This window comes from Olleya sp. AS48, from assembly GCF_038900355.1.
Lineage (GTDB): Bacteria > Bacteroidota > Bacteroidia > Flavobacteriales > Flavobacteriaceae > Olleya.
This window is the reverse complement of record NZ_JBBMRD010000002.1, coordinates 1-230,686: the sequence shown is the minus strand read 5'-3', so window position 1 is coordinate 230,686 and position 230,686 is coordinate 1. Positions and strand designations below refer to the sequence as shown.

At 32.4% G+C, this 230,686-nt stretch carries 197 protein-coding genes, 2 tRNA genes and 1 riboswitch (1 of these 200 cut by a window edge); of the genes, 121 read left to right on the top strand and 78 right to left on the bottom strand.

The features are described from left to right. Positions 1–928, bottom strand: partial view of a porin gene (locus WNY60_RS04085; protein ID WP_342861591.1) — the 5' portion only. It extends 275 nt beyond the left edge of the window; only the first 928 of its 1,203 coding nucleotides appear in the window; the start codon lies at positions 926–928; its stop codon lies off the left edge, out of view. A gap of 390 nt (positions 929–1,318) precedes the next feature. Here WNY60_RS04085 and WNY60_RS04080 point away from each other — a divergent pair, with 390 nt between their 5' ends. After that, positions 1,319–1,678, top strand: a complete 360-nt coding sequence (locus WNY60_RS04080) for a nicotinic acid mononucleotide adenyltransferase (RefSeq protein ID WP_145005878.1) — start codon at positions 1,319–1,321, stop codon at positions 1,676–1,678. Between the two features lie 62 nt (positions 1,679–1,740). Here WNY60_RS04080 and WNY60_RS04075 read toward each other — a convergent pair whose 3' ends face one another. After that, positions 1,741–2,910, bottom strand: coding sequence for a multidrug transporter (locus tag WNY60_RS04075; protein WP_145005881.1), 1,170 nt, complete (start codon positions 2,908–2,910; stop codon positions 1,741–1,743). Between the two features lie 44 nt (positions 2,911–2,954). Beyond that, positions 2,955–5,759, bottom strand: a complete 2,805-nt coding sequence (locus tag WNY60_RS04070) for a TonB-dependent receptor (RefSeq protein ID WP_339808020.1) — start codon at positions 5,757–5,759, stop codon at positions 2,955–2,957. A 202-nt stretch (positions 5,760–5,961) separates the two neighbouring features. On the opposite strand from WNY60_RS04070, the gene WNY60_RS04065 reads away from it, so the two are divergent. From WNY60_RS04065 to WNY60_RS04055, 3 genes are all read left to right on the top strand, one after another. Beyond that, complete coding sequence (locus WNY60_RS04065) at positions 5,962–7,305, top strand: deoxyguanosinetriphosphate triphosphohydrolase (RefSeq protein ID WP_342861590.1); 1,344 nt, start codon at positions 5,962–5,964, stop codon at positions 7,303–7,305. Positions 7,306–7,396: 91 nt separating this feature from the next. Next, positions 7,397–11,425, top strand: a complete 4,029-nt coding sequence (locus WNY60_RS04060; protein ID WP_342861589.1) for a thrombospondin type 3 repeat-containing protein — start codon at positions 7,397–7,399, stop codon at positions 11,423–11,425. A gap of 6 nt (positions 11,426–11,431) precedes the next feature. Then, complete coding sequence (locus WNY60_RS04055) at positions 11,432–12,142, top strand: hypothetical protein (RefSeq protein ID WP_145005895.1); 711 nt, start codon at positions 11,432–11,434, stop codon at positions 12,140–12,142. Positions 12,143–12,183: 41 nt separating this feature from the next. On the opposite strand, the gene WNY60_RS04050 is transcribed toward WNY60_RS04055, so the two are convergent. Then, positions 12,184–13,953 (bottom strand): 1-deoxy-D-xylulose-5-phosphate synthase, encoded by a 1,770-nt coding sequence (locus WNY60_RS04050; protein ID WP_342861588.1) that lies wholly within the window; start codon positions 13,951–13,953, stop codon positions 12,184–12,186. Positions 13,954–14,013: 60 nt separating this feature from the next. Between WNY60_RS04050 and WNY60_RS04045 the strand changes: the two genes are divergently transcribed. Next, entirely contained in the window at positions 14,014–14,463 is a 450-nt protein-coding gene (locus WNY60_RS04045) for a nucleoside deaminase (protein ID WP_342861587.1), read from the top strand. Positions 14,464–14,599: 136 nt separating this feature from the next. Here the strand turns inward: WNY60_RS04045 and WNY60_RS04040 are convergent, their stop codons facing one another. The 7 genes from WNY60_RS04040 to WNY60_RS04010 all read right to left on the bottom strand — a co-directional run bounded on the left by WNY60_RS04040 (position 14,600) and on the right by WNY60_RS04010 (position 25,195). Next, on the bottom strand, positions 14,600–14,839 hold the full coding sequence (locus WNY60_RS04040; protein ID WP_145005906.1) for a hypothetical protein: 240 nt from the start codon (positions 14,837–14,839) through the stop codon (positions 14,600–14,602). A gap of 43 nt (positions 14,840–14,882) precedes the next feature. Continuing rightward, positions 14,883–16,664, bottom strand: a complete 1,782-nt coding sequence (locus WNY60_RS04035) for a chloride channel protein (protein WP_342861586.1) — start codon at positions 16,662–16,664, stop codon at positions 14,883–14,885. A gap of 46 nt (positions 16,665–16,710) precedes the next feature. Continuing rightward, a complete protein-coding gene (aspS, locus tag WNY60_RS04030) occupies positions 16,711–18,465 on the bottom strand; it encodes an aspartate--tRNA ligase (RefSeq protein WP_342861585.1) in 1,755 nt (584 codons plus the stop codon). 94 nt (positions 18,466–18,559) lie between these two features. Further along, the gene (locus tag WNY60_RS04025; RefSeq protein WP_342861584.1) at positions 18,560–22,072 is read right to left on the bottom strand and encodes an efflux RND transporter permease subunit; all 3,513 of its coding nucleotides are present in this window, start codon (positions 22,070–22,072) and stop codon (positions 18,560–18,562) included. Positions 22,073–22,084: 12 nt separating this feature from the next. Continuing rightward, positions 22,085–23,254 carry an efflux RND transporter periplasmic adaptor subunit gene (locus WNY60_RS04020; protein WP_342861583.1) on the bottom strand — a complete coding sequence of 390 codons (1,170 nt, stop codon included), beginning with the start codon at positions 23,252–23,254 and terminating at the stop codon, positions 22,085–22,087. A 25-nt stretch (positions 23,255–23,279) separates the two neighbouring features. Next, on the bottom strand, positions 23,280–24,587 hold the full coding sequence (locus WNY60_RS04015; protein ID WP_342861582.1) for a TolC family protein: 1,308 nt from the start codon (positions 24,585–24,587) through the stop codon (positions 23,280–23,282). Then, positions 24,587–25,195: a TetR/AcrR family transcriptional regulator gene (locus WNY60_RS04010; RefSeq protein ID WP_342861581.1), complete on the bottom strand. Its 609-nt coding sequence runs from the start codon at positions 25,193–25,195 to the stop codon at positions 24,587–24,589. Before WNY60_RS04010 ends, WNY60_RS04015 begins: the two co-directional genes overlap by 1 nt. 127 nt (positions 25,196–25,322) lie before the next feature. On the opposite strand from WNY60_RS04010, the gene WNY60_RS04005 reads away from it, so the two are divergent. Both WNY60_RS04005 and WNY60_RS04000 read left to right on the top strand, forming a co-directional pair. After that, on the top strand, positions 25,323–26,297 hold the full coding sequence (locus tag WNY60_RS04005; protein WP_145005927.1) for a polyprenyl synthetase family protein: 975 nt from the start codon (positions 25,323–25,325) through the stop codon (positions 26,295–26,297). Between the two features lie 9 nt (positions 26,298–26,306). Continuing rightward, entirely contained in the window at positions 26,307–26,657 is a 351-nt protein-coding gene (locus tag WNY60_RS04000) for a hypothetical protein (RefSeq protein ID WP_342861580.1), read from the top strand. A 25-nt stretch (positions 26,658–26,682) separates the two neighbouring features. Here the strand turns inward: WNY60_RS04000 and WNY60_RS03995 are convergent, their stop codons facing one another. Together WNY60_RS03995 and WNY60_RS03990 are read right to left on the bottom strand one after the other, a co-directional pair. Beyond that, on the bottom strand, positions 26,683–27,174 hold the full coding sequence (locus WNY60_RS03995; protein WP_292943540.1) for a cytochrome c: 492 nt from the start codon (positions 27,172–27,174) through the stop codon (positions 26,683–26,685). A gap of 97 nt (positions 27,175–27,271) precedes the next feature. Then, a complete protein-coding gene (locus WNY60_RS03990) occupies positions 27,272–27,817 on the bottom strand; it encodes an alpha-ketoglutarate decarboxylase (RefSeq protein WP_292943543.1) in 546 nt (181 codons plus the stop codon). Between the two features lie 116 nt (positions 27,818–27,933). Here WNY60_RS03990 and WNY60_RS03985 point away from each other — a divergent pair, with 116 nt between their 5' ends. The 3 genes from WNY60_RS03985 to odhB are packed head-to-tail and all read left to right on the top strand — an operon-like array spanning position 27,934 to position 32,358. Next, complete coding sequence (locus tag WNY60_RS03985) at positions 27,934–30,690, top strand: 2-oxoglutarate dehydrogenase E1 component (RefSeq protein WP_342861579.1); 2,757 nt, start codon at positions 27,934–27,936, stop codon at positions 30,688–30,690. A gap of 17 nt (positions 30,691–30,707) precedes the next feature. Further along, positions 30,708–31,076 carry a DUF3887 domain-containing protein gene (locus WNY60_RS03980; protein ID WP_145005942.1) on the top strand — a complete coding sequence of 123 codons (369 nt, stop codon included), beginning with the start codon at positions 30,708–30,710 and terminating at the stop codon, positions 31,074–31,076. A 31-nt stretch (positions 31,077–31,107) separates the two neighbouring features. After that, positions 31,108–32,358 (top strand): 2-oxoglutarate dehydrogenase complex dihydrolipoyllysine-residue succinyltransferase, encoded by a 1,251-nt coding sequence (gene odhB, locus WNY60_RS03975; protein WP_145005945.1) that lies wholly within the window; start codon positions 31,108–31,110, stop codon positions 32,356–32,358. Between the two features lie 864 nt (positions 32,359–33,222). Here odhB and WNY60_RS03970 read toward each other — a convergent pair. The 6 genes from WNY60_RS03970 to WNY60_RS03945 all read right to left on the bottom strand — a co-directional run bounded on the left by WNY60_RS03970 (position 33,223) and on the right by WNY60_RS03945 (position 40,631). Continuing rightward, on the bottom strand, positions 33,223–33,864 hold the full coding sequence (locus WNY60_RS03970; RefSeq protein WP_339807994.1) for a response regulator transcription factor: 642 nt from the start codon (positions 33,862–33,864) through the stop codon (positions 33,223–33,225). A gap of 60 nt (positions 33,865–33,924) precedes the next feature. Then, a complete protein-coding gene (locus WNY60_RS03965; protein ID WP_145005951.1) occupies positions 33,925–34,377 on the bottom strand; it encodes a retropepsin-like aspartic protease in 453 nt (150 codons plus the stop codon). After that, on the bottom strand, positions 34,361–36,934 hold the full coding sequence (locus tag WNY60_RS03960; protein ID WP_342861578.1) for a CHAT domain-containing protein: 2,574 nt from the start codon (positions 36,932–36,934) through the stop codon (positions 34,361–34,363). Before WNY60_RS03960 ends, WNY60_RS03965 begins: the two co-directional genes overlap by 17 nt. Positions 36,935–36,964: 30 nt before the next feature. Beyond that, positions 36,965–38,917 carry a PKD domain-containing protein gene (locus tag WNY60_RS03955; protein WP_342861577.1) on the bottom strand — a complete coding sequence of 651 codons (1,953 nt, stop codon included), beginning with the start codon at positions 38,915–38,917 and terminating at the stop codon, positions 36,965–36,967. Between the two features lie 168 nt (positions 38,918–39,085). After that, positions 39,086–40,069, bottom strand: a complete 984-nt coding sequence (locus WNY60_RS03950) for a hypothetical protein (RefSeq protein WP_342861576.1) — start codon at positions 40,067–40,069, stop codon at positions 39,086–39,088. 61 nt (positions 40,070–40,130) lie between these two features. Next, entirely contained in the window at positions 40,131–40,631 is a 501-nt protein-coding gene (locus tag WNY60_RS03945) for a hypothetical protein (protein ID WP_342861575.1), read from the bottom strand. 142 nt (positions 40,632–40,773) lie between these two features. Between WNY60_RS03945 and WNY60_RS03940 the strand changes: the two genes are divergently transcribed. From WNY60_RS03940 to WNY60_RS03895, 10 genes are all read left to right on the top strand, one after another. Next, positions 40,774–41,355, top strand: coding sequence for a sigma-70 family RNA polymerase sigma factor (locus WNY60_RS03940; RefSeq protein ID WP_342861574.1), 582 nt, complete (start codon positions 40,774–40,776; stop codon positions 41,353–41,355). A gap of 4 nt (positions 41,356–41,359) precedes the next feature. Then, on the top strand, positions 41,360–42,115 hold the full coding sequence (locus tag WNY60_RS03935; RefSeq protein WP_145005969.1) for a tetratricopeptide repeat protein: 756 nt from the start codon (positions 41,360–41,362) through the stop codon (positions 42,113–42,115). Between the two features lie 78 nt (positions 42,116–42,193). Further along, positions 42,194–42,961 carry a TatD family hydrolase gene (locus WNY60_RS03930; RefSeq protein ID WP_342861573.1) on the top strand — a complete coding sequence of 256 codons (768 nt, stop codon included), beginning with the start codon at positions 42,194–42,196 and terminating at the stop codon, positions 42,959–42,961. Between the two features lie 6 nt (positions 42,962–42,967). After that, entirely contained in the window at positions 42,968–43,999 is a 1,032-nt protein-coding gene (locus WNY60_RS03925; protein WP_145005974.1) for an asparaginase, read from the top strand. A gap of 70 nt (positions 44,000–44,069) precedes the next feature. Continuing rightward, a tRNA-Ser gene (locus WNY60_RS03920) sits at positions 44,070–44,157 on the top strand. A 144-nt stretch (positions 44,158–44,301) separates the two neighbouring features. Then, entirely contained in the window at positions 44,302–45,081 is a 780-nt protein-coding gene (locus WNY60_RS03915) for a MotA/TolQ/ExbB proton channel family protein (protein ID WP_028284231.1), read from the top strand. A gap of 34 nt (positions 45,082–45,115) precedes the next feature. Then, positions 45,116–45,559: a hypothetical protein gene (locus WNY60_RS03910; protein ID WP_292946751.1), complete on the top strand. Its 444-nt coding sequence runs from the start codon at positions 45,116–45,118 to the stop codon at positions 45,557–45,559. Between the two features lie 2 nt (positions 45,560–45,561). After that, on the top strand, positions 45,562–46,170 hold the full coding sequence (locus WNY60_RS03905) for a biopolymer transporter ExbD (RefSeq protein WP_028284233.1): 609 nt from the start codon (positions 45,562–45,564) through the stop codon (positions 46,168–46,170). Positions 46,171–46,180: 10 nt separating this feature from the next. Beyond that, entirely contained in the window at positions 46,181–46,651 is a 471-nt protein-coding gene (locus WNY60_RS03900) for a biopolymer transporter ExbD (RefSeq protein WP_028284234.1), read from the top strand. Between the two features lie 132 nt (positions 46,652–46,783). Continuing rightward, positions 46,784–47,476, top strand: coding sequence for a porin family protein (locus tag WNY60_RS03895; protein ID WP_261375468.1), 693 nt, complete (start codon positions 46,784–46,786; stop codon positions 47,474–47,476). Here WNY60_RS03895 and WNY60_RS03890 read toward each other — a convergent pair. The 17 genes from WNY60_RS03890 to WNY60_RS03810 all read right to left on the bottom strand — a co-directional run bounded on the left by WNY60_RS03890 (position 47,471) and on the right by WNY60_RS03810 (position 70,169). Continuing rightward, a complete protein-coding gene (locus WNY60_RS03890; protein WP_342861571.1) occupies positions 47,471–48,076 on the bottom strand; it encodes a hypothetical protein in 606 nt (201 codons plus the stop codon). The genes WNY60_RS03895 and WNY60_RS03890 overlap by 6 nt on opposite strands. Positions 48,077–48,160: 84 nt before the next feature. Next, positions 48,161–49,621 (bottom strand): RNA polymerase factor sigma-54, encoded by a 1,461-nt coding sequence (rpoN, locus tag WNY60_RS03885; protein WP_145005993.1) that lies wholly within the window; start codon positions 49,619–49,621, stop codon positions 48,161–48,163. 124 nt (positions 49,622–49,745) lie between these two features. Continuing rightward, on the bottom strand, positions 49,746–51,176 hold the full coding sequence (gene asnS / locus WNY60_RS03880) for an asparagine--tRNA ligase (RefSeq protein ID WP_028284241.1): 1,431 nt from the start codon (positions 51,174–51,176) through the stop codon (positions 49,746–49,748). Positions 51,177–51,212: 36 nt separating this feature from the next. Then, the gene (locus tag WNY60_RS03875) at positions 51,213–53,627 is read right to left on the bottom strand and encodes an efflux RND transporter permease subunit (RefSeq protein ID WP_145005997.1); all 2,415 of its coding nucleotides are present in this window, start codon (positions 53,625–53,627) and stop codon (positions 51,213–51,215) included. A 62-nt stretch (positions 53,628–53,689) separates the two neighbouring features. Beyond that, positions 53,690–54,976 carry a DUF5686 family protein gene (locus WNY60_RS03870; protein WP_342861569.1) on the bottom strand — a complete coding sequence of 429 codons (1,287 nt, stop codon included), beginning with the start codon at positions 54,974–54,976 and terminating at the stop codon, positions 53,690–53,692. Further along, the gene (locus WNY60_RS03865; protein ID WP_342861568.1) at positions 54,963–55,697 is read right to left on the bottom strand and encodes a TlpA disulfide reductase family protein; all 735 of its coding nucleotides are present in this window, start codon (positions 55,695–55,697) and stop codon (positions 54,963–54,965) included. The genes WNY60_RS03870 and WNY60_RS03865 overlap by 14 nt, the downstream gene beginning before the upstream one ends. Before the next feature lie 81 nt (positions 55,698–55,778). Beyond that, complete coding sequence (gene frr / locus WNY60_RS03860; RefSeq protein ID WP_145006003.1) at positions 55,779–56,336, bottom strand: ribosome recycling factor; 558 nt, start codon at positions 56,334–56,336, stop codon at positions 55,779–55,781. A gap of 71 nt (positions 56,337–56,407) precedes the next feature. Beyond that, complete coding sequence (pyrH, locus tag WNY60_RS03855; protein WP_145006006.1) at positions 56,408–57,115, bottom strand: UMP kinase; 708 nt, start codon at positions 57,113–57,115, stop codon at positions 56,408–56,410. 247 nt (positions 57,116–57,362) lie between these two features. Then, a complete protein-coding gene (locus tag WNY60_RS03850; protein ID WP_342861567.1) occupies positions 57,363–57,956 on the bottom strand; it encodes a DUF6705 family protein in 594 nt (197 codons plus the stop codon). A 119-nt stretch (positions 57,957–58,075) separates the two neighbouring features. Further along, a complete protein-coding gene (gene tsf, locus WNY60_RS03845) occupies positions 58,076–59,035 on the bottom strand; it encodes a translation elongation factor Ts (protein ID WP_099568045.1) in 960 nt (319 codons plus the stop codon). An 87-nt stretch (positions 59,036–59,122) separates the two neighbouring features. Beyond that, entirely contained in the window at positions 59,123–59,893 is a 771-nt protein-coding gene (gene rpsB, locus WNY60_RS03840) for a 30S ribosomal protein S2 (protein WP_028284247.1), read from the bottom strand. 180 nt (positions 59,894–60,073) lie between these two features. Continuing rightward, complete coding sequence (rpsI, locus tag WNY60_RS03835; protein WP_028289143.1) at positions 60,074–60,460, bottom strand: 30S ribosomal protein S9; 387 nt, start codon at positions 60,458–60,460, stop codon at positions 60,074–60,076. Continuing rightward, on the bottom strand, positions 60,460–60,915 hold the full coding sequence (gene rplM, locus WNY60_RS03830; RefSeq protein ID WP_145006015.1) for a 50S ribosomal protein L13: 456 nt from the start codon (positions 60,913–60,915) through the stop codon (positions 60,460–60,462). The genes rpsI and rplM overlap by 1 nt, the downstream gene beginning before the upstream one ends. 192 nt (positions 60,916–61,107) lie before the next feature. After that, entirely contained in the window at positions 61,108–64,026 is a 2,919-nt protein-coding gene (locus WNY60_RS03825) for an alpha-amylase family glycosyl hydrolase (protein WP_342861565.1), read from the bottom strand. A gap of 75 nt (positions 64,027–64,101) precedes the next feature. After that, positions 64,102–65,478, bottom strand: a complete 1,377-nt coding sequence (locus WNY60_RS03820; RefSeq protein ID WP_339807979.1) for a SusE domain-containing protein — start codon at positions 65,476–65,478, stop codon at positions 64,102–64,104. Positions 65,479–65,493: 15 nt separating this feature from the next. After that, on the bottom strand, positions 65,494–67,035 hold the full coding sequence (locus WNY60_RS03815; protein ID WP_342861564.1) for a RagB/SusD family nutrient uptake outer membrane protein: 1,542 nt from the start codon (positions 67,033–67,035) through the stop codon (positions 65,494–65,496). Positions 67,036–67,046: 11 nt separating this feature from the next. Next, entirely contained in the window at positions 67,047–70,169 is a 3,123-nt protein-coding gene (locus WNY60_RS03810) for a SusC/RagA family TonB-linked outer membrane protein (protein ID WP_342861563.1), read from the bottom strand. Between the two features lie 268 nt (positions 70,170–70,437). Between WNY60_RS03810 and WNY60_RS03805 the strand changes: the two genes are divergently transcribed. The 9 genes from WNY60_RS03805 to WNY60_RS03765 all read left to right on the top strand — a co-directional run bounded on the left by WNY60_RS03805 (position 70,438) and on the right by WNY60_RS03765 (position 87,127). Further along, a complete protein-coding gene (locus WNY60_RS03805; RefSeq protein ID WP_145006030.1) occupies positions 70,438–71,478 on the top strand; it encodes a LacI family DNA-binding transcriptional regulator in 1,041 nt (346 codons plus the stop codon). Between the two features lie 131 nt (positions 71,479–71,609). Beyond that, positions 71,610–72,983, top strand: a complete 1,374-nt coding sequence (locus WNY60_RS03800) for an MFS transporter (RefSeq protein ID WP_292946822.1) — start codon at positions 71,610–71,612, stop codon at positions 72,981–72,983. Positions 72,984–72,986: 3 nt separating this feature from the next. After that, the gene (gene pgmB, locus WNY60_RS03795) at positions 72,987–73,643 is read left to right on the top strand and encodes a beta-phosphoglucomutase (RefSeq protein WP_342861562.1); all 657 of its coding nucleotides are present in this window, start codon (positions 72,987–72,989) and stop codon (positions 73,641–73,643) included. 87 nt (positions 73,644–73,730) lie between these two features. Next, a complete protein-coding gene (locus WNY60_RS03790) occupies positions 73,731–76,037 on the top strand; it encodes a glycoside hydrolase family 65 protein (protein ID WP_342861561.1) in 2,307 nt (768 codons plus the stop codon). Between the two features lie 20 nt (positions 76,038–76,057). After that, on the top strand, positions 76,058–77,977 hold the full coding sequence (locus WNY60_RS03785) for a glycoside hydrolase family 13 protein (RefSeq protein ID WP_342861560.1): 1,920 nt from the start codon (positions 76,058–76,060) through the stop codon (positions 77,975–77,977). 42 nt (positions 77,978–78,019) lie between these two features. Beyond that, the gene (locus tag WNY60_RS03780) at positions 78,020–81,496 is read left to right on the top strand and encodes a TIM-barrel domain-containing protein (RefSeq protein WP_342861559.1); all 3,477 of its coding nucleotides are present in this window, start codon (positions 78,020–78,022) and stop codon (positions 81,494–81,496) included. Between the two features lie 7 nt (positions 81,497–81,503). Then, positions 81,504–83,177, top strand: a complete 1,674-nt coding sequence (locus WNY60_RS03775) for an alpha-amylase family glycosyl hydrolase (RefSeq protein ID WP_342861558.1) — start codon at positions 81,504–81,506, stop codon at positions 83,175–83,177. Between the two features lie 8 nt (positions 83,178–83,185). Beyond that, positions 83,186–84,607: an alpha-amylase family glycosyl hydrolase gene (locus WNY60_RS03770; RefSeq protein WP_342861557.1), complete on the top strand. Its 1,422-nt coding sequence runs from the start codon at positions 83,186–83,188 to the stop codon at positions 84,605–84,607. A 138-nt stretch (positions 84,608–84,745) separates the two neighbouring features. Continuing rightward, a complete protein-coding gene (locus WNY60_RS03765; protein ID WP_342861556.1) occupies positions 84,746–87,127 on the top strand; it encodes a GAF domain-containing protein in 2,382 nt (793 codons plus the stop codon). Here WNY60_RS03765 and WNY60_RS03760 read toward each other — a convergent pair. Next, a complete protein-coding gene (locus tag WNY60_RS03760; RefSeq protein WP_145006058.1) occupies positions 87,124–88,389 on the bottom strand; it encodes a Pycsar system effector family protein in 1,266 nt (421 codons plus the stop codon). The genes WNY60_RS03765 and WNY60_RS03760 overlap by 4 nt on opposite strands. Before the next feature lie 55 nt (positions 88,390–88,444). Between WNY60_RS03760 and WNY60_RS03755 the strand changes: the two genes are divergently transcribed. Both WNY60_RS03755 and WNY60_RS03750 read left to right on the top strand, forming a co-directional pair. Continuing rightward, a complete protein-coding gene (locus WNY60_RS03755) occupies positions 88,445–92,155 on the top strand; it encodes a metallophosphoesterase (RefSeq protein ID WP_342861555.1) in 3,711 nt (1,236 codons plus the stop codon). A 10-nt stretch (positions 92,156–92,165) separates the two neighbouring features. Further along, positions 92,166–93,452, top strand: coding sequence for a DUF2254 domain-containing protein (locus tag WNY60_RS03750; RefSeq protein WP_145006063.1), 1,287 nt, complete (start codon positions 92,166–92,168; stop codon positions 93,450–93,452). Here the strand turns inward: WNY60_RS03750 and WNY60_RS03745 are convergent. Next, a complete protein-coding gene (locus tag WNY60_RS03745; protein ID WP_339807965.1) occupies positions 93,447–94,253 on the bottom strand; it encodes a hypothetical protein in 807 nt (268 codons plus the stop codon). The genes WNY60_RS03750 and WNY60_RS03745 overlap by 6 nt on opposite strands. A gap of 85 nt (positions 94,254–94,338) precedes the next feature. On the opposite strand from WNY60_RS03745, the gene WNY60_RS03740 reads away from it, so the two are divergent. The 3 genes from WNY60_RS03740 to WNY60_RS03730 are packed head-to-tail and all read left to right on the top strand — an operon-like array spanning position 94,339 to position 96,768. Beyond that, positions 94,339–95,025 carry a glycerophosphodiester phosphodiesterase family protein gene (locus tag WNY60_RS03740; RefSeq protein ID WP_342861554.1) on the top strand — a complete coding sequence of 229 codons (687 nt, stop codon included), beginning with the start codon at positions 94,339–94,341 and terminating at the stop codon, positions 95,023–95,025. After that, positions 95,022–96,233 (top strand): NAD(P)/FAD-dependent oxidoreductase, encoded by a 1,212-nt coding sequence (locus WNY60_RS03735; RefSeq protein WP_342861553.1) that lies wholly within the window; start codon positions 95,022–95,024, stop codon positions 96,231–96,233. The genes WNY60_RS03740 and WNY60_RS03735 overlap by 4 nt, the downstream gene beginning before the upstream one ends. A gap of 1 nt (position 96,234) precedes the next feature. Beyond that, complete coding sequence (locus tag WNY60_RS03730; protein ID WP_186439230.1) at positions 96,235–96,768, top strand: DUF1697 domain-containing protein; 534 nt, start codon at positions 96,235–96,237, stop codon at positions 96,766–96,768. On the opposite strand, the gene WNY60_RS03725 is transcribed toward WNY60_RS03730, so the two are convergent. Then, a complete protein-coding gene (locus tag WNY60_RS03725; protein ID WP_145006078.1) occupies positions 96,765–97,325 on the bottom strand; it encodes a TetR/AcrR family transcriptional regulator in 561 nt (186 codons plus the stop codon). The two genes, WNY60_RS03730 and WNY60_RS03725, sit on opposite strands and share 4 nt — an antisense overlap. 208 nt (positions 97,326–97,533) lie before the next feature. On the opposite strand from WNY60_RS03725, the gene WNY60_RS03720 reads away from it, so the two are divergent. The 4 genes from WNY60_RS03720 to WNY60_RS03705 all read left to right on the top strand — a co-directional run bounded on the left by WNY60_RS03720 (position 97,534) and on the right by WNY60_RS03705 (position 101,549). After that, positions 97,534–98,616, top strand: a complete 1,083-nt coding sequence (locus tag WNY60_RS03720) for a diphosphomevalonate decarboxylase (protein WP_342861552.1) — start codon at positions 97,534–97,536, stop codon at positions 98,614–98,616. 27 nt (positions 98,617–98,643) lie between these two features. Beyond that, a complete protein-coding gene (locus WNY60_RS03715) occupies positions 98,644–99,573 on the top strand; it encodes a mevalonate kinase (RefSeq protein WP_342861551.1) in 930 nt (309 codons plus the stop codon). Between the two features lie 145 nt (positions 99,574–99,718). After that, complete coding sequence (locus tag WNY60_RS03710) at positions 99,719–100,624, top strand: geranylgeranylglycerol-phosphate geranylgeranyltransferase (protein WP_145006087.1); 906 nt, start codon at positions 99,719–99,721, stop codon at positions 100,622–100,624. A gap of 76 nt (positions 100,625–100,700) precedes the next feature. Further along, a complete protein-coding gene (locus tag WNY60_RS03705) occupies positions 100,701–101,549 on the top strand; it encodes a pseudouridine synthase (RefSeq protein ID WP_145006089.1) in 849 nt (282 codons plus the stop codon). A 90-nt stretch (positions 101,550–101,639) separates the two neighbouring features. Here the strand turns inward: WNY60_RS03705 and yihA are convergent, their stop codons facing one another. Next, entirely contained in the window at positions 101,640–102,245 is a 606-nt protein-coding gene (gene yihA, locus WNY60_RS03700; protein WP_292946873.1) for a ribosome biogenesis GTP-binding protein YihA/YsxC, read from the bottom strand. Positions 102,246–102,317: 72 nt separating this feature from the next. Then, entirely contained in the window at positions 102,318–103,082 is a 765-nt protein-coding gene (locus tag WNY60_RS03695; RefSeq protein WP_145006095.1) for an alpha/beta hydrolase, read from the bottom strand. Positions 103,083–103,361: 279 nt separating this feature from the next. Here WNY60_RS03695 and mraZ point away from each other — a divergent pair, with 279 nt between their 5' ends. The 17 genes from mraZ (at position 103,362) to WNY60_RS03610 (ending at position 121,276) form a co-directional block, all read left to right on the top strand. Then, entirely contained in the window at positions 103,362–103,832 is a 471-nt protein-coding gene (gene mraZ / locus WNY60_RS03690; protein ID WP_292946877.1) for a division/cell wall cluster transcriptional repressor MraZ, read from the top strand. Beyond that, a complete protein-coding gene (rsmH, locus tag WNY60_RS03685) occupies positions 103,816–104,715 on the top strand; it encodes a 16S rRNA (cytosine(1402)-N(4))-methyltransferase RsmH (protein WP_342861550.1) in 900 nt (299 codons plus the stop codon). The genes mraZ and rsmH overlap by 17 nt, the downstream gene beginning before the upstream one ends. Before the next feature lie 2 nt (positions 104,716–104,717). Then, positions 104,718–105,035, top strand: coding sequence for an FtsL-like putative cell division protein (locus WNY60_RS03680; protein WP_145006103.1), 318 nt, complete (start codon positions 104,718–104,720; stop codon positions 105,033–105,035). 62 nt (positions 105,036–105,097) lie between these two features. Beyond that, complete coding sequence (locus tag WNY60_RS03675; protein WP_339808125.1) at positions 105,098–107,050, top strand: penicillin-binding protein; 1,953 nt, start codon at positions 105,098–105,100, stop codon at positions 107,048–107,050. Then, positions 107,047–108,510 carry a UDP-N-acetylmuramoyl-L-alanyl-D-glutamate--2,6-diaminopimelate ligase gene (locus WNY60_RS03670; protein WP_339807956.1) on the top strand — a complete coding sequence of 488 codons (1,464 nt, stop codon included), beginning with the start codon at positions 107,047–107,049 and terminating at the stop codon, positions 108,508–108,510. Before WNY60_RS03675 ends, WNY60_RS03670 begins: the two co-directional genes overlap by 4 nt. A gap of 65 nt (positions 108,511–108,575) precedes the next feature. Then, positions 108,576–109,808 (top strand): phospho-N-acetylmuramoyl-pentapeptide-transferase, encoded by a 1,233-nt coding sequence (gene mraY / locus WNY60_RS03665; protein ID WP_145006108.1) that lies wholly within the window; start codon positions 108,576–108,578, stop codon positions 109,806–109,808. A gap of 43 nt (positions 109,809–109,851) precedes the next feature. Beyond that, complete coding sequence (gene murD, locus WNY60_RS03660) at positions 109,852–111,189, top strand: UDP-N-acetylmuramoyl-L-alanine--D-glutamate ligase (protein ID WP_342861549.1); 1,338 nt, start codon at positions 109,852–109,854, stop codon at positions 111,187–111,189. A gap of 44 nt (positions 111,190–111,233) precedes the next feature. Further along, complete coding sequence (locus tag WNY60_RS03655) at positions 111,234–112,442, top strand: FtsW/RodA/SpoVE family cell cycle protein (protein WP_145006112.1); 1,209 nt, start codon at positions 111,234–111,236, stop codon at positions 112,440–112,442. Between the two features lie 53 nt (positions 112,443–112,495). Further along, positions 112,496–113,602: an undecaprenyldiphospho-muramoylpentapeptide beta-N-acetylglucosaminyltransferase gene (gene murG, locus WNY60_RS03650; RefSeq protein ID WP_145006114.1), complete on the top strand. Its 1,107-nt coding sequence runs from the start codon at positions 112,496–112,498 to the stop codon at positions 113,600–113,602. After that, positions 113,602–114,954: a UDP-N-acetylmuramate--L-alanine ligase gene (gene murC, locus WNY60_RS03645; RefSeq protein ID WP_342861548.1), complete on the top strand. Its 1,353-nt coding sequence runs from the start codon at positions 113,602–113,604 to the stop codon at positions 114,952–114,954. The genes murG and murC overlap by 1 nt, the downstream gene beginning before the upstream one ends. Next, complete coding sequence (locus tag WNY60_RS03640) at positions 114,944–115,663, top strand: cell division protein FtsQ/DivIB (RefSeq protein WP_145006118.1); 720 nt, start codon at positions 114,944–114,946, stop codon at positions 115,661–115,663. Before murC ends, WNY60_RS03640 begins: the two co-directional genes overlap by 11 nt. 3 nt (positions 115,664–115,666) lie before the next feature. Continuing rightward, the gene (gene ftsA / locus WNY60_RS03635; RefSeq protein ID WP_145006120.1) at positions 115,667–116,992 is read left to right on the top strand and encodes a cell division protein FtsA; all 1,326 of its coding nucleotides are present in this window, start codon (positions 115,667–115,669) and stop codon (positions 116,990–116,992) included. A gap of 71 nt (positions 116,993–117,063) precedes the next feature. Beyond that, on the top strand, positions 117,064–119,037 hold the full coding sequence (gene ftsZ / locus WNY60_RS03630) for a cell division protein FtsZ (protein WP_145006122.1): 1,974 nt from the start codon (positions 117,064–117,066) through the stop codon (positions 119,035–119,037). A gap of 153 nt (positions 119,038–119,190) precedes the next feature. Next, positions 119,191–119,640 carry a GatB/YqeY domain-containing protein gene (locus tag WNY60_RS03625; RefSeq protein WP_339807952.1) on the top strand — a complete coding sequence of 150 codons (450 nt, stop codon included), beginning with the start codon at positions 119,191–119,193 and terminating at the stop codon, positions 119,638–119,640. A 10-nt stretch (positions 119,641–119,650) separates the two neighbouring features. Continuing rightward, a tRNA-Arg gene (locus WNY60_RS03620) sits at positions 119,651–119,724 on the top strand. A 170-nt stretch (positions 119,725–119,894) separates the two neighbouring features. Continuing rightward, entirely contained in the window at positions 119,895–120,776 is an 882-nt protein-coding gene (locus WNY60_RS03615) for a zinc-dependent peptidase (protein ID WP_342861547.1), read from the top strand. Positions 120,777–120,856: 80 nt separating this feature from the next. After that, complete coding sequence (locus WNY60_RS03610; RefSeq protein WP_342861546.1) at positions 120,857–121,276, top strand: CBS domain-containing protein; 420 nt, start codon at positions 120,857–120,859, stop codon at positions 121,274–121,276. A gap of 64 nt (positions 121,277–121,340) precedes the next feature. Here WNY60_RS03610 and rpe read toward each other — a convergent pair whose 3' ends face one another. From rpe to WNY60_RS03590, 4 genes are all read right to left on the bottom strand, one after another. After that, entirely contained in the window at positions 121,341–122,003 is a 663-nt protein-coding gene (rpe, locus tag WNY60_RS03605; protein ID WP_145006131.1) for a ribulose-phosphate 3-epimerase, read from the bottom strand. Between the two features lie 43 nt (positions 122,004–122,046). Then, positions 122,047–122,454: a BLUF domain-containing protein gene (locus WNY60_RS03600; protein WP_145006133.1), complete on the bottom strand. Its 408-nt coding sequence runs from the start codon at positions 122,452–122,454 to the stop codon at positions 122,047–122,049. Between the two features lie 139 nt (positions 122,455–122,593). Continuing rightward, positions 122,594–123,457 (bottom strand): sigma-70 family RNA polymerase sigma factor, encoded by an 864-nt coding sequence (locus WNY60_RS03595; RefSeq protein ID WP_038527047.1) that lies wholly within the window; start codon positions 123,455–123,457, stop codon positions 122,594–122,596. Positions 123,458–123,672: 215 nt separating this feature from the next. Next, positions 123,673–124,641, bottom strand: a complete 969-nt coding sequence (locus WNY60_RS03590) for a hypothetical protein (RefSeq protein WP_145006135.1) — start codon at positions 124,639–124,641, stop codon at positions 123,673–123,675. A gap of 117 nt (positions 124,642–124,758) precedes the next feature. Between WNY60_RS03590 and WNY60_RS03585 the strand changes: the two genes are divergently transcribed. Further along, on the top strand, positions 124,759–125,421 hold the full coding sequence (locus tag WNY60_RS03585; RefSeq protein WP_342861543.1) for a hypothetical protein: 663 nt from the start codon (positions 124,759–124,761) through the stop codon (positions 125,419–125,421). Positions 125,422–125,479: 58 nt separating this feature from the next. Here WNY60_RS03585 and WNY60_RS03580 read toward each other — a convergent pair whose 3' ends face one another. The 6 genes from WNY60_RS03580 to rpsO all read right to left on the bottom strand — a co-directional run bounded on the left by WNY60_RS03580 (position 125,480) and on the right by rpsO (position 132,879). After that, the gene (locus WNY60_RS03580) at positions 125,480–126,679 is read right to left on the bottom strand and encodes a glutamate-5-semialdehyde dehydrogenase (RefSeq protein WP_145006140.1); all 1,200 of its coding nucleotides are present in this window, start codon (positions 126,677–126,679) and stop codon (positions 125,480–125,482) included. Positions 126,680–126,695: 16 nt separating this feature from the next. After that, positions 126,696–127,475 (bottom strand): glutamate 5-kinase, encoded by a 780-nt coding sequence (gene proB / locus WNY60_RS03575; protein ID WP_342861542.1) that lies wholly within the window; start codon positions 127,473–127,475, stop codon positions 126,696–126,698. Between the two features lie 2 nt (positions 127,476–127,477). After that, positions 127,478–128,284 (bottom strand): pyrroline-5-carboxylate reductase, encoded by an 807-nt coding sequence (gene proC, locus WNY60_RS03570; protein ID WP_191101030.1) that lies wholly within the window; start codon positions 128,282–128,284, stop codon positions 127,478–127,480. 283 nt (positions 128,285–128,567) lie between these two features. Further along, positions 128,568–129,992, bottom strand: coding sequence for a glycosyltransferase family 2 protein (locus WNY60_RS03565; protein WP_342861541.1), 1,425 nt, complete (start codon positions 129,990–129,992; stop codon positions 128,568–128,570). Positions 129,993–130,186: 194 nt separating this feature from the next. Next, a complete protein-coding gene (locus WNY60_RS03560; RefSeq protein ID WP_145006152.1) occupies positions 130,187–132,439 on the bottom strand; it encodes a polyribonucleotide nucleotidyltransferase in 2,253 nt (750 codons plus the stop codon). Positions 132,440–132,609: 170 nt separating this feature from the next. Beyond that, entirely contained in the window at positions 132,610–132,879 is a 270-nt protein-coding gene (gene rpsO / locus WNY60_RS03555; RefSeq protein ID WP_145006839.1) for a 30S ribosomal protein S15, read from the bottom strand. Positions 132,880–133,038: 159 nt separating this feature from the next. Here rpsO and WNY60_RS03550 point away from each other — a divergent pair, with 159 nt between their 5' ends. Together WNY60_RS03550 and def are read left to right on the top strand one after the other, a co-directional pair. Continuing rightward, the gene (locus WNY60_RS03550; RefSeq protein WP_342861540.1) at positions 133,039–134,139 is read left to right on the top strand and encodes a PAS domain S-box protein; all 1,101 of its coding nucleotides are present in this window, start codon (positions 133,039–133,041) and stop codon (positions 134,137–134,139) included. A 33-nt stretch (positions 134,140–134,172) separates the two neighbouring features. Then, the gene (gene def, locus WNY60_RS03545) at positions 134,173–134,796 is read left to right on the top strand and encodes a peptide deformylase (protein ID WP_342861539.1); all 624 of its coding nucleotides are present in this window, start codon (positions 134,173–134,175) and stop codon (positions 134,794–134,796) included. A 47-nt stretch (positions 134,797–134,843) separates the two neighbouring features. Here the strand turns inward: def and accD are convergent, their stop codons facing one another. The 3 genes from accD to WNY60_RS03530 form a co-directional block, all read right to left on the bottom strand. Beyond that, positions 134,844–135,701: an acetyl-CoA carboxylase, carboxyltransferase subunit beta gene (accD, locus tag WNY60_RS03540; protein ID WP_145006161.1), complete on the bottom strand. Its 858-nt coding sequence runs from the start codon at positions 135,699–135,701 to the stop codon at positions 134,844–134,846. Between the two features lie 320 nt (positions 135,702–136,021). After that, complete coding sequence (gene fbaA, locus WNY60_RS03535; RefSeq protein WP_145006164.1) at positions 136,022–137,089, bottom strand: class II fructose-bisphosphate aldolase; 1,068 nt, start codon at positions 137,087–137,089, stop codon at positions 136,022–136,024. Positions 137,090–137,203: 114 nt separating this feature from the next. Then, a complete protein-coding gene (locus tag WNY60_RS03530; RefSeq protein ID WP_342861538.1) occupies positions 137,204–139,741 on the bottom strand; it encodes a BamA/TamA family outer membrane protein in 2,538 nt (845 codons plus the stop codon). Positions 139,742–139,904: 163 nt separating this feature from the next. Between WNY60_RS03530 and WNY60_RS03525 the strand changes: the two genes are divergently transcribed. Further along, a complete protein-coding gene (locus WNY60_RS03525; RefSeq protein ID WP_342861537.1) occupies positions 139,905–140,615 on the top strand; it encodes an RNA methyltransferase in 711 nt (236 codons plus the stop codon). Between the two features lie 27 nt (positions 140,616–140,642). Here WNY60_RS03525 and WNY60_RS03520 read toward each other — a convergent pair whose 3' ends face one another. Continuing rightward, positions 140,643–141,368, bottom strand: a complete 726-nt coding sequence (locus tag WNY60_RS03520) for a porin family protein (protein ID WP_145006170.1) — start codon at positions 141,366–141,368, stop codon at positions 140,643–140,645. Continuing rightward, a complete protein-coding gene (gene ubiE, locus WNY60_RS03515; protein ID WP_261375482.1) occupies positions 141,368–142,099 on the bottom strand; it encodes a bifunctional demethylmenaquinone methyltransferase/2-methoxy-6-polyprenyl-1,4-benzoquinol methylase UbiE in 732 nt (243 codons plus the stop codon). The genes WNY60_RS03520 and ubiE overlap by 1 nt, the downstream gene beginning before the upstream one ends. A 116-nt stretch (positions 142,100–142,215) precedes the next feature. On the opposite strand from ubiE, the gene trkA reads away from it, so the two are divergent. The 5 genes from trkA to WNY60_RS03490 all read left to right on the top strand — a co-directional run bounded on the left by trkA (position 142,216) and on the right by WNY60_RS03490 (position 146,142). Then, positions 142,216–143,565, top strand: coding sequence for a Trk system potassium transporter TrkA (gene trkA, locus WNY60_RS03510; RefSeq protein WP_145006175.1), 1,350 nt, complete (start codon positions 142,216–142,218; stop codon positions 143,563–143,565). Then, positions 143,565–145,070 (top strand): potassium transporter TrkG, encoded by a 1,506-nt coding sequence (locus tag WNY60_RS03505; protein WP_342861536.1) that lies wholly within the window; start codon positions 143,565–143,567, stop codon positions 145,068–145,070. Before trkA ends, WNY60_RS03505 begins: the two co-directional genes overlap by 1 nt. A 92-nt stretch (positions 145,071–145,162) precedes the next feature. Beyond that, the gene (locus WNY60_RS03500) at positions 145,163–145,411 is read left to right on the top strand and encodes a hypothetical protein (protein ID WP_145006180.1); all 249 of its coding nucleotides are present in this window, start codon (positions 145,163–145,165) and stop codon (positions 145,409–145,411) included. 181 nt (positions 145,412–145,592) lie between these two features. Beyond that, on the top strand, positions 145,593–145,859 hold the full coding sequence (locus tag WNY60_RS03495; protein WP_342861535.1) for a hypothetical protein: 267 nt from the start codon (positions 145,593–145,595) through the stop codon (positions 145,857–145,859). 88 nt (positions 145,860–145,947) lie between these two features. Further along, the gene (locus WNY60_RS03490; protein ID WP_339809123.1) at positions 145,948–146,142 is read left to right on the top strand and encodes a hypothetical protein; all 195 of its coding nucleotides are present in this window, start codon (positions 145,948–145,950) and stop codon (positions 146,140–146,142) included. Positions 146,143–146,202: 60 nt separating this feature from the next. Here WNY60_RS03490 and WNY60_RS03485 read toward each other — a convergent pair whose 3' ends face one another. Continuing rightward, on the bottom strand, positions 146,203–147,393 hold the full coding sequence (locus tag WNY60_RS03485; RefSeq protein ID WP_339809124.1) for a pyridoxal phosphate-dependent aminotransferase: 1,191 nt from the start codon (positions 147,391–147,393) through the stop codon (positions 146,203–146,205). Between the two features lie 30 nt (positions 147,394–147,423). Next, positions 147,424–148,518: an acyl-CoA desaturase gene (locus tag WNY60_RS03480; RefSeq protein WP_342861534.1), complete on the bottom strand. Its 1,095-nt coding sequence runs from the start codon at positions 148,516–148,518 to the stop codon at positions 147,424–147,426. Positions 148,519–148,651: 133 nt separating this feature from the next. On the opposite strand from WNY60_RS03480, the gene rsmG reads away from it, so the two are divergent. After that, the gene (gene rsmG, locus WNY60_RS03475; RefSeq protein WP_145006193.1) at positions 148,652–149,284 is read left to right on the top strand and encodes a 16S rRNA (guanine(527)-N(7))-methyltransferase RsmG; all 633 of its coding nucleotides are present in this window, start codon (positions 148,652–148,654) and stop codon (positions 149,282–149,284) included. 60 nt (positions 149,285–149,344) lie between these two features. On the opposite strand, the gene metK is transcribed toward rsmG, so the two are convergent. Continuing rightward, entirely contained in the window at positions 149,345–150,601 is a 1,257-nt protein-coding gene (gene metK, locus WNY60_RS03470; protein ID WP_342861533.1) for a methionine adenosyltransferase, read from the bottom strand. A gap of 347 nt (positions 150,602–150,948) precedes the next feature. Here metK and WNY60_RS03465 point away from each other — a divergent pair, with 347 nt between their 5' ends. From WNY60_RS03465 to WNY60_RS03390, 16 genes are all read left to right on the top strand, one after another. Continuing rightward, positions 150,949–153,528 (top strand): phosphoenolpyruvate carboxylase, encoded by a 2,580-nt coding sequence (locus WNY60_RS03465; protein WP_342861531.1) that lies wholly within the window; start codon positions 150,949–150,951, stop codon positions 153,526–153,528. 228 nt (positions 153,529–153,756) lie between these two features. After that, positions 153,757–153,880: riboswitch (SAM riboswitch) on the top strand. A gap of 121 nt (positions 153,881–154,001) precedes the next feature. Beyond that, positions 154,002–155,294 (top strand): O-acetylhomoserine aminocarboxypropyltransferase/cysteine synthase, encoded by a 1,293-nt coding sequence (locus tag WNY60_RS03460; RefSeq protein WP_145006202.1) that lies wholly within the window; start codon positions 154,002–154,004, stop codon positions 155,292–155,294. Positions 155,295–155,387: 93 nt separating this feature from the next. Next, positions 155,388–155,840 carry an OsmC family protein gene (locus WNY60_RS03455; RefSeq protein WP_145006205.1) on the top strand — a complete coding sequence of 151 codons (453 nt, stop codon included), beginning with the start codon at positions 155,388–155,390 and terminating at the stop codon, positions 155,838–155,840. A 1-nt stretch (position 155,841) separates the two neighbouring features. Beyond that, on the top strand, positions 155,842–156,858 hold the full coding sequence (locus tag WNY60_RS03450) for an alpha/beta fold hydrolase (protein ID WP_342861528.1): 1,017 nt from the start codon (positions 155,842–155,844) through the stop codon (positions 156,856–156,858). Continuing rightward, on the top strand, positions 156,855–157,856 hold the full coding sequence (locus WNY60_RS03445; RefSeq protein ID WP_342861526.1) for a homocysteine S-methyltransferase family protein: 1,002 nt from the start codon (positions 156,855–156,857) through the stop codon (positions 157,854–157,856). The genes WNY60_RS03450 and WNY60_RS03445 overlap by 4 nt, the downstream gene beginning before the upstream one ends. Further along, entirely contained in the window at positions 157,856–160,561 is a 2,706-nt protein-coding gene (gene metH, locus WNY60_RS03440; RefSeq protein WP_342861525.1) for a methionine synthase, read from the top strand. The genes WNY60_RS03445 and metH overlap by 1 nt, the downstream gene beginning before the upstream one ends. A gap of 153 nt (positions 160,562–160,714) precedes the next feature. After that, on the top strand, positions 160,715–161,671 hold the full coding sequence (metF, locus tag WNY60_RS03435; RefSeq protein WP_342861524.1) for a methylenetetrahydrofolate reductase [NAD(P)H]: 957 nt from the start codon (positions 160,715–160,717) through the stop codon (positions 161,669–161,671). 26 nt (positions 161,672–161,697) lie between these two features. Then, entirely contained in the window at positions 161,698–162,105 is a 408-nt protein-coding gene (locus WNY60_RS03430; RefSeq protein ID WP_145006221.1) for an Rrf2 family transcriptional regulator, read from the top strand. A 73-nt stretch (positions 162,106–162,178) separates the two neighbouring features. Continuing rightward, positions 162,179–162,445, top strand: coding sequence for a DUF2061 domain-containing protein (locus WNY60_RS03425; protein WP_341587394.1), 267 nt, complete (start codon positions 162,179–162,181; stop codon positions 162,443–162,445). Next, positions 162,442–163,059 carry a phosphoadenosine phosphosulfate reductase family protein gene (locus WNY60_RS03420; RefSeq protein WP_145006226.1) on the top strand — a complete coding sequence of 206 codons (618 nt, stop codon included), beginning with the start codon at positions 162,442–162,444 and terminating at the stop codon, positions 163,057–163,059. The genes WNY60_RS03425 and WNY60_RS03420 overlap by 4 nt, the downstream gene beginning before the upstream one ends. Positions 163,060–163,074: 15 nt before the next feature. Then, the gene (cysD, locus tag WNY60_RS03415; RefSeq protein ID WP_292947047.1) at positions 163,075–163,977 is read left to right on the top strand and encodes a sulfate adenylyltransferase subunit CysD; all 903 of its coding nucleotides are present in this window, start codon (positions 163,075–163,077) and stop codon (positions 163,975–163,977) included. A gap of 76 nt (positions 163,978–164,053) precedes the next feature. After that, a complete protein-coding gene (locus tag WNY60_RS03410) occupies positions 164,054–165,301 on the top strand; it encodes a GTP-binding protein (protein WP_342861522.1) in 1,248 nt (415 codons plus the stop codon). Positions 165,302–165,431: 130 nt separating this feature from the next. Beyond that, positions 165,432–166,178, top strand: coding sequence for a serine O-acetyltransferase EpsC (epsC, locus tag WNY60_RS03405; RefSeq protein ID WP_292947053.1), 747 nt, complete (start codon positions 165,432–165,434; stop codon positions 166,176–166,178). Beyond that, complete coding sequence (cysM, locus tag WNY60_RS03400; protein ID WP_342861521.1) at positions 166,175–167,053, top strand: cysteine synthase CysM; 879 nt, start codon at positions 166,175–166,177, stop codon at positions 167,051–167,053. Before epsC ends, cysM begins: the two co-directional genes overlap by 4 nt. 58 nt (positions 167,054–167,111) lie before the next feature. Continuing rightward, positions 167,112–168,203: an acyloxyacyl hydrolase gene (locus tag WNY60_RS03395; RefSeq protein WP_145006241.1), complete on the top strand. Its 1,092-nt coding sequence runs from the start codon at positions 167,112–167,114 to the stop codon at positions 168,201–168,203. 1 nt (position 168,204) lies between these two features. Continuing rightward, positions 168,205–168,948, top strand: a complete 744-nt coding sequence (locus WNY60_RS03390; protein WP_342861520.1) for a head GIN domain-containing protein — start codon at positions 168,205–168,207, stop codon at positions 168,946–168,948. Here WNY60_RS03390 and gldA read toward each other — a convergent pair whose 3' ends face one another. After that, positions 168,949–169,842 (bottom strand): gliding motility-associated ABC transporter ATP-binding subunit GldA, encoded by an 894-nt coding sequence (gene gldA, locus WNY60_RS03385; protein WP_292947065.1) that lies wholly within the window; start codon positions 169,840–169,842, stop codon positions 168,949–168,951. A 344-nt stretch (positions 169,843–170,186) separates the two neighbouring features. On the opposite strand from gldA, the gene WNY60_RS03380 reads away from it, so the two are divergent. The 4 genes from WNY60_RS03380 to WNY60_RS03365 are packed head-to-tail and all read left to right on the top strand — an operon-like array spanning position 170,187 to position 174,140. Then, a complete protein-coding gene (locus WNY60_RS03380) occupies positions 170,187–171,014 on the top strand; it encodes a prephenate dehydratase (protein WP_145006251.1) in 828 nt (275 codons plus the stop codon). Further along, entirely contained in the window at positions 171,011–172,153 is a 1,143-nt protein-coding gene (locus WNY60_RS03375) for an aminotransferase class I/II-fold pyridoxal phosphate-dependent enzyme (protein ID WP_342861693.1), read from the top strand. The genes WNY60_RS03380 and WNY60_RS03375 overlap by 4 nt, the downstream gene beginning before the upstream one ends. Then, positions 172,153–173,004: a prephenate dehydrogenase gene (locus tag WNY60_RS03370; protein WP_342861691.1), complete on the top strand. Its 852-nt coding sequence runs from the start codon at positions 172,153–172,155 to the stop codon at positions 173,002–173,004. The genes WNY60_RS03375 and WNY60_RS03370 overlap by 1 nt, the downstream gene beginning before the upstream one ends. A 53-nt stretch (positions 173,005–173,057) precedes the next feature. Further along, entirely contained in the window at positions 173,058–174,140 is a 1,083-nt protein-coding gene (locus WNY60_RS03365; RefSeq protein WP_145006257.1) for a bifunctional 3-deoxy-7-phosphoheptulonate synthase/chorismate mutase type II, read from the top strand. Between the two features lie 55 nt (positions 174,141–174,195). Here the strand turns inward: WNY60_RS03365 and WNY60_RS03360 are convergent, their stop codons facing one another. Next, positions 174,196–174,675 (bottom strand): hypothetical protein, encoded by a 480-nt coding sequence (locus WNY60_RS03360; RefSeq protein ID WP_342861519.1) that lies wholly within the window; start codon positions 174,673–174,675, stop codon positions 174,196–174,198. A gap of 113 nt (positions 174,676–174,788) precedes the next feature. Between WNY60_RS03360 and rsgA the strand changes: the two genes are divergently transcribed. From rsgA to rlmN, 8 genes are all read left to right on the top strand, one after another. After that, positions 174,789–175,739 carry a ribosome small subunit-dependent GTPase A gene (gene rsgA, locus WNY60_RS03355; RefSeq protein WP_145006263.1) on the top strand — a complete coding sequence of 317 codons (951 nt, stop codon included), beginning with the start codon at positions 174,789–174,791 and terminating at the stop codon, positions 175,737–175,739. Next, a complete protein-coding gene (dtd, locus tag WNY60_RS03350; protein WP_342861518.1) occupies positions 175,740–176,192 on the top strand; it encodes a D-aminoacyl-tRNA deacylase in 453 nt (150 codons plus the stop codon). Between the two features lies 1 nt (position 176,193). Then, positions 176,194–176,385: a hypothetical protein gene (locus tag WNY60_RS03345; RefSeq protein WP_145006269.1), complete on the top strand. Its 192-nt coding sequence runs from the start codon at positions 176,194–176,196 to the stop codon at positions 176,383–176,385. Between the two features lie 86 nt (positions 176,386–176,471). Next, positions 176,472–178,373 carry a DUF3857 domain-containing protein gene (locus tag WNY60_RS03340; protein WP_145006273.1) on the top strand — a complete coding sequence of 634 codons (1,902 nt, stop codon included), beginning with the start codon at positions 176,472–176,474 and terminating at the stop codon, positions 178,371–178,373. A gap of 124 nt (positions 178,374–178,497) precedes the next feature. After that, entirely contained in the window at positions 178,498–178,824 is a 327-nt protein-coding gene (locus WNY60_RS03335; protein ID WP_145006277.1) for a nucleotide pyrophosphohydrolase, read from the top strand. 36 nt (positions 178,825–178,860) lie between these two features. Then, entirely contained in the window at positions 178,861–180,093 is a 1,233-nt protein-coding gene (locus WNY60_RS03330) for a 3-phosphoshikimate 1-carboxyvinyltransferase (RefSeq protein ID WP_342861517.1), read from the top strand. 85 nt (positions 180,094–180,178) lie between these two features. Next, entirely contained in the window at positions 180,179–181,228 is a 1,050-nt protein-coding gene (gene queA / locus WNY60_RS03325; protein WP_145006283.1) for a tRNA preQ1(34) S-adenosylmethionine ribosyltransferase-isomerase QueA, read from the top strand. Between the two features lie 245 nt (positions 181,229–181,473). Further along, a complete protein-coding gene (rlmN, locus tag WNY60_RS03320; protein WP_292947100.1) occupies positions 181,474–182,514 on the top strand; it encodes a 23S rRNA (adenine(2503)-C(2))-methyltransferase RlmN in 1,041 nt (346 codons plus the stop codon). A 79-nt stretch (positions 182,515–182,593) separates the two neighbouring features. Here the strand turns inward: rlmN and WNY60_RS03315 are convergent, their stop codons facing one another. Continuing rightward, the gene (locus WNY60_RS03315) at positions 182,594–183,754 is read right to left on the bottom strand and encodes a T9SS type A sorting domain-containing protein (RefSeq protein ID WP_145006289.1); all 1,161 of its coding nucleotides are present in this window, start codon (positions 183,752–183,754) and stop codon (positions 182,594–182,596) included. A gap of 146 nt (positions 183,755–183,900) precedes the next feature. Between WNY60_RS03315 and WNY60_RS03310 the strand changes: the two genes are divergently transcribed. The 10 genes from WNY60_RS03310 to dnaG all read left to right on the top strand — a co-directional run bounded on the left by WNY60_RS03310 (position 183,901) and on the right by dnaG (position 194,070). Continuing rightward, positions 183,901–184,878, top strand: coding sequence for a polyprenyl synthetase family protein (locus tag WNY60_RS03310; protein WP_145006292.1), 978 nt, complete (start codon positions 183,901–183,903; stop codon positions 184,876–184,878). An 80-nt stretch (positions 184,879–184,958) separates the two neighbouring features. Beyond that, a complete protein-coding gene (locus WNY60_RS03305) occupies positions 184,959–185,519 on the top strand; it encodes an RNA polymerase sigma factor (RefSeq protein ID WP_342861516.1) in 561 nt (186 codons plus the stop codon). Next, complete coding sequence (locus tag WNY60_RS03300; RefSeq protein ID WP_342861515.1) at positions 185,506–186,228, top strand: hypothetical protein; 723 nt, start codon at positions 185,506–185,508, stop codon at positions 186,226–186,228. Before WNY60_RS03305 ends, WNY60_RS03300 begins: the two co-directional genes overlap by 14 nt. 30 nt (positions 186,229–186,258) lie before the next feature. Beyond that, positions 186,259–187,308, top strand: coding sequence for a hypothetical protein (locus tag WNY60_RS03295; RefSeq protein ID WP_342861514.1), 1,050 nt, complete (start codon positions 186,259–186,261; stop codon positions 187,306–187,308). 420 nt (positions 187,309–187,728) lie between these two features. Beyond that, positions 187,729–189,126 carry an arginine decarboxylase gene (locus tag WNY60_RS03290; protein ID WP_145006304.1) on the top strand — a complete coding sequence of 466 codons (1,398 nt, stop codon included), beginning with the start codon at positions 187,729–187,731 and terminating at the stop codon, positions 189,124–189,126. Beyond that, positions 189,116–190,054, top strand: a complete 939-nt coding sequence (speB, locus tag WNY60_RS03285; RefSeq protein ID WP_099567962.1) for an agmatinase — start codon at positions 189,116–189,118, stop codon at positions 190,052–190,054. Before WNY60_RS03290 ends, speB begins: the two co-directional genes overlap by 11 nt. Continuing rightward, the gene (locus WNY60_RS03280; protein WP_099567961.1) at positions 190,044–191,018 is read left to right on the top strand and encodes a deoxyhypusine synthase family protein; all 975 of its coding nucleotides are present in this window, start codon (positions 190,044–190,046) and stop codon (positions 191,016–191,018) included. The genes speB and WNY60_RS03280 overlap by 11 nt, the downstream gene beginning before the upstream one ends. Positions 191,019–191,031: 13 nt before the next feature. Further along, positions 191,032–191,355: a hypothetical protein gene (locus tag WNY60_RS03275; protein ID WP_145006307.1), complete on the top strand. Its 324-nt coding sequence runs from the start codon at positions 191,032–191,034 to the stop codon at positions 191,353–191,355. A gap of 183 nt (positions 191,356–191,538) precedes the next feature. Then, positions 191,539–191,874, top strand: a complete 336-nt coding sequence (locus WNY60_RS03270; protein WP_145006310.1) for a hypothetical protein — start codon at positions 191,539–191,541, stop codon at positions 191,872–191,874. A 240-nt stretch (positions 191,875–192,114) separates the two neighbouring features. Beyond that, positions 192,115–194,070 (top strand): DNA primase, encoded by a 1,956-nt coding sequence (gene dnaG / locus WNY60_RS03265; protein WP_339809145.1) that lies wholly within the window; start codon positions 192,115–192,117, stop codon positions 194,068–194,070. Here dnaG and WNY60_RS03260 read toward each other — a convergent pair. Together WNY60_RS03260 and nadE are read right to left on the bottom strand one after the other, a co-directional pair. Beyond that, positions 194,065–194,688, bottom strand: coding sequence for a response regulator transcription factor (locus tag WNY60_RS03260; RefSeq protein WP_145006316.1), 624 nt, complete (start codon positions 194,686–194,688; stop codon positions 194,065–194,067). The genes dnaG and WNY60_RS03260 overlap by 6 nt on opposite strands. A 102-nt stretch (positions 194,689–194,790) precedes the next feature. Further along, positions 194,791–195,579 (bottom strand): NAD(+) synthase, encoded by a 789-nt coding sequence (gene nadE / locus WNY60_RS03255; protein ID WP_339809146.1) that lies wholly within the window; start codon positions 195,577–195,579, stop codon positions 194,791–194,793. Between the two features lie 91 nt (positions 195,580–195,670). Between nadE and gldB the strand changes: the two genes are divergently transcribed. Continuing rightward, entirely contained in the window at positions 195,671–196,633 is a 963-nt protein-coding gene (gene gldB / locus WNY60_RS03250) for a gliding motility lipoprotein GldB (protein WP_342861512.1), read from the top strand. Next, positions 196,633–196,965 carry a gliding motility protein GldC gene (gene gldC / locus WNY60_RS03245; protein WP_090841916.1) on the top strand — a complete coding sequence of 111 codons (333 nt, stop codon included), beginning with the start codon at positions 196,633–196,635 and terminating at the stop codon, positions 196,963–196,965. Before gldB ends, gldC begins: the two co-directional genes overlap by 1 nt. A gap of 85 nt (positions 196,966–197,050) precedes the next feature. On the opposite strand, the gene pruA is transcribed toward gldC, so the two are convergent. The 3 genes from pruA to WNY60_RS03230 form a co-directional block, all read right to left on the bottom strand. Further along, the gene (pruA, locus tag WNY60_RS03240) at positions 197,051–198,679 is read right to left on the bottom strand and encodes an L-glutamate gamma-semialdehyde dehydrogenase (RefSeq protein ID WP_292947142.1); all 1,629 of its coding nucleotides are present in this window, start codon (positions 198,677–198,679) and stop codon (positions 197,051–197,053) included. Positions 198,680–198,822: 143 nt separating this feature from the next. Then, positions 198,823–199,209 (bottom strand): Co2+/Mg2+ efflux protein ApaG, encoded by a 387-nt coding sequence (gene apaG / locus WNY60_RS03235; protein ID WP_145006328.1) that lies wholly within the window; start codon positions 199,207–199,209, stop codon positions 198,823–198,825. Positions 199,210–199,297: 88 nt separating this feature from the next. Continuing rightward, positions 199,298–200,548, bottom strand: coding sequence for a type IX secretion system plug protein domain-containing protein (locus tag WNY60_RS03230; protein WP_342861511.1), 1,251 nt, complete (start codon positions 200,546–200,548; stop codon positions 199,298–199,300). A 157-nt stretch (positions 200,549–200,705) separates the two neighbouring features. On the opposite strand from WNY60_RS03230, the gene WNY60_RS03225 reads away from it, so the two are divergent. From WNY60_RS03225 to WNY60_RS03155, 15 genes are all read left to right on the top strand, one after another. Further along, the gene (locus WNY60_RS03225) at positions 200,706–202,061 is read left to right on the top strand and encodes a Na(+)-translocating NADH-quinone reductase subunit A (RefSeq protein WP_339809150.1); all 1,356 of its coding nucleotides are present in this window, start codon (positions 200,706–200,708) and stop codon (positions 202,059–202,061) included. Further along, positions 202,061–203,275, top strand: coding sequence for an NADH:ubiquinone reductase (Na(+)-transporting) subunit B (locus tag WNY60_RS03220; RefSeq protein WP_292947154.1), 1,215 nt, complete (start codon positions 202,061–202,063; stop codon positions 203,273–203,275). The genes WNY60_RS03225 and WNY60_RS03220 overlap by 1 nt, the downstream gene beginning before the upstream one ends. Before the next feature lie 2 nt (positions 203,276–203,277). Continuing rightward, the gene (locus WNY60_RS03215) at positions 203,278–204,039 is read left to right on the top strand and encodes a Na(+)-translocating NADH-quinone reductase subunit C (RefSeq protein WP_339809151.1); all 762 of its coding nucleotides are present in this window, start codon (positions 203,278–203,280) and stop codon (positions 204,037–204,039) included. Between the two features lie 2 nt (positions 204,040–204,041). Next, complete coding sequence (locus tag WNY60_RS03210; RefSeq protein ID WP_339809152.1) at positions 204,042–204,686, top strand: NADH:ubiquinone reductase (Na(+)-transporting) subunit D; 645 nt, start codon at positions 204,042–204,044, stop codon at positions 204,684–204,686. A gap of 4 nt (positions 204,687–204,690) precedes the next feature. Then, positions 204,691–205,407 (top strand): NADH:ubiquinone reductase (Na(+)-transporting) subunit E, encoded by a 717-nt coding sequence (nqrE, locus tag WNY60_RS03205; RefSeq protein WP_342861689.1) that lies wholly within the window; start codon positions 204,691–204,693, stop codon positions 205,405–205,407. Position 205,408: 1 nt separating this feature from the next. Further along, positions 205,409–206,722 (top strand): NADH:ubiquinone reductase (Na(+)-transporting) subunit F, encoded by a 1,314-nt coding sequence (nqrF, locus tag WNY60_RS03200; RefSeq protein WP_342861509.1) that lies wholly within the window; start codon positions 205,409–205,411, stop codon positions 206,720–206,722. A 158-nt stretch (positions 206,723–206,880) separates the two neighbouring features. After that, positions 206,881–209,751 carry a T9SS type A sorting domain-containing protein gene (locus tag WNY60_RS03195; protein WP_342861508.1) on the top strand — a complete coding sequence of 957 codons (2,871 nt, stop codon included), beginning with the start codon at positions 206,881–206,883 and terminating at the stop codon, positions 209,749–209,751. A gap of 64 nt (positions 209,752–209,815) precedes the next feature. Continuing rightward, a complete protein-coding gene (locus tag WNY60_RS03190) occupies positions 209,816–210,688 on the top strand; it encodes a DUF4846 domain-containing protein (RefSeq protein ID WP_342861507.1) in 873 nt (290 codons plus the stop codon). 53 nt (positions 210,689–210,741) lie between these two features. After that, on the top strand, positions 210,742–211,116 hold the full coding sequence (locus WNY60_RS03185) for a Na(+)-translocating NADH-quinone reductase subunit F (RefSeq protein ID WP_186439233.1): 375 nt from the start codon (positions 210,742–210,744) through the stop codon (positions 211,114–211,116). A 48-nt stretch (positions 211,117–211,164) separates the two neighbouring features. Continuing rightward, a complete protein-coding gene (locus tag WNY60_RS03180; RefSeq protein ID WP_342861506.1) occupies positions 211,165–212,148 on the top strand; it encodes an FAD:protein FMN transferase in 984 nt (327 codons plus the stop codon). Between the two features lie 163 nt (positions 212,149–212,311). Further along, positions 212,312–215,155: a histidine kinase gene (locus WNY60_RS03175; RefSeq protein WP_342861505.1), complete on the top strand. Its 2,844-nt coding sequence runs from the start codon at positions 212,312–212,314 to the stop codon at positions 215,153–215,155. A gap of 10 nt (positions 215,156–215,165) precedes the next feature. Beyond that, positions 215,166–215,918 carry a LytTR family DNA-binding domain-containing protein gene (locus WNY60_RS03170; RefSeq protein ID WP_145006367.1) on the top strand — a complete coding sequence of 251 codons (753 nt, stop codon included), beginning with the start codon at positions 215,166–215,168 and terminating at the stop codon, positions 215,916–215,918. Positions 215,919–216,020: 102 nt separating this feature from the next. Then, on the top strand, positions 216,021–218,099 hold the full coding sequence (locus tag WNY60_RS03165) for a T9SS type A sorting domain-containing protein (protein WP_342861504.1): 2,079 nt from the start codon (positions 216,021–216,023) through the stop codon (positions 218,097–218,099). Positions 218,100–218,251: 152 nt separating this feature from the next. Beyond that, entirely contained in the window at positions 218,252–219,112 is an 861-nt protein-coding gene (locus WNY60_RS03160; protein WP_342861502.1) for a hypothetical protein, read from the top strand. A 37-nt stretch (positions 219,113–219,149) separates the two neighbouring features. Then, complete coding sequence (locus WNY60_RS03155) at positions 219,150–219,506, top strand: hypothetical protein (protein WP_292947193.1); 357 nt, start codon at positions 219,150–219,152, stop codon at positions 219,504–219,506. A 50-nt stretch (positions 219,507–219,556) separates the two neighbouring features. Here WNY60_RS03155 and WNY60_RS03150 read toward each other — a convergent pair whose 3' ends face one another. From WNY60_RS03150 to map, 4 genes are read right to left on the bottom strand one after another with little or no spacing between them, the layout of a single operon-like run. Further along, positions 219,557–219,925: a DUF423 domain-containing protein gene (locus WNY60_RS03150; protein ID WP_145006379.1), complete on the bottom strand. Its 369-nt coding sequence runs from the start codon at positions 219,923–219,925 to the stop codon at positions 219,557–219,559. A gap of 16 nt (positions 219,926–219,941) precedes the next feature. Beyond that, the gene (locus tag WNY60_RS03145; protein WP_145006382.1) at positions 219,942–220,712 is read right to left on the bottom strand and encodes a class I SAM-dependent methyltransferase; all 771 of its coding nucleotides are present in this window, start codon (positions 220,710–220,712) and stop codon (positions 219,942–219,944) included. 5 nt (positions 220,713–220,717) lie between these two features. Continuing rightward, entirely contained in the window at positions 220,718–221,500 is a 783-nt protein-coding gene (locus WNY60_RS03140; RefSeq protein ID WP_342861501.1) for a DUF3050 domain-containing protein, read from the bottom strand. 6 nt (positions 221,501–221,506) lie between these two features. Next, entirely contained in the window at positions 221,507–222,325 is an 819-nt protein-coding gene (map, locus tag WNY60_RS03135) for a type I methionyl aminopeptidase (RefSeq protein WP_342861500.1), read from the bottom strand. A gap of 122 nt (positions 222,326–222,447) precedes the next feature. Here map and WNY60_RS03130 point away from each other — a divergent pair, with 122 nt between their 5' ends. Further along, positions 222,448–223,719, top strand: a complete 1,272-nt coding sequence (locus WNY60_RS03130; protein WP_342861499.1) for an acetyl-CoA hydrolase/transferase C-terminal domain-containing protein — start codon at positions 222,448–222,450, stop codon at positions 223,717–223,719. On the opposite strand, the gene WNY60_RS03125 is transcribed toward WNY60_RS03130, so the two are convergent. From WNY60_RS03125 to WNY60_RS03095, 7 genes are all read right to left on the bottom strand, one after another. Continuing rightward, complete coding sequence (locus tag WNY60_RS03125) at positions 223,716–224,117, bottom strand: hydrolase (RefSeq protein ID WP_342861498.1); 402 nt, start codon at positions 224,115–224,117, stop codon at positions 223,716–223,718. The genes WNY60_RS03130 and WNY60_RS03125 overlap by 4 nt on opposite strands. A 376-nt stretch (positions 224,118–224,493) precedes the next feature. Next, positions 224,494–226,011 (bottom strand): 2,3-bisphosphoglycerate-independent phosphoglycerate mutase, encoded by a 1,518-nt coding sequence (gene gpmI, locus WNY60_RS03120; protein ID WP_342861497.1) that lies wholly within the window; start codon positions 226,009–226,011, stop codon positions 224,494–224,496. 80 nt (positions 226,012–226,091) lie between these two features. After that, entirely contained in the window at positions 226,092–226,859 is a 768-nt protein-coding gene (locus WNY60_RS03115; RefSeq protein ID WP_342861688.1) for a M48 family metalloprotease, read from the bottom strand. A 22-nt stretch (positions 226,860–226,881) separates the two neighbouring features. Continuing rightward, complete coding sequence (locus tag WNY60_RS03110) at positions 226,882–227,610, bottom strand: M15 family metallopeptidase (protein ID WP_145006403.1); 729 nt, start codon at positions 227,608–227,610, stop codon at positions 226,882–226,884. After that, entirely contained in the window at positions 227,607–228,080 is a 474-nt protein-coding gene (locus WNY60_RS03105) for a GNAT family N-acetyltransferase (RefSeq protein WP_342861495.1), read from the bottom strand. Before WNY60_RS03105 ends, WNY60_RS03110 begins: the two co-directional genes overlap by 4 nt. 179 nt (positions 228,081–228,259) lie before the next feature. Further along, positions 228,260–229,408, bottom strand: coding sequence for a gliding motility-associated C-terminal domain-containing protein (locus WNY60_RS03100; protein WP_145006409.1), 1,149 nt, complete (start codon positions 229,406–229,408; stop codon positions 228,260–228,262). After that, the coding region (locus WNY60_RS03095; RefSeq protein ID WP_342861493.1) for a hypothetical protein at positions 229,401–230,686 on the bottom strand (1,286 nt) is incomplete at its 5' end. The genes WNY60_RS03095 and WNY60_RS03100, both read right to left, overlap by 8 nt.

Sequence of the window (230,686 nt, the reverse complement as noted above, 5' to 3'; positions counted from 1 at the left end):
CATCTGTGTCAATTGCTATAGGTTGATCGGCCTCTCTATTAGCATATTCTCCCATAAATGAAAATCCTTTGTATTTAAACATAGCATCTGCAAAAATAGTAGATATGTTGGTTTCATACAATGTACCATCACTTTTAAACATGTAGTCGCCTAAACCGCTTCGTTCGCGTACAGCGTTTTCGTTAAAATTATAAGTAAAACCTAACATTAATTTAGGTTTAGATTCTCTTTTTAAATCTGCTTGAATATAGGCTCCTTTAGATTGAAACTTACCAAAAGGTAAAAACTCTAAACGACCTGTATATTGTAGACCACCTTCGTTACCTTCCGAGACATTACGACCTTCGCCTTGAGAAATAGCTAATTTTTGACGCATTAAAAAATTACCTCCTAAGTTTGATGTGTGACGTAATTGCAATCCTAAGTCACGATCAATATTAAAACGACTGTTTAATAAAGAACGATCAATTAATTGCAAATTTGCGGATGACACAACACGCTCTACATTACCAGGTAATTTTGTTTGTCCAGCCCAAAGCTCCCAATTATCAGCAAATTGCCACATAATTACAGCATCTAAAATATATCTAGGTGTATTACGATTAAATTGGTTTGCACCAGAAAGATCTCTGTTAGATAAACCTAATTCTATTTTGTATTTTAATTTTGGACTGTAGGCAAAACCATCAAACTTTAAACGTGCACGTCGCACAATAAAGTTGTGTTCTGGACTAGTATATTGCGACCCATCATGATCCCAAGAGGATATAGATCTAACCTGAAAGCGAGGTGCAAATTTTATACTAAAAGAACTGTCCTTTGCTATAAAATTAATTAGTCCTTTACCAAAGGACGTATCACTAATTTCTTGAGCACGCACAGTTAAGGTTATGCACAATAATAGTGCAACAGATAAAATAAGTTTCATTAAAAGGTATTAGTTTTTGTCGCTGCAAAGAAATAACTCTAATGTTAACTTAATGTTTCCTAAGTATTAACCTTATAAAATTAATAAAAAAAGACTGCTTTGGCCAAAAGCAGTCTCATTAGAAATCATAATAATGTAGTCGACAAAAACTAATAGATTATATGAAATACTAATTGTGTTGTCTTAAGACACCAACAAATATCACCACACAAAGTGATTTTAATGTAACCCTAATATTATGTAATTATTAAGGATTATTATGTTAATTTAATTTGTTTAACGATTGTTTTTCAGTGCTTTATAATTCCAATGTTAATTTAATGTTACGTAAATGTTGCATAAATGTTATGAATTGTGTATCTTTGAAGTATAATGTTAAAACCCATAATTATGAAGAAATCAATTTTAGTTTCAATTGCTTTTTTATTTACTGTGGTTTCTTTTGCTCAAGACAAAAGGGATTTAAAACTTAATAAAAACACTAACTTAATAGAAGTTGTTTATTATCACGACAATGGAGTTGTAAGCCAAACAGGAGCTTATACGACAGATGGTAAGTTACAAGGTGAGTGGTTAAGTTTTGATACAGCAGGCAAGAAACAAGTTTCAGCAAGTTATGATAATGGTAAAAAAGTCGGCAAGTGGTTTTATTGGAATGATACCACTCTTAAAGAAGTAGATTATACTAATAACAAAATTGCTAATGTTAGCGAGTGGGAAGTAAAAAATCCAGTAGCTACTAGTAATTAAGTTATTATATCAAAAAAAAAGCCTTGCATTTGCAAGGCTTTTTTTTTGATATATATTTTGGTTTAATTGATTGTCCAACCAGCTCCCCAAGTTGTGTAATCTGTTCCAGTTGCAGAACCTTCTGCAGTATAAAAGTCAGCATCTGTGAAAGTTACAGTAGTATCATTTTTAACTTTAGTTAAAACGTCAACAAAAGTTACTCCTGTTACCTGAAGATCGTCACTTACAACTCCGTTTCCTGTGTCAGCATCATCTAAATCAAAACCTTCAGCATATCCTGTAATCATTATGTTGCTAAATATACCTTGTGTACCAGCTCTTAATCTAACCGCTTCTGATGAGTTAGCTGAACCTTCTCCAATAATAGATACATTATTTAAAGTTGGCTTAGAAAATATTCCTGTAGCATTACTAAAGTCTGTATTGTAACCATCAGCTTCTATTGCTTTATCGTCTGATGCTCTATTAGAGATGTATACATTATTTAATGTTCCAGAAAAACCTTCAGTCCAGTCTACAGAGTCATCTTCTGCATTGATTACAGAGATGTAGCTTGCATTAACTGTTCCTCCAAAAAATTCGATTCCATCATCTTTTCCTGCAAAAGCCTGGATGTAGTTTACAGACGTTCCGTTACCTACACCATAAAAAGAGAATCCGTTATTTTCAGATTGTCCATCTGCTGCACCACCAGAATACTCAACACGTACATAGCTTAAAGATCCAGAATTGTCATTAGCAGTATTTCCTCCGTAAGGTAAACTTGCAATCTCTGAAGTTGCAGTGTTTGTTCCTGTAACAGAGTTGATAGGTGCTTTTCCTAATAATATTAATCCTCCCCAATCTCCAGCAGCAGGACTTGCAGCATCAGATGTAAAAACAATAGGACAATCAGCAGTACCATTAGCTATGATTTGTGCACCCTGAGATATTGCAATATATACATCTGCTCCAGATGATAATGCCTTAATAGTCATACATGGTGGAATAGTTAAAGTGGTTCCGCTTGCCATGATTAAAGATCCATTTAACTTGTATGTGTTGTTAGCGTCTAATGTTAAATCTTCAGTATAAGTACCAGATAAGAAAATAGTTGAAGGGTCCGTTGAACCTCCTCCAGACGTATTATTGGTTACACTATTGTCGTTAATTACAATATCAGATGTGTCATCAGTTGAGCAAGAGAATACTGTTGCTGCTAATGCTAAGCCTAAAATTATTTGTTTTTTCATTGTTTTTAGTTTTTTAGTTGTACTATGTTTTTGTGTTATGTTTATTAAAATTTATATTTAAGTTGAAGTCCTATATTCATACCTCTTTTATAATCTGTAACACCTTTTCCGTTTGCAGATACCACTAATACATCGCCTTGGTTTTGGTCTTCTCTAACGTATTGAATAGTTGGGTCTAAAAGGTTTTTAGCGCTTAAGTTGATTTCAAAATTATCATTGATTGTGTTTTTCCAGATAAAGTCTAATGTTGGTACGCTTTTTTCTACAATGTTTCCTAAATCACCAGAACCCAATGCGTCGATACGGTCAGAGAAGTATGAAAAGACTAAGTTGGCAACAGGCTTGTAGTTTTTAAATGTTGGAGAATAGCTGATGTCTGCATTTAGAATAAATGGTGAAGCACCTTGTAATTCATCTTCGGTTTTATTGAAAGCTAAATCAAAAGTACCATCTATGTTGTCATATAAATCTTGTTTAGTTTTCATGTAAGTGGCATTAACTCCAAATGATAAATTGGTGTTTTGATCTGCGTCCACTAATAGGTCTTTTCTTAATTCAACTTCAACACCATAAACAGTTGCTTGATCTCCTGTTCTTACATAACGTTGTGTTCCTGTAGCGTCACCTACTACCACTAGGTTGATTGGGTTGTCAATTTGTTTTGTAAATGCACCTATAGAAAAGATTTCGCTTTTACTAAAAAACCACTCATATTTTAAATCAATATTTAAAACTTCAGAGTAACCAAGTACATCTGGATTACCACCTATACGAGTTGATACGTCTTCGTAAACAAAAGGAGCTATTTCTTTAAACTCTGGTGTAGATACTGTTTTACTTGCAGATAATCTTAGGTTTTGATCATCCGTTAGGCTGTATTTAATGTTTAAACTTGGTAAAATAAATGTTTCTTCAGATACTTTAGAGTCTACACCATTGTTTCCTAAGTTGATCACGTTGTAATCAATACTTTGCTCAAAGTTTTCTAATCTTACGCCTGGTACAAACAACCATTTTTCTCCTGCTTTAATTTGGGCATCTACATATCCAGCATAAATATTAAGCTTTCCATTGTAAGTGTTTTCAAAAAGTCCAGGTCTGTTAGTATTAGAAAGTGTTGGGTAAGGTTTTAGTACTTTAATTTCGTATAAACCGTTTGACGATTCAGTAAGATTTAAGTTGTCAAGATTAAAAACTGAATCAAAGTTGTTTACATCTGTTATTTGATAATTACTATCAACTATATCGTAACCGTATCTAACATTATTAAATTGTCTTGTTTTGTTACGACCATTGTATCCAAAGTTAAACTTAAGATTGTCATTAACTTCGTAAGCTAAATTGATGCGACCGTTATATTCGTCATCTTCAATTTTTTGAAAGTAACGTTGGTTATCAAATACTACATTGCTGTAAAAGGTTGGGTTTGTTGTAGGATCATTATCTAAAGCATAATCATAGTTTTCTACACTAAAACGCTTACGGTCTGGTTGATCAGAAAATACTTTGTTGTATCCAAATCCCCAATCTAATTCAAAATTACCCGATTTATGATTTCCTATTAATTGATTGACAAACATTTTTGTTTGATCAAATTGTATGTTTTGTTGGTAAAACCCTTTGTCTGTGTTTAGGATGGCATCTCTGCTTCTTCCATTACCATCTGTTCCATAATATCCAACTTCGTCAGAAGAGCTATTAATAAATACAGAATTAAAACTTAGGTTATTATCAGAGTTTATTTTGTAATTAATATTAGCCATAGCTGTTGAGGTTGTAGAATACTCATATTCTTCAGCAGCTTCAAATGCTTTTTTCTCCACTGTAGAAAAATCTACCGACCTACCTTGTCTGTATTCGTAGTTGTTTTCAAATCCACCAGTTACAAAAAAGCTTAATCTAGAACCGTTTTCAAAATTAAAAGAGCTACCACCTGATGCACCATAAGCCACATTTATTGGTGTGTCTACAGCTACAGGATCTACACCATGAGATAATATAATTGCAAATGGATTATGCTCATTTCTACCATAAAAACCAAAGTAACCTGTACCTTCACTACGTACAAAGTTTTTGTCAATAGCATTAGTGTTAAAGCCACTACCTGTAAAAGCAGTTGCAAAGCTACCACCTTTATGTTCTTTAGAAGTGATATCTACATTTCCAGCAGCAAAGTCTCCGTAAAATTGAGAAGCATAAGCTTTACTTATCGACACGTTTTGAATAACGTCTGATGAAAATAGATTTAAATCAATGTTTTTCTTGTTAACATCATTAGATGGTAACGATAATCCATTCATGGTTGTGTTAAGGTATCTGTCTCCAAGACCTCTTACATATACGTTGCTTGATCCTTCTTGCTTAGATACACCAGATATTTTGGCAACAGCACCAGCAGCATCACTGACTCCTTTTCTTGATAATTCTTCTGCACCAATACTTTGTTTGATTTCGACCGCTTTTTTCTGGTCTAACAGCAATGCAGTTTCACTTTCACGCTTGGTAGTAACCGTTTCTAAAATTACTTCGTCTAAAGACGCAGCACTTGCTCCCATTGCAACATCAATTGTTGTTGTTTTTCCCGCTTCCACTGTAGCAGCAATAGTTTGTGTTTGGTAACCAACAAAACTAAACTCTATATTATACGCACCTGGCTTAAGGTCGGTAATTTGATATTGACCATTATCATCAGATGTTGTACCTATAGTAGTGCCTTTAATTAAGATGTTGGCAAATGCTAGCGGTTCGTCGTTAAATTCTTTATCAGTTAAAGTTCCTGATATCGAACCATTTTGAGAATAAGTTGCGATGCTAAATAAAGCAAAAAGTAAGTATGTTAAATTTTTCATTTTGACTATTAAAATTCTTGGTGCAAAGAAACCTTGATGTTGTAAAGTCAAGGTTAACTGCAGATTAATAGTTAGTCACCAAAAAGTTAGCTAAAGGTTAACAGGGTCGTTTTGGTATCACTTTTTGTAAACATTAAGTTAACATTAGAAAGTACTTTGCTTTATTTTTCAAATAGTTATCTTGCAATACTAAATTTTGAATATGAATTGGGAGCAATTACTATCGTTAAAGCGCTTTGGCGACACTAATAAAAGATTAAGAAAAGAACAAGATGAGACCAGATTAGGTTTTGAAGTAGATTATGACCGTGTCATTTTTTCGTCAGAGTTTAGAAGCCTTCAGGATAAAACGCAAGTAATACCATTGTCTAAAACAGACTTTGTGCATACACGATTAACCCATAGTTTAGAGGTTAGTGTTGTGGGACGCTCTTTAGGTAGAAAAGTTGGACAAAAAATTTTAGAAAAGCATCCACATCTTCAAAATATACATGGCTATTTGCCCAACGATTTTGGTGCAATTGTAGCTTCAGCAGCATTAGCACATGATATAGGTAATCCGCCTTTTGGGCATTCAGGTGAAAAAGCAATTGGCGAATTTTTTATTTCTGGTGAAGGACAGCATTACAAGCATGATTTAACCGATAGTCAATATCAAGATTTATGTGATTTTGAAGGTAATGCAAACGGTTTTAAAATTGTTACGCAAAGTCGTGCAGGAAGAGAAGGTGGTTTAAGATTAAGCTATGCTACGCTAGGCGCTTTTACTAAATACCCCAAAGCTTCATTACCTAAAAAACCAACTCAACATATTGCAGATAAAAAGTATGGTTTTTTTCAAACCGAAAAAGAATCATTTAAAGACGTTGCAGAAGAGTTAGGTTTAATTCCAAGAGGTGATGCTGCCAACTTAAGCTACTCTCGTCATCCTTTAGCTTTTTTAGTTGAAGCTGCAGACGATATATGTTATACAATAATAGACTTTGAAGACGGAATTAATCTAGGATTAATTGAAGAGGAGTATGCGTTAGAATATCTTATTAATTTAGTTCGAAACTCCATTAACACTAATAAATACCATAAGCTAACTAATACTAAGGATAGGGTAAGTTATTTACGTGCATTAGCTATTAATACATTAATTAACGAAGCAGTAACCATATTTATGGATAACGAAGAAGCTATACTTAACGGTCAGTTTAGTATTAGCTTATTGGATAAAAGTAAGTATGAAGCACAAATCAATGATATTATAAAATTAAGCATTGATAAAGTGTATCAATCTAAAGATGTAGTAGATAAAGAAATTGCTGGTTACCAAATATTAAATTCATTATTAAATACTTACAGTAAAGCTGTCAATAATACTTTTTTAGGAAAAGCTACTAATTATGATAAGCTAATAATGAAAGGTTTACCGTCAACATTAGACTTTAATACAGATAGTTTGTATGTAAGATTGCTAAATGTATGTCATTATGTATCTTTAATGTCTGATAGTCAAGCAATTATTGAATACAGAAAAATAAAAGGGTTTAGTTTATAATATGTGTTTCTTGTGATAAAATGAATTTTTAACAATAAAACTCTTAAAAAAATATTAAAAACCGGTATTTTTATGCTCTTAAAAAAATAAAATGAAGAAGAAAATTATTATCCTAACGTCATGCGTTTTAGTATGTCTTGCTTTTTTTACCCTAACTAAAGTAAAAAACTCTGAAATTTCTGAGATGGCTAACGCTAAAGAAATTCACAAAAAACATTTAGAAAATAGTCCTTTTAAAGACGTTTTAAAATTAACTAAACCAGAAAGAAAAGCTGCTGGATTAACTCCTAACAAATACTACGAACAAGAATGGGAGTTAACAATGGATCCTATTTTAGGAAGACCAACAACAGAAAATCTTAAACAAATTAGAGAGGCTCAACAAGCTAAAAGACAAGCCTTTTTAGCTTCAGGTAGAGTGCCTGGAGATGCTATTGATAACAGTTGGACAGAAAGAGGTCCTAATAATGTTGGAGGTAGAACAAGAGCTATTATGTTTGATCCTAATGATACAACTAACCAAACCCTTTTTGCAGGTGGAGTTAGTGGAGGTTTATGGAAAAACACTAATATCTCTGACGCTAATTCTAGCTGGACTAGAATTGATATTCCAGAAAATTTAGCAGTTAGCTGTATCACTTATGATCCAAATAATACTAACATTTTTTATGTTGGAACAGGAGAGTCTTACGTTGGAGGAGATGTAAATGGAGATGGCGTTTGGAAGTCTGAAGATGCAGGTACAACTTGGGCTAAAGTTTTAGGAGGTATCTCTGGACCAACAACAGCACAAACTATTATAAATAATATTACGGTTAATGCGCCAAGCAGTATTGCTGGAGATTATATCTCTAATCCTACAAGCATTTTTGGAGGAAGTATTGATACTGTAATTACAGCCGAGTTTATTTTAGCGGATGGATCTGTACCATTTACAGGTACTAACGGTCAAACATCCAATAATCCTAATGAAGGTTGTGGACCATCAACTATAGATATGACTGGAAAAATCGCTTTGATAAGAAGAGGGGTTTGTACATTTATTGAAAAAGTTAAATCAGCACAAGATGCTGGAGCAATTGGAGCTATAATAATGAACAATGTGGATGACGCATTAATTAATATGTCAGGAGATGATGACTCAATTGTAATTCCTGCAGTTATGATATCTCAAGCAGATGGAGATCTTATTGAAGCAGCTATTAATGCAGGTACTGTAACAGGGTCTTTAAATCCGCAAATTGGTATTTTAAATGGTAATTTAGTTCCAGGAATACAATTTATAAACGATATTAAAGTAAGAGATAATAATGGTGTATCAGAAGTGTATGTAGCAGCAGGAGATAGTTTTTATGGAGCAGCAAGTACAGCAACATTTTTGACAGGTCCAGAGTTTGGATTATATAAATCAATTGATAACGGTACAAATTGGAACGAAGTAAATTTACCAACAACAACTTTAGGTAATAAGTTTTGTCCAAACGATATCGAAATTGGTGCAGATAACAAAATTTGGTTATCAACCACGAATAGTACAGTTTTTGGTGATGGTGGAGGAAACATCCTTAACTCTACTGATGGTGTAACGTTTACAGTTAAACGTACGGTTCCAGATGCTACTAGAACGCAAATAGCGGTTTCGTCATCTAATGCAGATGTGGTTTACGTATTAGCACAAGGTAGTAATGCTGCAGCTCCAGTTTTAATGGAAAAAACAGTTGACGCTTTTACAAATAACTTAACAATGAGTTTGCCTAACGATGCAGATACTGGTATTCCAGCAAATGACTTTACAAGAGGTCAGGCGTTTTACGATTTAATGTTAGAAGTAGACCCTAATAATGACCAAACTATATTTGCAGGAGGTATTGATTTATTTAAGTCAAATAATGCAGGTGCTAACTGGAGTCAAATCTCTAAATGGTCAAATAATAATAATCTTGCAAGTTTAAATATTTCTTTAGTTCATGCAGATCAGCATGCAATGACCTTTGCAAATGGATCATCAACAGTAGTTGCTTTTGGTAACGATGGAGGTGTTTATTATTCTGCAAATGCAGGATCAAATACAACGTCAAGAAATAAAGATTTTAACACCTCGCAATTCTATACGGTAGGTGTAGCTCCAACAACAGCTTTTACAGGAGATTATTTTGCAGGAGGATTACAAGATAATGGAACACAATTATTTGAAAATGCTAATCCAAATCAAACAGATGCTACGATTGAAGCTTATGGTGGAGATGGTGCTTTTACATTTTTTGACCAAGACGGAACAGATCAATATTTTGTAAGAAACTACGTGTATAATTCAGGGATTAACGTTTATAATTTTGCAACAAGTTCTAATGTTACCATTAACAATGAAACTGCTTCAAATGGAGCGTTTATAAACCCTCAAGCATTAGATTCTAATTTAGATATTTTATATTCTAATTACTCGTCAGGAGGAAATAGTATTATTAGAAGATATTCTGGGATTAAATCTCAGTCTACACTTCAAGCAGCAAGTTTAACAGATCCGTTATTGACAAGCACACCAACTGCGTTTACTGTTTCTCCTTACACTACAACGTCGTCAAAAGTATTATTTGGTACAATTCTAGGAGATGTGTTTTTAATAGAAAATGCAAATTTAGCCACACCAACATTTACTAAATTAGATCCTTCAAATGTAATTTTTGGAAGTGTTTCTGATGTAGAATTTGGAGCTACTGAAAACGAAATTTTCTTAACTATTCATAATTATGGTGTAGAGAGTATTTGGTATTCTAACGATGGTGGTTTGGTATGGCAAGCTAAAGAAGGAGATTTACCCGATATGCCAGTTAAAGCAATTTTACAAAATCCTTTAAGTCCTAACGAAGTTATTATTGGAACAGAATTAGGCGTTTGGTTTACAAATAATTTCTCTGATGCTAATCCAAACTGGAGTCAAGCTTTTAACGGAATGTCAAATGTTAAAGTAACAGACCTAGATTTAAGAGATGATAATATGGTGTTTGCTTCAACTTATGGTAGAGGAATCTTTTCTGGAGAGTTTAAAATTGATGCAAATGGTGACGAAGATGGTGATGGTGTTCTAAACGGAGTCGATAATTGTGTTAATACAGCTAATGCAGATCAAGCAGATGCAGACGGAAACGGTATTGGAGATGCATGTCAAGATACAGATGGTGACGGAATATTAGATATAAATGATAACTGTCCATTAATAGCGAATCCTGGTCAAGAGGATGCAGACGGAAATGGCGTTGGAGATGCGTGTCAAGATACAGATGGTGACACTATTTTTGATGATGTAGATAACTGTATAGCAGTGTCAAATACAGATCAGCAAGATACTAACGGAAACGGAATTGGTGATGTTTGTGATACTAGTTATACTAATGCAGACAATATTGCTTTACAAATTATTTCAGAAACTTGCGATGGTCAAGATAATGGAAAAGTAGTAGTTACGGTTAATGAAACTTATGTGGATTACGTTGCAACTTTAGTAGGTAATGGATTAAACTTATCTCAATCGTTTACTAATGACACCTATACTTTTGAAGATTTACCTGTTGGCTCTTACACAGTTTGTGTTTCTGTAGATGATATTGCAATAGATTACGAGCAATGTTTTGAAATTAATATAGATGAAGCTGGTGTAATAGAATTGCAGATTGCTAATAACAATACTCTTAATACAGATACTACCAATGTAGAAGTTAGTAGAGGTACAGCTCCATTTACAGTATTATATAACCAAGAAGTTATCATGATAACTTCTGAAACTAATTTTGATTTAGATCTTGTTGGTAATGGAGAGTTAGAGATAAAAACAGCAAAAGCATGTGAAGGTACTTTTAGAAAAACAATTCAAAATGCGATAAGTTTAAAAGCTAGTCCTAATCCAGTAATTGATAATCTTAAAATAACAATTCCAAGTTCAGATTCTAAATCTACAATCGGAATTCAAATTTATGACGTTACAGGTAAGTTAATACTTAATAATAATTACCAAAAAACTAGTGCAAATTATATTCAAGTTCCTTTTGCTAATCTAAATTCAGGAATCTATTTTATTAAAGTAGATTTAGATACTCCAGAGGTTTTAAAAATTATAAAAAAATAAAGAAAGATGAATAAGATATTTAAATTAATACCTGTATTAGCAATAACAGCATTTTTTAGTGCGTCTTGCAGTAGCAGTAGTGATGATGGAGGAGGTGCAGCTCCAGCGGTACCAAATACTGCTCCAACAGCAGTCTCAAATTTAGTGTACCCAAGTTCAGATTTGTTATGTATAGATAGTAACATTACATTTGAATGGGCTGCAGCAACAGATGTAGATAATGATGTTTTAGAATATACAATCAGAATTGCAACAGATAGAGACCAAACTAACATCGTAGCACAACAAACAACCACTAATACTTCAATAACAATCCAATTAGGAGCAGGAACAGCGTATTATTGGAACGTTATGGCTTCAGATGGCGAGGATAATGCAGCAGCATCACCTACCTTAGCGTTTTATACCGAAGGTAACGGAGTGGCTAATTATGCTCCATTTACAGCAGCATTAAATGCACCAGCTTTAGATGCTTTTGTAGCTGCAGGAACAACAACTTTAGATTGGACAGGTTCAGATGTAGATGCAGGAGATACATTAACTTATGATTTATATTTTGGGACTTCTACAAATCCTGCTGTTAGTCAATTAGATTTAGCAACATCAACTTTTGATGTAACTACTGTTGCGGCTACAACATATTATTGGAGAGTGGATACTAAAGATAATAACGGAGTAAAAAGTATTGGTCAAGAGTGGTCGTTTACAACAAATTAATACACTATTTACCTTATAATTTTAAATGGCAGACTAATTTTTTAGTCTGCCATTTTTTTTAGTAATTCACTTAGACTTTTAGAGTCAAGCTGAATAGATTGTTGCAATTCTAAAACGGTTCCGTGTTCAATAAACTGATCCGGAATCCCTTTTAGGATTAGCATATTTTTATAATTATGTTTTGCTGAAAATTCAGCTATTGCACTACCAAATCCACCTATAACTGAAGCATCTTCAATAGTAACAATAGTCGTATGTGTTTTAAATATTTTATGAAGCATATCTACATCTAATGGTTTTACAAAGCGCATGTCGTAATGAGAAAATGCTGAGGTGTCTTCCATGAAATCGAATGCTTCAGTAACATTTTTAGCCATATTACCAATAGAAAGAATTGCGGTTGTTGTCCCTTGTTTTATGCATTCACCTGTACCGATTTCAATTTTAGAAAACGGTTGCTGCCAATCTAAATTTTGACCACGTCCTCTTGGGTATCTAATAGCAATGGGCTGTTTTAAACCCAACTGCGCAGTGTACATAATGTTACGTAACTCGACTTCATTTCTTGACGCAAAAATTATCAAGTTAGGGATGCAACGTAAATAAGATAAATCGTAAACACCATGATGTGTTGCTCCATCTTCACCAACCAATCCTGCACGATCCAAACAGAAAATGACAGGTAAGTTTTGTAAAGCAACGTCATGTATCACTTGGTCATAGGCACGTTGTAAAAAGGTTGAGTAGATATTACAAAACGGAACCATACCTTGTGTAGCCAATCCAGCAGCAAATGTAACTGCGTGTTGTTCGGCAATTCCAACATCAAAGGCACGCTCCGGAATTTGCTCCATCATGTATTTTAAAGAGCTTCCTGTTGGCATTGCTGGTGTAATCCCAATTATTTTTTTGTTTTGTTGCGCTAGTTCAACAATAGTATGTCCAAAAACATCTTGGTATTTTGGAGCTTGTTTTATGTTTGATTTTGGGTTTAGCTCGCCAGTATCTTTATTAAACTTTCCTGGAGCATGATAAGTGACTTGGTTTTCTTCGGCTTGACGTAACCCTTTTCCTTTGGTGGTTATAACGTGCAAAAACTTTGGGCCTTTTACGTTTTTTAAACGCTTTAATTCTGCAATTAATAGTGGTAAATCGTGCCCATCTATTGGTCCAGAATAGTCAAAATTTAAAGCTTCAAAAATATTGTCTTGTTTTTCGGTACCTTTTTTGACGTTGGTTAAGTATTGTTTCAAAGCACCAACACTTGGGTCAATACCAATAGCATTGTCGTTTAAAATAACTAATAGATTGGCATCTGTAACACCTGCGTGATTTAAGCCTTCAAAAGCCATTCCGCTTGCTATAGAAGCATCGCCAATTACTGCAATATGTTGTGTGTTTAAATCGCCTTTTAATTTAGAGGCAATTGCCATACCCAAAGCTGCAGATATAGAGGTAGAGGAGTGTCCAACACCAAACGTATCAAAGTTGCTTTCTGACCTGTTTGGAAAACCGCTTAAACCACCAAGTTGTCTGTTGGTTTCAAAAGTATCGCGTCTACCAGTTAAAATTTTATGTCCATAGGCTTGGTGTCCAACATCCCAGACCAACTGGTCTTTTGGTGTATTAAATACATAATGAATTGCAATAGTTAACTCTATCACACCAAGACTTGCGCCAAGATGTCCTTCTTTTGTGGCTACAATATTGATAATAAAATCACGAAGTTCTTTAGCAATAATAGGTAAGTCGTCTTGTTTTAAAAGACGAAGCTGTGTTGGGTTTTGTATTTTATTAAGGAATTTAGTCATTGCTTTACAAATGTAGTACTTGAAATTGTATTTTTGATTTTTAATAGTCAACTTTCTGATATGATAAATCCATACGACGATACTTATTTTATGAAAAAGGCGCTTCAGGAAGCGGAAGAAGCTTTTGATAAAGGCGAAATTCCGGTTGGAGCTGTAATTGTTATAAAAGACCGCATTATTGCAAGAGCCCATAATTTAACTGAGCTTTTAAATGATGTTACTGCGCATGCCGAAATGCAAGCCATTACAGCTGCTGCCAATTTTTTAGGTGGTAAATATTTAAAAGATTGTACGTTGTATGTCACTTTAGAGCCTTGTCAAATGTGCGCAGGTGCTTTGTATTGGAGTCAGATTTCTAAAATTGTTTATGGTGCAAGAGATGAGGATCGTGGTTGTATTGCATTAAATACAAAGCTACATCCTAAAACTAAAATGGAAGGTGGTGTGTTAGCTGAGGAAGCATCAGCTTTATTAAAATGCTTTTTTGTTGAAAAACGAAACTTAAATTAATAAACTATGTTTGCGGTTTAGTGCATTAGCGATAGTAACGACATCCTTTTTGTTTTACTAAAAAAACAAAAAGATACAGTGGATAGCGCGACGCTTTGTAGCTTTTTGCGGAAAAGGGTAATGCCCAAATAAAACACTAAAATCGTCTTTTATCGCCTTCTTTTTTACGCATGTCTTCTATTTTTTCTTTGGTTAACATGTATTCTTTGGCGTCTCTGTCTTTCCATCTGTGGTAGGTAAATAAAGGGATGACCACAAAAAACAAGCCTAAAACACCAAAACCAATTAGCTTTTGTCCATAGTCAACTTCTAGCCAATAGCCACAAATAATACTAGCAACTGAGGCGATAAAAGATAATGCGATGATGTATTTCATGTTTTAAAAGACGTTATTTTTTGTAAAGATATAAAATGCTTTACTAAGTGGTGGTGTAGTTGATTAATTGGCGTCTGTAAGCGGTTAATAATTTAGATTTTGATACAAAACCAATGTATATGCCATCTTTGATTACAGGTAAATTCCAAGCATTAGAATCTTGGAATTTTGCCATAACCGTTTTCATAGAATCATTTTTATAATCAATAATATCTGGTGGATTATGCATTAAATCTTCGACTAAAGTGGTGTCGTACAGTGCTTGATTAAACATAATCTCTCTGACATCATCCAGTAGGATTATACCAACTAAAGCTTTGTTTTTATTGACCACAGGAAATAGATTTCTGGTAGATTTTGCAACGCCTTTATGTAGCATGTCTCCAAGTGTCATGTTTGGGTTTAGTTTTACAAAATTAGTTTCTATTACACTATCTAAAGACATTAGGGTTAGTACACTTTGGTCCTTGTTGTGGGTTAATAACTCGCCTTTTAAAGCTAACTCTTTGGTGTAAATGGTAAAATCTATCGCGTTTTTTTTAATTATAAAAGACATGGATACTGCAATCATTAATGGGATAAACAACTCGTATCCACCAGTAATTTCGGCAATTAAGAAAATGGCAGTTAATGGTGCGTGCAGCACTCCTGCAATTAATCCAGCCATACCAATTAAGGTAAAGTTGGTCTCGGACACATTAAAACCTAAGCCTAAATTGTTGATTATTTTAGCAACTACGTTACCCAATGCACTACCCATTACCATGGTTGGAATAAATATTCCTCCAGCTCCACCAGCTGCAAAAGTAGTAGTCATGGCTATTGCTTTAAATACTGTTATACCAATTAGTAATCCAATAATTACCCAAATATTATCCTTTAAATGGTCAAAAGGTGTTGTGCCTAAAGCTGCCAAATGGTTTCCTGCTAATAGGTTGTTTATAAATCCAAAGCCTTCTCCATACAATGGTGGGATAAAATATAACATGACACCAATTGCCAATCCACCAATTATTAATTTAATGAGTCTAGATTTAAAACGCTCGAAGAATTTTAAAATATAGAAATACATTTTAGTGAAATAAATTGAAGCAAATCCAGTTCCGATACCTAAAGCTACGTAAAAGAGAGTGTCTTTAATTTCGAATTTATCAGAAAAATTAAAGTTGAATAGTAAGTCGTCACCCAAAAAGAAGTACGACGTTAACACTGAGGAGACTGATGCGATTAGTAATGGTAATAATGAAGCAAAGGTTAAATCCAAACTAAATACTTCAACCGCAAAAATTATAGCTGCAATTGGCGATTTAAATATAGATGAAATGGCGCCTGCTGCTGCACAACCAATTAATAATGTACGCGTTTGTTGGTTAACATGAAACAGCTTACCTAAGTTAGAGCTGATTGCAGATCCGGAAGCAATAGCTGGTCCAAGTAATCCAACAGATCCTCCAAAACCAACAGTTAGAGGTGCAGTTATTAACGGAATGTAAATTTTAGAGCGTTCTATTAATCCGCTACGTTTTGATAATTTAAATAAAATAGAAGGTATGGCGTGTTCTACCTTTTTTTTAGAGACATATTTTGTAAATAAATACACTAAAAACAAACCAAAAACAGGTAGTATAAAATAGACTTGGTTTTTAGAAAACACTACTAAATTATCTAAAGCACTTTCTATTGTAAACGTTATGTTTCTTAATGTTACCGCAGCTAATCCTGCCAATAGTCCAACCAATCCACTTAAAATATAAGTGAAGTTTTTTTCGGAGATATTTTTAATTCTCCAGATAAAAAAACGTTTATGTAATGGTTGCTTTGGCATTAATTAAATGTAATAAAAAATCCTGCAATTTGCAGGATTTTTATTTTTATGATTGTAAATCTAATTTAAGATTTAATTCCTTTAATTGTGTATCATCAATTGGAGCAGGAGCGTCAATCATGACGTCTCGACCGGAATTGTTTTTAGGGAATGCGATAAAGTCTCTAATGGTTTCTTGACCTCCTAAAATAGATACTAATCTATCAAGACCAAAAGCTAATCCACCATGTGGAGGTGCGCCATATTCAAAAGCATCCATTAAGAATCCAAATTGAGCTTTAGCTTCTGCTTCGCTAAATCCTAAATGTTTAAGCATGATTGCTTGTGTTGCTTTGTCGTGTATACGTATAGATCCACCACCAATTTCGTTTCCGTTAAGGACTAAATCGTATGCGTTTGCTTTTACGTCTCCTGGGTTAGTGTCTAATAATTCTATTTGACCTGGTTTTGGAGATGTAAATGGATGGTGCATAGCGTGGTAATGACCGGTTTCTTCATCAAGCTCCAATAATGGGAAATCAATTACCCATAATGGTGCAAATACTTTAGGGTCACGTAAGCCTAAGCGTGTTGCTAATTCCATACGTAACGCACTTAATTGTGCACGTACTTTATTGGTGTCTCCAGAAAGCACACAAACTAAATCGCCTGCTTTTGCACCTGTTTTTTCTGCCCATTTAGCTAAATCGTCTTGGTCAAAAAACTTGTCTACAGAAGATTTAAATGTTCCGTCGTCATTACAACGTGAGTAAACCATACCCAAAGCACCAACTTGTGGACGTTTTACCCAATCAATTAATTTATCAATTTCTTTTCGTGTGTATTCGTTTCCGCCAGGAACAGCAATACCAACAACTAATTCGGCATCATTAAAAACACTAAAGTCTTTATGTTGTGCAACGTCATTAAGCTCTCCAAACTCCATTCCAAATCTAATGTCTGGTTTGTCGTTTCCGTATAAACGCATCGCGTCATCATAAAGCATACGTGGGAATTTGTCCACCTCGACACCATTTACTTCTTTAAGTAAGTGACGTGTTAAGTTTTCAAATACATTTAAAATATCTTCTTGCTCTACAAACGCCATTTCGCAGTCAATTTGCGTAAATTCTGGTTGTCTGTCTGCACGTAAATCTTCGTCTCTAAAACATTTTACAATCTGGAAATATTTGTCCATTCCTCCAACCATAAGCAATTGCTTGAAGGTTTGTGGTGATTGTGGTAATGCGTAAAATTCACCTTCATTCATTCTAGAAGGTACTACAAAATCTCTAGCGCCTTCTGGCGTAGACTTGATTAAGTATGGTGTTTCAACTTCAATAAAGTCATTGTTTGATAAAAAGTTTCTAACTTCTTGAGTCACTTTTGCTCTGAAAATTAAATTATTTTTAACCGGATTACGTCTAATATCAAGGTAACGGTATTTCATTCTGATATCTTCACCACCATCCGTTTTATCTTCGATAGTAAAAGGAGGAAGTAAAGATTCGTTTAGAATGTTTAATTCCGAAACTAAAATCTCGATATCTCCAGTTGGGATATTAGGGTTTTTAGAAGCACGCTCAATGACAGTTCCTTTAACTTGTATAACAAATTCGCGACCAAGCTTTTGTGCTTGTTCCATCATTGCTTTTGGTGTGCGTTCCTCATCAAAAATAAGTTGCGTTATTCCGTAGCGATCACGTAGATCTACCCACATCATGAACCCTTTATCTCTTGATTTTTGTACCCAACCTGAAAGGGTAACTTCTGTATTTATATGTGATGCAGTTAACTCACCACAGTTATGACTTCTGTACATAATAGTTTATTAGAAATGCAAAAGTAAAAAATCCGAAGTAAAGACTTCGGATTTTTTGTTTAAATCATTTAAATGTATGTACTAAACTGAAAATTTACTCTTCAATTGTAGTTTCTAATGTAATATTGTCTTCGTTTTTGTTTGAAGAAAATTTATCTCTTATCCACATTTTTAATTTAATTGATAAGAAAAATAATATTGGAACAACTATTAATGTTAGGAAGGTTGCGATTAATAAACCGTAAATAACCGTCCATGCTAGTGGTCCCCAAAATACTACGTTATCTCCTCCCATGTAAATGTTAGGATTAAGATCTGCGAATAGTGTAAAGAAGTTAATGTTTAGTCCAATTGCTAACGGTATTAATCCAAAAATGGTAGTGATTGCTGTTAGTAATACTGGTCTTAAACGTGCTTTTCCTGCATTTACAATACTTTCAAATAGGTCTTCATTTGTAAGGTACTCATCTTCATCTAAATCTAATTTTGCTTTCTTTCTATCAATTAGAAGTTGGGCATAATCTAACAATACCACACCATTATTTACAACAATTCCGGCAAGCGATATAATACCAACCATAGTCATCATAATAACGAAAGAACTTCCTGAAATTACAATACCTCCAAATACACCAATAAAACTAAGGAAAATAGCAATCATGATTATTGTTGGTTTTGAAACCGAATTAAATTGGAATATTAAGATAAAAAAGATTAATCCAAGTCCAGTAAAAAAGGCGCCAACTAAAAATAGCATTTGCTTGTTTTGTTCTTCAATTTGACCTGTGTAATCTATTTTGATGCCTTTAGGTAAGTTTTCAAAACTTTTCATTTCGTTTTGAATTTGACTTACAATAGCAGCAGCATCTGTAAAACCTGGTGATAATGCAGAATAAACAGTTACAACACGTCTGGTGTCTTTGTGTTTAATAGCACTAAAACCTGAGTTGTTCTCGTATTTAATTACAGCAGAAACTGGTACGCTTTTTATTTGGCCAGTGTTGTCTCTAAACGTTATGTTTTGATTAAATAAAGCACTTTTGTTGTATCTGTTTTCTTTATTAAAACGAACATAAATATCGTAATCGTCACCATCTTCTTTATAAACACCTGCTTTAGATCCAAAAACTGAGCTACGTAATTGCTGTCCAACTTGCGCTGCACTGATGCCTAGTTCTCCTGCTTTTTCTCTGTCTATAGTTACACGCATTGTAGGTTTGGCTTTGTTTACATCAATCTTAAGCTCGTCAATACCTTGAATGTTTTTGGTGTTAATAAACTCACGCATTGTTTCTGCTGTAGCAATAAGTTCATCATAATCTTCACCTTCAATTTCAATATTTATAGGCGCTCCTGCAGGAGGACCATTAGCATCTTTTTCTACCGAAATCAATACTCCTGGAAAAATACCTACTAATGCTGTTTGTACTTTTTGTCGTAAAACCTCACTGTCTTCGCCACGTCTAAATTTGTACTCACGCATAGAAGCGGTAATTTTAGCTTTGTGTGGCATTTCTGCAGCAGATCCACCATCGGTTTGAGGGTTTCCTGCACCTTCACCAACTTGAGATACTGTGCTTTCTACTAAATAATTGTAGCCATCATCCATGTAATGGTCATCATTTAATACAGTAAATACACGTTGTTCTATCTCTTTGGTAATCGCATTTGTTTTTTCGATAGCAGTACCTTCAGGATATTCTATATAAACAATAATCTGATTTGGTTTGTTATCTGGAAAAAATTCTACTTTAGTTCGTTTAGCACCTAAAGACATACCAAATGCCACAAATGAGGCAATAAGTAGTAAAAAGGTACCAATACTTAGTAGATATGGTTTTCTTCCTGATAATGCAGCACGTAATTTACGCTCGTACCAGTTTTCTAAATTAACTAAAGCTTTGTTTTGGAAACTGTTTGCCCATTTTCTGATAAAGAATCGGTAAGCCCAAAGCATAACAGCTGTAAAAATCATTACAGTACCTAAACCTCTGTATGCTCCTCCAAAAATTAATATTAATATCCCGATGATAGCTATTATAGAGGATGTTTTAATGATTTGTTTTAATGGCATATCTTTATCTTCAATAGTCATGTATTTTGATACTAAAACCGAATTGAAAAAGATGGCAACAAATAAAGAGGATCCTAAAACTACAGATAATGTTATAGGTAAAATTTTCATGAATTCTCCCATAATTCCAGGCCATAATCCTAAAGGAATAAAGGCTGCAACAGTTGTAGCTGTTGATATGATAATAGGAAAAGCAATTTCGCCAATACCTTTTTTAGCAGCTTCAATTCTGCTCATCCCTTCGTCCTCCATTAAACGGTATACGTTTTCAACAACAACAATTCCGTTATCCACTAGCATACCAAGTCCCATAATAAGACCAAAAAGTACCATGGTATTTAAACTTTGACCTAATAATTGTAATATCATTAGCGACATAAACATGGACATAGGTATTGCAAAACCAACAAATAATGCGTTTTTAAACCCTAAAAAGAACATTAAAACCGTAACAACTAGTATTACTCCAAAGATGATATTATTTACTAAATCGTCTACTTGACCAATGGTTTTTGAAGATTGATCGTTTACTACAGTAACAGTTAAATCAGGAGGAAATACATTGTCTATTGCATCTGCAACAATAACCTGAATTTGCTCTGCAGCAGCAACCATGTTTTTACCAGCACGTTTTTTAACGTCTAGCATGACTACAGGATGACCATACTCTCTAGCAAATGTTGTTTTATCTTCTTCTTTAAAAGATACGGTTGCTAAATCTTTAAGGTATATTGAGTTTCCATTTTCTGCTTTTACAACAAAGTTTTCAAGCTCAGCAGGTGTTTCAATTTCACCTAGAACTCTAATAGTACGACGCTGTCCACTTGCTTTTAAGTTACCAGCAGACATCGTTAAGTTCCCATTATTAATAGCGCCAATAATATCGTTAAAAGTAACTTGTGCAGCCATCATCTTATAAATGTCTACAGCGACTTCAACTTCTTTTTCTTGAGCACCACGAATGTCCGCTTTTTTAATTTCTTGCAGATTTTCTATTTCATCTTGAAGATACTCAGCATATTCTTTTAGTTTTTGAATAGGGTAATCTCCAGAGATATTAATGTTTAAGATTGGCATTTCTTCAGATAAGCTTAACTCAAACACATCTGGTTCTACTTTTGCTCCATTAAAGGTAGGCCAATCTTCGCCAGATGTTTCTGTGTCAATTTCATCTTTTACTTTTTGTTTGGCCTGATCTACGGTTAAACCATCATCAAACTCGACTATTAATATCGAGTAGTCTTCTTGCGATGTTGAGGTGATTTCTACAACATTACTAACCGTTTTTAATTTGTCTTCTAAAGGATCTGAAATTAATTTTTCAATATCCTCTGCAGTGTTTCCTGGGTAAATAGAACTTACATATATTTTAGTTTCGTTTACTTCCGGAAAGTTTTCTCTTGGCATGTCAAAAAACGCAGATATCCCTAAGTAAAAAATTACTGCAATTAGGACATACATCGTGGTTTTGTTATTTATTGCCCACGATGATAAACCAAATTCTTTATCGACTTGTTTTTTCTTTTTAGTCATTATTTAGTTGGTTTAGTATTTAATTACTTTAACAGTTTGTCCATCCTTTACACTACGTGCACCTTCTTGGATTAACTCGGCTCCATTTGTAATACCTTCTAAAACCTCGATCACATCACCTTGTGTTTTTCCGGTTTTTATAATTACCTTACTTACGGTTCCTTGATTATTATCCTTTTTGTCTTTAACGATGTAAACATATTGTTCTCCTTCTGCATTTTCAGATATAATACTTTGTGGTACTAAAATAGCTTTAGGGTTAGTGTAATCATTTATTTTAAGCTTTGCAGTTAAGTTAGGTTTGATAGTTTTGTCTTTGTTTGGTACAGTAACTTCAATTTTAAATGTACGGTTAGCTACGTTAATAACATCACCTGCTTGACGGACTTTAGTGTCAATGGAGGTTCCTAAAACTGGAAATTGAACAGTAACATTTTTTCCTTGTACTACAGTAGGAATATAGCTTTCTGGAACATCTGTCTCTATATACATATCGTCTAGGTTTACAATTTGCATTAAAGGTGTTTGACCTGCTCCAACAACACTTCCTTTTTCTGTAATTACGTCATCAATAGTTCCTGAAAACGGAGCTCTAACAATGGTTTTACTAAGTTGTTTTTGTAATTGGTTTATAGCTTCTTCTTGTGCTTCGTAGGATGATTTAGCTTGTAGATATTGGATTTCGCTACCAATTTTTTGATTCCATAATTTTTGTTGACGCTCAAAAGTTGTTTTAGCTAATGCAGATTGTATTTTAAGTTGCGCTAATTGTTGGCTTAATCCACCATCATCAATTTTTGCTAAAGTTTGTCCTTTTGACACACGTTGACCTTCTGTAACATAAACGTTAGTCAAAATCCCACTATACTCTGGTGTTATAATTAGTAAGTTTTTAGTTGTTACGTTACCTTGAAGTTCCAATACGTGATCAAAAACTTCTTCTTTTGCAAGGATAGTAGTGATTAAAGGAATGTTTTGAGTGGTATCTAGAGTTTTTATTCTTTCGTCTAATAATTTTATTTTAGAATTAATATCTTCTTGTTCAGATACTAATTCTGCACGTTTAGTACGTATGTCTTCTAAATTATTTTTTTCTAGAATTTTTTCTACTGAGTTTTTTTTGTCTCCTCCACATGAGGCTAGTAAAACAGCTATAAAAGAAAGCGTTAATATATGTTTCATAATTAATATTTTGTAGGATTGATGATTAGTTAGTTGTGTTTAGTAAAGTTTCTAGTTCTGCTTTTTTAGTAATTACATCTAACATAGTTTGAAGTAACTCTTGTTGTGCAGTATATAATTGCGTTTGCGCTTGTCTAAGTTCAAAACTAGAACCAATTCCTTCAAAAAATTTGGTTTGATTTTTAGTTTCGATACGCTCTGCAAGTATTAAATTTTCTTTTTTGTTTTGATAATCTTCGATAGCAAATTGGTAATCGCTTTTTGCAGATTGAATTTGAAGATTAAGCATTTGCTCAGTTTCGGTAAGATTTATTTCAGCTTTTTCTAAATTTATTTTGGCACGTTGTGTCGCTGCATTACGCATACCAGAGCTAAATATTGGTACATTTAAACTTACTCCAAATATGGAAGATCCAAACCATTTTTCGTTAGTGTCTGTAAAGTTAAAAGACTCTCTGTTACCTGTGTAACCTCCATTTATAAATGCACTTAAACTTGGTAATGCTTTACTTTTTTCTAATTTAACTAATAATTCTTTTGTTGTTTTATCATTTTCTGCAATTTTATAATCAATGTTATTTTCTACATTGTTTTCAGAATCTAAAAGTTGAATGGTTATGTTTTGGAGCGCAAGTGTGTCCAAATTTTCAGTTAAAACTATGTTGTCATTAATAGGCTTTCCTATGGTTAAATTTAACATCTGATAGGCTAAGTCTTTTAATCTTGTAGTGTTATTTAAGGTGCTTTTTACACTTGATAATGTTATTTTTAGTTGCTCGACACTTTCTTCTTCTTCTAAACCGTTTTCAAAAATTTTAGTGATATCGTTTAGATTTTTTTCTAAAACACTTATGTTTTTTTCTAATATAGCAATGCTTTCTTCTGCTAATAGCACATTTCCGTAGGCGTTGATAACAGCTTTTCTTACCTCTAAATCAGTTTTTGTTTTTGCGTTTTTAGAAATTTCTAAATACACTTTAGCAGACTGTAATCCTACTAAATAAGAGCCATCAAATAATAATTGACTTAGGGTAGCAGTACCAGTTAGTGTATGCTGTGATCCAACTTGTATAATTTGATCACCAAAAACAAATACATTACGTTTTAATGCGTTTTGGTAATCAACGGTTGCATTAAGTTGAGGTAAACCTGTAGCAGTAGTTTCCCATTTTTGTTTGATTGCAGCCTCAATGTCTAACGCTGCATTTTTTGATGACCTGTTATTTTCTAAAGCATAATTAATAGCTTCTTGTAAAGAAAACTCGGTTGGAGTTTCTTGAGAATAAACGATAGATGTTAGTGCTAAACTAAATGCTAATATTAGTTTTCTCATTAGTTAAGGGTGGTTTTGTTAATAAATTTATTAAGTGTAAGTAGTCCGTTATCTGTACAAATGGCTCTAAGGTGATATTCCAAATAGCTTTCCATTAAATATTCCATAGTAAATAGTTTGGTAGGAAAAATGTTCTCGTCTTTAATTCCAGACATACCGTTAAAATACATTCTTGAAATAAAATCGACATCAATGTTTTTTCTAAACAAACCTGTTTGTACACCTTTTTCCATACTTTGTTTTACCGACACGTACATTTTTTCAAATTGTTTAAGGTGTAAAATACTGTATATCTGAGGGTAGTATTTTTTTAATTGATATTGAGGTGATGCTTTTTCGTTTTTTAAAAAGGTCATTACAAACATTTTAATGTCGTATAGCTCCTCAATAGGGTTTAGTGATTTGTTTGAAATGCAATCAATGCCATCACAAATGTTTTCAAACATATGCGATGTAGTCGCTTCTACTAATTTTGTTTTATTAGCAAAATGCTGGTAAATTGTTTTTTTAGAAATACCTAAAGCACTAGCAATGTCATCCATTGTAACGCTTTTAAAACCAAGTGATAAAAACAACTCGGCAGATTTATGTATAATTTTGTCTCTCATAATTTCGTGCAAATGTACAACAGGAAACTTTAAAAACAATAAAAGTTTCCAAAGTTTTAATTATTATTTAACATTGGACTTTTGCTAGACAATAGTTTGTTAGCAGTATTTGCTTTATTTTTGCAGGATGCAAAACATTTTATTTTATCAGTCTGCATTTACAGACTATTTAAAAGACTATTCGTCACCAAAACAACCAGAAAACTTATATAGTCCAATACACTATATACTGCAATTAGGTGGTAAACGTTTAAGACCTGTGTTAACATTAATGACAGCAGAAATTTTTGGAATAGATTATCAAAAGGCGTTAGATGCAGCATTAAGTGTAGAGGTGTTTCATAATTTTTCGTTAGTACATGATGACATTATGGACGATGCGCCTTTGCGACGAGGTCAACAAACAGTGCATGAAAAATGGGACCTTAACACTGGTATTTTATCTGGAGATGCCATGTTAATCATGGCTTATCAGTTATTTGAAAACTATAAACCAACAACATTTCAGGCGTTAGCAAGACTGTTTAGTAAAACCGCTTTAGAGGTTTGTGAAGGTCAGCAATATGATGTTGATTTTGAAACCAGAGACGATGTTACTATACCTGAGTACTTAAAAATGATTGAGTATAAAACAGCTGTTTTGGTTGGTGCAGCCATGAAAATGGGAGCGATAGTTGCCGAAACGTCGGAAGAGAATCAGAATAATATCTACCAATTTGGAAGATTATTAGGAATTGCTTTTCAATTACAAGACGATTATTTAGATGCATTTGGTGATCCAGAAACATTTGGTAAACAAGTTGGTGGAGATATTATTGAAAACAAAAAGACCTATTTATACTTAAAGGCTTTAGAGTTTTTAAACAAAAAGGATAAAGTAAAATTAGAACAATTATTTTCTGTGCAATTAGATGATAATTCTGAAAAAATTGAAACTGTAAAACAATATTTTATAGATTCTAAATCTGCTGAAGCAACTCAAGAAGCTATAAAAAGTTACACTAAAAAAGCATTTGATGTGTTAGATGTTTTAACAATCTCTGAGGATAAAAAAGAATTGCTTCGCGAGTTTGGAATGGGACTAATGACTAGAACGGTTTAAAACAAGTACATGACTTTACCTGCAACTTTTGAAGATTTAATTGTTGAAGCAAATAACTTACAACTTTATAAAAAGTTAGTGTTGCAACTTAATAAGGATTTTTTGTACGCAAATATTGATTTGGATTTTGATGAAGGCATCCTGCCAACAAGTTTAAAGCTAATATTACATGAAACAATATATAAGCTGATTCAAGAAAAATTTGCCGAATATTTAAATCTACTTTATATTATTGACGTATCAGAAGACGCTATCAAAAAATTAGATGGTAGTGATACATTGCAATTGTCGGACGAGGTTACTTTTTTAATCTTAAAAAGAGAATGGCAAAAAGTATGGTTTAGACATAAATATTCATAAAAGTTTAAACCATACTTTAATGTGTTTAAAGTGTTCTAAAGTATTCCAAAACAGCGCGTGCGTCAGCTTCTGTAAGTCCTTGATTAATCATAGGCGTATTATTATATTCTTTTAATAAATCTTTAGCAATTGGATCGTTTTTTAGCATCTCTTCAGGATTTAAAATCATATTCATAACCCATTCTGGCGTACGTCTTTTTAAAATGTCTTTTGGTGCTGGACCAATAAATTTTTTATCAGATCTATGACATGCTGTGCACATTTTATCGTAGACTTCTTTGCCTAGAGAAACCATTTTAGTATCTATTTGATCAGGTAAGGTTAGTGTTTTTATTGGACCTATTCCTTTGTTAGTTAGGTCTACAGTGCTTGATGCTGTGTTTTGTTCAGGATTTGATTCTACTTTAGACGAAGGTGGACGCTTATAGCTAAAATTGTCTTTAGCTTTTTTCTCATTGCCACCACAGCTTATTAACACAAAACCTAATACTACAATAATTAAATTTAATTTTGACATGACTTTATATGTTTAAATTTTATCAAAAATAAAATTTTATTAAAGCCTAAAAGGTGACTTAAGTCACCTTAAAATATAAAATAAATTGTATTTAAGTTTAAAAGAAGACTCTTACAAATGGAACAAAAGCATTTGCATAAACACTATCGTTTTCGTCATAAAGTAAATCATATCTTACTCCAAAAGTAACATTGTTAGTTCTGTAACCAGCACCAACAAATAAAGCAGGTACCCAATAGTTGCGATCTGCATTGCTTGCAAAAACACCTTCAAATTTTTGATTAACGTTAAGCTGTTCAAACTCGGCAGATAATTGGATTTCTTGCAATGGATTAAATAATCCCATAATACTTCCTCCTAATATTGTTGATTTGTAAACGTTTTTATTCCTATTGTAGGTCCCGTTTAATCCTACACCTAAAGCAAAAGTATTATCAAATTGATAAATAGCACTAGGTGCTAAAGTTGCACTAAAAAAGTTATTTCCAGTACTTAAACCTAAGCCTCCTCCAAAACGTACGTTTTTCCAAAATTCACTTTTTTGTTGCGGTAAATTATCCTGTGCATTACTAAAAGTGAGGAAAAAACATGAAAATATTGATAAAACAATAATTTTATGTCGATTTAGAGTGCTGAATTTCATAATTGTTAATTTAGATTTTTTAGAATGTTATAAATATAATAAAAGCATCTTTATATTTAGTAAAAGTTGTATTTTTGATAAAATTTTGTTGAAGCGAACACGTCTTAAAGAAAATAATGGATAAATACTCCTTTTTAAACGCAGCACATACAGCATACTTTGCTGATTTATACGAACAATATACAATAAACCCTGACTCTGTTGAGCCTAGTTGGAGAGCCTTTTTTCAAGGTTACGACTTTGGATCTGAAAATTATGGACTTGAAGGCGAAATTGTGGAAGGTGTTTCTAGTCAAATACCAGAACATGTTCAAAAAGAATTTCAGGTCGTAAAATTAATAGATGGTTATCGTAACAGAGGACATTTATTTACCAAAACCAATCCTGTTAGGGATCGTCGTAGATACGAGCCTACACTGGATTTGGAGAATTTTGGATTGTCTCAAACCGATTTAGACACCAAATTTAATGCTGGTGATATTTTAGGTATTGGAGCGCAAACGCTAAGAGAAATATTAAAACATTTAAACAGTATCTATTGTGATGCTATTGGTGTTGAATATATGTATATAAGAAAACCTGACGAAATTCAGTGGATTCAAAATAAACTAAATATCAACGATAATCAGCCTAATTTTTCTGGAGAGCAAAAAAAGCATATCCTTAAAAAATTAAATGAAGCGGTATCGTTTGAGAGCTTTTTGCATACTAAATATGTTGGACAAAAACGTTTTTCTCTAGAAGGAGGAGAGTCTTTAATTCCTGGTTTAGATGCTGTCATTGAAAAAGCTGCTGAGCTTGGTGTTCAAGAATTTGTAATGGGAATGGCACATAGAGGTCGTTTAAGTACATTAACAAATATATTTGGAAAATCTGCAAAAGATATCTTTAGTGAGTTTGATGGTAAAGATTACGAGCAGGAAGTATTTGATGGAGATGTTAAGTACCATTTAGGTTGGACAAGTAACCGTCAAACAGATAACGGTAAAAAAATAAATTTAAGTATTGCGCCTAACCCTTCACACTTGGAAACTGTCGGAGCAGTAGTAGAAGGTATTGTTAGAGCAAAACAAGACACATTATATAGTGACAACTTTAGTAAAGTACTACCAATAGTGGTCCATGGTGATGCAGCAATAGCAGGTCAAGGTTTGGTTTACGAAGTTGTACAAATGGCACAATTAGATGGTTACAAAACTAACGGAACCATTCATGTTGTTGTAAATAACCAAGTTGGATTTACAACCAATTATCTAGATGCAAGATCAAGTACTTATTGTACAGATATTGGTAAAGTAACTTTGTCGCCAGTATTACACGTTAATGCAGATGATGCTGAAGCAGTAGTACACGCAATGTTGTTTGCATTAGATTTTAGAATGAATTTTAAAAGAGATGTCTTTATAGATTTATTAGGATACAGAAAATATGGTCATAATGAAGGTGATGAGCCTAGATTTACACAACCAAAACTATATAAAGCAATTGCTAAGCATGCTAATCCAAGAGATATTTATGCAGACAAATTAATTGCACAAGGTATTATTGATAAGGATCACGTTAAACAATTAGAAAACGATTACAAATCTAGTTTAGAAGAAAAACTAGAGGATTCTCGTAAGGAAGACAAAACTATAATTACGCCTTTTATGGAGGAACAATGGAAAGATTTTACTCAGGTAGATGAAACCATTATGATGCAATCTGTGGATACTACTACGTCTTCAGTTAAGTTAGCAGCAATTACAAAAGTAATCTCTAACTTACCAAAGGATAAAAAGTTTATCAGAAAAATAGAACGTTTGATTAATGATCGCCAAACTATGTTTGACGAAAACAGATTAGATTGGGCTATGGCAGAGCATTTAGCCTACGGAACATTATTAGACGAAGGTTACAGTGTTCGTATGTCTGGTCAAGACGTAGAGCGTGGAACATTCTCTCATAGACATGCTGTTGTCAAAGTAGAAGATAGCGAAGAAGAAATTTTATTACTAAACCAAGTAAGTGACAAACAAGGTCAATTTCATATTTTCAACTCATTATTATCAGAGTATGGCGTTGTAGGTTTTGATTATGGATACGCTATGGCTAGTCCTAATACATTAACAATTTGGGAAGCACAATTTGGAGATTTTAGTAATGGTGCACAAATCATGCTGGATCAATATATATCTGCAGGAGAGGATAAATGGAAAACTCAAAACGGGTTAGTTATGTTATTACCTCATGGGTATGAAGGACAAGGTGCAGAGCACTCTTCAGCACGCATGGAGCGTTACCTACAGTTATGTGCTAAGGATAATATGTTTGTTGCAGATTGTACAACACCAGCAAACTTTTTTCACTTGCTAAGACGTCAAATGAAAACTAATTACCGTAAACCATTAATTGTATTTACACCAAAAAGTTTACTACGTCATCCAAAATGTGTTAGTACTGTAGATGAGTTTGCAAACGGAACATTCCAAACACTAATTGATGATACAGCTGTTCAGGTAGATAAAGTAAAAACATTAGTGTTATTAACTGGTAAATTCTATTACGATTTAGATGAGGAGCGTGAAAATTTAAACAGAGAAGACGTTGCTTTAATTAGAATAGAGCAGTTATTTCCTTTACCAACAACACAAATTAGAGAAGTATTAGCCAAATACAAAAATGCAGAAGACATTGTTTGGGCACAAGAAGAACCAAGAAATATGGGTGCTTATGCGCATATGTTAATGCATTTAGACGAAGCTAAAACATTTAGATTAGCTTCAAGACGTCCTTATGGTGCACCAGCAGCAGGTAGTTCTGTGCGTTCTAAAAAACGTCATAAAGAAGTTATAGATTTTGTATTTGATAAAACAAAAAATAACCAGCGATAAACAATAAATTTATAAACATGAAAAAGTTACTTTTAATACTAGCACTCTTGGTATCCTGTTTAGGAATAGCACAAGAAAAAGATAACTATAAAAATGCAGTAACTAGTTTTCAAAACCATTATAACAATGGAGATGTTACTAGTATTTTTAACATGTTTGATAATAATTTTAAACAAGTTTTAACCCTAGAAAAAACAAAAGCGTACTTTACAAAAGAGGTAAATATGGAAGCTTTAGGGAAAATTAAATCAATTGAATATAAAGACACAGTTCGTTCAGGAAACAATTATACAATTACTTTTGATAAAGGTGTTTATAATGGGTATTTCCTATTAGGAACGGATAATAAGTTTGAATTTATTCAATTAGATTTAGCAAAAAAATAAAAATAACACAACAATATAAAGTTACATTACGATGATTTTAGAAATGAAAGTGCCTTCTCCAGGCGAATCTATCACAGAGGTTGAAATAGCAGAATGGTTAGTTCAAGATGGTGATTATGTAGAAAAAGACCAAGCAATTGCTGAAGTAGATAGTGATAAAGCAACTTTAGAGTTGCCAGCAGAAGCAAGCGGAATTATTACGCTTAAAGCTGAAGAAGGAGATGCTGTCGCAGTTGGCCAAGTTGTATGTTTAATTGACACAAGTGCAGAAGCACCAGCAAGTAGCACTTTTGAAGGTGGTGATGAAGGCGGAAACACAAACGCTGAAAAAGATTTAGCTAAAGATCAAAAAGCAACACCTAATACTGATGCAGCTAAGGCTCCTAATCCAGCAACAAAAACGTATGCTTCTGGTACAGCAAGTCCAGCAGCTAAGAAAATATTAGCTGAAAAAGACATGGATGCATCATCCATAGCTGGAACAGGAAAAGATGGACGAATCACTAAAGAAGATGCAGTTAAAGCTGTACCATCTATGGGAACTCCAACTGGAGGAGATCGTAGCTCGACTAACACTAAAATGTCAATGTTACGTCGTAAAGTGGCAGAGCGTTTAGTTGAAGCAAAAAATACTACAGCCATGTTAACTACGTTTAACGAAGTAAACATGTCTCCAATTTTTGCATTAAGAAACGAGTATAAAGAAACTTTTAAAGCTAAGCATGGTGTTGGCTTAGGATTTATGTCCTTTTTCTCATTAGCAGTTGTGCGTGCATTACAGATGTATCCTGCAGTTAACTCTATGATTGATGAAAAAGAAATGAAAACTTTTAACTTTGTAGATATAAGTATAGCTGTTTCTGGACCTAAGGGATTAATGGTTCCAGTAATTAGAAATGCCGAAAATTTATCTTTCAGAGGTGTTGAGTCTGAAGTTAAACGTTTAGCACTTAGAGCTAGAGATGGTCAAATTACTGTAGATGAAATGACAGGTGGAACGTTTACTATTACAAATGGAGGTGTATTTGGAAGTATGTTATCTACTCCTATTATTAACCCACCACAAAGTGGTATTTTAGGAATGCACAATATTATTGAGCGTCCTATAGCTGTTGATGGTAAAGTAGAAATACATCCTATGATGTACGTTGCTTTATCTTATGACCACAGAATAATTGATGGTAAAGAAAGTGTAGGTTTTTTAGTAGCTGTTAAAGAAGCATTAGAAAACCCAACAGAATTACTAATGAACAATGATGTTAAAAAAGCTTTAGAGCTTTAGTAAGAATAATAGTTTTATAAAAAAAAAGGGAATAACTAAATGTTGTTCCCTTTTTTTTTACACCTATTTTTTAAAAAAAATAAATATATTAAAAGCAATTATGATGACTGCTAGTATAATAATACAAGCAGCGATTATACGGTTTTGCTCCTGTGTTCTCTTTTCTAAATCCATAATTTTAATTAATTAAAAACTCTGCACCATTACAGCGCAGAGTTTTCTTTAAATAATTCTCCCTAAGAACTAATTAATAGCATTGTAAAGGTATAATGTACAAAGGACATATGAAATACGTAGAACTACGTATTTTTATTAAGGTCTAGCGTAAAAAAAAAGCTCCAAAACAAAACGTTGCTTTAGAGCTTTCTCAATTTCCCTAAAAATTGATTTAATAGCATTGCTAAGATATAAGATATTAATAACGTGTGAAATACGTAGAACTACGTATTTTTATTTGAGTGAATTCCAAAAAAAAACTCCAAAACAAATTAATGTTTTAGAGCTTTCTCAGTTCTTCATAAATTGATTAATAGCACTGCTAAGATATAAGTAATAATTGAGGTGTGAAATACGTAGAACTACGTATTTTTATTAAGGTCTAGCGTAAAAAAAAAGCTCTAAAACAATTAGTCGTTTTAGAGCTTCTACCAATTTTCCCTAAAAATTGATTTAATAGCACTGCTAAGATATAAGTAATAAATGACCTGTGAAATACGTAGAACTACGTATTTTTTTCAGACTTTATTATATTAAAAAAGCTTTAATTGATATCTCAATTAAAGCTGTAATTGTCCGTGTTTGTTATGAAAGTTACTTGTTTTTAAAATAAAATGTAGTAAGCTAACAATTATTTTACGTAAAAGTCTACGTGTTTTTAATAAGGTCTTTATTCATATTAGCCCATAACATAAGCTCGTTATGCGATTTTTTTAAGTCTAATTTTTTTACAATATTACTTCTGTGCTTTTCAATGGTTCTAGTAGAGCTGGCTAATTCTTTTGAAATCTCGGCTGAGGTTAATTTTTCAGACAGTAACTTAACCACCTTTAATTCTGTAGGTGTTAATATTTCTAATAAATTAGAACTAGAAAAACTAACTTTTGAATTTAAGTATGAGGCAATCTCTTCGCTAAAATAAGCTTCATCTTTTAATACATGCTTAATACAGGTTTCTATTTCTTCAACCGCAAATTCTTTTAATATATAACCATAAACATTACAAGCTCTAGCTCTATCAAATAAATGTTCTTCGTTATCAAATGTAATAAGAATAATTTTGGTGTTTAATTCGTTTTTAAAGCAAGCTTCAGCGACTTCTAAACCTGTCATTTTTGGCATCCTAATGTCAAGTAAGGCTAAATCTGGTTTTAGTTTTACTATTAAGTTGTAAGCAGTTTGTCCATCTTCGGCACTTCCAATTATTTTAAATCCTCTAGAGGTAATAAAATCAGATAATCCTCTAAGCATTAAAGGATGGTCATCTGCTATTACTATTGATGCTTTCATATTATAGGAGGTCTTTTAGAGGTTGGATTTTGGTAATTAAAATTATAAAAAAATAAGCTGTTAGACTAATTTTTTTAAGTACAAATATTTTTTTTCGTAATCAATTATTCCTTTTACTTTTTTTAATACATCTGCTCCAATGATACCATCAACTGGTTGTGCGTTATGATTGATTAATGCTGTATTAACGTGACTTAAATCAAATAATACTAAAGCAGACTTTGCTATTTTAAGTCGTCCAATTTTGATGGTATTATTTTTAGATACTTGAGTAACCATACCTATTGCACCAGCTCCTGCAGCTAATATTTCAGAATCTTTAACTTTTTTTAAGCTAAATTTTTTAGCTGCCTCAAAACCAACACAGCTATTTGATGCACCAGTATCTAAAATAAATAAGCCTTTATAACCATTTATAGACGCTTTAATTTCAAAATGATTAGTTTTTGTTAGTTTTAATTTGACTCTTATATAGTCTTTAGCAAATAAAAAATCTTTAAGCGTTTGGTCCATTTTTGCGTTTACGTATTATAATCCATAAAAGTAAAGCAATCCCTAAACCAATAAAAGTAAAAATGATATATTTTGAATTTACCGTTGGTCTTTCTGGTGTCAAATGACCATAATAGATAAAGGTACTCCAGTAGTAAGGTGATTTTTTTATGTTAGAAATGGATTGATCTTTTAAATAATCTAATTTAGCTAAACGATTAGCTATAAAAGGAGAGTGTGATTGACTATAATTTTTGTAAAACGAAGCCATTAGTTGTGAGGTTGATAAATCATTGATTTTCCATAAGGAAAACAATAAGTTTTCAACACCTGCATATTGGAAACCTCTTGCTAAGTTCATGCTGCCTTCTCCTTTTTGTAATTTTCCAATACCAGTTTCGCAAGCACTAAGGACTACTAATTGATTTTTAAGATTAAGACTGTATAAGTCGTTTAAAAATAATTTTTGATCTATAAAATCTATGTTTGCAGGTATGGTAAATGTTCCGCTACTTGCGTGTGTAGATAAGTGTAATACGCCATAATTTTTAGCTTGTTGCATCGCATTGTTTTTAGTGGCATCTTGGTACATTAAAAACTTTGCATTTGTATGTTTGTCAATACTTTTAGCTTCGTCTAAAGAGTAGGTTAGTTTTGCATCACTATTGTCAAATACAGGAAACACACCCAAGACTTTATCTTCATATTTAAAATCCGACGCGTTTAAATAAAACAAAGCACTAGTATTGTACGCTAATACTTGGTTGTTGACAACAAATGGCATTTTAGAATAGTTTTTGGTGTCTGTGGATTGGGTTAGTAAACTTTCAAAAGGAATAAAATTTAAAAAGCCATCCGTAATTATTACTACATTTTTAAAAGCTAGAGTTTTGTCAAATTGTAATGCTTTGTATAGTTTAAAAGCAGCATTGGAAAATTGAGGAATGTTATTATTTATAACCGATGAGTTATCAAAATAATGGATATAGTCACTTATAGCTGTGTTAAAAACAGCATCTCTTGTAATGTTATTTAAACTTATGGCTGTTGCCGAAATTATAAACTGAAAAATATGATTTTCGCCATAAAAATACTCGACCAACACAGCATGATCTGTTTTTAATTTGTGTTGCAGTTTTGAGATTGAAATATCTACATCGTTAGGCTCAGGATACTTAGCTTTAATTTTAGCTTTTAATTTTTTTAATGCAATACTAACTGATGTTAACTCTTGACTTAATTTATTAATCTGTTTTACATCTTGTTGATATTGGGCCTTAATTAAGGTATTTGTTAAAAGCTCTTGTTGTTGTAATAATGTTAACTCTTTTATTAATAAGGTGTCTGTTGGATGATGTTCTAACAGTGTTTTTTTACCAATTATTTCTTTTAAAATCGAAGCTTTATTTTTTTCAGCGTATGCAAAAGCTTGTGTAACAAGGGTTGTGTCTTTAGTGTTTTGATAGGCCTTATAAAGTGCACTTATTATGGACTCACTACGTTTACGATTGGCATGTAGATGGATAAGTTTAGACTCTTGTGAGGTTAAGTTATTAGTCAATAATGTTGAAACGTAAAAGCTTAAGTCATAACAGGCTAAAGTATTGTCAAGATTGGATTGTAGTAAAGCCAATAAATCAAAAATATCAATAAATGTGTTTTCAGGATAAAGAGTTTCTTTTTTTGGTAAGTTTTCTAAATTATAATTTGGTAATAAGGCTTGTAAAGCCAGTTTTAGTTTTACCGAAGTGTTTTTAAAATCGTTTAATTTATAGTGTAATTGTGCCTCTTCAAAATTTAATTTTGCTTTAGTTCTAGCGGTTAGTGTATCCTTATTTATGTGTAAATGTTTAGTTTCAAAATAGAATAATGCAGTTTTATAATCTTTGTTTTTTAGCGCTAAATGGTATTTACTATCGTTATCATACTTGTTTTCCAACGCCAATGCATTAGGGTTATTTTTTAATTCAGAATTATTTTGAATAACACTTTTATTAATTACCTGTTGTAATGCTTGCTTTTGTATAGCTGAAGCTCCTTTTATATCTAAGCCATTTTTGGCAATATTAAGTGCAGAATTAAATTTGCCAAGAGTATAATAAAGATTAGCTAGGTTTATGGCACCACTAATTCTGTGTGGATTGTTTTTTTGTTTTTCAGCAAGAAAAATGTAATGTTTAATTGTGTTTTCTGCATTGGTATAATCACCAATTTTATGATAAAGTATACCTAACGGTTTTAAGCAATACTCTGTAATATCATACGCAAAGGTTTTATTTAATTGTTGTGTGTTGTAAACGTCCAATGCAGCCTCATAAGCAGTAATAGCTTTGGGTAGTTGGTTACTTTGATATAAATAATCTGCTTTATTGATTAACAAAAATAGATAGGCAAAATAGTGGTCTTTTGTCTTTAACTTTGAAGAGAATTCAACTTCGTTTTTAAGTAAAACGGAAAAGGTTTGAGTGGTTCTATTTTTGTTAAATGTTTCAGTAGCCACATAAATACTTTCTTCTAAATCTTGCGAAAAGCAACTTCCGAAGACTAAAAAAAGGAATATGACAAGGCTATATTTCATTATTAAAAGTATAAATCAAATTAATTCTATCTAAAATTTCCAGATAGCGTAAAACTGCATGTAATTATAATTTGTTTTAAAATTGAATACATATCGTGCACCAATACTTGGACCAATTCTGGCAAATCCAGCAGTTGCTTCTACTAAAAAACCGGTTCTGAAGTTTGTAAATGTCTCTGTGTTCTGGTTAGCGGTTTGTGATGTGTCTAATAAAAAAGGCGGTTGGATGTTAGTGTTTTCAAATTCTTCTATTAAAATGTTTTCTGTGCTTTTTTGGCTAATGGACAGTGCGCCTTGTAAACCTGCTCCAAGACCAATGTAATTATTAACGTTATATCTTGCTAATACAGGGATTTCCCAGTCTATGTTGTCATAGGATTTGGTGGTTGTTGTGCGCTGTATCCTGTCGTCGATTCCAGGTTCGCCAATAATGGTTTGAGTGACCAATCTATCACTATCAAAGCTATGAAAACTGTTTAAAAGCTCTGCTTGCCAATACCATTTGTAGGATTTGTAAGGCGATACTGTGGCGCCAACAAAGTAACTTTTAGAATTATCTAAATCCGAGAATAGATTGTAACCAGCTTTTGCACCAATAGATATACCTGGTAAAAAACGTGTTGTAGAATAGTTAGTTATTATTGGGTCGTTTTTGTCAAAAATTATAGCAGTACGTGATTTGGTTTTTTGCTTATGAAAATCCTTACCAAACTTAATGCGGTATTGTACAAAACCTTTTGTGGAGTCATAAACCTTCACGTTTTTTTGCTGGCTTCCTGGTAAGTAAATGTTTTTAAAAGTAAATATGGCTTGCTTATGTGTATAGCTTGTATCAAGGCAACTATATTGGACCTCGTATTTAGGACAAATTTTTACTTTTGGGTACATGTCCAAAACTTCAATAGTGGTTTTGTCAAACATATCTGGTATGTCTGTTTCTAGTCTAATTGTGGTTGCAGGACCTTCGCCATTATTTTGAAATCTAATTTTAAATTTAGGTTTTTTGTAACGTACTAATCTGTAGTTTAAAAAAGTAGCGTTTGAGGACATTTTGTTAGGATCGTGAGAGGTTACAATTTCCATTTCCATGTCTTTTACATTATGGTCGTCATAATTATTATCTGGAATATAAACACCTCTAACCGAAATTATCGCACTTGTATCCTTTAGCATTTCTGGTGTTGTTTTTAAGGTGTAAAATATATTACGCTCTTCATTTGGTTGCATGTTGCTAAAGCTTAATTGGCTTGAGTTTTTATAGTTGGCTTTAGCTTCGGCAAGTGTTAATGGTAAATTTTGTCTTTCAGTAGAATCTTGAGGGTTAAATGTATTACGCAAGCTTTGAATTTCTGCGGAAGCGTAATAGGTTTTGTTTTCTGGTTTAGAGGTGTAAACTAGGTTGTCGTTATCTTGAGCAATCTCGCCATGATACGTTCTAGTATCTGTAATTGTAAAATTGTCGTCGCCATATTTTGCTTCGTTATAAAACAAATAGACTTTACCGTTTGTAGTGTAGTCTTTTGTGTTTTTGTATTTGTAAATTACTACTATTTCTTCTTCTGGAATGGGCTCTCTATTGCGTTGTAAATCTATTGCATCTTCCATTGACGCTTGCTCTTGGTAGGTGTCATCTGAGGTGTTAACTCTAATTTTTTTTGGTCTAGTAGTAGGTGGTTTACCTGTGTCGTAATTGTTGGTAGCCCAAAGTCTTACTTCATAGTCTCCTGATTTTTTGTAAACTTTAGTAGGATTATTTTCTTTGCTGTAAGTACCATCTCCAAATTCCCAATAATTTGTGTAAAACGCTTTAGGTGCACCAGCTATTTGATTTAGTTGTGGTGCATTTGGAGAGAATTGGACCTGTTTGCCTTCTATTTTGTAATCTATGGTTGCAGTGCGTCTAGTCGTATCTATTACTGTGTCTTGACTAAAAGTGATATTGGTTAGACTTAGGGTGAAAATAATAGCGATTATAGTTTTCATTTGTGGTGTGGTTTAGAGATTAAATTTAGTAATAATAATATTGATATTAGTTTTTCAATCTATGAGTGGTGGTTTTAAGTAAAGCAACGGTATATAACAATAGATGTTTAAACATAAAAAAGTCAGAAAAATTAATTTCTGACTTTTAAGTTTAAGTAGGCTAATGGTTTATGGTAAACCATTTATTAAAGCTGTTAAGGTTGCTTCTGTTCCTGTTGTTGTGTCATCCATAGTAAACGTTATAATATCATTTGCTACAATTGTCACTGGTTTGATTGCATATCTCCAAACACCATTGTCTTCTGTTACAAAAATTACGTGACACTCTAAACCAATTGGTATTTGTCCATAATGTTCGCTAAATAAATTTAATGTTCCGTCGTAGGTGTCCAAAGCAGCTAGTCCAGAATCTTCACCATCATAAGATAAATATACAGCACTATTAGTAAAGTTGTAACCTATTGGAGCTTGTACCTGGATTAATGTTTTTGGTCTTGGGTCGCTATAAAAACGATCTACATTAGACCATCCAAAACCTTGTAACAATCCATAATACTCGCTACCCTCTACAAAAACACCACCTTGACCTGTTGCATCTTCTACCTCGTCCCAAGTTAAATTATCTTCTGCATCAATCTCGCCTTCCCAAAGTGACATTAATGGATCTGCTCCACCTGTTAAGCTAGCAGGTATAATAAGTTGCAAACCACAGGTTGTATCTAATGCGCTACCATTTTGTGTGGCTTCGATAAAAAATTCGCCTCCAGAAATTAATAAGGTTTTATCACCATTAGGTAATGTTCCCATAGTAGGTTTGTTTGTAGTAAGCATGTTTCCTTTTTCAAACAACTCTACATATTCTAGTTGTACTTGCCCAGTTACTGAGTTACCATTTAAGGTTAGACAATTACCGTTAATATTTATTTGTACTCCATTGGCAGAGGTTAAAGAAATGTTTCCGTCGTCTGCATTAAAGGTGAAATTTTGAGTTAGATTAGCTAAGGCTGTATCTTTAATGTTTTTAAATTCTTGAGCTGTTGCAATGTCAATAGCATTGTCAAAGTCATTGTCTCCATCATCTTTAGTCTCGCAACTAGTTAGTAATGTTAAGGTCATTAATACTGTTCCAAAAATTGTTTTTAAATTTTTCATGATTTTATAGTTTAAAGGTTTATATAGTTATATAAATAGTGTGTCTATTTTGTTACCCTATTTAGTGTTTTTTTTTATTTTCGCTAGCAATTATTTTATGAGAAATTATATCTCCTTCTGCTACTAGACGTATCATTTGTTTTGCATATGCTTCTGTGGTAGCATAACCTTTAGCGTATCCTTTTTGGCTTTTTACTTCCCAAAAGTATAGGCGACTTTCTGTTTTAAGCAGGTAACTTTTTAATACATAATAATTAGTGATTTTTCTTTCTAAAACAACTTCGTTTTGCCCAACTAAGTTTGATCGCTTTTTGGCTTCAAATAATGTTGTAGCAGTTCCAGAATATGTGCCATTAGTAGTTATAACTGTCCAGTCGTAAATTGTAATTAATTCATCTTTTAAAAGCTCAATGGATGTATTACTATTAAGTGATTTATTTTGGTTAGTTGCATTTAGGTTAAAAAAGCCTAACACTATGGTTGCTATAATTAAAATTGCTTTTTTACTCACGTTAATTTTGGTGATGCTAACGTGTTCCGGATTGTTTTGTAGTACGTTCATAATTTCTAAGTTTTAAATTGTTGTTCTTTAAGTTTGTGTGTGCTGTCTAATTTTGACTGTTACACCCTTATATCAAAACCATTTAAAATTTGTTACCCTTGTTTTGCTAAGTTTTTTTAAATTCGTTGGAAACAAAGGGTTTATGAGTCAAAAAAAAATACACGAAGACCAGAAATATGTGGATGGATTGGTAAACAACAACTCCTTTATTATTCAGGCTATATATGATAAGTTTGCGCCTAAAGTGATTAATTATATTAAACAAAACAATGGTGATGCAGATAGTGCTCAGGACATTATCCAAGACACCATACTAACTATATATAATCAAGGCAGTCAAAAAAACTTACAATTAACCTGTCCTTTTGATGCTTACTTTTTTTTATTATGTAAACGCAAATGGCTTAATGTTTTGAAAAAAAGAGATAATAAGGAGGTAACAATAAATGAAGAAGTGCTATCTAAAGATGACGACGCTTATCAGTTATCTTTTGAAACCTCTATTTTTGAAAACAAACAGATATTATTTAATCAGATGTTTCAAAAATTAGGAGATGCCTGCAAGGATTTGCTAAAAGCTACATTTAAAATAAAATCTATGGAAGAAGTAGCCTTAAATCTTAATGTAAGTTATGCTTACGCAAGAAAGAAAAAATCCTTATGCATAGGACAATTAACCAAGTTAGTTAAAGAGTCGCCAACGTTTAATCAACTTAATTATTAATGCTATGGAAGAACAAGATTATATCCTTTTTGAAAACTATTTGGCTGGCGACTTATCTGATCAACAATCCTCAGATTTTGAAAACAGATTAAATACAGATCAAGAGTTTAAGCAAGCCTTTACAATTTACAAACAATTGTCTGCTAATTTGGAACATGAGATTGGAAATAAAGATCAAACTGCAGATTTTAAAGCCAATTTAGATACTATTTCTCATAGGTATTTTATCAAACAAGAGGATAAAGAAAATCCAATAGAGCGTAAAAAGACTTTTAATTTTTATAAACTAGCAATTGCAGCAAGTATAGCATTAGTAATGGGCTTTTTTGCGTACAATCAGTTTTCTGGAGGTGCCAATTACTCTGATTTTAATACACATGACACTGTAGATTTTGCAGTAAGAAATACAGAAGGGAATGTGGGTTTATTAATAAAAACAACAAAAGCATTTAATAATAAAGACTATAAAAAAGCTAAAGCGTATTTGGAAGAATTACTGCAAAACAATCCTGATAACGTCGAGTACAATTTTTATTACGCTATTACAAATATAGAATTAGATAATTTTGCTAAAGCAGAAACAATATTAGGTGATATCTCACAAGGAAGCTCTGCCTATAATAATAAAGCAAAATGGTACTTAGCCTTAAGTAAATTGAAACAACAAAAAGAAGCAGAATGTATTAAGATATTAAAGACAATACCAGAAGATGCAGATGACTATGATCAAGCACATAAATTATTAAATAAAATAGAATAAAAAGAGTCTTAAATATAAGGTCTTAAAATACTTAACTAAAAGTCATCATATCCATGATGACTTTTTTATTTTTGCGATATGATAATTACAGATACACATACACATTTATATAGCGAAGCTTTTGACGACGATAGGGCAGATATGATGCAACGCACCTTGGAAGCTGGCGTTTCTAGATTGTTTATTCCAGCAATTGATAGTACCTATACATCAAGTATGTTGCAACTAGAAAAAGACTATCCAGAACATGTCTTTTTGATGATGGGTTTACACCCAACGCATGTTAAAGATAATTATCTAGAAGAGTTGGCGCATGTGTCAGAGATGTTAGATACACATAAATTTTACGCAGTAGGAGAGATTGGTATAGATTTATATTGGGATAAAAGCACCTTAGCCATTCAGCAAGATGCTTTTAGAAAACAAATCACATTAGCAAAACAACACAAACTACCCATTGTTATCCATTGTCGCGAAGCATTTGATGAGATTTTTGAAATTTTAGAAGACGAAAAATCAGACGATTTATTTGGGATTTTTCATTGTTTTACAGGAACATTACAGCAAGCACATCAAGCCATTTCTTATAATATGAAACTTGGTATTGGAGGCGTAGCAACTTTTAAAAACGGAAAGATTGATCAGTTTTTAAATCAAATAGATTTACAACATATTGTATTAGAAACAGATTCACCTTATTTAGCTCCAAAACCATTTAGAGGTAAACGTAATGAAAGTAGCTACATAATAAAGGTCATTGAAAAGTTATCTGATATATATGAAGTGTCCGAACAAAAAATTGCTCAAATTACAACAGAGAACTCTAAAGCAGTTTTCGGTATCTAAAAACTTATGACTAAAACTATTCCCAACATACTTCTTATTTACACAGGTGGAACCATTGGTATGATAAAAGACCCAGAAACAGGAGCCTTACGCGCTTTTGATTTTGCTAACTTATTAGATCGTATTCCAGAGTTAAAATTGCTAGAGTGTACCATAGAAACCTATTCTTTTGAAGAGCCAATAGACTCCAGTAATATGGAACCTAAATATTGGGTGCAAATAGCTGAGGTTATCCAGCAAAACTATCCGCTATTTGATGGATTTGTAGTACTACATGGTAGCGACACCATGAGTTATACTGCATCAGCCTTAAGCTTTATGTTGGAGCATCTTGCAAAACCAGTTATTTTTACAGGATCTCAATTGCCAATCGGAGATTTGCGCACAGATGCAAAAGAAAACCTAATAACATCAATACAAATCGCTTCTTTACAATATTATAATAAACCTGTAATTAAAGAAGTAGGATTGTATTTTGAATATAAATTGTACAGAGCCAATCGTACCACCAAAATAAATGCAGAACACTTTGAGGCTTTTGCAAGTCTAAATTATCCGGATTTGGCAGAAAGCGGTGTGCACCTAAAAGTTAATAACGAGTATTTATTTAAACCTAACACTAGAAAAGATCTAGTTGTACATAAGGATTTAGACTCAAATATTGCATTAGTAAAACTGTTTCCAGGAATTTCAAGAAACCTTTTAGAAAGTATTTTTAAAACCGAAGGACTAAAAGGAGTGATATTGGAAACCTATGGCGCAGGAAACTGCACAACAAAAGATTGGTTTTTACAGTTATTAAAGGAGACCATAAATAAAGGTGTGCCAATTATAAATGTAACGCAATGTTCCGGAGGAAGTGTCTTAATGGGACAATATGAAACTAGTGAAAAGTTAAAGCGAATAGGTTTAATCTCAGGAAAAGATATCACTACAGAAGCAGCATTGTGTAAATTAATGTATTTATTAGGAGAAAATATATCTCCTAACTTATTCAAAACCATATATGAAACGTCTTTACGTGGAGAAATGTCTTAAAATTAACCCTCAAAATTTTAACCTTAGGATATTTTTTTGTTATTTGCCCACCGTAATTAGTGATAATTACAGAGAGGTGGCCGAGTGGCTTAAGGCGCACGCTTGGAAAGCGTGTATGCGTTAATAGCGTATCGAGGGTTCGAATCCCTTCCTCTCTGCAAGATATTTAACTGTCTTGATAAATTATAGAGGAGGAAAAGTAGAATTGTATGATTTTACTTATCTCTTTTTGTAATTTTTATTTTTAATTACATTTTTTTTATATCTTTAACACTTTAACTAATAAAATTAAGAACAACAAAATGAAAAGATTATTTTCTATCCTAGCCATAGCGTGTATCATGGCATTCGGAACTGCAAATGCAACTACTAACGCAGCAATGACGACTGCAACTACTGTAGTACTTACACAAGATGAACCAGATGCTGCTGCTGCAACTGCAGACGAAAACTTAACGTTCCACCAAGAACTTAAAAAACGTTTTATTGAAGGTGGACCAGGATTCATGGGGATTGTATTATTATGTTTAATTCTTGGATTAGCAATTGCTATTGAGAGAATTATCTTTTTAAATTTATCTACAACTAACTCTAAAAAGTTAACACAAGATGTAGAAGATGCACTTCAATCAGGTGGATTAGAAGCTGCTAAAGAAGTTTGTCGTAACACAAAAGGACCTGTTGCCTCTATCTTTTACCAAGGTTTAGACAGAGCAGATGGAGACTTAGAGTCTGCTGAAAAAGCAGTTGTTGCTTATGGTGGAGTACAAATGGGACAATTAGAGAAAAACGTATCTTGGATTTCTTTATTTATCGCTTTAGCACCAATGTTAGGGTTCATGGGAACTGTAATTGGTATGATTCAAGCATTTGATAAAATTGAAGCTGCAGGAGATATGCAACCATCATTAGTAGCAGGAGGTATTAAAGTTGCCTTATTAACTACTGTATTTGGTCTTATTGTAGCAATTATATTACAAATTTTTTACAATTACATTATCGCTAAGATAGACAGTATTGTTAACGATATGGAAGACTCTTCTATTAACTTAATGGATATGTTATCTAAGTACAAGAAATAATTTACTCAATTACTAACTTTAAAAATTAAAGATTATGCACAAGATTTTAAAAATAGTTGCTTTAGTATTGAGTTTGGCTGGAATTGGTATATTAGTTAACATTATTGCTAAAGGAGATGAAGCGATTAAAGCTGCAGCTCTTGATGGAGATACTTCAATAGTAGACCCTATGGCAATTGTTGCTTATATCATTCTAGGATTAGTATTAGCTTTTGTAGTGTTTTTTGTATTCAAAAATTTATTTACAGGAGGAAAATCTCTTAAAAATACATTAATAGGATTGGGAGCATTCTTATTAGTATTGGTTATTGCTTATGCAGTATCTGGTGGAGATGTTAAAGAATACTTCTATAATGGGATTGTAGCTACAGAAGGAGAATCTAAAATGGTAGGGGCAGGATTAGTTGCTTTTTATATACTAATTTTAGCAGCTGCTGGAGCAATGTTATTCTCAGGTATTAAAAAACTAATAAAATAATTATGGCAAAAAGATCAGCACCAGAAGTTAATGCAGGCTCTATGGCTGACATTGCCTTCTTATTATTAATATTCTTCTTAGTTACTACAACTATAGAAGTGGACTCTGGTATTAGTTCTAAACTACCACCAGATATTCCACCACCTGAAGTTAAAATTAAACAGAAAAACATTTTTACTGTTGAATTGAACAAAGACAACCAAATGTTGGTTGAAGAAGAATTAATGAAAATTAAAGACCTTAAAGCTGCAGCTATCAAGTTTATTGATAATGGAGCAGGAGAGGGAACTGAGGGAACTAAGTGTGATTACTGTAACGGAGCAAAGGATCCAGCATCGTCTGACCATCCATCAAAAGCTATCGTTTCTATAACACATTCTAGAGCTACAGATTATGAAACATTTATCGTGGTTTATGATCAGTTAGTAAGTGCTTACACTGAGTTAAGAGAGCGTTTAGCACAAAGACTATACAACCGTTCTTTTAAAGAAATGGAAGCTAGTTATGATGACTCTAATTCACCTCAATTTAAAAGTGAAAAGCTAAAAGAGAAGATTGATAATATTAAGAATAAATATCCTAGAATCATCTCGAAAGCAGAACCTAAATAATTATTAAACTATGTCAAAATTTAAAAAAGGAGGCAGCAAAGAGTTGCCAGCTATATCTACAGCATCTTTACCAGATATTGTATTCATGCTATTATTCTTTTTTATGGTAGCAACCGTAATGAGAGACAACAGTTTGAAAATTAAAAACAATTTACCATCTGCTGCAGAGACTGAAAAATTAGGTCAAAAAAACTTAATAATGTTTATCTACGCTGGAAAGCCTAGTGATAGTTATAAAAATATGGGTGATGAAGCTAAGATCCAGTTAAACGATAAGTTTGCTGAACTTAAAGACATTGCACCTTTTATAGCTGCTGAAAGAGCTTCAAAGCGTGAAGCTGAAATACCACAATTAATCGCTGCTTTAAAAGTAGATAAAGAAACTAACATGGGTTTAGTGTCTGATATTGAACAAGCATTGCGTAAAACTGGTCAATTAAAAATTAATTACACTACTAAAAAAGGTAGTGGACTTAAATAAGTATTACTCTTAATTTTATAGCAAAAGGTGTTTTGATTTTCAAAACACCTTTTGTTTTTTATAATAATTAATTTCTTTTATCTTAGATTAATAGATGTGATTACATCTGTTTAATTTCAATAAATGTATCAGATGAAATATTTAGTGCTTTTATTTATTATCCCTTTGTTCAGTACAATTAGTGTTGCTCAAGAGTCTACCTCAGTAAATACTGTAATAGATTCACTTTACAGAGAAGATCAGTTTTATTTGGGTGTAACTTATAACCTATTAAGTAAAAAGCCAAATGGTATATCTCAAAATGGTTTTTCAAGTGGTGTACATTTTGGTTTTATTAGGGATATGCCTATTAATAAAAGACGAAACAAGGCTATTGGTTTAGGGTTAGGACTGTCTGTTAATTCATATAATCAAAATTTGCTAATATCTCAAGATAGCAAAACACTTGGTTTTACTGTGCTAAATGATGATACAGATTACACTAAAAATAAATTTAATACTTACGTTATTGAAATGCCCTTACAATATAGATGGAGGACGTCTACAGCAACGCAATATAGTTTTTGGAGGATTTATACAGGCGTAAAATTTGGCTATGTTTTAGCTAATAATACTAAGTTTGAGGGAAGTCCAGAAAATATTAATTTAAAAAATACAGAGGTATTTAATACGTTGCAATATGGATTAACCTTTTGTGCAGGATATAATACATGGAATTTTTATCTATACTATGGTCTAAACGATATTTTTGATACTGCAACTGTTAATGCAGAACCTATAGATATGACTGCTATTAAAGTAGGTCTAATGTTTTACATCTTATAACCAATATTGTAATAATATTAATTGAGGTGTAATACCAATAAATAAACCTATTATTAATTCTCTTGGTGTATGTGCTTTTAGGGATAACCTAGAGGATGCTACAGCTCCAGTTATTATAGCCATTAATGCCAACGAGCCATTTATATTTACACTAAAATGAATAGCAAATGCTGTAAAGAACATAAAAACGCCTCCTGTTGCAATTAAATGTATACTAGCCTTAAATTTTGCTAGAGCGAAAAGTAAACAAGTGATATTAGAAATTAATATTCCCACAAAAAAGAAGTATAACTCTGGTATTTGATCTAATGGGAATACGCGTAATATTAGCAAGCCAATTATAAGGCAGTTAATTAGTAAAGGATAAACACGCTCTTTGGTTGTCTTTAAATATATTGTTTCAGTCTTACCTAAAGTTTTTAATAAAAAATAGACTAATATGGGTAATGCTATAGATAGTATAGAAAGCGAAATTAACTTCGCATGAACAATTTCTTCTGGAATAAATCTTGGAGATTTTTTAAAATAAAAATGTACTGCCAATAATGGCATTATTACAGGATGAAATATAAATGACAAACTTTTGATTAGCCATTTCATGAAGTAATACGTTTTAATTTCTGTAAAAAACAGTGTTTATTAATAGCAGTGTAGATATATGTTTTACTTGATAGATTTACGTAATTATATTTTTTTACGTAATCTAGCAACAGGTATGTCCAATTGCTCTCTATATTTAGCAACAGTACGTCGTGCAATAGGATAGCCTTTTTCTTTTAATATTTTAGCTAAAGCTTCATCTGTAAGCGGTTTCTTTTTGCTTTCTTCTTCAATGACAGTTTCTAATATTTTTTTAATTTCTCTTGTGGATACTTCCTCACCTTGATCGTTAGTCATCGATTCAGAGAAAAATTCTTTTATCAACTTAGTTCCGTAAGGTGTATCTACGTATTTGCTATTAGCCACACGTGATACTGTTGAAACATCCATTTCAATCTCGTCAGCAATATCTTTTAATATCATTGGTTTTAGATTGCGCTCATCACCAGTTAAAAAATATTCTTTTTGGTAATGCATGATGCTACTCATTGTTACAAATAAAGTTTGTTGACGTTGTTTGATGGCATCTATAAACCACTTGGCTGCATCTAGTTTTTGTTTTATAAACATAACTGCATCCTTTTGCGACTTACTTTTATCTTTACTTTCTTTATAACCTTTCATCATGTTACTATATTCTCTAGAAACATGTAATTCTGGCGCATTACGACCATTTAAAGTAAGCTCTAACTCGCCATCAACAATTTTAATTGCAAAGTCTGGTACGACGTGTTCTACAATTCTGTTGTTTCCAGCATAGGATCCTCCAGGCTTTGGATTTAGGCGTTCAATTTCATGAATGGCATCTTTAAGTTGTAACTCTGTAATATCAAATTTTTGCATTAATTTTTTATAATGCTTTTTTGTAAATTGATCAAAAGCGTTATCTATAATATCTGCTGCCAATACAATATCAGGTTGTTTTTCTTTACGATGTAATTGGATGCTTAAACACTCTTGTAGGTTTCTGGCTCCTACACCAGCTGGATCTAATTGATGAACAATTCTAAGTACTTTTTTTACTTTATCTTCCTCTGTGTAGACGCTTTGAGTAAAAGCTAAATCATCAACAATATCGCTTAATTCTCTGCGTATGTAACCACTTTCATCAACACTACCAACTAAAAATTCGGCGATATCTCTTTCGTCATCTGATAGTCTATACGTGTTTAATTGATTGATTAAATGTTGTGTAAACGATGTTCCTGCTGCATATGGCACACTTTTTTCGTCATCATCTGCACTGTAATTGTTGACACTAGTTCTATAATCTGGTATTTCGTCATCACTTAAATAATCATCAACGTTAATGTCACCAGTATCAATGGTTTCATTATCATTATAATCGTCTTGAGAGTTGTCAAAATCATCATCTAAATCGTCTGAATTGTCTTCTTTACCACCTTCCAAAGCAGGGTTTTCTTCCAACTCTTGCTTTAATCGTTGCTCAAATGCTTGCGTAGGCAATTGTATCAATTTCATTAATTGAATTTGTTGCGGAGACAACTTTTGCGATAATTTAAACTGTAGATATTGTTTAAGCATGATTTGTTTTAGAATAATGATAAAAATAAAAAAAACAATCTACATTATTGATTTTAGTAGATTGTTTTAAGATATATTTTAAGTATAAAATTACTTTAGTATTACACTATAGTCATTTATGCTATTAAAATTCTGCATTTTGTGGTGTTCTTGGGTAAGGAATTACGTCTCTAATATTTGTCATACCTGTTGCAAACATTACTAAACGCTCGAAACCTAAACCAAAACCAGAGTGCACAGCTGTACCATACTTGCGTAAGTCTAGGTACCACCATAACTCTTCTTCTGGAATATCTAGAACAGCCATTTTTTCTTTTAGAACTTCTAAACGCTCTTCACGTTGCGATCCACCAACTATTTCTCCAATACCAGGAAATAAAATATCCATAGCACGTACTGTTTTTCCGTCTTCATTTAAACGCATGTAAAATGCTTTAATGTTTGCAGGATAATCAAATAATATTACTGGACATTTAAAGTGCTTTTCTACAAGAAAACGTTCGTGTTCTGATTGTAAATCTGCTCCCCATTCTTCAATGATATAATTAAATTTCTTTTTCTTGTTAGGTTTAGAATTTCTTAAAATATCTATAGCTTCAGTATAGCTAACACGTTTAAAGTTGTTTTCTGTAACAAATTTTAATTTTTCAATTAAACTTAAATCACTTCTTTCAGCTTGTGGTTTTACTTTTTCTTCATCTAATAGACGTTGGTCTAAAAATTCTAAATCTTCTTTATTATGCTCTAAAACATAACTAATAACAGATTTCATAAAGTCCTCTGCTAAATCCATGTTACCAGCTAAATCCATAAAAGCAACTTCAGGCTCAATCATCCAGAACTCGGCAAGGTGACGAGAAGTGTTAGAGTTTTCTGCTCTAAACGTTGGTCCAAAAGTGTATACTTTACCTAAAGACATCGCATAGGTTTCGGCTTCTAATTGTCCCGAAACAGTTAGGTTTGTGTCTTTACCAAAAAAGTTTTTGGAGTGATCTATTGCTCCATCTTCTGTTAAAGGTGGATTTTTTTGATCTAATGTGCTAACACGAAACATTTCTCCGGCTCCTTCTGCATCACTACCTGTTATGATTGGTGTGTGCATGTAGTAAAAACCATTGTCGTTAAAATACTTGTGTACAGCAAAAGATAAAGCCGAACGTAAACGCATTACAGCACTAAATGTATTGGTACGTGTACGTAAATGCGCGTTTTCTCTTAAAAACTCAAAGCTGTGTTTTTTAGGCTGAATTGGATATGTTTCTGGATCAGAATCTCCTAAAATTTCAATTTTAGTAACTGTAATTTCAACGTTTTGTCCTTTTCCTTGGCTCTCCACTAAATCTCCTGTAATTGCTACAGCAGCACCTGTTGTAATTCGTTTTAATAAGGCTTCGTCAGTTTTTTCAAAATCTACTACACATTGTATGTTTTGTAGTGTTGATCCATCATTTAAAGCCACAAATCTATTGGCTCTAAAGGTACGTACCCAACCTTTTATATGTACTTCTTGTAATTTGGTCTCTTTAAGTAATGTAGCGACTGTATATGAATTCATTTTTAAAAAAATTTGATTAAAAATATACTTTTTATATTATTTTTCTTCTGAAATAAATGATTTTTCGTCATCATCATCTTCAGAAGGTATGATATTTATTGTTGGTTCTTTTAGGACCTCTTTATTGGCAATGCTTCTTTCTAGAGACAATAATAAAGATGGTAGTAGTAATAAGTTGGATAACATAGCAAATAAAAGCGTTACAGATACTAATGCACCTAAAGCAACTGTACCACCAAAGCTAGAGATTATAAATACCGAAAACCCGAAAAACAGCACTATTGATGTGTAAAACATACTTACACCTGTTTCTCTTAAAGCAGCATAAACCGACTTTTTAATTTTCCAATTATTGGCTTGTAATTCTTGTCTGTATTTTGCTAAAAAGTGTATTGTGTCATCCACAGATATTCCAAAAGCAATACTAAATACAAGTATTGTAGATGGTTTAATTGGTACGCCTAAATATCCCATTAATCCAGCAGTAACAACTAATGGTAAAAGGTTTGGGATTAATGAAACGATTATCATCCTAAACGAACGAAACATATAGGCCATAAACAGTGATATTAATATCACAGCTAATGATAATGAAATCGCTAAATTTTTAACCAAATATTTAGTTCCTTTTTGAAACACTAATGCTTTACCAGTCATGGTAACATTATAGCGTTCTTCCGGAAAAACATTATCTATTTTATCTTGAAGATTTTCTTGGATACGTTCCATTTTATCGGTTCCAATATCCTTCATAAAGGTTGTTATTCTGGCATATTGACCTGTACTATCTACAAAGTTTTTAAGTAAGTCTACATTTGAGGTAGAGTTTTTTGCGTATGATAATATAAAACTGTTTTCTTGACTAGTTGGTAACTGGTAATATTTTGGATTACCATTATAATATGCTTGTTTAGAGTATTTAACTAAGCCTACTACAGAGATTGGTTTAGAAAATTCAGGTGTTTCATTAATAAACTCCTCAATTTTATTCATACGTTTTAAGGTCGCTAACTTCATGACACCTTGTTTGCGTTTAGTGTCAATCATGATTTCTAATGGCATAATACCATCAAACTCTTCTTCAAAAAAGCGAATATCTTGAAAAAACTCTGCCTTTTTAGGCATGTCTTCAATTAGGCTTCCAGATATTTTAATTTGAAAAATCCCTATTAAGCAAACCACTAATAATACGATTGAGGTAATGTAAATAGTAATGCGTTTTTCTCTAACCATTTTTTCCATCCAATCCACAAAACCACCTATCCATTTTTTGTTTAAATGTTCTAAATGACGCTCTTTAGGGTAAGGTAAAAAGGTGTAAATAATTGGTATTATTAACAGACAAAGTATAAAAATAGCAAGGATACTTAATGATGCGACTACACCAAACTCTTTTAATAGAGTGCTTTCTGTTAAAATAAAGGTTGCAAAACCAGACGCTGTTGTCACGTTGGTCATAAGTGTTGCATTACCAACTTTAGTAATAACACGTTGTAAGCTTTTAACTTTGTTACCATGAGATTTAACCTCATGTTGGTATTTGTTAATTAAGAAAATACAATTAGGAATACCAATAACAATAATTAAAGGAGGTATTAAGGCTGTTAATACCGTGATTTCATAACCCAACATTCCTAAAATCCCAAGTGTCCACATAACACCTATACAGACTACGATAAGTGAAATAAAGGTGGCTCTAAACGATCTGAAAAATAAAAAGAATATTAAAGAGGTTACTAATAATGCAGCAAGTACAAATAAGTTAATCTCATCAACAATATTTTGAGCATTAAGTGTGCGAATGTATGGCATACCAGAAATACGAACATTCATTCCCTGACTAGTCTCAAAAGCTTTAACTTTTTCAACTAAATTATCCATCACAAAATCCTTTCTAGCAGGTGTATTTACTATATCTTTTTTTAAATAGATAGCAGTACGTACCGTTTTAGTTTTTTTGTTGAATAAAAAATTATCGTAAAAAGGATATTGATTAAAAAGTTGGTCTTGCAGTTTTTCAATCTGTTCTATTGAAGCTACAGAGTCTTTAATAAAAGGCTCTAATGCAAATTTTTCGTTTTCTTGATCTTTAACTAATTTTTGAAGATCTTTTATGGAGACTACAGTTTCTACTTCTGGAGCTTCCCTAAAACTATCAGAAAGTGCATTCCAAGCATTTAATTTCTCTACAGTAAATAGTGTTGTGTCTTTAACACCAAGGACAATTAAATTACCTTCTTCTCCAAAAACTTTTAAAAAATCGTTGTAAGTAATATTGACCTCATGGTCATCAGGCAATAAATTAGCTTCAGTATAAGTAAAGCGCATGTACTTCCATTGTGTACTAAAAAAAATAGTAACAAGTACAACACCTAATAGAATAGCTATTTTGTTGCGCAATATTAGTCTTGCTACAACGTCCCAAAAATTTGCTGAAAATAGTTTTAACATAATGCTTTAAAAAACGGAGCAAAGGTATGTAAAACCATTGTATTTACTAAGCTAAATTTGGTTTATAATGCAATATTAAAAGTGAATTTTACTGCAATATTATCTTCTTGGTTAGGTAAGTGGTAGGCTCCATATCTATAAGTTGCACTTAATCCAAAACCAAATAGCAGTTTATTAATCTCAAAACCACTTTCAGTATAGCCATGTTCCAGAGTCCCAAACGTAACTTCTTTATGTCTGTTAATATTATTCATGTTACCAATAGCATAACGAGTAATTAAAACTAATTGTGGATTAAAACGCTTAGCAATTGCAAATGGTTTGACATAATGTTTTAAGACTACTGTTGTAAAACGATCAGAGAAAAACTCATTAAAATACATGGTTTCAAAACTATTAATTCCAGCGACTGAAAACCGTTGTAAAATAGTTTCTTTGGTTATATTATTTGGGTAAGCATGGTAAAGGTGAGTTAAAGGTGCGTCACCATGTGCTATTCCTGCAGATAAAGTTCCTATGGTATAGGAGTTTTTGCTGTGCTTAATTTTATGAATGGTTTTAAAGTCTAGTTTTGAAAAGTTGAAATCAGCATTCAAAACATCTTTAAAACTTTTTGTGTATTGCAGTGTAAATTTTGGATAGCCTTCAATAGTTTTCTCCGCTCCATCGTCAGATTGTTGTGTGATGTTAAATGGATTCCATTGTAACGCGACTTTTGCTGTAGTAGTTTCAAATCCGCTAAAAGTATTGCCTTCTAAGTCGTAGTTATAAGTGTAAGTAGGTCTTATGTTACTTATTGCTATTTCAGATTTTGAGTATAGTTTTGCGGTTATTTCGTGTTCTAAAGATATTGCAGATGTAATGTGTTTATGAAATAAATCTATGTTTAACAATCTAGGTTCAAAAAATGAAAAAGATCTACTGTCTGTTAAAAAGTCAGAGCTACCAGTTTCTTTTAAATCATCAATGTAAGAAATGTTTATCCAGGTTTTTGATTTTTCGTTTACTCTAAAACCACCACCAATTTTATATTTAAAACTATCATCTCTAAATCCATAAACTAAATAAGAATCTATTCTGTATTTTTCAGAAAACGAATCATTAGTAATTCCGCCTAAACCTGTTCTAAATCCTTCGTATTGATTAAATTTAATAAGATACCTCAGGTCAAAATTCCATACTTTGGTAGGGAAAAAACCATTTCCTATTTGTTTTAAAAGTTCACTAGATTTGGTAGTGTCACTAACTTTTAGGTTTTTCTCAGGTGTTTGTGCCCAAGAAAACGTCATGCAAATAAAGCACAACATTACTAACCAATACTTTTGTTTTTTTGTTTTAAAGTGCTGCATTAATAGCTTTAGTAAGTACAGATTTTATATTAGTTCTGTAACCAACTTCTTTGGTTACAATTTCACCCTTTTTATTAATTACAATAGTGGTCGGGAAGGTGCCTACACCATATAACGATATGATGTTATTGGCATTTGGTAAAATAGTAAATTTAAAGTCTTGGGTTTTTAAAAACTGCTCAATATTGTCTTTTTGATTAAAAGTAATTGCCAAAAATTTTACTTTTTTAGATTTAAAATTGTCTACTAATTTATTTAATTCTGGCATTTCTTGGATACAAGGACCACAATTAGTAAACCAAAAATTTAATATTACAACTTGTCCTTTTAAATCTGATAATTTAAAGGTGTTACCATCTAAATCTGTAGCTATAAAATCATAGGCTTTTTCGCCTTTAGTAAAATTAGCTTCAGGATTTTTAGCGATAGTATTGTTTATTGCTTTTAGTCTTTTAAATACTACTGACTTTAGTTTGTTTTCGTTGTCAACAAAAAATAAAGGTTTGTAGTCTGAGTTGGTCATTAGTTGTACCTGTGACATGGGTAATAACTTACCTCTCTCATTAAAAAGTAAAACATCAGGTGTTATGACTAACTCCATTGTTTTAACTTCTTCATCTGTTAGGCGATGTTGCTCTTTTGGTATAAAGGCATACTCTTGTGCTTGCAGGATACTAACACATAAAAACAAACATACACAAAGTGATTTTAAAAACTTCATAACTATATTTTATTAAAACCTCTTAACGGTATATTTTGATAAAAGTTATAAAAAAAGCGACTTTTAAGTCGCTTTTAAGATTTATACAGTCATAATCTCTGCTTCTTTAGCAGCTAGTATGTCATCTATTTTTTTAACGTATTTGTCTGTTAAAGCTTGTACATCTGCTTCTGCATTTTTTTGAAGGTCTTCAGATGCATCTTCAGTCTTCTTAATGTCGTTATTAGCATCCTTACGTGCGCTTCTAACACCTACTTTAGCATCTTCAGCTTCAGCTTTAGCTTGTTTTGCTAAATCACGTCTACGCTCTTCTGTTAAAGGCGGAACACTTATTATTATTAAATCACCATTATTCATTGGGTTAAAACCAAGATTAGCGATCATAATAGCCTTTTCAATTGCTTGTAGCATGTTTTTTTCCCAAGGTTGTACTGTTATTGTACGACCATCTGGAGTGTTAACATTAGCAACTTGACTTAACGGAGTTTGTGATCCATAATAGTCTACCATTACGCTTCCTAACATTGCAGGACTAGCTTTTCCGGCTCTAATATTTACAAATTGTTTTTCAAGATGCTTAATGGCTTTATCCATTGCTTCTTTTGTGCTGTCTACTATAAATGTAATGTCTTCGTTCATGCTTGTAATAATTTAATATTGAATGACTTTCAAAAAGCGAGCCAATTTTAAACGTAATATAATAATCTATTTTATAAACTTACTTGTGTTCCTATGTTTTCTCCAGAAACTACCTTCATTAAATTACCTTTTGTATTCATATCAAATACAATAATTGGTAAGTCGTTTTCTTGGCTTAATGTAAAAGCTGTAGTATCCATAACTTTAAGACCTTTACGTAATACATCGTCAAAAGTAATATGGTCAAATTTTATAGCAGTACTATCCTTTTCTGGGTCTGTATTGTATATTCCGTCTACACGAGTCCCTTTTAGGATTACGTCAGCCTCAATCTCGATAGCTCTTAATACTGCAGCAGAATCTGTTGTAAAATAAGGATTACCTGTTCCACCTCCAAAAATTACAACGCGACCTTTATTAAGATGGCTCATGGCTTTTCTTCTAATAAAAGGCTCGGCAACTTCGTTTATTTTGATAGCTGTTTGAAGTCTGGTTTTTATACCAGCATCTTCTAATGCTTGTTGTAATGCTAAACCATTAATAACAGTTGCTAACATACCCATATGATCTCCTTGTACACGATCCATACCATTCATGGCACCTGCAACACCTCTAAAAATGTTTCCACCACCAATAACTATAGCAACTTCTACACCTTTTTCTGTAACTGCTTTAATCTCTTCTGCGTATTCTGATAATCGTTCTGGATCAATACCATATTGACGGTTTCCCATTAGGGCTTCACCAGATAATTTTAGGAGTATGCGTTTGTATTTCATGTGTTTATTTATTGTTTTTCATGGGTCATATGTTGCTTCCATTTAATCATTCTCTTGCGTTAGAGCGTTTTTTATGGAAGTTTCATAAGTCGTTCCGAAAGTTTAGCAAAGCTACATAAATTTTTTATTTCTGAAATTGCTATTAATACACAAATGTTCGCTTTTTTACTAAGTTGATTAATTAATTATAAAAAAACCACTGACTCTAAAATAGAGTAGTGGTTTTGCGTTTAGTTAGTATTAAATTTTATTCTTTAATCAAAAAGTAAAAGCCTGCTGGTATGATAGGTTCTGGTGATGCTGGCTCACCTGGTTCTAAAGTTATAAGAAAGCCTCGCTTAAATATTTGTATAGCTTGTTGTCCGTTTACCGTAGCTACTCTTACATCTAAATTACTTACGCAACCATTTGGTTCGCTCATACTTAAGTTCATTCTAAAGCTGTCTGTTGTATAGTCTTCAAAAGGTGATGTATTTAACATAAAGTAATTTCCATTTATGCTATATTTAAAAACATTAGTTATTGTTGAGTCTGTAAGGTTGGGTAAGGTGTTTACTAGCTCTATATTATTTTCTTTATATTGAAATTCGCCTATTAAAAGATCTTCAAAATAATTTCCTGTATTTGCCATGATTTTTTTTTCAAATACAATTTTTAGATAGGTTGTACCATCATTTAGTACCCATGAGCCAACAAAGGGATCAAGTATATTATTAGTGTCTTTATAATAGGCGTTTTCTATTTCTTCGGCTGTTGCATCTTCTATGCTTATTATAGGTTGTTGTGCTTTACAAGAAAGTATAGAAATTGCGAATATTAATGTGAATAATATATTTTTCATTTAAAAGAATTTACACTACAATTTAAACAAAAAAAACCACTAACTCTAAAATAGAGTAGTGGTTTTAAATATTTGTAATTATTTTAAATTTTCGCTTACGCGGAAATAAAAATAGTTTTCTATCCTAAAGATACACGTTTGAAAGCTGTTACAGATACGTTTTGAGATGCTACGTAATCTGCTACAGTCATTTTTTCATCTTTAATAAATCTTTGATCTAATAAACATTGTTCTTGATCTAAAGTAGTATTATCAGATACAAAACGATCCATTTTACCTGGTAAAATTTTGTCCCAGATTTGTTCTGGTTTTCCTTCAGCTTTTAATTCTGCTTTAGCATCCTCTTCTGCTTTAGCCATAACTTCTGGAGTTAATTGAGACATTGAGATGTATTGAGGTACATTTTTAAGTGTTTTACCTAAACGACCTAACTCGATGTTGTCTTTTTCGATAACAGCAATTCTTGCTTCAGTTTCTGATGCTACAAATGCAGGATCAAAATCTTTGTAAGATAATGAAGATGCTCCCATTGAAGCTACTTGCATTGCTACATCTTTACCAACCGTTTCGTTTGCTTCAGATAAACCAACTAATGCACCAATTTTATTGATATGAACATAAGAACCTACGTAAGGAGCTTCTAATTTTTCAAATGCAGTAATTTCTAATTTCTCTCCAACAACTCCTGTTTGTTCTACTAATTTTTCAGTAACTGTCATACCACCAAAGTCTGCAGCTAAGAAATCTTCTTTAGTATCAAAGTTGATTGCAATGTCTGCAAATTGTGCAGCTAATGCTAAAAATGATTCGTTTTTACCAACAAAATCAGTTTCACAACCTAATACGATTGCAACACCAACAGTGTTGTCATCGTTAATTTTGATTGCTGCAGCACCTTCAGAAGAATCTCTGTCAGCTCTTTTTTCTGCTACTTTTTGACCTTTTTTACGTAAAACGTCAATTGCTTTGTCAAAATCACCACCTGCTTCAACTAATGCTTTTTTACAGTCCATCATTCCGGCTCCTGTAGCTTTTCTTAGTTCGTTTACTTGTGCTGCTGAAATTTTTACTTCGCTCATAATAAGTATAATTTAAAAAAAGTCGTTTAATTAGTTTTCAACAAAGAAAAGAATTAAACGACTTATTTGTGTTTTGAAATTGTTATTTTATTCTTCTTCGTCTTTAGCTGCTTTAGCTTTTTTAGGTGCTGCTTTTTTATCTACTTTAGCTGCATCTTTGTCTGCTTTTTCAGCTTTACGCTCGTTTAATCCAGCTGTAATAGCATCGGTAACGTGCGTTAAGATTTTATCAATTGATTTAGAAGCATCATCATTTGCTGGTATTACATAATCTACTTGACGTGGATCAGAGTTAGTATCTACCATTGCAAAAATTGGAATGTTTAATTTTTGAGCTTCTTTAATTGCAATATGTTCGCGCTTAATGTCAACAACAAATAAAGCTCCTGGTAAACGTGTCATGTCAACGATAGACCCTAAGTTTTTTTCTAACTTAGCTCTTAAACGGTCAACTTGTAAACGTTCTTTTTTAGATAACGTTAAAAACGTACCATCTTTTTTCATTCTATCAATTGTAGCCATCTTTTTGATTGCTTTACGGATTGTAACAAAGTTTGTTAACATTCCACCAGGCCATCTTTCAGTAATGAAAGGCATGTTAATGCTACCTGCTTTTTCAGCTACGATATCTTTTGCTTGCTTTTTTGTTGCAACAAATAAAATTTTACGACCTGAAGCTGCAATTTTTGCTAATGCGTCTCCAGCTTCTTCAATTTTAGCTGCTGTTTTATATAAATTTATAATATGGATACCGTTACGCTCCATATATACGTAAGGCGCCATGTTAGGATCCCACTTACGTGTAAGGTGACCAAAGTGTACACCTGCTTCAAGTAATTCTTTTACTTCTACTGCCATTTTGTAATAGTTTACGTTCTGTTGAATTAGCAATAATTAAGTGGTCTTGAAAAAATAATATTCAATAGCCTTAACTATTTAGATGCTAAACTAAATCCTGCGCTTTTGTTTTAAAGAGACTAGGACAACAATAACTGTTTGATTTTTTGTTTTGTGTTGAAAATAAATTCAACAAAGGTATTAACGTTTAGAGAATTGGAATTTCTTACGCGCTTTTTTCTGTCCGAATTTTTTACGCTCAACCATTCTTGGGTCTCTTGTTAATAATCCTTCAGGCTTTAAGATTAATCTGTTTTCAGCATCTAATTCGCACATTGCGCGAGAGATTGCTAAACGTACAGCTTCAGCTTGACCTGTGATACCTCCTCCAAATACATTTACTTTAATATCAAAGTTACCTTCATTATCTGTTAAAGCTAATGGTTGATTTACTTTGTACTGTAAAGTTGCTGTATCGAAGTAGTCTTTAAGATCTTTTTTGTTGATCGTAATGTTACCTTTTCCTTCAGATAGGTAAACACGAGCAACTGCGGTCTTACGACGACCAATTTTGTGAATTACTTCCATTACTTGAATTCGTTTAAGTTAATTACTGTTGGCTTTTGTGCTTCATGTGAGTGAGCTGCACCAACAACAACATTTAAATTACGGAATAATGTTGCACCTAATTTGTTTTTAGGTAACATTCCTTTTACTGATTTTTCTACTAACCTTGCTGGATCTTTTCCAAACATTTCTGTAGCAGTTAAACTTCTTTGACCACCTGGATAACCTGTGTGACGAATGTACGTTTTGTCATTCCATTTGTTTCCAGTTAAGTTGATTTTTTCTGAATTGATAACAATTACGTTATCTCCACAATCAACGTGTGGTGTGAAGCTAGGCTTATGTTTTCCTCTTAAAAGTTTTGCAACTTTAGAAGCTAAACGACCTAATGATTGACCTTCAGCATCTACTAAAACCCACTGCTTATCTACAGTTGCTTTGTTTGCTGAAATCGTTTTGTAGCTTAATGTGTCCACGTTATTAATTATTTTTTATTAAACATTCCTCTCTCAAAAAGAGTTTGCAAATTTACGATTATATATTTGATTACCAAATACTGATAGCACTTATTTTTAATAAGTTTGTTCATATCTTTTTGAGTATCAAAATGCACTACAAAAAAGCTTCAATATTTAGTTGAAGCTTTTTATATGATTATAGGTGTTGATTTAAGATTTTATTAGTTTGGATATTTTAGTTTGTCCGTTAGTGTCTTCTAACTGTATTATATATAATCCGTTAACTAAGTTTTCAATATTAAATTGATGTCCTGCTTCAAATGTTCCTTTATATTCAATTAACTGTTTTCCTGACACGTCTAAGATTTTAACTCCTGTTATTTTAGTTGTTAGTTTAAAAGATGTTTTTGCAGGATTAGGATATAATTTAAAGTTATTTGCAATTTGAAATTGATCTGTGCTTAGGCTTTGTGGAACTGCATTACCATATATTCTAAACTCTCCTGCTGGTATTGTAATTGGTGTTGCAGTGTTAGTTACATTAATAAAGGTACTATTGCTTTGATCCATTAAGTCATACCATGTACCTGTATATGGAAAATCTGGTGTCACGTTTTGTGATGTTACATCAAAGTTTGCTAATATTACTACGTTTTTTAATTCGGTTGAAGGTAAAGCATTGTCAAATATGTAAATTCTAGGTGTTAAAGTGTCTACATTTGGGTTGCTACTATCGTTAATTATATAGTCTCCTTCAAAGACAGCTTCGTTTACCTTTAACTCGTTTATTCTAGACCAATCATTATATACTTGACTTCTGTTAGCGTCCGTAAGCCATCCGTTTGTCCATTGAGGTTGTGGTTTTGTATCTAATTTACAGTTACCGTCAATAGCATCTGCTTCCGTATTTACACTACCATTATTACAGGTGTAAATAGAATTTTCCATAGCAAGTTCTCCAAAATGCCAAATCATTTTTGGACCAGGTATGGTTAATGATACTGCACCTAATGCAGACATTCTTTTAATAGCTATATTTAAATTAGTAACATTATGACTAGCATTAGTGCTGTTTCCAAATTGTACATTTTTATACATTAGTCTTTCTTCGTCATGACTTTCTGGATAGCCTACTAGTCTTGGTGCATCATAATTACGACTGTTGTCTTTATGACCCATTCTGCTAATGTCGGTTCCTGAAGCATAACCCATTGTTAATTGGTTATAAGGATCTGTCATTTTACCCCAAAGCATGATACCTTTACCTTCATCTACTCTATAATCAGCCCATTCCTTTTCTTCTGCAGCACTTCCGCCAAACCCTAAATGTTCAAATATAACGTAGTGGTCTTCATCCAAACTCCATGAGTAATCTGCATATTCTTTTAAAATTGCAACTCTATCGGCTTGGTAAGCGTTGGTTTGCGTTTCTCCTGAAGAGGCGTTTTGAGTAAACCCTTTGGTTAAATCCCATCTAAATCCATCAATTTTGTATTCTTCAATCCATTGTTTTACAACTCTTTTTGAATATACTTTTGTGAAAGAGTTTGAGTGGTCAAAATCTGAACCAACACTGTAACTATGTGTTGCGACTTGATTAAAATATGGGTTTTCGCTACTTGGTTCTCCCCAACCATCACCATCTGCATCATCCATCCACATGCGTACCATAGGGTTACGTCCAAATGCATGGTTTAGTGCAAGGTCTAATATTACAGCAATTCCGTTTTGATGACAAATATCGATAAGCTCTTTAAGTTTGTCTTCTGTACCATAATATTTATCTAATGCCATATGAAAAGAGGTATTATATCCCCAACTTTCATTGCCTTCAAATTCCATAATTGGCATTAATTGAATAGCATTGATGTTTAGATTTTTAAAATAATCTATTCTATCTATTATATCCTGAAAATTTCTATTAGCATCAAAATCTCTAACTAAGACTTCATAAATTACTAAATCCTCTTTTTTAGGTTTTTCAAAATCTGTAACTACCCATGGATAATCTGTTTGACCAGTTTGTAAAACAGTAACTTCTCTATCTTGACCAGTAGGATAGGTAGGGATATTTGGATAAGTAGCTGCTGGGATGTATGGATCATCAAAAGGAGACAATACTAATGTTGAATAAGGATCTGCAACCTTAACTAGTTTAGGCGAATTTGTTATTGGTGTTTTATCTACTACCCAATATTGATAAGTTTCTATTTGACCTGGAGTTAACCCTGTTAATGTTATCCAATATTTATTATTTCTAGTTGGATCTCTTTTCATAGCGTAGCTGTTGTCAGGCTGCCAATTGTTAAAGCTTCCTGCTACGTATACAAAGTCTTTACCTTGTGCATATAATACTAAAGTTGCTTGTGTAGGATCTGCAGGATCATAAGTGATTCCGTCTTGATAGTTAGTTGGCATGATAGCAAAAGTACTACCAGGATCTACAACTACAGAAAATGATTTTGTTTTAGTTTGCCCACCAACTGTTACGTCTAATGTATAGTTTTTGTTTATTGTAATAGCTGTGTCTTGGAAGTTATACGAAGACACGCCATTTTGAGTGTCAATAGTTGTTCCTTCTGCACTTAAAACGTAATTAGCATTACCACCTGTATTATTAGCAGAAATGTCAAAGTTGCTTCCAGTATCTATAATTGTTGTAGAATTGTCTTCTGGAGTCGTTAAAATTACTTGAAATGAACCAACATCTTCAAGTATATCTTGAGATTTTTTGTCTCCTGAAGCGTCTTTAGCCTTTAAAAGAAACCCAATACGTCCAATTCCTGTTCGGTTATAAAAGTCTTGTGGTATAAATGAAATAGAGTAGGTGTCACTTCCTGAATTATAAGTCAATAGGTTTGGCGTTGTTGTGTTTGAAGAGTCTGTCCAATCTCCATTATTTGGTGCGTCTTGCTGATTAGTTAAGTTTAAATCATATGACCAAGACCATAAATACAGTTCATTATTAACAACATTCCAAGTTGCTTCATCAATACTACTACCATTAAAAGTTAGTGTTACCAATTGGTCTTCTTCAATTACAGAAGGAGTAACATTGTAAGTTACATTTTGTTGCTGCGCCAATGTAATTTGACATAGCAAAAAAATAAAAAAAATAATTTTTTTCATAGCGAAGTTAGTTTTAAAAAAAGAGGCAGCTTACCAAATTGGATGCTGCCTCTTATTTAATAATCAAATTAATTATTATTTAGTTATAAATACATATGTTGGAGCACCAGGATCTGTAAAATCTAGTTTGATATCATAAACTCCAGCAGTTACAACTATGTTATTATCGTTATCAGTATCTAATACACCGTCTGATGTTGCATCTCCATAATTAATTAAAGACCAATCTTCACTTAAACGTATTTTAATTTCGCCATCAATTAATGTCACATTTTCTGCTAACCATTGTGTGTCTGTTAAAGGTGTAAAAGTAGCATCAGGACCTGCATTACCCCAATCATTATAACCAGAACCTACAACTCCCCATAAATCTGTTGGTACTAAGGTGTAAGAAAAATCGTTTAGATTTATAGTCATTAAATAGAATCCAGCAGTTACAGCAATATTATTGTCGCTATCAGTATCTAAAACACCATCAAGTGTTGCATCACCATAGTTTGGTAATCCCCAATCTTGGTTAAATCTAACTTTCATTTCACCATCTATTAATCTTACACCTACTTTAAATGTATCTGTAGTGTAGTCGTAATGGAATTTAGCATCAGGTCCAGCATTTCCCCAATCATTGTAAGCAGAACCAACAATTCCGTAAGAAAACGCTTCAATAGTATAATCTAAGGTAGAGGTGTTATATACAATTTTGTAATCTCCAGCTGTAACAGCAATGTTATTATCGTTGTCTGTGTCTAAAACACCATCTAAAGTTGCATCTCCATAATTAGGTAGTGACCAATCATTACTTTGTCTAATTTTAATCTCTCCATCTTTTAAATTAACATAAGCAACTAAAACGTCAGGATCAGAAGTCGTGTAAAATGGTAAGTCTGGACCAGCATTTCCCCAATCGTTAGCTGCAGATCCTACAACTCCCCAAATAGATGGTTCTATTCCAGATCCACCACCACCATTAGTAACAGGCGGTAAATAAACGTTTAATACTTGTGGAAAAGACATTAATTCTGTCCCATTACCAGTATCACCAACATAAGCTCTTAATCTAAAAGTTATGCTTCCAGCATTTAGTTCTGGTGTTGCAGGATCATTATTTAAACCTGCTTCTTCAGCAATAGATAGCATGTCTCCAATAGTCACAGCTAGCTCATTAGCACTTGTTGTTTCTACTACAACCATATCTGTGAAATCTCCAGTTAATGAACGTTGTAGTTCGTAACTGGTGTTAGTAGCTACATTAAAGTTGGCATCATCCCATGTAAATCTTTCTGCGATGTTACCAGACGCTTGCGATGTTAAAACATATTGCTCTAAAAACGAATTTGAAAAGGTGAAATCACCTGTTGGAGCTGCTGTGAAAACTAAATCATCGTCTTCTTGACAAGAGTTAAAGCCTATCAAAGCGATAACTACAAGTAATAAAATTTTAAAATTTTTCATTGTTATTTTATTTAGTTAGTAACCTGTATTTTGTTGTAAATTTGGATTTGCTTCTAAAGCTGTTTGCGGTATTGGGAATACTTTGTATGTGTCAGGAATTGAAGATCCATTTACAGTTCCACCTTTCCAAGGCCATAGGTAGCTTCCACCTGTGAATTTTCCAAAACGAATTAAATCTGTTCTTCTGTGTCCTTCTAGGTTTAATTCTCTACCTCTTTCATCAATGATAAAATCTAAGTTTAAATCTCCCATTGAAATAGCTGTTGCATTTGAACGAGTTCTTACTAAATTAACATAATTTAGTGCGTCTGTCATACTTGCTCCAGCTGCACCACGAAGCGCACACTCTGCATACATAAGGTAAGCGTCTGCTAAACGGTATAAAGGAAAATCTGTTCCAGAAAAACTAGTAGGAGTATATTCTGAATTAAATGTTGTGTTTCTAAATTTTGTTGAAGGGTAACCATCTGTCCATACAGTGTAGTCATTCATTTCGTAGTTGTGACCTTCAGTCCAAAATAAATCAGCTCTATCATCTGTAGATGTATCTAAATCTCCAAATAATCCATACCAAGCTTTAGTGGCTCTGTGTCCTTGCCAACCTTCTGTTGCTCCAAATTCTGAAATAGTTATTGTGTCTGGACTTAAGTTTCCGTTTACAATATAAGTTGTGTTTCCAAAACTTTGACTTACAATTGGATCTGCAATTAAAGGGTAGATAATTTCTGAAGACATATCATTATCTCCTGAGAAATTTTCAACAAAGTTATCTGTTAAGGCATAACCACCTTCAGTAATTACTTTATTTACATAGGTATAGGCTTGATCATATCGAGGTGTACCTGTATAAACTTCAGCATTAATATAAAGTTTTGCTAATAACATGTCTACAACATACGTGTTCGCTCTTCCGTAACCGTTAAACGTTCCTATTAAAGGTTCGATTTCTAAAAGTTCAGACTCTACATAGTTAAATAATTCTTCTCTTGTAGATTCAGGTAAAAGCTCTGATTGGCCAAAGTTTTCGTCAGTAGCTAAAACACCTTTTCCAAAAACATCGATTACATAAAAGTAAGCTAGCGCTCTTAAAAATCTTACCTCAGAGACTACAGTCTCGCCAGCATCAGTACTAGCACTACTTAATACGTTAAGTAAATTGTTACATTGTGGGATTGTGTAATAAGCTCTGTTGTATAAATATCTAAAAAATTTATTATTACTTGTCCATTCTGAGGTTGTTGTTAGTTGGTCTAAACCATCATCTCCCCAACGATTTTTCATTCCGTCTGCAGTAAAGTCTTGTAAATTTACAATTCCTCTTAAAAAAGGTGATTCTCCTGGATCATCACTTATATCTGAACTACCAGGACCACTTGGACCTGACAATGCAAATGATGCATATAGTCTAGATAAAATACCTTCTACAGCATTTGGATCATTTTCTAATAATTGTTCCAAAGTTAATTCTACTTTAGGCGCTGTGTCAAGGTCATCAACACAAGACGATAGTGTTGTAAATAACGCTAGCCCTAAAACTGTTAATATTATTTTTTTCATGTTCATAGTTTTTAAAAATCAATATTCACACCCATACTAATTGTTGTAGGTCTTGGATAGAAAGCACCATCAATACCACCATTATTTTCTGGATCTTGACCTTCGTAATTAGTGATAATAAATGGATTGTTAACCGATCCATATATTCTCATACTTGTGTTTTTAATAAAATTACTATCAAAGTTATAACCTACAACAATGTTTTGACATCTTAAAAATGATGCATCTTGTAGGAAGTAATCTGAAAACTGTGTATTACCAATAACTTCATCAAATACAGGATTGGCTGCACCATCATAAAAGTTTAAAACATTTGTAATACTTGTGTTGTTGTTTGGCTCTGCACTACCTGTATGACCATATCTTAATTCATTAAAGTCATAAAGTTTTCCATCTAACTGTCCTCTAAAACTAGCTGATAAATCCCAGTTTTTGTAATTAACATTTAAACCAAAACCAAACGTCCAATTAGGTGCTAAAGCCTCAAAGTATTTGTCATCTTCAGTTATTTGATTGTCACCATTTAAATCTACAAAAGCACCAGGAATTGGATTTCCAGAAGCATCGTATACTTGTTTAAAAACTCCTGCTAAACCAGGCTCTTCGCCTAATTTATTAAAAAACAAATTAGAACCTGTCCCTAAAAGACCACCACCTATTCTTAAAGTATTTATTCCTCCTAAATCAGTTACTTCCGTTGTAGCGTAGCTAATGTTTCCGTTAAATGATAGGTTGAAATCTTCATTTTGGATAGGGTTTAAGTTTAAGTTAAGTTCAAAACCTTCACTTTCTGTCGACCCTACATTTTTAATAAAAGAATCTGTTAATCCTTGTCCTGGCGGAATTAAAGCATCTGTTAATAAGTCTGTTGTTTCTCTTTTAAAGATATCAAAAGAACCACTAATTACGCTATTTTTAAAGAAGTTGAAGTCTAAACCTAGGTTGTAAGTAGACGTTTTTTCCCAAGTTAAACCTGTTTGAAATGGTAATGCCGAATATAAATTAGCACCTGGAAGGTATTGACTGTTTTGAGATCCTACTGCAAAAAGTGGACTAGTAGGATAGTATGTGCCAACTGCTCCTGCAATGTTTTGTTGTCCTGTCTTACCATAACCTAATCTTAATTTTAGGTCGTTTACAAAGTTAACATCCTTTAAAAAGTTTTCTTGTTTTATTTTCCAAGCTAAAGCTGCTGCTGGAAAAAATCCCCAAGCTTCTTCTGCCCAAACATCATCGGTTACAAAAAATGACGAACCATCTGCTCTTAAAGATACAGTTACTAAATACTTGTCTAGTATGTTAATGTTAGAACGTCCAAAAAATGATTGTAAATTTTGATCATTATAATATCTGTTATTAGGATTTTCTGGATTAAAATCTACTTCTCTAAAACCAGTGTCCACGTTGTTACGAAAACGATCACTATTACCATCTGTTTTAAAGTTTTGGTAAGAATAACCTAATTGTACATCATATCTTGTTATAAAGCTTTCCTCGATTTCTTTAGCGTATTGTAAATACGAATCGAAGGTTGCATTTGTTATGTGTTGTCTTTCTCTGTAGCTTGTTCCTGGATTAAAGACAACAGCGTTACCGTTAGTTGTATCAATACCAAAAGCAGAAATTGCATTATTTTCAAAGCTCTCTTTTATTTTAGAACGTGATGCGTCTAATCCAACATTTACAACCGCTTTTAATTCTGGTAAAAAAGGCATGGTATAATCAAATTCTACATTCCCTAAAAATCTGTAAGCTCTTTCAGGTCGTTCTCTTTGCTCCAAAAGAGCTAATGGATTTGATTGTCCATCAATTAATAATCTTGTACCATCCAAAGCTGTGTTGGTATAATAACCACCAAAAATCGAATTATTATCATACACAGGTTTTGTTGGGTCAAACACAATTGCTCCTCCTAATGCTCCACCTGCATCTGTAGCATTTTTATCTACAAAAGTTAATTTAGCATTGGCATCAATTTTTAAATTATCATTTAATAATTTTGGAGATAATTTAAAGGCAGCACTATAACGTTTATAATCGTCTGTTCTTACAACACCTTCTAAATCACTATAACCTACAGACGCTCTAAAAGGTAATACACCTCCAAGGTTAGCTCTAACACTAAAGTTTGTGTTTGTTGAAATAGCAGTTCTTAAAATAGCATCTCTCCAATTAGTGTCATAAACAGCTCTGTTTTCCGTTCCTGTAATGTTTCCATCGGTATCATAAATGTTAACCTGGATAATGCTAGAAGGTTCAGTAGTTGAAACTTCTCCAACTGGTACTCCTAATTCTGATTGGTATGTTGGATGATATTGTTTAATAAAACGAACATATTCTTCGCTATTCATCATATCTAAACCTTCACCTGCACTATCAACTGATACATTAGTGGAAAATGTATATTTTGCTTCGCCAGAAGTTCCTTTTTTAGTTGTAATAATTATAACTCCGTTTGATGCTCTAGAACCATAAATAGCAGTTGCAGAGGCATCTTTTAATATAGAAAAACTTTCTACATCATTTGGGTTAATTAATGATAAAGGGTTTGAAACTCCAGCTGGATTTTGACCTCCAAGAGCAACACCATCAATTACAATTAATGGACTGTTATCTGCAAATAAAGAGGCACCACCACGTATTCTAATAGTTGGAGCAGAGTCTGGTGATCCACCACTATCTGTAATTCTCACACCTGCTGCTTTACCACGTAACAGTTGATCCGTAGACGTTATGGCTCCTTTATTAAAATCTTCAGACGTAACAACATCTACAGATCCTGTTAGGTCTTCTTTTTTAACACTACCATATCCTATAATAACGACTTCGTCTAATTGCGAAGCGTCCTCTACTAGACCTACATTAATATTAGATTGTCCATTGTAAGTAATTTCTTGAGTTAAATAGCCTATATAAGAAAAGACTAATACATCTCCATTATTAACCTCTAATGTATAATTACCATCAAAATCCGTAGCTGTTCCTCTGGATGTATCCTTAATTATAACATTAACCGTAGGTATTGGTAAGGCTGTAGCTTGTTCTGTAACTGTACCAGTAACTGTACTTTGTGCAAGTATAATCGTTGGTAAAAACAGTAAAGCTAATAGAAGCCTTTTAAAAATTGTTTTCATACAATAATATTAAGTTAGTTTAAATTTTAAATGTATATTTTTACTTCTCGATGATAAATCTATGTAAATTTTATGTTAATATTTTGTCACCTCTTGTATATCAAGCAACGAAAACGTTTTCGTGTTGACAACTTTTTGAGTATTTAAGATAAATGACTACTAAATAATGAATTATCGTCATTTTTTAATGGATATTTGACTTAATCCAATAAGTTTAACCCCTTATATTTGATAAATCTTAATCAAGCATTCTATTTTTAATATACTTATGAAAAAAAAAATAACCTTAAAGCAAATTGCAAGAGAATTAGATGTGTCAATATCAACAGTGTCTAAAGCACTTAGAAATAGTATAGAGATTAGTGAGGATACACGCCAAAAAGTACAGGCATTTGCTAAGTTTTATAATTACAGACCAAACAACATTGCACTTAGTTTAAAAAATAGGAAGACAAAAACTATTGGAATTATTATTCCAGAAATTGTGCATCACTTTTTCTCAAAAGTTATTAGTGGTATTGAAGCTGTAGCAAATCAAAGAGGTTATAATGTTATTGTAGGGTTGTCAAACGAGTCCTTTGCTAAAGAGGTCATTAACATGGAAATGCTTGCTAATGGTAGTATAGATGGTTTTATATTGTCTATTGCTAAAGAAACCTTACAACAGCAAGATTATCATCATTTTACTGAAACTATCAGTCAAGGCATGCCAATTGTAATGTTTGATCGTGTTGTAAACGAAATAAAATGTGATAAGGTAATAGTTGATGACACTGAAGGAGCAAAATTAGCAGTTAATAAATTAATTGCATGTGGTTGTAAAAACATAGCGATTGTAACCACTAAAGATTATGTAAGTGTAGGTAAATTAAGGACTCAAGGCTATTTAGAAGCTTTAGAAGATCATAAAATAGATCCAAAGGCTAGTCTAATATTAAAGGTTCATGATCAATTGTTGTCCGAAGATCATTTGGATTCTTTAGAAATTGAAATTGAAAACTTATTTAAAAATAATAAAAAAATTGATGGTGTTTTTGCTGTAAACGAGCTGTATGCTATTACAACAATGAAGGTTGCTAGAAAGTTAGGCTTAACCATTCCAGACGATTTGCAAATTGTTGGTTTTACAGATGGTGTATTGTCTAAACACGCTGTTCCTGCATTAACTACAGTCAGTCAACATGGTAAGAAAATAGGCGAAAAAGCAGCCGAATTATTGATAAATAATTTAGAAAGAGAAGACGAAGAAGACATCTACGAAACCGTAGTTATTGAAACCGAATTAATTGAACGCGCATCCACAAAATAAAAATTTAACATTGCTCATTTAAAATCTTTTATATCTTTACGGCAATCAAAACATATATTTTTACTTCTCAGGTAATATAGTTTTGATAAGTAAAAGCTTGTCAAAATAGTAATAATTTAAACTTACTATTTATGAAAAAGCGTACCCTTGGCTTTTGGGAAATCTGGAACATGAGTTTCGGTTTCTTAGGAATTCAATTTGGTTTTGCACTACAAGGAGGCTTTATGTCTCGAATATTTCAAACATTAGGAGCAAGTAAAGACGAAATCCCATTATTATGGATTGCAGCACCTTTAACTGGTTTATTGGTTCAGCCAATAATTGGTTACATGAGTGATCGTACTTGGAGTGTCAAATGGGGAAGACGTAGACCGTTTTTCTTAATTGGAGCTATCTTAAGTTCGTTAGCATTATTTTTTGTGCCTTATTCTCCAGCTCTTTGGGTAGCAGCAGGATTTTTATGGATTCTGGATGCTTCAATAAATGTGTCTATGGAACCCTTTAGGGCTTTAGTGGCAGATAAATTACCTGACTCTCAAAGGTCTTATGGATTTGTTGTACAAACCTTAATTATAGGTATTGGTACTTGGGTTGCTAGTAATTTACCTTGGATGGTGTCGCAATTTGGAGTTAGCGATTCTGCAGACTCTGGTGTAATTACGGACTCAGTTAAAATAGCTTTTGCAATTGGTGCATTCGTGTTTTTACTAAGTATTCTTTATACTGTATTTACTACAACAGAATATCCTCCAGAAGACATGGAAGAGTTTGAGCGCGAGAAAGCTAAGAAAAATAACTTCATTCCAGACATTTTAAATAATATTGGTAACATGCCATTAACCATGAAAAAATTAGGAGTCATCCAATTCTTTTCTTGGTTTGCCTTTTTTACTATGTGGAGTTTAGCCAATCCAGCACTTACAGAGCACGTGTTTAATACACCAGCTCCAATAGAAAGTGCTTTTGATATGGCAGACACTGTGCAAAAAGCTGCATTTGATACACAAAATACAGCGTTTCAAAAATCATCAAATTTAGTAGGTTCAGCAATGGGTGTGTATGGGTTATCCTCTATGGCTTTTGCTCTATTATTAGTACTATATACAGCCAAAAGGCGCATTAACCGTAAGCTAGTGCATATGGTATCACTAATGTTAGGTGGTGTAGGATTTTTGTTAATGAATTATGCTTCACCAGAACACCTAAAGTACTGCTTTATACTTATTGGTTTTGCTTGGGGAAGTATTTTGTCAATGCCATATGCCATGTTATCTAGTTCTGTAGATCCAAAAAAAATGGGTGTAATTATGGGAATATTCAACATGTTTATTGTAATACCACAAATTATCGCAGCACTTGGAGGTATTAATTTTATATCAAGTTTATTAGGAGAAGAAACTATAAATGCTATGACAGTTGCAGGAATTAGTTTAATAATTGCAGGTCTTTGCAACTTATTGATAACTAATAAAAACGCAATTTCATATCAAGCAGAAGAAATTTAAAAGATGAATAAAAAAGGATTCATATTCGATTTAGACGGTGTCATTGTAGACACTGCAAAATATCACTTTTTGGCTTGGCAAAACCTTGCAAAAAGTATTGATATAGATTTTACACACGAGCAAAACGAACAACTTAAAGGTGTAAGTCGTGTAAAATCATTAGAAAAAATACTGGAATGGGGAAATAAAACCATTTCAGAAGAACTATTTACATCTTTAATGGGGAAAAAAAATGAAGAGTATTTAAGCTTCATTGCAAAAATGACAGATGAAGAAATTTTACCAGATGTACCAAAAATATTAGATTATTTAATCGAAAAACAACAGCCAATTTCTTTAGGGTCTGCAAGTAAAAATGCACGACCAATTTTAGAGAAAGTCAATTTACTGTCAAAATTTGATTCTATTGTGGATGGTAACGATGTTAGTAAAGCAAAACCAGATCCAGAAGTGTTTTTAATAGCAGCAAAGCATTTAAACATGAAACCAGAAGATTGTATTGTTTTTGAAGATTCTGTAGCTGGTGTTCAAGCTGCAAATACTGCAAATATGATATCTATTGGTATAGGCGAAAAAGAAGTATTACATGAAGCTGATTACATCTTTTCAGATTTTACTGAAATTGAAAACAGCTTCATAGAAGAATTAATAAATAGATAAAATAACGTCATTCCGAACATAGTGAAGGAATCTCATAAAAGAGTATCACTTCATTTTATGTGTCGCAATGATAAATAAATATATAAAATGAATCAAGATTATATACAACCAGACAATTGGTCCATAATTGAAGAAGGTTTTGATGCAGATCGCGTTAAGTCTTCAGAAAGTTTATTCAGCATCGGTAATGGTGCAATGGGTCAGCGTGCTAATTTTGAAGAGCAATATACAGGTCCAACTTTTCAAGGAAGTTACATTGCAGGCGTTTATTATCCTGACAAAACAAGAGTAGGTTGGTGGAAAAATGGTTATCCAGAGTATTTTGCTAAAGTATTAAATGCACCAAATTGGATAGGTATTAATGTAGAAATTAATGGTGAACAACTAGATTTAAACACGTGTGTTTCGATTTCTAATTTTAGACGAGAACTTAACATGAAAGAAGGTTGGTTGTCTAGATCGTTTACTGCAACGCTTCAAAACAAATTAGAAATTGAAGTGAAAGTACTTCGTTTTTTAAGCTTAGATTTAGATGAAGTTGGTGCAATTAATTACCAAGTAACACCTATAAACGGAGAAGCAACAATCAAGTTTCAACCGTATTTAGATTCTGGTATTACCAATGAAGATACCAATTGGGACGACCAATTTTGGGATACTTTAAATGTAACTACAGAAAACGAACAAGCGTTTATTGAAGCAAAAACCATGAAAACTGGTTTTCATACTTGCACATTTATGCAGGCTTCGGTTTCTGTAAATAATACAAAACAAGAACAAACACCAGAAGTAAATAAACAAGCAAACGCTATTTCATTTACATATACAGTTTCCGTAAATACAGGTGAAACTGCAAGCATTCAAAAGTTTGGTGGTTATACTGTAGATAGAAACCACGATAAAAATCAGTTAGTTTCTGCAGCAAAAAAAGCTTTAGATACTGCTTCAAATTTAGGGTTTCAAGCACTTTTAAAGAACCAAAAAGAGGCTTGGTCAAAAATTTGGGAAATGTCAGATATCACAATCGATGGTGACGTAAAAGCACAACAAGGTATTCGTTTTAATATTTTCCAATTAAACCAAACCTATTTAGGAAAAGATTCTACATTAAATATTGGTCCAAAAGGATTTACAGGAGAAAAGTATGGTGGAAGTACCTATTGGGATACAGAAGCATATTGTATACCGTTTTACATGGCTACCAAAGATCAAAAAGTAGCACGAAGTTTACTTAAATACCGATATAATCATTTAGAAAAAGCGATTGAAAATGCTGAAAAATTAGGGTTTAATAACGGAGCAGCATTATATCCAATGGTAACCATGAATGGCGAAGAATGCCATAACGAATGGGAAATTACCTTTGAGGAAATTCACAGAAATGGAGCTATCGCATTTGCTATTTTTAACTACTATCGTTATACAGGAGATTACAGCTATATTCCAGAAATGGGATTAGAAGTTCTTATTGGTATTGCTAGATTCTGGCAGCAACGAGCTACTTTTTCTACAGATAAAAACAAGTATGTTATTTTAGGTGTTACTGGTCCAAACGAATATGAAAATAACATCAATAATAACTTTTATACCAACTATTTAGCAAAGTGGTGTATTGATTATGCGTTAGAAAATATAGAGAAAGTTAAAGAAGGGCATCACGACGATTACTTGCGTATTGTAGGCAAAACAAAAATCACCCACGAAGAGTTACATGCTTGGCAAAAAGTAGCAGATAATATGTTTTTTCCATATTCGGAAAAACACCAAGTATACTTACAACAAGATGGCTTTTTAGATAAAGAATTAATTACAGTAGCAGATTTACCTAAGGTTGATAGACCTATAAATCAAAAGTGGAGTTGGGATCGTATTTTACGTTCGCCTTACATAAAACAAGCAGATACGTTACAAGGTTTTTACTTCTTTGAAGATCAATTTTCTACTGAAGAATTAAAACGTCATTTCGATTTTTACGAACCATTTACAGTGCATGAAAGCTCATTGTCGCCTTGTGTACACAGTATTCAAGCTGCTAAGTTAGACCAAATGGAACAAGCGTATACGTTCTATTTACGTACGTCTCGTTTAGATTTAGACGATTATAATAAAGAGGTAGAAGAAGGTTTACATATTACCAGTATGGCTGGAACCTGGATGAGTATTGTGGAAGGTTTTGGTGGTATGCGTGTTAAAAACGATATGCTGAATTTTGAACCTCGTATTCCTAAAGAATGGGATGCCTATTCGTTTAAAGTAAACTTTAGAGATCAAATTTTAAAAGTGAATGTGTCGCAAACGGAAACGACTTTCCAGTTAGAAGGAAATACAGACCTAAACATTCAAGTAAATGATAATTTGGTAACAGTATCGCCAAATAACTTGGTGAAAATTTAAAACTAAACACACTAATTAGGATGAAAAAATTATTTCCACTAGCATTAGTAATTTTAATTAGTGTTAGTTTTTCTTGTCAGAAGGAAATTGAAAAAACAACAACTCCTGAAGTTGTAACCGAAGTTAAAAACGATATCGAGCGTATCGAACCACCACATTGGTGGACAGGTTTTAATAATACACAAGTGCAATTATTGGTGAAGCATCCTAACATTTCGGAAGCAACACCTAGTATAAATTATGCAGGAGTTTCTATTGAAAAAGTGCATAAAGCAGATAGTCCTAATTATCTGTTTTTAGATCTAAATATTTCAGAAAGTGCTAAAGCAGGACAATTCAATATTCATTTTAAATTTAATGAAGAAAAAGAGCTTGTTCATACATACGAAGTAAAAGCACGTGTAATAGAAGCTTCCGATTACCAAGGTTTTGATAGTACAGATGCTATTTATCTAATCACTCCAGATCGTTTTGCAAATGGTGATATTTCTAATGATATAAACGAAAGTTTAAAGGAGAAAACCATCGATAGAAAAGACGATTATGCACGTCATGGTGGTGATTTACGAGGCGTTATTCGGCATTTAGATTATATAGAAGCTATGGGGTTTACTCAAATTTGGTCGTGTCCTTTATTGACTAATGACATGTCAAGGTCGTCGTATCATGGTTACGCCATGACCAATTTTTACCAAGTAGATCCACGTTACGGAAGCTTAGAAGAATACCAAGAATTAGCTACAAAAGCCAAAGAAAAGGGTATTGGTATAATCATGGATCAAGTAGCTAATCATTGCGGAAGCGAACATTGGTGGATGCAAGATTTACCATTTAAAAATTGGGTTAACCAACAAGAAAGTTTTGAGAATAACAAACCATTAAATAATTCTAATCATAGACGTACTAGCAACCAAGATTTATATGCTTCTAAACGCGATAAAAAAGAAATGGCAGAAGGTTGGTTTGTACCTACAATGCCAGATTTAAATCAGCGTAATCCGTTTATGTCAAACTATATTATTCAGAATAGTATCTGGTGGGTAGAAACATTAAACCTTAGCGGAATTCGTCAAGATACCTATCCGTATCCTGATAAAACATTTATGTCTAATTGGGCAGGAGCCATCATGAATGAGTATCCTAACTTTAGTATTGTTGGTGAAGAATGGAGTACCAATCCGTTGTTAATTGCCTATTGGCAAGAAGGACATGACAATAAAGATGGTTATGATTCTAATTTAAGGTCGACCATGGATTTTGCCATGCAAAAAAATACGGTGGATGCTTTAAATGAAGCCGAAAAATGGGACACAGGATTGGTAAAAATATACGAAGGTTTAGCAAACGATTTTGCATATGCCTCTCCAAAAGATATTATGGTGTTTCCAGACAATCATGATATGAGTCGCATTTTCACACAATTAAAAGGAGATGTGCCTAATACCAAAATGGCCTTAAGTTATCTATTAACCTTACCTAGAATTCCGCAATTGTATTACGGAACAGAAATCTTAATGAACGATTTTGAAAAACCTGGCGATCATGGTTTAATTCGTACCGATTTTCCTGGTGGTTGGCAAGGAGATGCTATAAATGCATTTTCAGGTGAAGGTTTATCAGATACGCAAAAAGACATGCAGCTATTCCTTAAAAAAGTATTGAATTACAGAAAGTCTAGTGATGCCATCCATAATGGAAAAACCATCCATTTTGCTCCATTTATGGGAACGTACTTTTTATTTAGAGTTATTGAAGGTGAAACTGTTGTCCATATCATTAATAAAAATAACGAACCAATTAGTTTAGATTTAAAACGTTTTGAGGAAGTTGGTTTAAACGGAAAAACATTAAAAAACATAGTAACGAATGAAACTTTTGTTTGGGAAGATGAAATTATCTTAAATGAAAGGGGAAGTGTGTTATTATCTACTAAATTATAAATTAAATGTCACCTCGAGCGCAGTCGAGAGGTCTCCATCATAATGAAAAATATTATATACATATTATCTTTTTTACTATTTCAATTCACCTTTGCTCAGGTTACCATAATAGTAGAAGCACTTCCAGAAGACACACCAAAAGACGCATCCCTATTTATTTCTGGAGATTTTGAAGGTTGGTCTGGAGGACACAAAGACTACCAATTACAATTCGTAAATGGTAAACATCAAATAACACTACCTAAAAAAGAACAACGCATTTTATTCAAGTTTACCTTAGGGAATTGGGAGACTTCAGAAAGTACCAATACAGGTGAAACTATAGATAATCGTATTCATAAATTTGAAAAACCAAACGATACAATACAAGTAAAAATAGCAGGTTGGAGTCACCTGTTTGATACAAAGGAAGTTTCTACTGCTTCAAAAAACGTATCCATTATTTCTGAAACATTTCATATACCACAACTTAACAGAGAACGTCGTGTTTGGGTGTATTTACCACCAGATTATCAGACTTCAAAGCAAGATTATCCTGTGGTTTATATGCATGATGGTCAAAATATTTTTGATGCTAGTACTTCGGGTTATGGCGAATGGAATGTAGACGAAACCTTAGACAAACTATTTAAAGATAACTTGAAACTTATTGTTGTTGGTGTGGATAATGGTGAGTCTAAACGTTTAGATGAATATTCTCCTTGGGTACACAATAAGTATGGTGGTGGTGAAGGTGACGCATACATCGATTTTATTGTCAATACATTAAAACCCTACATAGATACTAATTTTAATACCAAAAAAGATAGAGCTAATACAGCCATTTTTGGTAGTTCTATGGGAGGTTTAATTTCGCATTATGCAGCTTTAAAACATCCAACAGTTTTTGGTAAAGTTGGTGTGTATTCTCCTGCATTTTGGTTTGCTCCAGAAGTGCATCCTTTTACAAAATCTCATGCTAATATCAAGGATACTAAAATGTACTTTTTAGCTGGAGGAAAAGAAGGTGAAAACGCAGGTTATAACGAGATTAGCAAAACCGTTACAGACATGAATAGTATCATTTCTATTTTAAAAGATAATGGCTTTCCAAAAAAAAACATACAGTCTAAAGTCGTTCCTGAAGGTAAACATAACGAAGCACTTTGGAGTACTAATTTTGCTGAAGCCATTACGTGGTTGTTTGCAGATGCTATTCAGAAAAGAGAATTTAAATCCGTTACATTTAAAGACAATCAATTACATATTCAGGTTTCAGATGGAAATTATAAAATGCATTTTTACCATCCTGAAATTATCGAAACTACATTCTTACCAACAGGAGAAGTCTTTAATGAAAAGTCACACGCAGTTGTTTTAGATAAAGTACATTCTGATGTGAAATTTAATGAAACAGCTTCAGAGATTAGTTTTCAATCTGAAAAATTAACAGTAAAAATCACAAAAACGCCTTTTCATATTTCGTATTGGAAAGATGATAAAGAAGTCACTTCTGTAAAAAATGGCTATCAAAAAACGGATGCATTTGAAACCATTCATTTTAATTTAAAATCAGATGAAGTTTTATATGGTGGAGGCGCAAGAGCTCTAGGTATGAATCGCAGAGGAAACCGTTTAGAGTTATACAATAAAGCAGATTATGGTTATGAAGATCGCAGTGAGTTAATGAATTACACCATGCCAATGGTAGTGTCTTCCAACAAGTATTTAATTCATTTTGATAATGCACCTATTGGCTTTTTAGATTTAGATAGCAAAGCTGATAACACACTAACATACGAAACTATTTCTGGTAGAAAAACCTATCAAGTAGTAGTTGGTGATTCTTGGTTAGATCTTACTAAAAACTATACTAAACTTACAGGAAGACAACCTATGCCACCACGTTGGGCTTTGGGTAATTTTTCTAGCCGATTTGGATACCATTCACAAGAAGAAGTAACTGCTACAGTAGAAAAATTTAGAGAAGAGAATATTCCTCTAGATGCGATAATTATTGACATTTTCTGGTTCGGAAAAACCATTCAAGGGACTATGGGGAATCTAGCGTTTGATCGTGATTCTTTTCCAAACCCAAAACAAATGCTAAAAGGATTAAAAGACAATAATGTCAAAACGGTTTTAGTCACAGAACCGTTTTTATTAACCACTTCTAATCGTTGGGACGAGGCGGTAAAAGCAGATGTTTTAGCTAAAGATTCTATAGGAAATCCGTTTACTTACGATTTCTATTTTGGTAACACAGGATTGATAGATATTTTCAATTCAAAAGGAAAACAATGGTTTCAAAATATTTATAAAGACTTAGCCGATTTAGGGGTTTCAGGAGTTTGGGGAGATTTAGGAGAGCCAGAAGTACATCCTAAAGGGTTACTTCATGCTACAGGAACAGCAGATGAGGTACATAATATTTATGGTCACCATTGGGCGGAACTAGTGCAAGAGATGTATACACAAAATTTTCCAAACACAAGACCATTTATATTAATGCGAGCAGGTAGTTCCGGTTCACAACGATTTGGAATGATTCCTTGGTCTGGTGATGTCAATAGAACTTGGGGAGGATTACAATCTCAGCCAGAAATTGCACTACAAATGGGATTACAAGGTTTGGCGTATATGCATAGCGATTTAGGTGGATTTGCTGGTAATAATTTAGATGATGAGTTGTATGCACGATGGTTGCAATATGGCGTTTTTCAGCCAATTTACAGGCCACATGCACAAGAAGAAGTGCCTGCAGAACCTGTTTTTAGAAGCGATAAAGCGAAAGCCTTAGCAAAAGCGTCTATCGAATTACGTTATAAATTATTGCCTTATAACTACAATTTAGTTTTCGAAAATAACCAAACAGGTGCACCTTTAATGCGAGCATTATTTTTTGAAGAAGAAGATAATTTGAAGTTGCAAACTATGGCTTCAACATACCTTTGGGGAAATGACTTTTTAGTGACACCAATTGTAAATCCAGAACAAAAAGAAGCTGAGGTTTACTTTCCTAAAAATAGTAATTGGTTTAATTTTTATACAGATGAAAAAGTGAAAGGTGGACAATCACTTTTAGTTAAAACGGAAGAAAATCACATTCCAACGTATGTTCGCGGTGGAGCATTTATTCCAACTGCAAAACCAATGCAAAGCACTGCAGAATATAACGGAAACACCTTCGACTTACATTATTATTTTGATGCATCAGTTATTGAAAGCGAGCGAACTCTTTATAATGACGATGGAGAAACCAAAAATGCTTTTGAAAATGAGAATTATGAAATCTTAGAATTTGAAGCAGAAACAACAACTAAGAATTTAGAATTAGAGTTTGAAGCAGAAACAGGTTCTAATTACAAAACAACTACTAAAAACATAGATGTTGTAATTCACAATTTTCCGAAGTTACCAAAACGCATAAAAATCAATAGAAAAAAAATAGAATTTAACTATAATGAAGTTTCAAAAACACTGACTTTTAAGGTGAATTGGAATACTTCAAAAGAGGTTGGAGCACAAATTAAATATTAAGTATAACATGAAAAAGAACATACTTTTAATCGCATTATCTATTCTTGCTTTCAGTTGTAAAACTGATAAAAAAGCAAATCAAGATATCGCTGAAAACATCGAAAAAGAAGAAATTAAAACGCCTTTTGTTTGGGAAGCTGCAAACGTCTATTTTCTATTAACCGATCGTTTTAATAATGGTAACAAAACCAACGATGTTAATTATAACCGCACTAAAGAAACTGCTGTTTTACGTGGTTTCGAAGGTGGCGATTTACAAGGAATCACGCAAAAAATAGAATCTGGTTATTTCACCAATTTAGGAATCAATGCTATTTGGATGTCACCAATTGTCGAGCAAATTCATGGCGCAACCAATGAAGGTACTGGGAACACCTACGGATTTCATGGTTATTGGACTAAAGATTGGACCAACATCGACGCTAATTTAGGAACCAAAGCTGACTTAAAAAACCTTGTAGATGCTGCACATAAAAAAGGCATTCGCGTATTGCTAGATGCAGTAATTAATCATACTGGTCCAGTAACAGAGCATGATCCTGTTTGGCCAAGTGATTGGGTTAGAACAGATCCGCAATGTCAATATGATAATTACGAAAACACCGTAACGTGTACTTTAGTAAAAAACCTTCCAGACATTAAAACCGAAAGTAATGAAGCAGTTGAATTACCACCACAATTGGTAGAAAAGTGGAAAGCCGAAGGTCGTTATGAAGAAGAAGTTGCAGAATTAGATGCCTTTTTTAAAGCTACAGGTCATCCTCGTGCACCTCGTTTTTACATCATGAAATGGTTAAGCGATTACATTACAGATTTTGGTATTGATGGTTACCGAGTAGATACTGTAAAACACACCGAAGCTTTTGTATGGCAAGAGTTTAAAAGTGTTTGTGATAACGCTTTCGCGGAATTTAAGCAGCAAAACCCAAACAAAGTTTTAGACGATAATGCGTTTTACTTGGTAGGAGAAGTGTATAACTACGGCATTTCAGCAGGAACCGCTTTCGATTTTGGTGATAAAAAAGTCAACTATTTTGATGCTGCTTTTAACAGCTTAATCAATTTTGAATTCAAATGGAATGCTGCACAGCAAACCTACGAAGAGCAATTTAAAACATACGATAGTCTTTTACATACTAGCCTTAAAGGTTATGGTGTATTAAACTATTTAACGTCTCATGATGACGGGCAACCTTTCGATAAAAACAGAGAGAAAACCTATGAAACTGCAACACGATTATTACTATCTCCTGGTGCTTCGCAAGTGTATTATGGAGACGAATCTGCAAGAGATTTAACCATAGAAGGTACGGTTGGAGATGCTACTTTAAGAAGTTTCATGAATTGGAGTGAAATAGCACAAAAACAAGATTTACTTATTCACTGGCAAAAATTAGGGCAATTTAAACGTAATCATCCTTCGGTTGGAGCAGGAAAACACAACATGATTAGTGTGCAACCTTACCTTTTTAGCAGAAGCTACACTAAAGGAAATTTTAAAGATGACGTTATCATTGGTATTGATATTCCTAAAGGAAAACATACTATCGATGTGTCTTCAGTATTTAACGAAGCCTCTCAAATTAAGGACTTCTATTCTGGAGAAATTCTAGAAGTTACAAACGGAAAAATCACAATAGATACAGAGTCTAACATCCTATTATTAGAAAATATTAAATAAACACTCACATGAAAAAACTAATCTTATCCCTTGCAATACTTAGTGTTTTTGCTTGTAAAGAAGAGAAAAAACAAGAAGAAACTAACGTTGTTACAGAAGAAAAAGTAGCAATACAACCTATTTCGGCTTCCGATTTAGAAACTGCTGTTATCTATGAAGCTAACATACGTCAATATTCACCTGAAGGCACTTTTGAAGCTTTCACAAAAGACATTCCGCAGTTAAAACAATTAGGTGTAAAAGTGATTTGGTTAATGCCTGTGTTTCCTATTTCAGAAACAAAACGTAAAGCTACAGGAGGAGAAGACAGCAAGTTTGCAACCGATTTTCCTGAAGCAGAACAAGATAAATATTTAGGTAGTTATTATGCGGTTTCCGATTTCACTAAAATTAATCCAGAATTTGGGACGATTGAAAATTTTAGAGATTTAGTAAATACAGCGCATGACAACGGGATTTATGTGATTTTAGATTGGGTTCCTAATCACACAGGTTGGGATCATACTTGGTTAAAAACCAATCCAGAATATTACACACAAAACGATAAAGGCGAAGTCGTACATCCTGTAGATACAGATTGGACTGATGTTGCCGATTTAAACTACGACAACCAAGAGATGCGAAAAGCAATGGTTGCAGACATGAGTTATTGGTTGACAGAAGAAGGCGTTGACGGATTTAGATGTGACGTTGCAGGATCTGTGCCAACTAATTTTTGGGAGCAAGCGATACCAGAATTGCGAGCAAAAAAAGACATCTTTATGTTAGCTGAAGCTTGGGAACCAGAATTATTAAAAGATGGTTTATTTGATATGGCTTACGGTTGGGATAGACATCACGCCATGAATGCAATAGCAAAAGGAGAAAAGGATGCAACCGAATTTACTAGTGCTTTGCAAACCGATTTTGATCGTTACGCAAGTGACGATATTTTAATGAATTTTGTAACCAATCACGATGAAAACTCATGGAATGGTACCATTAAAGAACGCATGGGAGACGCTGGTGAAATGATGACTGCTTTGGCTTATGTAACTCCAGGAATGCCACTAATTTATTCTGGTCAAGAGTATGATTTAAACCATAGATTATTATTTTTTGAAAAAGATAGTTTCCCTCATATTAAAGGAACCACTTGGAAATTATTAGAAAAATTAGCAACATTAAAACAGAATAATGCTGCTTTACATGGAGGAAAAGCTTCCGCTAAATACAACGCAATTGATAATGGAAAAGATGTAATTTCATTTTCAAGAACAAAAGATAATGATGAGGTTGTATTTATTGCAAATGTTTCAAAAGAGAATACTAAAGTAAACCTTGTTCAAAAAGGGACATATTTAGATTATTTGTCTAATAAAACCATAGAATTAGAAGGTGATGCAATCCCTTTAGCGGTTAATGAATTTAAGATTTTAGTTAAAAAGTAAAAGAATTAGTAATTCTTCTTCATAAAAATATAGAAAAGTGCCTGATGGTGCTTTTCTGGTTTAATAAATTGTCAGTTTTTACAAGAAAATGCGACTAACCATAATAATGCGTATTTTTGCATTACATTATTATTATAAATGATCGATTTAAACGACAATATAAATTTACCTTTTTCGTTACAAATAAGTTTTAATAAACTTATTGAGCGCTATAATGACTTGGCTAAAAGTGAAGATTCCTTTATCGCAGCCAAAGCAAATCGCATATTAGAAATAGGACAGGCTAATCCTGTATTAAAAGAGGGATTTAGTAAGATTTCTGTATTGAAAAAATATGAGAAAGAAATCGCAATATTATTGGAAGATTCGTTTAGCGAAGTTTTAAGTCTAAATGAAATTAAAACAGCAAGTGTACCCTATCATAATTTTATTTTTAATGCTTCAAAACGTTTTGAAAATATAATAAAATCAGCTGGTCCCGATTTTGAATTGGTAATTAAAAATATGCCAGAAAATGATTGGTATATTCTTAGTTGTACAATTATAATGAGTTTTTGTTATAACTATGACACTAATTTTAAAAGACCATTATATTATGAGATTCCGAATGAAAATGGTATTGTAAGAATTTACAAGATTACTTATAATGCAGATTTCATGGAAATTATTCCTACTGAAGCTGCACCTAAATTAACGGATAAAGACTTTGACGAATTATTAGATAATTTTGAAAATATAGAGTTGTGGAAAGAAAAATTTCCTCCTAACAGTTATGTGTCAAAAGGATTTGTAATATCTAATATTTTTGATGTTACGGACGATCAGTCTATTTCAAACATAAAAACAACCTTAATAAAAAATAGTAAACGTAAAGACGAAAGCTTTATGGTAGATTTTCAAAAAGTCTTCCGTTCGTTATTAGGGGTTACTGATTTGGAGGTTGGATTTTCTATTTATAATAAAGAAGAAAATACCTTAATGAAGGTGCATGATTCTAGCATTAATAGTTTTTTGCTTAAAGCTAGAGAAGAGTTTAAGTGTGAGAATTTATTTTGTCATTACAGTTATGATAAAATTTTAAAAAGTAAAGCTAACCTTGCTATATCTGATGTAGATGCTAATTTTGAAAAATCTAAAGGTAAGGCTCCTCAGGTTAAAGTTTTAAAAGAGCAAGGTTTTAAAAGTGCCATTTTTGCACCAATAGCAGAACAAGGTGATTTACTTGCTGTTTTGGAGTTAGTATCTAAAACACCTAGAGCTTTAAATAGTATTAATGCCAATAAACTAGCAGACGTTATGCCTTTTATTTTGTCTGCTGTTAAGCGCTCTAAATTAGACGAGGCAAACTTAATACAGGCTATTATACAACGAGAATGTACTTCTATACATCCAAGTGTAAAATGGAAATTTGAAAGTGCTGCACGTAAGTTTATGCAAGAGGAGTACAATGGTAATGAAAACCCATCTTTTAATAAAATTAGTTTTGATAATGTTTATCCATTATTTGGTCAGATAGATGTTAAAGGATCGTCTGATGCTAGAAATAATGCAACACAAAAGGATTTAGCGCTTCAATTAAAATTAGTAGAAAAGATCGTTGAAAAAGCTTTTAATCATCAAAACTTACCAATTTTTGAGCAATTATTATTTCAGGTTAAAAGTTATCAAATTGCTTTAAAAAATGATTTTAAAGTTGATAGTGAGCAAAAAATCACTCATTTTTTTAAGTATGAAATAGAGCCACTTTTTAAATTTCAACTTAAATCAAAATCATTTATAACCCAAGACATTGAGGATTATTTTGCTAAAGTAGATGCTAATCTTGAAGTGATATATTATTATCGTAAAAATTATGATGATACTATTAGCTTGATAAACAAAAATATGTCTGCCTTGTTAGATAAAAAACAAGTAGAAGCACAAGCTATGTATCCTCACTTTTTTGAGCGTTTTAAAACGGATGGTGTTGAGCATAATATGTACATTGGAGAGTCTATTACAAAAGAAGATTCGTTTAACGAGTTATACTTATATAATTTAAGATTGTGGCAAATGCAAGTCATGATTGATATGGAAACGTCTTTTTACACCAAACAGCATAAATATCCTATCGCGCTTGATGTTGCATCAATGATTTTAGTGTTTAATCAACCGTTATCTATTAGATTTAGAGCAGATGAGAAACACTTTGATGTGGATGGTACTTATAATGCAAGATACGAGGTGGTTAAAAAACGAGTTGATAAAGCTAATATTAAAGGTACAGACGAGCGCATTACTGCTAAGGGTAAGTTAACAATTGTCTATTCTCAGCAAGAAGATGAGTTTGAATACTTAAAATATGTTAGATTTTTACAATCAAAACATAAATTAGGTGATGAGGTAGAAATATTAGAGTTAGAGGATTTGCAAGGAGTAACTGGCTTAAAAGCTATTAGAGTTAATATCTTGTATCAAGACCAAAACAATACAAAGCAGTTTTACACGTATAACGATTTAATGCAGGCTATAAAATCCTAACCAACTAAAAGTTGGTTAAGATTTTGAGGTAGTATGTATTGTATTTGCGATGTTGTATCTAATACATCCTGAATATTTACACCTGGATTGTTTTTTACAGCAATACCAAAAGCAAGTAGTGATATAATAATACCTATCATAAATACAGTGTATGTTATTCTTAATAAACGGTATTTTCGTTCTAAAACAATTCCTAAAAAATACAAATCTTTAGTCAGTGACTTGTAAATGTACTCCTTGTCATTTATCATTTCATTAATAGCCCATTCAAATTCGTTAAGTTTCATTTTATGAAAATTCCCAAAAAACGTTAAGTTAACTTCTTTGTTTTCTACATCTTCTTTAGTGAATTGACCACTAGTTACATTGGGTCTTGTAGCAATTATAGACATTACCATTGATACAACACTAAACAGAGTAAAAATCACAGTAGGCCAAGTTAGATAAGGGTTGGTGTCTAATTTAGAAATTAAATTAGCCAATACAACCGATATAATAATAGCATTAACAGATAATAAGATGTTGGCTTTAGTGTCCGCAATGTCACTTAATTTAATGTGATTACGTAGCGCAGTTCTGTAAAACGATTGAATAGCACGTTCTGGACTTTCGTTTTTATATTGGGCTTTGTACTTTGCCTTTAGCTCTTCTGTATTTTGTTTCTTTTTTTGTTTCTTTTTTGCAAGGATTAGCTTAGCAAGATTTTTTTCTTTTCTTTGTTGCCAATTTTGTAAGGCATAATCCGTATAATAACTGTGTTTTTTAGATAAGACTTTAATGTTCTCGTCAAGCCATTCTCTTGGTGTGTAGTTTGCAATACCTGCTAATTCTAACTCTTTTCTTAAAAACTCGCTAGCTTCCGGAAAGTATTTTTTTCCAAAATGAGAGGCATCAGCATCGCGTAAAATTTTCTCTAATTCGGTTTCTGGCTTACTATCAAATTTTGTAGCTAGTATACAATCTTCAACAGCTTTAATAGTTTTTTCGTCTACATTTTCTGTAGTCAAAAATTCTCTAGCTATTTGTGCGCTAACCTCCTCATGGCCTTCTCTTTTTTTAGTGTAGCCCACATCATGTAATAAAGCTGCTAATTGAAGTATTTGCGCATCATTAACATCAATTTTAGAGTTTTCTATAATTTCTTTCGTACTTTTAAATACTCGTAAGGTATGCGTGTGATTGTGATAGACTATCGTGTTTGGTAGCTCATTTTTAAGGAGTTCAAATACAAAAGCTTCGGTTTTTTCAATTAGTTTAGACATGAGTGCATAATTATTCTTATCCAAAGTACTAAAAAAATAAAACTCTCAACCTTTAATGACAAAAAATAACATATTTCTAACGTTTGTTTTAGCTTTTCTATTGACTAATTGTGCCAGTTTTGAGGCGCAATATAAATCAGAAGATAAAACAGTAGTTGCATTACCAAATAAACCAATTGACAAAACGTTTTACTTGGTTGGTGATGCAGGAAAATCACCAATGGGTGGATTTAGTAGTGGATTAACTGCATATAAAAATCTAATAAAACAAAAAGATACCAAAGGTGACTATACTATATTTTTAGGAGACAATATTTATCCTGCAGGTCTACCAACAAAGGAAGATCCATATTATGACGAAGCTAAAAACCATTTACAAGCACAAGTAAATGCTGTTTCTGGTTTTAATGGTGAAGTATTGTTTATTCCTGGAAATCACGATTGGTACGCAGATGGTTTAAATGGGTTAAAAGATGAAGAAAAATTTATTGAAGACGCATTGGGTAAAAACACATTTCAGCCAGAAAACGGTTGTCCGTTAGAAGTGGTCGAGGTTAGTGATGGTATCGAGTTAATTATCATTGACACACAATGGTATTTAGAAAACTGGAATGATCATCCTACTATAAATGACGAGTGTGAAATTAAAACAAGAGAACGCTTTTTATTAGAATTAGAAGGCGAGTTTAAAAAAGCACAAAATAAAACCGTTGTAGTTGCTATGCATCATCCCATGTATACTAATGGTACTCATGGTGGATTTTATAGCGCAGATAAACATTTGTACCCAACACAAAGTAAAATTCCGGTTCCAATATTAGCTTCATTTTTAACGCAAGTTAGAACACAAGGTGGTGTTTCTATTCAAGATAGGTATAACGAGCGTTATAATAAGATGATGAATCGTATTGAAACCTTAGCTTTAGAGTATACAAATATAATTTTTACATCTGGGCACGAACACAATTTACAATACATAGAAAATAATGGAATCAAACAAATTGTATCAGGTTCTGGTGCTAAACAATCTGGAGCAGCCTTAAGTAATAATGGTTTATTTGCCTATGGTAAACAAGGTTTTGCAACACTAACAGTATTTAAAGATGGAAGTAGTTATGTTAGTTTTTATGGTGAGGATAATGAGCAGCCAAAACTGTTATTTACCAAGCAAATTGCTAAAAAAAACGCGTCTCAATTTGATTTATCAACATTACCAGATAGCTTTTCACCGACTATTCAAGCCTCAATTTATACTGAAGAAGAAACTCAAAAAACAGGTGTTTATAAAACATTTTTTGGAGAGAAATATCGTGATATTTATAGCCAAAAAGTAGAAGTTCCTGTTGCTACATTGGATACGCTTTATGGTGGTCTAGAAATTGTTAGAGAAGGTGGAGGTCACCAAACAAGATCTTTAAGATTACAAACTAAAGATGGTCGACAATTAAATATGCGTGCGTTGCGCAAAAGTGCTACACAGTATTTGCAAACGGTTTTGTTTAAAGAAACATACTTAAAAGATGATTTTGATAAAACTAAAGTTGAAGATTTAATATTAGATTTTTATACAGCAGCACACCCTTATGCGTTTTCAGTAGTTCCAGATCTTTCACATGCAGCAGGTGTGTACCATACTAATCCTAAATTGTTTTATATACCAAAACATAAATATTTAAAGGATTACAACTATAATTATGGTGGCGAATTATATTTAATTGAAGAACGTCCTGAAGATAATTATACAGATGAAAAAAACTTTGGTTATGCAGATGATATCGAAAGTACACATGACATTATTAAAAAAATTAGGACTGACGAAAAATATAAAATAGACGAAAATACTTTTATTAGAGCACGCCTTTTTGATATGCTTTTAGGAGATTGGGACAGACACCAAGACCAATGGAGATGGGCTCAGTTTAACCAAGATAATGGAGATAAATTATATAAACCTATTCCTAGAGATAGGGATCAAGTGTTTTCTAATTTTGATGGTGCTTTATTAGATATTATGCGTTTTATTTCTGGATCAACTAAACAGCTTCAAGTGTATGATGGTGAGTTGAAGGATATAAAATGGATGAATAGTGCAGGTATTAAATTGGATAAAGTGTTAATTCAAAATTCTGATAAATCTGTTTGGATTAAGCAAGCACAATACTTGCAAGATAATATTACAGATGCTGTTATTGAAGAGGCTTTTAGTAAAGTTCCAAAAGAAGTACAAGAAGAATCTTTATTGCAGATAAAAACATTTTTAAAAGAAAGAAAAAATAACTTACTAGATATAGCAGAGCGTTATTCTGATTATCTTAATCAATTGGTGATACTAACTGGTACAGATAAGGATGATTATATTGAAGTTAATAGGATTGCAGATAATCAAACGCAAGTTGTAATTTCAAGAATAAAAGATGGTAAAAAAGCAGATGTTATAGTAGATCGTACTTTTGATAAGGATATAACTAAGGAGTTATGGATTTATGCTTTAGATGATGATGATATAATTGAAGTTAGCGGTAAAGCTAGTAACTTAATTTTTACACGTATTATTGGTGGGCAAAATAACGACGAATATATTATTAATAATGGAAGACGTGTACGTATTTATGACCATAAATCAAAACCAAATACCATAACTAAAAACAATGGAGCTAAGGTTAAATTTACAGATATTTACAATAATAACCTGTTTGATTTTCAGAAAAACATAGTTAAAACAAGTGTGGTTACCCCAAGTCTTGGGTATAATCCAGATGATGGTTTTAAAGTAGGTGTAGGCTTAAATTATACTGTAAAAGGATTTTCTCGTAACCCATACTCGCAACAACATCGTTTTAAAAGTGGTTACTTTTTTGCAACTAGTGGTTTTAGTTTAAATTATGATGGTGAATTTGCAAACCTTTTTGGCGAATGGAACTTGCATGTCGCAGGACAACTAACAAGCGAGAATTTTACCAATAACTTTTTTGGTTATGGTAATGAAACCGTTAACAATGATGATGACTTAGATTTAGATTATAATAGAATTAAAACAAGTATATATGCAGCTAGTGTAGGTGTCCTTAAAAAAGGAGATTTTGGATCTGATTACGGAATAAAAATAACTACAGAAGCTGTAGAGATTGGAGAAACACCAGACCGTTTTATTGAAACACAAGAACCGTCTGTAAACACAACAGACTTTTATAATAGACGCTTTTTCGCAGGTTTAGAAGGAAATTTTAATTATCATAGTTTTGATAATGCTATAAATCCTTCCAGAGGGATGACCTTTGATTTAGGTGTAGGAGGTAAAACCGAAGTTAAAGACTCTAAATACACATACGGATTTGTAAATACTGCTTTAGGGTTTTACAACGCGCTATCTACAAACAGAAAACTAGTTTTAAAAACAGATGCACGCGCACAAATGCGATTTGGTGATGATTTAATATTTTATCAAGCAGCAAATATTGGTGGAGCCAATGGACTGCGTGGTTACAGGTTGCAACGTTTTACAGGTCAAAACAGTTTAACAGGTAGTGCAGATATTAGATATAGCTTTAATCAGTTTAAAACAAAAACGTTACCATTACAATTAGGTGTCTTTGTTGGAGGTGATGTAGGACGTGTTTGGACTAAAAATGATGCGTCAAAAATTTGGCATAATGATTATGGAGTTGGATTTTGGGTGACTGCAGCAGATAGTGTTTCTGGAACATTTAACTTTTTTAATAGCGAAGAAGGATTACGTTTTTCTTTTGGATTTGGATTAAATTTTTAAAACCAAACTAATGAAAAATGTTATAGTTAATGGTTTTGAATATTTAAAAAAACTTGAAAGTAAAATTGCTTTTTACCCTTCGGTTTATAGCCTGACAGGGTTGCTGTTTACATTTTTTATGTACTATGCAGAAAATAGAGGTATATCGTCTTATTTAGTAGACAATGTACCTTTGTTGGTTATAAATAATTCAGAAACTGCATTTAATATTTTAACCACGTTTATTGCTGGACTAATCTCTATAATGGTTTTTAGTTTTTCCATGGTAATGATATTGTTAAATCAAGCATCAAGTAACTTTTCGCCTAGAGTCTTACCTGGTTTAATATCTAATAAGCGTCATCAAAAAATATTAGGCATATATAACGCAACGTTACTATTTTGCATCTTTACTATGGTAGGTATAGAGCCTGATGGAGGTGAAAACCAATTGCCAGGCTTTTCAGTATTATTGGCTATTGTATTTATGGTTATCTGCTTAGGTGCTTTTATTTATTTTATACATTCTATTTCGCAAGAGATTCAGGTTCATAGTATCATGCAACGCATATTTGATGAAGCTAAAAATAGACTAGATAAACTTATACATTCAGAAGAAGATATAACTCAAGAGTTTCCAAATACAGATGATTGGACGGTTTATAAGTCACCAGCAACAGGCTTTTTGCAAGATATTATATTAGACCCTTTTAGTCAACACGCAAAACAAAATGACAATCAATTTGAAATTGTAGCAATTAAAGGACAATACGTATATAAGGACAAGCCTTTATTTAAAAGTAAAACAAAACTTAAAGACGAAGCTCTTGAAGATTTATTAGCTTATTTTCTTTTTTCAAGAGACGAGATTATAGAAGACAACTACGTTTTAGGCTTTAAGCAAATTACCGAAATTGCTGTAAAAGCGATGTCTCCTGGTATTAATGATCCTGGAACAACTATTATTGCGATAGATTATCTTGCAGAACTTTTTCAAAGCAGAATGTATAAAAACGATATAAGTATCTTGTTGGAAGATAATAAACCAGTAGTAAAAATTAGCTCTGTGACATTTAAAGAGTTACTATATTTTGTTATGGCTCCAATTAGGACTTATGCAAAGCACGACGTTATTATAGTTAATAAATTAATTAATCTATTTCAGCATTTAGCATTTAATATAGATTGTGATAATAAAGGCTATTTAGCAGATATTGATAACGAAGTTAAACGCTTATCAATAGATGCTAATAGTGCTATAAGTAATCAGGAGGATTTAAAATTAATAAACGACAGGTTAAAATCTTTTAATCTATAATTTAAACTTATAAATGTTATTATCTTCTTTACCAGAGTCTTCGTCTGTAATATAAATAGACGTGTTATTTATAAAGCAAACACCTTCTTTTTGACTATCATGATTTAATGAGATGCTCTCTACATTACCATCAAAAAAAGCATCGGATTTAAAGTTTGTAAGTTTCCAAATTCTATCATGATTTAATAGTATAATGGTAGAGCCATCAGGACTAATGTCTGCAGATGTTACACGTGTATCTTTTCCTTTTAGTTTGTAGTCTGTAACATACGTTGCAACGTGAGACCCAATGGTGTTTGGTACTTTAATAACCATTGTTTTTTTATTCTCTTTACTAAAAATATAAAAGTCATTATTCCATAAAAAGAAAGCTTCAAAATCTTCAGACTTAATATCATCAGGTAATGTAAAGCGTATAGTTTCAGCTTCTGTTTTGTCCTTAATGTTTGCTATGTTATTGACTTTATATATAAAAAAGTGGTCTCGTTTTCTTGAGTTATTTCCAAAATCTCCAATGTATAAATTCCCAATGTTGTCAGCAGCTAAGTCTTCCCAGTCATGGTTTTTAATATTGCTAATATCTATATCTTTAATAATATTACCTTTTTTGTCTAAACCATACACATTGTTTTTATTGCCTGCATCCTCAATAGTCCAAATTAAATCAGATCCACTAATTAATTGTGCTGCAGAAGCTTCGTCCAAATCACCATCTATGGATCCTACTACAGTTAGTTTTCCTGTGTTGCAAGACATAAAAAGTAATGCAAAAACTAGTATTGGTTTTAAATGAAAAGTCATAAATTGTCATGTTTAAAATAAGATTAAATATAGGCATATAACAAGCCAGACTAAAGTTTGTAATCTTAAAGTATTTATAAAATTAATGAACAAAATATTAAAATTTGGTCATAGAGGAGCAAAAGGTCATGTGACAGAAAACACTTTGGAGTCAATCCAAAAGGCTTTGGATTTGGGTGTCGATGGGATCGAAATTGATGTTCACGTGTGCAAAACAGGAGAGCTAGTTGTTTTTCATGATTTTACGTTAGATAGAATTACGGATGGTACAGGAGAAATTGGTAAATTTTCGTTATCGGAATTAAAGCAATTAAAGGTTGAAAATCTATATAGTATCCCAACGTTAACTGAAGTATTAGATTTAATTGATAATAAAATTTTTATAAATATTGAATTAAAAGGCGAACATACCGCTAATCCAACTTGTGCTGTAATTAAAGATTACGTGGACAATAAAAATTGGACAATGGACCATTTTATTGTTAGTAGTTTTCAAGAAAAAGAGTTGCTTGACGTGTTTAGTTGCAACCCTAATATAGCATTAGGCGTTTTAACAAAAGCAAGTGTAAATCAAGCAGTTGCTTTAGCTAAGCGGATTAATGCAAAAGCAATACATCCTAATTTAGCATTGTTAAGTAAGGACAATGTTAAACAAACACAAGACCAAGGTTATAAGGTTAATGTTTGGACAGTCAATACTAAGCAAGCTATTGCACGTATGAAAAGCTATAATGTTGATGCTATAATAAGTGATTTTCCAGATAGATTATGAAACAGTACGATGTAATAATAATAGGTGGTGGTGCAGCTGGTTTTTTTGCAGCAATTAATATTGGTGAGTTGTATCCCAATTTAAAAATAGCTGTTTTAGAAAGAGGTAAAGATGTACTAGGTAAGGTTAAGGTATCTGGTGGTGGACGTTGTAATGTAACACATGCCGAGTTTGTTCCGCAAGAATTAACCAGTTACTATCCAAGAGGTGAAAAGGAACTTTTAGGACCTTTTCACACCTTTATGACTGGAGATACTATGGAGTGGTTTGAAAATAGAGGCGTATCATTAAAAATTGAAGACGATGGACGCATATTCCCAACCAGTAATAATTCGCAAACCATTATTGATTGCTTTTTAAACGAAGCTGATAAATATAATGTTGAGGTATTAACAAATCAATCCGTAACAAGTTTTAGTCCAATCGACCAGCAATGGGAAGTGGTTACAAAATCGGACCATTTTACAGCTAAAAAACTTATTGTGGCTACAGGAAGTAATCCTAAAATTTGGTCTTTTTTAGAGCAGTTAGGGCATACTATTATCAAGCCTGTACCTTCATTGTTTACATTTAATATTAATGATGCAAGGATTAAAGATATTCCAGGTGTTGTGGCTCAAAACGTAACAGTCAAAGTAATAGGTACTAAGTTAGAGTCTTCAGGTCCTTTATTAATTACACATTGGGGAATGAGTGCGCCTTCCATATTAAAACTATCAGCTTTTGGTGCTTTAGATTTGGCTAAAAAAGAGTATAAATTTGATATTGAAGTTAATTTTGTAAACCAAGATTTTGAGGACGTGCTGTCAGATTTAAAAACATATAAGCAAGACTTGTCTAAAAAAACAGTGTTTAAAGCAGCACAATTTGATATGCCAAAACGGTTATGGAAAACGTTAGTTGAAGCTGCAGGAATAACTGAAGATACGCGTTGGGCAGATTTAAATAAATCCCAATTAGATGATTTAGCTGGTCAATTAACTACAGCAATTTTTAAAGTAGACGGAAAAAGTACGTTTAAAGAAGAATTTGTTACAGCAGGAGGAATAGATTTAAAGGAAGTTAATTTTAAAAATTACCAAAGTAAATTGCATAGTAACCTGTATTTTGCTGGCGAAATTATTAATGTTGATGCCTTGACAGGTGGATTTAATTTCCAAAATGCATGGACAGGAGCTTACATTGTGGCTAAAAATATTAAGATTTAATATGGAGACTTTTATTGTGTTTTTAAGAGGTATTAATGTTGGAGGACACAACAAAATAAAAATGCTAGATTTACGTCAAGTGTTATCAGAGATAGGCTTTAATGATGTAAAAACGTATATTCAAACAGGTAATATTATACTAAAAACGGATTTAAAAGACAAAGCAATTATAACCAGTAAGATAGAGGAGTCTATTTTAAATCATTTTGGTTTTAACATACCAACTCTAGTAAAAACAAAAGCAGACCTTGATTTAATTTTTAAAAAATGTCCTTTTACTGATGCAGAAAAAGAAAACAGCTATTTTGCTCTACTTTATAACGCTCCAAGTCAAAGTCAAATCACAGCATTATCAAATTATGATTTTCCAAATGAAAAATTTACTATAACTAACCAGTGTATCTATCTTTATTCAAGTGTAGGTTATGGAAGGACTAAGGCAAATAGTAATTTTTTTGAAACTAAATTAAAAATCAAAGCTACCGCCAGAAATTTTAAAACACTTACTAAGGTAGTATCGCTAATAAAAAATTAGTTTTTGTTTCTAATAGCATCCCAAGACATTTCTATTGCTAGATCTATTTCCTCTTTTGTCATGTCCAATTCTTCGTTACTCTTTAGTCTAACTGCAGATATTACGGTTCCAAAAGCCATTTGCAAAATTAATCTTATAGGTACATTTCTAACATGCTTTTCTTCAATTCCTTTTAAAAAGAAATCTCTAATGTTAGCAATATAAGGTACAGATTGATTAACAATCTCTTTAGATATAATTGGTGGTGCAGCAACGTACTCGACAAATTGAAAAGCTAAGGGGTTTCCAACAAAGTAGTTGTACAAATTGGACCACATGGTTTCAAATTGTGCTTTAAAATCGCCTTCAGGTAAATTAGCCATTAAAACCACACCATAATCTTGAACAATCATCTTGTATAGTTCTTGTATAACCTCATTTTTATTTTCAAAATAATGGTATATCGTACCAACAGCTACATTAGCTTCTTTGGCGACTTGAGACATAGGTGTAGCGTGTACACCTTGTTTAACCACTAATTCTAACATAGTGATTATTATACGTTGTTTTTTGTCCATTTAGACAGGTTGTATTTTATGGTAAAAAGCGGTGAGGCGAAGTTTTAAGGGAACTTTTTTTACCTATCAGTTAACATTATAAATTTTTTTAGAAAGACAAACGATTTGTTAAGGGTTGTTAATCAGTAAATTGAATGTTCATTCGGTGCTCAAAATTAATAAATTAGTTTAAATATTAAAGCTATATTTGTATAAATTTAATTATTAGATGGATTTATCACGTTTTTTATTAAAAAACTATCAAAATAAGCTAAATAACGGAAGTGTAACTTGGTCTTCTCCAAGTAATATTGCGCTAGTTAAATATTGGGGAAAAAAAGAGCATCAAATTCCAGAAAACCCATCAATCAGTTTTACTTTAGATTCTTGTAAAACAATTACTGAGTTGCATTATATTAAAAAGCAAAAAGGTAATAATAGTTTTGACTTCAAGGTTTTTTTAGATGAAGAATTAAAGCCTGACTTTCATCCTAAAATCGAAACGTTTTTTAAGCGTATTGAAAGTTATGTGCCTTTTTTAAAAGAATTTGAGTTTACTATTAAAACTAAAAACACGTTTCCTCATAGTTCTGGTATTGCATCTTCCGCATCAGGTATGAGCGCTTTAGCTTTGTGTATAATGAGCATAGAAAAACTATTAAATCCAGAATTATCTCAAGCGCATTTTATCCAAAAAGCATCCTTTTTAGCAAGATTAGGATCAGGTAGTGCTTGTAGGAGTTTGGAAGGTGATTTAGTAGTTTGGGGTAAACACCCAAAAATTGAAGATAGTAGCGATTTGTTTGGTGTAAAATATCCGTATAAAGTTCACGATATTTTTAAAAACTATAACGATACTATATTATTGGTTGATAAAGGAGAAAAACAGGTAAGTAGCACAGTTGGTCATAATTTAATGCATGGACACCCATTTGCTAGCCAACGTTTTGATCAAGCAGTAGACAACATAACCGCAATCAAATCAATTTTAGAAACAGGAGACTTAAATCAGTTTATTGCTTTAGTCGAAAGTGAAGCCTTGACGCTACACGCTATGATGATGACAAGTATGCCTTATTTTATTTTAATGAAACCTAATACGCTAGAAATTATTAATAAAATCTGGCAATTTAGGAAGGATACAGGATTACCTGTTTGCTTTACTTTAGATGCAGGTGCTAATGTACATGTCTTATATCCAGATAAATATAAAGATAAGATTTATGAATTCATTAAGGAACAGTTAGTTGCATATTGTCAAAACGGTCACTATATTTGTGATAAAATTGGTTTTGGCGCAAAACAGTTGTAACTTTATAAAACCAATGCTTAATTGCTTATGAAAGGCCCTTTATTTTATTCAAAAATTTTATTATTCGGAGAGTACGGTATTATTAAAGACTCTAAAGGTCTGTCAATACCTTATAATTTTTATAATGGTGCGCTAAAAATGGAGGACAATCCATCGGAAGTAGCGCAACGATCAAATCAAAGTTTACAACGCTTTGCTGACTATTTATCTAAAATAGACCATTCATTAGTCGTTTTTGATATACAGTCATTAAATAAAGACGTTAAAGCAGGTATGTACTTTGACTCTTCAATTCCGCAAGGATATGGAGTTGGTAGTAGTGGTGCGTTAGTTGCAGCAATATATGACAAGTATGCACAAGATAAAATTACTGTCTTAGAAAATTTGACACGTGAAAAGTTGTTAACGCTTAAAGCTATTTTTTCTGAAATGGAATCTTTTTTTCATGGAAAATCTTCGGGATTAGATCCGCTTAATAGTTATTTAAGCTTACCAATTTTAATAAATTCTAAAGAAAATATTGAAGCTACAGGTATACCAACACAAAGTAGTGATGGTCAAGGTGCTGTGTTTTTGTTAGACTCTGGTATTATTGGAGAAACTGCTCCAATGGTAAGTATCTTTATGGAAAACATGAAGCAAGAAGGGTTTAGAACAATGCTTAAAAATCAATTTATAAAGCACACAGATGCGTGTGTAGATGACTTTTTAAAAGGAGATATAAAATCGCTGTTTAAAAATACCAAACAGTTATCTAAAGTGGTGCTAAATAACTTTAAACCAATGATTCCGGCTCAATTCCATGAGTTATGGAAAAAAGGAATAGAGACTAATGACTATTACTTAAAACTTTGTGGTTCAGGTGGTGGAGGTTATATCTTAGGTTTTACACCTGATATTAAAAAAGCACAATTAGCCTTAAAAGACTATAAATTAGAAGTGGTTTATAATTTTTAATTCACACCATTATTTTTTGAAAACAGAACTAAATCATTTTTCAATAGGCTTATTCGTTTGGCAGTTATTCATGATTTTGCTGTTATTAGCATTCATCGTTTTGGTTTATAAAATTTATAAAAAAATTACATCTAATAAATAGTTAATGCTCACTAGAAAGCAAAAACATATACTTATTAAGTTTTTTAGTATGTTTTCTGTAATTAGAGGCTATAATATACTAGTTGTAGTCCTTGCACAATATTTAGCGTCAATTTACATTTTCGCTTCGGACAAACCACTAAAAAAGGTGTTGTTTGATGTTAATCTGCTAATGCTAGTGTTAGCAACAGCAGCTGTAATTGCAGGAGGATATATAATTAATAATTTTTACGATTCTGAAAAAGATTTAATCAACAGGCCTAACAAAACAATGTTAGATAAGTTAGTAAGTCAAAATACTAAGTTGTCTTTTTATTTTGTGCTTAATTTTTCAGCAGTAGTAATGGCTAGTTACGTGTCTTTTAAGCCAGTATTATTCTTTTCGTTTTATATTTTTTCAATTTGGTTTTATTCACATAAACTAAAAAAAATGCCTATTGTAGGTAATGTAGTGTCGTCAATATTGACATTAACACCATTTTTTGTAATTTTTGTCTACTATCATAATTTTAAGTCAGTAGTATTTGTTCATGCTACGTTTCTATTTTTAATAATTGCTATAAGAGAATTAACTAAGGATTTGGAGAATATAAAAGGAGACTTAACTCTAAACTATAGGACTATCCCTATTGTATATGGTGAGCGCACATCCAAAAAAATGATTAGTGTTTTGGTTATAGCGACGTTGTTTCCGGTTTATTTTTTAATAGCAAAATTTGATATTGGATATATGTATCTGTATTTTTACGTGTGCGAGGCTCTGTTGGTTGTCTATTTATTTTTATTATGGCGATCAGTGACTAAAACACACTATTTGTGGTTGCATAATATCTTAAAAATAATAATCGTAGCAGGAGTGTTTAGTATACTGCTAATCAATATTGATTTAGTTTTAAATCGAATTCTTTAGTGGTTAAATCATTAACATTCATACGATAATTAACAACAGATGAAAAATTCGTTGTAGATTTGCAAAAAATTATATTATGAGTAGACATAAAGGTGGTAATGATAAAGGAAAGTCTTCAGGACGAGGAAGTGATAATGCTAAAAGCAAAACTTTTGCTAGAGGCAATGCACCTATAAAAAAGAAAGTTGCTCCAAAAGCAAAGCCTACAAGCGCTACTAACTCTGATTTAATCAGATTAAATAAATACGTAGCTAATTCTGGGATGTGTTCTCGAAGAGAAGCTGATCAACATATTGCAATGGGTTTAGTTACCGTAAATGGTAAAGTTGTGGTAGAGATGGGTTATAAAGTTAAGCTAGAGGATGAAGTAAGATACGATGGAGCTAGAATTAATCCAGAAAAGAAGGCTTACGTTTTATTAAACAAGCCAAAAGGGTTTGCTACAACTACAAGTGAACAAAAAGGTAGAACCGTTATGGACCTAGTAGCTAATGCTTCAAGTTCTAGAATTAAGCCAATAGGACGTTTAGGACGTAACTCTACGGGTTTATTACTTTTTACTAACGACGAAAAGATTGTAGCACGTTTTACTAATTCTAATAAAGGTGTTGAAAGATTATTTCATTTAGAGTTGGATAAAAACTTAAAAATGGAAGATCTTAAAAAAATCAGAGAAGGTTTTAAGGTTGAAGGTAAACAAGTTGGTGTTGAAGAAATTGACTATGTAAATAATACAAAGAATGAAGTTGGTGTAAAAATTAAAAACACAGGAAACACTATTTTGCATACAATATTTGAGCATTTAAAATATGAATTAGTTAGAATTGATTGTGTTCAAATAGCGCATTTAACTAAAAAAGATATACCACGAGGTAATTGGAAAATATTATCAGAACAAGAGGTTAACACATTAAAAATGATGTAGTTTATATCTCTAACAAAACAAAAAAACTCGCTTTAATAGCGAGTTTTTTTGTTTGTTATAATTTTAAGTTGGTAACGTTTTTGGCGGATACTATTCAATTATGATGTTTTCATTTAATCCATCAATGTAGTTTAGTACGTCATCTTTACCAATGTCTTTGCTAGAAGATGTTATAAAGTAATTTGGCATTTCTTCCCATGTTTCTAACAGTATTGTTTTATAGTCTTCAACGTGATTTTCAATAGCTTTAGGTTTTAACTTATCTGCTTTTGTAAATATGATAGAAAAAGGTATTCCGCTTTCTCCTAAATATTGCATAAATTCTTGATCTATTGGTTGTGGTTTATGTCTAATATCCACAAGTACAAATGCAGTTACTAATTGCTCTCGGTTTTCAAAATAATGTGTTATAAATTTTTGAAACACCTTCTTTGTGCTCTTGGATACTTTAGCATAACCATAACCTGGTAAATCAACTAAAAACCAATCTTTATTTATTATAAAATGGTTGATTAGTTGGGTTTTTCCTGGTCTTCCAGATGTTTTAGCTAGACTTTTTCTGCTTGTAAGCATATTGATTAAGGACGACTTTCCAACGTTACTTCTACCAATAAAAGCATATTCTGGTATGCGATCTTTAGGACACTTTGAAGCATCAGAATTACTGGTTACAAACTCGGCAGATTTAATATGCATGTATTACTAGTGTTTTGATTTCGGTTAAACCAAAAATCTTATATTAAGTTATATTGTAAGACTGGTAAGATATTAAATATCACGTTTTTTAAACCAATCAAATAATATTTGATTAAAAGTTTCAGGATGCTCCATCATCGCAGCATGACCACATTTTTCGATCCAAAATAAATCAGAGTCAGGAAGTAATAAATTAAATTCTTCTGCCACTTCTGGTGGTGTTACGCCATCATTTCTACCCCAAATTATACAAGTCGGAACAGTCATTTTAGGTAAGTCTTTAGCCATATTATGTCTAATGGCACTTTTTGCAATAGCTAAAGTTTTAATAAGTTTATTTCGGTCGTTAACGGTTTCATAAACTTCGTCTACTATTTCTTTTGTGGCTACTGCAGGATCGTAAAATACCTCTTGCGCTTTCTTTTTAATTACCTCGTAATCACTTCGTTTAGTGTATCCTCCACCCATTGCGCTTTCGTATAATCCAGAGCTACCAGTTATTACTAAAGCTTTTACTTTGTCAGGATGCATTTTTGTGTGATATAAGCCAATGTGTCCTCCTAATGAGTTACCTAGCAAAATGACGTTATCAAGTTCTTTAAAAGCAATAAAATCGTATAGGTATTTAGCAAATGCTTTGACATTTGTTTTAAGTAAGGACATGCTATAAATAGGCAGTTCTGGGATAATTACTTTGTATCCATTTGTGCTAAAAAAAGTGGTCACAGCATCAAAATTACTTAAACCTCCCATTAGTCCGTGAAGTACAATTATTGGTTGTCCTTCACCAACTTCAATATAGTTGAATTTTCCTTCTTTTTTAAGTATACGCGTCATTAATGGCTAGTAGTTTACATCAAAAGCAAATATAACTAATTCATTTAAAAAACAGACATTTTAATCATTTAGTTAAGTGTCTTTCGTGTTAATAAAAAGCAAAATTTCCCACCTAAGATTTCGGCTTGGTTTGTTGACTTTGTTTAAGCTTGGACTTGAATTGTCTCCTAAAAGGTGTTAAAATTGGAATACTTATCAACAAAGTGGTAAAATGTGGTAAAATGTGGTAAAATTTTCAATATATTTGATTTTTACAAATTCTGACAATTAAAAACGGTTGTGAACTCATTAATAGGAACATACGAATGTAAAGTAGACGCAAAAGGACGGCTTATGCTACCTGCTGCGCTGAAAAAACAGTTGGCTCCTGAGTTGCAAAATGGCTTTGTTTTAAAACGTGCAGTGTTTCAGGAATGTTTGGAGTTGTATCCAATGCAAGAATGGAATGCTTTAATGCAAAAAGTGAACAAACTTAATCGTTTTAAAAAGAAAAACAATGACTTTATCCGCAGGTTTACTGCTGGAGTAAAAATTGTTGAAGTCGATGCTAACGGTCGTTTGCTAATACCAAAAGATTTAGTTGCGTTTGCATCTATTGCTAAAGATATCGTGATGTCTTCAGCGGTTAATATTGTAGAAATTTGGGATAAAACGAAGTATGAAAAAGCTATTGATGATGCAGCAGATGATTTTGCTGATTTAGCTGAAGAGGTAATGGGTCAAGATGAAGAGTATGACAGCATATCATAATCCAGTATTATTAAACGAAACAGTAAATGGTTTGGCTATTAAGCCAGACGGAATTTACGTGGATGTTACTTTTGGAGGTGGTGGACACAGTAAAGAGATTTTAAGTCGCTTGGGTGAAAACGGAAAGCTGTATGCTTTTGATCAAGATGTTGATGCATTGGAAAATGCAATCGATGATCCACGATTTACTCTAATACATGAAAACTTTAGATATATCAAACGTTTTTTGCGTTTTCATGGTGTAAAGCAAGTGGATGGTATTTTGGCTGATTTTGGCGTGTCATCACATCAATTTGATGTTGCTTCTAGAGGGTTTTCGACGCGTTTTGAAGCAGATTTGGATATGAGGATGAATCAAAATGATGCTTTGTCTGCGTTTCATGTTATTAATGAGTATGATGAGGAGCAGTTAAAACAAGTGCTGTCGCAATATGGAGAGCTTCGTGCTGCACCAGCAATGGCAGGTTTAATTGTAGAGCATCGTAAAAACGAAATAATTAAAACTAGTGATCAGCTTAAAAAGGTGCTACAAAGATTTTTGTCGCCTAAGCATGAAAACAAAATATTAGCTCAGATATATCAAGCAATCAGGATTGAAGTAAATCAAGAGATTGAGGCTTTAAAAGAATTTTTACAACAAACACCTGAGGTTTTAAAGCCAGAGGGTCGTTTAAGTTTGATTTCTTATCACTCCTTAGAAGATAGATTGGTAAAACGATTTATTAGAAATGGATTATTTGAAGGAGAGCCAGAGCGTGATGTTTTTGGTCGTTTTGAAGTGCCATTAAAAAAAGTTGGAGGATTAATAATCCCATCTAAAGAAGAAATTAAAATTAATAACAGAGCGCGAAGTGCAAAGTTGCGTATTGCTGAAAAGATATAACATTGAAAAAAAGTATCTATAGCATATTAAGAGGGACTTTTTTAGTCAGCGAAGATTCATTTAAAAACTGGAAGCTTATCATATTTCTTTCGGTTTTAGCTATTGTAATGATAGCAAGTTCGCATAGTCTAGATAAAAAAGTACATCAAATTGCAAAGCTTAACAATCAAGTTAAAGAGTTGCGATCCGAGTTGTATGATGGAAGAACCAAACTTATGCAGTTAAAAATGGAATCTTCTGTTGTAAAAAAAATGAAAGAAAAAGGTTTGGCGCCTTCTGTTATTCCGCCAAAAAAAATAATTGTTAAACCGCAAACTTAGTTCCACTCGTGGCAGTAAACGAAAAGAACATATTAAACAAATTATATTTTGTCGCAGGATGTATGTTCATCTTTGGGCTGCTTGTGGTTGGAAAATTGTTAACCATTCAGGTTGTGCAAGGTGATAAGTATAGGGCTTTGGCAGATAAGCGTGCTATTAAGGACGTGGTTATACCAGCAAACAGAGGTAATGTTTATTCTGCAGATGGTAGTTTGTTAGCAACATCAATACCTAAGTATGATATCTTGTTTGATGCCATTACACCTTCAGACAAAAACTTTAAAGCTAACTTGAAACCATTAAGTGATGCCTTATCAAACTATACAGGTAAGCCTTCAAGTTTTTATCAAAAAGAATTAGGGAAAGCTAGAGCTAATAAAAATCGTTATTTTTTATTAGCTAGAAATATTGGCTACTCGGAGTATTTAAAATTTAGAGAATTTCCTTTATTAAAATTAGGAGCTTTTAAAGGTGGTTTAATAGTAGAGCAAAAAGTTAAAAGAGAACATCCTTTGGGTGAAGTTGCACAACGAACTATTGGTTATGAGCGTACTGATGATGAAGGTAATGTGACCAGAGCAGGTATAGATGGTGCTTTTGGTGTCGATTATTTAAGAGGAAAAGATGGTAAGCGTTTAAAACAAAAAATAGGTAAAGGACAATGGAAGCCTATTTTAGATTACGATCAAGTTGAGCCTAAAGATGGGTTTGATGTGTATACTACTATTGATGTTAATATACAAGATATTGCGCATCATGCATTACTAGAACAATTAGAGTTGTATCAAGCAGAGCATGGAACAGTTGTGGTGATGGAAGTTGAAACAGGTGAAATTAGAGCTATTTCAAATTTAGGTAAAACAGCCTCAGGTCATTATTGGGAAAAAAGAAACTATGCGGTTTATGAAGCGCATGAGCCTGGCTCTACGTTTAAGCTTATGGCTTTAATGGCTGCTTTGGAAGATAACAAAATTGATACGTCAGATGTTATTGATACGGGAAATGGTTATAAGGTATTTTATGGTAGAGGTATAAAAGATTCTCATGGTAATGGAAAAATATCTGCAGCCAGAGCATTTGAAGTCTCTTCAAATATTGGATTAGCTACAATTGTAGACAACGCCTATGCAAAGGATCCAAACCGTTTTATAGATATTTTAAGTAGTTGGAATTTAGATAAAAAATTAGGAATTTCTATAAAAGGAGAAGGTCAACCAATGATTCCTAGACCAGGAGATGGTAAATGGAGTCGTAACGCTTTACCGTCTATTGCTTATGGTTATAATCTTAAAATTACACCTTTACAAACTTTAACGTTTTATAATGCTGTTGCAAATAATGGTGTTATGGTTAAACCAAGATTTATTAGAGAGGTAAGGGATTTAAATAAGCAAATAGAGGTTTTTGATAAAACTATTATCAATGAAAAAATATGTTCAGACAAGACCTTGCGCGCAGCTCAAGAAATGCTTAAAAATGTGGTTGTAAAAGGGACAGGTAGATCATTGTATTCGGACTATTTTTCTATGTGTGGTAAAACAGGAACTGCAAGGGTGGAATATTGGATGGATGATTGGGCAAAAAATCCACGTTACATTTCTTCGTTTGCTGGATATTTTCCAGTGGACAAACCTAAATATTCGTGTATTGTGGTGATCCATAAGCCTAGTGTTAAAAAAGGATTTTATGGTGCTGATGTTTCTGGTCCAGTGTTTAAAAAAATAGCTCAAAAAATATTTACAGATACGCCATTAATTGATCAAGTAGCATCGCTAAATGTTAAGGATGTAAAAGTAGATAAAGAGTATGAAAGCTATTATAAAATAGCAAATACTTATAAAACAATTATGCCAGATGTAACAGGATTACCTGTTATGGATGCTATGGCTTTGTTAGAAAACATGAACGTAAAAGTGAATGTTAAATGTCAAGGTCAAGGGACTGTAAAAAGTCAGTCAGTTAATAAAAACACCAAATTAAAAGATAATCAAACTATAGTTTTAGAAGCCTCGTGATTTCATTAAAAGACATATTATATAAAGTAACGCTAGATGCAGTTGTAGGAAGTACAAATATCTTAGTGCGCAATATTCATTTTAATTCTCGTAATGTAGCAATTAACGATGTTTTTGTGGCTGTTAAAGGTAGTCTTACAGATGGACATCAGTATATTGAAAGTGCAATCCAACAAGGCGCAATAGCTGTTGTGTGTGAGGAGCTTCCAAGTGTGACTAAAGCTGGAGTTACTTATGTTAAAGTGGATGACTCAAGCGCAGCTTTAGCAATAATGGCTTCAAATTTTTATGGTAATCCCTCAGATAACTTAAAGTTAGTTGGTGTAACAGGTACCAATGGAAAAACCACGATTGCCTCGCTTTTGTATCAATTGTTTAAAAAAGCAGGATATAAAGTTGGTTTGCTTTCAACAGTAAAAATTATGGTGGATAATCAGGAGTTTCCTGCAACGCATACTACACCAGATTCTTTAACTATCAATAGGTACTTAAAACAAATGAATGATGAAGGTGTTGAGTTTTGCTTTATGGAAGTCAGTTCTCATGGAATACATCAAAATAGAACATTAGGATTAACGTTTGAAGGCGGAATATTTACAAACCTTTCTCATGATCATTTGGACTATCACGATACGTTTGCTGAATATAGAGATGTTAAAAAAAGATTTTTTGACGAATTGCCTAAAACAGCATTTGCATTAACTAATGGTGATGATAAAAACGGAAGCGTAATGCTTCAAAACACTAAAGCAAAACAATATACTTACGCTTTAAAAAGTTTTGCAGATTATAAGGCTCAGATTTTAGAAAATCAGTTTAATGGTTTGTTATTAAAGCTTAATGATAATGAGGTTTGGGTTAGATTAATCGGGAACTTTAATGCTTATAATATCCTTGCAATTTTTGCTACTGCAGAACTTTTAGGATTGGAAAAAGAAGAAACTTTAAGGTTGATAAGTGAGTTAGAGAGTGTAAGTGGGCGTTTTCAATTTATAATTTCTGATCAAAAAATAACAGCTATTGTAGATTATGCTCATACACCAGATGCATTACAAAATGTATTAGAAACTATCAACGATATCAGAACTAAAAACGAGGACGTAATTACTGTCGTTGGCTGTGGTGGCGATAGGGATAAAACTAAGCGTCCAAAAATGGGGCACATAGCTTCAGCGCTTAGTACTAAAGTTATTTTTACAAGTGATAATCCACGTACAGAAGTAGCAGAAGTAATTATAGAGGATATAGAAAAAGGTGTCGAACCACAAAATTTTAAAAAAACAATGTCAATTGTTGACAGAAAGCAAGCTATTAAAACAGCTTGTCAATTAGCAAATCCAAACGATATTATTTTAATAGCAGGTAAAGGACATGAAACCTATCAAGAGGTAAATGGAAAACGCCATGATTTTGATGATTTTAAAATAGTTCAGGATTTTTTAAAACAATTACAAAAATAATAATTGAAGTTAAGCTAAACGTAACACTATTTAAAACGGTTTAGCAAAATAAAAAAGCAATATAAATGTTATACTACTTATTTGAATTTTTAGAAAAAAACTACCAATTTCCAGGTGCTAGTGTGTTTCAATTTATCACATTTAGAGCAGCTCTGGCTATTATTTTATCATTGTTATTTTCTACAATATTTGGTAAACGTATTATTGTAGCGCTACAAAAAAAGCAAGTAGGAGAGTCTGTTAGAGATTTAGGTTTAGATGGACAGTTAGAAAAAGCTGGTACGCCAACTATGGGAGGGATTATTATAATTCTTGCTACGTTATTGCCAGTGCTTTTACTAGCAAGATTGGATAATATATATGTCATCATGTTAATTGTAACCATGTTATGGATGGGAGCAGTTGGATTTACAGATGACTATATAAAAGTGTTTAAAAAAGATAAAAAAGGCCTTAGCGGAAAGTTTAAAGTGTTAGGACAAGTAGGTTTAGGGTTATTTGTTGGTTCGATAATGTATTTCCATCCAGGAATTACTATCAAAACAGAAAAAGTTAATCCAGTTTTTGAAACAGAATTAATAACTCAAAGTTCTGAAAGAGAATTTAATGTGGAGGAACAGTCGCTAAAAACAACCATTCCTTTTGTAAAAGATAATGAGTTTGACTATTCAAATTTGGTGACGTGGATGGGAGACGGTTATGCTAAATATGCATGGTTGGTGTTTATACCAATAGTAATATTTATAATCACAGCAGTTTCTAATGGTGCTAATTTAACGGATGGTATCGATGGGTTGGCAGCAGGTAGTTCGGCTATTATAGTCTTTGTACTAGCAATATTTGCTTTTATCTCTGGTAACATCGTTTTTTCAGATTATCTCAATGTTATGTTTATACCACGACTGGGTGAAATGGTTGTGTTTATAGCTGCTTTTGTAGGAGCATTAATCGGGTTTTTATGGTACAATACATATCCTGCTCAAGTATTTATGGGAGACACAGGTAGTTTGACAATAGGTGGTGTTATCGCTGTAATAGCAATAGCAGTAAGAAAAGAGTTGTTGATTCCTGTGTTATGCGGAATCTTTTTCGCAGAATCATTATCAGTGATTTTGCAGGTTAGCTATTTCAAATTTACACGTAAAAAATATGGAGAAGGACGACGCATATTTTTAATGTCTCCTTTGCATCATCACTATCAAAAAAAGGGCTATCACGAAAGTAAAATAGTAACTCGCTTTTGGATTGTTGGAATTTTTCTTGCAATACTGTCGATAGTGACATTAAAATTAAGATAAAAGCTAAGACTTAAATTAAAAAAGTCTATTCGTTGAAATATAAATGAAAAAACAAAAACTAGTCATATTAGGAGGTGGAGAAAGTGGTGTTGGTACAGCGCTTTTAGGAAAAGCAAATGGCTACGCAGTATTTGTTTCTGATAAAGGAAAAATAAAAGAAAAGTACAAGCAAGTTCTTATACATAATGAGATTGAATGGGAGGAAGAACAGCATTCTGATAATAAAATTTTAGAAGCTGATCTTGTTATGAAAAGCCCAGGAATTCCTGAAAAAGTGGCAATAGTTAAAGCGCTTATTAATAAAGGAGTGCCTGTAATTTCAGAAATCGAGTTTGCAATTCAATTTACCAACGCAACCATTGTTGCTATAACAGGTAGTAATGGTAAAACAACAACAGCTATGTTAACGCATCATGTGTTAAAACAAGAGTTGGACGTTGGGTTGGCAGGTAATATTGGAGATAGTTTTGCAAAACAAGTTTTGGAACATAATTACAAAAATTATGTTTTAGAGATTAGTAGCTTTCAATTAGATGGTTGCATCAATTTTAAGCCAAACATAGCAGTAATTACCAATATAGTTCCAGATCATTTGGATAGATATGATTATAAGTTTGAGAATTATATCGCTTCAAAATTTAAGATTACCCAAAATCAAACAAAAGAAGATTACTTAATATATGATGCAGATGATGAGGTGATTTTGCAGTATATAAATAACAATAACATTCAAGCTACATTATTACCGTTTTCGTTAACTAAAACAATAGAAAATGGTGCGTATTTGGATCAAGACAACATTATAATAACAATTGATAATAATCAGATAATTATGCCAACAAAAAATATCGCTCTAGAAGGAAAACACAATACTAAAAATGCTATGGCTGCTTCAACAGTAGCACATTTATTACAAATTAGAAAACAAACAATACGCGAAAGTTTAGAAAATTTTCAAGGTGTGGAGCATCGTTTAGAAAATGTACTTAAAATCAATAAAGTGCAGTACATAAACGACTCTAAGGCTACAAACGTAAACGCGACTTACTTTGCTTTGGATAGTATGGAATCGCCTACGGTTTGGATTGTTGGAGGTGTGGATAAGGGTAATAATTATCAAGAATTATATCCTTTTATTAATGAAAAAGTTAAGGCTATCATTTGTTTGGGTGTTGATAACGAAAAGCTGTTGGCAAGCTTTGGTAAAATGGTCGATGTTATTGTTGAAACACAGTTTATGAGTGAAGCTGTTAAAATAGCTTATAAGTTGGCAGAAGCTGGAGATAGTGTGTTGTTGTCTCCTGCATGTGCAAGCTTTGATTTATTTGAAAATTATGAAGATAGAGGTAGACAGTTTAAAGATGCTGTAAGAAACCTTTAATGTGATATCAAACTGTTTAATATATAGTTAGTTCTAAAAAGTAAATGCAAAACACAATAATAAATAATATAAAAGGCGATAAGTTAATATGGGCAATTTCTGCGCTATTAGCTATATTTTCGTTTTTACCAGTATATAGTGCTGCAAGTAATTTGGCATATATTGGTGGAGATGGTAATACCTTTGGTTTTTTTATTAAACATTTAATGCACTTATTTTTAGGTTTTTCAATTATGTACGGAGTGCATAAAATCCCTTATCGTTATTTTAGGGGGTTGTCAATGGTTATGATGCCTATTGTATTTGTGTTGTTAATTTTAACAATACTTCAAGGTACAACTATTGATGGTGCCAATGCTAGTCGTTGGATAAGGATTCCGTTTGTAAATATGTCATTTCAAACATCAACGTTGGCAGCTGTTGTTTTAATGGTGTACATTGCTAGGTACTTGTCTAAAATTAAAGACAAAACAATAACTTTTAAAGAGTCTGTTTTGCCTTTATGGATTCCAATTTTTATAATTTTGGCGTTAATATTACCGTCAAATTTTTCCACTACAGCAATCATATTTGTTATGACTAGTGCTTTGTTGTTTTTAGGAGGTTATCCTCTTAGATATTTAATAGCAATGGGTTTTGCAGGTATCGTTGGATTAACCATGTTTATATTGGTGGCTAAAGCATTTCCAGATGCAATGCCAAATCGTGTTGATACATGGATGAGTAGGATTGATAGTTTTTTTAACGGTGAAGATTCAGAAGAAGATTATCAAATAGAAAAAGCTAAAATTGCAATAGCCTCAGGAGGTATCGTAGGTGTTGGTTCAGGAAAAAGTATTCAAAAAAACTTTTTACCTCAATCCTCTTCTGACTTTATTTACGCCATTATTGTTGAAGAATATGGTTTAATTGGCGGATTGGCTTTGATGATTTTATACATGTGGTTATTATTTAGGATTATTATAGTAGCTCAAAAAGCAGATACCGTTTTTGGAAAATTATTAGTACTAGGTGTTGGTTTGCCTATCATTTTTCAGGCTATGATTAATATGGCTGTAGCTGTTGAGTTGTTTCCTGTAACAGGGCAAACATTACCATTAATTAGTAGTGGAGGAACAAGTATATGGATGACGTGTTTGGCAATTGGAATAATTTTAAGTGTAAGTGCAAAACGAGAAGAAATTATAAAAAAAGAAAAAGATTCTGATGACACAAATCCGTTAGATATCTTATCAGAAACATTGGAAGATTAAATTTAAAAATATATAGGCTAAATCTATTTTCAATACGTAGTTTAAAAAGTAAAGTGAGTAATACAAATAAAGCATATAAGATAATATTATCAGGTGGAGGCACAGGAGGCCATATCTATCCTGCAATTGCAATTGCTAACGAGTTGAAATTGCGCTTTCCAGAATCGGAATTCTTATTTGTTGGTGCAAAGGATAGAATGGAAATGGAAAAGGTGCCACAAGCAGGTTACCAAATTAAAGGATTATGGATTACAGGAATTCAGCGTCAATTAACGCTTAAAAATATGATGTTTCCTTTTAAACTAATTAGTAGTTTGTGGAATGCAAAAAAAATAATCAATCAATTTAAGCCAGATGTAGCTATTGGTACAGGTGGTTTTGCTAGTGGACCATTATTACATGTTGCTGCTTTAAAAGGAATTCCAAGCTTAATTCAAGAGCAAAATTCTTATCCAGGAATAACTAACAAATTGCTATCTAAAAAAGTAGCCAAAGTATGTGTTGCTTATAATGGTTTAGAGCGATTTTTTCCTTCAGAAAAGATTATCAAAACGGGTAACCCTGTTAGACAAGATTTATTGGATATTTCTTCTAAAAGAGCAGAAGCGATTAAGTATTTTAATTTAATTGAAGGTAAGCAAACCTTATTGGTTTTGGGCGGAAGCTTAGGTGCAAAAGCAATTAACGAGTTGATGGTTGATGAGCTTGATTTTTTACAAACACTAAACGTCCAAGTAATATGGCAATGTGGTAAGTTGTATTATCAAACGTATAAGTTATATGGTAACACAAAACATGTGCAAGTCCATGAGTTTATTAATAAAATGGATTATGCATATGCTGCAGCAGATTTTATAATATCACGTGCAGGAGCAGGATCGGTAAGCGAGTTGTGTATTGTTGGTAAACCGGTTGTATTTGTACCTTCTCCATACGTTGCAGAAGACCATCAGACTAAAAATGCAAATGCAATAGTTAAAGAAAACGCAGCACTATTAATTGCTCAAGAAGACTTAAAAGTTGACTTTAAAAATAAATTTGGACAATTAGTAGCTTCTAAAGAAAAACAAGAAGAGTTAAGTCAAAATATTAAAAAATTAGCATTAGTAAATGCAACTAAGGATATAGCTGACGAAGTTGAAAAACTATTAAATAAATAATGAACTTAAATAACATACATAACATCTATTTTATCGGTATTGGAGGCATTGGTATGTCTGCTATTGCGCGTTATTTTAGTGCTAATGGTAAACAGGTTGGTGGTTATGATAAGACAAAAACAGATATTACAGATAGTTTAGTTGCTTTAGGTATTTCTGTCACTTTCAAAGACGATATTAGTAATTTAGATTCTCATTATTTAAATCCAGAAACAACTTTAATAGTTTATACACCTGCTGTGCCTAAAAACCATGTGCAATTAAATTATTTTTTAGATAATACATTTAAAGTGCTTAAGCGATCTGAGGTTTTAGGTTTAATTACAGAGCATTCGTTTTGTTTAGCAGTTGCTGGTACACACGGTAAAACAACTACAACAAGTATATTAGGGCATTTGCTAAATGAGTGTGGCGTAAAGTTAACTGCGTTTTTAGGTGGTATAAGTGAGAATTATAATTCTAATCTTATATTAAATGGTGATAAAGTAAGCGTTGTAGAAGCAGATGAGTTTGATAGATCCTTCCTTACTTTAAGTCCAGATATGGCATGTATTACATCCATGGATGCAGATCATTTAGATATATATGGTGATGCTTCAGAGTTAATAAAAACGTTTGAAGATTTCACTAAAAAGCTAAAACCTAACGGTAAATTGTTTGTTAAAAACGGATTACCATTAAATGGAATTACCTACGGTATTGAAGATAACGCAGACTATTCTGCACAAAATATAACCATTAAAGATGGTGCTTATATTTTTGATGTTAAAACGCCAAAAACGGTAGTAAAGCAATTTAAATTTAATCTACCTGGTAGACATAATTTGTCAAATGCTTTAGTTGCTTTAGCAATGTCATTAGAGTATGGATTGCCTCATGACCAACTTATAAAAGCATTAGCGTCTTATAAAGGGGTTAAGCGCAGATTTACATATCAAATTAAGACAGATGACATCGTTTTTATAGATGACTATGCGCATCATCCAGAAGAGATAAATGCTGTACATCAAGCAGTCAGAGAGATGTATCCAAATGATAAGGTTGTTGCAGTGTTTCAGCCTCATCTTTTTTCAAGAACTAAAGATTTTGCGCAAGACTTTGCAAAAAGTTTAGCGCAGTTTGATCAAATCTTGCTTTTAGATATCTATCCAGCAAGAGAATTACCAATAGAAGGCGTAACGTCGGACTGGTTATTAGGTATGATTGACAATAAAAACAAAAAAATAGTTACTAAACAAACAATGATTCAGCATATTAAAGCAAGTAATGCTAGAATAGTGTTGACCATTGGAGCAGGAGATATTGGTGCAGAAGTATCAAAAATTAAAAAAGAATTATTAAATGAAAGCTAATTGGAGCTATATAAAAATGGGATTACTACTAGGTTTAGTAGTATTTTTGTATGCCTTCTCTTCAGCAAGAAGTGGTAAAAGATTAGTGTCAAAACCTAACATAGAATTTATAGGAAATAAAAACCTATTTATCACGCATGAAGATGTTAGTAAGTTGTTAATACAAAATCAACAAAGTGTAACCAACAAGTCCAAAGAAATTTTAGATTTGAATTTGTTAGAGACAACCCTAAATGCAAATCCAATTGTCGAGTTTGCAGATGTTTACGTTAGCGTGACAGGTAAGTTAACAGCCAAAGTAAAACAAAAAACGCCTATTGCCAGAGTGGTAACAGACGCATCTTTTTATGTAGATAGCAATGGTGGCTACATGCCACTATCAAATAACTACACAGAGCGTGTACCAATGGTAACTGGTTTTGTCAATAAAAAAGATTTAGAAAAGGTTTATACCATAGCAACAAAAATTCAGGAAGACACGTTTTTGAAGACGCATGTGGTGCAAATTCATCAAAATAAAAACAGTACAATTAATCTTAAATTAAGACAGTGTAATTTTGTAGTCAAATTAGGCAGTTTAGAACAATTGGACAAAAAAATTAATAATCTAAAGGCTTTTTACTTAAAGGCTACAAAAGATAAAGCTTTAGATAATTACAGTATAGTAAACTTACAATTTGGTAATCAAGTTGTATGCACAAAAGCATAAGTTATGGAACAAAACATTGCAGTAGGATTAGACATAGGAACCACAAAAATTGTGGCTATGATTGGTCGTAAAAACGAATATGGTAAAGTCGAAATTTTAGGCATAGGTAAGTCTAAAAGCTTGGGTGTGCATCGTGGTGTAGTAAATAACATAACACAAACCATACAATCTATACAGTTAGCCATTAACGAGGCAGAAGCTGCAGCAGCGACAAAAATTGAAGGTGTTACAGTAGGTATTGCAGGACAACATATTAGAAGTTTACAACATAGCGATTATATCACTAGACCAAACAGCGAGACCGTTATTGACGAGGAGGATATAGAGCGTCTAATCAATCAAGTACACAAATTGGTAATGCTACCAGGAGAAGAAATTATCCATGTGTTACCTCAAGAATATAAAATTGACGGTCAAGCCGAAATTAAAGAGCCTATCGGTATGTATGGAGGTCGTTTAGAGGCCAACTTTCATGTTGTAGTAGGTCAAGTATCTTCTATCCGAAACATAGGACGATGCGTGCAAAGTGCAGGATTAGCATTAGAAGGAATTACTTTAGAGCCTCTAGCTAGTGCCAATGCAGTATTAAGTCAAGAAGAAAAAGAAGCAGGAGTAGCATTAATCGATATAGGAGGTGGTACAACAGACTTAGCTATTTTTAGAGACGGAATTATACGTCATACAGCAGTTATTCCTTTTGGAGGAAATGTAATAACAGAGGATATAAAAGAAGGTTGCTCCATTATTGAAAAACAAGCCGAACTTTTAAAAATAAAATTTGGTAGTACTTGGCCAGGAGAAAATAAAGACAATGAAATTGTCTCAATTCCAGGATTAAGAGGACGTGATCCTAAAGAGATAACTTTAAAAAACTTATCTAAAATAATCCATGCAAGAGTTGTAGAGATTATTGAGCAAGTGTACGTCGAGATCAAAAATTACGGTCACGAAGAACAAAAAAAGAAACTAATCGCAGGAATCGTTTTAACAGGTGGAGGAAGCCAGTTAAAACATTTAAAGCAACTGGTAGAATATATAACAGGTATGGATACCAGAATAGGCTATCCAAACGAGCATCTTGCAGGAGATAGTGATGACGCAATAACCAGTCCTTTATTTGCAACAGCAGTAGGATTAGTTATGGACGGATTAAAACGTCAAGACCGCAAAAAAGCAGAAGCAGTGATTGAAGAAGAAATTCAAGCACAAGAAATTGCAAACGAAGAAGTGCCAGAAGTAGAAAAAATTGAACCACCTAAAAAACAACGCAAGTCGTTTTTAGATACGTTAACAGAAAGAGTAAAAGACTTTTTGGATAACGCAGAATAATAAATACATAAGAATACTAAGCGATGTATGTATCGCTAAAAAATAATAATTGATCCAGTAAAATAGAATTTATGAGCAGCAACAACGAATTCGAAAACATAGCATTTGACTTACCAAAAAACCAATCTAATGTCATTAAGGTCATTGGTGTAGGTGGAGGAGGTAGTAATGCCATAAACCACATGTTTCTTCAAGGAATAAAAGGTGTAGATTTTGTCATTTGTAATACAGATGCACAAGCACTTCAAAACAGTGGTGTTCCAAACAAAATCCAATTAGGTTTAAACTTAACAGAAGGATTAGGTGCAGGAGCAAATCCAGACGTAGGAGAGCAATCAGCTGTAGAGAGTTTTGACGATTTACAACGCATGTTAGATACTAACACAAAAATGATATTTATTACAGCCGGAATGGGTGGAGGTACTGGTACAGGTGCAGCTCCAATCATAGCAAAAATGGCTAAAGATTTAGATATCTTAACCGTTGGTATTGTAACAATGCCTTTTCAATTTGAAGGTAAAATGCGTAATGCTCAAGCCCAAGAAGGAATTGAAAAATTACGTAAAGAAGTAGACAGTTTAGTTGTGATTAATAACAACAAACTACGTGAAGTATATGGTAACCTAGGATTTAAAGCTGGTTTTTCTAAAGCAGACGAAGTCTTATCTACTGCAGCACGTGGTATTGCAGAGGTAATTACACATCACTACACACAAAACATCGATTTACGTGATGCTAAAACAGTACTTAGTAATAGCGGAACTGCTATTATGGGATCTGCTTCTGCATCAGGTCAAAATCGTGCGCACGAAGCGATTTCTAAAGCATTAGATTCACCATTATTAAATGATAATAAAATTACTGGAGCCAAAAACGTATTGTTGCTAATCGTTTCTGGTGCTCAAGAAATTACTATTGATGAAATTGGAGAAATCAATGATCATATTCAAAATGAAGCTGGTCATGGTGCAAATATTATAATGGGAGTTGGTGAAGATGACAATTTAGAAGAGTCAATTTCAGTAACAATTATCGCAACTGGTTTTGATGTTGAACAACAAAATGAAATTTCTAATACCGAAACTAAAAAGGTAATCCATGCATTGGAAGATGACCAAAATATGGAGCAGGATTTAAACAAAAAAGAAAAAGAGCCTGCGATAATCTTACCAAGTATTGAATTAGAAGAAAAGAAAGAAACACCTAAAGCAGTTGTACATACATTAGATTTAGAAGAAGATACGGATGACCAATTATCAGCTTTTGAAATCGCGCAAGTAAACAAGCAAAAAAGTACAACACTTAACGATCAAGATTTAGTTCAAACCACTCAGTCAATAAAAAATATAGATGTTAACTACACACAAGTTAATGCCTTAATAGACGAGACAGAAGAGTTTAATATCACTTCTTCAAGTGCTACAGTAGATCCGGTTAACCATATTGAAGAGACTGAAAAGAAACAACAAATTACCTTAAGTTTTGATATGCCATTATCAGAGCCCGAAGTAGAGCCTGTTGTGGAAGAAGAAAAACCGGTTGTTATGAATTTAACAGATGAAATCAGCAACTTAGAAGTTAATGATTTTGTAGAAGTTGTTCCAGTAACAGAAAACTCGCAGTCAGGAGAAATTAGATATGCGTTAGATGACTACGATGAGGTAGAGACTAATACAACTAAAGTGTCAGAAGCTAAAGTTGAGGTTGATAAAGAAGTGGTTTTTGAGAAAAAACAAATTGAAGCTCAAGAATTAGAAGTGGATATTGATGCTGAAGTTGATCCAATGAATACTCCAATTTCTGAGTTACTAAAAAGTAGAGCAGATGAGCGTAGAAAGAAAATGAAAAATTTTAATCATAAATTCAATAGCTCAAAAATTGAAGATATAGAAAAGATTCCAGCATATAAGCGTCAAGGTTTAGAGCTAGAAGACAGACAACACTCGTCAGATAATAATATTTCAAGAACATCATTAGGTGTGGATGAAAATGACGACATACAATTAAGAAGCAATAATTCTTTTTTACATGATAATGTAGATTAATAATCAATTAGATTAATCCATTTTTTTGACCCGGAAAGTTCCCTCAAACTTTTCGGGTTTTTTGTAGGCTATAATCATGTCATCACTTGCAGTTAGCCTACTTAAATAAATACTTTTAACTATCTTCGTAATAAATATTAAATAATACATACAATGAGTCTATCTACAGATATAATGACAGCCCTAAAAGAGGCAATGAAAAGTAAAAATACAGTTGCTTTAACAGCTTTAAGAGCAGTTAAGTCAGCTATATTATTAGCTCAGACAGAAAGTGGTGCAAAACAAGAATTAACAGAAGAGCAGGAGCTTAAAATTTTACAAAAACAAGTTAAACAACGTAAGGATAGTGCAGCTATATTTTTAGAACAAGGACGAGAGGATTTAGCAGCTCCAGAGTTGGCAGAAGCAGAAGTAATCTCTCAATTTTTACCAGAAGCTATGAGTGATGAAGAAGTCGCTAAAGTTGTTGATGACGTTATAGCAAAAACAGGAGCAGAAGGCATGAAAGACATGGGTAAAGTCATGGGAATGGTTAGCGGTCAGTTAGCCGGAAAAGCCGACGGTAAAACGATATCTACAATTGTAAAGGCTAAGTTATCTTAAATACAAGTTGGGCCTTGTAGTTCAACTGGATAGAATATCAGATTTCGGCTCTGAGGGTTGGAGGTTCGAATCCTCTCAAGGTCACAATTTTAATTAAAACCAAACGCTGTTTCAAGTTTTCTGAAGTAGTGATTTGGTTTTTTTATTATCAATTAAAATAATCTTAATTTAAGTATGTGTAATATATAAAAATCACTTTCTTTATTTTTAATTTATATTTAATCAATAAACATTTTAAAACCGTACAATAATTAATGTTATTACAAGCTAAGGCAGAATTAGACGAAAACCCATTGGTGTACAAATATGTCTTAGGTGTAATTTCTGTAGTGTTAGTTTGCTTTTTGGTAATAGCTGGCTCTATTTGGTTATTTAAATTGGTAGAAAGTATTTATATTGACTATATCGCTAGAAAACCATTATTCCGTCATTTTTACCTTAAATTAAATGACTTAACTCCAAGACAAAGACAAATATTAGAAAGTAATTTTAAGTTTTATAAAAGACTTAATTTAAAAGAACAAGGCTACTTTAGGCATCGCCTTCATAGGTTTTTAAATAATACCGAGTTTGTTGGTAAAGAGCATTTAGAAATTAATGATACACATCGTGTTTTAGTTTCTGCAACAGCAGTAATGCTAACCTTTGGATACAGAGATTATAAAATTGGATTAGTAGACAAAATATTAATTTATCCCACGACTTTTTACTCTAGTTTAGATAAGACCTACCATAAAGGTCATTTTAATCCTGCTTACAGAGCTGTGATATTATCTTGGGAAGATTTTATGATTGGCTATAAAATAGAAGATGATAATCTTAATTTAGGTATACACGAATTTATACACGCACTACACTTAAGTTATTTACAAACCGAGTTTAAAAACGATGTAACTGCATATCTATTTTTAACAGGTTTAAAGGAGTTGCAAAGTTATATTAATGACAATCCAGTTTATAAAAGTAAACTAGTAAATTCAAATTATTTTAGGGCATATGCTTTTGAAAACAACTTTGAGTTTATTGCTGTTGTTGTCGAGTCTTTTATCGAAACGCCTCAAGATTTTAAAGCACAATTTCCGGAGCTTTATAAAAAGGTTAAGCAAATGCTTAACTTTAATTTTAAAGGTTATTAAATAGGTTTTTACTGACTTTTGTCATATTTTTTTAAGTATATAAAAGGTAACTTTATTACTATAATTTAAAAGCCAATAACATGAAAAAAAGAACTCCAGTATCAGACATAATGACTAAAAATGTCATTACCCTAAATACAACTGATGATTTAGATAAAGCAGAAAATTTATTTAAGCTTCATAGCATTAGACATATTCCTGTTGTTAGTGGAGAGGCTATAATTGGAATGTTAAGTTATACAGATTTACTTAGAATTAGTTATGCAGATGCAACAGATGATCAGGATAGTAATGTGGACACAATAGTATACAATATGTTTACAATACAGCAGGTTATGGCTAAAAATTTAATAAGTGTGTCTAGTAATACTACAATAAAAGAGGTAGCAGAATTATTGTCTAAAAAAGAATTTCATGCATTACCTGTGGTAGATAACAATGTTTTGGTTGGTATTGTTACTACTACAGATTTAATTAATTACTTAATTAATCAGTTTTAGGGTTAATAATAAATAATTAAGTAATTAAAAAGGCTCCATAATATGGAGCCTTTTTTTATATCTATTAACCGTTAGCTAATGCTTTCAGGTTTTTTATAGCGTCTTTTTGGTTTTCGCTTTTAAAAACGTGACTACCAGCAACAAAAACATCTGCACCAGCTTTAACTAGTTTTTCAATGTTTTTATCTGTTACACCACCATCAATTTCTATTTTGGTATCAAGACCTTGCTCGTCTATCATTTTTCTAAGTTTTTTTACACGTTGGTAAGTAACGTCTTCAAACTTTTGACCACCAAAACCAGGATTAATGGACATAAGTAAAACCATGTAGCATTCTGGAAGTATATCCTCTAAAACAGATACAGGAGTAGTAATATTAAGGACAACACCAGCTTTACAGCCAGCATCTTTAATTTGTCTTAATGTACGATGTAAATGTACAGTAGACTCGTGGTGTACAGTAATAATATCTGCACCTACTTTTGCAAACTCCTCAATATAACGTTCTGGTTTTTCAATCATTAAATGCACATCTAATGGTTTAGTGGCATGTTTTTTAATGGCAGCAATAACTGGCATTCCATAAGATATGTTTGGTACAAAAAGACCATCCATAACATCTATATGAAACCAATCGGCATCACTATTGTTAACCATTTCAGTATCGCGTTGTAAGTTGCCAAAATCGGCAGCAAGCATTGAAGGAGCAATTAATTTAGAAGACATTTATTTTAGTTTTGTGTTGTTTGCACAAAGCTAACATTTTTTATTAGTGCTCGCTTAGTAGCTCTTCAATAATTTGCAAAAACAGTGGACTATTTTCAATATTGTTTTGTTGTAAATCGCTAACAAATTTTTGTAATCCATAAAGTGTATCAGTATCCTTAATTACAGCATAGCCAATATCAAAGGATTTAAAACTTAATTGCGATATGGATTTATTTAAAAGTTCTAATATATTAAAGTGTCTACGATCCTTTTTAATCTCTTCGTAAACTGTGTCAATTATTATAGGATTACCTTCAAGTATCTGAAAAAACACATCATCTCTTTTAACTAAAACACCTGTAATGTTATGGCTATTGTTTTTTAACTGTGTTTGATTAAAAAGTGCCTCAAACTCTAGTAAGTTTAGATTAGCATTAGCTTGGCTTTTATAGCAAATGGTTTTTAACATAAATAAATATAATAATAAATTTTAAATAATAATACTGTACTACTTTAAATGAGTGAACCCGAAGTAATCAGCTTCGGGTTCTTTCATCAATCAAAAAACGAACAGTTATGAATAACTGTTTGTTACCGCAACTTAGGTATTATCCTAAGTAAGTTTTTAATATTTTACTTCTAGACGTATGTTTTAATCTACGTATAGCTTTTTCTTTAATTTGTCTTACACGCTCTCTAGTAAGGTCAAAGGTCTCACCAATTTCTTCTAACGTCATTGGGTGTTGGTTACCTAAACCAAAGTATAATCTAATAACATCAGCTTCACGTGGCGTTAGTGTTTCTAAAGCACGTTCAATTTCAGTACGTAAAGATTCGTGTAATAATTCACGATCTGGATTTGGTGACTCACCAGAGTTTAATACATCATATAAGTTAGAGTCTTCACCTTCAACTAAAGGCGCATCCATACTTACGTGACGACCAGAATTTTTCATAGACTCCTTAACATCGTTAATAGTCATGTCTAATTCCTTAGCAATTTCTTCTGGACTTGGTGGACGCTCATGCGCTTGTTCCAAGAAAGCAAAAGTTTTATTTATTTTATTAATAGATCCAATCTTATTAAGCGGTAAACGCACAATTCTAGATTGTTCTGCTAAAGCTTGTAAAATAGATTGTCTAATCCACCAAACAGCATACGAGATAAATTTAAATCCACGCGTTTCATCAAAACGTTGTGCAGCTTTAATTAATCCCAAGTTACCTTCATTTATTAAATCCGGAAGCGTTAACCCTTGGTTTTGATATTGCTTAGCTACCGATACTACGAAACGTAAATTAGCTTTAGTCAATTTTTCAAGTGCAATCTGGTCTCCAGCCTTGATACGTTGTGCTAATTCTACCTCTTCATCTGCGGTAATTAAGTCAACTTTTCCAATTTCTTGTAGATATTTATCTAACGATGCGGTCTCACGGTTAGTAACCTGCTTGGTAATTTTAAGTTGTCTCATCTAAAAAAGTGTGATTATTTTCTTTGTGAATATTTTGCTATCAATAGTTATACGTATACAATCCACTTTTTGTTACAAAAATTAGTAATTATTTTTTGGCGTTACCCATTTAAGCTTTTTTGTAAGCTTAAATGCGTCAGGCTGTACGTTATATCTTTTTTGAAAAAAACAAAAAAGGATGCCACTTCCATCCTTAACGCGCTTACTGTTGCGACTTACTCAAAATCTAATAGCTGTGTGGCAGCAATAAGTTGCTTTAAAGCATCAATTTTACTAAACAGTTTATTAAAAAAACGATTACGTTCTTTTTCTCCAGCAGTATTTAATAATTTACTATTCTGTAACTGCTTTTTTAAAAAGCGTTCAGCTTCCTCACACGTGTGCCTGTCCTCAGTTTTATAATAAGATAGCAAAGTAAAAGGCACATATAACATTTGGTTATTAGGCGTGCTAACCAGAACATTGTTATTCATTAAATGTAACTCATTATAATACAGTAAAAAAGGATGGTCTTCCGACGTTAATTTATTAAAAATAGATGTGATTAATTGTTTTAATAAATCACATAACTGTAACGCAGATTTAGAGCTTACTTGTCCAGCCTGAAAGTAAAAATGTATTTGTTTTAAAGTGCTATTAATAGTTGTAATGTCCCAAACTTCCTGCGTGTTTAAGGTGTTATACAAACTACCTAGTCGCTTTCCGGCTTCAATTAAAGATGGGCTTGGAGCAAAATTATCAAAACTTTTACTGGCTAATTTAGGGTTTAGCAACTTAAGCCAAACATAATATTTAAACTGGCTTAAAGCATCACCATTTAAGTTGTAAAATAACGGTATATCCTTAGCCGAATATAGTATAGTACTATCCTTTTGCTTTAATAAGGGTAATAAAGACTGATAAGAATCCTCAAAATAGTGTTGCAATTCTGATTCATTCTCTATTTGCTTCGTTTTTTCAATGGTTACAAACTCATTAGCAGTCGTTTCAAATAACCTGTCTAATGACACATTGTAGTATTTAGCCAATGCAACACTTTCATCTAAAGATAATTTACTTTTTAAGCTAACACGTCTATGTGCAGCATCATAACTAATATCTAACGCAGTTGCAACAGCATCTATTACAGAAGTATTATTTGGCAATTGTGCTTTCAAATAAGCTAAAAATGAAGTTTGAAACATGTAGTAATTTACTATTAATTTGCGAAAATCGCAAAAATTACTTTTACTATTGGTGGATTAGCAAAAATTTTATGTGATTATAACAATAATTTTGAATCAAATTTTAAAACTATAATCATGAAAAACTTATTAATTACCATTATATTTTTTGGAGGTTTACAGCTATGTATGGCGCAAAAGGATACTATTTACGTGACCAATAGTAATCAATATCATAGTTATATGGACGACTACTTTAAAAAAGTGACGTTTAAAATTGGAGGAGGTGTTATGTTGCCTCAAGGTAAACTGAAAAATTATTTTGGAGCCTCTCCATTAATCGAGCTAAGTTTAGACTTTCCAGTTACTAATAAAAAGTCTTTAGAATTAGCTTTGCAATTTGTAGTTCCGGATCAAAAACAGTCTTTTAAGTATGTTAGAGCTTTGGATACTATTCAGGCTAAAGCTGCTTTTATGTTTAATCCTATGCTGAGGTTTAAAAAAAACTTGAGTCAAAATGTTAATTCGCAATTACATGTTAGCTTTGGTATTGGTGCTTCTATTATTAAAACAGATGCAAGAAATCCCTTTTATACAGGAGACAATGATACAGAAGAAAAGTACGAAGTTATTACTGCATTTTTAATTTCGCCAACTTTAGATTACGTCAAAAAATTTAGAAATAATGAAGAGTTAACCTTTGGTCTAGGATTAAATTATGCACCTTATAAAATTGAAGGTGCAGTTCAGGAAAATGTGGGATCTGTGTATGTAACACCTAGAATATTATACAGTTTTTAGTTTAGCATTATAAAAAAAATCCGATGAATGTAATCATCGGATTTTTTAAATAGTTTTTTTAAACTCTAACTTGGCCATCACCAAATACATAGTATTTATTGGTTACTAATTGTTTTAGTCCCAAAGGTCCTCTGTGGTGTAATTTGTCTGTGCTTATTGCTAACTCTGCACCAACTCCCATTTGTCCTCCATCTGTAAATCTAGTAGAGGCATTATGGTATACAGCAGCACTATCAATATGATTCATAAAATGTAGTGCTTCAGTAGTGTTTTCAGTTATAATAGCTGCAGAATGTTTACCAGAGTGTGTATTAATCATATCTATGGCTTCGTCTAATGTACTAACTTCACCTATAAGTAGCTTTAGGGCTAAAAACTCTTCCTTCCAAATTGCATCTTCTGTTATTTTTTCAGTAGAATCTAAAACTTTAGCAACGCTATTATCAGATAGTATAGTGACATTATGTTGCTCCAGCTTTTGCTGTAGCATTTTAAGTTTTAATTGGTATTCTGGGATGTTTTTATTTATTAATACCTTGTCTAAAGCATTGCAACCAGAGATTTTATCTGTTTTTGCATTTACTATTACACCAACTGCTTTACTCCAATCGGCTTGTTCTGAAACATATAAAAAGTTGTTACCTCTACCGCTAACTAATACAGCACATGTAGCATGTGTTTTTACAAAATTAATTAAACGCTCTCCACCTCTTGGCACTATTAAGTCCAATGGTTCTGTTGGGTTTTTTAAAAAGGCTTGTGTTTCTTCTCTTTTTAAATGTAAAAGTTTAATCCAGTCTTTAGATAGTCCGTTGTCTTCTAACGCTTGATGCCAACATTTTTCTAAAATAAGGTTACTGTTTAACGCTTCTTTACCACCTTTTAATAAAATTTTGTTGTTGGCTTTAAAAGCTAACACTGCAGCTTCAATGGTGACATCTGGTCTAGATTCGTAAATAATTAATATTGTACCAAAAGGAGCGGTTGTGTTAACAACATTAAGTTGATTTTTAAGCGTTAAATTTGATAGCTCTTGACCAACAGGATCATCTTGACTTAATACTGCTTTAACAGCCTCAATCATTTCATTTACCTTTTTATTGTTTACAATCAGGCGGTCAAACAATGCTTGATCGTCTTTGTTAAAAGCGTCTAAATCTTTTTTATTGGCAGCAATAATATGTTCTCTTTCATGGTCTAAAATCTGTATCATTGATTTTAGAACATTATTTTTTATATCTGTATTTAATAGTTTCATTAATTTAAATTTTTAGTTAGGCACAAATAAACTTTGTACCAATTTGTTTATTATCTATAATATCTACCATTACATTTTCGCGTTTACCATTAGCAATATATGTTGGTATGTTTTTACGTGCTGTGACTTTTGCTATTCTTAATTTTGAAGCCATTCCACCACGACCTTCTCCTTCTTTTTTACCAGAAGCACACACGTATTTTTCTACATTCTGGTTAGTTTTAACTTCATGTAATTTAACCGAGTCTTTATGGTCAGGATGACCTGTGTATAATCCATCGGTATCTGACAAAATAATTAATCTATCTGCATCAATTAATTCTGCAACCAAACTAGCCAGCTCGTCATTATCAGTAAACATAGACATGGTTAAGGATACAGCATCATCTTCATTTGCAATAGGTGTAATGCCATCAGACAACAAACCTTCGTAACAGTTAATCATATTCTCTCTGTATTTTCCTAAGTCAAAATCACGTTTTGTAGCTAAAACTTGAGCGCAACGCATTCCGTAATCATGAAAAATGCTATAATAATGTCTCATCATTCTGGGTTGGCCAACAGATGAGTAGACTTGACGTCGTATTGACGAGTCTTCAATTTGTGTATTTCCTAAAATTTCTTTTCCGGCAATTGCCGATCCAGAAGAAACTAATACGACCTTAATACCACGTTCGTACAATACTGCAATTTGTCTAACTAGTTCTCTTAGTACAGGTCCTAATATTCTGTTGTCTTTATTTGTTAGCACGTTGGTACCTACTTTAACTACTACGCGCTTTATATTATCTTCCATTATTATTTTTCTTTTCCTAATTCAACAGCTCTATCAAACGCAGCGTAAGCAGCATCTTGGATAAGTTGTTTTACATTATTATCTTCCATACTATCAATTGCAGCTTGAGTAGTTCCTCCTTTAGAGGCTACTTTGTCAATCCATTTTTCTGGAGATATATCATTTTGACTAAATAATTCTATTGCACCTTCAAAGGTGTTACTTACTAAAACTTTAGAGTCATAATCCGAAAAGCCCATTTTTAAAGCAGCTTCTAACATGGACTGCATAAAATAAAACACATAAGCTGGACCACTTCCGGAAATTCCGGTTGAAGCATCTATAAAGTTTTCGCTACTAACTTCAATCGATGTTCCTGTAGTATCTAATAAATGTCTTATCATTAAAAGCTCTACTTTAGAAACAGATGCGTCACCAGTATACGAGGTTACACCTTTACCAACCTTAGCTGGTAGATTAGGCATGGTTCTGATCACTTTTTTTATACCTAAGCCTTTTTGAATGGAGTTTATAGTAACTCCTGCCATAAGAGATACAAAAATTTGCTCTTTATTTACCATACGCCTCATTTCTGTAAATAGATCGTCACAGTGGTAGGGTTTTACTGCTAAAAAAATAATGTCTGCCTGTGGTAAGCAATCTGTTAAGGACGTGTAAACATTAAATTTAGGTTGTTGTCTTAAAGTTTCAATTTTTTTAGGATCGGTATCAAAAATTCTTAATTTGTGTTTATTTAATAATGAAGAATTTATCATTCCTTCAGAATAAGTTAAACCCATGTTTCCGGCTCCTATTACTAATACTTTCATAATTTTTTTTAATTAATAAATCAACTGTCAGTATTATAATAGCCACAATTACTGTGCGACAGTGCCAAAACGAAAGTTTGATTTAAAGAATTTAGATTTTTATAAAGATTTGTATTGATAATTGTGATATTGAAAATTTAAGAAGTAAATAGGTGGCAATATCTAAATTGATAAAATTAAGAAACGGGTTAATTGTGACAGTCTGTCGGTGACAAATTTTGATATTTGTACCATTCTGTTACAATTAACCCGTTTAAAATAGGGGTGTTTATTTAATAAAACACTATTTTTTTTCGACTAACCCTCTTGTTAGCCAGCCTCTTCTATTTGCTGTTGCAATTGCGTAAGGTGTAATCCAAAACAATCCAAAGGTGTATAAAATACTATATGAGTAAGCCCAAAACCCTTGGTAAGTTTTATATTTTTTAGTAAAAAATAATAAAGAAAACGTTGATAATATTAAGATACTTACTAGAGTAGATCCAAAAAATAACAATGGATGTACCATAACAAAAAACAACATAAATATTATTAAAGGATAACTCATTATTAGTTTAGAAAATTGACTAAAAAATAATAATCTAGTTCCTAATTTATTTCCTTCTCTAAAGTTAGTGAACACATATTTAGCCATTTCTAAATTTTCTCTAACATTACTTCTTCCCCAACGTATAAACATTTTGTATAGTCCTAAATACTCTTCAGGTACATTGGTATAGGCAATAGCATTACTTTGAAATAAAACATGATCACCTTGTTTTAAAATCATATTAGTCATAGCTCTGTCTTCTCCAATATCTGAAGGTTGTCCCATAAAAGTTTGATTAATCCATTCTGGTAAGACTTCAAAAACAGCAGTTCTTTTATATGCAGCTAATGCTCCTGGAGTACATAAAACAGAGTTTAAATTGCTTTCTGCAGAACGTACAAATTCAAAACTCATTACAAAACTTACGTCAAGCATTTTAGGAAGCATCTCTGATTTGTTATTTAGTACCCTAATGTTTCCAGCTACAGCTCCACATTTTTTATTACCTACAAATGGACTAACTAAATTTCTTAAAGTATCCTTAGTAACAATGGAGTCGCTATCTACGGTTACAAAAACATCTCCTTTACCAAGGTTAAAACCACGATACAAAGCATGACGTTTACCTTTGTTTTTAGGTTGTTTATATATTTCTAAACGGTCTCCTAATTGTTTTTTAGCATCAACCATCCAATCCCAAGTGTCGTCTAAGCTACCATCATCTATCGCTAATAGTTGTAATTTATCTTTTGGGTAGTCGCTTTTATCCAAGCTCATAAGCGTATCCCAAACTTGTTTACCTTCATTATAAGCTGGTACTATAATAGTACAGGTTGGCAATTCTTGGTCAGTCACAGATGTAACTGGTTTGTACTTAAAATAATTATAGGCTGTGTATAAAAAGAATAAAACTTTATATGCAAATAAAGTAGTTGCCACGTATATAAAAGTAAGCCCAATTTTAGTGCTCATTTGTAACGTATTAAATGCGTCAAAATCATTATGGAATACATAAAAGAAATAGACACCTAAAATAATAAGTAAAAAGGTGCTAATTAACACTAATCTATTTTGTGGACTTCCAGTGATGCCTTTACTATGAAAAAACCCGTTGATTTTATTTACTATTTTTTTTCTATTTGATACAGTTTTAATTGTGTTGGTAGTTTTTGTAGCCATAAAAATTGTTTGTCTTTAAATTAGTGTAATATTAGATTTACGCATCAAAATTTAGTTTAGATGTTTTTTAGTATTTATTTAAGAAAACTTTTTTACGGATTAAATAGTTGAAATTTAGTATTTACTTAAAAACGTAAAAAAGCCCAAATAGAAATAAATCTATTTGGGCTTTTTTTATTAAAGTTTAAAAAGAATTAATCTTCTTTTTTATCTTCTCTAGGTTTTCTGTCGTCACGTTTGTTATCACGTCCACGATTATCTCTACCTCTGTTATCACGTCCACCACGATCATTATTTTCTCTTGGTGGTCTAGCTACATAACCTTCTGGTTTTGGTAAGATTGCTTTTCTAGATACTTTTTCTTTGCGTGTTCTTGGGTCAAGACCAAAATATTTAACGTCAAAAACGTCTCCCATGTTTACTACATCAGTAACATTTTCAGTACGTTCCCATGCTAATTCGCTTACGTGTAATAACACTTCGTTTCCTGGTGCATCCATATACTCAACAACAGCACCAAAATCTAACATTTTGATAACTTTTACTTGGTATACTTTACCAACTTCAGGTTTAAATAATATAGCATCAATTTTTGCCATAACAGCATCAATACCTTTTTTACCAACACCTAAAATTTCAACAATACCTTCTTCTGTAACAGGATCTTCGTTTATTACGATAGTTGTTTCAGTTTCTTTTTGCATTTCTTGGATAACTTTTCCTCCAGGTCCAATTAAAGCTCCAATAAATGCGTTAGGAATACGTCTTGTCACCATTGTAGGTGCATGTTCCTTAACTTCTTCATTTGGTGTAGCAATTGTATCTGTAAGTTTACCTAAGATATGTAAACGTCCATCACGAGCTTGTTTTAGTGCATTTACTAAAATCTCGTATGATAAACCTTTTACTTTAATATCCATTTGACAAGCAGTAATACCATCTGCAGTACCTGTAACTTTAAAGTCCATATCACCTAAGTGATCCTCGTCTCCTAAAATATCAGATAATACAGCGTATTTTCCTGTTTCTTGGTCAGAGATTAATCCCATTGCAATACCAGAAACTGGTTTTTTAAGCTTAACTCCAGCGTCCATAAGTGCCATAGTTCCTGCACATACAGTTGCCATAGATGATGATCCGTTAGATTCTAATACTTCAGACACAACACGTACTGTATAAGGACAGTCTGCTGGTACCATGTTTTTTAATGCACGTTGTGCTAAATTACCATGACCAACTTCACGTCTAGAAGTTCCTCTTAAAGGTCTAGCTTCTCCTGTTGAAAAAGGAGGGAAGTTGTAATGTAAATAAAAACGCTCTTCTCCTTCAAAAGAGGCCATATCTATTTGATTTGCTTCTCTAGATGTACCTAAAGTAACTGTAGCTAATGCTTGCGTTTCTCCACGTGTAAAGATAGACGATCCATGTGTAGATGGTAAATAGTTTACCTCACACCAGATTGGTCTAATCTCGTCAGTCTTACGACCATCAAGACGTAATCCTTCATCTAAAGTTAAATTTCTAATAGCAGCTTTTTCTGCTTTAGCATAATATTTAGAGACTAAATCTCCATAATCTGCTAATTCTTCTTCAGTAAATGTTGCTTTAATTTCTTCTTTAATTTCAGAAAAAGCATTGCTTCTTTCTTTTTTAGAAGATCCAGCTTTAGCGACAGCGTAGACTTTATCGTATGCTAAGTCGTAAATCTTTTTTGCTAAATCGTCATCAGAACGTTCTGCATCGTACTCACGTGTTTCTTTTTTACCAAAAGCTTCTGCTAATCTTACTTGAGCAGCACATTGTACTTTAATAGCTTCATGTGCAAATTTAATTGCTTCAGCCATTTCTTCTTCAGAAATTTCTAACATTTCACCTTCAACCATCATTACAGAGTCAGCCGAAGCACCAATCATCATATCTAGATCAGACTCTTCTAACTGCGCACGTGTTGGGTTGATAATAAACTCACCATTAATACGTCCAACTCTAGCTTCAGAGATAGGCGTTTCAAATGGTACGTCAGATAGTTGGATAGCAGCAGATGCAGCTAATCCAGCCATAGCGTCTGGCATAACGTTGTCGTCATGAGACATTAATTGGATCATCACTTGTGTTTCTGCGTGATAATCTTTTGGAAATAATGGACGTAAAACACGGTCAACAAGACGCATAGTTAATACTTCACCATCACTAGGTCTTGCTTCTCTTTTAAAGAAACCTCCAGGATAGCGTCCAGCAGCAGCAAATTTTTCGCGGTAATCTACTGTTAACGGTAAAAAGTCAACGTCACTTTGTTTGTAGTTAGATACTAATGTACATAACAACATACAGTTTCCTGACTGTACAACAACAGATCCATGTGCCTGTTTTGCTAATTTTCCGGTTTCGATAGAAATAGTTCTACCGTCTCCAAGGTCAATAACCTCTTTAAAAACTTGTGGAATCATAAATTTTTTTAATTCTAATTAAACAATGGTCGTTGTGTTGTGGTAGTAGTAGTTGTGATTGACCAATGAAAAACTGTAATTAGCTTCTTCAATTTTGATTATTATACTCGTTCAAATCGAGTTGTTTGGTATCAAAAAACCACGCTAAAAAGCGTGGTTTTATATTATGATTATTTTCTTAATCCTAATTCTTTAATAATTGCACGATATCTTAAGATATCTTTCTTAGTTAAGTAATCTAGTAAGCTTCTTCTTTTTCCTACTAGTTTTACTAAAGAACGCTCAGTGTTATAATCTTTACGATTTTTCTTTAAGTGCTCAGTTAAGTGGTTGATACGGTAAGTAAATAAAGCTATTTGCCCTTCTGCAGTACCTGTGTCCTTTGCATTTTTACCGTGTTTAGTAAAAATTTCTTCTTTTTCTTTTTGATCTAAATACATTCTAATATTATTATAAATGATTGTTATGTACACGAAAGTTTATCTTTCGAGCCGCAAATATAGTTATTTTTAATGATTTCGTAATTTTTAAAACAAATTCTTCTAAAATTTTTTTAAAAATGTAGTATGAACTATTTTTAGGTCAATATTATTGTTGCCATGTACACAGAGAGCCTAGAAGATCTAAAATCCAATTTTTTGCCTGATGTTTTTAATCATGCTTATCATGGTATTGCAATTGTAGGATTGGATGGTAAATGGATAAAAGTTAATAAAAGTATTTGTGACCTTTTTGGCTATACTGAATCAGACCTGTTAGACTTAACGTTTCAGGATATTACCCATAAAGAAGATTTAGATATTGATTTGGATAGGCTTGACAAGTTAAAAAGTGGTGAGATTAATAGTTATACTTTGCCAAAAAGATACTTTGCTAAAAATGGGAGTATTATTTGGGCACAATTATCTGTGTCTTTAGTTAAAAATGAAAAGGGAGCACCCAAGTATTTTATATCTCAAATACAGGACGTGACCGATTTAAAGAAGGTTGAGAGTGAAAAAGAGGTTTTTACGGAAGTTATTAAAGAACAAAATGAAAGGTTATTAAATTTTTCTAGGATAATTTCTCATAATTTAAGTACGCATGCTGGAAATTTAAAGACTTTGGCCAAATTTACGAAAAATGAAGTGCCCGAAATTAAAACGAATGAAAGTTTTATTTACTTAAATGAAGCGATTACCAATTTAAATGAAACGGTAAAACATTTAAAAAGTATTGCAGAGTCTACTTGGTTTGAAAACGAAGATTTAAAACCGTTACATCTTGGTAAATACATTACCAATGCAATATATAGTGTTAATGCTTTGGCTAAAAATAATGCTTGCCAGATTAAAAATTTAGTTACCGACAATGTTAAGGTGGTTGCTGTTGAAGCGTATTTGGATAGTATAATCCTTAATTTGTTGACCAATGCCATAAAGTATAGAGATGCTAACAAACAATCTGAAGTAGTATTAAGTACTTATGTTCAAGACGACTTTATTGTTTTGAGTGTTAAAGACAATGGTTTAGGTTTGGATATGAATAAGTATGGTGATAAAATGTTTTCGTTGTATCAAACATTTCATAATAATAAAAAGGCAAGAGGTTTAGGTTTGTTTATTACAAAAAGTCAAGTGGAATCCATAGGAGGTAAGATAGAATTTAAAAGTCAAGTTAATATAGGAAGTCAGTTTTTAGTTTATTTTAAAACAGCTTAATCCAATGTGTTATTATTTAAAACTACAACAGTAATGAGACCTATCATAAATGTATTACTTATTGTTTTTGCTTTAGTAAGTTGTGCTAATCAAAAGGATTTAAAGCCTGGTAATTTTTCTAAAAATCAAGTCGCATTAATAACTGCTTTAGACTCTGATCAACCCATGCGTGTATTTAAGATTAATAATACTAAAGATTCCATTTTATTAAGACAGCAAAGTGGATATGTTAAACCAGATCCAAAAGATATAACTTTAAAACACTTTACTAATCGTTTGTTCGCAACCGTTAGAGATAGTATGTCCTTAGGTGTTGGTATTGCAGCACCACAAGTTGGAATATTAAAAAATATTATTTGGGTACAGCGTTTTGATAAAGATGATGCGCCTTTTGAAGTTTATCTTAATCCAAAAATTATTAATTATTCTGAAGAAAAGCAGACTAGGAGAGAAGGTTGCTTATCGATTCCTAATCGTGCTGAAACCTTAAATACACGATCTAAAGTTATTACAATTGAGTACGACACATTGAATGCTGAGCATGTAACGGAAGATGTTGCAGATTTTACATCCGTAATTTTTCAGCATGAGATAGATCACTTAAATGGTATTTTGTTTTTGGATCATTTGAATAAAGACATTAAAGATGCTAAATAATAAAAAAGCCTTACTAAATAAGTAAGGCTTTTTTTATGGTTTATCAATTAAGCTCTTAATGGCTTATTTGTAATTAAGTCTATATATTGGTTGACTCTGTTTTTTAAATCTTTACGTTGTGTAATAAAATCTAGAAAACCATGTTCTAACAAAAACTCTGAGGTTTGGAAACCTTCTGGTAACTCTTGTCCTGTTGTATCACGCACAACACGTGGTCCTGCAAATCCAATTAATGCACCAGGCTCTGAGATGTTAATATCACCTAACATGGCAAATGATGCTGTCGTACCACCTGTTGTTGGGTCTGTTGCTAACGATATGTATGGTATACCTGCATCTGCTAGTTGTCCAAGTCTTGCCGATGTTTTTGCTAATTGCATTAAAGATAATGCTGCTTCCATCATACGTGCTCCTCCTGATTTAGAGATGACCATTAATGGTACATTGTGTTTTAAAGAATACTCTGCAGCACGTGCTATTTTTTCTCCTACAACACTACCCATTGATCCTCCAATAAAAGCAAAGTCCATACATGCGATTACTAAATCCTGACCTTTTGACTTACCAACTGCACAACGTACAGCGTCTTTAAGGTTTGTTTTAGCTTCGGCTGCTTTTAAACGGTCTGGATATTTTTTTGTATCCTCAAATTTTAATGGGTCTTTCGAGGTTAGATTTGCGTCTAACTCCTTAAATTTATTGTCATCAAATAGTATTTCAAAATACTCTTTGCTTCCTATTCTTACGTGGTAACCATCTTCTGGGCTTACGTAAAAGTTTTTTTCTAGCTCTTTAGAGTCTACTATTTTTCCTGTAGGAGATTTGTACCACAATCCTTTTGGAATGTCTTTTTTCTCTGCAGTTTCGGTTGTTATTCCTTTTTCTTTTCTTTTAAACCAAGCCATATTGATTTACTATTTTGGGATTAAGATTAGTAGATGTTTTCTAGTAATCTATTCTAATTTTAGTTTTAGTTTGCTTTATACAAGCGTACAAAATTACATTTTTTATTAATCAATCTCAAAAATTGATGTCTCTATCTGTTTTTTTATTGCTTTTTGGGGATAAAAAAATTCCGTTTAGTGCTGAGGTTAATCAGTTTAAACGGAATTTTATTTTATGTAATTATGTTGGCTGCGTTAGGGATTGTAGTGGCATCCTTTTTTGTCTTTTTTCAAAAAAGATATAACGGAAAGCCCGACCCTTGGGTAACGCCAAAATTATTTTAAAGTGTGTTAACGTTGTTTAGGTCTTCGAATGCTTTTTTAAGACGCTCTACAAACGTTACTTCTCCTTTGCGTAACCAAACGCGTGGGTCGTAATATTTTTTGTTTGGAGATTCTGGTCCATCTGGATTACCTATTTGTGATTGTAGGTAGTCTGATTTTTCTGCCATGTAATCTCTTACTCCTGACATGAATGCGTATTGCATGTCTGTGTCAATATTCATTTTTATAACTCCGTAACCTATAGCTTCTCTGATTTCTTCTAGAGTAGATCCTGATCCACCATGAAATACAAAGTCAATATGGTTGTGTGGTAAGTTGTGTTTTTTTGATAAAAACTCTTGAGAGTTTTTTAAGATTTTTGGTGTTAATTTTACATTTCCTGGTTTGTATACACCATGTACGTTTCCAAAAGCTGCTGCGATTGTAAACTGGTCGCTTACTTTGCTAAGTTCTTCATAGGCATAGGCTACTTCTTCTGGTTGTGTGTATAACTTAGACTCGTCTACATCACTATTGTCTACACCATCTTCTTCTCCTCCTGTAATACCTAACTCGATCTCTAAGGTCATACCCATTTTGCTCATTCTGGCAAGGTATTGTTTACAGATTTCTATGTTTTCTTCAAGTGGTTCTTCACTTAAATCAATCATGTGCGAGCTGTATAATGATTTTCCGGTTTCTTTAAAATGTTGCTCACTAGCATCTAATAAACCATCTATCCAAGGTAATAGTTTTTTTGCACAGTGGTCTGTATGTAAAATTACAGGTACACCATAGGCTTCTGCCATTAAGTGGACGTGTTTTGCACCTGCTATAGATCCTGCAATTGCTGCCTTTTGATCTTCGTTACTTAAGCCTTTTCCTGCGTTAAATTGTGCACCTCCATTTGAGAATTGTATGATTACTGGAGCGTTTAATGCTGCTGCAGTTTCTAAGACACCATTAATAGTGTCTGATCCTATTACGTTTACTGCTGGAAGAGCAAATCCTTTGTCTTTAGCAAGTTTAAAAATTTCTTGAACTTCTTTTCCAGTAGCAACTCCTGGTTTGATATTATGAGCCATTTTAATTTTTTTTAGTTGAATTTGTATAGCTTCAAAAGTAATGAAAATTGCTAAATTTTAGGTCTAAATAACTATAAAACCACGCAAACGTTTTAGCTAAAGTGCTAATTTATACTAGAAAGGATAGTTGATTCCGATGTTATAAACTGCGTTTGCAAAATTGTAATCATTAAACCATCTGTTACCTATTGGATAGGATGGATCGTAGGTTTTAAAGCCTATGTCACCACGAAGTACAAAAAAGTTAAAGTCATACCTAAGTCCAAAACCAGAACCTACTGCAATGTCTTTAAGCGAGTCAAAGCCTGATAGTGTTGCCTCATCTTGGTCTATGTCGTCAAAGACATTCCAGATGTTTCCTGTGTCAACAAAAATGGCTCCATTAAGTGGTCCAAATAAGTTAAATCGCTGTTCTGCACTTATGGCTATTTTTAGATTGGCCTCATTAAACTCGTTTGAGGTTTCTAAGCTTCCAGGTCCTAAGTTATAGGCTGTCCATGCTCTGTTATCATTAGCTCCACCAGCAAAAAAACTTTTAGAAAACGGTATGTTTGTAGAGTTGCCATAAGGTATTGCTATTCCAAAAAAGGTACGAAAAGCTAGTACGTTTTTGTACCCTAAACTCCAATGTTTGATATAGTCTAATTCTACTTTTGCGTATTGCGAGTAGGCGACGTTAAACATTTCGTATTTTCCGTTTGCATTTTTTTGTAATCCTAAAACTTTAGAGGTTAGTGAAAATAGGTTTCCTGCTAATTCTACCCTTGATTTAAAGATTGAAAAATCTTCATCTGCTAAGTTATCTCTTCTGTCTTTTGTAAAACTGAAACTAGTTGCAAAAATAAGGTTGTCTTCTGTTAGTCTTTGTTTTCTTTCATTTATAGCGTTTACTGTGTCTAAATCGTCCGATGATAATATGGTGTCATATGACCCATTTTGTACTTGATCCAAAAAGCTGTCGGCTTGTGTTGGTATACTAAGGTTTTGGTCTGAATTAATAAAGCCTGAGGTTTGTGCAATTTCATTTAAAGAATCAAATGAATTATCATAAACATTAAAGTAGTTTGCTGTATTTAGATTTTTTACAAATTGGATATTAAATAAATCTAATTTATTAGTAATGGTGTTATTTGGATACCATCTGTAATTAAATGAGCCTGTAAAGGTTTGCTTGTCTAAACCTATGTTAGTTTGACTAGAGGTTGCTACAGTTAACCTTGTGCTAGGAAACATGTACTTAGGTATGATTTTCTCTGTATTAAAAGGAGAGAATAATCTTGGAATGGTAAGTTTTAGGTTGGCTCCAATCTCGTTAATATCAAAAAATTGATCTTTTATGTTGCTAGCATCTTTGGAAGAACCAATGGATGTAAATCCAGAAATTTCCAAAGTCTCGGCAGCATTAAAAACGTTTCTAATTAATAGGCTTGGGTTAATAGAAAAACCAATGGTTTGTATGTTACTTTGTAGTGCTTCTGCGCTAAACTCTAATTCAAACTTTTTTAAAGGTGTTAAAAATATATTAGCGGTTAACGTCGTGTCTGGATTTTCTACATAAGTAATGTTTGGATATTTAAACGTGCGTAAATCGCTTATTTTTCTTGATGTTAACGGTCTGTTTTTATCTTTAAAAACAGTGTTTGGTGTTATAAATACCGAGTTTGTTAATGCTCTTGGTTTGTACTTTAATTTACCAATACTATAGATATTATAACCATCGTAATAAGTGGTATCGTTTGTAGATTGGTTTCTGTTTTTAAATGAGCTATTGGTATAAATATTGACATCCTTTACCTTGAAAATTTTAAAAGGCTCTCGTCTAGAAACGTCTTCTTCTCTAATTAATCGGTTTTCAATAATGGTTTCAATATTCATTTTGTTGGTGCCAAAAATGGTATCGCCTTCAAACTCTATATAATCTTGACTAAAGTGATAAACACCATTATCACGCATTAGTTCTACAATACGGTCTGCTTCATTATAAACGTTGTTAATACGGTATTGTGAACCAGATTTAATTAGCGATTGATCTTTAAACTGGTTGTAGATTTTTTCGACTACGGGAGATTTAATATTGGAAGCAACTGTGTCAAACTTATAAGCGTTTTTTGTTTCGATAGTATAATCAATTGTCGCTTTTTTGTTGTCACCTTTATTAATCTTGTAGTCTGCTGTGGCATTAAACCAACCGTTGGTTTTGTAATAGTTTTCTATCCTTACTAAGGATTTATTAGTTAATGCTGTGTCAATAATAACTGGTGCCTCTCCAGTACGTTTTAACCAACTGTTAAAACTTTTTTTAGAGTCTAAATACTTATCCAATTGTTTTCTTGACAATAATTTAGATTTACGTGCCATTTTTTTTGGATTGCTATAAAATCTAGCATTTAATACAGAGTCAATATTTGGTCTAGCACTATTATATATATATAGCTTTAATGGTATTGTAGTAAATGGTATAGGTAATCTAGAGTTTGGTTTTTGGTAAAACAAATTAGATATTGTATCATTTGTTACACTTTCTCCATTAATAGTTATCGTGTTTTTAGTTAATAGATGCTGGTTTTGAGCTACGCGTTTAACGGAGTCACAAGCATTAAACAACATGGTAATTGCTATTAAAACTATTATTTTAAATTGAATTTTTTTCAAAAGAATACTAAATAATAAGGGTGTTTATTACTGATTTGATGTACTGTATATACATCATATTCAAAAATACACTATTTATTGAACAAATAAATTTTAAATAAATAGAAACACACAAATGCGAACTCCTTTTTTTTCTTTTTCTTTATAAAAAAATATTAAAAGCGTGCTTTCTAAAAATCAAATCAAAAATATAACGCGTTTAAAGCAAAAAAAATATAGACAACAAGAAGGTTTATTTATTGCTGAAGGCGGAAAAGTCATCAAAGAGTTTTTAAACTCTACTTTTAAACTTGTGGATTTATTTACAACAGAGACCTTTAATGTAGAAAACGAATGCATCGTGTCCGAAGCTGATTTAAAAAAAATTAGCTGTTTAACTACGCCTAATACAGCCTTAGCTATTTTTAAAATTCCAGAAACAGATACTATAATAAACGAAGGTCTGATATTAGCGTTGGATGATATACGCGATCCTGGTAATTTAGGTACCATTATACGTTTGTGTGATTGGTTTGGAATCAAGCAATTAGTATGTAGTCTTAAAACTGTGGATTGTTATAATCCAAAAGTAGTGCAGGCAACTATGGGATCTTTGACTAGAGTAAATATTGTTTATACCGACTTAAGTATTTATTTAAAAGAAGTCGATGTACCTGTTTTTGGTGCCTTTATGGATGGTAAAAATGTGTACCAAACAGAGTTGCCAAAAGATGGGGTTTTAGTTTTAGGAAATGAAGCCAACGGAATATCTTCAATAATTGAAGCTAGCATAACAGACAAAATTAGTATTCCAAGATTTGGAGATCTTCAAGCAACAGAAAGTTTAAATGTAGCCACTGCTGGAGCTATTTTGTTAAGTGAGTTTAGGCGTTAAACTTTTAAGCCTAAATAATTTAAGTTTTTATTGAACCGTAAAATTGATAAAAATACCACGTGTTTGCATTTGACTAATATTACCTGTCCAAGGACTGTTAATATCTTTGTCTCTAACCAGTTCGTCTTGCATTGCAAAAACACCTCTAATAGAAGGTGTAAACTTAAAGCGGTCTAAGTAAAAATCTATACCAAAACCAAGCTCAAAAAACTGCATGTTTTTTACCATTCTAAAATCTCCAGCCGAGTTGTCGTCTGGGTTTTTCTCGTTACTAGACAAGTTAATAGCAGTAGATACACCTGCTAAAACAAATGGTTTGAAGTTATTAATGCGTTTAGTTGACATTTTAAGTAATAGCGGAAAGTATACATAGGTTGACTTAACCTCACGTAGTAAATCCGAGTCTGTAATCTCTTCGTCAAAACCGTCAAAATAGTTTTCTGGATACATCAGGTTACGTTGCGAGATTACCAAACCTGGTTCAAAACGGACATCAAAATAATCGTTAATACGTACGTTACCTAATAAACCTACATTAAAACCAATCGTGCGTTCTGTTTGTATATCGCCAAGATTATTATTGTAGTCAAATTTAAAATCTAAGTTATTAAATCCTAAATAATAACCCCAACTTAATGTTGCTTTATCTACAGTTTCTAGGTTTTTTACTTTTTCTTTAGTGAAAAGCTGCGCTTGAGAAGCTGTGGCTAAAAATAGAGCAATCAGTAAGGTTGATATATGTTTTGTATTCATTATTTTTTAAATGCTTTGTAAATTGTAGCAACACCAAATGTCTGAGGCATGTCTGTAACATTACTAAACCCAATTTTACGTAAAATATTGTTTAAAGCCTCTCCATATGGAAACGCATTAGCGCTTTCGCTTAAATATTTGTAAGCTGTTTTGTCCTTGGAAAATAATTTTCCGACGGTAGGTAAAATAACCTTAGAATGGAATTGATACCCTTGTTTAAAAGGAAACTTAGTTGGGACAGAAGTTTCTAAAATAACAAAAATACCACCTGGTTTTAAAACACGTAAAATGTCTTTTAGACCATTTTCTAAAGTTTCAAAGTTACGCACACCAAAGGCAACAGTAATGGCATCAAAGGTATTGTCGTCAAAAGGCATGTTTTCGGAATCACCAATAACCATATCAATTTTTTGATCTAGTTTTTTAGCTTTTATTTTAAGCTTTCCAACTTCTAGCATACCACTACTAATGTCTAAACCAATAATTTTTTTCGCGCTAGTTTCAGCAAGATTAATAGCTAAATCACCAGTTCCTGTGGCAATATCTAAAACATTATCTGGATTAGTAGCTTTAACAATATCAACTACTTTTTTTCGCCATTTAATATCTATTCCAAAAGAAATTACTCGGTTTAAACCATCATATTCACCAGAAATGGTATCAAACATTTTAGTTACCTGTTCTTTCTTTCCTAAGTCGCTATCTTTGTATGGATTTACTTTTGTCAAAATCAATTTTTTTACAAAGATAATGCATATATAATAGTCTGTAAAACTTCAAAAGAATAAATAATTGACCCTTAAATCTTTAAATTAATTATCTTTGCACTCCGTTTATTAAAGAAACTATGAAAATAATTATTGCTGGAGCTGGTGAAGTTGGATTTCATTTAGCAAAATTATTGTCTTACGAGTCTCAAGAAATTACACTTATTGATACAGATAGAGACAGTTTGTCTTATGCAGATAACCATTTGGATATTAAAGTCTTAAAAGGTGATGCAACATCCATTGCTATTTTAAAAGAAGCTAAAATAGATCGTGCAGATTTATTAATTGGCGTAACAGCATCCGAAACTACAAATATTACAGTCTGTGTATTAGCCAAGCAATTAGGTGCTAAACGTACGATTGCTAGAATTTCTAATACAGAGTTTATTAAACATAAGGATGAGGTTGGTTTTACCCGATTTGGTATTGACGAGCTGATTTCGCCAGAAAGTTTAGCTGCTGCAGAAATAGAGTTGCTTTTAAATCAATCTGCCTTTAAGGATAGTTATGAGTTTGAAGGTGGTGCACTAACAATGGTTAGTTTAAGTTTGACCAGAACAGCAGGTTTTGTTGGTAAAACAGTAAAAGAGGCTGCCGAATCATTTTCGGAAATACATTTTGTGCCAATTGCAATACAACGTTTTGGCACGCAATATACTATTATACCTAGAGGTGATACCGAGTTTAGAGAAGGTGATAATGCAGTATTTATTACTTGTGCAGGAGGAGGTGATGAGTTGTGTAAAATGACAGGTAAAACAAATACACCTGTTAAAGATGTCATGATTTTAGGTGGTAGTAAAATTGGTTTTAAAACCTCTAGAGATCTGTCATTAAGCGGGTTTAATGTAAAATTAATAGAGAATAATAAAGATATCGCTTTTGATTTAGCGGACGACTTACCTAAAGTTTTAGTTATTAATGGAGATGGTCGTAATGTTGAATTGTTAGAAGAAGAAAATATTAGCGAAATGGATGCTTTTATATCTGTAACTGGCAATTCTGAGACTAATATCATGTCCTGCCTTGTTGCTAAATCTAAGGGTGTTAAAAAGACAATTGCCTTAGTAGAAAACATGGATTACTTTGAGTTATCCCAATCTATTGGTATTGACACGCTAATTAATAAAAAACTTTTAGCTGCCAATAACATCTTTAGATACATACGTAAAGGTGAAGTTATTGCAATGACTAAACTTAACAACATGAATGCCGAGTTGTTAGAGTTTAAGGTTAAGCCTACTTCAAAAATTTGCAATAAGTTAATTAAAGATGTCGAGTTTCCTAGATCTGCAATTGTTGGTGGTGTTATCAGAAACGGTAAAGGATTGATCGCATTAGGTAGTTTTAGAATAAAAGAAGGCGATTATATTGTGGTATGTTGTTTACCACGATCAATTAAGGAAGTAGAAAAACTATTTTTATAATGGGAAAACGATTACGCCTTAATTACAAAATTATATTTTATTTTTTTGGTCTACTATTAGTCTTTAATGGTGGTTTTATTTTGCTGTCCGCTTTGGTAAGTTTAATTTATCAGGATGGTGTGACTTTACAATTGGTGTCTTCAGGTTTAGGGATTTTGATTTTTGGGCTTTTAGGGATGATTAATCATCGTAACCATAATAAAGAAATGAATAAACGGGAAGGTTACATTGTTGTAGCTTTTGGGTGGATTGTTATGTCTTTATCAGGTGCAGTTCCGTATTTAGCCACAGGAGCAATTCCTAACTTTACAAACGCTTTTTTTGAAACCATGTCTGGTTTTACAACCACTGGAGCATCCATTTTAAATGATATCGAAATTGTACCTAAAGGGGTTTTGTTTTGGAGAAGTTTAACCCATTGGATTGGTGGTATGGGTATTATTGTTTTAGCAGTTGCCATATTACCATTACTGGGAATTGGAGGTATGCAGTTATTTGCAGCTGAAGCACCTGGACCTAGTGCAGATAAATTACATCCTAGAATTACAGATACCGCAAAGCGTTTGTGGTTAATCTATTTTGGTTATACAGCAGCAGAAACTATTTTGCTTCAAGTGGCAGGAATGAGCTTTTTTGATGCCATAAATCACTCGATGTGTACGTTGTCTACTGGTGGTTTTTCTACTAAAAATGCAAGTGTTGCTTACTGGAATAATCAACCAGTTATACAATATATTATTATCGCTTTTATGTTTTTAGCAGGTTCAAACTTTGTACTAAGTTATTTTGCTTTTAAAGGTAAAGTTCAAAAAGTGATACATGATGAAGAGTTTAAACTGTACTTTAAATTTGTAGCTATATTTACAATAATTGCTGCGTTAATCATTTATTTTAGAGCAGATTTAACAGTGTCTTCAATTGATCATCCAATGGTTTGGGGTAAAGGCGAAAGTGCTTTTAGACACGCATTGTTCCAAGTATTATCTGTAATTACTACTACAGGATTTGTCACAGCAGACTATACATTGTGGACACCATTTTTGGTGGTATTTTTCTTTGGGCTAATGTTTTTAGGTGGATCTGCAGGAAGTACAGCAGGAGGTGTAAAAGTTGTGCGTCATTTAGTATTAATTAAAAATGGATTTTTAGAGTTTAAACGTACTTTGCATCCTAATGCTATTTTACCAGTACGATATAATAAAAGAGCTATTTCTGGAGATATTGTATTTAATATTTTAGGCTTTTTTATTTTATACATGATTGCTTTTATAATTGGTGCCTTAGGTTTTTCTATGATGGGTATTAATTTTGAATCCTCGATTGGTATTGCAGCTTCAAGCTTAGGTAACGTAGGTCCTGCTTTAGGTCAATTTGGACCAGTAAATAATTACGCAGCATTACCAGCTATTGGTAAATGGTGGTGTAGCTTTTTAATGTTAATTGGTCGTTTAGAGTTGTTTACTGTATTGATTTTATTGACGCCTTTTTTCTGGAGAAATAGATAGTTTTCTAAATAGTCTTGTTGTTTTTTTTGGTTGTACTGTAACATTTTAAAGTCTACTTCGTCTTTATTATATAACCAATACATCAATCAATCATGGCATTATCAATTAACACACAGTCTTTACAAACGGACTCAGTAACTACATTAAATAATTATTCTGGGATTTTAAATTCTAATTACAAGTCTATTGTAATAAGTAATTTTAAAAACATTTCGTCTAAATCTTTATTTAGCAGTAAGCAACGTCTAAAAAGTTGGTCTTATAATAAAAGCTGTTGTACAGTTGCTACATCACTTAAACTGTTATTGTTTGTAGTCATGATAATTCTCGCTATTATTTAATTTCTATTAGTCTATCGTTATTTTCTTTAATCAGGAATGTAACATTTTATAAAAAGCTGCTACATATATATAAAGCAGCTTTTTTTATATAATAATTTTAATAGCAACTAATGTATAATGGTTTGCTAAAAAGATTTCAATGTTTAATTTCTGAAAATATTCAGACTAAAATATAGATTTTATGGGTGGAGAAGGATCAATGATGGCTGCCAACCAATCATTAAAAAGTAATAGAAATATGTTAGCAAAACGAAAAGAGAAATCTTTTAGTTTTGTTAGTAATTCTAAAGAAAAAACAAAATACAATTTACCAAAAGCATCAGATAAAGATATAGCGTTGTTACGCAATAAGCTTAAGAGAGAGCATAAGTTTAGACGTGTCAAACAAATAGTATTACTTATTATAACTTTGGCTGTTATGTTATCTATTTTTATATATTTAGTGTAAATAAAGTGATGTTAGTTTATTTTTTTAGATTTAAACTCATGTCTAATTAAACGTTGCTTTTTTTATTTAGTTATTAAATTTTCTCTTTATGAAAATCTTAGTATTTGCGTTAGTATTTTACGCATTAGCATCAGTATTATTTTTATTAAAACAATATTATGGATACCAATCTACCACAGATTATAATTGGTTATACTATTTAGTGTTTCTTTTTATAGGTTTAGGTGTTTACTATAAGTTTAAATGGATCTATTTTATTTTGACAAAAAGAAAAAGTATTTAATAAAAAAAAGCTTCACAATTGTGAAGCTTTTTTTATAAGTAATATGTAGTAGTGGGTTAATTAACTAACCGCTTCTTTAATACGCTTTATAGCTTCAGTAATCTCTTTTTGTGAAGCTGCATAACTTAATCTAATGCAATTAGGATTTCCAAAAGCTTCTCCAGTAACTGTTGCTACTAAAGCTTCTTCTAATAAATATAACGAAAAATCTGTTGCGTTATGTATTGTTTTTCCTCTTAATGTTTTTCCGAAAAAATAAGAAATATCTGGAAAAACATAAAAAGCGCCTTCTGGTGTATTTGTATTAAAACCTTCGATGTTACCAAGTAGATCTAAAACTAAATCACGACGTACTTTAAACTCGTCAATCATAAACTTTACAACACTTGGATCTGCGTTTAAAGCTGTAATTACAGCTTGTTGTGCAATACAATTAGCTCCACTAGTCACTTGACCTTGCATTTTGTTACAAGCACGTGCGATCCAATCTGGAGCACCAATGTAACCAATACGCCATCCAGTCATTGCAAATGCTTTAGAGACTCCGTTTACCGTAATAGTATTGTTAAACATGCCATCAACAGAAGCCATACTTGCGTGTGGTTTTCCGGTGTAATTAATATGTTCGTATATTTCATCAGAAACAACGTATATATTTGGATGTTTTTTTAAAACTTCAGCTAAAGCTTCTAATTCTTTTTGACTATATAATGATCCGCTTGGGTTACAAGGACTACTAAACCATAACATTTTAGTTTTTGGTGTAATAGCAGCTTCTAATTGTGCAGCAGTCATTTTAAAATCTGTGTCAATACTTGTTTGTACTTCTACAGGTACACCTTCACTTAACTTAACAATGTCAGAGTAACTTACCCAATAAGGACATGGTAAAATAACCTCGTCACCTTTGTTTAACATAACTGCAGCTATATTTGCTAAACTTTGTTTAGCTCCTGTAGATACTACAATTTGTGGTAAGGTGTATGTTAAGTTGTTATCACGCTTAAATTTAGTAATAACCGCTTCTTTTAACTCAACATAACCATCTACTGGAGAGTATGAATTGTAATTGTCATTAATGGCTTGGATAGCAGCATCTTTAATAAAATCTGGTGTATTAAAGTCTGGCTCACCTAAGCTTAATCCAATAATGTCTTTACCTTCAGCTTTAAGCTCTCTAGTTTTTGCTGCCATAGCTAAAGTGGCAGAAGTGGACATGTTTAAAATACGATCAGAAAGTGGTTGGCTCATGTGTGTGTTGTTATATTGTGCAAAAATTAATTATGCCATGTTAGGCTTTTGACCTAACATTTTTAGTTGTTGGTAGTGTTCTCCAATAGCTTTCCAAATAGAGTTATATTCATTGTATGGTAAGCTAAATTCATGTGCAGTTTCTTTGACTATTTTTGCTATGTTTTTGTAGTGTACATGGCTAATATGTGCAAATAAATGATGCTCTACTTGTCTGTTTAATCCACCTGTATAAAACTCTACTAACCAATTTTTAGGCGAAAAGTTAGAAGTAGTAAATAACTGGTGAATAGCCCAAGTGTTTTTCATGTTACCATTTTCGTCCGGTAAAGGCATGTCTGTATTAGGCATTACGTGTGCTAATTGAAACACAACACTTAATATAATTCCTGCTGTGTAATGCATGATTAAAAAGCCAATTAAAACTTGCCACCAAGCATATCCTAAAGATAATGGTAATACTACCCAAATCGTATAATACAATATTTTTCCAATGATTAATTTGGTCCATTGCGTTGCAGGTTTAGGGAAATCACCATAAGATAATTTTCTTTTTAAGTAAATATAAGTTTGCTTAAAATCTGTTGTAATTGCCCAGTTTACAGTTAATAAACCATAAAGTAAAAAGGCATAATATTTTTGATATTGGTGGATCTTTAACCATTTTGAATGTTTAGAAAAACGTATGATTCTTCCTGCGTCAATATCTTCATCATGACCTTCAATATTAGTATACGTGTGATGTAATACGTTGTGTTGTACTTTCCAATTGTAGTCATTACCAGCTAAAATATGGATGCTACTACCCATTAAACGGTTAACCCATTTTTTGCTAGAGAACGACCCATGATTAGCATCGTGCATTACATTCATACCTACTCCAGCCATACCTACACCTATAACCATAACAGATATAATTTGCAGCCAAGTTGGTAGATCAACGGTTAATATAAGTACTAATGGACCCAATAATAATGTAAACATTACTATAGCTTTAAAGTATAATTTCCAATTTCCTGTTTTTTTAATATTGTTTTCTTTAAAATAATTGTTAACACGTTTATTAAGTGTTTTAAAAAATTTTGCAGAGTCTGTTCGAGAGAACGTTACTGTTTGTTTTGTCATTGTAATTGTATTCTTTTTACTGTAACGGAAAATCCGTCAAATAATATTTATTACAAAGATAATTAATTAAGCAAAACAGAAGCTCCCTTTTTAGTGTTAAAATGCATATTTTTGTCGAAAATTATAAACGTTTATGGAGCTGATTTTAAAGTATTTTCCTGATTTAACCCCTTTGCAAATTGAACAATTTACTAAGCTTGAAGCTTTATATCAAGATTGGAATTTAAAAATTAATGTAGTGTCTAGAAAGGATATTGACGAGTTGTATTTACGTCATGTACTACACTCTTTAGCAATTGCTAAAATTATTAATTTTAAAGATGGAAGTTCGATGATGGATGTTGGGACAGGAGGAGGTTTTCCTGGTATTCCTTTGGCTATTTTATTTCCTGAATGCGAATTTCATTTAGTAGATAGTATTAATAAAAAACTAAATGTAGTTAGAGAGGTTGTTGCAGGTTTAGAATTGCAAAACGTTAAAGTAACCCATAGTCGTGTAGAAGAAATTAAAGAAACTTATGACTTTATTATCAGTCGTGCTGTTGCAGCAATGCCAACGTTTGTGCATTGGATAAAAGGAAAAGTTTCAAAAACACAGCAAAACGAACTTAAAAATGGAATAATTTACCTTAAAGGTGGTGACTTAACGGAAGAGCTTCAGGATTATAAAACCACTACTATTTATAATATATCAGATTATTTTGAAGAAGACTTTTTTGACACAAAAAAAATTGTGCATTTGCCAATAAAATGGAAAGCCAACTAATAAATAAAAAAGCCTCTCAAATAATTTGAGAGGCTTTTTTTATATGATTAAGGCAAAATGTTATAAGCCAAATTCAGCTTTTACTTTATCTACGTAGTTTAATTTTTCCCAAGTAAATAATTCAACATCTAAAGTAATGTCTCCTCCATTTGGTCTAGAAAATGTTTTAGACACGGTTTCGTTTTGTCTTCCCATATGTCCATAAGCAGCTGTTTCGCTATACATTGGATTACGTAATTTTAAACGGTCTTCAATCGCAGATGGACGCATGTCAAATATCTTCGATATTTTTTGTGCAATTTCTCCATCAGTCATATTAAATGGACAAGTTCCGTATGTGTCTACAAAAATTCCCATTGGCTCAACAACACCAATTGCGTATGATACTTGTACTAAAATTTCATCAGCAACGCCTGCTGCAACTAAATTTTTAGCAATATGTCTTGTTGCATAAGCTGCACTTCTATCAACTTTACTTGGATCTTTTCCAGAAAAAGCACCACCACCATGGGCTCCTTTTCCTCCGTAAGTATCAACAATAATCTTACGACCAGTTAATCCTGTATCACCATGAGGTCCTCCAATAACAAATTTTCCTGTTGGATTAATGTGGTATTTGATGTCGTCATTAAATAATGCTTGTGTCGCTTCTGGTAATTTAGCTACCACTCTAGGTATTAATATCTCGACAATGTCTTTTCTTATTTTAGATAACATCACCTCATCGTTAGCATCAAAATCGTCATGCTGAGTTGATACTACAATGGCATCAATACGTTGTGGTATATTATCATCACTATACTCAATAGTAACTTGACTTTTAGAGTCAGGTCTTAAATAAGTAATGTCTTTGCTTTCGCGACGTAACTCAGCTAATTCAATTAAGATTTTATGAGATAAATCTAAAGCTAAAGGCATGTAGTTTTCCGTTTCGCGAGTTGCATAACCAAACATCATACCTTGGTCACCAGCACCTTGCTCTTCCTTATTAGCTCTGTCAACACCACGATTAATATCATCCGATTGCTCATGTATTGCACTAAAAACACCACAAGAGTTACCATCAAACATATACTCACTTTTAGTATATCCAATCTTATTAATGGTGTCTCTTGCTATTTGTTGTACGTCTAAATACGTGTTAGATTTAACCTCTCCAGCTAAAACAACTTGTCCTGTTGTTACTAAAGTTTCGCAAGCAACCTTACTGTCTTTATCAAATGCTAAAAAATTATCTATTAAAGCATCACTAATTTGATCTGCTACTTTGTCTGGGTGTCCTTCAGACACACTCTCTGATGTAAATAAATACGCCATATTTGTTTTTTAAAATGTATATAATAGATTTGACGAAAGCGTCTAAGGAAGTTTACACTGCCTTTAGCATTTTTTAATGAGGTTGCAATCAGTCAAATCCGTCCTCTAATTTATTGAGCAGCAAAAGTAAGAAAATAAAGTAGTTTTTATCAAAACATACCGTTAAAAATAGTTAATTGATGGAATTGTCAATGATAATTACATTTAGTAAAAATCAAAATATGAAGATTTAATTACGTAATTCATACAAAGCAGTACTATTAGTTAATAATTCCTAAAAATTTCAATCATTTTATCAAAGTCAACTATTGTTCATTAACTTTATAACTTATCTAAAAATAAAAATTATGCCTTTACAGCCTAAGTTGACGCGTTTCAATCAAAACGTATTGTCTAAATATCAAATATACAATGGTATTTTTATGACCCTTCCTTTTGATACAATTACTAAAACAGGTGTGTTATTACCACTGTTTCATGAAACGTGCAAAAATGGGTTTGAAGATGGGCATAATCCTACTGTTATTGTAGATACGTTTTTTAAAAAATATCAAGCTAGACGTTCAGATAAATCCAAGATAGATTTGTTGTTTAGGTTTATTCAGTATATTGAAAGACAAGTCGTTTTATTTGATGCGATTGAGGATGCTGCTTTCCCGATTGTTAATAATATGGACGGAATTGGTACTCTTAGAAGTTTAAAAGAAAGTGCTGCTGCAGAAGGAAAGCTAGATAAGTTACGTCAGTATTTAGAAGAGTTTAAAGTTAGAATTGTGCTAACAGCACATCCAACACAATTTTATCCTGGTACTGTTTTAGGAATTATCACAGACTTGACAGAAGCAGTTAGAGAAAACGACTTACTTCGTATAAATGATTTGTTAGCGCAATTAGGAAAAACACCATTTTTTAAACATGAAAAACCAACACCTTACGATGAAGCGGTTAGCTTAATCTGGTATCTAGAAAATGTGTTTTATGAATCCTTCGGAAAAATATATGACTATATCCAACAAAATATTTTTGACGGGAAACATATAGATAACGATATTATTAACATTGGTTTTTGGCCAGGAGGAGACAGAGATGGTAACCCATTTGTTACACCAGAAATTACAGTTAAAGTCGCAGAAAGGTTACACGAAACTATTATTAAAAATTACCATAAAGACGTCCGAAAGTTAAAACGTAAATTAACCTTTCAAGGTGTTGAAGCGCGTATATCACACATAGAAACACAGTTATATAAAAAAGTGCTTCATGAAGAATCAAGTTTAACTTTAAACGAATTTGTTTCAGAATTAAAAGCCATCAGACAAATTATAATTGATCAGCATCAATCGCTTTACGTTACCGAAGTAACTAGTTTACTTAACAAAATTCATTTATTTGGTTTTCATTTTTCAAGCTTAGATATACGTCAAGATAGTAGAGTGCATCATTCAATTTTTACAACAATGGTGGATAGTATGATTGCTAACGGAAGCAAGGATATTCCGAGTAATTATCATAGTCTTTCAGAAGCGGAACAAGTTAAGGTTTTGTCTGAAGTTAAAGGAACAGTGGATTTGTCTTTAATTAAAGATGAAGAAACGCTAAAAGCACTAAATACTATTAAGGCTTTAAAATCTATTCAGGAAACTAATGGAGAGTTGGCTGCAAACCGTTATATAATTAGTAATAATCAAACCACTTTAAATGTGATGCAGTTATTTGCAATGCTTAAAGTAGTAGCATTTAATGATAAGCTTACGGTTGATATTGGACCTCTTTTTGAAACTATTACAGATTTAGAAAATGCACATATAGTAATGGAGGATTTATATACAAATCCTGCTTATGCTAAACACTTAAAATCTAGAGGAAATAAGCAAACTATTATGTTAGGCTTTAGTGACGGAACTAAAGATGGAGGTTATTTAATGGCTAATTGGGCTATTTATAAAGCAAAAGAACGTTTAACAGCTATCTCTAGAAAATATGATGTAACTGTCATATTTTTTGATGGTCGTGGTGGACCACCTGCTAGAGGTGGTGGTAAAACACACAATTTTTATGCGTCATTAGGACCAACTATAGAGGATAAAGAAGTGCAATTAACCATCCAAGGACAAACTATTAGTTCTAATTTTGGTACTTTAGATTCTTCACAATATAACTTAGAACAATTAATAAGTTCTGGTATATATAATAGTTTAAGTGATGCGGATTTACGCATGGTTCCAGAAAACAGAGCGGTTATGGATAATCTAGCTAAGCTAAGTTATCAAGCGTATGTAGATTTTAAAAACCATCCAAAATTTATCTCATATTTAGAACATATGAGTACACTTAAGTATTACGCAAAAACTAATATTGGAAGTAGACCTTCCAAACGTGGTAAAGCAGAAGGCTTAGTGTTTGAAGATTTAAGAGCCATTCCTTTTGTGGGATCTTGGAGTCAACTAAAACAAAATGTACCAGGATTTTTTGGTGTTGGTACTGCTTTAAAACATTACGAAGATGCTGGCGAATTTGAAAAAGCGCAAAACTTATTTAAAACCTCTAGCTTTTTTAGAACATTAATTGAAAACAGTATGATGTCCTTATCAAAATCGTTTTTTGATTTGACAAAGTATATGAGTGATGATCCAGAATATGGTGCCTTTTGGAATGTTATACATACCGAGTATTTAACGACAAAACGATTGATTTTAAAATTAACAGGTTATAAAGATTTAATGGAAGAAGAGCCATCAGGTAAAGCCTCTATTAGGGTCAGAGAATCTATTGTATTGCCACTATTAACAATACAACAATATGCTTTAAAACAAATTCAGGAATTAGAAAAAGCAGATGTAAAAGATGCCGAGTTGATTGCTGTTTATGAAAAATTAGTAACACGATCGTTATTTGGTAATATAAATGCGAGTCGTAATTCGGCTTAATTATAACCAATTAACGTTTAATAAGACTTTAAATAGCAAGTTTAATTTTTTTTGAACTTGCTATTTTTAAATATAACAGAATATTAATCTGTATAATTTAATATTATATGAATTATTTTCTGTATAATTAATAAAAAGTTAATTTTTTAGAAAATTATTCCGTTTTGTTTGTTTCTAAAATATTTATTTTGCAATATTTGTACTCACAAAGTTCAAAAACTTACTGAAATGTTATCAAGAAAGGTGGAGGGATTAGACCCATTGAAGCCTTAGCAACCCTTAGACTTACTAAGAAGGTGCTAAATTCTACTTAATTTTCGATTCATTAATCGATACATTGGATAGATAACTAAAAACTAATTACTCATCTGTGGTTAGTATTTTTCTTTTTAACATTTTTCTATTAAGTATGCTTCAAACGAAGCTTATTTGACTTTTGGTTTAATTTATTTATTAACTCAAAAATTAGAAAAATGAGTACTCAAAAATTTGCAACACAAGCATTACACGCAGGACATGACACTGCTAAAACAGGAGGGACAAGAGCAGTTCCTATTTATCAAACTACTTCATACGTTTTTGACGATTCGGATGACGCAGCAGGACGCTTTAACCTGTCTGTCCCTGGGTTTATTTATACACGTTTAAATAACCCAACAAACGATGTTTTAGAACAACGTATTGCAGCTCTAGAAGGTGGTATTGCAGCAGTAGCAACTGCTTCCGGAACAGCTGCCATTTCTACAACATTATTAACCTTATTAAAAGCAGGAGATCATATTGTGGCTTCTAGTAGTTTGTATGGTGGTACCTATAATCTATTAAGCGTAACCTTACCAAGACATGGTATTACAACCACATTTGTAGATCCTTCTGATCCAGAAAATTTTAGTAAAGCAGCTCAAGAAAATACAAGAGCTGTATTTGTAGAGTCTTTGGGTAATCCAAAATTGGATGTATTGGATTTAGAGGCTATTTCTAAACATGCAAAAGCCCATAAAGTGCCATTAATTGTGGATAATACAGTTGCGACACCTTACTTGTTAAATCCAATTGAATATGGTGCAAATATAGTCATCCATTCGCTAACAAAATATATTACAGGTAACGGAACTTCTTTAGGTGGTATCATTATAGATGCAGGAACTTTTGACTGGACTAATGGTAAGTTTCCAGAATTTACAGAGCCTTCTGCTGGATACCATGGTTTAGTCTATAGTGATGTTATTGGACCAGCAGCATTTATTGCAAAGGTAAGAATTGAAGGTTTACGTGATTATGGTGGCGCTTTAAGTCCTTTTAATGCATTTCAGATTATTCAAGGATTAGAAACCTTAGAATTAAGAATTTTAAAACACTCTCAAAATGCTTTACAATTAGCTAAATGGTTACAAGAACAGCCAGAAGTAACTTGGGTAAATTATCCAGGGTTACAAACTAGTAAATACAATACGTTAGCTAAAAAATATTTACCTAAAGGACAAAGTGGTGTGGTGACATTTGGAGTGGAAGGTGGTTTTGAATCGGCTAAAAAAATAGCAGATACGACTAAGTTATTTTCACTATTGGCTAATATTGGCGACACTAAATCACTAATTATTCATCCTGCAAGTACAACGCATCAACAATTAAGTGATGAAGCGCAACAAGCCACAGGAGTTACAAAAGACTTAATCAGATTGTCCGTTGGAATAGAAAATATAGACGATTTAAAAGCAGATTTAAAAGAGGCTTTTGCTGTTGTAAACAAAACCGTTTTAGCTTAGACTTAATTTAATTTTAATTATTTAACCCGAAATAACTTCACACTTTTTAGTTGCCATTTTAAAGTGTGATGGTTATTTCTAATGCAATGAAATATGAGTGATTTAAAATTTACAGTAGCAGGAAATAGTACTTCTGCTACTCAATTTATAGGACAAGCAAGACAATTTAAATTAGTGGTTGACGAACCAGATGCGTTAAATGGAACAGATCAAGGTCCAAACCCTGTCGAGTATATTTTAGCAGGTTTTGCAGGTTGCGTAAATGTAGTTGGACACCTAGTAGCAAAAGAGCTTGGTTTTAAAATAGAAAAACTTGATATCGAAGTTTCAGGACAGATCAATCCAAATAAATTCTTAGGAATCTCGCAAGACGAGCGTGCTGGTTTTAAAACAATAGAACTAAACCTAATCCCTAAAACAGATGCAAGTATAGAAACACTTGCAAAATGGTTAGAGATTGTTGAGGCACGTTGTCCTGTAAGAGACAATTTGTCCAATAAAACGCCAATAAAAATAGCTGTTGAAAAAGAATATAGTTTAAAGTAAAATGGAGAATTTAAAATATATAAATATCCCTGAGTTTGTTAACAATAATGGTAAGACATCAGATATTAAGTTGTCTTACCAATTATTTGGCAGACCATTACATACAGCACCAATTATATTGGTAAATCATGCACTTACTGGTAATTCTAATGTGGTTGGAGATCAAGGATGGTGGAATGATTTAATAGGTGATAATAAATGTATTGATACCTTACATTATACCATTTTAGCTTTTAATGTTCCAGGTAATGGTTATGATAATCTAGAAGAAAATCTGATACATAATTACCAGGAATTTACAGCTAGAAACATAGCCGAAATCTTTGCTTTAGGACTTCAACATTTATTAATTAATAAATTGTATGCCATCATTGGAGGTTCCGTTGGAGGAGGAATAGCTTGGGAGTTAGCTGTTTTAAAACCAAACTTAGCAGAGCATGTAATACCAATTGCTACAGATTGGAAAGTGACGGATTGGATTACCGCAAATTGCCATATTCAGGACGCAATCTTAAACAATTCAAATCAGCCTTTAAAAGATGCCAGAATGCACGCTATGACTTTATATCGTACGCCAGAATCTTTGACAAAAAAGTTTTCTCGTAGTAAAAATTCACAATCTTTATTTAAAGTCCAAAGTTGGTTAAGTTATCATGGAGACCAGTTGGATAGTAGATTTCATTTGTCAGCTTATAAATTAATGAATCAAATCCTAAAAACTATTGATATAACAAAAGGACGATTACCATTTAAAGACGTGGCTTCAGTCATTAAAGGTCACGTACATATTATAACAATTGATAGCGATTTGTTTTTCAAGGCTGATGAAAACTGGGAAACTTATATTGATTTAAAATCAGTCAAACAAAACGTAACTATTGGCGAGATTAAATCGCTTCATGGTCATGATGCTTTTTTAATAGAATTTGATCAGTTGTCTAGCTTATTAAACCCAATTTTTAAAAGTAAAGAAGTGTTAACAAACAAATTTGAAACTGTATTAAAAAAGTGTGTATGAGTAGTATTACAGAAGTCATTAAAAAGCGAATTTTAGTGCTTGATGGTGCAATGGGTACCATGTTACAACGCTATAATTTTACTGAAGAAGATTTTAGAGGCGAGCGTTTTAAAGACTATCCAACATCTTTAAAAGGAAATAATGATTTACTGTCATTAACCCAACCCAATGCTATTGCAGACGTACATCGTAAGTATTTTGAAGCTGGAGCAGATATAGTTGAAACCAACACATTTTCAGGAACAACCATCGCTATGGCAGACTATAATATGGAAGATTTGGTTTACGAACTTAATTTTGAATCGGCTAAAATTGCTAAATATGTTGCTACGGAATTCACTAATAAAAACCCTGAAAAACCACGTTTTGTGGCAGGAAGTATTGGTCCTACAAATCGTACTGCAAGTCTAAGTCCAGATGTTAACAGACCAGAATTTAGAGCTGTAACATTTGATGACTTACGTATTGCCTATAAACAACAAGTAGAAGCATTAATAGCTGGAGGAGTAGACTTATTGTTAGTCGAAACTATTTTTGACACTTTAAATGCAAAAGCAGCATTATTTGCAATTGAAGAAGTAAAAGAAGAAAAAAACATAGACATTCCAATTATGGTTTCTGGTACCATTACAGATGCGTCTGGTCGTACACTGTCTGGTCAAACAGTTGAGGCTTTTTTAGCCTCAATTTCTCACGTGCCTTTGTTAAGTGTTGGCTTTAATTGTGCATTAGGCGCAAAGCAATTACAACCTTATTTAAAACGTCTTTCAAGTCAAACAGATTTTTACACGTCTGCGCATCCAAACGCTGGACTACCAAATGCTTTTGGAGAATATGATCAAACTCCAGAAGAAATGAAAAACTTAATCGAAGGATATTTAAAAGACGATTTAATTAATATTATTGGTGGTTGCTGTGGGACAAATCCAGAACATATTAAAGCAATTGCTCAGGTTGTAAAAAGCTATAAACCAAGACAAATTAAACAACTAGCATAATGGACGACTGCGACTGTCAAAAATATTTAACGCTTTCTGGTTTAGAACCCTTAATTGTAACTCCAGAAAGTAATTTTATAAACGTAGGAGAGCGAACCAATGTTACAGGTTCTAGAAAGTTTTTACGTTTAATAAAAGAAGAAAAGTATACCGAAGCGTTAGCTGTAGCAAGAGATCAAGTAGAAGGTGGTGCACAAATTTTAGATGTCAACATGGACGAAGGTATGTTGGATGGCGTTTATGCGATGACTACTTTTTTAAATCTCATTGCTTCAGAGCCAGATATTTCCCGAATCCCTATAATGATTGATAGCTCTAAATGGGAAATTATTGAGGCTGGTTTAAAGGTGGTTCAAGGTAAATCTGTTGTAAATTCTATAAGTTTAAAAGAAGGAGAAACCGAGTTTATTCGTCAAGCTAAACTAGTAAAACGTTATGGAGCTGCTGTAATTGTAATGGCTTTTGATGAAAATGGTCAAGCAGATACGTATAAGCGTCGTATTGAAATTTGTGAACGTTCTTATAAAATATTGGTTGATACTGTCAATTTTCCTGCACAAGATATCATTTTTGATCCCAATATTTTTCCGGTTGCAACAGGAATGGAAGAGCATCGTAAAAATGCATTAGACTTTTTTAATGCTACAAAGTGGATTAGACAAAATTTACCATTTGCTAATGTGTCTGGTGGTGTAAGTAATGTGTCCTTTTCTTTTAGAGGAAACAATACTGTGCGTGAGGCTATGCATGCTTCGTTTTTGTTTCATGCCATAAAAAACGGAATGAATTTAGGAATTGTAAACCCAACGATGTTGGAGATTTATGATGAAATTGATAAGGAATTATTACAGTGCGTTGAAGACGTTTTGTTTGACAAACGTGAGGATGCTACTGAGCGTTTATTGGAGTTTGCCGAAACCGTAAAAGGCAATAAAAAAGAAACTACAGAAACGGTTCAGGAATGGAGAAATACCGAGTTGCAAAGCAGGATTACACATGCTTTAGTAAAAGGGATTGATACGTTTATAATTGAAGATGTTGAAGAAGCAAGACAATCTGTTTCAAGACCAATTGAAGTCATTGAAGGTCATTTAATGCAAGGTATGAGTGTGGTTGGAGATTTATTTGGAAGCGGAAAAATGTTTTTGCCACAAGTAGTAAAATCGGCTAGAGTCATGAAAAAAGCTGTAGCGTATTTACAACCATTCATTGAGGCTGAAAAAGATGGAAAACAAGCCTTTGCTGGAAAAATTTTAATGGCAACTGTAAAAGGAGATGTGCATGATATTGGTAAAAATATTGTGAGTGTAGTTTTAGGTTGTAATAATTACCAGATTATAGATTTAGGAGTTATGGTTCCACCAGAAAAAATTATTGAAACTGCTATAAAAGAACAGGTTGATATTATTGGCTTAAGTGGTTTAATTACACCTTCATTAGACGAGATGGTTTACGTGTCCAAAGAAATGGAAAAACAAAACCTTGATATTCCTTTAATAATTGGAGGAGCAACAACATCAAAAGCACATACGTCGGTTAAAATTGCACCTCATTATAAAGATGCTGTGGTACATATTAATGATGCATCAAGAGCTGTAACAGTTGTTGGTGAATTACTAAATAAAAATAATGTTGTTTATAAGGAGCAAATTAGAGAAGAATACGATGTATTTAGAGAAAAATTCTTAAACAGAACCAAACAAAAAGAATACATAAGCATTGAAGAGGCTAGAAATAGAAAATATAAAATAGATTGGCAAACCTCTAAAATTGTAAAGCCAAAACAATTAGGAATTCAAATAATCGAAGATTTTGATATTACAAAATTAGAGTCGTTTATAGATTGGTCTCCATTTTTTAGAAGTTGGGATTTGCATGGCAAGTATCCAGATATTTTAACAGATAGCGTGGTTGGTACTCAAGCAACAGATTTGTTTATCGACGCTCAAGAATTATTAAAAAGAATTTTTGACGAAAAGCTATTAAAAGCAAAAGCCATCTTTGGGCTATTTCCTGCTAATACCATAAATGATGATGACGTTGAAGTAAGTTTGTCACCTCGAGCGCAGTCAAGAGGTCTTACAAGTGAAGATAAAATTAAATTCCTAACCTTACGTCAACAATTAAAGAAAAGAGAAGGTGTGCCTAACCATGCCTTAGCAGATTTTATTGCTCCAAAAGAAACAGGAATACAAGATTATGTTGGTGCTTTTTGCGTGTCTACTGGTTTTGGTACAGCAGAATTAGCAGAGCAGTTTGAAGCCGATAATGACGATTATAATTCGATTATGATTAAAGCGTTAGCAGATAGATTAGCCGAAGCTTTTGCGGAATATTTACACAAAGAAGTAAGAACAAAACATTGGGCTTATGCACAAGATGAAAGCTTAACTAACCAAGAATTAATTAAGGAAAGTTATAACGGAATCCGTCCAGCTCCTGGTTATCCTGCGTGTCCAGATCATTTAGAAAAACAAACCATTTGGAAGCTATTAAATGTAGAAGAAAATATTGGTGTAAAACTTACCGAAAGTCTTGCTATGTGGCCTGCAGCAAGTGTAAGTGGTTATTATTTTGGTAATCCTGAGGCTAAGTATTTTGGCTTAGGAAAAATCACGAAAGATCAATTATTGGATTATTCAAAACGAAAAAATATTAGCATAGAAGAAGCTACTAAATGGCTAAACCCAAATTTAGCGGATTAGTGCGTTAGCGATTGATGTGGCATCCTTTTTACGTCAGTTCGAGAAATACGACGTTAGGAGTATTGTATCGAGAACAAGTAAAAAGATATAACGGAAAGCGCGACCCTTGTGGTAACGCTATAAAAGTAATTGAGATATAATTATAGGTAATACATGAAAGTAACAGAACATATAACGAGAGGTAAAGGGAAAACGCAATTTTCGTTCGAGATTTTACCGCCTTTAAAAGGACAACATATCCAATCTATTTTTGATAATATTGATCCCTTAATGGCATTTAATCCGCCTTTTATTGATGTCACTTACCATCGTGAGGAGTATCATTACAAAGATTTGGGTGACGGATTGCTTAAAAAACAAGTGGTTAAAAAGCGTCCTGGAACCGTTGGAATTTGTGCTGCAATCCAAAATAAATATAATGTGGATGCCATTCCGCATATTTTATGTGGTGGTTTTACTAAAGAGGATACTGAGAATTTTTTAATTGATTTAGACTTTTTAAATATCGATAATGTAATGGCATTGCGTGGAGATGCTGTTAAAACCGAAACCTATTTTACGCCAGAAAAAGAAGGTCATACGTATGCTAGTGACTTGGTAAAACAAATAACAGCTTTAAATAAAGCTAATTATTTGGATGATCAACTGCTTAATTGTAGTGCGACGGATTTTTGTGTTGGTGTTGGTGCATACCCAGAAAAACATATGGAAGCACCAAGTCTGGAAAGTGATATTCATTTTTTAAAAAAGAAGATTAAAAATGGTGCTGAATATGTGGTGACACAAATGTTTTTTGATAATCAAAAGTATTTTCAGTTTGTAGATAAATGCAGAAACGAAGGGATTACTGTGCCGATTATTCCTGGTTTAAAACCAATATCAACTTTAAAGCAGTTAAATGTTATTCCGCATCGTTTTCATGTGGATTTGCCAGAAGCTTTAATTAAAAGTATTATTAAATGTAAAACTAATGTTGAGGTCAGACAGGTTGGTATTGAGTGGTGTATCCAGCAATCTTTAGAGCTTAAAAAAGCAGGCATACCAATGTTGCATTACTACTCGATGGGAAAAAGCGATAATATTAAAGCAATTGCCGAAGCTGTTTTTTAATAACAAAAAACGCTTACTTTTGTAATATGCTTTCTAAGAAAACAAAATACGGAATTAAGGCTTTAGTACACTTAGCTAAAAAGGACCAACGTTGTCCTGTGCAAATTAGTACGATATCTTCGGCTGAAAATATTTCTCAAAAATTTTTAGAGACAATCCTACTTACATTAAAAAAAAATGGGATTTTAGGTTCTAAAAAAGGAAAAGCAGGTGGTTATTACCTTTTAAAAGAGCCTAAAGGTGTTAGTATGGCAGATGTCATGCGTATTTTAGAAGGACCTATTGCAATGGTGCCTTGCGTAAGTTTAAATTTTTACGAGGCTTGTAGCGATTGTCCAGATGAAACCATTTGTGCTGTCCATAACTTAATGGAAGAGGTTAGAGATAGTTCTCTTAAAATTTTTAACAACAAGACTTTAGCAGATTTTATTTAATTTATTTGTGCAAACAAGCTGCAAGCTATACATTTGCATTTAATCTACTATTCCGATAGGAATTAAAGAGTAATTGAATTTAGATATGATTTTAGATGCGTTTTTTAAAGTAGAAAACAAAAAGAAGGAAGCTAAGTCATCCGAAGAGAACATTAATAGAAGCATCCTTAAAACAATAAGTTGGAGAGTTATTGGTACGTTAGATACTTTAGTAATAACCTATTTTATTACTGGCACTTTACAAATGGCTTTAAGTATTGGTTTTATAGAGTTTTTTTCTAAAATGTTACTTTACTTTTTTCATGAACGTGCTTGGAACAAAATTAAATTAGGAAAATGATACAAATAGATATAGATAGTATTAACCAAAAATTAAAAGATAAAACACCACAGGAGATTGTCAATTGGGCTATTGGTATTGCCAAAAACCCTTTGGTTACTACTAATTTTAGACCTTATGAAGCTGCAATATTACATTTAGTATCCAATCAAAAAAAGGATATAAAGGTAATTTGGTGCGACACAGGATATAATACGCCTAATACCTATAAACATGCCGAGTCCGTTATTAATACCCTAAATTTAAACGTAAAACTATATGTCCCAAAACAGACTGTTGCACATCGTGATGTAGTTTTAGGTATTCCTGATGTAAATGATCCTAATCATAAACTATTTACAGAACAAGTTAAGCTAGAGCCATTTACTAGAGCGTTTTTAGAGCATAAACCAGATGTTTGGTTTACTAATTTGCGTAAAGGTCAAACTGCTTTTAGAGATAGTATTGATGTTGTATCTGTGGATAAAAATGGAGTAATTAAAGTTAGTCCATTTTATAATTTTACAGATGAAAGCCTTGATGCATATCTTGAAAAACATCAACTACCAAACGAGTTTAAATACTTTGATCCAACTAAAGTTTTAGGTAATAGAGAATGCGGTTTACACGCATAAATGATAAATAAAATAATGAAAAATACCTCACAAATAAATCCGTTAGAAAACGAAGCTATTTATATTTTTAGAGAAGTGGCAGCACAATTTGAAAAACCAGTTTTACTGTTTTCTGGAGGAAAAGACTCTATAACATTAGTAAGATTAGCTCAAAAGGCATTTTATCCTGCTAAGATTCCGTTTCCATTAATGCATATAGACACAGGTCATAATTTTCCTGAAACTATAGCCTTTAGAGACCGTTTGGTCAAAGAATTAGGTTTAGAATTAATAGTGAGAAATGTTCAGGATTCTATTGATCAAGGAAAAGTTAAAGAAGAATCTGGACGATACGCAAGCCGAAACCAATTACAAACAACAACACTTTTAGATGCTATTGAAGAGTTTAAATTTGATGCGTGTATTGGAGGAGCCAGACGTGATGAGGAAAAAGCAAGAGCAAAAGAACGTATCTTTTCAGTAAGAGATGATTTTGGACAATGGGACGAAAAAAATCAACGTCCCGAATTATTTGACATGCTAAATGGACAAATTGAATTGGGACAAAATGTACGTGTATTTCCAATTTCCAATTGGACGGAATTAGATGTTTGGTCCTATATAGAGAAAGAAAAAATTGAAATTCCTTCTATTTATTTTGCACATACAAGAGCTACTTTTTTAAGAGATGGATTAATATGGTCTGCTGACGATGACGTTGTTTATAGAGATGAAGATGAAGAAGTGATTGAAAGAATTGTACGTTTTAGAACCGTTGGAGATATGAGTTGCACAGCAGCTGTCTTATCCGAAGCTTCAGATATATCTAGTGTAGTACAAGAGATTCGCGATTCTTCAATATCAGAGCGAGGTGCTAGAATAGATGATAAGCGTTCTGAAGCAGCAATGGAGAAACGAAAACAACAAGGGTACTTTTAGAGAAGCCTTTTCATTCCTTGAAAAAGTAATATTTAATTTAATAATAAAAACTTCATTTTGAAGTCAAACATATAATATGGACGTATTAAAAATAGCAACAGCAGGTAGCGTTGATGATGGAAAAAGCACATTAATTGGAAGATTATTGTACGATACAAAATCACTTACTTCAGACAAAATAGAAGCTATAAAAAATAAAAGTCAGCAACTAGGTTATGATTATTTAGATTTTTCTTTGGCTACAGATGGTTTAGTTGCCGAGAGAGAACAGGGAATCACTATTGATGTTGCTCATATTTATTTTTCTACAGTTAACAAAAGTTACATCATTGCAGATACTCCAGGTCATGTTGAGTATACTAGAAATATGGTAACTGGTGCGTCAACGTCTCAAGCAGCTATTGTTTTAATAGATGCAAGAAAAGGAGTGATTGAGCAGACCAATCGTCATTTTTTTATAAATAATTTATTACGAATTAAGACTGTTATTGTAGCTATAAATAAGATGGATTTAGTTGATTTTTCTGAAGAGAGATACAATGAGATAAAATCTGAATTTGAAGTTTTGATGAGCAAACGAGACTATCAAGACCAAAACATTAAATTTATTCCAGTAAGTGCTTTAAAAGGTGATAATGTTGTTAATAAATCAGAAAATACACCTTGGTATACTGGTGAAACATTATTGGAGCATTTGGAAAATATTAATCAAAAAGATGTATTAAATACAGGTACACCTAGGTTTCCTGTGCAATATGTTATTCGTCCTAAAACCGAAGAATTTCACGATTTTAGAGGTTATGCAGGTAAGGTTTATGGAGGTGAATTAAGTGTTGGAGATGAGGTTGTTATTCTTCCTTCTCAGACTAAATCCAAAATTAAAGAGATTCATTTTTATAATCAAAAAGTACAAACTGCATCAAGACGCTCCTCGGTATTAATTACTTTAGATGATGATGTAAATATTAGTAGAGGAGACATGATTGTTAAAGCCAACGATTTACCTGTTATTGATAAACAATTTACAGCGACCATTTCTTGGATGGATTCTCAAAATTTAGCCTCAGGTAATAAGTATGTTATACAACATGGTGTCAACAAAGTATTAGCAAAAGTGGATACCATTAATCATAAAATAAATCCTGATTATTCTGGGATTGATCAGTCTGCACAGGTGTTGAACATGAATGATATTGCATCAGTGACTTTTAAATTAAATAAGCCTATATTTTATGATGCATTTAAAGACCATAGGACAAATGGTTCTTTTATTATTATAGATAGTAAATCTAATAATACGGTAGGTGCAGGATTTATACAATAGTAATTATTAAACAAATGCAATGGTATTATCTAAGTAATTGCTATTATTTTAAATAATTAAACTCCTATTATAAATACGCTAAATAGTCTAAAATTAGAAGTAACTTTATAGCCTCAAATAAAAACAGGTTATGCAGGAGACGTTACAAATTCCATTTAGGTTTAAAGAGAAAGTAGAAGACTTAGCAAAAGAGTTGTTTTATTGTGCGTTAGAGACTTCTGACCAACAGGAACAGCTTTTTAAAAATATTAAAGATGCCTTTTTTTATGTTTCTCAGGCATTAGATTGCGGAGTTTGTAATACAAAATGGGATCAGTTTAAAACAGGAGTTAAAGCTTTAAAACCAAAATTACAATTGGATGCAGAAGCTGCTTATAATAATGATCCTGCAGCAAAAAGTGTTAAAGAAGTTTATTTAGCTTACCCTGGATTTTACGCTATAGCAATGTATAGATTAAGTCATATTTTATGGCAATTAGATGTGCCTGTTTTACCACGTATGATATCGGAATATGCGCATGGTATAACTGGAGCAGATATACATCCTGGTGCTACTATTGGAGACTCATTTTTTATAGATCATGCTACAGGAGTTGTTATTGGAGAAACAGCAATTATACATAACAATGTCATTATTTATCAAGGAGTAACTCTTGGTGGTATTAAAGTCGAAAAAGCTTTAGAAAACACTAAAAGGCACCCAACAATTAAGGATAATGTTACCATTTATGCCAATGCCACTATATTAGGAGGTGACGTTATTATTGGAGAAGGATCTGTAATTGGAGCTAATGTATGGATCACTAAATCTATTCCAGAACAATCTTTAGTCACTTACAAATCAGATATTAAAATCACCAATAAATACAGCAAATGAGTATTTTAAAACAAATAGGTAACACACCATTAGTAGAAGCCACCAATTTAGTATCAAAACCTAACGTTAAGTTGTTTTTAAAACTAGAAGGTGATAATCCAGGAGGAAGTGTAAAAGATAGACCTGCTTATAATATGATTGCCGAAGCTGTAAAACGTGGCGACATAAAAAAAGGAGGACATATAGTAGAAGCTACAAGTGGTAACACTGGTATAGCTTTGGCTTATGTAGCCAGTTTATTTGGGATTAATATTTCTTTAGTAATGCCAGAAAACTCCACTATCGAGCGTGTCAAAACAATGCGAGCTTATGGAGCAGAGGTTGTTTTAACAGATGCCCAACGTGGTATTGAAGGCTCAAGAGATGTTGCTTTTAAAATGAGAGATGAAAAAGGTTATTTATTGTTAAATCAATTTGAAAATAACGACAACTGGAAAGCGCATTATAAAACCACAGGTCCAGAAATTTGGAAAGATACAAAAGGAGAAGTGACGCACTTTGTAGCTGCAATGGGTACTACAGGAACCATTATGGGGACTTCAACATTTTTAAAAGAACAAAATAAAGACATTCAAATAATAGGTGCGCAACCAGCCGATGGATCTAGTATACCAGGCATCCGTAAATGGTCTCCAGATTACGTACCAAGTATTTTTAATCCATCTAAAGTTGATCAAGTTATCGAAGTTAGTCAAGAAGAAGCAACAGCAATGACTAAACGATTAGCAAAGGAAGAAGGTATCTTAGCAGGTATGAGTAGTGGTGGGTCTGTAGCAACCGCTATAAAATTAATCGAAACTTTAAATCAAGGCGTTGTCGTTGCAATTATTTGCGACAGAGGTGACCGTTATTTGTCTTCTACCTTATTTGATTAGTAATATGCGTTAACGCTGTTTATAATTTAATTACTTTTGCGACTTAATTACAGTGTTAATGAAGTCTTATTTTAGTTGTTTATTTTTATGTTGTGTCTTTTTAGCTACAGCACAACAAGAAAAAAATCCGTTTACCTTAGATGCTAATTTTTTCTATGGAAATATAACAGAGCATAACAGTGATATTTCACATTTAATAAAAGGACACCCAACTGGTTTTATTTTAAGTTATAATAAAAAGACATTTGGTCAAAATGCTTGGGAAAGCAGATATAACTATCCAGATTATGGAGCGTCAATTATTTATCAGGATTTTAAAAATGAAACGTTAGGCAATAACCTTGGTGTCTATGCACATTATAATTTTTACTTTTTAAAACGAAACTTAGTATTCAGAATCGGTCAAGGCTTAGCATACAATTCTAATCCGTATGATAAGGTAGATAATTACCGTAATAATGCATTTGGTACACGCTTGTTAAGCAGTACTTATGTGATGCTTAATTATAAAAAAGAAAATATTTTTCAAGGATTTGGATTACAAACTGGTTTATCTTTAATCCATTATTCAAATGCTAACATTAAAGCGCCAAACAGCTCTATAAATAGTATTACATTAAATTTAGGAGTTAATTATCGTTTGGATTCAAATAATTCGCCAGAATATATCAAGCATATTGACGAAGCATTTACAGAAAAAGTAAAGTATAATTTTGCTTTCAGAACAGGTGTTAACGAAAGTGATATTATAGATTCTGGACAATACGTTTTTTACATTGTTTCTGCATATGCAGATAAGCGTTTAAATAAAAAAAGTGCCATACAATTAGGAACAGATGTCTTTTTCTCTAATTTTTTAAAAACTCATATTAGATATAAATCAGTTGCCTTTCCTTTAGATAATGTCTCTGGAGACGAAGATTATAAACGTGTAGGTGTTTTTGTAGGTCATGAGTTATTTATTAGTAAAACATCATTAATTACACAACTAGGTTATTATGTGTATTACCCATTTGATTTTGAAGGTCGTGTTTATAATAGAGTAGGTTTAAAACGCTATTTTGGAGATAAAATTTATGGAGCTTTAACCCTTAAGTCTCATGGTGCCAAAGCAGAAGCAGTAGAATTAGGAATAGGAATAAGATTATAAGATGAAAAAAATAATATACATACTATCAGTAATAGTTCTATTTAGTTGTGATTCTGAAAACGCACCAGATTGTTTTCAAAATTCGGGAGATATCGTACAACAAGAAATTGCTGTAGATGGGTTTACCAAGATTACGGTATATGAAAATATCGAATTATTTATAGAACAAGGTCTGACGCAAAAAGTAGTTTTAGAAACTGGAGAAAACTTAGCAAACGATGTTGATGTCTATGTGGAAAACGGACGATTGATTTTAAAGGACAATAACGGTTGTAATTTAACAAGGGATTATGGGATTACTAAAATATATGTTACCACACCTAACGTGACAGAAGTTAGAAACAGTAGTAATTTAGACGTACATAGTATTGGTGTTTTAAATTTTCCAGATTTAAAATTGTATTCTGAAGATGATTCTGGAGATTATTATAATGTAGGTGTTTTTAATATGGAAGTTAATTGTACCGATTTAGTAGTGGTAATTAATAATATAACTACAAATATAATCTTTGGTACAACAGAGAATTTAAGAGTTAATCATGCGTCTGGTAATGGGCGTTTTGAAGGACGCTATTTAATAGCTCAAAACGTAACTATTTATCATCGTGGTACAAATGATATTATAGTAAATCCGCAACTTAGCTTAATAGCTAGTTTGGTTAGTACAGGAGATGTTATCGCTGTTAATACACCACCAACAGTTACAATTTCGCAACAATTTGATGGACAAGTAATTTTTGAGTAACTAACTTGTTAGTTCTCTAAATAGACTTTCTAGACTTGCGTTTTTTTGATTAAGTTGTAAAATCTTTAATTCGTTATCATGAGCAAAATCAAAGACATGGCTACGCATATCTTCTGACGTTCCAAACGTGATTTCGTAAGTAAAATCGTGGATGTTTTTAACATGTTTTGCATTAGGTAATTTTAATAAAAAAGCTTCTTCAATTCTATAATCAAATTCCACAATAACAATTTGTTGCTGTCCATCGCGCAATTCTTTTAGCTTTTTGTTGGCTACAATTTCACCTTTATTAATAATAATAACACGATCGCACATGGCTTCAACTTCCTGCATAATGTGTGTAGATAAAAATACAGTTTTATCTTTTCCTAAATTTTTAATTAGATTTCTAATGTCAATTAATTGATTAGGATCCAAGCCTGTCGTAGGTTCGTCTAAGATTAAAACCTCAGGATTATGTAGTAAGGCGTTTGCTAAACCAACACGTTGTCTGTAACCTTTGGATAGTTGTCCAATAGTTTTATGTGCCTCAGGTGTTAATCCAGTAAGCGTAATAACCTCTTCAATACGCGATTTGTCAACATTATAGACATTAGCGTTAAAGCTTAAATATTCTCTTACATATTGTTCTAAATATAAAGGGTTGTGTTCTGGTAAATAGCCAACACTTTTTTGAACATTTTTTGTGTCAGTTAAAATATGATGTCCATTAACTTCCGCATCGCCTGATGTAGGATTGATGTAGGTTGTTAAGATTTTCATCATTGTAGATTTTCCTGCGCCATTAGGACCTAAAAAACCGACAATTTCGGGACGATTAATTTCAAAAGAAATATTGTTTAAAGCCTTCTGCGAGCCATAAACCTTAGTTATGTTTTCTACTTTAATTGACATGTTTATAATCTTTACTCAAAAATAGACATTCTGTAATTTAAACCATAGATTATTAGTAAATCTTTAAATCTTTACTAAAAACCACAAAAATAGGTGCTTAGTGTTTTGTTATATCATTTTATTAGTTACTTTAGCAATATTATTATAAACATGAGCACAATAAACAATACATATTTTAGCTGGTATTATTTCTTTTTTAACAAAAGGAACGAGACGCTGTATATGTAATTTAGCAACATATATTTTTTAAAAAAGTCTCGATATATATCGAGACTTTTTTTTGTTTTAATAAGTCAGAATTACACAAAACAAATAGGATAACTCAATTAAAAAAGAATAATAAATTGATAAAATCAGTAGCTATACAAGGTATTAAAGGATCATTTCATCACATTGTGTCTCAAAATTATTTTCAGACTAATGTTAGTATTGTTCCGTTTTTGTCTTTTGACCAAACAGTGGAAAGTGTCCTTAATAAACAGACAGATGCAGCAATAATGGCTATTGAAAACTCAATTGCAGGCTCCATTATACCTAATTATGCGCTAATTGATACTAATAATTTACACGTAGTAGGAGAGTATTATTTAGATATTCAACACAACTTAATGGCTTTGCCAAATCAAAAGATTGAGGACATTACAGAAGTATATTCTCATCCTATGGCTTTGTTGCAATGTAAAGCCTTTTTTAAGCAATATCCTCATATTAAACTTATAGAAGATAAGGATACTGCTGAGGTTGCGGAACGTATCCATAATAAACAATTAAAAAATACAGGAGCTATTGCAAGTACTTTAGCTGCGCAGATATTTGAGCTAGATATTTTAGCAAAAAGCATCCAGACTATTAAGCATAACGAAACCCGTTTTGTTATTGTAAAACAAGATAATTCTGAGATCGCTGAAGCGGAAATTAATAAAGCGTCTATAAAATTTGAATTAGACCATAAAAGAGGAAGTTTAGCAACCATTTTAAATGTCATGAGTGATTGCAAATTAAACTTAACAAAAATACAATCTTTGCCAATCATTGAAACTCCTTGGAAGTATGCCTTTTTTGTGGATGTAACCTTTCAAGATTATCAAGATTTCAAAAAAGCAAAATCTATAATGGATATTATGGCCACCCATTTTAAAGTAATAGGTCAATATAAAAATGCGAAAATATAATGAAAGTAGCTAACAGATTACATAGTGTAGAGGAATACTACTTTTCTAAAAAATTAAAGGAAGTCAATGCTTTAAAAGCAGCAGGAAAACCTATAATTAATTTAGGAATTGGAAGTCCAGATTTACAACCATCAAGCCAAGTTGTTGCAGCGTTAACAGCAGGTTTATTAGATGTTAATGCACATAAATATCAAAGTTATCAGGGCTTGCCAGAGTTTAGACAAGCTATTTCAGAATTTTATAAAAAACAATATCAAACACAGATTAATCCAGATACAGAAGTGTTGCCATTAATGGGAAGTAAAGAAGGGATTATGCATATTTCTATGGCTTTTTTAAATGAAGGTGATAGTGTCTTGATTCCTAATCCAGGCTATCCTACATATGCAGCTGTGACTAAATTAGTGCAAGCTAATCCTATCGCTTATAATTTAGATGAAAGCAATAATTGGCTACCTAATTTAGACGAGATTAAAACTTTAGATTTAAGTAAAGTTAAACTAATGTGGATCAGTTATCCACATATGCCAACAGGAGCAAAGGCTAAAAAAGCAGATTTAAAAAAGTTAGTAGATTTTGCTAAAAAGCATGATATATTGCTAATAAATGACAACCCTTATAGCTTTATTTTAAACGATAATCCGATAAGTATTTTAAACATAGAAGGCGCAAAAGAGGTGTGTTTAGAGTTAAACTCACTTAGCAAAACTTTTAATATGGCTGGTTGGAGAGTAGGTATGGTGTTAGGAAGTCAAGACTATATTAATGCAGTTTTAAAAGTGAAAAGCAATATGGATTCTGGTATGTTTTATGGCATTCAAAAAGGCGCAATAGCAGCACTAGAGAGCTCACAAGATTGGTTTGATAATTTAAACAAAGTGTATACAACACGTCGTAAATTAGTATGGCAATTGGCAGATAAATTAAACTGTACGTATGATAAAAATGCCTCAGGTTTATTCGTTTGGGCAAAAACACCAGAAGGTTATAAATCAGAAACATTTATAGATACATTGTTACACGATAAAAGCCTATTTATAACACCAGGAACGGTTTTTGGAACACAAGGCGAAGGATATGTAAGATTTTCGTTATGTGCAACGACTGACCAAATAGAAGAAGCAATAGCAAGAGTATGATACAAAATATATACATAATTGGTGTAGGATTAATTGGTGGTAGCTTGGCTTTGGATATAAAAAATAAGCGTCCAGAAGTTTCAGTTTACGGTATAGATAATTCTGAAGACCACTTAAATCAAGCTTTGGAGCTTGGTGTTATAGACCATAAAGCAGTTTTGGAGGATTTAGATAAGGCAGATTTAGTTGTGTTAGCTATTCCTGTGGATGCTTCAGTAATTGTTTTGCCTCAAGTTTTAGATAAAATATCAGATTTCACGTTAGTTGCAGATGTTGGTTCGACTAAGTCAGACATATGTAAAGTTGTAGAAAATCATAAAAGACGACGTAATTTTTTAGCAATGCATCCTATTGCAGGAACGGAGTTTTCTGGACCAAAAGCAGCAATCAGAGATTTGTTTAATCAAAAGACAAATATCATTTGCGAAGTAGAAAAAACAGCTTTTAAATTACAAGAAAAAGCGGTTAGTTTATTTACAGATATTGGGATGCGCATGCGTTACATGAATCCCGAATCGCACGACAAGCATATTGCTTACGTATCGCATTTATCACACATTAGTGCGTTTATGCTAGGTAAAACGGTTATTGAAAAAGAAAAGAATGAGCGTGATATATTTGATATGGCAGGTTCAGGGTTTGAAAGTACTGTAAGACTAGCCAAAAGTAGTCCTGCTATGTGGACACCAATTTTTAAACAGAATAAAACTAATGTAGTCGAAACGTTAGACGATTACATTGCTAATTTAACACAGTTTAAAAAACTGATAGAAAATGATGATTTTGAAGGTGTTTTTAACGAAATGAAAGACACTAATTACATAAAACAAATATTAAACGGAATACAATAAATAGTAATACCTCTAAAATTCTAAATAATTTTGAGGCTTTAGATTAGAAGATTATGGAAAATAAAAAAGAAATGAGAAACTGGTTGGATGACATGAAGTTAGATCATCCATTAGTAATCGCTGGACCATGTAGTGCAGAGACAGAAGAGCAAGTATTAAAAATAGCACACGAGCTAAAAGATACTGATGTTAGCTATTTTAGAGCAGGTATATGGAAACCTCGTACAAGACCAGGAATGTTTGAAGGTGTTGGTGCTTTAGGTTTAAATTGGCTTAAAAAAGTTAAAGAAGAAACAGGTATGAAAACCTGTACTGAAGTTGCTAATGCTGCACACGTAAAATTGGCTATCGAAAATGATGTTGATTTACTATGGATTGGTGCACGATCTACAGTTAGTCCATTTATCATGCAAGAATTAGCAGATGCATTAGCTGGAACAGATAAAATTGTATTGGTTAAAAATCCAGTAAATCCAGACTTAGCGTTATGGTTAGGTGGTATTGAAAGATTATATACTGCAGGTATTAAAAACTTAGGTGCTATCCATAGAGGATTTTCTACTTACGAAAAAACGAAGTATAGAAATATTCCGGAATGGCAAATTGCTATCGAGTTTCAAAACAGATTTCCTGATTTACCGTTAATAAACGATCCGTCGCATATTACTGGAAAACGTGATATGGTTTTTGATGTCTCTCAAACTGCATTAGATTTAAATTTTGATGGATTAATGATTGAAACGCATACAGATCCTGATAACGCGTGGAGTGATGCTGCACAGCAAGTTACACCTACATCATTAATCCAAATGATGGTAGATTTAAAGATTAGAAAAGAGTCTGATCCAGAAGCAGAATACAATCAAGAGTTAACTAACCTAAGAGCACAAATTGATGTTGTAGATAATCAGATTATCGAAGCTTTAGGTAAGCGTATGAAAATTGCTGACGGAATTGGAGGTCTTAAAAAAGAGAAAAACGTTGCAGTTTTACAAAGCAAACGTTGGAACGAGATTTTAGGAAAAATGGTTTTAGAAGGTGAGTCTAAAGGTCTAAGTGAAGAGTTTATCTTAAAAATGTTTAAGGCAATTCACCAAGAATCAATTAATCATCAAGAAAAAATTATAAAAGGATAATTTTAATTTTGAATATAAAAAAAAGCCTCTTAAATTTAAGAGGCTTTTTTGTGTTTTAAAGTGTTCTTTTAAACGTGTATCTAGTAATAAAAATACCTTTTCCATCGCCTTTTCCACCTTCACTTTCAACACCAGTATTTATAAAAGCTAATTCCCATCCTTGAGCAACCATATCGTTAACTTTTGAAGTCATAACAGCATCGTTGGCAGCTATATTTTGAAATCTAATTCCACCTAAATTATAAAAATTTAATAGCTTAGTTTCGTCATAATTTTTAACTCTGATTTCATTTCTTTTAGATTTGTTTTTTTCATCAGAATCTTTATCATCAGAGCGCACAGTTGTAAATTCTTTGTAGTCTTTAGTTTCATTTGCAGATATCATTCTAGAACGACCCAAACCATTAGGTACTATAGATTCTACAACAGTTACAACCTTATACTCTACCTGACCTCTTTTGTCAGATTTAGTAATAAATGAGAATGAAATAAAGCCAACAATGGCTAATGCGATAAATAAATAGTTTTTTTTCATGATATAAGTTTATGTTAAGACACGAAGTTAATAAAAATTTTAAACCGACAAAGGATGCCATTTGGTGCTGATTTTTGTAGGAATAGAGGATAATAATTTTCATATTTGTAGTAATGACAGGACGCGTATACAAATCTACAGGTAGTTGGTACACAGTAAAGACCCAATTAGGTCAAACTTACGAGTGTAGAATAAAAGGTAAGTTTAGACTTAAAGGTATTAAAAGCACAAATCCAATTGCTGTTGGAGACTTTGTGGATTTTGAATTAGATACAAAGTCTGATCAAGAAACAGGTGTAATTAACACCATTCATGACAGGCAAAACTATATTGTCCGTAAATCCGTAAATCTATCCAAACAAACACACATTATTGCGTCAAATATTGACCAAGTGTTTTTGTTAGTTACTATTGATAATCCACCAACATTTACAAGTTTTATAGATCGGTTTTTAGTAACAGCAGAGGCTTATGATATTAAAGCGGTTTTATTATTTAATAAAATTGATACTTACGATCAAGACACTTTAGATGAGGTAAGGTATTTAGCTCATGTATACCGTCAAATTGGTTATGAATGTATAGGTATTTCGGCTACGACCGGAAAAAATCTAGAGCAAGTTAAAGGCTTAATGGAGGGCAAGGTAAGTATGTTTACTGGTCATTCTGGTGTTGGAAAATCAACATTGGTCAATGCTATAGAGCCAGCTTTAGACCTAAAAACTAAAGCCATATCCATGCAACACATGCAAGGTCAACACACCACAACTTTTGCAGAGATGTTTGACTTAAGTTTTGATGCTAAAATTATTGATACACCAGGAATAAAAGGGTTTGGTGTGGTAGATATGGAAAAAGAAGAAATTGGAGACTATTTTCCAGAATTTTTTGCCTTAAAACAAGATTGTAAGTTTAATAACTGTTTACATATCGAAGAACCTAAATGTGCTGTTAAAGATGCTTTAGAAAAAGATGAAATCGCAGCATCACGATATAAAAGTTATGTACAAATTGTAGAAGGAGACGAGGAACATTACAGAACCGATATCTGGAATCAAGAATAAATGAAAGCAGTCATTCAAAGAGTTAGTAAAGCAAGCGTAACTATTGAAGGTGATTTAGTAGCTAATATTAACAGTGGACTACTAATTTTACTAGGTATTGTAGAGCAAGATACGCAAGATGATATGGATTGGTTAGTCAACAAAATTGCTAATTGTCGCATATTTAATGATGACAATCAAGTTATGAATAAATCATTAATAGACATAAATGGTGAGGCGTTGGTTGTAAGCCAATTTACACTATATGCAAGTACCAAAAAAGGAAATAGACCAAGTTATATCAAGGCTGCAAAACCTGATATTGCAATCCCTTTGTATGAAGCTTTTGTAAAGCAATTACAATCTGTTTTAGATAAACCTGTACAAACAGGTCAGTTTGGCGCAGACATGAAAGTGGAGTTGTTAAATGATGGTCCAGTAACTATCATTATAGATTCTAAAAATAAAGAGTAGCATGAAAAAAAAGGTAATTACATTTTTTGTTTCCGCATTGTTTTACGGAGTTTTAAGTTATCTAATTAATTATTTTGTAAAATCTGATTATACAAATAATCAAATAATTAATATGTCTATCTTTTTTGGAGTGGCTATGGGTTTATTTGAAACTTTAGTTAGGCCACTAATTTTTAAAACAAAAACTAAGTAATAAAGTAAGCGTAATTACAGGATTTATTCAAGTTATGTGTTTTACATTTTCTACAAATTTTATATATTAGAGTTTAATTATTTTAAATGTCTACAACTACACTATTTAGAAGTATTTTTTTGATACTTTTTTTCTCCATAAATACTTTTGCTCAGGATACATATCAAGCACTTCTAATTGATTCGGATTTAAAAAAAAATGCCAATGCAATTATTAGATCTAGTCATACCGAAATTACTATTGACGCTAAGGATAAGCTAATTACAAACCAGAAACGTGCTGTTACTGTCCTTAATAAATATGGTCAAAAACACGAAGGTGCATATGTGTATTATGACGATTCTAAATCCATAAAAACACTAGAGGCTGTAATATATGATGCTTTTGGAAAAGAGGTTAAAAAGTACAAAAAAAGAGATTTTTTGGATGTAAGTGTAGCAGATGGTATTTCAATTTTTAATGATAATAGAGCCAAACGTATAGATTATACACCAAGCGCTTATCCATATACTATTGTTTTTAACTTAGAAACAGTATCAACAAACACTGCATTTTTACCACAATGGTATCCAATAGAAGGCTATCACTTAAGTACAGAACAATCTTCGGTAAAAATCATTAATAATTCTGAGATACAATTAAGCTATAAAGAAACAAACTTGGATAGTTTTAAAATTGAAAAAAAGTCTGAATTCTACTATGAAGCTAAAAACATTCCTGCTATAAACTATGAAGCTTATAGTCCATCGTTTACAGAAACAGTTCCCTCTGTTAAATTTGCGCTAAAACAGTTTAGTATGGAAAGTGTAGAAGGCGAAAACAAAGATTGGAATGAGTTTGGAAAATGGATTAATGATAAGTTAATTGCAGGAACCCAAGAGTTACCAGAAACAGTAAAATTAGAAATTTTAAACCTTACTGCAGACGCAAAAACGCCTTTAGAAAAAGCCAAAATTGTATACAATTATATGCAAAACAAAACACGCTATATAAGTGTTCAAATAGGTATTGGAGGTTGGAAGCCTATGTTGGCAAGTGACGTAGATAGGTTGGGTTATGGAGATTGCAAAGGATTGTCCAATTACACTAAGGCCTTGTTAGATGTTGTTGGTGTGCAGTCTTATTATACCATTGTTTATGGAGACTCAGATATAAGAGATATAGATACTTCTTTCTCATCCTTACAAGGTAATCATGCAATTTTATCCATTCCAGATAATAATAGTTATATTACTTTAGAGTGTACAGATCAAACCGTTCCGTTTGGTTATAATGCTAATTTTACGGATGACAGAGATGTGCTTATAGTTACACCAACAGGAGGTCAAATAGTACATACCAAAGCCTATGAAACCAATGAGAATTCTCAAGTGACTAATGCGACGGTTAATTTAGATAATAGCGGAAGTATTATTGCTGAAATAAACATTAAATCTAAAGGCACGCAATATTCCAAATATAGAAGGTTAGAAGCACAAACCGAAAAAGAAAATATACTAGATTATAAAGATAATTTTGATGGTATTAATAATATTCAAATAACTAATTTGTTATTTAATAATAACAAAGATAATATTGAGTTTGAAGAGCAAATTGCTTTAAATGCCAAAAACTATGCTAAAAAAGTAGGTAACAGATTATTGTTTGAACCCAATCTATTTAATAAATCAAAAAAAATACCTCCAAAATATGCTAATCGTAAATTACCGTTTAAAATTAATAGAGGGTTTATAGATACTGATCAATACACAATAATATTACCTGAAAATTTAAAAATAGAAGCGCTACAAGAGGATGTCACTATAAAAAACAAGTTTGGATCATATCAATTTTCTATTACAAAAAATAATGAAAACACCTTAGTGTACAACAGAAAGTTAATAATAAATAAAGGAGATTTCAGTAAAGAAGACTATAAAGCCTATAGGTTGTTTAGAGCTGAAGTAGCTAAGCACGATGCTTCAAAAATAGTATTACAAACTATTTAAAGCATAAAACTAGGTAATTATAAAAACGTATTTCGTTATACATATTTATTAAAACAAACTAGTTACACTATTCAAATAGTAGTAAATTTATAAATTGAAAAACAGTACTTAAAACAGTTTAAAAATGGACATTAAAAATGCACAGTTAGAGGTAGATAATTGGATTGAAAATCATGGTGTTCGTTATTTTAACGAGCTTACCAATATGGCTCAATTAACAGAAGAGGTTGGTGAAGTTGCACGTATTATAGCTAGACGCTATGGTGAACAAAGCGAAAAAGAATCTGATAAAAATAAAGATTTAGGAGAAGAGCTGGCAGATGTTATGTTTGTAGTATTGTGTTTGGCAAACCAAACAGGAATAGATCTTCAGGAAGCTTTTGATAAAAAGTTAGACCTTAAAACTAAGCGTGATCACGACAGACATCACAACAATCAAAAATTAAAATAAAGTACTAATTTCTGTTATTACAGAAATCCTTTACATATGAATTTACATTTACACCAATCAACAATACATCAAACAAACGCTATCCAAATTACTGGGTCAAAAAGCGAATCTAATAGACTGTTATTGTTGCAAGCTTTATATCCCGAAATTAAAATAAATAATATTTCAAACAGTGACGATTCGGTATTAATGGCTAAAGCTTTAGCGTCAAAAGATACTGTTATAGACATACATCACGCTGGAACAGCGATGCGATTTTTAACAGCATATTTTTCAACACAAGAAGGCAAAACAATAGAGCTTACAGGATCTAAGCGTATGAAAGAACGTCCTATTGCTATTTTGGTTGATGCCTTAAATCAATTAGGAGCAGATATAACTTATAAAGAAAACCAAGGGTTTCCACCATTACTAATTACTGGTAAAAAGTTAACTAAAAATAAAGTTACGCTTAAAGCTAATGTAAGTAGTCAGTATATATCAGCACTATTATTAGTGGCTTCAAAATTAGAAAACGGATTAGAATTAACCCTTGAAGGCGATATCACATCTGTACCATATATTAAAATGACGTTAAGCTTATTGGAAGAAATCGGTACAAAAACAAAGTTTCAGGATAATGTAATTACCATTTACCCACAACAGCAACTAGCAAATAAAACGCAACAATTAACCGTAGAAAGTGATTGGTCATCAGCATCCTATTTTTATAGTATAGTAGCAATGTCTGCAATAGGTACAACATTTTCGTTATCATCATATAAGCAAAATAGCCTGCAAGGAGATTCCGCTTTAGCGACAATTTATAACGCATTTGGTGTGACCACAACCTTTAAAAATAATACAGTTGTCCTTCAAAAAACCGAAGCTACATCACCAGATACGATAATTAATTTCGATTTAAAAAATGCACCAGACATAGCACAAACTATTTCGGTTACTGCTTTTGGACTAGGGTTAGACTGTCATTTAACAGGATTACATACACTAAAAATTAAAGAAACAGACCGTTTAGTCGCCTTAAAAACCGAAATTGAAAAACTAGGAGGACAAGTAGCTATTACAGATAATAGCTTAACATTAAAAAAAGCGACTAATAGACATCAAAATGTTACAATAGCAACCTATAACGATCACAGGATGGCTATGGCGTTTGCACCATTAGCCTTAAAAGTTCCAATAATTATAGAAGACTCAAAAGTAGTCTCTAAATCTTACCCAACGTTTTGGGACGATTTGGCTGCTTTAGGCTTCATTTTTAGTGTTTAATAAATAATAATTGGTCATTTACTTGACAACGCCTATCTCCAGATTGTATATTTGCAATCTTGTTAACTTAACAACTAATTAATAAATGAAATTATCACACTTCAATTTTGAATTACCTGAAGAGCTATTAGCAGAATATCCTGCAGAAAACAGAGACGAGTCTCGTTTGATGGTATTAAACCGAAAAGAGCAAACTATCGAACACAAAATGTTTAAAGACTTAATCGAGTATTTTGACGAGAAAGATGTGATGATTCTTAACAACACCAAAGTATTTCCTGCACGTTTATTTGGTAACAAAGAAAAAACAGGAGCAAGAATCGAAGTGTTTTTATTACGCGAGCTTAACCAAGAACAACGTCTTTGGGACGTATTAGTAGATCCAGCACGTAAAATACGTATTGGTAACAAACTTTATTTTGGTGATGACGAGACGTTAGTAGCAGAGGTTATTGACAACACAACATCTAGAGGACGTACATTACGTTTTTTATACGATGGATCATACCAAGAGTTTAGAATCAAACTACAAGAGTTAGGAGAAACACCTTTACCAAAATATATTAAAAGAGAAGTAGAGCCAGAAGACGAAGACCGTTACCAAACCATCTACGCAAAAGAAGAAGGTGCAGTAGCAGCTCCAACAGCAGGACTTCACTTTTCTAAGCACTTATTAAAGCGTTTAGAAATCAAAGGTGTAGACTTTGCAGAAGTAACTTTGCACGTTGGTTTAGGGACTTTTAATCCAGTAGAAGTGGAAGATTTATCTAAACATAAAATGGATAGCGAAGAGCTTAAAATTGAAGCTAAAGCAGTAGAGATTATCAATAACGCTAAAAAAGAAAAACGTCGCATTTGCGCAGTAGGTACAACAGCAATGCGTGCAATAGAAAGCTCAGTGTCATCAAGCGGAACACTAAACGAAGTAGAAGGATGGACCAATAAATTTATCTTTCCACCATACGACTTTAGCATCGCAAACGCAATGATTACTAACTTCCACACGCCAAAATCAACACTTTTAATGATGGTGTCAGCATTTGCAGGACACGACTTCATGAAAAAAGCATACGAAGAAGCAGTAAAAGAAAAGTATAAATTTTACAGTTATGGAGACGCGATGTTAATCATCTAATCCTTTCCAAATAAATAATCAAAACCTCTTTTAGCCTTAATAAGTAAAAGAGGTTTTTTTTATGGCATTACCCAAGGGTCGCGCTCTCGACAGTCGCTTTGCATTTGCTTTAAGGCAAAAGCAAGAGCTTCAACAAATGTCTCCATCGCTAATGCACAACCCAAAGACCAGTTTTAAAATAATCTACAGTAAATCGTCAATCGTAATTCGTAAATCAATAAACGATTCACTATTTTTGCAATCCAATGGAAATCAAGAAAAAAGACATACGCGCATTAAGCAAAGACCAACTTAGGGACTTTTTCCAAAAAGAAGGCGATAAAGCCTTTAGAGGAAATCAAGTATACGAGTGGCTATGGAGCAAAGGTGCACACACCTTTGAGGATATGACCAACCTATCCAAAGACACGCGTCAAATGCTAGAAGATAACTTTGTTATAAACCATATCAAAGTAGACGTTATGCAGCGTAGTAGTGATGGTACAGTAAAAAATGCAGTACGATTGCACGATGACTTAATAGTCGAGTCTGTTTTAATACCTACAAAAACCAGGACCACAGCCTGTGTGTCAAGTCAAGTAGGCTGTAGTTTGGACTGTAAATTTTGTGCAACAGCACGATTAAAACGTATGCGTAATCTAAATCCAGACGAGATTTACGATCAAGTAGTAGCAATTGACAGAGAAAGTAGATTATACTTTGACAGACCATTAAGTAACATTGTATTTATGGGAATGGGAGAACCATTAATGAACTACAATAACGTACTTAAAGCAATAGATAAAATAACATCACCAGAAGGATTAGGCATGTCGCCAAAGCGTATTGTGGTATCTACATCAGGAGTGCCAAAAATGATTAAAAAAATGGCTGATGATGAGGTTAAGTTTAAATTAGCAGTCTCACTACACTCAGCAATTGATGAGGTCAGAACATCCATAATGCCTTTTAATGCAACATTTCCGTTAGCAGATTTAAGAGAAGCATTAGTCTATTGGTACGAGAAAACAAAAAATCGCATCACCTATGAGTATGTGGTTTGGGAAGGGATTAATGACAAACGCAAAGATGTTGATGCATTAGTGCAGTTTTGCAAATTTGCACCAAGCAAAGTCAATATTATAGAATACAATCCTATTGACGATGGTCAATTCCAGCAAGCAAGATCACAAGCAATAGATATGTATCAAAGTGTTTTAGAAGAAAATAACATAACCGTAACTATAAGACGTAGTAGAGGTAAGGATATTGACGCAGCATGTGGACAATTAGCTAACAAAGAATAGTTAAAAAAATAGTTTAAACATTAAAAAAGCGACTTTCAAATCAATTGAAAGTCGCTTTTTTTTTATAACTATAACAAGGTTATTCTTTAACAAATTTAAGCGTTTGCTTTTTGTCTTGAGTATTAATTGTTATTAAGTAAATACCATTATTTAAAGAGGCTACATTAATTGAGTTTTCAGTAATATCTGTGCCTTTTCTGTTAATTACCAGTTGTCCTAATTGGTTGTATACTTCAACAGATTTAATAGCTAAGTTTGTTTTAATAGTTATAACATCACTAGCAGGATTAGGATAAACGCTAAAATTATTATCTAATGTAAACTCATCAGTAGATAAAGCAGGATCAGTCTCAGTTGTAAAAGACCAAACAGCACTAGCAGTAGACCCAAAGCAATTAAAAGACTCTATAGACCAATAGTATGTAGTGTTATAAGCCCAGTTGAAAGTAATTCCGTTTCCATTAGTCGCTCCTGGTATAGTACCAATATTTGTACCAGCAGGATCTGTACCCAAAGACAAGTTAAAAACGGTTGCAGATGGTCCAGCAGTCCAGTTAAACGGAGTAATTAAAGGCGTTGTTCCAGTAATATCCACAGGGATATTTGTAGCTCCATTGGTAGGAGTAGGTGTTGTTGCAGCAATTGGTGCAGCAGTTTCTGTACAAGCAAAAACCTTTACGTTATCAAAAGCCCAAAAATAAGAATAATCTCCAACCCATCTAAATCTAACTTTTGCATTACTGACACCTGCTAATAGTGCAGATACATCATAAGATTTAAAACCAAAATCAAGTTCGTTGGCTCCACTTGTGTTATTTGTACTGTTAAATAAAACCACTTGTACCCAAGCAGTACCATCAAATACTTCAACAAAACCATTACCACCAAATTCTGCACGAATAACATGATTAAATGTTAACTGTACATCTGTTAATGCAGAAGCATCAAAAGTTGGGCTTTCTAAATAAGTATCTTCAGCCTCACCATCATTACCCAAAATATCACTATCAAAAATTGGATAACTTCCAGAAAAACCTTCGTCATACAAAACAACGTTTCCTACTCCAAATCCAGGAGCTTCTCCGGTGTTATTAAAAGACCAAACACCTCCATTAGCAAGATCAGTATTAGACCAGCCAGCAGGTGTGCTTAAACCTGCATTAAAATCTTCATCAATCAAAACTTGACCGAATGCAATTGAAGCAGTAAGAAATAAAAATAAAAATGTAATTTTTTTCATGTGTGTGTGTTTAAGGATTAATATGCTTTAAATATACCACAAAATTAAAGCACTAGCTTTTTTTAGTATAAATATTGCGAATTATTAACATTTCAATCCATTAGATTATTCGTATTTTTGATATTACTAAAAGTTACACCATTATTTTGAAGATAACAGAACAAATAAAACAGCCTATTGCTTTTGAGATGGATCTTTTTGAGCAAAAATTTAGGCTTGCCATGTCCTCTAAAGTTGCTCTGTTAAATAGGATTACCTATTACATCGTCAATCGTAAAGGAAAACAAATGCGTCCAATGTTTGTGTTTCTAGTAGCAAAAATGGTGTCTAATGGTGAGGTTAGTGAAAGGACGTATAGAGGAGCATCTGTGATAGAGTTGATTCATACAGCAACATTAGTGCATGATGATGTCGTGGATGATAGTAATAAGCGTCGTGGTTTTTTCTCTATAAATGCACTATGGAAAAATAAAATAGCAGTTTTAATTGGTGACTTTTTATTATCAAAAGGATTATTACTATCAATAGATAATAATGATTTTGATCTTTTAAAAATTATTTCTATTGCTGTAAGAGAGATGAGTGAAGGCGAATTACTTCAAATAGAAAAAGCTAGAAAACTAGATATAACAGAAGCTGTTTATTATGAAATTATTAGACAAAAAACTGCAACACTTATTGCTGCCTGTTGTAGTCTTGGAGCAGCTTCAGTAAAACCTAATTCTGTTGAGGTAGAAAGTATGCGTAAGTTTGGAGAGTTGATAGGTATGGCATTTCAGATTAAAGATGATTTGTTTGATTATGGTACCCAAAGCATCGGTAAACCTACTGGTATTGATATCAAGGAACAAAAAATGACCTTACCTTTAATTTACGTATTAAACAATTGTTCTAAAAAGGATAAAAAGTGGTTAATCAATTCGGTTAAAAATCACAACACAGATAGAAAACGGGTTAATCAAGTCATCCAATTTGTAAAAGACAATGGAGGATTGGACTATGCTGTTTCAAAAATGAAAGCATTTCAGGAAGAGGCATTATTACTGCTAAATAGTTTTCCTAAATCAGAATATAAAGACTCGCTTGAGTTAATGGTGAATTATGTCATAGAAAGAAAAAAATAATTTTTTTTCATACTTCAGGCAACCTTCTTAAAAGCTTTTGCGTCTTTATAAATAGAAGACCAAACTAAACAACACTATTTGTGAAAGTCGTTACCTTATTTAATAACGAAGTTAAGCTAATTAAAAAAGCTGCTCAGAATAATCGTGAAGCCCAACACGTATTGTTTGAGTTGCATGCACCTAAAATGTTAAGTGTATGTCGTTACTATATAAAGGATATGCAACATGCAGAAGAGGTCATGTTAAATGGTTTTTTAAAAGTGTTTACTAATTTAAAAACCTTTAAACATGAAGGCAGTTTTGAAGGTTGGATTAGACGTATAATGGTTAGAGAGGCTATCTCTTTTTTAAGACAAAAAAAGACGATTCAGTTTGTAGATGAAGATTATCAACACATCGAGATTCAAGATGAAGCATCGCAACAATATGATGTGGCACAACTTCAAGAATTAATAGACAATTTGCCAGAGGGTTATAAAATGGTTTTTATAATGTGCGCAATTGAAGGTTATAAACATGCTGAGATATCAACACTTTTAAACATAAGCGTTGGGACGTCAAAATCTCAATTATTTAAAGCAAGAAAAATGCTGCAGGACAATATTAAGATATTAAATATTAAAGAATATGGCACCAAATAAATTTGAAAAGCAATTAAAAGACACGCTAGAGCGTCGCACAATTGCACCAAGCAAAATAGCTTGGAGCCAACTAGATACGCAATTAGATAATCAAAAAAACAAACGAAAATTCCCGTTTTGGTGGTTTAGTATTGCAGCTACTTTTCTAGGTGTATTTATGGCAATTTTTATTTTTAATGACAAACCTGATCCAATTAATGTAGTTGTTGAGGATGTTAAAAATGAAATACTGTTACCAAGTAAAATCAATCAAATTAACAAGCAAAATAAAGTAACTAAAACAATAACAAGTCCAGAAGTAGTCGTTGATAAGGTAAATGTTAAACCAAAACATGAAGCGGTAACAAATAAAAACAAAACAACAGTACAAAGTGTTGAAGCAGATAAATCTAATACTGTTTTGGTTGTAAATGACAATACTAAGTCGGAAGATAAAGTAACTATAGCATCTGCTACTAATTTACAAAAACCTATTGATAATACCAGTCAAACGACAACAATAACATCTGAAGCTGACCTATTATTAAAAGAGGCATACTCAGATGTGCAAAACAACTACACTACTTATAAACCAGAAAAAATTGACGCTAACTCATTGTTGGAAGATGTAGAGATGAAATCTGAAAAATCTCTAAAAAATCGTTTGTTTCATGCTGTAAAATCAGGCTACGAAACATTAAAAACAACAGTGGCAGAGCGTGATTTTTAAATCAATTAATCATTAAAAAAACGAACAATTATGCAAACCATTACTAAACACTTAGTTTATCTAATTATTTTATTTACTGTCAGCCAAATTAGCGCACAAGTAAATGACACAATTCCTAAAATTGAAACCTTGAAAAAAGCGATTATTGCAGGAGAGCGTGATGCTTTAAAAGTTGAAATTGATGCAATTAACGATAGATTGGAAGCGGATGAGATTACTTTTGATGAAGCAGAAAGCTTAAAAAAAGAAGTCGCAGAAAAAAGAGCTTTAAATATTGAAAACAGAGTCGCAATTGCTGTTAATAGATTAGAGTTTTTAGATCGCAACAAGAAGCTGCAAGATGATGATGAAAACGTTAATGTTTTTTCTATTAAAATTGGAGCATCAGATAAAGAGTTAATCGGAGTTACAGCAAATCGTACACCTCCAAAACAAGACATACGCACAGGTAATCAATTACTATTTGCAATGGGTTTTAATAACGCAATTATTGATGGTGTTAGCTTAAGTGACTCGCCATATAAATTAGGTGGTTCTGGCTTTGTAGAATTAGGATGGCTTTGGAATACGCGAGTCTTTAAAGAGTCTAATTTTTTAAGATTAAAATATGGGCTTTCAGTACAATGGAATAAACTAGATATAAAAAACGATATGTACTTTGTGCAAGAAGGTAATCAAACCACATTACAACGTTTTGATGGCGATTTAAAACGTGCTAAGTTTAGAACAACCAGTCTTGTTGTTCCTGTGCATTTTGAATTTGGACCTTGGGATAAAAAAGTGTACGAAGATGGTAGAGTCCGTTATAATAATTACGATAAATTTAAAATAGGTTTAGGTGGATACGTTGGTGTTAATGGAAAAGCAGTACAAAAGCTAAATTACAAATCCGATGGAGAGCGTGTAGAAGAAACCATTAGAAGAGGCTATAATACAAATACATTTACCTATGGTGTAAGTGCGTATGTAGGTTTTGGGGATTTAAGTTTGTATGCTAAATATGATTTGGCACCAATATTTAAAAACCAAATAGTGGATCAAAACAACTTATCTTTAGGTGTTAGAGTAGATTTAGATTAAACAAACAGTATTTATTTTAAAAAGCGTCTTTTTTTATTGTTAAAAAAGACGCTTTTTAGCGTTAAAAGGGTTGTAAATACTGATGTTACCAAATCTTTAAAAAAATATTATTTTTTTCAAAAAAAAGTTTTTAATTAAAAAAAAAGTATTTCATTTGCATCATATTAGCTGAACACCTTGAACTCTGTTTCTATGTTCGGGCTTTTGGAAATTAGGAAGTCATATTCAAAAGCAGCTTACAGATTAAGTGACCGAATTTTAAAGCTAACTTCCGCTTTCACTACAATATTTGCTAGCCAGCATCAGTTTGGCTTCATGCCTACTTGTGAGCTAAAAATTCAGATTTGATAGAATTATTTTGACATAACAGCATAATAAAAATATTATGTTTTATCTTTAAAGTAATTTCTAAACAAAATAATGAATACAAAATACATAGACTTAATAAGTCAAACCTTTGATTTTCCTCAACCAGAATTTAAACTAGAGGAAAAAACCCTACAATTTCACGACATCAATTTAATGGAGTTAGTAGAAGAGTATGGTGCACCATTAAAATTTACGTACCTACCACAAATCTCTAATAACATACAACGCGCTAAATCATGGTTTAGTGATGCTATTAAAAAGTATGATTATAAAGGGAGTTATAACTATTGTTATTGTACAAAAAGCTCGCACTTTAAACACGTTTTAAATGAAGCTTTAAAAAATGATATACATATAGAGACCTCTTCGGCTTTTGATATTGACATTGTTGAAAATTTAAAAAAAGAAGGTAAAATAACAAATAAAACATTTGTAATAAGTAACGGTTTTAAACGTGACCAATACGTTACAAATATTGCTAGATTAATTAATGGTGGTCAGGAAAACTGTATTCCGATTATTGATAATTATGAAGAGATAGAATTGTTGTCAGAACAAATCGAAGGTAACTTTAAAGTTGGTATTAGAATAGCATCTGAAGAAGAACCTAAATTTGAGTTTTACACTTCTAGATTAGGTATTGGATATAAAAACATTGTACCTTTTTTCAAAAATCAAATAAAAGATAATCCTAAGATTGAGCTTAAAATGCTTCACTTTTTTATCAATACAGGGATTAGAGATAATGCCTATTATTGGAATGAATTATTAAAGTGTTTAAAAGTATACACAAGCTTAAAAAAGATTTGTCCAAGTTTAGATAGTTTAAATATTGGAGGAGGTTTTCCAATTAAAAACTCTTTAGCATTTGATTTTGATTACGAGTATATGATTGATGAAATTATTAATCAAATTCAACAAACTTGTGAAGACGAAGAAGTAGACGTACCAAACATATTTACAGAGTTTGGAAGTTTTACAGTAGGAGAAAGTGGAGGCGCAATTTACGAGATATTATACCAAAAGCAACAAAACGATCGTGAAAAGTGGAACATGATTAACTCTTCTTTTATTACAACATTACCAGATACTTGGGCAATAAATAAACGTTTTATAATGTTAGCCATAAACCGCTGGAATGACTCTTATGAGCGTGTTTTATTAGGCGGATTAACATGTGATAGTGACGATTATTACAATAGTGAGCAGCACATGAATGCCATCTATTTACCAAAATACAATAAAGACAAACCATTATATATAGGCTTTTTTAATACAGGAGCCTATCAAGAAACTATAGGTGGTTTTGGAGGATTACAACATTGTTTGATTCCATCACCAAAACATATTTTAATAGACAAAGACGAAGATGGTAACATCACCAAAACATTATTTTCAGAACAACAAAAAAGTGAAGACTTACTTAAAATTTTAGGCTATGCAAAGTAAAACTTATGCTGGTATTCCAGAAGAATTAGCAAAATTAGAACAAGCAAAAATTGTCTTAATTCCAGTTCCTTATGATGGGACTAGTACATGGCAAAAAGGAGCAGATAAAGGCCCAGAAGCTTTTTTAAATGCTTCAGAGAATATGGAACTTTATGATATCGAAACAGATACCGAAGTTTATCAACAAGGTGTCTTTTTAGCAGATCCTGTTTCAGAAAATAGCTCGCCAGAAGCTATGGTTGAGGCAGTACATCAAGCAACAAAAAAGTATATTAAAAAAAATAAATTTGTAACTATTTTTGGTGGAGAACACTCAGTATCTATAGGTACTATTCGTGCCTTTAACGAGATGTTTCCTAGCTTAACTGTGTTACAATTAGATGCACATGCAGATTTACGTAAAGAGTATGAAGGCTCTAAATGTAATCACGCTTGTGCAGTTTATGAAGCTAGTCAAACCACTAATTTAATTCAAGTTGGAATTAGATCTATGGATGCTATTGAAAAAACAGTTATGGACGAAGAAAAAACATACTTCGCACACGAGATGGCTGTTGATGATACATGGATGGATAGTGCAATTGATCAAATGACGGACAACGTATTTATTACTATAGATTTAGACGCGTTTGACCCATCAATTATGCCAAGTACTGGTACACCAGAACCAGGTGGTTTATTATGGTATGAGACCTTAGAGTTTTTAAAACAAGTATTTGAAGAAAAAAATGTGGTAGGTTTTGATATAGTAGAGTTATGTCCAAACACAATTGACAAATCATCAGACTTTTTAGCAGCAAAATTATACTATAAAATGCTAAGCTATAAGTTTATGGATCAAGGCGTAGAGGACGAGTATGACAATACTTACGACAGTAACAAACAAAAAAATAATAGTTCAAAATTTAACGAAGACGATGAGTACTAAAGGACCAATATCACAATTTATTCAACACCATTATTTACACTTTAATGCAGCAGCTTTAGTTGATGCAGCAAAAGGGTATGAAACGCAATTGGATAATGGAGCTAAAATGTTAGTGTCATTAGCAGGAGCTATGAGTACTGCAGAACTTGGTAAAAGTTTTGCAGAAATGATTAGACAAGACAAAGTGCATATTATTTCTTGTACAGGAGCAAATCTTGAAGAAGATATAATGAATTTAGTTGCACATTCACATTACAAGCGTGTACCTAACTATCGTGATTTAACACCTCAAGAAGAATGGGACTTGTTAGAAAAAGGACTTAACCGTGTTACGGATACTTGTATTCCAGAACACGAAGCATTTAGACGCTTACAACACCATATAGAAAAAATATGGAAAGATGCAGAAGCAAAAGGTGAGCGTTATTTACCGCATGAATATATGTACAAAATGTTATTATCAGGCGTTTTAGAGGAGTATTATGAGATTGATTTAAAAGACTCTTGGATGTATGCTGCAGCAGAAAAAAACTTACCAATAGTATGTCCAGGTTGGGAAGACAGTACAATGGGTAATATTTTTGCTAGTTATGTATTAAAAGGAGAACTTAAAGCAAGCACAATGAAATCTGGTATTGAGTACATGACCTTTCTTGCAGACTGGTACACAGACAACTCTCAAAAAGGAATCGGATTTTTCCAAATAGGTGGAGGTATTGCAGGAGATTTTCCAATATGTGTGGTACCAATGTTATACCAAGATATGGAGCGTACAGAGACACCTTTTTGGAGTTATTTTTGTCAAATTAGCGACTCAACTACAAGTTATGGATCGTATTCTGGAGCAGTTCCAAACGAGAAAATTACTTGGGGTAAATTAGATATTGATACACCAAAATTTATTGTTGAAAGTGACGCAACAATTGTTGCACCACTTATCTTTGCATATATATTAGGACTATAATTGCTATAAAAAAATGAAAAAGCCAGACAATTTAAAACGCGTCATTGTTGATTTTAAAAAGCTAACACCAGAAATTTTAAAGCTGTTAGTGGATAAATACCCAGAAGGATACGATGAAGATCATATTATCGAATTTAGAAACGCTAAAAACGAATTAATTGAAGCTGTAGAAGTAACTACAGAAGACACTAAATATCTAGTTAAGGTTAGCACTAAATTGGTAAAAACAATGGAAAACTACGATGAGGATGACTACGAGGATTTTGAAGATGATGATCCAGAAGCAGTACAAGACCCTCAATTAGAAGAAAGTGAAGAGCAAGATCACGATTTTTAAAAAAAAATAAAATTTAAACTAAAAAAAATAGTTTCATAATCTAAACAGATAGTACTAAACGTATTTAAAGTAAAACCACGTGTTATTGTTTTTAAGGAAAACAATACTAAAAGCAGATTCGGACTTGAGGTGGCTAAAATCCGAAACCCATTAACACAATATCAACTTTAATATAGTATTAAAATGAAAACAAAAATTTTAGTTTTAACAATTGCTTTTTTAAGCCTAACTTTAAGTTCTTTTACAATTTCAAAAAATCAAGTAGTATCTGGAGTTTATGATGGTGTAGAGGATACTAATTACGTATTTACAATCACTAAAGGTGATAAGACAGAAAAAATGGAATTTAACTATCTTTCAGAAGATGTTTTTGAAAACTTTGATCTTGATTCTGATGAGTTAATCGGAACAAGCTTTACTATCACTTACGAGAAAGAAAAAGAAATGATTGTAAATGATGAAGGTGATGACGAAGAAGTAGAGTATTTAACTATAACTAAGTTAAGCGTTAATGACTAGAAATAGTTGTTTTACTTAAAATAAAATGAAAAACCGGAATATATTCCGGTTTTTTTTTGCCTTAAAACTAATTATATGTTTCCTAATGCTATTTAGGTTTAAAGGTTAAAAAAATTAGTATTATCAACGCAGTTTCAAACTTATTTAATTCTAAAAACGTCAAAACTTAAAAGTTTCTGAATTGAAAAACGTCTTATTTTGTATTACTTTTACATTCTAAAAATTCAATAAAATTTAATCTTGATTACAAAATCTACCATAGACCAAGTATATGAAACAGCCAGACTGGAAGAGGTTATCGGTGATTTTGTTCAGCTAAAAAAAGCCGGAAGTAATTTTAAAGGATTAAGTCCTTTTTCAGAAGAACGTTCTCCAAGTTTTGTGGTGTCGCCAGTTAAGCAAATTTGGAAAGATTTTTCAAGTGGAAAAGGAGGAAACGTCGTTGCTTTTTTAATGGAGCATGAACATTTTACCTATCCTGAAGCTATTAAATATTTAGCTAAAAAGTATAATATTGAAATAGAAGAAACAGAGCAGTCTAACGAGCAAAAACAAGCACAAGATAAACGTGAGAGCCTATATTTAGTTAGTGAGTTTGCTAGTAGTTATTTTCAAAATACACTACATAATACAGATCAAGGTAAAGCAATAGGATTAAGTTATTTTAAGGAGCGAGGCTTTACAACAGAAACTATCAAAAAGTTTGAACTTGGTTACAGTTTAGATCAATGGAGTGCTTTTACAGATGCAGCCTTAAAAAAAGGATATAATTTAGAGTTTTTAGAAGCTACAGGTTTAACTATAGTAAAGGAGACTAAGCAGTTTGACCGTTTTAAAGGACGTGTTTTGTTTCCTATACAAAGTATGAGTGGTCGTGTTTTAGGATTTGGTGGTCGTATTTTAACTAATGATAAAAAAGCTGCTAAATATTTAAACAGTCCAGAAAGCGACTTGTATCATAAAAGTAAAGTCTTATATGGTATTTATCATGCTAAACAATCCATTGCAAAGGAGGATAATTGTTATTTAGTAGAAGGTTATACAGATGTAATCCAATTTCATCAAACAGGAATTAAAAATGTAGTTTCTAGTTCTGGTACAGCCTTAACTAGTGACCAAATTAGATTAATTAACCGTTTAACAAAAAACATTACTGTTTTGTTTGATGGTGATGCTGCAGGTATGAGAGCCTCTTTAAGAGGTATAGATTTAATCCTAGAGCAAGGTATGAATGTCAAGGTTTGTACGTTTCCAGAAGGAGAGGATCCAGATAGCTTTGCAAAATCAAATACATTAGAGGAGCTAACAGCCTATTTAGATCAAAATGCTAAGGATTTTATCCAGTTTAAAGCTTCGGTTTTATATGAAAGTGCTAAAAACGATCCAATTAAAAAGGCCGAAACCATTAGAGATATTGTAAATAGTATTGCTAAAATTCCGGATAGAATTAAAACAGAAATTTATATCCAAGAGTGCGCAAGGATAATGGATATAAGTGAAGAGGTTTTATTTTCTACTCTAGCTCAAATGACTAATAAAGAGCAAAATGAGGCAGCGAAACAACCTCAAAACCCGCAAGCTTTTGAAGTTATTAAAAGTCAACCAGCAGTTAAAAAGGTTGATGTGCAATATACCTTAGAGCGAAAAATTATTGAGATACTACTACTTTACGGAAACAGAAAAGAAGATTTTGAAGACTTAGTTTTAAAAGAAGCAGACAATGGTCAGTTAGAGTTAGAACCAGTTGTTCAAGAAGCTAAAGTGTTTGAAAAAATATACTTAGACTTACAAGAAGACGAAATGGAATTTTTAAACCCACAGTTTAAAGATATTTATTTTGCAATAATTGAAGCTTTAAATCAAAATCCTGAATTTAAAATAGAAAGCATTATTAACACAATAGATCCTATTTTAGCCTCTGAAATCACATCTATTTTAATGGAGGATGAGCGTTATGCGTTATCCGATTGGCATCGTAATAATATTTTTCCAAAAACAAAAATAGACTCTGTTGCGCAATTAGTTAGCGAGACTATTTTGACTTTACGTTGCTTTTTAATTGATCAAAAAGTATTACAGTTTCAAAAAGAAACATTAGAAGATAGAAACACTATAAACCGAGAAATCCTTGAAGAAGTCAAGGATTACTCAGGTTTAAAAATGTTGTTGTCAAGAAAGCTAAATAGAGCTTTATAAATCTAAACTTTTTGCTTGGTTTACTAAATCAATTAAGTTAGTTACATTAAGCTTTTTCATTAGCCTAGCACGATAGGTACTAACCGTTTTTTCGTTAATCTGTAATTCCTCAGCAATTTCTTTGTTACGTCTACCGTTAGATAAAAGCTTTAAAACTTCAACCTCTCTTGTAGATAGTTTTTTGTAGTAATTACTTTTTCCACTGTTTTTGTCCAATGCAATTTTTCTAGATAAATTTGGGCTTATATAAAGTCCGCCCAAATACACTTTCATTATAGCATCTTTTAAAGTTAGTAAGTCAGTGGATTTGTTAACATAGCCATCTGCTCCAGCTTTAATAGCACTTACAGCATAAACTTCTTCTTGCTGTGCGCTGTAAATAATAACTTTTACTTCTGGGTTTTCTTTTTTAATGCGACGTAATACACTTATACCGTTAAGTTTAGGTAAGTCAATTTCGCAAATTAAGATGTCTGTTGTGTACTGTTTTAGTGCGTCAAAAATAGCTTCGCCATCTGCAACCGATGCGACAAATTTTATGTCTCTAGAGTTAGCAAATACCAATTCTAATCCTTTAGTTACTATAGGATGATTATCCGCAACCATTAGTTTAACCATGGTCAATTAGTTTTTTAGGGCCTTTTTAATTAAAAAAAGACTTGAGTTATAGAAATAATAATAGCGTCGTAAAGGTATATAAAATTATAGGATTAAAGACTATTAGATTAAATCTTTAGGGATATTACAGACAGGAATTGCAACCATTTTGTGTAAGTTGTTGGTATTGTATCGTTTAAATATTTTAAAGACTTCTAATTCTCTTCCTTCAAAGTCAGATATAGTTTTCCCTTCATCTTTCATTTTCATAGCCCATTCTAATTCTGGGTAAGATGCACCAATTTGGTCTTCGTCACTTCGTGCATCTCCAAACAAACCATCACTAGGTGCAGCTTTAATTATGGATTTTGGTACATTTAAAAATTCACCTAACTTATACACTTCACTTTTCATTAAATCTGCAATAGGACTTAAATCTACTCCGCCATCACCATACTTTGTGTAAAACCCAACACCAAAATCTTCTACTTTATTACCAGTACCAGCAACTAATAAACCTAGTAAACCAGCATGATAATATAATGTCGTCATACGTAATCTAGCACGTGTATTGGCAAGAGCCATATCCACCACTTCTTTTTTACCTTCTAGGGATACTTCTGTTTTAAACTCTTCAAAAACAGGTGTTAGGTCAGATATAATCCCTTCCACATTGGGATAGCGTTTTTTTAATTGCTCAATATGTTCTTGACCTCTAGAGACGTGACTGGCAGCCTGATGTATAGGCATTTCTACGCAAAGCACCTTTAAACCAGTTTGCGCACAAAGGGTAGAGGTTACAGCACTGTCAATTCCGCCAGAAATACCTACAACAAAACCATTTACTTTTGCGTTATTAGCATATGTTTTTAACCAATCTACAATATGTTTTACAACTTTTTCTGTTTGCATAATCAAAGAATTTAAAGCAAAGTATAGTACCTTTGCCTAACAAAAATAAAGTAATCCCTTTAGTAATAAAAATTAAGAGACCTTAAGTTTTATGAGAGTATTCATTTTAATAATATCATTGTTTTTTACATTGTTTTCTTGTCAAGATGATAATAAAGAAGCAGCCAAAATAGCTAAGATTGATATAAATCTTGCTGTAGAGCGTTTTGATATCGCTTTCGCGGAAGCTAAGCCAGAAGATTTACCGCAATTAAAAATGGCTTATCCATTCATGTTTCCTAAACAGTTTGACGACCAATTTTGGATACAAAAAATGAATGATACTTTGCAAAATCAATTAAGCGAAGAGACTATTAAAATATTTCCAGACTTAAAAACAGAAACGCAGGAAATTAAGCAATTGTTTAAACACTTAAAGTATTATTTTCCAAATTTTAAGACGCCTAGAGTTATCACATCCACCTCTGATGTTGATTACCGCAACAAGGTAATTGTAACAGATACTATTGCTATTTTAGAGTTAGATACCTTTTTAGGATCAGATCATTTTTTTTATCAAGGCTTACAAACTTATATCTCTGCTAACATGACTGCGGATAAGATAGTCGTAGACTTGGCAAATGCTTATGCAGAGAAGATGGTGCTAAACTCTAAACGTACAAACTTGTTAGAAGAGATGATCTATTCAGGGAAGCTTTTGTATATAAAGGATAAGATTATACCATTTAAAACTGATGCTCAAAAAATAGGTTACACACAATTGCAATTAGATTGGGTATATGCTAATCAAGAGCAAATTTGGCAGTACTTTATTGACAAAGAGTTATTGTACAGTACAGACTCTAAATTACCTAATCGTTTTATTAATCCAGCACCTTTCTCAAAATTTTATTTAGCAGAAATAGATAATGAGTCACCAGGTAAAGTAGGACAATTTGTTGGCTGGCAAATTGTAAAAGCCTATATGGATAATAACTCTGTTACATTAACAGAGTTGCTTAATACTCCAGCACAAATCGTATTTAATAAATCTAAATATAAACCAAGACAGTAATGGCTAAAATAACATCAGAAATAACTTTAAAAGTTGAGTTAGACGAAAACAGAGTGCCTGAAAAATTAAATTGGACAGCACAAGATGGAGGTATTAAAAATGCTGAGGCTAAAGCAATGATGCTATCCGTTTGGGATAATGTAGCTCAGGAATCTTTAAGAATTGACTTATGGACTAAGGATATGCCAGTGGATGAAATGAAAGTGTTTTTTCATCAAACATTAGTAGCCATGAGTGATACTTTTAATAGGGCAACTCAGGACGAAAAAATGACTGCTACAATGAAGGATTTTTGTGATTACTTTGCAGAAAAATTAGAGCTTAAAAAGTAAATTTATTTTTACTAAAGTGAATAGAACAAAAAAACGCGAACCATTTGGTTCGCGTTTTTTTATGTGTGATAGTATACCTAAAGTACTATTCTCCTAAAAAAGGATATCTGTAATCTACAGGAGTTACAAAAGTCTCTTTAATCATTCTTGGAGATACCCAACGTAATAAGTTTAATGCGCTACCAGCTTTGTCATTTGTTCCAGATGCTCTTGCACCTCCAAATGGTTGTTGTCCAACGACAGCACCTGTTGGTTTATCATTAATATAGAAGTTTCCAGCACAGTTTTGTAACGCTTTAGTTGCTTGTACAACTGCGTATCTGTCTTGTGCTAAAATTGCTCCAGTTAACGCATACTCGCTTGTTTGATCAACTAATGTTAATGTTTCAGTAAATTTATCGTCATCATAGACATAAATTGTCATTACTGGACCAAATAACTCTTCACGCATTGTAGTATAGTTAGGGTCTTCAGTAACAATAACTGTAGGCTCGATAAAGTAACCTTTAGTTTTGTCGTGGTTTCCTCCAACAATAATTTCTACATTACTATCTGCTTTAGCTTGATCTATATATTTAGCTAACTTATCAAAAGATCCTTCATGGATTACAGCAGTAACAAAATTGCTTAAATCTTCTGGAGATCCCATTTTAAATGAGTTAACATCTTCAATTACATAACCTTTAACCTCGTTCCAAATACTTTTAGAAACATAAGCTCTAGAGGCTGCACTACATTTTTGTCCTTGAAACTCAAAAGCACCTCTTACAATTGCAGTAGCTACTTGTTTTGGATGTGCAGTTTTATGTGCAACTATAAAATCTTTTCCTCCTGTTTCTCCAACAATTTTAGGATACGTTTTGTAGTTGTGTATATTGTTACCTATTTGTTTCCATAACTCTTTAAATACATAAGTAGAACCTGTAAAGTGTAAACCAGAGAAATCTGGACTAGCTAAAACGGTATCTGTAATCATGACTGGGTCACCAAATACAACGTTAATTACACCTGCAGGTACACCTGCTTCTTTAAATACATCCATGATTACTTTAGCAGAATATATTTGAGAATCACTTGGCTTCCATACAACAACGTTACCCATTAATGCCATACAAGCAGGTAAGTTTCCAGCAATTGCAGTAAAGTTAAAAGGTGTTACAGCATATACGAAGCCTTCAAGAGGTCTGTATTCTAGACGGTTCCAGGCATCGCTTGTGCTTTCTGGTTGATCATGATAAATCTCTGTCATGTACTGTACGTTAAAACGTAAAAAGTCAATTAGCTCACAAGCAGCATCGATTTCTGCTTGGTGTACAGTTTTTGATTGTGCTATCATTGTAGCAGCGTTAATCTTTGCTCTGTAAGGACCTGCGATTAATTCGGCTGCTTTTAAAAAGATACCAGCTCTATGTTCCCAAGGTGTGTCTGCCCAAGCTGTTCTAGCTTCTAAAGCAGTTGATATTGCTTGGTCAATATGTTTTTTTTCCGCAATAGCGTGTGTTCCAACAACATGTTTATGGTCATGTGGAGGAGACATTGTATGTGTTTTTTCTGTTGTAACATCTTGTCCATTAATGTACATAGGTACATCAATTTTGCTGTTAAACATTGTTTTATAAGCGTCTAAAACTGCTGCTCTTTCTGGAGAGCCAGGAGCGTAACTTTTTACAGGTTCATTCACCGCAATTGGTACATTGAAAAATCCTTTTCCCATGATAAGTGTTGTGTTTTTAGTTTAAAAATAATACTACAAAGTTACAATTTTTTGTTGGGTTATTACGGTTAGTAAAACCGTAAATTATTTGTAGTTAAAGGAAGAATGGTTCTTTTATCTAGAAAGAATAAGAGTATGTAGTTTTAGTTAAGTGCAAATGGAGCGCTTAGTTTAAAAGTAGGAATGATAACTTCAAAGTTTTTGGCAGTTGAGTAATTTATCATACTGTAAAAACCTTTCATGGCTCCAAATGGAGAGGTAAGTAAGCAGCCAGAAGAGTAGGTGTGACTCTCACCAGGTTGTAATACTGGTTTTTGTCCAATAACGCCTTCTCCTGCTACAATCTCAATATTATTTAGGGCATCCAAAATAGTCCAATGCCTAGCATTAAGCTGGACAACATCCTTACTTTGGTTTTCAATGGTTACGTCATATCCAAAAGCAAAGTTAATTTTATAGTTTTTATAAAACGTGCCTTCAAATTTAGTGTCTACGGATATTTTTATCCCTTTTGTAACTTGTTGTACCATGTTAGTATGTAGTTGCTTATTGTAAAAATAAGAAAATTATATATTTATTTGGTCGATATAATGGGATAAAACTTACTTTTAATGAGTGTTAATTGGTAATCCCAACCGAATTAGCTTCGCCTAAACCAATAATTTTGTCATATCTAGCTCCTAATTCTTTGTAATACACTAAAACTTTATAATTGTTCTCTGTTTGCCAAAAGCTGCCTCCAATAGTGTGTTCGTCTATGTTGCCACTTTTGTCGACAATTGCATATTTATAATTATAAAAACCTTGCTTTAATTTTATAGCAATACTGTAAACACCTTCTTCTTCATAATGTTCAAGTTTAGTTTGTGGTTCAATATCATAATTATTAAAATTTCCATAAACATGAATGGATTGACCTTTTTCAATAGTTGGATATTGTAAAGAAAAATGTACCCAAGCATAATCTGCTTCGGTTTCTGGTTTGTCCGAGTTTAAAGCTGTTATAAAAAAGTTTCCGTTTATATCTGGATTGTAGGTGTATTCTAGGTCAGCGCGAGAGGTGTTGGTGTATAAATAGGTTTGATATAGATCTTCTAAGCTAATATATTGTACACCATTATTTGCTGCTCGTATTTCTTTGTTTTCAAAACTTAAAAACTCATTGCCTCCAAAAAAGCTAGAGGCTTCATTGTATCTGTAGCTTAACTCGTTACCTAAAATGTATTGAGGTTTTAAATCCGTAATAGCTGTTTTTAAATTGTTATTTTGAATTATTACTGTTTTTACAGTCTCGGTAGGATTTACAAATTGTAATTGACCCGAACTTATTGTGATGTCTACAGATTGCTTTTGTTCGATTGTTGAAACGTCACGAGAGCGTCTAATTTGTAGGCCAACATTAGCTTGTTGTTGGTATACCATAAATTTTCGGCTAAAAATAATATCATCATAATCATCATAAATAGTGATAATATAGTTTCCGGTAAGTTTGATGCTTTTTGTAAATTGGTTTGGAATGCTAACTTTATAATGAGAAAAAGTTTGTAAAGTGTTAAAAGAGTTTTCGTATTCTCTAATACGTTGTTCATCAAAACCATCTAAATATTCTGACTCAACTAATATGGAAGGAGTCCAATCAAAATTATAGTGCTTAATCTCGTAATAATAATCATCTTCATTACCATTTAATACGTCAAATTCTAAAAGTAAAGGTTGTCCAAGTGGAATGATTGGTAATTGACTTTCTGATGTTCCTCCATTAAAATAGATTGACTTTACATAATCAGGCGGTATTATTTCTTTAACTTGAGCAAAGCTTATAGTAGTGATTAAAAAAGTTAAAAAAATATGTTTAATGTTGTTAAGCATTTGTAAGCAGTTTTATATAACAAAGATAAACAAAATCTATGCCTAAAAGTTTTTTTTTAAATAGTCAATTAATTATCTATTTATTATTAAATTTGCACGGATTTTTAAGCCTATAAAAATCACAATCAGTATAACTATTAACCAATAGATTTATAATATGTCAAACGACATTAAGATTAAAAAAGGTCTGGATATTAAATTAGTCGGAGCAGCCGAAAAGGTTACCGAAAACGCTATTGTTAGCAATTATTATTCAATTAGACCTGAAGATTTTCATCAAGTTACACCAAAATTAATGGCTAAAGAAGGCGATAAAGTAAAGGCAGGTCAACCTGTTTTTTACGATAAGTCTAATGAAGCTGTAAAATTTGTATCTCCTGTTTCAGGACAGATTATTGAGGTAGCTCGTGGTGAAAAAAGAAAAATACTTTCAGTAAAAATTCAAGCAGACAAGGAACAAGAGTTTCAGGATTATGGTAAGCTAGATTTAAATTCAGCTAATGCTGAAGCTATTAAATCACGTTTATTAGAGTCAGGATGTTGGGCTTTTGTAAAACAACGTCCATATGATGTTATTGCAAATCCTGCAAACATGCCTAAAGCTATATTTATATCAGCTTACGCAAGTGCACCTTTAGTCGCAGATTTAGATTACGTCCTACAAGGGAAGGAGGCTGAGCTGCAAGCTGCTGTTACTGCTTTAAGTAAATTAACTAATGGTAAAGTACATGTAAGTGTTGCAAAAAATGGTAATTCGCCATTAGCAGGACTTTCAGATATAACTTTGCATAAGGTGTCTGGTCCGCATCCATCAGGAAATGTTGGAACTCAGATTAACAAAATAGATCCCGTTAATAAAGGTGAGGTTGTTTGGACGGTTAATGCTCAGGACCTTGTTATAATTGGTGAATTATTGTTAACAGGACGTTTTAATGCAGAACGTATTGTTGCTTTAGTAGGTTCTTCAGTTAAAAAACCACGTTATTTCAAAACTAAATTAGGAAGCGAAATCGCAACTATGGTTTATGACAATGGTGTGGATAAAAACGGTAACGATCGTATCATTTCTGGAAATGTATTAACAGGAAAACAAGTTAAACCAGATGGGAATTTAGATTATTATAGTAATACAATTTCTGTAATCCCTGAAGGTGATGATTATGAGTTTTTTGGATGGAATAAACCAGTTTTTAATAAAGTTTCTACTTCTAGAGCTTTAACTTTTTCATGGTTAACACCAAATAAAAAGTTTGACTTAAATACTAATACTAACGGAGAGCATAGAGCTTTTGTTATTACTGGTAGTTATGAAGAAGTATTTCCTTTAGACATCTTTCCAATGCAAATATTAAAAGCTTGTATGTACAAAGATTTAGACGAAATGGAAGCTTTAGGTATGTATGAAGTAGCACCAGAAGATTTTGCTTTAACAGAATTTGTATGTGTGTCAAAACAACCACACCAAAAGATAATTAGAGAAGGTTTAGACTTAATGCTTAAAGAAATAGGATAATGGGCTTAAAAAGTAATTTACATAATTTAAAAGAAAAGTATAAAGGGACCAAGATGGCTCCTGCGTTTAACGCAATTCATACTTTTTTATACTTGCCAAATGAAACCACTCATGGTGGAACGCACATTAAGGCAGCAGATGATTTAAAACGTACAATGAATATTGTAATCATGGCATTAATACCATGTTTGATATTTGGTATTTTTAATGCAGGTTACCAACATTATGCAGCTATTGACGCAGCAGCAGGTATAACTAGAGAAGCGTCATTATTTGCAAACTTTATCACTTGGGATAACTTTGTAGTTGGAGCTTGGACAGTATTACCATTGGTAATTGTATCTTATGGAGTTGGTCTTATTGTAGAATTTATTTTTGCAGTAATTAAAGGTCACGAAGTAGAAGAAGGTTACTTAGTAACAGGTATGTTAGTGCCATTAATAGTGCCAGTTGATATTCCATTATGGATGTTATCTGTAGCAGTAATTTTTGGTGTAGTCATAGGTAAAGAAGTTTTTGGAGGGACAGGAATGAATATCCTAAACCCAGCATTAACCATTCGTGCTTTCTTGTTTTTTGCATATCCAACATGGATGTCAGGAGATAAAGTTTGGGTACATGAAGCGGTTGAGCGTGCAGGAACTGCAGATGCAATATCAGGAGAAACATTACTTGGTGCTTATGCACAAAATAGTAGTCTTGCAGGTATTGATTATATGGATATGTTTTTTGGATTTATTCCAGGATCAGTTGGAGAAACTTCTAAGTTATTAATTATCATTGGAGCTCTATTTTTAATCTTTACTAAGGTTGGAAGTTGGAGAATTATTGTCTCTACTTTAATAGGAGCTTTAACAATGGGGTTAATATTTAACGGAGTTGTTTCTGCTGAGTGGATTGGAGAATCTAGTAAATTTTACGGATTAATGAATGTACCGTTCTGGCAACATTTAATTATTGGTAGTATTTTATTTGGTGCTGTTTATATGGCAACGGATCCAGTAACTGCCTCTCAAACAAATAAAGGTAAATGGATTTATGGATTTTTAATTGGTTTCATTTCAATAATGATCCGTGTATTTAATCCAGCGTATCCAGAAGGTGTTTTCTTAGCTATTCTATTAATGAATGTCTTTGCACCTACTATTGACCATTACGTAATACAAGGAAACGTAAAACGCAGAATGAAACGTTTAAAAGTTAAAACAGCATAATCATGGCAATGAACACAGACAAGAATTCATATACCGTAATATTTGCAATTGTAATGGTACTAGTTGTAGGGTCTTTATTGGCTTTTACAGCAGCAACATTAAAACCAAATATTGCTGAAAACAGAAGAATGGAAAGGCAACAGAATATTCTGTATGCTATGGGAGTTAATGGTAATGAAGGTGATGGAGATATCACTTTTGTATCTACAGATAAAGTTGCAGCAGATTTTTCAAAATATATTACTAAGCAATTAGTTATTGAAAATGGTGTAGCTAAGGAAGATAATGAAGCTTATTTAATAGATATCAAAAAAGAACAAGCTAAAGCTAAAACAGGAGGAACAAGACGTTTGCCTTTATTTGTTGGTGAAAAGGATGGTAAAACATTCTACATTGCACCAATTAGAGGAAAAGGACTTTGGGATGCTATTTGGGGTTATGTTGCTTTAGACGAAAACATGGTTGTTCAGGGTACATTTTTTGACCACGCAGGTGAAACACCAGGTTTAGGAGCAAACATAAAGCAACGTTACTTCATGGATGATTTTTATGGTGAAAAATTACTAACTGATGCAGGTGTCTTTAAAGGGATTACTGTAGCTAAAGGTAATAATGATCCTAAAAACGAAATTAAAGATGATTACGAAGTTGATGCATTAGCAGGAGCAACTATCACAGGTGATGGTGTAACAGCAATGATTAAAAAAGATTTAAGATTATATCAACCTTACTTCGAGAACTTAAAAAAACTAGCTAGCAATTAATTATGGGACTACTTTCAAAAAAAGACGCAAAGTTAATAACAGATCCTTTAGCAGATAATAATCCAATTACAATCCAAGTATTAGGTATATGTTCTGCTTTAGCTATTACCGCAGAGTTAAAAGCGTCGTTGGTAATGGGTATTGCTGTAATGTTTGTATTAGGAATAGGAAACGTCGTTATCTCTTTAATGAGAAACATCATACCTTCTAAAATCAGAATTATTGTACAACTTATTGTAGTTGCTGCATTAGTAATTATTGTAGATCAAGTATTAAAAGCTTTTGCTTACGAGCTAAGTAAAACACTTTCAGTATTTGTGGGATTAATTATTACTAACTGTATTATTATGGGACGTTTTGAAGCATTTGCTTTAGCAAACAAACCTTGGAGATCCTTCCTTGACGGAATTGGTAACTCTTTAGGTTATGCAGTCATCTTAATAATTGTTGGTTTTTTTAGAGAACTTTTAGGGTCTGGTACACTTTTCGGAATACCAGTATTAGGAGATCCAATCGAAAAAACAGGAGTATATTCAATAGGATATGAAAACAACGGATTTATGTTAATGCCTCCTATGGCATTAATAATTGTTGGACTTATCATTTGGGTACAACGTAGTAGAAATAAAGCATTAATCGAAGACTAAAAATATTATGGAACATTTAGAATTATTTTTCAAGTCGATTTTTATAGACAACATGGTATTTGCAGTATTCTTAGGGATGTGCTCTTACCTAGCAGTATCTAAAAAAGTAGCAACAGCTGTAGGTTTAGGTGCAGCAGTAATATTTGTATTAGCTATTACAGTACCATTAAACTGGTTACTAGATCAATATATTTTGCAACCAGGAGCTTTATCTTGGTTAGGATCAGAATATGCTGATTATGATTTAAGTTTCTTATCATTTATTATGTTTATCGCTACCATTGCAACAATGGTACAATTAGTAGAGATAGTGGTAGAAAAGTTTTCGCCATCATTATATAACTCTTTAGGTATTTTCCTACCACTTATCGCAGTAAACTGTGCGATATTAGGAGGATCATTATTTATGCAGTCAAGAGAAATCGAAACTTTAGGTTTAGCATTTAATTATGGTATATCTTCAGGTATTGGATGGTTTTTAGCTATTCTTGCAATTGCAGCAATTAGAGAAAAGATTAGATACAGTAATGTACCTGCACCATTAAGAGGATTAGGAATCACATTTATCATTACAGGATTAATGGGAATTGGTTTCTTGAGTTTTGGAGGTATGTTAACTGGAGGAGATGAAGAAGCACCTAAAAAAGAAAAGACAGTTAAAGTAGATACTAAAACTGTTGAGTCAAAAGATTTAGCTAACAATACTAAAATAGTAGAGTAACATGATTTTAGCAGCAGGAACATTAGGGACAGTATTAGCAACCGTAGCAGCATTTTTACTAATTACATTAGTATTAGTAAGTTTACTGTTGTTTGTTAAACAAAAATTATCGCCATCTGGTCCAGTAAAGATTTTAATAAATGGCGAACGCGAAATAGAAGTATCTTCAGGAGGTACTTTACTATCAACATTAGGAAACAATAAAATTTTCTTACCATCAGCTTGTGGTGGTGGTGGAACTTGTATTCAATGTGAATGTCACGTTTTATCTGGTGGAGGTGAAGCTTTGCCTACAGAAACACCTCACTTCTCAAGAAAAGAACTAGCACATGGTGCACGTCTATCTTGTCAAGTAAAGGTTAAACAAGACATGGAAATTACCATTCCAGAAGAAGTATTTGGGATTAAAAAATGGGAAGCAACTGTTGTATCTAACTACAACGTAGCGACTTTTATTAAAGAGTTTGTAGTGGAGATCCCTGAGGATATGAACTACAAAGCAGGTGGATATATTCAAATTGAAATTCCAAATTGTACAGTTAATTATTCAGACATGGATATCACTGCACATCCAGAAGATCACCCAGGAGAGCCAGATAAGTTTGAAGCAGATTGGGATAAATTTGGTTTAAGACCGTTAGTGATGAAAAATGACGAGTTAGTTGAAAGAGCTTACTCTATGGCTTCTTACCCTGCCGAAGGAAGAAAAATTATGCTTAATGTACGTGTTGGAACACCTCCTTTTGATCGTGCTAAAGGTGGCTGGATGGATGTAAATCCAGGAGTAGCATCGTCTTATATCTTTAACCAAAAAGTTGGAGATAAAGTAACAATTTCTGGACCTTACGGTGAATTCTTTATCAACGAGTCTGAAGCAGAAATGCTTTATGTAGGAGGTGGAGCTGGTATGGCACCAATGCGTTCTCATTTATATGAATTATTTAGAACTATCAAAACTGGTCGTAAAGTAACGTATTGGTATGGTGGACGTTCTAAAGCAGAATTATTCTACATTCACTATTTTAGAGCTTTAGAAAAAGATTTCCCGAACTTCAAATTCTTTATTGCTTTATCAGACCCAACGGAAGCTGATAATTGGAAATTGAAATCAGATATTAATGATGAGTCAGGTGATGGATTTGTTGGATTTATTCACCAAGTGGTAATAGACCAATATTTATCTAAGCATGATGCTCCGGAAGATATAGAGTTATATTTCTGTGGACCACCATTAATGAATCAAGCAGTACAAAAAATGGGAGAAGATTTTGGTATCGATGATGAAAACATCAGATTTGATGATTTTGGAGGCTAAAATGCTCAACTTCTAGTTATTATATTATAAAGCCAGAACTTAACAGTTCTGGCTTTTTTTTGGTATACCAAAATAGTGTGTTAAAGTTTCGTATTTTTTTTATTATGTTCCGTAAATTCGGCAAAAAGTAACATTTTAACGTTTATTAAAACATCAATATGAATAAAATTACACTTAAAGGTTTATTTTCCTTTTTATTTTTGAGTGCTAGTGTTTCCGCAGTAGCGCAAATTCAAAGTAGTAATTCTAGTTTAAATTCAAACCTTCAAATTAATGGAGGTCCTTTTGAATTAACAGAAGCTACTAAACAGTCTATCGAAGTCACTGGTTATGCTAAATGTTTAACTGATGAAAACGAACTTTTACTTCAACAAAAATATCCAAATAGAGCAAATGATGCTCAATTTGAAGAATGGTTAGCGCCAAAGTTGTCTCAAATTCAAGCAGACAGAGCAAGTGGTAGAAGCCAGCAAGTAGTATATAATATACCTGTAATTATCCACGTTGTTCACGATGGTGATGCTTTGGGTACAGGAGAAAATATTACAGATGCACAAGCGTTATCTCAAATTCAGGTAATGAATGAGGATTATAGAAGATTAGCAGGTACACCAGGAGGTGTAAATAGTACTGGAGCAGCTGTTGATGTTGAGATAAATTTTTGTATTGCGCAACAAGATGAAAGTGGTAATCCAACAACAGGAGTAGTTAGACACGTAATAACACCATACAGTAATAACCAAACGCCATCTAATACTGGAGATTGGGAAATTAGATCTGATGTGGAAACTATGAAAACAAATACACAGTGGGACCCAACAATGTATTTAAATATGTGGACTATACGACCAGGCGGAAATGCTTTGGATGATAATGTTAATCCTGGTTTAGGAGGTTTGTTAGGATACGCACAGTTTCCTAGTAATTCTGGTTTAATTGGATTGAGTGCAAGTGGAGGAGCAGCTAACACAGATGGTGTAGTTGCAGCTTTTGACTCAATGGGTACATTAGCTGAAGATGATGGTACATTTATGCTTAACCCAACGTATAATTTAGGTAGAACAATGACGCATGAAGTTGGGCACTGGTTAGGTTTACGTCATATTTGGGGAGATAATTCTAACTGTGTTGGAGGTAGTTCAGCAGGAGATTTTTGTGCAGATACACCAGATTCTAATCAACCTAATTACTCTTGTGTAACAGTGGATAATTGTGTTAGTGATGGTTTAGGAAATGACCAAGTACAAAACTATATGGATTATACACCAGATGCCTGTATGGATACTTTTACACAAAATCAAAAAGATAGAATTGTTGCTGTTATGCAGTCTAGTCCTAGACGTATGGAATTAAATGCATCTAATGTATGTAATCCTTCTCAACCAACTATTAGTTTTACTACAACAGCACCAACGTCAACATTAGAAGGTAGCGATTGTGATTTTGTAGATTATAATTTTGATTTAAATATATCTGAAGGTGGTGATGCTACAGCTACTGCTACATTAGTTGCTACAGGTACAGCAGTTGAAGGCGAAGATTTTGAATTAGTAAACAACTCGGTTGTTTTTGCAACAGGAGCAACTACTGCAACAGGAAGTAATGTAATTACTTTAAGAGTTTATAATGATAGTTTTGTAGAAGCTGATGAAACAGTTATACTTAATTTAAACGTTACTACTACAGGAAGTACATTGGCTTCTGCAGCGACTCATCAATTAACAATTTTAAATGATGATGCAGCAGCAGCATTAACAACTACGGTTAATGTGTATACTAATAATTTTGATGATGGTACTGGTTTATCAGTATATGATAGAGATGGTGATGGTAACGCATGGTATGCAGGTGTTGGTGGCTTAGATGGTTTTGGAGATATTGTTGGAGATACTGCTCTTTCTGAGTCTAATGGAACACTTTTAGGTACAGGAACTGGTGGATATACTCCAGACCAATATTTAGTGTCTGCAGCATTTACTATTCCAGCTAGTGCAACTGATGTTGCTGTATCTTATGTTGTTGGATCTTATAATACAAGTGGTGTCTATCAAGAACATTACTCTGTGTATTATACTACTATTAGTGCTCCAACAGCATATGCTGATTTAGAGGAGTTTGTATTAGAAAATGACAGAATAGTTCCAGCTACAGGAACAGAGATTAGAACACATGATTTAACACCTTATGCAGGGACGACAGGACAAATTGTAATCAGACACCATAACACACCTGGTGATGGTTTATTATTATTTGATACATTAAGTGTAGATGCTACCACAGGAACTTCTATCCAAACAGTAGAGAATTCTGCAACTTTAGATCAGTTAAGCTTATCAACTTCAGGAACAGTAACATCTAGTGATGCTGTAAGTTCTGATTTAATGTTGGATATTACTAATAATGGAATTGAAGATTTTGGCTGTTTAGATGTATTTGTATCTAGAGCTGGTAATAGTGCACAAAGTTATAATGGTAATACTACACCAAACTTTTTTGCAGATAAAACGTTTACTATTACACCAACAAATGTTTTAACAAGTACTGATGCAGTAATCGTGTTTTACTTTACTAGTGCAGAAATAGCTGGATGGGAAGCTGCTACAGGACAGACAACATCATCTTTAAGTATTATTAGAGAGCATGGAACAGAAGTAGAAGTTGTACCAGCAGCAGTAACAGCTTTTGGATCAGAATTTATTGTGTCTGGAACATTTACAACAGGAATTGATGGAACATTCTATTTTGGTGTACCTCAAGCTAGTTTATCTACTGCGGAGTTTGCTTTTGATCAATTTAGTGTTTATCCAAACCCAACTTCTGGAGCGATTACTTTATCAATAAGTACTAGTGAAGATGTAACGCTTACAGTTTATGATATTAGAGGACGTCAGATATTAAACGACAAGTATACTAACACAGGATCTTTATTTAATAAGACAGTAAATTTAAATGCTAAAGCAACAGGAATTTATATTCTTAAAGTTGAAGCAGGTAATAAATCTGTATTTAAAAAGATTATTGTAAAATAATTTTAAGATAATTTTAGATAAAAGCCCAATACGAAAGTATTGGGCTTTTTCGTTTATAAATAGTATGAAAAAAATAATTCTTACTCTTTTTATATTTATAACCTTGTTACTTTTAGTCTACAAGCTTAACCCAAAACCTGTTAAGCTGTTTGTAAATAAGTTATCTAAAAGTGTAATACAATCACGTATTAACAAGGATAGTTTAACTATTGCGTCTAGGGTAAATCCTCCAAAAGGATATAAAAGAGTTGATTATCCATTAGGTAGTTTTCAAGACTATATTAGAAACTACAAATTAAAAGCTTATGACAGTAAGATTATTAATTATGATAATTCTTTATACTATTGGCAAAAAGGACATGAAGGTATATTAGATATTAGCGTGCCTAAAAATGGATTACAACAATGTGCAGATGCTTTAATTAGGATAAGAAGTGAATACCTTTGGCAGTCTGACAAAAAGGATAAAATAGGGTTTAATTTTACTTCTGGACATTATTGCTCATGGTCAGATTATGCTAAAGGATATCGCCCAAAAATTACAGGTAATAAAGTTGTATTTAATAAGACTGCAAGAGTAAACACTAGCAAAGCTAATTTTTATAACTATTTAAATTTAATATATATGTACTCTGGCACCTTATCACTTTTTCACGAGTTAGAGCCAGTAATCAAAGTAGAAGATTTAAAAATAGGCGACATGCTTATTTTAGGTGGTAGTCCAGGTCATATTGTAATGTTAGCAGATCAAGTTGTTAACGATAAAGATGAAAGCTTGTTTTTATTATTTCAAGGTAATACACCTGCACAAAGTGTTCATTTAGTAAAAAACCTTGAGGATGCTTCTATGTCTCCTTGGTATGACTTAAAATTGGATGCTGTAATTCCAGTGTCTAACTTTACTTTCTATAACTCTAAATTTGCAAGATTTAAGTAATTTGTTAGTCGGCTTTTTTTCCGCGAAAGCGAAATAAACTTTATTTTTGTAATATGAAAGCACTATCAAAACAAGAGTTACATAATCTAGCCATGAATCATGTAGGTAAAGACCTAGAGAAACGTGGTTTTGAGTTTATAGCAATTAATAGTCAACTTAAAAGTAATCCGCAATTTGTAGTTATGGATAAAAATAAACAATACTTTTTTGTGGTTGTTCGCGCTGTGCTATTACCTGATAATGCTAATAATTACGACGTTATTTGGATGGAGTCATTTAAAAAGCACGCCACAGATAATAATTCTAAAATATTATATGCTGGCGTTGGATTGGGTAATCCAAAAGGAGAAGACTTGCCTGTTTATTTAAATCAAGAATATTTAATCGAATATAATGGGATTCAATTAATTGAAACCAACCTAAACTAAGACTAAGACCTAAAATTATTAGTCTTTTAAACTTACAGCATAGCCTATATGAAAAAATACACGCTTTTATTTTCTGTCTTATTTATTGTTTTCTCTTGTAAAAAAGAACCACAATTACTTAAAGTATCAGGTCCTGTTTTCGGGACAAGTTATAGTATACAATATTTTGATTTGGATGGCACAAGTTATAACAAACAATTTGATAGTCTGTTTGCAATTATCAATAAATCCATGTCTAATTATCAAGATAACTCTGATATTTCACGGTTAAACCGAAATGAAGAAGTTGAAGTAGATAATCATTTTACAACCGTTTTTAAAGCATCAAAGCAAATTTATCGCGAAACCGAAGGTGTTTTAGATCCAACCATTGGAAGGATAGTTAATGCTTGGAATTTTGGTTCAGAAAAAAATACAATGACTTTGGACAGTGTTAAAATTGATAGTTTAATGCGTTTTGTGGGCTTAAACAGGGTTGGATTAGTTGATCGTAAAATAAAAAAACCAGAAGCCTCTTTTATAGATTTTAACGCGATAGCTAAAGGGTATGGAGTAGATGTAATTGCAGATTTTTTAGAATCTAAAAATATTAAAAACTACATCGTAGATATTGGTGGAGAGTTAAGAGCAAAAGGTATTAATGTTAGCAAAGCTAAAGGTTGGACTGTTGGTATTGAAAACCCAAATTATGATGGCTCTCAAAGCTACAATGAAACATTAGTTTTAAAAGACCAAGCTATGGCAACTTCTGGGACATACCGTAAATTTAAAATTGACGAAAACGGAAACAAATACGCACACATTATTAATACTAAAACAGGTTATCCATCTAAAACCAATATTTTAAGTGTCTCTGTTATAGCTAAAACCTGTATGATGGCAGATGGTTATGCTACTGCTTTTCAGGCAATGGGAATGGAAAAAGTAGATTACTTTATGGCAAAACATCCTGAGTTAAAAGCGTTCTTGATTTTTGAAAACGATAAAGGAGAATTGGAGTCTAAAGCATTTAATAATTTTCCAGTTAATTAATCTTATTACCATTTAAATAGGTTTTTATACCGTTCGCTAATAATTTATAATTAAATAGCAGTCAATTTTGTAGCTTTGAGAAAAGCATAACTAATTGATCCATCGCTATTTTATATTATTTTTAATCTTACTCGCTAATCAAATAAGTTTAGCACAACAACCTGTGTCCATACATCTTACTGAAAAAGATGGTTTACCTGATATAGAATTTTATGATTTATTAGAGGATAACAAAGGCTTTATTTGGTTAGCAGCAGATAAAGGTTTGTATAGGTATGACGGCAGAAACTATAAATTATTTACTAATCCCGATAAAAGAGGACGCTCACTTTTTGGTTTAAAATTAGACAATAAAGGACGACTTTGGTGTAATAACTTATCAGGTCAATTTTTTTATGTCCAGGATGAGCAGTTAACGCTTTTTGAGGATTATAGCCATATTAAAACCTTAGTAGATTTTAATATCTACGATAATCATTTAATAATTTATGAGCCATCCAGAATAGTAACTGTAGATATTAACACAAAAAGTATCACTGCTATATTGGATAGTGGGACAAGGTCTTATATGGGAGATCTCAACCATAATCCAAAAGGGTTTTATTATAATAAAAACAGTATTATATGTTTTTCTCCAACAGTTGATTTTCAAGATGCTAAAACTTTAAATAATTCGCCAATTGCAGCATTTAATAAACGAGTTATAAGTAAATTTTTTAAATGGAATGATCAGATATATTATTTTAACCAATTACAAACGATTAGTAAAACTAGTTTGTATCAATTATTAGATGGTGGTATAAAGGAAGTTGACATTCCAAAACAACTTCAAAATGTAATTGTAATTCATTCTTATAACAACAATAATAGTTTATGGGTTTTAACAAATAAAGGCGTTTTTATATGTCAATTGGATAGTGGTGGTTTAGTAGTAAAAAAACATCTTTTTAAAAATGAATATATCACAGATCTTGTTATCGATAAGGACAATAATTATTGGTTATCTACACTTAATAATGGCGTATTTGTTTTGCCAAATAAACAACTAAATAAAATAAATTTACCCAACAATATAGGTGTACAAGCTATTGAGGAAGTTAATGACGATTTACTGTATATAGCTACTAACTCAAATGAGGTATTTAGTTACAATCTAAAAAATAATAAACTTAAAAAATTACCAGAAAGTTTTAATAACAAAATATATAACATTTGCTATAACCCTTTAGCAAAGGACTTATTAATGGTTGCGACTACGGATTCAAAAATTTATAATCTAGACACCAAGCAAAGTCAAAGTAGTAACCTGATAGTAACAAAATCAATTGATGTGTTGGATCATAATCAATATTTAATTAGTCTTCCACATTCACTTTCTATTTATAATAAAAATAAAGACTCTATTTATAATCTTAGAACATTAAGAAGCTATGGGTCTGTATTAAATAAAGCAAAAAACAAAGCGTATTGTAGTTTTGTAGATGGCTTAGGTTGGGTAGATTTAAAGACTAAAAAGTATAAAAAAATAACCCATAATAACAGTCCTGTTTATGCCTTAAAAATCGCGATAAGCCATGACGATACGGTATGGGTTGCTGCAGATGGAAAAGGATTATTAGGTTTTAAAAATGATAGTTTAATTACGACAATAAATATAAAAAACGGACTAGCATCAAACTTAATTAATGTACTAGTAGCAGATAAAAATGTAATTTGGATAGCTACAGATAAAGGTTTACAAAGCTATAATTATAAAACAAAAACATTAAATACTATTAATAAACAAGATGGTATAGACTCGTACAATATTAACGCTATTGAAGTCGTAGGAGATCAAGTCTTTTTTAGTTCAAATACAGGTTTGTATAAATTTAATAGTAATAAAATAAATACTGTTAGAAGTACTTCTCAACCTTATTTTACTAATGTATCCATACAAGAAAAAGATACCATAATTAAGACGTCATATACCTTAAAGCAAACAGAAAGCGAAATTAGATTTGGATTTAATGTCAATGGATTTCAAACCAATCAGTTTGTCAATTTTGAATATCAGTTAGAAGGTTATGATAATAATTGGATAGCTTTAGAAAACGGATTAAACTTTGTTAAATTTAATACTTTACCAGCAGGACAATATAAATTTAATGTAAAAGCAAAAAACACATCTCAAAGTAATTACACAAACCCAATAAGCATTGCCTTAACAGTCCGTTTACCTTTTTATAAAACTTGGTGGTTTTATCTGTTGTTTTTACTAACTTCTGTTGGATTGGTTTGGTGGTACTATTCCCAAAAAACAAAACGATTAAACAGTGTACAACTTCAAGCCTTAGAAAAAGCAAAGATCAATCAGCAATTGGTGTTTTCGCAATTAGAAAATTTGAGATCACAAATGAATCCTCATTTTATATTTAATGCATTAAACTCTATCCAAGATTATATTATTTTAAACGAAAGTAAATTAGCGCGTCAATATTTAGTTAAGTTTTCTAGACTTATTAGGACCTATTTGGAACATAGTCAAGCCAATGAAATTTCATTAAATGAAGAAATTAAAACACTAAAACTTTATCTAGAACTTGAAAAAGATCGCTTTGATGACGATTTTAAATTTGAAATTAATATTCATCCAGATCTAGATTTAGATAAGACTTTTGTCCCTACATTATTTATTCAGCCATATGTTGAAAATGCTTTAAAACATGGTTTGCTTCATAAAAAAAACAATAAAAAATTGGTGCTTAATTTTAAGCAGGATGGTAATAATAAAAGTCTAATATGCGAAATTATAGACAATGGTATTGGACGTAAAGCATCCGCAATTATAAAAAATCAACGTCAGGATAATTACAAGTCTTTTGCAACCTCTGCTAATCAAAAAAGGATAGAGCTACTAAATCGTAGTCATAATAAAGCAATAACATTAAATATTGAAGATATTATTAATGCAAAACATGATGTTTGCGGTACCAAAGTGGTAATTAAAATACAAGTAAAAGATTAAAAATTAGACCATGAAAGCGATAATTATAGACGACGAAAAAAGAGCTAGACGTATTTTAAAAACCTTGATAGAAGAAGAGTGTCCAGAAATTGTAACCGTTTTTGATGCAGAAAATTTATTGGAAGGTGTAGCCATAATTAAAGCAGAACAACCAGACGTTGTGTTTTTAGATATAGAAATGCCTAACCATTCTGGACTTCAAATTTTAGAATTTTTTAAAAATGATACGATAAATTTTCAAATTATTTTCACGACCGCTTATGGACATTATGCGATTGATGCATTTAAATTATCAGCTGTAGATTATTTGCTAAAACCAATTGATATTGACGAATTAAAAACAGCTATAAATAAAGCGTCTGATAGTTTAGAAGAAAACTTTATAAAAGAAAAATTACTTAATTTAGAACGTAATTTTCAACAATTAGCATTAAATAAAATAGCTTTAGAAGTTCCTAAAGGAATACGATTTGTTTCGCATGAAGATATCTTGTTTTTTGAAGCAGATGGAGTCTACACTAAAGTGTTTTTACAAAATGGTAAAACAGAATTAATTTGTAAAACGCTAAAACATTTTACAGAGCAATTAAGCAATAAACCATTGTTTTATAAACCGCATAGATCGTATTTAATTAATCTTAAGTACATGACAGAGATCACTAAAAAAGATGGTCTTCAAGTTATAATGAGTAATAATAAAAGCATTCCAATTGCACGAGACCGTAAAGATGAATTTATGGATATTATTAATCGTGTATTTTAAAATAACCATTCATTTACAAATACTTACCATTCACTAAAAAGTTAAAAAATTAAAGGCTATAGTTTAGCATTTTTGTTCCATAATTTTAAAATTAAATATATTATGAGAATAAAATTACTTTATGTATTGCTTCTTGTTAGTGGTTATGCTTTTGCGCAATTCCCATCAGATGCAACTAAGCACTATTCCTTTACAAATGGTGATATAACCAATCAAGTAGGTAGTAATTATAATTTGGTTGTTAATACAGGTTATGGGACTCCAACTTTTGTAGATGACCGTTTTGGTAATTCAAATTCCGCTGTCGACTTAAATAATGGACATTATAACATGGGTGTAATGCCCAATCGTTCTGGTTATTCTGGTAACCAACTATCTTTAAGTTTTTGGATCAAATCGACTACAGATGGTATTTTATTTCATCAATACGATAATGTTCAAGAAAATGGTTGGATTTTAGGACTAACAGGTAATTCTATATTTTATAGGACTGGGTATTTTTGTTCCTATGGATTTTCTTGTGGTAGTTTTCCAGACAACCAATATATAGCTAGTAACGTTTTAGATAATAATTGGCACCATATTGTAGCTATTGTCGGAAAGGAAAATGATGGTGTTGATCAACAATATATCAAGCAATTGTACATTGATAATGTCCTACAACTCGACTTTGTTTTAACGACTGTGCCTTTTAACGGTGTTCAGGAAGTTGGAATGTTAAATAGTGGCGATTTATATAATGCTTTAACAGGTGGTACAACTGGTAATAATAGATACGACGGAGTGATGGATGACATTTATTATTTTGAGCGTAAAATTACAGCTGCCGAAGTAAATGCGTTGTATAATAATGGATTGGTAGTAGATATTCCAGATGCTAATTTAAAATCAAACTTGGTATCTAATCCAGCCATCAACACTAATGGAGATAATGATATACAAACTGCTGAAGCCATAAATTATACAGGAGCTATTAATGTATCTAATTTAGATATAAGTAATAGTCAAGGTATCGAGGCATTTGTAAATATTACCAGTTTAGATATTAGTAACAATAATTTAGAAACTTTAGACTTATCATCCAATATTGTATTAACAAGTTTACAAGCTCAAAACAATAATTTAGTAAGTTTAAACATTAAAAACACAAATAATAATGCTATTAGTAATGCTAATTTTAATGTGTCAAACAACTACGCTTTATACTGTGTAGAAGTTGATAATGTCAGTTACAGTCAGACAAATTGGACCAATGTTAACGCATACACAATTTTTTCTCTTGATTGTGATACAGCAATTGTTAATATTCCAGATACGTCACTTAAGACTAGTTTATTAAATAATATAGTTATAAATAGTAATGGTGATTCCGAAATACAAGTGTCTGAAGCTAAAAGTTTTACAGGAGGTGCTTACTTAGGGGTTAACGGGATCCAAAGCATAGAGGGTTTACAAGCTTTTGCATATATAACTAGTTTAGATTTAGATAATAATAATATCTCTAACATGGACCTGAGAGCGCATAAATACTTAACCAATATATACATTAGTAATAATCCATTAATGACTTTAAATATCGATGGATTAAAATTAGCGACTTCCATTGTAGTAAGTTATACAGGGTTAACAAATATTGATGTATCAACTATTACTAATTTGCAATATTTTGAAGCCCAATATGTACATAACTTAGGTAATTTAGATTTTTCTTCAAATTTGGATGTAAATTATATTTACGTTAGTGGTAATTCTCTAGCAAATATTGATTTAAGAACAGGAACCAATGTGGCCAATAATTTATATATAGAAACGATTGGATCGCCTAATCTGACTTGTGTTTTTGTTGATGACCCTTCATTTAGTCAAAGTAATTCTTTTAAAAATTCAATTACCGAATTTTATCAGTTAGATTCAGAGTGTACTAATTTTACATTAAACATAGAGGATTTTCAAATTCAATCTAGCTCAATATCACTATACCCAAACCCAACAAAATCTACCTTAAATATAAAAACAGCATCAGCTATTGCTAATATATCTGTCTATTCATTACTAGGAAAACAAGTTATTAAAACCAACTCTAAAACTGTAGATGTTTCTAATCTTTCAAACGGTGTCTATCTAATTAAGATTATGGATGTTAACGGAAATAAACATGTAAAGCGATTTATTAAAGAATAAAGCTATCTATTAATTTTAAAAAAAAGGAAAGTCAATTTGGCTTTCCTTTTTTTTGTTGCTATTCATTATTAAAACCTTACCATTCACAAAAAAGCAGAAAATGGATTACTATAATCGCTCCATATTTGTATCAAACCAGAAACAAATATATTATGAAGTACATTATTTTATTTTTTATTGCATTAGTAACCACAAGTACATTTGCTCAAAACACAATTTTCGAAAATTTAGAACAACATGGAGATAGTATTACCTATTTAGAATATGGAGCTATTAGAAAAGATAATAAAGGCAAGCTTTACGCACATCTTAATCCAGGAAGACAACCAGAAGAAGTACAGATAAAAATAAGAAGACACGAAAATATCCCTTGTGGTATAGAAATCTTATCTGTTTCAGAAGATGGAGAGCAATCTGTCAAGTATTGGCAGGACATGACTAAACAAACCTATATAGATTTAATTAACTACCCATTTACCTCTATTGCTTTTCATAATGGGTATTATGAAGGTTATGTGGCAATAGGCAACTACGTGTTTTTTATTAAAGATTTTAAAAGTAAAACAGAATTTGGAGAAATTAGTCGTGTTTATGTATTAAAAGGTACAACACCAGAAGGAGAAGAACCAGCAAAAAAGAAAAAGAAGAAAAAGTTTGGCAAATTTTTAAGTAAAGTAAAAGACGTTGCTTTAAACACAAAGTCCGAAGTAGATTATACCAAAGCACCAGAGTATAAAGCATTGATGTCTCAGGATATTAAAAAAATGATTACCGATTATTTAGTGGCAATGAAAGCAAAACAAGCAGCTCACACAACAACTGCTAAAGAAGAAGCAGATTTAGAGATTGTTAAAGCTGAAGGTAAAAAATATGCGGAGTACATTAAGACTAAAAACGATGCCTACTGGCAAAGTCCTGAAGGTCAAAAAACACTCAGAGTTTGGAAATTAAGAGATCAGCATAAAGCAAGTTGTCCTAAAACAGCAGAATCGTGTGACAGTTCCTATCATTAATAAAGACGTCACTAATAATCTAAAAATTTAACTAATTATGAAAAACTTTAAAACCCTAATGTTATTATGTTTAACTGTATTGCTATTTAATTGTAATGCAGACGACGATCAAGCACAAGTAAATAATAATCCAAGTGCTTTTACCTTAACAGAAGGTGTCGCTACAGCAGATGGTATAACTTTTAATTGGACTGCATCTGTAGATCCCGATAATCAGGACGTCGTTTATGCAATTTTTTTAAATGGAGATTTGTTATCCGATAACTTAACTGCGTTGACTTATGTTATAGACTATAATTTATTTGTAGGAGGAGAGGATACTATTGTAGTTGTGGCTTCCGACGGTTTTGGAGGTGTTACTGAGCAGCAGATTGTTGTTAATTTGATATCGTAATCAAAGAAGACTAAAACAAAAAAGGCTACATCTAAGTAGCCTTTTTTGTTTTAAAATATATTAACTATCAATAACAACCAACCTGTCACTAAAAGTAAACCACCAATAGGTGTGATAGGACCTAAAAATTTTAATTTTTTACCTTTAGCATCAGATAAAATTAAACCGTAAATACTAAACGAAAACAGTAGTATTCCAATAACAAAACACCAATAAATAGCAGCAGTCATTGGTCCTTGACCATAGCCAATAGCTAATAAAACAATAGCGTGATACATTTGGTATTTAACGCCAACTTCAAAACTATGTAATTGATCAGTGGTTAAAATCTTTTTTAAAGCATGTGCTCCAAATGCTCCAAAAATAACAGATAGCATACCAAATACAGCACCTGTTGCAATTAATATTTGTGAAGTCATAATTTATAATGTTAGATTATTGTTTTTTATATACGACAGGAATAATTTCGCCTTTTGCTAAGCAGTATTTTTCTATCGCTTTCGCGGAAAGTTTGCCAGTATAATCTACTTCATTCACCATAAAACCAATGTCTCTAAGTTTATTAAAGTAGTCGTATCCATAGACACGTACATGGTCGTATTGGCCAAAAATTTCAGCACGTTCTTTTTTATCAGTAATGGTATTGTCTTCAAAAGTAGTTTGTCTAGTCAAATCCTGCGGAATTTGAAATATGCCATAACCACCAGGTTTCATAACACGATATAACTCTTGCATAGCCTTAGTGTCATCCGGAATATGTTCTAGCACATGGTTGCATAAAATAATGTCATAACTGTTATCCTCAAACGGAAGATTACAAATGTCTGCTTTAACATCTGCAATTGGAGATAATAAATCTGTTGTTGTATAATCAATATTGTCTAAGGCTCTAAAACGTTTTAAAAAACATTGTTCTGGTGCAAAATGTAGTACCTTTTTTTGATTTGTAAAAAAATCGGTTTCGTTTTGTAAGTATAACCATAATAACCTATGACGCTCTAAACTTAGGGTAGAGGGAGACAAGACGTTATTGCGTTGTGTACCATAACCATATGGTAAAAAGCTTTTAAAGCTTTTGCCATCAATTGGGTCTGTAAACGTATCTCCTTTTAAAAAAAAAGCTAGAATAGGACGTACTACGTAGCTAAGCCTTATTAGTAAAGGTCTAGGTATTAGATTTAATATAAGTTTAAATAGTTTTTTCAAAGGACTTAAGCTTCAACTGCTACGTGTGCTGTTATTAAGTTGTAAATACCATCCCATAACTTAATACGATAGTTTAATGCTTGTTTAGAAACGTCTAAAACATCGTCCCATTTATTGGCATCATTAGCACAAAGTTCTTCAATCATTTTTAAAGATAAAGGACCATGCTCATCACCATCTAACTCGATATGACGATTTAAATAATAGGTTAGTTTGTTAAAGCTATTTTGATCGGCTTTAGATTGATTTATAATCTGAAAAAACATGTCAGGTATAACATCTTCACGACCAAAAGTAAACGCTGCAGCTATTTTATGTGCTTGATTTGTTTTAATTATTTCAAATGTAAACTTTACAAACGCTAAAGTTTCAGGATTGAACTGCACTGTTTTTAAAGCTTCGTCAATTGAAAACCCACTTTGTAATTGCGCCATTAAATAATCAATTTGAATAGTATTAGCTCCAACTTGTTGCATCGCTTCTAGATACATTTCAAAGTGGCTTTTTGCTTGGCCTACCTCATTTATATCACTTTCTTCACCTAAAACTATTTCATTTATAAATCTAGCAATGGATGGATTTGCAACAGGAATCCAAGGTAAAGTTGTTGTAGTTAATTGATTTTGAAGCGCTTTTAATAACGACATAAAATCCCAAACAGCAAACACATGTTGTTCCATAAATACCTTAATATCCTCAATGTTTGATAAAACAGAATATAATTTGTGGGTATTTAATGCTTGTCTTAATGGCTGAAGCTGATCTTCTAAATAACTAATGGACATCATTTTAAATTATAGAACTAAAGGGTTTTGTCTAAATTCATCTTCTTCGTTACTAACAATACCTAAAGCTTCATAAATATAGGCAAAGGTTGATAACAACTCAGGTTTACCATCTACGATAGCAACATCATGCTCAAAATGTGCACTTGGTTTACCATCTAATGTGGTAATTGTCCAACCATCTCTATGTTGTTTAATACGTTGCGTGCCAAGGTTAATCATAGGCTCAATAGCCACAACCATACCTTCTATAAATTTTTTACCACGACCACGTTTACCGTAGTTTGGCATTTCTGGATCTTCATGCATTTTAGTTCCTAAACCATGACCTACTAATTCACGTACAACGCCATAGCCATGATCTTCGCAATATTTTTGAATGGCATAACCAACATCTCCAACGCGATTGCCAACTTTTAATTCTTTAATACCAACGTATAAAGACTCTTTAGTCACTTGTAGTAATTTTTCGGTTTCAGGATCAATGTCACCTACAGCAAAAGTATAGGCGTGATCACCATAGTAACCATTTAAAATTGAACCACAATCTATAGATATAATGTCTCCATTTTCTAAAGGCGTATTATTAGGAATACCATGCACCACTTGAGAGTTTGGACTCATACATAAGGTGTTAGGAAAATCATATAATCCTAAAAATCCTGGAACAGCACCTAAATCTCTGATGTGCTCTTCAGCAATTTTATCTAATTGTAAAGTGGTAACACCTGGTTTTACTGCTTTAGCAACTTCACCTAATGTTTTAGAAACAACTAATGCAGCTGCGCGCATTAATTCTATTTCTTCTTTTGTTTTTACTATAATCATGGTTAAAAAAAATATGTGCAAATATACTTAAAATAAACTGCTTATTTTATTTTGAAGACATGACATTTAGCAGGTTTTAAAGTATTTTGATGTATTATTTTTGTACTCTAAATTTTAAAATTATGTTTACATCAGTCACAGCAGAAGACGATGTAAAAGTTATAAAATCTAATGATCGTGTTTATATTCAGGCTGCAGCTGCTGCACCTCAGTCGTTAATTCAGGCAATGACTAAAAGGCATGAAGAGTTAAAGCATGTAGAGGTTTGTCACTTACATACCGAAGGAGAAGCACCTTACGCTAATCCAGAATTAAAAGATAGTTTTCATGTTAATTCATTTTTTATAGGAAAAAATGTGAGACATACCTTAAGAGCAGGAAATGGATCTTATACGCCTGTTTTTTTAAGTGAATTACCGGTTTTGTTTAAAAGAAACATTATTAATTTGGATGTGGCTTTTATACACGTATCTGTACCAGACAAACATGGGTATTGCTCTTTAGGTGTTTCTGTTGAAGCTACTTTAGCAGCAATTGATAATGCAACAACAGTTATTGCTCAAGTAAATAAATTTATGCCAAGAACACATGGAGCGGGAATTATACATGTGTCAGAAATTGATACGTTTGTTGAAAGTCATCAACCTTTACCTGGACATGACATGGTGTTACCAAATGCTATAGAAAATACTATAGGTGATTATGTGGCTAATTTAATCGAAGACAGAAGCACTTTACAAATGGGAATAGGATCTATACCAAATGCTGTGTTGACTAGATTAACAAACCATAAAGATTTAGGGTTGCATACCGAAATGTTTTCGGATGGTGTAATTGACTTAATTTTAAAAAATGTAATAAACGGAAACTACAAAGCTATTAATAGAGGTCGTGCTTTATCTACCTTTTTAGTTGGATCACAACGTTTGTATGATTATGTTGACGATAATCCTTTTGTAGAAATGAGAGCATCAAACTATACTAATGATGTGTCCATTATTAAACAAAATCCTAAAATGGTAGCTATTAATAGTGCAATTGAAGTTGATGTTACAGGTCAAGTTTGTGCAGATAGTATTGGTGCACATATGTATTCTGGAGTAGGAGGGCAAATGGACTTTATTAGAGGTGCATCTTTAAGTGATGGCGGAAAAGCAATTATAGCATTACCATCGGTTACTAAAAATGGAATTAGCAGAATTGTCCCTACATTAAAACCTGGAGCAGGCGTAGTTACAACACGATCGCATGTGCATTATGTAGTTACAGAATATGGTGTTGCTAATTTATATGGAAAAACCATAAAAGAACGTGTCAAAGCATTAGTTAATATTGCACATCCAGATCATAGAGAACTGATTGATAGGCAATATTTTGATTTAATAAAGTATTAAAATTTAAACCAACTTTTTTTCTTTGGTTTAGGTATTTGGGGAGTGTCGTTAGTTAACATCTGATAGATTTCTCCCCAACCTAATATACCACCAATATTACGGTCGTCTATAAATAGGTCTGCGTGGATTTTTCTACTTACTTCATTGTTAAAGGTTTCTTCAGGAAAACTTTGGTTTATAGCATAAAACGTGATTCCATTTTCTTCGCAATAAGCAACAGCTTCGTCAAGTTTTTTTCCGTGTCTGTAAGTCCATAAAATTAAGCGATGGCCATCAGCTTGCAGGCGTTTTAAGGTTTCAAAAGCAAAAAGACGTTCTTGTCCAATACCTGGATATGCGTCTTCTACTATGGTTCCGTCAAAATCTACTGCAATTATAAGTCCTTTGGAAAGCTTCATTTAATATAAAAATTGAATCCAAAAATACAATAATTATTGATAAAGTAAAGGGTAATCTTAATAGTGGTACTTCAATTAGAATGAAACTCAAAATTAATTATAACGGAGTTCTCGATACACTTTTTTCGTGCCTCAAAAAGCACTCGAACTGACGTATGAGCAAAATAAGGTGTATTATAAATCGAGGTGTTTTTTAGCTCTCCTCTTGTTTTAAGAGGAGAATGAATTTTATTTCACTTTAAAACAAATAAAAAGAAAGAGGTGTTAAGTAATACTAAAACATTATAAATGTTTGATTTAGTTTTAATTTTTGAAACAAAAAAACGTCCTATCGATTATAATAGAACGTTTATTGAGATTTAATATTAAATTTTTGCTACACTAAACTATGACAAGTCATTGCTTTTGGTTGTTCTACACCCATTAATTTTAAAATGGTTGGAGCCATATCACCTAAAACACCATCTTTAATTGTTTTTAATTCTTTATCAATTAAAATAAGTGGCACTGGATTAGTGGTATGTGCTGTATTTGGTGATCCATCAGGATTAATCATTGTTTCGCAATTACCATGATCTGCTATTAGTAACGTTGTGTAGCCATGTGCTAAAGCAGTAGTCACCACTTTTTCTACACATTTGTCCACAACCTCACAAGCTTGTATTGCAGCAGGCATAGAGCCTGTATGACCTACCATATCACCATTTGCAAAATTTAAGCAAACAAAATCCGTAGTTTCTTTTTCTAATTCTGGGACTAAAGCATCTGTTAACTCAAACGCAGACATTTCTGGTTTTAAGTCATAAGTTGCAACTTTAGGCGAATTTTTTAAGATGCGACTTTCTCCTTTAAAAGGCGTTTCTTGTCCTCCAGAAAAGAAAAATGTTACGTGAGGATATTTTTCAGTTTCGGCAATTCTTATTTGTGTTTTATTGTGTTTTTCTAATACTTCGCCTAAGGTTTCAGTAATATTATCTTTATCAAACACCACATTAATTCCTGTAAAAGCATCACCATAATTTGTCATTGTCACGTAGTACAATTTCAATTTATGCATGTTCTGCTCATGATGGTCATTTTGATATAACGCATCTGTTAGTTCGCGTCCACGATCTGTTCTAAAATTAAAAAAGATAACAACATCGTCTTCTTTAATGGTAGTTAACGGAAGCCCTTTAGCATTTGATTTTATGATTGGTTTAATAAATTCGTCTGTAATATCTGCATCATAATTATGCTGCACACTTTGTGGTAAGTTATTTGATATTTCTCCTGTACCATTAACTAAAGCATCGTATGCTAATTTAATGCGTTCCCAACGATTATCACGATCCATTGCATAGTAACGACCTGTTAAACTAGCAAGTTTTGTATTAGTGTTTAGAGTGAAATCTTCGATGTCTTGGACAAACCCTTTTCCTGATTTTGGATCTACATCACGACCATCTGTAAAGGCATGAATATAAGTGTTTTTTACACCAGAAGCTTCTGCTGCAGTAATAAGTCCTTTTAAATGATTAATGTGAGAGTGGACTCCACCATCACTTAATAACCCTAATAAATGAACATTTTTATTTTCCGCTTTAGCGTAATTAAAAGCGTTAATTAAGACGCGTTCTTGTGCTAATGTATTATTATCAATTGCTAAGTTAATTTTAGCTAAATCTTGGTAGACTATGCGTCCTGCACCTAAATTCATATGACCAACTTCGCTGTTACCCATTTGACCTTCTGGTAAGCCAACATGTAATCCGTCTGTGCGTAATTGCGCATTTGGGTAATTGTGATATAAACTATCTAAAAAAGGTGTGTTAGCATTATCTATTGCAGAGACTTTTGGGTCAGGAGATTTACCCCAACCATCTAAAATCATTAAGATTACTTTTTTGTTCATTTTATTAGATTTTGTTTATACAAATATAAAAACAAAAGTCCTGCAATTGCAGGACTTTAAGGCTTATTTACTATATCGTTTTAGTTAAGACTATACTTTTTAATAGACGCTCTAATATGTTCAATGCGGTTGTCTGGGTCAGGATGTGTGCTTTGCATCTCTGGTTGTCTGCTAGGTCCTGCAGCACGTTTTAAAATTTCCATTACATCTATCATTTCTTCTGGATTATAGCCTGCACGAAGCATAAAACGTACACCTAAATCATCGCTTTCTAACTCATCATCACGACCATTGGTTAGTAATTTTGTCATTCCGTACTGTTGTATAAATCCTCCAGCATCAGCACCTACAGATCCAGCAGTTGATAGACCTTGCCAAAGCTCAGAATTTGCAATACGTTCTGCGCTATGTTTTCCTAATACGTGACCAATTTCGTGACCTAAAACGCCAGCTAATTGGTCCTCGTTTTCTAATTGAGAAAATAAGGCGTATGTGATAAATATTTGTCCTCCTGGTAATGCGAATGCATTAATGGTATTTGGATCTGCTAGTAAGTGAAATTCATATTTATAAGGTGTGTCCTTAGCAATACTGTTGTTAACTAGCTTGTTTCCAACATTGTCTACTAAAGCTTGATAGTTTTCATTGGCATATAAACCACCATGTTGAGCAGCCATTTGATCGCGACTTTGTAATCCCATTTGGATTTCTTGATCTGGTGTCATGGATATGGCTTGTTTTTTTCCTGTGTAAGGATTTATTTCTTGTTGACTGCAATATTTAAAACCGAAAAAAGCAGCAATACATAAGCCAATTAATAGTCGTCCTTTTAAGTTTCCTCTCATTATATCAATGTGTTAATGCTACAATTTACAAAAGTTCTGGGTTAATATCTAAAATATTTTGAGAGATATATTTGTTGATGAAATCTGCTGTAAATGAATCGATTCCGGATAATCCTTCAGTTTTTAATATTTCTGTGATATTTAAGTTTTTGTATGCTTTTAAATATGGAGTTGAAAGTGCCTTGTAGCTAAAGTGCCAAGGTTCGTATTTGAAGCCTTTACGATTAGCATTGTCAGTATATACTACATAAAAACCGTAAGTAGAAGCGTTAGTATCCATCCATTCTTTTAGCTTACAATAAGGACCATTGTTATGATAGTTTTTAGGCAATAAAACATTGTTTGGCTGCTTAACATTGGTTTGGTAAATATCAATATCTGTTCCCCAATGATGACGTGATGTCCCAGGAATTGTAGAGTATTCTATTATTTTTTTGATATTATCATGACTAGATAATCCTTTTGCTTTATTACTTTTAAATTTGCGTTCCCAAATGCGTTTTTGATGCGCAAAACTTCTGTAACTTGAAACTGTACCAATACTAATTCCGTCTTTTAAAGCTGCAGCTTGCATTTTTTTAAAGGCTAAATGGGCTTCTTCTCTTAGATTATATCCGTTTCCAAATAATTGAGGGTTACCTTTTCCTATTAATTCTTGTTCAGAAATACTAGATTGATTAAATGCAAGTTGTGGTAGTGTAGCTATTGAAATTACAATAAATACTATAAAGTTTAATAGTGTGTTTTTTTTCATTTTATAGATTTGTGCATGACGTAATGTGGTCCAACTTTTGGGATGTCAAAAATTTCTCCAATAGTTTCAAAACCATTGTTTTTATAAAAATTTAAAGCTTTAATTCTGGCATTAAACCATAGTCTATCAATTTTCTTAGTTTGTAAAAACTGAACGCCATAATTTAGTAGCTGTTTGCCAAAATGCTTGCCTTGATAGTTTTCTAAAACACCCATAGCGCGCAGTCTGTATTGTGTTTTATCATTAAATAAAGGAGAGCAATCCGCAACAAATGTGCTTACAGCAACTAAATTGTTTTTGTAATACAATCCAAAATGATATGTGTTTTCTAAATCATCTTGCTGAATATAACAGGCTTCAATAGGTTTTCCTTGTCTTAGTACAGCATGTCTAATAGGTATGGTTGCTTTACCAGAAATTTGTTTTATAATTATATCGGTATTTATAATCTGATTTAAGTTAGGTTGCATATCGTTAAGTCTATTAATCTTGTGAAAGTCACATGTCAAAATTAACTAATTTTGACTTAAATTATAGCTATGACTTTTTGCTTTACAGAATTAAAAACTCAAGCATTATAAAAAAACACCCTTTGCATAAATTCATTATGGCAAAGGGTATTAGTTTTATTGTATAATACTTCTAGATTTTAATAAGTTATATAAATATATCCTGAATAACTCTTGTTGTCATCGGTAAGTTTTAATACGTAAAAATAAGTGCCCACAGGTAATTTTTCGCCTTGATTACCAACTACAGTTTTATTAGATACGCCATTAAAGGTATTATCGTAATTTTCGGTTTCGTAGACAATTCTTCCCCAACGGTTAAAAATTTGTAGATTATTTTTAAATAACTCGACACCTTCTATTATAAAGTTTTCATTTAATCCATCATTATTTGGACTTATACCATTGTAGACCGTTAGTCCATCGCTACCAATTAAGGCTCCAAAAGTTATAATTTCATAATCTTCAGGAGTAAAAACAAATGAATTTATAGTACCATTATTAAGGGTTCCAGTTGTTGCGGAATTACCAAGGTCTAGCCATCTGTTTTCAGTCTTACTCCAACCAACAACTCTTAAATTTATAAGATCCGTAACTAAGTTGTTTATTTGGCTTTCTTGGTCCCAAGTTAATGTGATATAAGTTGCTGTACGTCCATTAAAGTCCCAAAATTCTTCAGTACTGACAGCATTTATAATTCCCTCAGAATTGTTTGTGTCAAAGGTGTTGCTGAAAGTAGAAGGGAAGTTAGGGTCTTCATTAAAATAAGCTGCAGTAAATTTTTCTAATGCTAATTGAGACGGAGTAATTAACGGTCTAAGTTTATCATCTTGTCCTATAGGAAAGTTGAAGGCTTCAGTGCTAATTACTGTAGCATAACCGTCGACATGTCTTAGGTCATCTTCTAGTGTATAAATGGCATTGTCAAAGTATTCAAGCGAAACTTCTGGAGTTTCACGTGGTGTAATAATGTCTCCAATTAAATAGTCTAAGCCATTTGTTACTTGTGTACTAATCTCTAAAAATAAATGATTGTCAACCGCAACTTCCATATCATAAAACCTTGGAATGCTAGTTCCTGAAATGGTTAACGGATTGTCTTCGTTGTAAAATCCAGCAACTCCTAAGTTTTCATTAAATGCGCCATCATTTTCTAGATTAGTATGAAATCCAATTTCTCCTTGGTTGTGTATTTGAACGTTTCCAAAATTGTGAAATGCAGTTTGTGTATTTCCATTTTGAGAAAATAAAATCGCTAACACTATTATAATGTGATGTAACTTATTCATATGCTGTGAAGATTACAAGTATGTTTTCAGTTCTATTATCTACATTTACAGTAAACCCAGTAGGATTAAATGAAACAAAACTAGCTGAAGTTAGTCCTAAATTATCTCCATTATTATTAGAGTACCTTATTCCAATACAATGAGAACTTGAAGCGTAACGAGAGATATCGTTAATTGAAGAACCACTACCTCCAACATATATAACTTGTTGCGTCGTACCTCTAACATATCCCGTCATAGATCCAAAAGAATTATTAAATCCATTATTGTTATTTCCTAAGCCATTATCAGCATTTATATTTTCACTTTCTACATTAGGATATGCTTGAAAGCTAATTTGAGAAGGTTGAAATGGAAGACCAGTGATTGTTTGATTTCCTGTTGCAGAGATTATAAAATGTCCAATATATGTACCTGAAGGACCAACAGGACCTTGTGGACCAGTTGCACCATCTGCACCATCAGCACCATCAGTTCCTGGAATACCCTGAGGACCTTGTGGACCAGTTGCACCATCTGCACCATCTACACCATCAACCCCTGGAGCACCTTGAGGTCCTTCAGGTCCTGATGTTACAGGTATATTGATTGTTCCTCCACCATTACTAAGAGTGACATCCTGTCCACTAATAGATAATGTTTGAATTTCATTAGTTGCATCAAGGTCTTCATCAGCAGTAATATGATCCGCTATTGCAGTTTCATTAGCAGTAATTGCTGTGTCTTGAGTTATTTGTTCAGCTTCTAAAGCATCAATACTATCTGTGTTGGTTGTAATGTTTGCAGTATTGTCAGCAATAGTTGTGTTTTGAGTAATCTGTTCAGCTTCAATAGCATCAATATCATCAGCGTTTTCTGTGATTTGAGATTGTAAAGCGGTATCATCAAAAGGAGTAACGCTTAAATCAAAGTCATTACCATTAGCCGTAATAGCAACAGAACCATCAGTAGATTCTACTGTTTGAATTTCATTAGTTGCATCAGTATCTTCATCAGCAGTAATGTGATCCGCAATTGCAGTTTCATTAGCAGTAATTGCTGTGTTTTGCGTTATTTGTTCAGTTTCTAAAGCATCAATACTATCTGTGTTGGTTGTAATGTTTGCAGTATTATCAGCTATAGTTGTGTTTTGAGTAATCTGTTCAGCTTCAATAGCATCAATATCATCAGCGTTTTCTGTGATTTGAGATTGTAAAGCGGTATCATCAAAAGGTGTTACACTTAAATCGAAGTCATTACCATTAGCAGTAACAGCAACAGAGCCATCAGTAGATTCTA

Coding starts and splice junctions, on each gene's coding strand:
- WNY60_RS04080 (WP_145005878.1), top strand. CDS start 1,319: ATGAAGAAATCAATTTTAGTTTCAATTGCTTTTTTATTTACTGTGGTT.
- WNY60_RS04075 (WP_145005881.1), bottom strand. CDS start 2,910: ATGAAAAAACAAATAATTTTAGGCTTAGCATTAGCAGCAACAGTATTC.
- WNY60_RS04070 (WP_339808020.1), bottom strand. CDS start 5,759: ATGAAAAATTTAACATACTTACTTTTTGCTTTATTTAGCATCGCAACT.
- WNY60_RS04065 (WP_342861590.1), top strand. CDS start 5,962: ATGAATTGGGAGCAATTACTATCGTTAAAGCGCTTTGGCGACACTAAT.
- WNY60_RS04060 (WP_342861589.1), top strand. CDS start 7,397: ATGAAGAAGAAAATTATTATCCTAACGTCATGCGTTTTAGTATGTCTT.
- WNY60_RS04055 (WP_145005895.1), top strand. CDS start 11,432: ATGAATAAGATATTTAAATTAATACCTGTATTAGCAATAACAGCATTT.
- WNY60_RS04050 (WP_342861588.1), bottom strand. CDS start 13,953: ATGACTAAATTCCTTAATAAAATACAAAACCCAACACAGCTTCGTCTT.
- WNY60_RS04045 (WP_342861587.1), top strand. CDS start 14,014: ATGATAAATCCATACGACGATACTTATTTTATGAAAAAGGCGCTTCAG.
- WNY60_RS04040 (WP_145005906.1), bottom strand. CDS start 14,839: ATGAAATACATCATCGCATTATCTTTTATCGCCTCAGTTGCTAGTATT.
- WNY60_RS04035 (WP_342861586.1), bottom strand. CDS start 16,664: ATGCCAAAGCAACCATTACATAAACGTTTTTTTATCTGGAGAATTAAA.
- aspS (WP_342861585.1), bottom strand. CDS start 18,465: ATGTACAGAAGTCATAACTGTGGTGAGTTAACTGCATCACATATAAAT.
- WNY60_RS04025 (WP_342861584.1), bottom strand. CDS start 22,072: ATGACTAAAAAGAAAAAACAAGTCGATAAAGAATTTGGTTTATCATCG.
- WNY60_RS04020 (WP_342861583.1), bottom strand. CDS start 23,254: ATGAAACATATATTAACGCTTTCTTTTATAGCTGTTTTACTAGCCTCA.
- WNY60_RS04015 (WP_342861582.1), bottom strand. CDS start 24,587: ATGAGAAAACTAATATTAGCATTTAGTTTAGCACTAACATCTATCGTT.
- WNY60_RS04010 (WP_342861581.1), bottom strand. CDS start 25,195: ATGAGAGACAAAATTATACATAAATCTGCCGAGTTGTTTTTATCACTT.
- WNY60_RS04005 (WP_145005927.1), top strand. CDS start 25,323: ATGCAAAACATTTTATTTTATCAGTCTGCATTTACAGACTATTTAAAA.
- WNY60_RS04000 (WP_342861580.1), top strand. CDS start 26,307: ATGACTTTACCTGCAACTTTTGAAGATTTAATTGTTGAAGCAAATAAC.
- WNY60_RS03995 (WP_292943540.1), bottom strand. CDS start 27,174: ATGTCAAAATTAAATTTAATTATTGTAGTATTAGGTTTTGTGTTAATA.
- WNY60_RS03990 (WP_292943543.1), bottom strand. CDS start 27,817: ATGAAATTCAGCACTCTAAATCGACATAAAATTATTGTTTTATCAATA.
- WNY60_RS03985 (WP_342861579.1), top strand. CDS start 27,934: ATGGATAAATACTCCTTTTTAAACGCAGCACATACAGCATACTTTGCT.
- WNY60_RS03980 (WP_145005942.1), top strand. CDS start 30,708: ATGAAAAAGTTACTTTTAATACTAGCACTCTTGGTATCCTGTTTAGGA.
- odhB (WP_145005945.1), top strand. CDS start 31,108: ATGATTTTAGAAATGAAAGTGCCTTCTCCAGGCGAATCTATCACAGAG.
- WNY60_RS03970 (WP_339807994.1), bottom strand. CDS start 33,864: ATGAAAGCATCAATAGTAATAGCAGATGACCATCCTTTAATGCTTAGA.
- WNY60_RS03965 (WP_145005951.1), bottom strand. CDS start 34,377: ATGGACCAAACGCTTAAAGATTTTTTATTTGCTAAAGACTATATAAGA.
- WNY60_RS03960 (WP_342861578.1), bottom strand. CDS start 36,934: ATGAAATATAGCCTTGTCATATTCCTTTTTTTAGTCTTCGGAAGTTGC.
- WNY60_RS03955 (WP_342861577.1), bottom strand. CDS start 38,917: ATGAAAACTATAATCGCTATTATTTTCACCCTAAGTCTAACCAATATC.
- WNY60_RS03950 (WP_342861576.1), bottom strand. CDS start 40,069: ATGAAAAATTTAAAAACAATTTTTGGAACAGTATTAATGACCTTAACA.
- WNY60_RS03945 (WP_342861575.1), bottom strand. CDS start 40,631: ATGAACGTACTACAAAACAATCCGGAACACGTTAGCATCACCAAAATT.
- WNY60_RS03940 (WP_342861574.1), top strand. CDS start 40,774: ATGAGTCAAAAAAAAATACACGAAGACCAGAAATATGTGGATGGATTG.
- WNY60_RS03935 (WP_145005969.1), top strand. CDS start 41,360: ATGGAAGAACAAGATTATATCCTTTTTGAAAACTATTTGGCTGGCGAC.
- WNY60_RS03930 (WP_342861573.1), top strand. CDS start 42,194: ATGATAATTACAGATACACATACACATTTATATAGCGAAGCTTTTGAC.
- WNY60_RS03925 (WP_145005974.1), top strand. CDS start 42,968: ATGACTAAAACTATTCCCAACATACTTCTTATTTACACAGGTGGAACC.
- WNY60_RS03915 (WP_028284231.1), top strand. CDS start 44,302: ATGAAAAGATTATTTTCTATCCTAGCCATAGCGTGTATCATGGCATTC.
- WNY60_RS03910 (WP_292946751.1), top strand. CDS start 45,116: ATGCACAAGATTTTAAAAATAGTTGCTTTAGTATTGAGTTTGGCTGGA.
- WNY60_RS03905 (WP_028284233.1), top strand. CDS start 45,562: ATGGCAAAAAGATCAGCACCAGAAGTTAATGCAGGCTCTATGGCTGAC.
- WNY60_RS03900 (WP_028284234.1), top strand. CDS start 46,181: ATGTCAAAATTTAAAAAAGGAGGCAGCAAAGAGTTGCCAGCTATATCT.
- WNY60_RS03895 (WP_261375468.1), top strand. CDS start 46,784: ATGAAATATTTAGTGCTTTTATTTATTATCCCTTTGTTCAGTACAATT.
- WNY60_RS03890 (WP_342861571.1), bottom strand. CDS start 48,076: ATGAAATGGCTAATCAAAAGTTTGTCATTTATATTTCATCCTGTAATA.
- rpoN (WP_145005993.1), bottom strand. CDS start 49,621: ATGCTTAAACAATATCTACAGTTTAAATTATCGCAAAAGTTGTCTCCG.
- asnS (WP_028284241.1), bottom strand. CDS start 51,176: ATGAATTCATATACAGTCGCTACATTACTTAAAGAGACCAAATTACAA.
- WNY60_RS03875 (WP_145005997.1), bottom strand. CDS start 53,627: ATGTTAAAACTATTTTCAGCAAATTTTTGGGACGTTGTAGCAAGACTA.
- WNY60_RS03870 (WP_342861569.1), bottom strand. CDS start 54,976: ATGCAGCACTTTAAAACAAAAAAACAAAAGTATTGGTTAGTAATGTTG.
- WNY60_RS03865 (WP_342861568.1), bottom strand. CDS start 55,697: ATGAAGTTTTTAAAATCACTTTGTGTATGTTTGTTTTTATGTGTTAGT.
- frr (WP_145006003.1), bottom strand. CDS start 56,336: ATGAACGAAGACATTACATTTATAGTAGACAGCACAAAAGAAGCAATG.
- pyrH (WP_145006006.1), bottom strand. CDS start 57,115: ATGAAATACAAACGCATACTCCTAAAATTATCTGGTGAAGCCCTAATG.
- WNY60_RS03850 (WP_342861567.1), bottom strand. CDS start 57,956: ATGAAAAATATATTATTCACATTAATATTCGCAATTTCTATACTTTCT.
- tsf (WP_099568045.1), bottom strand. CDS start 59,035: ATGAGCGAAGTAAAAATTTCAGCAGCACAAGTAAACGAACTAAGAAAA.
- rpsB (WP_028284247.1), bottom strand. CDS start 59,893: ATGGCAGTAGAAGTAAAAGAATTACTTGAAGCAGGTGTACACTTTGGT.
- rpsI (WP_028289143.1), bottom strand. CDS start 60,460: ATGGAAGTAATTCACAAAATTGGTCGTCGTAAGACCGCAGTTGCTCGT.
- WNY60_RS03825 (WP_342861565.1), bottom strand. CDS start 64,026: ATGAAAAAAATTATTTTTTTTATTTTTTTGCTATGTCAAATTACATTG.
- WNY60_RS03820 (WP_339807979.1), bottom strand. CDS start 65,478: ATGAAAAATTTTAAAATTTTATTACTTGTAGTTATCGCTTTGATAGGC.
- WNY60_RS03815 (WP_342861564.1), bottom strand. CDS start 67,035: ATGAAAAAAATAATATTAACAGTTTTAGGGCTAGCGTTATTTACAACA.
- WNY60_RS03810 (WP_342861563.1), bottom strand. CDS start 70,169: ATGAAAACAATTTTTAAAAGGCTTCTATTAGCTTTACTGTTTTTACCA.
- WNY60_RS03805 (WP_145006030.1), top strand. CDS start 70,438: ATGAAAAAAAAAATAACCTTAAAGCAAATTGCAAGAGAATTAGATGTG.
- WNY60_RS03800 (WP_292946822.1), top strand. CDS start 71,610: ATGAAAAAGCGTACCCTTGGCTTTTGGGAAATCTGGAACATGAGTTTC.
- pgmB (WP_342861562.1), top strand. CDS start 72,987: ATGAATAAAAAAGGATTCATATTCGATTTAGACGGTGTCATTGTAGAC.
- WNY60_RS03790 (WP_342861561.1), top strand. CDS start 73,731: ATGAATCAAGATTATATACAACCAGACAATTGGTCCATAATTGAAGAA.
- WNY60_RS03785 (WP_342861560.1), top strand. CDS start 76,058: ATGAAAAAATTATTTCCACTAGCATTAGTAATTTTAATTAGTGTTAGT.
- WNY60_RS03780 (WP_342861559.1), top strand. CDS start 78,020: ATGAAAAATATTATATACATATTATCTTTTTTACTATTTCAATTCACC.
- WNY60_RS03775 (WP_342861558.1), top strand. CDS start 81,504: ATGAAAAAGAACATACTTTTAATCGCATTATCTATTCTTGCTTTCAGT.
- WNY60_RS03770 (WP_342861557.1), top strand. CDS start 83,186: ATGAAAAAACTAATCTTATCCCTTGCAATACTTAGTGTTTTTGCTTGT.
- WNY60_RS03765 (WP_342861556.1), top strand. CDS start 84,746: ATGATCGATTTAAACGACAATATAAATTTACCTTTTTCGTTACAAATA.
- WNY60_RS03760 (WP_145006058.1), bottom strand. CDS start 88,389: ATGTCTAAACTAATTGAAAAAACCGAAGCTTTTGTATTTGAACTCCTT.
- WNY60_RS03755 (WP_342861555.1), top strand. CDS start 88,445: ATGACAAAAAATAACATATTTCTAACGTTTGTTTTAGCTTTTCTATTG.
- WNY60_RS03750 (WP_145006063.1), top strand. CDS start 92,166: ATGAAAAATGTTATAGTTAATGGTTTTGAATATTTAAAAAAACTTGAA.
- WNY60_RS03745 (WP_339807965.1), bottom strand. CDS start 94,253: ATGACTTTTCATTTAAAACCAATACTAGTTTTTGCATTACTTTTTATG.
- WNY60_RS03740 (WP_342861554.1), top strand. CDS start 94,339: ATGAACAAAATATTAAAATTTGGTCATAGAGGAGCAAAAGGTCATGTG.
- WNY60_RS03735 (WP_342861553.1), top strand. CDS start 95,022: ATGAAACAGTACGATGTAATAATAATAGGTGGTGGTGCAGCTGGTTTT.
- WNY60_RS03730 (WP_186439230.1), top strand. CDS start 96,235: ATGGAGACTTTTATTGTGTTTTTAAGAGGTATTAATGTTGGAGGACAC.
- WNY60_RS03725 (WP_145006078.1), bottom strand. CDS start 97,325: ATGGACAAAAAACAACGTATAATAATCACTATGTTAGAATTAGTGGTT.
- WNY60_RS03720 (WP_342861552.1), top strand. CDS start 97,534: ATGGATTTATCACGTTTTTTATTAAAAAACTATCAAAATAAGCTAAAT.
- WNY60_RS03715 (WP_342861551.1), top strand. CDS start 98,644: ATGAAAGGCCCTTTATTTTATTCAAAAATTTTATTATTCGGAGAGTAC.
- WNY60_RS03710 (WP_145006087.1), top strand. CDS start 99,719: ATGCTCACTAGAAAGCAAAAACATATACTTATTAAGTTTTTTAGTATG.
- WNY60_RS03705 (WP_145006089.1), top strand. CDS start 100,701: ATGAGTAGACATAAAGGTGGTAATGATAAAGGAAAGTCTTCAGGACGA.
- yihA (WP_292946873.1), bottom strand. CDS start 102,245: ATGCATATTAAATCTGCCGAGTTTGTAACCAGTAATTCTGATGCTTCA.
- WNY60_RS03695 (WP_145006095.1), bottom strand. CDS start 103,082: ATGACGCGTATACTTAAAAAAGAAGGAAAATTCAACTATATTGAAGTT.
- rsmH (WP_342861550.1), top strand. CDS start 103,816: ATGACAGCATATCATAATCCAGTATTATTAAACGAAACAGTAAATGGT.
- WNY60_RS03675 (WP_339808125.1), top strand. CDS start 105,098: ATGTTCATCTTTGGGCTGCTTGTGGTTGGAAAATTGTTAACCATTCAG.
- mraY (WP_145006108.1), top strand. CDS start 108,576: ATGTTATACTACTTATTTGAATTTTTAGAAAAAAACTACCAATTTCCA.
- murD (WP_342861549.1), top strand. CDS start 109,852: ATGAAAAAACAAAAACTAGTCATATTAGGAGGTGGAGAAAGTGGTGTT.
- WNY60_RS03655 (WP_145006112.1), top strand. CDS start 111,234: ATGCAAAACACAATAATAAATAATATAAAAGGCGATAAGTTAATATGG.
- murC (WP_342861548.1), top strand. CDS start 113,602: ATGAACTTAAATAACATACATAACATCTATTTTATCGGTATTGGAGGC.
- WNY60_RS03640 (WP_145006118.1), top strand. CDS start 114,944: ATGAAAGCTAATTGGAGCTATATAAAAATGGGATTACTACTAGGTTTA.
- ftsA (WP_145006120.1), top strand. CDS start 115,667: ATGGAACAAAACATTGCAGTAGGATTAGACATAGGAACCACAAAAATT.
- ftsZ (WP_145006122.1), top strand. CDS start 117,064: ATGAGCAGCAACAACGAATTCGAAAACATAGCATTTGACTTACCAAAA.
- WNY60_RS03625 (WP_339807952.1), top strand. CDS start 119,191: ATGAGTCTATCTACAGATATAATGACAGCCCTAAAAGAGGCAATGAAA.
- WNY60_RS03615 (WP_342861547.1), top strand. CDS start 119,895: ATGTTATTACAAGCTAAGGCAGAATTAGACGAAAACCCATTGGTGTAC.
- WNY60_RS03610 (WP_342861546.1), top strand. CDS start 120,857: ATGAAAAAAAGAACTCCAGTATCAGACATAATGACTAAAAATGTCATT.
- rpe (WP_145006131.1), bottom strand. CDS start 122,003: ATGTCTTCTAAATTAATTGCTCCTTCAATGCTTGCTGCCGATTTTGGC.
- WNY60_RS03600 (WP_145006133.1), bottom strand. CDS start 122,454: ATGTTAAAAACCATTTGCTATAAAAGCCAAGCTAATGCTAATCTAAAC.
- WNY60_RS03595 (WP_038527047.1), bottom strand. CDS start 123,457: ATGAGACAACTTAAAATTACCAAGCAGGTTACTAACCGTGAGACCGCA.
- WNY60_RS03590 (WP_145006135.1), bottom strand. CDS start 124,641: ATGTTTCAAACTTCATTTTTAGCTTATTTGAAAGCACAATTGCCAAAT.
- WNY60_RS03585 (WP_342861543.1), top strand. CDS start 124,759: ATGAAAAACTTATTAATTACCATTATATTTTTTGGAGGTTTACAGCTA.
- WNY60_RS03580 (WP_145006140.1), bottom strand. CDS start 126,679: ATGAAACTATTAAATACAGATATAAAAAATAATGTTCTAAAATCAATG.
- proB (WP_342861542.1), bottom strand. CDS start 127,475: ATGGAAGATAATATAAAGCGCGTAGTAGTTAAAGTAGGTACCAACGTG.
- proC (WP_191101030.1), bottom strand. CDS start 128,284: ATGAAAGTATTAGTAATAGGAGCCGGAAACATGGGTTTAACTTATTCT.
- WNY60_RS03565 (WP_342861541.1), bottom strand. CDS start 129,992: ATGGCTACAAAAACTACCAACACAATTAAAACTGTATCAAATAGAAAA.
- WNY60_RS03560 (WP_145006152.1), bottom strand. CDS start 132,439: ATGATTCCACAAGTTTTTAAAGAGGTTATTGACCTTGGAGACGGTAGA.
- rpsO (WP_145006839.1), bottom strand. CDS start 132,879: ATGTATTTAGATCAAAAAGAAAAAGAAGAAATTTTTACTAAACACGGT.
- WNY60_RS03550 (WP_342861540.1), top strand. CDS start 133,039: ATGTACACAGAGAGCCTAGAAGATCTAAAATCCAATTTTTTGCCTGAT.
- def (WP_342861539.1), top strand. CDS start 134,173: ATGAGACCTATCATAAATGTATTACTTATTGTTTTTGCTTTAGTAAGT.
- accD (WP_145006161.1), bottom strand. CDS start 135,701: ATGGCTTGGTTTAAAAGAAAAGAAAAAGGAATAACAACCGAAACTGCA.
- fbaA (WP_145006164.1), bottom strand. CDS start 137,089: ATGGCTCATAATATCAAACCAGGAGTTGCTACTGGAAAAGAAGTTCAA.
- WNY60_RS03520 (WP_145006170.1), bottom strand. CDS start 141,368: ATGAATACAAAACATATATCAACCTTACTGATTGCTCTATTTTTAGCC.
- trkA (WP_145006175.1), top strand. CDS start 142,216: ATGAAAATAATTATTGCTGGAGCTGGTGAAGTTGGATTTCATTTAGCA.
- WNY60_RS03505 (WP_342861536.1), top strand. CDS start 143,565: ATGGGAAAACGATTACGCCTTAATTACAAAATTATATTTTATTTTTTT.
- WNY60_RS03500 (WP_145006180.1), top strand. CDS start 145,163: ATGGCATTATCAATTAACACACAGTCTTTACAAACGGACTCAGTAACT.
- WNY60_RS03495 (WP_342861535.1), top strand. CDS start 145,593: ATGGGTGGAGAAGGATCAATGATGGCTGCCAACCAATCATTAAAAAGT.
- WNY60_RS03490 (WP_339809123.1), top strand. CDS start 145,948: ATGAAAATCTTAGTATTTGCGTTAGTATTTTACGCATTAGCATCAGTA.
- WNY60_RS03485 (WP_339809124.1), bottom strand. CDS start 147,393: ATGAGCCAACCACTTTCTGATCGTATTTTAAACATGTCCACTTCTGCC.
- WNY60_RS03480 (WP_342861534.1), bottom strand. CDS start 148,518: ATGACAAAACAAACAGTAACGTTCTCTCGAACAGACTCTGCAAAATTT.
- rsmG (WP_145006193.1), top strand. CDS start 148,652: ATGGAGCTGATTTTAAAGTATTTTCCTGATTTAACCCCTTTGCAAATT.
- metK (WP_342861533.1), bottom strand. CDS start 150,601: ATGGCGTATTTATTTACATCAGAGAGTGTGTCTGAAGGACACCCAGAC.
- WNY60_RS03465 (WP_342861531.1), top strand. CDS start 150,949: ATGCCTTTACAGCCTAAGTTGACGCGTTTCAATCAAAACGTATTGTCT.
- WNY60_RS03460 (WP_145006202.1), top strand. CDS start 154,002: ATGAGTACTCAAAAATTTGCAACACAAGCATTACACGCAGGACATGAC.
- WNY60_RS03455 (WP_145006205.1), top strand. CDS start 155,388: ATGAGTGATTTAAAATTTACAGTAGCAGGAAATAGTACTTCTGCTACT.
- WNY60_RS03450 (WP_342861528.1), top strand. CDS start 155,842: ATGGAGAATTTAAAATATATAAATATCCCTGAGTTTGTTAACAATAAT.
- WNY60_RS03445 (WP_342861526.1), top strand. CDS start 156,855: ATGAGTAGTATTACAGAAGTCATTAAAAAGCGAATTTTAGTGCTTGAT.
- metH (WP_342861525.1), top strand. CDS start 157,856: ATGGACGACTGCGACTGTCAAAAATATTTAACGCTTTCTGGTTTAGAA.
- metF (WP_342861524.1), top strand. CDS start 160,715: ATGAAAGTAACAGAACATATAACGAGAGGTAAAGGGAAAACGCAATTT.
- WNY60_RS03430 (WP_145006221.1), top strand. CDS start 161,698: ATGCTTTCTAAGAAAACAAAATACGGAATTAAGGCTTTAGTACACTTA.
- WNY60_RS03420 (WP_145006226.1), top strand. CDS start 162,442: ATGATACAAATAGATATAGATAGTATTAACCAAAAATTAAAAGATAAA.
- cysD (WP_292947047.1), top strand. CDS start 163,075: ATGAAAAATACCTCACAAATAAATCCGTTAGAAAACGAAGCTATTTAT.
- WNY60_RS03410 (WP_342861522.1), top strand. CDS start 164,054: ATGGACGTATTAAAAATAGCAACAGCAGGTAGCGTTGATGATGGAAAA.
- epsC (WP_292947053.1), top strand. CDS start 165,432: ATGCAGGAGACGTTACAAATTCCATTTAGGTTTAAAGAGAAAGTAGAA.
- cysM (WP_342861521.1), top strand. CDS start 166,175: ATGAGTATTTTAAAACAAATAGGTAACACACCATTAGTAGAAGCCACC.
- WNY60_RS03395 (WP_145006241.1), top strand. CDS start 167,112: ATGAAGTCTTATTTTAGTTGTTTATTTTTATGTTGTGTCTTTTTAGCT.
- WNY60_RS03390 (WP_342861520.1), top strand. CDS start 168,205: ATGAAAAAAATAATATACATACTATCAGTAATAGTTCTATTTAGTTGT.
- gldA (WP_292947065.1), bottom strand. CDS start 169,842: ATGTCAATTAAAGTAGAAAACATAACTAAGGTTTATGGCTCGCAGAAG.
- WNY60_RS03365 (WP_145006257.1), top strand. CDS start 173,058: ATGGAAAATAAAAAAGAAATGAGAAACTGGTTGGATGACATGAAGTTA.
- WNY60_RS03360 (WP_342861519.1), bottom strand. CDS start 174,675: ATGAAAAAAAACTATTTATTTATCGCATTAGCCATTGTTGGCTTTATT.
- rsgA (WP_145006263.1), top strand. CDS start 174,789: ATGACAGGACGCGTATACAAATCTACAGGTAGTTGGTACACAGTAAAG.
- dtd (WP_342861518.1), top strand. CDS start 175,740: ATGAAAGCAGTCATTCAAAGAGTTAGTAAAGCAAGCGTAACTATTGAA.
- WNY60_RS03345 (WP_145006269.1), top strand. CDS start 176,194: ATGAAAAAAAAGGTAATTACATTTTTTGTTTCCGCATTGTTTTACGGA.
- WNY60_RS03340 (WP_145006273.1), top strand. CDS start 176,472: ATGTCTACAACTACACTATTTAGAAGTATTTTTTTGATACTTTTTTTC.
- WNY60_RS03335 (WP_145006277.1), top strand. CDS start 178,498: ATGGACATTAAAAATGCACAGTTAGAGGTAGATAATTGGATTGAAAAT.
- WNY60_RS03330 (WP_342861517.1), top strand. CDS start 178,861: ATGAATTTACATTTACACCAATCAACAATACATCAAACAAACGCTATC.
- queA (WP_145006283.1), top strand. CDS start 180,179: ATGAAATTATCACACTTCAATTTTGAATTACCTGAAGAGCTATTAGCA.
- rlmN (WP_292947100.1), top strand. CDS start 181,474: ATGGAAATCAAGAAAAAAGACATACGCGCATTAAGCAAAGACCAACTT.
- WNY60_RS03315 (WP_145006289.1), bottom strand. CDS start 183,754: ATGAAAAAAATTACATTTTTATTTTTATTTCTTACTGCTTCAATTGCA.
- WNY60_RS03300 (WP_342861515.1), top strand. CDS start 185,506: ATGGCACCAAATAAATTTGAAAAGCAATTAAAAGACACGCTAGAGCGT.
- WNY60_RS03295 (WP_342861514.1), top strand. CDS start 186,259: ATGCAAACCATTACTAAACACTTAGTTTATCTAATTATTTTATTTACT.
- WNY60_RS03290 (WP_145006304.1), top strand. CDS start 187,729: ATGAATACAAAATACATAGACTTAATAAGTCAAACCTTTGATTTTCCT.
- speB (WP_099567962.1), top strand. CDS start 189,116: ATGCAAAGTAAAACTTATGCTGGTATTCCAGAAGAATTAGCAAAATTA.
- WNY60_RS03280 (WP_099567961.1), top strand. CDS start 190,044: ATGAGTACTAAAGGACCAATATCACAATTTATTCAACACCATTATTTA.
- WNY60_RS03275 (WP_145006307.1), top strand. CDS start 191,032: ATGAAAAAGCCAGACAATTTAAAACGCGTCATTGTTGATTTTAAAAAG.
- WNY60_RS03270 (WP_145006310.1), top strand. CDS start 191,539: ATGAAAACAAAAATTTTAGTTTTAACAATTGCTTTTTTAAGCCTAACT.
- WNY60_RS03260 (WP_145006316.1), bottom strand. CDS start 194,688: ATGGTTAAACTAATGGTTGCGGATAATCATCCTATAGTAACTAAAGGA.
- nadE (WP_339809146.1), bottom strand. CDS start 195,579: ATGCAAACAGAAAAAGTTGTAAAACATATTGTAGATTGGTTAAAAACA.
- gldB (WP_342861512.1), top strand. CDS start 195,671: ATGAGAGTATTCATTTTAATAATATCATTGTTTTTTACATTGTTTTCT.
- gldC (WP_090841916.1), top strand. CDS start 196,633: ATGGCTAAAATAACATCAGAAATAACTTTAAAAGTTGAGTTAGACGAA.
- pruA (WP_292947142.1), bottom strand. CDS start 198,679: ATGGGAAAAGGATTTTTCAATGTACCAATTGCGGTGAATGAACCTGTA.
- apaG (WP_145006328.1), bottom strand. CDS start 199,209: ATGGTACAACAAGTTACAAAAGGGATAAAAATATCCGTAGACACTAAA.
- WNY60_RS03230 (WP_342861511.1), bottom strand. CDS start 200,548: ATGCTTAACAACATTAAACATATTTTTTTAACTTTTTTAATCACTACT.
- WNY60_RS03225 (WP_339809150.1), top strand. CDS start 200,706: ATGTCAAACGACATTAAGATTAAAAAAGGTCTGGATATTAAATTAGTC.
- WNY60_RS03220 (WP_292947154.1), top strand. CDS start 202,061: ATGGGCTTAAAAAGTAATTTACATAATTTAAAAGAAAAGTATAAAGGG.
- WNY60_RS03215 (WP_339809151.1), top strand. CDS start 203,278: ATGGCAATGAACACAGACAAGAATTCATATACCGTAATATTTGCAATT.
- WNY60_RS03210 (WP_339809152.1), top strand. CDS start 204,042: ATGGGACTACTTTCAAAAAAAGACGCAAAGTTAATAACAGATCCTTTA.
- nqrF (WP_342861509.1), top strand. CDS start 205,409: ATGATTTTAGCAGCAGGAACATTAGGGACAGTATTAGCAACCGTAGCA.
- WNY60_RS03195 (WP_342861508.1), top strand. CDS start 206,881: ATGAATAAAATTACACTTAAAGGTTTATTTTCCTTTTTATTTTTGAGT.
- WNY60_RS03190 (WP_342861507.1), top strand. CDS start 209,816: ATGAAAAAAATAATTCTTACTCTTTTTATATTTATAACCTTGTTACTT.
- WNY60_RS03185 (WP_186439233.1), top strand. CDS start 210,742: ATGAAAGCACTATCAAAACAAGAGTTACATAATCTAGCCATGAATCAT.
- WNY60_RS03180 (WP_342861506.1), top strand. CDS start 211,165: ATGAAAAAATACACGCTTTTATTTTCTGTCTTATTTATTGTTTTCTCT.
- WNY60_RS03170 (WP_145006367.1), top strand. CDS start 215,166: ATGAAAGCGATAATTATAGACGACGAAAAAAGAGCTAGACGTATTTTA.
- WNY60_RS03165 (WP_342861504.1), top strand. CDS start 216,021: ATGAGAATAAAATTACTTTATGTATTGCTTCTTGTTAGTGGTTATGCT.
- WNY60_RS03160 (WP_342861502.1), top strand. CDS start 218,252: ATGAAGTACATTATTTTATTTTTTATTGCATTAGTAACCACAAGTACA.
- WNY60_RS03155 (WP_292947193.1), top strand. CDS start 219,150: ATGAAAAACTTTAAAACCCTAATGTTATTATGTTTAACTGTATTGCTA.
- WNY60_RS03150 (WP_145006379.1), bottom strand. CDS start 219,925: ATGACTTCACAAATATTAATTGCAACAGGTGCTGTATTTGGTATGCTA.
- WNY60_RS03140 (WP_342861501.1), bottom strand. CDS start 221,500: ATGATGTCCATTAGTTATTTAGAAGATCAGCTTCAGCCATTAAGACAA.
- map (WP_342861500.1), bottom strand. CDS start 222,325: ATGATTATAGTAAAAACAAAAGAAGAAATAGAATTAATGCGCGCAGCT.
- WNY60_RS03130 (WP_342861499.1), top strand. CDS start 222,448: ATGTTTACATCAGTCACAGCAGAAGACGATGTAAAAGTTATAAAATCT.
- WNY60_RS03125 (WP_342861498.1), bottom strand. CDS start 224,117: ATGAAGCTTTCCAAAGGACTTATAATTGCAGTAGATTTTGACGGAACC.
- gpmI (WP_342861497.1), bottom strand. CDS start 226,011: ATGAACAAAAAAGTAATCTTAATGATTTTAGATGGTTGGGGTAAATCT.
- WNY60_RS03110 (WP_145006403.1), bottom strand. CDS start 227,610: ATGAAAAAAAACACACTATTAAACTTTATAGTATTTATTGTAATTTCA.
- WNY60_RS03105 (WP_342861495.1), bottom strand. CDS start 228,080: ATGCAACCTAACTTAAATCAGATTATAAATACCGATATAATTATAAAA.
- WNY60_RS03100 (WP_145006409.1), bottom strand. CDS start 229,408: ATGAATAAGTTACATCACATTATAATAGTGTTAGCGATTTTATTTTCT.